The organism is Achromobacter deleyi, from assembly GCF_016127315.1.
In the GTDB taxonomy this organism is placed as follows: Bacteria; Pseudomonadota; Gammaproteobacteria; order Burkholderiales; family Burkholderiaceae_B; genus Achromobacter; species Achromobacter insuavis_A.
Map to the genome: position 1 here is coordinate 4394188 of NZ_CP065997.1, position 226458 is coordinate 4620645.

The 226458-nt window shown below is 67.7% G+C and carries 194 protein-coding genes, 2 pseudogenes and 1 riboswitch (2 of these 197 cut by a window edge); of the genes and pseudogenes, 97 read left to right on the forward strand and 99 right to left on the reverse strand.

Annotated elements, in window-relative coordinates:
• The 5 genes from I6I07_RS20080 to dld all read left to right on the forward strand — a co-directional run.
• Positions 1-1346: the 3' portion of a GMC family oxidoreductase gene (locus I6I07_RS20080; RefSeq protein WP_198483406.1), read on the forward strand. 265 nt of this gene lie to the left of the window's left edge; only the last 1346 of its 1611 coding nucleotides appear in the window; its start codon lies off the left edge, out of view; the stop codon is at positions 1344-1346.
• The gene (locus I6I07_RS20085; RefSeq protein ID WP_006395780.1) at positions 1343-2122 is read left to right on the forward strand and encodes a GntR family transcriptional regulator; all 780 of its coding nucleotides are present in this window, start codon (positions 1343-1345) and stop codon (positions 2120-2122) included. The genes I6I07_RS20080 and I6I07_RS20085 overlap by 4 nt, the downstream gene beginning before the upstream one ends.
• A 26-nt stretch (positions 2123-2148) precedes the next feature.
• Positions 2149-3606: a sulfatase-like hydrolase/transferase gene (locus I6I07_RS20090; protein WP_198483407.1), complete on the forward strand. Its 1458-nt coding sequence runs from the start codon at positions 2149-2151 to the stop codon at positions 3604-3606.
• Between the two features lie 147 nt (positions 3607-3753).
• Complete coding sequence (locus tag I6I07_RS20095; RefSeq protein ID WP_198487606.1) at positions 3754-4515, forward strand: sulfite exporter TauE/SafE family protein; 762 nt, start codon at positions 3754-3756, stop codon at positions 4513-4515.
• 128 nt (positions 4516-4643) lie between these two features.
• Entirely contained in the window at positions 4644-6335 is a 1692-nt protein-coding gene (gene dld / locus I6I07_RS20100) for a D-lactate dehydrogenase (protein WP_198483408.1), read from the forward strand.
• 56 nt (positions 6336-6391) lie between these two features.
• On the opposite strand, the gene I6I07_RS20105 is transcribed toward dld, so the two are convergent.
• Together I6I07_RS20105 and I6I07_RS20110 are read right to left on the reverse strand one after the other, a co-directional pair.
• The gene (locus tag I6I07_RS20105; protein ID WP_198483409.1) at positions 6392-7939 is read right to left on the reverse strand and encodes a flagellin; all 1548 of its coding nucleotides are present in this window, start codon (positions 7937-7939) and stop codon (positions 6392-6394) included.
• A 357-nt stretch (positions 7940-8296) separates the two neighbouring features.
• The gene (locus I6I07_RS20110; protein ID WP_198483410.1) at positions 8297-9154 is read right to left on the reverse strand and encodes a LysR substrate-binding domain-containing protein; all 858 of its coding nucleotides are present in this window, start codon (positions 9152-9154) and stop codon (positions 8297-8299) included.
• Positions 9155-9277: 123 nt separating this feature from the next.
• On the opposite strand from I6I07_RS20110, the gene trpB reads away from it, so the two are divergent.
• Together trpB and trpA are read left to right on the forward strand one after the other, a co-directional pair.
• Positions 9278-10486, forward strand: coding sequence for a tryptophan synthase subunit beta (gene trpB, locus I6I07_RS20115; RefSeq protein WP_198483411.1), 1209 nt, complete (start codon positions 9278-9280; stop codon positions 10484-10486).
• Entirely contained in the window at positions 10483-11280 is a 798-nt protein-coding gene (trpA, locus tag I6I07_RS20120) for a tryptophan synthase subunit alpha (protein WP_198483412.1), read from the forward strand. Before trpB ends, trpA begins: the two co-directional genes overlap by 4 nt.
• Before the next feature lie 73 nt (positions 11281-11353).
• On the opposite strand, the gene I6I07_RS20125 is transcribed toward trpA, so the two are convergent.
• Positions 11354-11539 (reverse strand): hypothetical protein, encoded by a 186-nt coding sequence (locus tag I6I07_RS20125; protein WP_198483413.1) that lies wholly within the window; start codon positions 11537-11539, stop codon positions 11354-11356.
• A gap of 44 nt (positions 11540-11583) precedes the next feature.
• Here I6I07_RS20125 and I6I07_RS20130 point away from each other — a divergent pair, with 44 nt between their 5' ends.
• A complete protein-coding gene (locus I6I07_RS20130; protein ID WP_198483414.1) occupies positions 11584-12012 on the forward strand; it encodes a hypothetical protein in 429 nt (142 codons plus the stop codon).
• 118 nt (positions 12013-12130) lie between these two features.
• Complete coding sequence (locus tag I6I07_RS20135) at positions 12131-14608, forward strand: DNA internalization-related competence protein ComEC/Rec2 (RefSeq protein ID WP_420094510.1); 2478 nt, start codon at positions 12131-12133, stop codon at positions 14606-14608.
• An 18-nt stretch (positions 14609-14626) separates the two neighbouring features.
• On the opposite strand, the gene I6I07_RS20140 is transcribed toward I6I07_RS20135, so the two are convergent.
• The gene (locus tag I6I07_RS20140) at positions 14627-15943 is read right to left on the reverse strand and encodes an ArgE/DapE family deacylase (protein ID WP_198483415.1); all 1317 of its coding nucleotides are present in this window, start codon (positions 15941-15943) and stop codon (positions 14627-14629) included.
• 34 nt (positions 15944-15977) lie between these two features.
• Positions 15978-17294, reverse strand: coding sequence for an MFS transporter (locus I6I07_RS20145; protein ID WP_198483416.1), 1317 nt, complete (start codon positions 17292-17294; stop codon positions 15978-15980).
• Positions 17295-17430: 136 nt separating this feature from the next.
• Here I6I07_RS20145 and I6I07_RS20150 point away from each other — a divergent pair, with 136 nt between their 5' ends.
• Positions 17431-18411: a LysR family transcriptional regulator gene (locus I6I07_RS20150; protein WP_198483417.1), complete on the forward strand. Its 981-nt coding sequence runs from the start codon at positions 17431-17433 to the stop codon at positions 18409-18411.
• Between the two features lie 22 nt (positions 18412-18433).
• Here the strand turns inward: I6I07_RS20150 and I6I07_RS20155 are convergent, their stop codons facing one another.
• Positions 18434-19333: a TonB family protein gene (locus I6I07_RS20155; RefSeq protein ID WP_198483418.1), complete on the reverse strand. Its 900-nt coding sequence runs from the start codon at positions 19331-19333 to the stop codon at positions 18434-18436.
• A gap of 149 nt (positions 19334-19482) precedes the next feature.
• A complete protein-coding gene (locus I6I07_RS20160) occupies positions 19483-20370 on the reverse strand; it encodes a LysR family transcriptional regulator (protein ID WP_198483419.1) in 888 nt (295 codons plus the stop codon).
• A gap of 135 nt (positions 20371-20505) precedes the next feature.
• Here I6I07_RS20160 and I6I07_RS20165 point away from each other — a divergent pair, with 135 nt between their 5' ends.
• Positions 20506-22149 carry a GMC family oxidoreductase gene (locus tag I6I07_RS20165; RefSeq protein ID WP_198483420.1) on the forward strand — a complete coding sequence of 548 codons (1644 nt, stop codon included), beginning with the start codon at positions 20506-20508 and terminating at the stop codon, positions 22147-22149.
• Between the two features lie 109 nt (positions 22150-22258).
• Here the strand turns inward: I6I07_RS20165 and cfa are convergent, their stop codons facing one another.
• Together cfa and I6I07_RS20175 are read right to left on the reverse strand one after the other, a co-directional pair.
• Entirely contained in the window at positions 22259-23434 is a 1176-nt protein-coding gene (gene cfa, locus I6I07_RS20170; RefSeq protein WP_198483421.1) for a cyclopropane fatty acyl phospholipid synthase, read from the reverse strand.
• 132 nt (positions 23435-23566) lie between these two features.
• Positions 23567-24121 (reverse strand): hypothetical protein, encoded by a 555-nt coding sequence (locus I6I07_RS20175; RefSeq protein ID WP_198483422.1) that lies wholly within the window; start codon positions 24119-24121, stop codon positions 23567-23569.
• A gap of 169 nt (positions 24122-24290) precedes the next feature.
• On the opposite strand from I6I07_RS20175, the gene I6I07_RS20180 reads away from it, so the two are divergent.
• From I6I07_RS20180 to greB, 4 genes are all read left to right on the forward strand, one after another.
• Positions 24291-24863 carry an AAA family ATPase gene (locus I6I07_RS20180; protein WP_198483423.1) on the forward strand — a complete coding sequence of 191 codons (573 nt, stop codon included), beginning with the start codon at positions 24291-24293 and terminating at the stop codon, positions 24861-24863.
• A gap of 174 nt (positions 24864-25037) precedes the next feature.
• Positions 25038-25973 carry an alpha/beta fold hydrolase gene (locus I6I07_RS20185; protein ID WP_198483424.1) on the forward strand — a complete coding sequence of 312 codons (936 nt, stop codon included), beginning with the start codon at positions 25038-25040 and terminating at the stop codon, positions 25971-25973.
• Between the two features lie 149 nt (positions 25974-26122).
• Complete coding sequence (locus I6I07_RS20190; protein WP_198483425.1) at positions 26123-26968, forward strand: 3',5'-nucleoside bisphosphate phosphatase; 846 nt, start codon at positions 26123-26125, stop codon at positions 26966-26968.
• 82 nt (positions 26969-27050) lie between these two features.
• Positions 27051-27602 (forward strand): transcription elongation factor GreB, encoded by a 552-nt coding sequence (gene greB, locus I6I07_RS20195; protein WP_198483426.1) that lies wholly within the window; start codon positions 27051-27053, stop codon positions 27600-27602.
• A 229-nt stretch (positions 27603-27831) separates the two neighbouring features.
• On the opposite strand, the gene I6I07_RS20200 is transcribed toward greB, so the two are convergent.
• The 3 genes from I6I07_RS20200 to I6I07_RS20210 all read right to left on the reverse strand — a co-directional run bounded on the left by I6I07_RS20200 (position 27832) and on the right by I6I07_RS20210 (position 30784).
• On the reverse strand, positions 27832-28863 hold the full coding sequence (locus I6I07_RS20200; protein ID WP_198483427.1) for a DctP family TRAP transporter solute-binding subunit: 1032 nt from the start codon (positions 28861-28863) through the stop codon (positions 27832-27834).
• Between the two features lie 74 nt (positions 28864-28937).
• The gene (locus tag I6I07_RS20205; protein WP_198483428.1) at positions 28938-30236 is read right to left on the reverse strand and encodes a TRAP transporter large permease; all 1299 of its coding nucleotides are present in this window, start codon (positions 30234-30236) and stop codon (positions 28938-28940) included.
• Entirely contained in the window at positions 30233-30784 is a 552-nt protein-coding gene (locus I6I07_RS20210; protein ID WP_198483429.1) for a TRAP transporter small permease, read from the reverse strand. Before I6I07_RS20210 ends, I6I07_RS20205 begins: the two co-directional genes overlap by 4 nt.
• Before the next feature lie 365 nt (positions 30785-31149).
• On the opposite strand from I6I07_RS20210, the gene purL reads away from it, so the two are divergent.
• Complete coding sequence (gene purL / locus I6I07_RS20215) at positions 31150-35199, forward strand: phosphoribosylformylglycinamidine synthase (protein WP_198483430.1); 4050 nt, start codon at positions 31150-31152, stop codon at positions 35197-35199.
• A gap of 370 nt (positions 35200-35569) precedes the next feature.
• The gene (locus I6I07_RS20220; RefSeq protein ID WP_198483431.1) at positions 35570-37195 is read left to right on the forward strand and encodes a methyl-accepting chemotaxis protein; all 1626 of its coding nucleotides are present in this window, start codon (positions 35570-35572) and stop codon (positions 37193-37195) included.
• Between the two features lie 122 nt (positions 37196-37317).
• Here I6I07_RS20220 and I6I07_RS20225 read toward each other — a convergent pair whose 3' ends face one another.
• Both I6I07_RS20225 and I6I07_RS20230 read right to left on the reverse strand, forming a co-directional pair.
• Entirely contained in the window at positions 37318-38046 is a 729-nt protein-coding gene (locus I6I07_RS20225; RefSeq protein WP_198483432.1) for a substrate binding domain-containing protein, read from the reverse strand.
• Between the two features lie 37 nt (positions 38047-38083).
• A complete protein-coding gene (locus tag I6I07_RS20230; protein ID WP_198483433.1) occupies positions 38084-38848 on the reverse strand; it encodes a MipA/OmpV family protein in 765 nt (254 codons plus the stop codon).
• A gap of 141 nt (positions 38849-38989) precedes the next feature.
• Here I6I07_RS20230 and I6I07_RS20235 point away from each other — a divergent pair, with 141 nt between their 5' ends.
• The 3 genes from I6I07_RS20235 (at position 38990) to I6I07_RS20245 (ending at position 42380) form a co-directional block, all read left to right on the forward strand.
• On the forward strand, positions 38990-39658 hold the full coding sequence (locus tag I6I07_RS20235; protein WP_198483434.1) for a response regulator transcription factor: 669 nt from the start codon (positions 38990-38992) through the stop codon (positions 39656-39658).
• Positions 39655-41016, forward strand: coding sequence for an ATP-binding protein (locus I6I07_RS20240; protein WP_198483435.1), 1362 nt, complete (start codon positions 39655-39657; stop codon positions 41014-41016). Before I6I07_RS20235 ends, I6I07_RS20240 begins: the two co-directional genes overlap by 4 nt.
• Positions 41017-41120: 104 nt before the next feature.
• Positions 41121-42380 (forward strand): hypothetical protein, encoded by a 1260-nt coding sequence (locus tag I6I07_RS20245; protein WP_198483436.1) that lies wholly within the window; start codon positions 41121-41123, stop codon positions 42378-42380.
• A 73-nt stretch (positions 42381-42453) separates the two neighbouring features.
• On the opposite strand, the gene I6I07_RS20250 is transcribed toward I6I07_RS20245, so the two are convergent.
• The gene (locus I6I07_RS20250; RefSeq protein ID WP_198483437.1) at positions 42454-43440 is read right to left on the reverse strand and encodes a Bug family tripartite tricarboxylate transporter substrate binding protein; all 987 of its coding nucleotides are present in this window, start codon (positions 43438-43440) and stop codon (positions 42454-42456) included.
• Between the two features lie 18 nt (positions 43441-43458).
• Positions 43459-44412 carry an alpha/beta fold hydrolase gene (locus I6I07_RS20255; RefSeq protein WP_198483438.1) on the reverse strand — a complete coding sequence of 318 codons (954 nt, stop codon included), beginning with the start codon at positions 44410-44412 and terminating at the stop codon, positions 43459-43461.
• Between the two features lie 113 nt (positions 44413-44525).
• Between I6I07_RS20255 and I6I07_RS20260 the strand changes: the two genes are divergently transcribed.
• Both I6I07_RS20260 and I6I07_RS20265 read left to right on the forward strand, forming a co-directional pair.
• A complete protein-coding gene (locus tag I6I07_RS20260; RefSeq protein WP_198483439.1) occupies positions 44526-45443 on the forward strand; it encodes a LysR family transcriptional regulator in 918 nt (305 codons plus the stop codon).
• A gap of 48 nt (positions 45444-45491) precedes the next feature.
• Positions 45492-46964, forward strand: a complete 1473-nt coding sequence (locus I6I07_RS20265) for a M20 family metallopeptidase (protein ID WP_198483440.1) — start codon at positions 45492-45494, stop codon at positions 46962-46964.
• Between the two features lie 45 nt (positions 46965-47009).
• Here I6I07_RS20265 and I6I07_RS20270 read toward each other — a convergent pair whose 3' ends face one another.
• Together I6I07_RS20270 and crcB are read right to left on the reverse strand one after the other, a co-directional pair.
• The gene (locus tag I6I07_RS20270) at positions 47010-47390 is read right to left on the reverse strand and encodes a hypothetical protein (RefSeq protein WP_198483441.1); all 381 of its coding nucleotides are present in this window, start codon (positions 47388-47390) and stop codon (positions 47010-47012) included.
• Positions 47391-47518: 128 nt separating this feature from the next.
• Positions 47519-47890: a fluoride efflux transporter CrcB gene (gene crcB / locus I6I07_RS20275; protein WP_054429803.1), complete on the reverse strand. Its 372-nt coding sequence runs from the start codon at positions 47888-47890 to the stop codon at positions 47519-47521.
• 162 nt (positions 47891-48052) lie between these two features.
• Positions 48053-48114: riboswitch (Fluoride riboswitch) on the reverse strand.
• 53 nt (positions 48115-48167) lie between these two features.
• Between crcB and I6I07_RS20280 the strand changes: the two genes are divergently transcribed.
• Entirely contained in the window at positions 48168-48728 is a 561-nt protein-coding gene (locus I6I07_RS20280; RefSeq protein WP_198483442.1) for a DUF1415 domain-containing protein, read from the forward strand.
• Positions 48729-48840: 112 nt separating this feature from the next.
• Here the strand turns inward: I6I07_RS20280 and I6I07_RS20285 are convergent, their stop codons facing one another.
• The 3 genes from I6I07_RS20285 to I6I07_RS20295 all read right to left on the reverse strand — a co-directional run bounded on the left by I6I07_RS20285 (position 48841) and on the right by I6I07_RS20295 (position 51521).
• The gene (locus I6I07_RS20285) at positions 48841-49545 is read right to left on the reverse strand and encodes an SDR family NAD(P)-dependent oxidoreductase (protein ID WP_198483443.1); all 705 of its coding nucleotides are present in this window, start codon (positions 49543-49545) and stop codon (positions 48841-48843) included.
• On the reverse strand, positions 49535-50503 hold the full coding sequence (locus I6I07_RS20290; protein ID WP_198483444.1) for a Bug family tripartite tricarboxylate transporter substrate binding protein: 969 nt from the start codon (positions 50501-50503) through the stop codon (positions 49535-49537). The genes I6I07_RS20285 and I6I07_RS20290 overlap by 11 nt, the downstream gene beginning before the upstream one ends.
• Positions 50504-50582: 79 nt before the next feature.
• Positions 50583-51521, reverse strand: a complete 939-nt coding sequence (locus I6I07_RS20295; RefSeq protein ID WP_198483445.1) for a dihydrodipicolinate synthase family protein — start codon at positions 51519-51521, stop codon at positions 50583-50585.
• A 141-nt stretch (positions 51522-51662) separates the two neighbouring features.
• Between I6I07_RS20295 and I6I07_RS20300 the strand changes: the two genes are divergently transcribed.
• The 3 genes from I6I07_RS20300 (at position 51663) to I6I07_RS20310 (ending at position 55041) form a co-directional block, all read left to right on the forward strand.
• The gene (locus I6I07_RS20300) at positions 51663-52586 is read left to right on the forward strand and encodes a LysR family transcriptional regulator (RefSeq protein WP_232625666.1); all 924 of its coding nucleotides are present in this window, start codon (positions 51663-51665) and stop codon (positions 52584-52586) included.
• A 154-nt stretch (positions 52587-52740) separates the two neighbouring features.
• On the forward strand, positions 52741-53733 hold the full coding sequence (locus tag I6I07_RS20305) for a Bug family tripartite tricarboxylate transporter substrate binding protein (RefSeq protein ID WP_054478211.1): 993 nt from the start codon (positions 52741-52743) through the stop codon (positions 53731-53733).
• 9 nt (positions 53734-53742) lie between these two features.
• Positions 53743-55041, forward strand: coding sequence for an alpha/beta fold hydrolase (locus I6I07_RS20310; protein WP_198483447.1), 1299 nt, complete (start codon positions 53743-53745; stop codon positions 55039-55041).
• A gap of 84 nt (positions 55042-55125) precedes the next feature.
• On the opposite strand, the gene I6I07_RS20315 is transcribed toward I6I07_RS20310, so the two are convergent.
• Genes I6I07_RS20315 through I6I07_RS20325 form a run of 3 tightly spaced genes read right to left on the reverse strand, consistent with a single transcriptional unit; the run spans position 55126 to position 72270 of the window.
• A complete protein-coding gene (locus I6I07_RS20315; protein WP_198483448.1) occupies positions 55126-55884 on the reverse strand; it encodes a SapC family protein in 759 nt (252 codons plus the stop codon).
• A gap of 9 nt (positions 55885-55893) precedes the next feature.
• Positions 55894-70569: a filamentous hemagglutinin N-terminal domain-containing protein gene (locus I6I07_RS20320; RefSeq protein ID WP_198483449.1), complete on the reverse strand. Its 14676-nt coding sequence runs from the start codon at positions 70567-70569 to the stop codon at positions 55894-55896.
• Between the two features lie 24 nt (positions 70570-70593).
• On the reverse strand, positions 70594-72270 hold the full coding sequence (locus I6I07_RS20325; protein ID WP_198483450.1) for a ShlB/FhaC/HecB family hemolysin secretion/activation protein: 1677 nt from the start codon (positions 72268-72270) through the stop codon (positions 70594-70596).
• A gap of 465 nt (positions 72271-72735) precedes the next feature.
• Between I6I07_RS20325 and I6I07_RS20330 the strand changes: the two genes are divergently transcribed.
• Together I6I07_RS20330 and I6I07_RS20335 are read left to right on the forward strand one after the other, a co-directional pair.
• Complete coding sequence (locus tag I6I07_RS20330) at positions 72736-73566, forward strand: DNA-binding response regulator (RefSeq protein WP_198483451.1); 831 nt, start codon at positions 72736-72738, stop codon at positions 73564-73566.
• Positions 73559-76243, forward strand: coding sequence for a hybrid sensor histidine kinase/response regulator (locus tag I6I07_RS20335; protein WP_198483452.1), 2685 nt, complete (start codon positions 73559-73561; stop codon positions 76241-76243). The genes I6I07_RS20330 and I6I07_RS20335 overlap by 8 nt, the downstream gene beginning before the upstream one ends.
• A gap of 43 nt (positions 76244-76286) precedes the next feature.
• On the opposite strand, the gene I6I07_RS20340 is transcribed toward I6I07_RS20335, so the two are convergent.
• Positions 76287-77192, reverse strand: a complete 906-nt coding sequence (locus I6I07_RS20340; RefSeq protein ID WP_198483453.1) for a LysR family transcriptional regulator — start codon at positions 77190-77192, stop codon at positions 76287-76289.
• A gap of 112 nt (positions 77193-77304) precedes the next feature.
• Here I6I07_RS20340 and I6I07_RS20345 point away from each other — a divergent pair, with 112 nt between their 5' ends.
• Positions 77305-78843 (forward strand): MFS transporter, encoded by a 1539-nt coding sequence (locus I6I07_RS20345; RefSeq protein ID WP_198483454.1) that lies wholly within the window; start codon positions 77305-77307, stop codon positions 78841-78843.
• A 13-nt stretch (positions 78844-78856) separates the two neighbouring features.
• On the opposite strand, the gene I6I07_RS20350 is transcribed toward I6I07_RS20345, so the two are convergent.
• Positions 78857-79525 (reverse strand): O-methyltransferase, encoded by a 669-nt coding sequence (locus tag I6I07_RS20350; protein WP_198483455.1) that lies wholly within the window; start codon positions 79523-79525, stop codon positions 78857-78859.
• A gap of 81 nt (positions 79526-79606) precedes the next feature.
• Between I6I07_RS20350 and I6I07_RS20355 the strand changes: the two genes are divergently transcribed.
• The gene (locus I6I07_RS20355; protein ID WP_198483456.1) at positions 79607-80290 is read left to right on the forward strand and encodes a TetR family transcriptional regulator; all 684 of its coding nucleotides are present in this window, start codon (positions 79607-79609) and stop codon (positions 80288-80290) included.
• Between the two features lie 27 nt (positions 80291-80317).
• Positions 80318-81061 (forward strand): SDR family NAD(P)-dependent oxidoreductase, encoded by a 744-nt coding sequence (locus tag I6I07_RS20360; RefSeq protein ID WP_198483457.1) that lies wholly within the window; start codon positions 80318-80320, stop codon positions 81059-81061.
• 19 nt (positions 81062-81080) lie between these two features.
• Here the strand turns inward: I6I07_RS20360 and I6I07_RS20365 are convergent, their stop codons facing one another.
• From I6I07_RS20365 to uraH, 6 genes are all read right to left on the reverse strand, one after another.
• Positions 81081-82085 carry a DUF4105 domain-containing protein gene (locus I6I07_RS20365; protein WP_198483458.1) on the reverse strand — a complete coding sequence of 335 codons (1005 nt, stop codon included), beginning with the start codon at positions 82083-82085 and terminating at the stop codon, positions 81081-81083.
• Entirely contained in the window at positions 82082-83461 is a 1380-nt protein-coding gene (locus I6I07_RS20370) for an HdeD family acid-resistance protein (RefSeq protein ID WP_198483459.1), read from the reverse strand. Before I6I07_RS20370 ends, I6I07_RS20365 begins: the two co-directional genes overlap by 4 nt.
• A gap of 134 nt (positions 83462-83595) precedes the next feature.
• Positions 83596-85047 carry an NCS1 family nucleobase:cation symporter-1 gene (locus tag I6I07_RS20375; protein ID WP_198487608.1) on the reverse strand — a complete coding sequence of 484 codons (1452 nt, stop codon included), beginning with the start codon at positions 85045-85047 and terminating at the stop codon, positions 83596-83598.
• Between the two features lie 254 nt (positions 85048-85301).
• Positions 85302-86096: an alpha/beta fold hydrolase gene (locus I6I07_RS20380; RefSeq protein WP_198483460.1), complete on the reverse strand. Its 795-nt coding sequence runs from the start codon at positions 86094-86096 to the stop codon at positions 85302-85304.
• Positions 86097-86171: 75 nt separating this feature from the next.
• Complete coding sequence (locus I6I07_RS20385; protein ID WP_198483461.1) at positions 86172-87473, reverse strand: UDP-N-acetylglucosamine 1-carboxyvinyltransferase; 1302 nt, start codon at positions 87471-87473, stop codon at positions 86172-86174.
• Positions 87474-87622: 149 nt separating this feature from the next.
• Positions 87623-88048, reverse strand: coding sequence for a hydroxyisourate hydrolase (gene uraH / locus I6I07_RS20390; RefSeq protein WP_198483462.1), 426 nt, complete (start codon positions 88046-88048; stop codon positions 87623-87625).
• Positions 88049-88202: 154 nt separating this feature from the next.
• Here uraH and I6I07_RS20395 point away from each other — a divergent pair, with 154 nt between their 5' ends.
• A complete protein-coding gene (locus tag I6I07_RS20395) occupies positions 88203-88688 on the forward strand; it encodes a GlcG/HbpS family heme-binding protein (RefSeq protein ID WP_198483463.1) in 486 nt (161 codons plus the stop codon).
• Between the two features lie 241 nt (positions 88689-88929).
• Entirely contained in the window at positions 88930-90378 is a 1449-nt protein-coding gene (locus tag I6I07_RS20400; RefSeq protein WP_198483464.1) for an MFS transporter, read from the forward strand.
• 1 nt (position 90379) lies between these two features.
• Here I6I07_RS20400 and I6I07_RS20405 read toward each other — a convergent pair whose 3' ends face one another.
• Together I6I07_RS20405 and I6I07_RS20410 are read right to left on the reverse strand one after the other, a co-directional pair.
• A complete protein-coding gene (locus I6I07_RS20405; protein WP_198483465.1) occupies positions 90380-91564 on the reverse strand; it encodes a GDSL-type esterase/lipase family protein in 1185 nt (394 codons plus the stop codon).
• Positions 91565-91604: 40 nt separating this feature from the next.
• Positions 91605-92078: a hypothetical protein gene (locus I6I07_RS20410; protein WP_198483466.1), complete on the reverse strand. Its 474-nt coding sequence runs from the start codon at positions 92076-92078 to the stop codon at positions 91605-91607.
• Between the two features lie 61 nt (positions 92079-92139).
• On the opposite strand from I6I07_RS20410, the gene I6I07_RS20415 reads away from it, so the two are divergent.
• Entirely contained in the window at positions 92140-92937 is a 798-nt protein-coding gene (locus I6I07_RS20415; protein ID WP_198483467.1) for a hypothetical protein, read from the forward strand.
• 55 nt (positions 92938-92992) lie between these two features.
• On the opposite strand, the gene I6I07_RS20420 is transcribed toward I6I07_RS20415, so the two are convergent.
• Both I6I07_RS20420 and I6I07_RS20425 read right to left on the reverse strand, forming a co-directional pair.
• Positions 92993-93637 (reverse strand): hypothetical protein, encoded by a 645-nt coding sequence (locus tag I6I07_RS20420; RefSeq protein ID WP_198483468.1) that lies wholly within the window; start codon positions 93635-93637, stop codon positions 92993-92995.
• A gap of 207 nt (positions 93638-93844) precedes the next feature.
• Complete coding sequence (locus I6I07_RS20425; RefSeq protein WP_232625667.1) at positions 93845-94273, reverse strand: EF-hand domain-containing protein; 429 nt, start codon at positions 94271-94273, stop codon at positions 93845-93847.
• A gap of 261 nt (positions 94274-94534) precedes the next feature.
• On the opposite strand from I6I07_RS20425, the gene I6I07_RS20430 reads away from it, so the two are divergent.
• On the forward strand, positions 94535-94927 hold the full coding sequence (locus tag I6I07_RS20430) for a hypothetical protein (RefSeq protein ID WP_198483469.1): 393 nt from the start codon (positions 94535-94537) through the stop codon (positions 94925-94927).
• A 9-nt stretch (positions 94928-94936) separates the two neighbouring features.
• Here I6I07_RS20430 and I6I07_RS20435 read toward each other — a convergent pair whose 3' ends face one another.
• Both I6I07_RS20435 and I6I07_RS20440 read right to left on the reverse strand, forming a co-directional pair.
• The gene (locus tag I6I07_RS20435; protein WP_198483470.1) at positions 94937-95845 is read right to left on the reverse strand and encodes a DNA/RNA non-specific endonuclease; all 909 of its coding nucleotides are present in this window, start codon (positions 95843-95845) and stop codon (positions 94937-94939) included.
• A gap of 148 nt (positions 95846-95993) precedes the next feature.
• Positions 95994-96893, reverse strand: a complete 900-nt coding sequence (locus I6I07_RS20440) for a LysR family transcriptional regulator (RefSeq protein ID WP_198483471.1) — start codon at positions 96891-96893, stop codon at positions 95994-95996.
• Between the two features lie 253 nt (positions 96894-97146).
• Here I6I07_RS20440 and I6I07_RS20445 point away from each other — a divergent pair, with 253 nt between their 5' ends.
• The gene (locus I6I07_RS20445; RefSeq protein WP_198483472.1) at positions 97147-98088 is read left to right on the forward strand and encodes an aromatic alcohol reductase; all 942 of its coding nucleotides are present in this window, start codon (positions 97147-97149) and stop codon (positions 98086-98088) included.
• A gap of 61 nt (positions 98089-98149) precedes the next feature.
• Here I6I07_RS20445 and I6I07_RS20450 read toward each other — a convergent pair whose 3' ends face one another.
• A complete protein-coding gene (locus I6I07_RS20450) occupies positions 98150-98986 on the reverse strand; it encodes a hypothetical protein (RefSeq protein ID WP_198483473.1) in 837 nt (278 codons plus the stop codon).
• Positions 98987-99298: 312 nt separating this feature from the next.
• Between I6I07_RS20450 and I6I07_RS20455 the strand changes: the two genes are divergently transcribed.
• Positions 99299-101455 (forward strand): TonB-dependent siderophore receptor, encoded by a 2157-nt coding sequence (locus I6I07_RS20455; protein ID WP_198483474.1) that lies wholly within the window; start codon positions 99299-99301, stop codon positions 101453-101455.
• A gap of 14 nt (positions 101456-101469) precedes the next feature.
• Here I6I07_RS20455 and I6I07_RS20460 read toward each other — a convergent pair whose 3' ends face one another.
• Positions 101470-103023, reverse strand: coding sequence for a winged helix-turn-helix domain-containing protein (locus tag I6I07_RS20460; RefSeq protein ID WP_198483475.1), 1554 nt, complete (start codon positions 103021-103023; stop codon positions 101470-101472).
• A gap of 132 nt (positions 103024-103155) precedes the next feature.
• On the opposite strand from I6I07_RS20460, the gene I6I07_RS20465 reads away from it, so the two are divergent.
• The 5 genes from I6I07_RS20465 (at position 103156) to I6I07_RS20485 (ending at position 108924) form a co-directional block, all read left to right on the forward strand.
• Positions 103156-103905 (forward strand): SDR family oxidoreductase, encoded by a 750-nt coding sequence (locus tag I6I07_RS20465; RefSeq protein ID WP_198483476.1) that lies wholly within the window; start codon positions 103156-103158, stop codon positions 103903-103905.
• A gap of 41 nt (positions 103906-103946) precedes the next feature.
• Complete coding sequence (locus I6I07_RS20470) at positions 103947-104426, forward strand: carboxymuconolactone decarboxylase family protein (RefSeq protein WP_198483477.1); 480 nt, start codon at positions 103947-103949, stop codon at positions 104424-104426.
• Positions 104427-104542: 116 nt separating this feature from the next.
• The gene (locus I6I07_RS20475) at positions 104543-106690 is read left to right on the forward strand and encodes a TonB-dependent siderophore receptor (RefSeq protein WP_198483478.1); all 2148 of its coding nucleotides are present in this window, start codon (positions 104543-104545) and stop codon (positions 106688-106690) included.
• Between the two features lie 175 nt (positions 106691-106865).
• Positions 106866-108041 carry a sensor domain-containing diguanylate cyclase gene (locus I6I07_RS20480; protein ID WP_198483479.1) on the forward strand — a complete coding sequence of 392 codons (1176 nt, stop codon included), beginning with the start codon at positions 106866-106868 and terminating at the stop codon, positions 108039-108041.
• A 79-nt stretch (positions 108042-108120) separates the two neighbouring features.
• On the forward strand, positions 108121-108924 hold the full coding sequence (locus I6I07_RS20485) for a hypothetical protein (protein ID WP_232625668.1): 804 nt from the start codon (positions 108121-108123) through the stop codon (positions 108922-108924).
• A gap of 78 nt (positions 108925-109002) precedes the next feature.
• On the opposite strand, the gene I6I07_RS20490 is transcribed toward I6I07_RS20485, so the two are convergent.
• The 4 genes from I6I07_RS20490 to I6I07_RS20505 form a co-directional block, all read right to left on the reverse strand.
• Positions 109003-111393 (reverse strand): TonB-dependent siderophore receptor, encoded by a 2391-nt coding sequence (locus I6I07_RS20490; protein WP_198483481.1) that lies wholly within the window; start codon positions 111391-111393, stop codon positions 109003-109005.
• Positions 111394-111513: 120 nt separating this feature from the next.
• On the reverse strand, positions 111514-112554 hold the full coding sequence (locus I6I07_RS20495; RefSeq protein WP_198483482.1) for a FecR domain-containing protein: 1041 nt from the start codon (positions 112552-112554) through the stop codon (positions 111514-111516).
• Positions 112555-112569: 15 nt separating this feature from the next.
• Positions 112570-113055 carry a sigma-70 family RNA polymerase sigma factor gene (locus I6I07_RS20500; RefSeq protein WP_006395707.1) on the reverse strand — a complete coding sequence of 162 codons (486 nt, stop codon included), beginning with the start codon at positions 113053-113055 and terminating at the stop codon, positions 112570-112572.
• A gap of 192 nt (positions 113056-113247) precedes the next feature.
• Positions 113248-113670, reverse strand: a complete 423-nt coding sequence (locus tag I6I07_RS20505; RefSeq protein ID WP_198483483.1) for a hypothetical protein — start codon at positions 113668-113670, stop codon at positions 113248-113250.
• Positions 113671-113862: 192 nt separating this feature from the next.
• Between I6I07_RS20505 and I6I07_RS20510 the strand changes: the two genes are divergently transcribed.
• The 6 genes from I6I07_RS20510 to I6I07_RS20535 all read left to right on the forward strand — a co-directional run bounded on the left by I6I07_RS20510 (position 113863) and on the right by I6I07_RS20535 (position 118713).
• Positions 113863-114843 carry a Bug family tripartite tricarboxylate transporter substrate binding protein gene (locus I6I07_RS20510; RefSeq protein ID WP_198483484.1) on the forward strand — a complete coding sequence of 327 codons (981 nt, stop codon included), beginning with the start codon at positions 113863-113865 and terminating at the stop codon, positions 114841-114843.
• Positions 114844-114907: 64 nt separating this feature from the next.
• On the forward strand, positions 114908-115864 hold the full coding sequence (locus I6I07_RS20515; protein WP_232626135.1) for a Bug family tripartite tricarboxylate transporter substrate binding protein: 957 nt from the start codon (positions 114908-114910) through the stop codon (positions 115862-115864).
• Between the two features lie 19 nt (positions 115865-115883).
• Positions 115884-116528, forward strand: a complete 645-nt coding sequence (locus I6I07_RS20520; protein ID WP_198483486.1) for a flavin reductase family protein — start codon at positions 115884-115886, stop codon at positions 116526-116528.
• A gap of 37 nt (positions 116529-116565) precedes the next feature.
• The gene (locus tag I6I07_RS20525; RefSeq protein WP_198483487.1) at positions 116566-117180 is read left to right on the forward strand and encodes a glutathione S-transferase family protein; all 615 of its coding nucleotides are present in this window, start codon (positions 116566-116568) and stop codon (positions 117178-117180) included.
• A 13-nt stretch (positions 117181-117193) separates the two neighbouring features.
• Entirely contained in the window at positions 117194-117808 is a 615-nt protein-coding gene (locus I6I07_RS20530) for a carboxymuconolactone decarboxylase family protein (protein WP_054487198.1), read from the forward strand.
• Entirely contained in the window at positions 117805-118713 is a 909-nt protein-coding gene (locus I6I07_RS20535) for an amidohydrolase family protein (RefSeq protein ID WP_198483488.1), read from the forward strand. Before I6I07_RS20530 ends, I6I07_RS20535 begins: the two co-directional genes overlap by 4 nt.
• Positions 118714-118726: 13 nt before the next feature.
• Here the strand turns inward: I6I07_RS20535 and I6I07_RS20540 are convergent, their stop codons facing one another.
• From I6I07_RS20540 to I6I07_RS20565, 6 genes are all read right to left on the reverse strand, one after another.
• Positions 118727-119689 (reverse strand): LysR family transcriptional regulator, encoded by a 963-nt coding sequence (locus tag I6I07_RS20540; RefSeq protein ID WP_049073298.1) that lies wholly within the window; start codon positions 119687-119689, stop codon positions 118727-118729.
• A gap of 63 nt (positions 119690-119752) precedes the next feature.
• A complete protein-coding gene (locus tag I6I07_RS20545) occupies positions 119753-120724 on the reverse strand; it encodes a tripartite tricarboxylate transporter substrate binding protein (protein ID WP_198483489.1) in 972 nt (323 codons plus the stop codon).
• Positions 120725-120768: 44 nt separating this feature from the next.
• A complete protein-coding gene (locus I6I07_RS20550) occupies positions 120769-123099 on the reverse strand; it encodes an acyl-CoA dehydrogenase (RefSeq protein WP_198483490.1) in 2331 nt (776 codons plus the stop codon).
• Positions 123096-124319, reverse strand: coding sequence for a CaiB/BaiF CoA transferase family protein (locus I6I07_RS20555; RefSeq protein WP_198483491.1), 1224 nt, complete (start codon positions 124317-124319; stop codon positions 123096-123098). The genes I6I07_RS20550 and I6I07_RS20555 overlap by 4 nt, the downstream gene beginning before the upstream one ends.
• A 95-nt stretch (positions 124320-124414) precedes the next feature.
• Positions 124415-125212, reverse strand: coding sequence for an enoyl-CoA hydratase/isomerase family protein (locus I6I07_RS20560; protein WP_420094511.1), 798 nt, complete (start codon positions 125210-125212; stop codon positions 124415-124417).
• A gap of 36 nt (positions 125213-125248) precedes the next feature.
• The gene (locus tag I6I07_RS20565; RefSeq protein WP_198483492.1) at positions 125249-126469 is read right to left on the reverse strand and encodes a CaiB/BaiF CoA transferase family protein; all 1221 of its coding nucleotides are present in this window, start codon (positions 126467-126469) and stop codon (positions 125249-125251) included.
• Between the two features lie 182 nt (positions 126470-126651).
• On the opposite strand from I6I07_RS20565, the gene I6I07_RS20570 reads away from it, so the two are divergent.
• From I6I07_RS20570 to fhuE, 6 genes are all read left to right on the forward strand, one after another.
• A complete protein-coding gene (locus I6I07_RS20570; protein ID WP_054478073.1) occupies positions 126652-127797 on the forward strand; it encodes an alpha-hydroxy acid oxidase in 1146 nt (381 codons plus the stop codon).
• Positions 127798-127961: 164 nt separating this feature from the next.
• Positions 127962-128630 carry a hypothetical protein gene (locus I6I07_RS20575; protein WP_198483493.1) on the forward strand — a complete coding sequence of 223 codons (669 nt, stop codon included), beginning with the start codon at positions 127962-127964 and terminating at the stop codon, positions 128628-128630.
• An 87-nt stretch (positions 128631-128717) separates the two neighbouring features.
• Entirely contained in the window at positions 128718-129278 is a 561-nt protein-coding gene (locus I6I07_RS20580) for a hypothetical protein (protein WP_232625669.1), read from the forward strand.
• Between the two features lie 517 nt (positions 129279-129795).
• Complete coding sequence (locus I6I07_RS20585; protein ID WP_198483495.1) at positions 129796-130839, forward strand: hypothetical protein; 1044 nt, start codon at positions 129796-129798, stop codon at positions 130837-130839.
• A gap of 204 nt (positions 130840-131043) precedes the next feature.
• On the forward strand, positions 131044-131784 hold the full coding sequence (locus I6I07_RS20590) for a hypothetical protein (RefSeq protein ID WP_198483496.1): 741 nt from the start codon (positions 131044-131046) through the stop codon (positions 131782-131784).
• Between the two features lie 342 nt (positions 131785-132126).
• Complete coding sequence (gene fhuE / locus I6I07_RS20595) at positions 132127-134322, forward strand: ferric-rhodotorulic acid/ferric-coprogen receptor FhuE (RefSeq protein WP_198483497.1); 2196 nt, start codon at positions 132127-132129, stop codon at positions 134320-134322.
• 84 nt (positions 134323-134406) lie between these two features.
• Here the strand turns inward: fhuE and I6I07_RS20600 are convergent, their stop codons facing one another.
• The 3 genes and pseudogenes from I6I07_RS20600 to I6I07_RS20610 all read right to left on the reverse strand — a co-directional run bounded on the left by I6I07_RS20600 (position 134407) and on the right by I6I07_RS20610 (position 136823).
• Positions 134407-135009 (reverse strand): hypothetical protein, encoded by a 603-nt coding sequence (locus I6I07_RS20600; protein WP_198483498.1) that lies wholly within the window; start codon positions 135007-135009, stop codon positions 134407-134409.
• Between the two features lie 161 nt (positions 135010-135170).
• Positions 135171-135941, reverse strand: a pseudogene (locus I6I07_RS20605) (prephenate dehydratase); the annotation flags it as partial.
• On the reverse strand, positions 135942-136823 hold the full coding sequence (locus I6I07_RS20610) for a LysR family transcriptional regulator (protein WP_198483499.1): 882 nt from the start codon (positions 136821-136823) through the stop codon (positions 135942-135944). It lies immediately after the preceding pseudogene.
• An 85-nt stretch (positions 136824-136908) separates the two neighbouring features.
• Here I6I07_RS20610 and I6I07_RS20615 point away from each other — a divergent pair, with 85 nt between their 5' ends.
• The 7 genes from I6I07_RS20615 (at position 136909) to I6I07_RS20645 (ending at position 143558) form a co-directional block, all read left to right on the forward strand.
• On the forward strand, positions 136909-137754 hold the full coding sequence (locus tag I6I07_RS20615) for an HpcH/HpaI aldolase/citrate lyase family protein (protein WP_198483500.1): 846 nt from the start codon (positions 136909-136911) through the stop codon (positions 137752-137754).
• Between the two features lie 20 nt (positions 137755-137774).
• Positions 137775-139019: a CaiB/BaiF CoA transferase family protein gene (locus I6I07_RS20620; RefSeq protein WP_420094512.1), complete on the forward strand. Its 1245-nt coding sequence runs from the start codon at positions 137775-137777 to the stop codon at positions 139017-139019.
• Between the two features lie 49 nt (positions 139020-139068).
• Positions 139069-140067 (forward strand): cyclase family protein, encoded by a 999-nt coding sequence (locus I6I07_RS20625; protein ID WP_198483502.1) that lies wholly within the window; start codon positions 139069-139071, stop codon positions 140065-140067.
• A 69-nt stretch (positions 140068-140136) separates the two neighbouring features.
• Positions 140137-141123, forward strand: coding sequence for a Bug family tripartite tricarboxylate transporter substrate binding protein (locus I6I07_RS20630; RefSeq protein ID WP_054429756.1), 987 nt, complete (start codon positions 140137-140139; stop codon positions 141121-141123).
• A gap of 62 nt (positions 141124-141185) precedes the next feature.
• The gene (locus I6I07_RS20635; RefSeq protein ID WP_198483503.1) at positions 141186-141644 is read left to right on the forward strand and encodes a carboxymuconolactone decarboxylase family protein; all 459 of its coding nucleotides are present in this window, start codon (positions 141186-141188) and stop codon (positions 141642-141644) included.
• Between the two features lie 250 nt (positions 141645-141894).
• Positions 141895-142728, forward strand: a complete 834-nt coding sequence (locus tag I6I07_RS20640; RefSeq protein WP_054478088.1) for an acid phosphatase — start codon at positions 141895-141897, stop codon at positions 142726-142728.
• Between the two features lie 38 nt (positions 142729-142766).
• Positions 142767-143558 carry a hypothetical protein gene (locus I6I07_RS20645; RefSeq protein ID WP_054460463.1) on the forward strand — a complete coding sequence of 264 codons (792 nt, stop codon included), beginning with the start codon at positions 142767-142769 and terminating at the stop codon, positions 143556-143558.
• A gap of 22 nt (positions 143559-143580) precedes the next feature.
• Here I6I07_RS20645 and I6I07_RS20650 read toward each other — a convergent pair whose 3' ends face one another.
• From I6I07_RS20650 to I6I07_RS20665, 4 genes are all read right to left on the reverse strand, one after another.
• Entirely contained in the window at positions 143581-144600 is a 1020-nt protein-coding gene (locus I6I07_RS20650) for a helix-turn-helix domain-containing protein (RefSeq protein WP_180189049.1), read from the reverse strand.
• A 35-nt stretch (positions 144601-144635) separates the two neighbouring features.
• A complete protein-coding gene (locus tag I6I07_RS20655; protein ID WP_198483504.1) occupies positions 144636-145670 on the reverse strand; it encodes a DUF1254 domain-containing protein in 1035 nt (344 codons plus the stop codon).
• Positions 145671-145853: 183 nt separating this feature from the next.
• Positions 145854-146849 (reverse strand): AraC family transcriptional regulator, encoded by a 996-nt coding sequence (locus I6I07_RS20660; protein ID WP_232625670.1) that lies wholly within the window; start codon positions 146847-146849, stop codon positions 145854-145856.
• A 204-nt stretch (positions 146850-147053) separates the two neighbouring features.
• Positions 147054-147461, reverse strand: coding sequence for a hypothetical protein (locus I6I07_RS20665; RefSeq protein WP_198483505.1), 408 nt, complete (start codon positions 147459-147461; stop codon positions 147054-147056).
• A 255-nt stretch (positions 147462-147716) separates the two neighbouring features.
• On the opposite strand from I6I07_RS20665, the gene I6I07_RS20670 reads away from it, so the two are divergent.
• Positions 147717-149630 (forward strand): B12-binding domain-containing radical SAM protein, encoded by a 1914-nt coding sequence (locus I6I07_RS20670; protein ID WP_198483506.1) that lies wholly within the window; start codon positions 147717-147719, stop codon positions 149628-149630.
• Positions 149631-149746: 116 nt separating this feature from the next.
• Here the strand turns inward: I6I07_RS20670 and I6I07_RS20675 are convergent, their stop codons facing one another.
• The 5 genes from I6I07_RS20675 to I6I07_RS20695 all read right to left on the reverse strand — a co-directional run bounded on the left by I6I07_RS20675 (position 149747) and on the right by I6I07_RS20695 (position 155074).
• The gene (locus I6I07_RS20675; RefSeq protein ID WP_198483507.1) at positions 149747-152002 is read right to left on the reverse strand and encodes a TonB-dependent receptor; all 2256 of its coding nucleotides are present in this window, start codon (positions 152000-152002) and stop codon (positions 149747-149749) included.
• Between the two features lie 17 nt (positions 152003-152019).
• The gene (locus tag I6I07_RS20680; RefSeq protein ID WP_198483508.1) at positions 152020-152265 is read right to left on the reverse strand and encodes a hypothetical protein; all 246 of its coding nucleotides are present in this window, start codon (positions 152263-152265) and stop codon (positions 152020-152022) included.
• Between the two features lie 100 nt (positions 152266-152365).
• Positions 152366-153397, reverse strand: coding sequence for a FecR family protein (locus I6I07_RS20685; protein WP_082380564.1), 1032 nt, complete (start codon positions 153395-153397; stop codon positions 152366-152368).
• Positions 153387-154019, reverse strand: coding sequence for an RNA polymerase sigma factor (locus I6I07_RS20690; RefSeq protein ID WP_232625671.1), 633 nt, complete (start codon positions 154017-154019; stop codon positions 153387-153389). The genes I6I07_RS20685 and I6I07_RS20690 overlap by 11 nt, the downstream gene beginning before the upstream one ends.
• Positions 154020-154141: 122 nt before the next feature.
• On the reverse strand, positions 154142-155074 hold the full coding sequence (locus I6I07_RS20695) for a helix-turn-helix transcriptional regulator (protein WP_054478116.1): 933 nt from the start codon (positions 155072-155074) through the stop codon (positions 154142-154144).
• 217 nt (positions 155075-155291) lie between these two features.
• Here I6I07_RS20695 and I6I07_RS20700 point away from each other — a divergent pair, with 217 nt between their 5' ends.
• Positions 155292-157472 (forward strand): TonB-dependent siderophore receptor, encoded by a 2181-nt coding sequence (locus tag I6I07_RS20700; RefSeq protein ID WP_198483509.1) that lies wholly within the window; start codon positions 155292-155294, stop codon positions 157470-157472.
• A 37-nt stretch (positions 157473-157509) separates the two neighbouring features.
• On the opposite strand, the gene I6I07_RS20705 is transcribed toward I6I07_RS20700, so the two are convergent.
• Complete coding sequence (locus I6I07_RS20705; RefSeq protein ID WP_198483510.1) at positions 157510-158496, reverse strand: helix-turn-helix transcriptional regulator; 987 nt, start codon at positions 158494-158496, stop codon at positions 157510-157512.
• A 225-nt stretch (positions 158497-158721) separates the two neighbouring features.
• Between I6I07_RS20705 and I6I07_RS20710 the strand changes: the two genes are divergently transcribed.
• Positions 158722-160839: a TonB-dependent siderophore receptor gene (locus I6I07_RS20710; RefSeq protein ID WP_198483511.1), complete on the forward strand. Its 2118-nt coding sequence runs from the start codon at positions 158722-158724 to the stop codon at positions 160837-160839.
• Positions 160840-160933: 94 nt separating this feature from the next.
• Here I6I07_RS20710 and I6I07_RS20715 read toward each other — a convergent pair whose 3' ends face one another.
• The 4 genes and pseudogenes from I6I07_RS20715 to I6I07_RS20725 form a co-directional block, all read right to left on the reverse strand.
• Positions 160934-161806 (reverse strand): leucine-rich repeat domain-containing protein, encoded by an 873-nt coding sequence (locus I6I07_RS20715; RefSeq protein ID WP_198483512.1) that lies wholly within the window; start codon positions 161804-161806, stop codon positions 160934-160936.
• Between the two features lie 508 nt (positions 161807-162314).
• Positions 162315-162542, reverse strand: a pseudogene (locus tag I6I07_RS20720) (SAM-dependent methyltransferase); the annotation flags it as partial.
• On the reverse strand, positions 162451-162780 hold the full coding sequence (locus I6I07_RS31735) for a hypothetical protein (protein WP_232625672.1): 330 nt from the start codon (positions 162778-162780) through the stop codon (positions 162451-162453). The pseudogene I6I07_RS20720 and the gene I6I07_RS31735, both read right to left, overlap by 92 nt.
• A gap of 63 nt (positions 162781-162843) precedes the next feature.
• Positions 162844-163653 (reverse strand): DUF4034 domain-containing protein, encoded by an 810-nt coding sequence (locus tag I6I07_RS20725; protein ID WP_232625673.1) that lies wholly within the window; start codon positions 163651-163653, stop codon positions 162844-162846.
• A 270-nt stretch (positions 163654-163923) separates the two neighbouring features.
• On the opposite strand from I6I07_RS20725, the gene I6I07_RS20730 reads away from it, so the two are divergent.
• From I6I07_RS20730 to I6I07_RS20740, 3 genes are all read left to right on the forward strand, one after another.
• Entirely contained in the window at positions 163924-165642 is a 1719-nt protein-coding gene (locus I6I07_RS20730; RefSeq protein ID WP_198483513.1) for an AIPR family protein, read from the forward strand.
• A gap of 260 nt (positions 165643-165902) precedes the next feature.
• On the forward strand, positions 165903-166730 hold the full coding sequence (locus I6I07_RS20735) for a hypothetical protein (RefSeq protein ID WP_198483514.1): 828 nt from the start codon (positions 165903-165905) through the stop codon (positions 166728-166730).
• Between the two features lie 155 nt (positions 166731-166885).
• Complete coding sequence (locus tag I6I07_RS20740; RefSeq protein WP_054415713.1) at positions 166886-167098, forward strand: hypothetical protein; 213 nt, start codon at positions 166886-166888, stop codon at positions 167096-167098.
• A 113-nt stretch (positions 167099-167211) separates the two neighbouring features.
• Here I6I07_RS20740 and I6I07_RS20745 read toward each other — a convergent pair whose 3' ends face one another.
• The 7 genes from I6I07_RS20745 to I6I07_RS20775 all read right to left on the reverse strand — a co-directional run bounded on the left by I6I07_RS20745 (position 167212) and on the right by I6I07_RS20775 (position 173552).
• Positions 167212-167523 (reverse strand): hypothetical protein, encoded by a 312-nt coding sequence (locus I6I07_RS20745; protein ID WP_198483515.1) that lies wholly within the window; start codon positions 167521-167523, stop codon positions 167212-167214.
• 347 nt (positions 167524-167870) lie between these two features.
• Complete coding sequence (locus I6I07_RS20750; protein WP_198483516.1) at positions 167871-168719, reverse strand: class I SAM-dependent methyltransferase; 849 nt, start codon at positions 168717-168719, stop codon at positions 167871-167873.
• A 140-nt stretch (positions 168720-168859) separates the two neighbouring features.
• Positions 168860-169654 carry an ABC transporter substrate-binding protein gene (locus I6I07_RS20755; protein ID WP_198487613.1) on the reverse strand — a complete coding sequence of 265 codons (795 nt, stop codon included), beginning with the start codon at positions 169652-169654 and terminating at the stop codon, positions 168860-168862.
• Between the two features lie 50 nt (positions 169655-169704).
• On the reverse strand, positions 169705-170475 hold the full coding sequence (locus I6I07_RS20760) for an MBL fold metallo-hydrolase (RefSeq protein WP_198483517.1): 771 nt from the start codon (positions 170473-170475) through the stop codon (positions 169705-169707).
• A gap of 4 nt (positions 170476-170479) precedes the next feature.
• Positions 170480-171451, reverse strand: coding sequence for a Bug family tripartite tricarboxylate transporter substrate binding protein (locus I6I07_RS20765; RefSeq protein WP_198483518.1), 972 nt, complete (start codon positions 171449-171451; stop codon positions 170480-170482).
• Between the two features lie 27 nt (positions 171452-171478).
• The gene (locus I6I07_RS20770) at positions 171479-172525 is read right to left on the reverse strand and encodes an Ldh family oxidoreductase (RefSeq protein ID WP_198483519.1); all 1047 of its coding nucleotides are present in this window, start codon (positions 172523-172525) and stop codon (positions 171479-171481) included.
• Positions 172526-172559: 34 nt separating this feature from the next.
• Positions 172560-173552 (reverse strand): Bug family tripartite tricarboxylate transporter substrate binding protein, encoded by a 993-nt coding sequence (locus tag I6I07_RS20775; RefSeq protein ID WP_198483520.1) that lies wholly within the window; start codon positions 173550-173552, stop codon positions 172560-172562.
• A gap of 108 nt (positions 173553-173660) precedes the next feature.
• On the opposite strand from I6I07_RS20775, the gene I6I07_RS20780 reads away from it, so the two are divergent.
• Positions 173661-174560, forward strand: coding sequence for a LysR family transcriptional regulator (locus I6I07_RS20780; RefSeq protein ID WP_049054069.1), 900 nt, complete (start codon positions 173661-173663; stop codon positions 174558-174560).
• Between the two features lie 152 nt (positions 174561-174712).
• Here the strand turns inward: I6I07_RS20780 and I6I07_RS20785 are convergent, their stop codons facing one another.
• The 13 genes from I6I07_RS20785 to I6I07_RS20845 all read right to left on the reverse strand — a co-directional run bounded on the left by I6I07_RS20785 (position 174713) and on the right by I6I07_RS20845 (position 190925).
• Entirely contained in the window at positions 174713-175882 is a 1170-nt protein-coding gene (locus tag I6I07_RS20785) for a CMD domain protein (protein WP_198483521.1), read from the reverse strand.
• A gap of 24 nt (positions 175883-175906) precedes the next feature.
• Positions 175907-177265: an acyl-CoA thioester hydrolase/BAAT C-terminal domain-containing protein gene (locus I6I07_RS20790; protein WP_198483522.1), complete on the reverse strand. Its 1359-nt coding sequence runs from the start codon at positions 177263-177265 to the stop codon at positions 175907-175909.
• Between the two features lie 10 nt (positions 177266-177275).
• A complete protein-coding gene (locus I6I07_RS20795; RefSeq protein ID WP_180189425.1) occupies positions 177276-178847 on the reverse strand; it encodes an ABC transporter substrate-binding protein in 1572 nt (523 codons plus the stop codon).
• Positions 178848-178878: 31 nt separating this feature from the next.
• The gene (locus I6I07_RS20800) at positions 178879-179913 is read right to left on the reverse strand and encodes an ABC transporter ATP-binding protein (protein ID WP_198483523.1); all 1035 of its coding nucleotides are present in this window, start codon (positions 179911-179913) and stop codon (positions 178879-178881) included.
• The gene (locus I6I07_RS20805) at positions 179910-180932 is read right to left on the reverse strand and encodes an ABC transporter ATP-binding protein (RefSeq protein ID WP_198483524.1); all 1023 of its coding nucleotides are present in this window, start codon (positions 180930-180932) and stop codon (positions 179910-179912) included. Before I6I07_RS20805 ends, I6I07_RS20800 begins: the two co-directional genes overlap by 4 nt.
• On the reverse strand, positions 180929-181840 hold the full coding sequence (locus I6I07_RS20810; RefSeq protein WP_420094513.1) for an ABC transporter permease: 912 nt from the start codon (positions 181838-181840) through the stop codon (positions 180929-180931). Before I6I07_RS20810 ends, I6I07_RS20805 begins: the two co-directional genes overlap by 4 nt.
• 29 nt (positions 181841-181869) lie before the next feature.
• A complete protein-coding gene (locus tag I6I07_RS20815; protein ID WP_054415963.1) occupies positions 181870-182844 on the reverse strand; it encodes an ABC transporter permease in 975 nt (324 codons plus the stop codon).
• Entirely contained in the window at positions 182841-184316 is a 1476-nt protein-coding gene (locus I6I07_RS20820; protein WP_198483526.1) for a flavin-containing monooxygenase, read from the reverse strand. The genes I6I07_RS20815 and I6I07_RS20820 overlap by 4 nt, the downstream gene beginning before the upstream one ends.
• The gene (locus tag I6I07_RS20825) at positions 184313-185281 is read right to left on the reverse strand and encodes a LysR family transcriptional regulator (protein WP_024069308.1); all 969 of its coding nucleotides are present in this window, start codon (positions 185279-185281) and stop codon (positions 184313-184315) included. The genes I6I07_RS20820 and I6I07_RS20825 overlap by 4 nt, the downstream gene beginning before the upstream one ends.
• 211 nt (positions 185282-185492) lie before the next feature.
• Positions 185493-186518 (reverse strand): MerR family transcriptional regulator, encoded by a 1026-nt coding sequence (locus tag I6I07_RS20830; RefSeq protein ID WP_198483527.1) that lies wholly within the window; start codon positions 186516-186518, stop codon positions 185493-185495.
• A 500-nt stretch (positions 186519-187018) separates the two neighbouring features.
• Positions 187019-188542, reverse strand: a complete 1524-nt coding sequence (locus I6I07_RS20835) for an amidase (RefSeq protein ID WP_198483528.1) — start codon at positions 188540-188542, stop codon at positions 187019-187021.
• Positions 188543-188553: 11 nt separating this feature from the next.
• On the reverse strand, positions 188554-189540 hold the full coding sequence (locus tag I6I07_RS20840) for a Bug family tripartite tricarboxylate transporter substrate binding protein (protein WP_198483529.1): 987 nt from the start codon (positions 189538-189540) through the stop codon (positions 188554-188556).
• Positions 189537-190925 carry a D-serine ammonia-lyase gene (locus I6I07_RS20845; RefSeq protein WP_198483530.1) on the reverse strand — a complete coding sequence of 463 codons (1389 nt, stop codon included), beginning with the start codon at positions 190923-190925 and terminating at the stop codon, positions 189537-189539. Before I6I07_RS20845 ends, I6I07_RS20840 begins: the two co-directional genes overlap by 4 nt.
• Positions 190926-191048: 123 nt before the next feature.
• On the opposite strand from I6I07_RS20845, the gene I6I07_RS20850 reads away from it, so the two are divergent.
• Positions 191049-191978, forward strand: coding sequence for a LysR family transcriptional regulator (locus tag I6I07_RS20850; RefSeq protein WP_198483531.1), 930 nt, complete (start codon positions 191049-191051; stop codon positions 191976-191978).
• A gap of 81 nt (positions 191979-192059) precedes the next feature.
• Here I6I07_RS20850 and I6I07_RS20855 read toward each other — a convergent pair whose 3' ends face one another.
• Together I6I07_RS20855 and I6I07_RS20860 are read right to left on the reverse strand one after the other, a co-directional pair.
• Entirely contained in the window at positions 192060-192269 is a 210-nt protein-coding gene (locus I6I07_RS20855) for a DUF7661 family protein (RefSeq protein ID WP_061070865.1), read from the reverse strand.
• Positions 192266-192679: a GNAT family N-acetyltransferase gene (locus I6I07_RS20860; RefSeq protein ID WP_198483532.1), complete on the reverse strand. Its 414-nt coding sequence runs from the start codon at positions 192677-192679 to the stop codon at positions 192266-192268. The genes I6I07_RS20855 and I6I07_RS20860 overlap by 4 nt, the downstream gene beginning before the upstream one ends.
• A gap of 61 nt (positions 192680-192740) precedes the next feature.
• Here I6I07_RS20860 and I6I07_RS20865 point away from each other — a divergent pair, with 61 nt between their 5' ends.
• The gene (locus tag I6I07_RS20865) at positions 192741-192980 is read left to right on the forward strand and encodes a hypothetical protein (RefSeq protein WP_198483533.1); all 240 of its coding nucleotides are present in this window, start codon (positions 192741-192743) and stop codon (positions 192978-192980) included.
• A 264-nt stretch (positions 192981-193244) separates the two neighbouring features.
• On the opposite strand, the gene I6I07_RS20870 is transcribed toward I6I07_RS20865, so the two are convergent.
• On the reverse strand, positions 193245-194210 hold the full coding sequence (locus I6I07_RS20870) for a 2-hydroxyacid dehydrogenase (protein ID WP_198483534.1): 966 nt from the start codon (positions 194208-194210) through the stop codon (positions 193245-193247).
• A gap of 100 nt (positions 194211-194310) precedes the next feature.
• Complete coding sequence (locus I6I07_RS20875) at positions 194311-195306, reverse strand: tripartite tricarboxylate transporter substrate binding protein (RefSeq protein ID WP_198483535.1); 996 nt, start codon at positions 195304-195306, stop codon at positions 194311-194313.
• Between the two features lie 171 nt (positions 195307-195477).
• On the opposite strand from I6I07_RS20875, the gene I6I07_RS20880 reads away from it, so the two are divergent.
• Positions 195478-196368 carry a LysR family transcriptional regulator gene (locus tag I6I07_RS20880; protein WP_198483536.1) on the forward strand — a complete coding sequence of 297 codons (891 nt, stop codon included), beginning with the start codon at positions 195478-195480 and terminating at the stop codon, positions 196366-196368.
• Positions 196369-196456: 88 nt separating this feature from the next.
• Here I6I07_RS20880 and I6I07_RS20885 read toward each other — a convergent pair whose 3' ends face one another.
• The 4 genes from I6I07_RS20885 to I6I07_RS20900 all read right to left on the reverse strand — a co-directional run bounded on the left by I6I07_RS20885 (position 196457) and on the right by I6I07_RS20900 (position 199578).
• Positions 196457-197050, reverse strand: coding sequence for a hypothetical protein (locus I6I07_RS20885; protein ID WP_198483537.1), 594 nt, complete (start codon positions 197048-197050; stop codon positions 196457-196459).
• Positions 197047-198348 (reverse strand): YcxB family protein, encoded by a 1302-nt coding sequence (locus I6I07_RS20890; protein ID WP_198483538.1) that lies wholly within the window; start codon positions 198346-198348, stop codon positions 197047-197049. Before I6I07_RS20890 ends, I6I07_RS20885 begins: the two co-directional genes overlap by 4 nt.
• A 92-nt stretch (positions 198349-198440) precedes the next feature.
• Complete coding sequence (locus I6I07_RS20895) at positions 198441-198830, reverse strand: DCC1-like thiol-disulfide oxidoreductase family protein (protein WP_198483539.1); 390 nt, start codon at positions 198828-198830, stop codon at positions 198441-198443.
• Between the two features lie 136 nt (positions 198831-198966).
• Positions 198967-199578, reverse strand: a complete 612-nt coding sequence (locus I6I07_RS20900; RefSeq protein WP_198483540.1) for a DUF2239 family protein — start codon at positions 199576-199578, stop codon at positions 198967-198969.
• Between the two features lie 222 nt (positions 199579-199800).
• Here I6I07_RS20900 and guaB point away from each other — a divergent pair, with 222 nt between their 5' ends.
• The 6 genes from guaB (at position 199801) to I6I07_RS20930 (ending at position 206717) form a co-directional block, all read left to right on the forward strand.
• Positions 199801-201261 (forward strand): IMP dehydrogenase, encoded by a 1461-nt coding sequence (guaB, locus tag I6I07_RS20905; protein WP_006395566.1) that lies wholly within the window; start codon positions 199801-199803, stop codon positions 201259-201261.
• A 120-nt stretch (positions 201262-201381) separates the two neighbouring features.
• A complete protein-coding gene (gene guaA, locus I6I07_RS20910; RefSeq protein ID WP_054486970.1) occupies positions 201382-202974 on the forward strand; it encodes a glutamine-hydrolyzing GMP synthase in 1593 nt (530 codons plus the stop codon).
• A 301-nt stretch (positions 202975-203275) separates the two neighbouring features.
• Positions 203276-204535 (forward strand): tyrosine-type recombinase/integrase, encoded by a 1260-nt coding sequence (locus tag I6I07_RS20915; RefSeq protein ID WP_198483541.1) that lies wholly within the window; start codon positions 203276-203278, stop codon positions 204533-204535.
• 155 nt (positions 204536-204690) lie between these two features.
• Positions 204691-205512 (forward strand): type IV toxin-antitoxin system AbiEi family antitoxin domain-containing protein, encoded by an 822-nt coding sequence (locus tag I6I07_RS20920; protein ID WP_198487614.1) that lies wholly within the window; start codon positions 204691-204693, stop codon positions 205510-205512.
• On the forward strand, positions 205496-206440 hold the full coding sequence (locus I6I07_RS20925) for a nucleotidyl transferase AbiEii/AbiGii toxin family protein (protein ID WP_198483542.1): 945 nt from the start codon (positions 205496-205498) through the stop codon (positions 206438-206440). The genes I6I07_RS20920 and I6I07_RS20925 overlap by 17 nt, the downstream gene beginning before the upstream one ends.
• A 34-nt stretch (positions 206441-206474) precedes the next feature.
• Entirely contained in the window at positions 206475-206717 is a 243-nt protein-coding gene (locus I6I07_RS20930; protein ID WP_198483543.1) for a transcriptional regulator, read from the forward strand.
• 25 nt (positions 206718-206742) lie between these two features.
• Here the strand turns inward: I6I07_RS20930 and I6I07_RS20935 are convergent, their stop codons facing one another.
• Positions 206743-207105, reverse strand: a complete 363-nt coding sequence (locus I6I07_RS20935; RefSeq protein ID WP_198483544.1) for a helix-turn-helix transcriptional regulator — start codon at positions 207103-207105, stop codon at positions 206743-206745.
• A 413-nt stretch (positions 207106-207518) separates the two neighbouring features.
• Here I6I07_RS20935 and radC point away from each other — a divergent pair, with 413 nt between their 5' ends.
• Positions 207519-208028: a RadC family protein gene (gene radC, locus I6I07_RS20940; RefSeq protein ID WP_198483545.1), complete on the forward strand. Its 510-nt coding sequence runs from the start codon at positions 207519-207521 to the stop codon at positions 208026-208028.
• 170 nt (positions 208029-208198) lie between these two features.
• Here radC and I6I07_RS20945 read toward each other — a convergent pair whose 3' ends face one another.
• Both I6I07_RS20945 and I6I07_RS20950 read right to left on the reverse strand, forming a co-directional pair.
• A complete protein-coding gene (locus I6I07_RS20945) occupies positions 208199-208609 on the reverse strand; it encodes a winged helix-turn-helix domain-containing protein (protein WP_198483546.1) in 411 nt (136 codons plus the stop codon).
• Between the two features lie 86 nt (positions 208610-208695).
• Complete coding sequence (locus I6I07_RS20950; protein WP_198483547.1) at positions 208696-209013, reverse strand: helix-turn-helix domain-containing protein; 318 nt, start codon at positions 209011-209013, stop codon at positions 208696-208698.
• A 262-nt stretch (positions 209014-209275) separates the two neighbouring features.
• Between I6I07_RS20950 and I6I07_RS20955 the strand changes: the two genes are divergently transcribed.
• From I6I07_RS20955 to I6I07_RS20995, 9 genes are all read left to right on the forward strand, one after another.
• Complete coding sequence (locus I6I07_RS20955) at positions 209276-209605, forward strand: DUF2958 domain-containing protein (RefSeq protein ID WP_198483548.1); 330 nt, start codon at positions 209276-209278, stop codon at positions 209603-209605.
• 337 nt (positions 209606-209942) lie between these two features.
• Complete coding sequence (locus tag I6I07_RS20960; protein WP_198483549.1) at positions 209943-210740, forward strand: DUF2285 domain-containing protein; 798 nt, start codon at positions 209943-209945, stop codon at positions 210738-210740.
• A 75-nt stretch (positions 210741-210815) separates the two neighbouring features.
• Positions 210816-211100: a helix-turn-helix transcriptional regulator gene (locus tag I6I07_RS20965; protein WP_026069907.1), complete on the forward strand. Its 285-nt coding sequence runs from the start codon at positions 210816-210818 to the stop codon at positions 211098-211100.
• Between the two features lie 26 nt (positions 211101-211126).
• Positions 211127-211984, forward strand: a complete 858-nt coding sequence (locus I6I07_RS20970; RefSeq protein ID WP_198483550.1) for a replication initiator protein A — start codon at positions 211127-211129, stop codon at positions 211982-211984.
• 241 nt (positions 211985-212225) lie between these two features.
• A complete protein-coding gene (gene parA / locus I6I07_RS20975) occupies positions 212226-212864 on the forward strand; it encodes a ParA family partition ATPase (RefSeq protein ID WP_198483551.1) in 639 nt (212 codons plus the stop codon).
• Entirely contained in the window at positions 212861-213124 is a 264-nt protein-coding gene (locus I6I07_RS20980; RefSeq protein ID WP_198483552.1) for a chromosome partitioning protein ParB, read from the forward strand. The genes parA and I6I07_RS20980 overlap by 4 nt, the downstream gene beginning before the upstream one ends.
• The gene (locus tag I6I07_RS20985) at positions 213121-213678 is read left to right on the forward strand and encodes a DUF2840 domain-containing protein (protein ID WP_198483553.1); all 558 of its coding nucleotides are present in this window, start codon (positions 213121-213123) and stop codon (positions 213676-213678) included. The genes I6I07_RS20980 and I6I07_RS20985 overlap by 4 nt, the downstream gene beginning before the upstream one ends.
• A complete protein-coding gene (locus tag I6I07_RS20990) occupies positions 213675-214274 on the forward strand; it encodes a S26 family signal peptidase (RefSeq protein ID WP_198483554.1) in 600 nt (199 codons plus the stop codon). The genes I6I07_RS20985 and I6I07_RS20990 overlap by 4 nt, the downstream gene beginning before the upstream one ends.
• 448 nt (positions 214275-214722) lie before the next feature.
• Positions 214723-216729: a relaxase/mobilization nuclease and DUF3363 domain-containing protein gene (locus I6I07_RS20995; RefSeq protein WP_198483555.1), complete on the forward strand. Its 2007-nt coding sequence runs from the start codon at positions 214723-214725 to the stop codon at positions 216727-216729.
• A 100-nt stretch (positions 216730-216829) separates the two neighbouring features.
• On the opposite strand, the gene I6I07_RS21000 is transcribed toward I6I07_RS20995, so the two are convergent.
• On the reverse strand, positions 216830-217354 hold the full coding sequence (locus I6I07_RS21000; protein WP_198483556.1) for a TetR/AcrR family transcriptional regulator: 525 nt from the start codon (positions 217352-217354) through the stop codon (positions 216830-216832).
• Positions 217355-217687: 333 nt separating this feature from the next.
• On the opposite strand from I6I07_RS21000, the gene I6I07_RS21005 reads away from it, so the two are divergent.
• The 10 genes from I6I07_RS21005 to trbE all read left to right on the forward strand — a co-directional run.
• On the forward strand, positions 217688-218491 hold the full coding sequence (locus tag I6I07_RS21005; RefSeq protein ID WP_198483557.1) for an SDR family oxidoreductase: 804 nt from the start codon (positions 217688-217690) through the stop codon (positions 218489-218491).
• A gap of 37 nt (positions 218492-218528) precedes the next feature.
• Positions 218529-219452 carry a glutathione S-transferase family protein gene (locus I6I07_RS21010; protein WP_198483558.1) on the forward strand — a complete coding sequence of 308 codons (924 nt, stop codon included), beginning with the start codon at positions 218529-218531 and terminating at the stop codon, positions 219450-219452.
• A 111-nt stretch (positions 219453-219563) separates the two neighbouring features.
• Positions 219564-220508, forward strand: a complete 945-nt coding sequence (locus tag I6I07_RS21015) for a LysR family transcriptional regulator (RefSeq protein ID WP_198483559.1) — start codon at positions 219564-219566, stop codon at positions 220506-220508.
• Positions 220505-220768: an EexN family lipoprotein gene (locus tag I6I07_RS21020; RefSeq protein ID WP_198483560.1), complete on the forward strand. Its 264-nt coding sequence runs from the start codon at positions 220505-220507 to the stop codon at positions 220766-220768. Before I6I07_RS21015 ends, I6I07_RS21020 begins: the two co-directional genes overlap by 4 nt.
• 235 nt (positions 220769-221003) lie before the next feature.
• Positions 221004-223001 carry a conjugal transfer protein TraG gene (locus I6I07_RS21025; protein WP_198483561.1) on the forward strand — a complete coding sequence of 666 codons (1998 nt, stop codon included), beginning with the start codon at positions 221004-221006 and terminating at the stop codon, positions 222999-223001.
• Complete coding sequence (locus tag I6I07_RS21030) at positions 222998-223462, forward strand: ribbon-helix-helix protein, CopG family (protein WP_054504625.1); 465 nt, start codon at positions 222998-223000, stop codon at positions 223460-223462. The genes I6I07_RS21025 and I6I07_RS21030 overlap by 4 nt, the downstream gene beginning before the upstream one ends.
• On the forward strand, positions 223459-224505 hold the full coding sequence (gene trbB, locus I6I07_RS21035; RefSeq protein ID WP_198483562.1) for a P-type conjugative transfer ATPase TrbB: 1047 nt from the start codon (positions 223459-223461) through the stop codon (positions 224503-224505). Before I6I07_RS21030 ends, trbB begins: the two co-directional genes overlap by 4 nt.
• Positions 224502-224885, forward strand: a complete 384-nt coding sequence (locus tag I6I07_RS21040) for a TrbC/VirB2 family protein (RefSeq protein ID WP_033482754.1) — start codon at positions 224502-224504, stop codon at positions 224883-224885. Before trbB ends, I6I07_RS21040 begins: the two co-directional genes overlap by 4 nt.
• On the forward strand, positions 224882-225151 hold the full coding sequence (locus I6I07_RS21045; RefSeq protein WP_003487982.1) for a VirB3 family type IV secretion system protein: 270 nt from the start codon (positions 224882-224884) through the stop codon (positions 225149-225151). Before I6I07_RS21040 ends, I6I07_RS21045 begins: the two co-directional genes overlap by 4 nt.
• Before the next feature lie 13 nt (positions 225152-225164).
• On the forward strand, positions 225165-226458 hold the 5' portion of the coding sequence (gene trbE, locus I6I07_RS21050; RefSeq protein ID WP_198483563.1) for a conjugal transfer protein TrbE. It continues 1157 nt past the right edge of the window; the window shows 1294 of its 2451 coding nt (coding positions 1-1294); the start codon lies at positions 225165-225167; its stop codon lies off the right edge, out of view.

Here is a 226458-nt window from a genome sequence, read left to right on the forward strand (position 1 = left end):
CCAGCTCGATCAACGGCCTGGTCTACATCCGTGGCCAGAAGGAGGATTTCGAGCGCTGGCGGGCGCAAGGCAACGTCGGCTGGGGCTGGGACGATGTCCTGCCGTATTTCAAGCGCTCCGAGGCCAACGAGCGCGGCGCCGATGCCTGCCATGGCGGCGACGGGCCGCTGGCGGTATCCGATATCCGCGGCCGCCACCCGCTGATCGAGGCCATCATCGGCGGCGCCAACGAACTGGGCGTGCCGCGCACCGACGATTTCAACGGTCCGCGCCAGGAAGGCGCCGGCTATTTCCAGCTGACCACCCGCAATGGCCTGCGCTGCTCGGCCGCCAAGGCCTACCTGCGCTCGGGCATCGCCGGCGCCAATCTGTGCGTGCAATCCGATGCGCACGCCACCGGCCTGATCCTGGAGGGCCGCCGCGCCGCGGGGGTGTCGTACCTGCGCGCCGGCCAGGCCTGCCAGGCCCGCGCCCGGCGCGAGGTGGTGCTGAGCGCCGGCGCGATCCAGTCGCCGCAATTGCTGATGTTGTCCGGCATCGGCGACGCCGACGCGCTGCGGGCGCTGGGCATCGCGCCGGTGCACCATCTGCCCGAAGTCGGCCGCAACCTGCAGGATCACCTGCAGTCGCGGCTGATGTATCGCTGCACCCGGCCGATCACCACCAATGATGCCCTGCGCACCTGGTGGGGCACGGCCCGCATCGGCCTGCAATGGATCCTGCGCCGCGCCGGGCCGGTGGCGGCCGGCATCCAGCTGGGCGGCATGTTCGCGCGCACCAACGACGCCGAGCAGACCCCCAACGTGCAATTCCACTTCGGCACCATCAGCGCCGACATGACGGCCGGCCGGCCGCATGATTTCTCCGGTTTCACCCTGTCGGTCTGCCAGTTGCGGCCGACCAGCCGCGGCCGGCTCGACCTGGCTTCGCCCGATCCGCTGGCCGCGCCGCGCGCGCGCTTCAACTACCTGGACACCGAGTTCGACCGGCGCACCATGGTCGAAGGGGTGCGGCTGGCGCGCCAGCTGGTGCGGACCCGTGCGCTGTCACCGTACGTTGCCGATGAGTACCGGCCCGGTTTCAACGTCGAGTCGGACGACGAGGTCCTGCGTTTCATCCGCGGGTACGCCACCACCATCTTCCACCCCGTCGGCACCTGCCGCATGGGGGCCGACGCCGATGCCGTGGTCGATACCCGGCTGCGGGTCCGCGGGGTGGACCGGCTGCGCGTGGTCGACGCCTCGATCATGCCCCTGCTGCTTTCCGGCAATACCAACGCTGGTAGCATCGTGATCGGCGAGAAAGGCGCCGACATGATCATGCAAGACAGGGAGAAAATCTCATGAGTACCTTGGAACGTCGTCTGGAAATCTTCGAGACGCTGCATGCACCCGATCCGACCCGCCGGCCCAAGTACCAGCGGCTGGTCGAGGTGCTGGTGGACGCGGTTCGGCGCGGCATCTGGCAGCCGGGCGACCAGTTGCCGGCCGAGGAGGAACTGGCGCAGCTGACGCCGTTCAGCCTCGGCACCGTGCAGCGGGCGTTGCGCGACCTGGTGGAGCAGGGCCTGGTGGTGCGCATGCACGGCCTGGGCAGCTTCATCGCGGAGGCGCCTCGCCAGATCGAGGATCCGTGGCATTGCCGCTTTCTGGACGACGATGGCTCGGTGCTGCCGACCTTCTCGCAAGTCATCCTGCGCACCCCCGTGACCGGCGCGGGCCCCTGGAACCAGTACCTGGGAACCGACGCCAACGTCATGCGGCTCGACCGCCTCATCATCATCAACGACGAGTTCCGTATCTCCAGCCGGTTCTATGCCGACCGGCAATTGCTCAAGCGCCTGTGGGACATGCCCATGGACAAGCTCAATGGGGCCAACTTCAAGAAAGTCATTATCCAGCAGTTCAAGCTGCCTATCACCAACATCACCCATCGGGTGAAGCTGGCCGATTTCGACACCGAGTCCTGCGAGCGCATCGGCGTGCCGCATCCCTACCGCGGCATCTACATGCAGGCCGTGGCGCGGTCCGGACGCGGGCAATGCGTGTACTACCAGGAATTCTTCCTGGGCCCGACCTCGCGCGATCTCGCGTTCCCCGACGCCAATTTATCAAGCGGCTGACATCAGCCATCCAACCTAGTAGAGCCATGACCGTGAAACCGAAGAACCTGTTGATCATCATGTCCGACGAACACTCGCCCAAGGCCTTGGGCTGCTATGGCAGCGAGATCGTCAAGACGCCCCATCTCGATGCCCTGGCCGCGCGCGGCACGCTGTTCCGCTCGGCCTATTGCGCCAGCCCGGTGTGCATTCCCGCCCGGGCCTCGTTCGCGGTGGGCAAGTACATTCATCAGATCGGCTACTGGGACAATGCCGACGCCTACGATGGCGCGGTGCCCAGCTGGCATCATCGGTTGCGCGAACGCGATCACGACGTGGTTTCGATTGGCAAGCTCCATTTCCGCCAGCCCGGCGAGGACCACGGGTTCTCGGAAGAGATCATCCCCATGCACATCATCGAGGGCAAGGGCGATCTGATGGGCCTGGTCCGCAGCGAACTGCCGGTGCGCAAGGGCGCCTACAAGATGGCCCATTTCGCGGGGCCCGGCGAAAGCTCATACACCTTCTACGACCGTGAGATCACGGCCCGCGCCCAGGTCTGGCTGCGCGAGGCGGCGCGGCGCGAATCGGACAAGCCGTGGGTGCTGTTCGTATCGCTGGTGGCGCCGCACTTCCCCCTGACCGCGCCGCCGGAACATTACTACCGCTATTTCAACCAGAACCTGCCCCTGCCCAAGCTGTACGACAGGCGCGAGCGGCCGGACCACCCTTATCTGGTCGATTACCGCAACAGCTTCAACTACGACGACTATTTCGAGGGCGACGCGGTCAAGCGCGCCGTCGCCGGCTACTACGGCCTGTGCTCGTTCCTGGACGAGAACATCGGCAAGATCCTCAACGCGCTGGAGGACGCCGGCCTGGCCGATGACACCCGCGTGATGTACACCTCCGACCATGGCGACAACCTGGGCGCGCGCGGCCTGTGGGGCAAGTCGACCATGTTCGAGGAAACCGCGGGCGTGCCGCTGATCATGGCGGGCGACGATATTCCGCAGGGGCGGGTGGTCGACGTGCCCGTCACGCATATCGACGCCTATCCCACGGTGCTGGACGCCGTCGGCAACACCGAGCCGGCCTTGCGCGAAGGCTATCCCGGCCATTCGCTGTTCGACATCGCCCGTGGCGAGACGCCGCGGCGCAACGTGCTGGTGGAATACCACGGCATGGGTTCGACCACCGGCGCCTTCATGATCCGCCATGGCAAGTACAAGTACATCGAGTACGCCGGCTATCCGGCGCAGTTGTTCGACCTGGAAGCCGACCCCGAGGAACTCCAGGACCTGGCCGCCGATCCGCGCCACGCCGATACCGTGCAGGCCTGCCGCCAGCAGCTGTATCTGATCTGTGACCCGCAGGCGGTCGACCGCCAGGCCAAGGCGCGCCAGCAGACGCTGCTACGCGAGAACGGCGGCCGCGAAGCGGTGATCGCCCGCGGCGATCTCGGTTTCACGCCGGTGCCGGGTTCGGCCTTGGCGTTCGACTGACGCGGCACGCGGGCCGCGCCCGCGCGGCTATCGAGGCCATCGCGGCGGGCGCGCCTGGCCTGGCGGCCGATTGCCGGCCTTGCCGGGCGCCTTCCCGTGCGCACAGGCCCTGGGCTTCTCTTCCTTCGATTCGATTTGGGACGGCATATGCTCTTCGGGCCGATGTTGTGGTTCACCCTGGGTGGCGCGGCCGTCGCGGGCTTCGTACAGGGGCTGTCGGGTTTCGCTTTCAGCATGGTGTCGATGGCGATCTGGGCCTGGGTGCTGGAGCCCCGCCTGGCCGCTGTGTTGACGGTGTTCGGCGCGCTCGTCGGCCAGGTGACCGGGGCTTTATCGGTGCGCCAGGCGTTTCCGTGGAAACGGTTGCTGCCGTTTCTGGCGGGCGGGGCGCTGGGCGTGCCGCTTGGCCTTGCCCTGCTGCCCCTGCTGGATCCCGCCGTCTTCAAACTGCTGCTGGGAATCGTGCTGGTCGCCTGGTGTTCTTTCATGCTGCTGTCGCGCCGGAAGATCGAGCAGGGCAATCGTGGCCGCGGATATGACCGCGTCTGCGATGGCATCGCGGGCCTGTGCGGCGGGATATTGGGCAGCCTGGCGGGCCTCACGGGCATTGCGCCGGCTTTGTGGTGCACCTTGCGGCAGTATCCCCGCGACGTGCAGCGCAATCTGATCCAGGGATTCAACCTGCTGATCCTGTCGTTCACGATGACGTGTTATGTCGTGTCGTCGACCGTGTCGGTGGCCATGCTGCCCTGGTTCGGGGCGTTGCTGCCCGTCATCATGGTGTCGACCTGGCTGGGGGCGCGCCTGTATGCCCGCCTGTGCGACGAAACGTTCCGCCGCATTATCCTGATGCTGCTGACGCTGTCGGGCGCGGCCTTGCTGGTTTCGGCCGCGCGCGGCTTCCTGTAGCGCCGGCGCGTGGCGTCGGCCGGCCTCGCCGTTCTGTTATCGTCGCCAGCGCAAGTGCGGGTGACGTCTGCCGCCGGCGGACGGTTTCGTCCGCAAGTCGTTCCCACAGTTTCTTTCCAAGGACCTGCATGAATCCTGATAACCAGCGCCTGCTCGACGAATTGCGCGGCATCGTCGGCACGGCCCATGTCCTGACCGACCCGCAGCATACCCAACGGTTCCGCACAGGATTCCGCTTCGGCTTCGGATCGGCGATCGCGGTTGCGCGGCCGGGCAGCCTTCTGGAGCAATGGCGATTGGTCCAGGCATGCGTGGCGCACGGCAAGATCGTGATCATGCAGGCGGCCAATACCGGCTTGACCGGGGGGTCGACGCCGGACGGCAATGACTACGATCGGGAGATCGTGATCATCAGCACGTTGCGCATGAAGAAAATACAGCTGATCCGCGACGGGCATCAGGTGATCTGCTTTCCCGGCGCCACCTTGGACCAGCTGGAGAAAGCGCTCAAGCCGCTGGGACGCGAACCGCACTCCGTCATCGGGTCTTCATGCATTGGCGCTTCGGTATTCGGAGGGATCTGCAATAACTCCGGTGGATCATTGGTGCAGCGTGGCCCCGCCTTTACCGAGATGGCCGTGTTTGCGCAGTTGGGGCAGGACGGCAAACTATCCCTGGTCAACCACCTGGGCATCTCGTTGGGAGAATCCCCCGAGGAGATCCTGCGGCGTCTGGATGACGGCACCTACCGTCCTGATGACATCCGCGATGGCGGACGCGGGTCGGATCAGGATTATGCGCGGCACGTCCGCGACGTCGACGCGGACTCGCCCGCGCGGTTCAACGCGGACCCGAAACGGCTGTACGAGGCTTCCGGGAGCGCCGGCAAGCTGATTCTCTTCGCCGTGCGCCTGGACACGTTTCCGGCGGAAACGCAGACCGACGTTTTCTACATCGGGACGAATGATCCGGCCGAACTGACGGATATTCGACGATACCTTCTGACGGGCCTGCCGGCATTGCCCATCGCGGGGGAGTACATGCACCGGGATGCGTTCGATATCGCCGATGTCTACGGCAAGGACACTTTCCTGGCCATCCGCAAGCTGGGCACCGCCAGGCTTCCCGCCTTTTTCGCGTTGAAAGCACGGGTGGACAGTTTCTGCGCGAGATTCTCGTTCCTGCCCAGGAACATGAGCGACCGGCTGTTGCAGTTCTTCAGCGAACGCTGTGGCGATCATCTGCCCGCTCGCCTGCGCGACTTTCGCGCCCGGTATGAACACTATCTGATGATCAAGGTGTCGAGAAAGCTGAAGGAGCCGCTTCAGGTTTTCCTGGATTCCTATTTCAACCAGGCCACGGGCGCCTGCTTCCTGTGCTCCCCGGAAGAAGGCGCGGCCGCCTTCCTGCTGCGATTCGCGGCGGCCGGCGCCGCCGTGCGCTACCGCGCCATCCATCCGGACGCGGTGGAGGATATCGTCGCGCTGGACATTGCCCTGAAGCGCAATGACCGGGACTGGCTGGAGGTTCTGCCCGAGGACATGGAGACCGCCATGGTGGCCAAGCTCTATTACGGACACTTTCTTTGCCATGTCTTCCATCAGGACTACATCGTGAGAAAGGGCGTGGATTGCCTGGCGCTGGAGCACCGCATGTGGAAGCTGCTGGACGCCCGTGGCGCGCAGTATCCGGCCGAACACAACGTTGGACATCTGTATCGCGCCGGCCCCGAGCTTCGGAATTTCTACCGCGCCCTGGATCCTTGCAATCAGTTCAACCCAGGGGTCGGGCAGCTATCAAAGCGCAAGAACTGGATGTGAGGCGCCGAAGTCCCTCGTCGGATCGCTGCCGCGTTCTGGCCACGACCAGTGACGCGTCAATCCTCCTTCAACAACGCCAACACGTTCTGCGCCAACTGATTGGCTTGCGTCAAGGCGACCTTGCTGGCTTGCTGCAGGATCTGCTGGCGCGTCAGGTTGGAGGTTTCGACGGCGTAGTCCGCATCCTCGATGCGGCTGCGGGCCTGGCCGAGGATATCGGCGGTGTGGTTGAGGTTGGTGATGACCGAGCCCAGGCGGTGCTGCATCGCGCCCAGCTCGCCGCGCAGGCTGTCGACCTGGCCCAGGGCGTGGGTCACCCGCTTCATGGGCACGACCTTGAGGTTCACGGTGGGCGGCGCGTGTTTAGGCTTGAAGGACACCTCGCCGGTGGACGAAATGCTGATGTCGTAGAAATTGCCATCGCTGCCGCTGATGACGTATTCGCCGTTGGCGTTGCCGGTGGCGTCCGTCAGGAAGTGCACCTTGCTGTCCTGGTCGAACAGGGGCCGGCCATCGTCGGCGGCGGGCACCGGCGCGAGGCTCTGGAGAAAATCGAACAGTCGGATGGGCGTGTCTTTCTTGACGGCGTCGGCGGCAGGCGGGGGGCCGGGGGGAGGCGCGACCACGGGCGGCGTGGGCGTGGGGGCCGGCACGGCAGGGGGGGCGACCGGAACCGGAAAGGTGCCGCCGACCAGCGTGGGCACGCCGCTGCGGGCGATCGCCGCCGTTTCCGCGGCGCTCAGGATGGTTCTGTCCAGGCGCGGCTGGATGCTGATGTCGATGTCCACGACGCCCCCCACGGGCGCGGGCAAGGTGGGAATGCGGTACTCGTTGCGGGTAATGCCGCCGTGAATTTCCTGGACGAGGTATTGCGTCGTGCCGTTGAACTGGTAGCTCAGGAGATAGGCGTCGAACATTGTGAGGACGGTGGCGCCATTCCTGATGCTCAGGACGGCGGTGGTGGTGGGGGGCGCTATCGCGGGCGGCGGCGCGACCGCCGGTGGCGGGGCGATCGGCGCGGGCTCGGACTGGGTGTCGATCACCGTCCTGTCGACGGCGCTGCCCAGGCGCGGATCATGGACCACGTCGATCTCGTCCAGGCTCAAGGTCTTGGGATTGACGAGCCTGGTGTTGATGCTGAGCGTGTCGCCATCGTGGGCGCCGACCTGGATGGACAGATTGGCGTCCTGGGCCAGCACGTCGAGGCTGTTGAAGCGGGTCTGGTGCGAAATCCGCTCGATTTCGCCGAGATGCTGGTCGATCTCGGCCTGGATGGATTCCAGGTCGCCGATCGAGTTGGTGGAATTCTGCGCCTGCACGGCGAGTTCGCGGATGCGTTGCAGGCTGTGGCCCATCTCGCCCAGCGCGCCCTCGATGGTCTGCGCCAGCGAGATGCCGTCATTGGCGTTGCGCGCCGCCTGGTGCTGCCCGCGGATCTGGGCGGTGAAATGGCCGGCGATGGATTCACCGGCGGCATCGTCCGCGGCGTGGTTGATGCGCAGGCCGGACGACAGCCGCTCCGTGGCCACGGCCTGCGCGGATTCCGACTTGCCCAGGTTGGTGCGCGCCCGTAACGACAGGGACTGGTTTCTGATCGAGGGCATGAGGTTCTCCAATGCGAGGTTGCCAGCCCGGCCAATGTGGCGGCTGTCAGCGGGATGCGGGCTGTCGTGCTGCGGGAATGGCGCGGGTTGATTCGAGCCGTCGTGGACGGCGTGGCGCGTGACGAATCAGCGCGCCGAGCGATGTGGGGTCGATGATGGCACGCGGCCCACACTGGGTGGGCCGGTTTGCGCCGAGCGGGCGCGGCTTTGTTTATCCGGAGAGGGATAGATCATTCTAAAAATGCTAAGCCGATCCCCCGCCGGCCGTCTCGCCGCGCGCTCGAATCCCGGATTCATCCGACGCGGCGCGCGTCTGGCCGGCGCGTCGCCACCGGCGCCGCCGCGATGCGTCGTGGCTCAGGAAGCATCGGGCTGCGCCTGCGCCTTCAACCAGCGCTTGAAATCGTCCACGACTTCCCTGGCATCGGTGCGGGCGTAGAGGCTGAACCGGCCGCCCGTGTCCTGGAAGCCGAGGGGGGCGGCCAGCCGGCCGGCCCGGATATCGGCCTGCGCCAGCTCGCGCGGCGCGATGCCGATGCCCAGGCCCGCCACCGCGGCCTCGAGCATGTGGCCGAGCTGGTCGAACTGGCGCCTGGGCTGCTGCGCGCCGAGCGTCACGCCGCTGGCCTGCGCCCAGTGTTCCCAGGCGGCGGGGCGCGCCGCGGCATGCAGCAATGGCGAGCCCAGCACGTCGGCCGGCCGCCGGATCCGCCCGGCCAGCGCCGGCGCGCAGACCGGCCCGATGCTTTCCTGGAACAGCGGCAGCGCCTCGATGTCCGGCGACCGGTGTTCGTCGGCCACGATCAGCACATCGACCACGCGCCGCTCCAGCAACGCGATGTCGGCCGCCGTCTGCAGCCGCACCTGGACGCCGGGATGGGCGCGCTCGAAGTGCTCGAGCCGCGGAATGATCCAGTTGGACAACAGGCTGGCCGGCGCGCCGATCACCACCTCGGTCGATGCCGAGCGGCCGAGCAGTTCGGCCAGGCGCTGTTCGAGCATGTCGAACGCCGGCAGGCAGACGCGGTGCAGATCCTGGCCCGCCGCGGTCAGCCGCACGCCCTCCGAATGCCGCTCGAACAGCTTGCCGCCGAGCCAGGTCTCGAGCTGCCGGACCTGCTGGCTGACCGCGCTGTGCGACACGCCCAGCTCTTGCGCCGCGAGCGACAGGTTCAGGTGGCGGGCGGCGCTGTCGAAGACGCGCAGCGAGTTCATGGGAGGCAGATTTCTCATGCCGTTGATATTAGAAAATCTGATACCGATGGGCAAGAAATCTATGATTTATCTGGATGTTTTGTCTGGATACCATGGTTGCCATGTTCCCAAAGGCCCGAAACCATGTCTTTTATCCCCCATCCTGAATACCCCGATGCCGCCGGGCAGTTCGGCCGTTATGGCGGCCGCTACATGCCCGAGACGCTGGCGCCCGCGCTCGATGCGCTGGAACACACCTTCCGCGCGGTGCGCGAGGACCCCGCCTTCTGGGCCGAGTACCGCGCCATGCTGGCCGACTACGTGGGACGCCCGAGCCCGCTGCTGCATGCCCAGGCGCTCAGCGAGGAACTGGGCGGCTCGCGCATCTTCCTCAAGCGCGAGGACCTGAATCACACCGGCGCCCACAAGATCAACAATTGCCTGGGCCAGGCGTTGCTGGCGCGGCGCATGGGCAAGCGTCGCATCATCGCCGAGACCGGCGCCGGGCAGCACGGGGTGGCCACCGCCACGGTGTGCGCCTTGTTCGGCCTGGAATGCGTGGTCTACATGGGCGCCGTCGACGTGGCGCGGCAGTCCTCCAACGTGGCGCGCATGGAGATGCTGGGCGCCCAGGTCCGGCCGGTGCCGGACGGCAGCGCCACGCTGAAGGACGCGATGAACGCCGCTATCCGCGACTGGATCGCGCATCCCGACGACACCTATTACCTGCTGGGCACCGGCGCCGGGCCGCATCCCTATCCCTGGCTGGTGCGCGAACTGCAGAAAGTCATCGGCGAGGAAACGCGCGCGCAGATCCTCGACAAGACCGGGCGGCTGCCCGACGCGATGGTCGCCTGCGTGGGGGGCGGCTCCAATGCCATCGGCTTTTTCTATCCGTTCCTGAACGACGCCGGCGTGCGGCTGTTCGGCATCGAGGCGGGCGGCCGCGGCACGGACACCGCCGAGCACGCGGCCAGCATCGGCGAGGGCTCCCCCGGCGTCCTGCATGGCTGCCGCAGTTATTTCCTGCAGGACGCGGACGGCCAGATCCAGAACGCGCACTCGATCTCGGCCGGGCTCGACTATCCGGGCGTCGGGCCCGAACACGCGCTGCTGCACGACACCGGGCGGGTGGTCTATGAATCGGTCACCGATGCCGAGGCGGTCGACGCGTTCCTGTGGCTGACGCGGCGCCAGGGCATCATCCCCGCGCTGGAGAGCTCGCATGCGCTGGCCTATGCCAGGAAACTCGCCCCGCTCATGGACCGCGAGCAGACACTGGTGGTCTGCCTGAGCGGACGCGGAGACAAGGACCTGCATTCGGTCCGACAATTCACGGGAGAGGCCGCATGAGCCGTATCGAACAGACCCTGGCGGCGTTGCGCGCCGCCGGGCGGCCGGGACTGGCCGCCTATTTCACGGCGGGCGATCCGTCATACGACGCGTGCCTGGCCTTGCTCCGCGGTCTGCCTGCGGCGGGGGCGGACGTGATCGAACTGGGCATGCCGTTCAGCGATCCGATCGCCGACGGGCCGGTGCTGCAACTGGCCAACGCACGGGCGCTGAAGGCGGGGCAGACCCTGCGCCGCACGCTCGACCTGGTCGCCGCCTTCCGCGAGGAGGACGAGCGCACGCCGGTCGTGCTGATGGGCTATCTGAACCCATTGCTGCGCTATGAAGCGGCCAGCTTCATGGCCGACGCGGCCTGGGCCGGCGTCGACGGGCTGATCGTGGTGGACCTGTCGCCCGAGCACGCCGCCAGCATCGAACGGCTGGCGCGGCGGCACGGCATCGCCCTCATCAAGATGACCGCCCCGACGACCACGCAAGAGCGCCTGGACAGGGTGCTGGAAGGCGCCAGCGGATTTGTGTACCACGTGATGCTGGCGGGGACGACGGGGGCGGCGCTGCCTTCGGACGCGATGATCGCCGAGGCGTTGGAACGGGTCCGCGCCAGGACGCGGCTGCCGATCGCCGCGGGGTTCGGGGTGCGGACCGCCGCGCAGCTGAAGGCGGTGGGGCGTCATGCGGATCTGGTGGCGGTCGGGACCCGGCTGGTCGAGGTGCTGGCGGCGGGCGGGGTGGGGGCGGCGCTGGACGAGGTGCGGGTGTTGGGGGAGGCGGCTCGGGCGGGGGGGCTGGCCTGAAGGGCGCCGCTGCCTTGGGATCGCGCGGCTGACCGGCATCGCGTGGGCATGCTGTCGCGCGCGTCTCACCGTGTCATTTATTTTTCTCGTTCACGATGTACCGGGCCAGGCAAAGAACGAGCGGCAGGGTCCATAGCATCGCGATGAAACCCAGGATCGACGCCGACCCGCCGGGAAAGAGGTACGCAATGGGCAGGCCGAGATATGGCGTGGCGACCAGCAGGACCGCATAGTAGAAAGCAATAAGCAATTTCTTCAAGACGAGTGGCCTCCTGGTTACGGAGGCCACTCTATCAACGAATTGTGACTGCCCACGTCGCGGCGGGCAGAGGCCTTTGCGCCCGCGCGGCAATCGCGCTGCTGCTGCAAGGCGCCCGCGGCGACTACCGCATTGCCGGACCCCATGGCCTGGACGGGCATGAACTGGCGGCGCGCGTCTCCGACGGCCTGGGAAGACGCATCACCTATCGGGCGCAGCCCATCGATGTGTTCGAGCGCGAGGTCGACGCCGCGATGGGGGCAGGCATGGGACGCCGGGTGGCCTCCAAGTTCCGCTACTTCGCGGCCAACCCATCGGAAGCGGACGCCATCCTGGCCCGTCCGTTCGAGTCGCTGGCGGGCCTGGAGGATTTCCAGCCGACGGATGTGGCGTCATGGGTGCGTCAGCACCGGCAGGCTTTCATCGGCATGGGCGGTCAGGCTTGGAGCCCTGCTGCGCACGATGCCCGTTGACGGTTTGCCGAGGTAGGCAAATTCATTCACAGGCTGCTCTGCCGGCGATGCCGACCTCCTACGCTTATCCGTTTCTCGGGAGACGGATATCAAGGGGCGCATATTCTGCCTGGCGCTGGTGGCGGGCGCGGGCGCGGTGCAGGGATTGGCGGCGCTGCCGGGGGCGGGGTTCTACCTGTCCGCCGGCGTGGCCTGCGCGCTGTTGCCGCTGGCTGCCCGGCGTTGGCGCGGGCGGGTGGCGGGCCTGCTGGTCTGCCTTGTCGCGGGGCTGATGATCGGCGCGGTCAACGCCGCGATGCAGGCGCAATGGCGCCTGAACGACGCGTTGGCCGACGTACATCAGAACGCCGTGGCGCGGCTGGCGCTGCGCGTGGCGGAATTGCCTGACGATGACGGCGGCGGCGTGCGTTTCGTTGGCGAGCAGGTCGGACCGGTACGCCCCGGCATTCCCCGGCGCATCCTGGTGTCGTGGCTGGCAGCGCCAGGCGGACAGCCGGGGCTCCCGCCGGTGGTGCCCGGGCAGGTATGGCGCATGGCACTGGTGCTGCGCCGTCCCCATGCGCCGCTCAATCCCGACTTGCCAGACGGCGAGGCGCGCCTGTTCGCGCGCGGCTTGCGCGCCACGGGCACGGTACGCGGCCAGCCGCGCCTGCTGGAAGACCAGCCCTGGGCGTCGGCCGGCGTCGCCATCGAGCGGGCCCGGCACCGCGTGCGCGAAGGCATGCGGCGCGCGCTTGGCGGCCATCGCTACGCGCCGGTGCTGATTGCGCTGGCGATCGGCGACCAGGCCGGCGTGGCGCGCGACGACTGGCGCCTCTTCAATCGCAGCGGCATCACCCATCTGGTGTCCATCAGCGGCATGCATGTGACGTCGATCGCGGGCCTGGCCGCCTGGCTGCTGGCGGCGGCGTGGCGGCGCGCGCGCTGGCGCGGCACGGGCCTGGCCGAGCGGGTGCCGGCGCGCATTGCGGGCGGCGCGGCGGCGATGATCGTGGGGCTGGCGTATTGCCTGCTGGCGGGGTGGGGCGTGCCGTCGCGGCGCACGTTCTTCATGTTGCTGGTGGTGTTGGCGGCGGGGTGGTCGCGCCTGCGGATATCGGCGGGGCGGGTGCTGGCGTTCGCGGCGGCGGCCGTGGTGATGCTGGATCCCTGGGCGCCGATGGCGGCGGGTTTCTGGTTGTCGTTCGGCGCGGTGGCGATCCTGCTGCGGGTGGCGCAGGCGCCGCGCGACGCGGAGGCCGGGTGGCGGCAGCGCTGGGCCGCGGCGCTGGCGCAGGCCACGCGGTTGCAGCTGACGGTGACGCTGGGGTTGACGCCGCTGCTGGCGTTCCTGGTGCACCAGGTGTCGCTCGGGTCGCCGCTGGCCAATGCGGTGGCGATTCCGGCGGTGACGTTCCTGGTCACGCCGCTGGCGCTGCTGTGCGCGATGCTGTCGGTGGCGTCCGCCACGGCCGGCCTGGCTGCCGTGGCGGGGCAGGCGGGAGCGTGGGTCTTCGACCTGGCGATGACGGTGGTGGCGTGGGTGGGCAATGCGGACTGGGCTAGCTTCACGGTGGCGGCGGCGCCCTGGCCGTGGTTGCTGTGGGCGTTGGCGGGCATGGTGTGGGCGTTGCAGGCGCCGGGCTGGCCGGCGCGGCGCCTGGGGTGGCTGTGCATGCTGCCACTGCTGTGCTGGCGGCCGGAACGGCCCGAGCCGGGCGACTGGCGCATGAGCGCGATGGATATCGGCCAGGGCAGCGCGATCCTGGTCGAGACCGCGACCCAGGCCTTGCTGTTTGATGCGGGGCCGCGCCATTTCGGTGGCGGGGATGCGGGCGAGCGGGTGATCGCGCCGCAGTTGCAGGCGCGCGGCATCGACAGGCTGGACGTGCTGGTGCTGTCGCACGCGGACCTGGACCACGTGGGCGGCACGCGCTCGGTGCTGGCGGCGGTGCCGGTGGCGCGCAGTTATGCGTCGTTCGACGTGGCGGCCTGGTTGCGGCGTGACGCGAGGCTATGGCCGGGGCAGCACGGGGCTGTGATGACGCAGACGGAGTCCCGGGCGAGTCCGGCAGCCGCTGCACAGCCGAATGGCGCGTCTGGGGACGGCGCCAGCGATGCCGCGCCTGCGCGGATGCTGCGCTGCGAGCGCGGCGACAGCTGGCGCGTCGATGGCGTGACCTTCACCTTCCTGCACCCCGCGCCGGGCGCGGTCGTGCGCGGGGGCGACCGCAATGCCAACAGCTGCGTGCTGCGGGTCGAGGGCCGCGCTCATTCGCTGTTGCTGACGGGCGACATCGGGGTGGCGCAGGAGCGCGAGCTGGCCGCGCTGGGCCTGCCGCCGACCGATATCGTCCTGGCGCCGCATCACGGGTCGGCGTGGTCATCCGGGCGTGAACTGGTGGCGGCGTCGCGGGCCGGGCACGCGATCGCGCAGTGCGGCTACCTGAACCGCTTCGGCCATCCCGCGCCGGCGGTCGAGCGGCGCTGGCTGCGCGCCGGCGCTGCCTTCTGGCGCAGCGACCGCGACGGGGCGGTGATGGCGCGGTCGCGCCCCGGCGGGCTGGACGTCTGGGCCCAGCGCGACCGGCAGCGGCGCTATTGGCATGGCCGCTGAGCCGGCGCGCCGCCGGGTTCAGGCGGCCTTGGCTGGCGCTTCGCGGACGCCGCACCACTGGGCGATGAAAAGCGCGATGGTCTTGGTGATCAACCGCAGCGATTCGAGGTGGACGCGTTCGTCAAAGCCATGGATGTCGAGCGACTTCGGGCCATAGACCAGCGTGGGCATGTCGCCATAGATCACGAAGACGCGGGCGTCGAGATAGCCCGGGGTCGTGAAACTTTCGAGGTCGCTCTTGAAGGCTTGCTGGTGGCATTGGCGCAGCGTGTTCTCGGCGTCGCTGCCTTCCTCCAGCACGTAGCCCTCGGCGTAGAAGCCGGTGTAGGTGACCTGGGGTGGAGTGCCGCCGAGCCGTGGATCGGCGACGGCGTCGCGCAGGCAGGCGTCGATCTGCGCGCGGGCCTCGTCCGCGGTGGTGCCGGGATAGATCGCCGCGCGCACGTCGAACTCGCACCAGGGCGGCACCGTCGAGGGCCAGTCGCCGCCCTCGATCTTGCCGATGTTGAAATTGATCGGATGGTCGAGGTGTTCGAAGTGGCGGTGGCAGTGGTGCTCCGCGTTCCATTTGGCTTCGATGCCGCGCAGCGCCTCGATGGCGGCGTAGGCGGCGTCGATGGCGTTGAAGCCGTTGGCCATCTCGCGGGTGTGCGTGGGATGGCCCTGCACGCGGACCTTGAACCACAGCACGCCGACGTTGGCGCGCACCAGCATGTTCTCTTCCGGCTCCGGAATGATCACGGCGTCGGCCCGGTAGCCGCGCAGCAGCGCCGCCAGGGCGCCGTTGCCGGTGCATTCCTCTTCGACCACCGACTGGAAGTAGATCGGGGCGGCGGGTTCATAGCCGGCGGCGCGCACGGCGTCGTAGGCATACAGGTTGGCGGCCAGGCCGGCCTTCATGTCGGCGGCGCCGCGGCCATACATCCAGCCGTCGATGATCGCCGGATCCCATGGCGAGCGGGTCCACATGTCCACGGGGCCGGTGGGCACCACGTCGATATGCCCGTTCAGGATGAGCGAGCGGCCCTGCTGCTGCGCGGGACGATAGGTGCCGACCACGTTGAACGCATTCTCATACGACACGGTCACCGGGCCGAAGCCGGGGTGGGATTCGATGTCTTTGACGTCGATCTTCCAGCGGTCCATCGCGAAGCCGCGCGCGCGCATCGCCTCGTAGAGGAAGTCCTGCGCCGTATGCTCCTGTTCCCGCAACGAGGGGAAGCGCACGAGATCCTGGGTGAAGGCCAGCTGGGCATCGAAATGGGCATCGACGGCCTGCAGGATCCGGCGGGTCTGTTCCTCGGAGAGCGCGGGCGGGGTGGGGGTCTGTGTCATCGGGTTTCCTGAAAGAAAGGGAAGCAGGGCGGGTTCAGGCCGCGGCAGCGGGCGCGACGTCCAGCGCGAGGCGGCGCTTGTGGCCGGCCAGCGCCCAGATCGACACCAGCGTGATCGCCGACAGCGTTGAATAGAAGATCGCCAGCGGCAGCCATTGGCCGGGGTAGTGGTAGGTCAGCCAGGTGCCGACCAGCGGCGTCATGCCGCCGGCGACCGCCCCGCACAACTGGTACGACAGCGAGATGCCGGAATAGCGCACGTGGGTGGGGAACGCCGAGCTGATGTAGCCGGCCATGGCGGAATAGATCGCGGCCATGAAGACCAGCACGATGGCGATGCCACCGATGATGCTGTAGGGCGTGCCCTGCGACACGAGCATGAACATGGGATAGGGCGCCAACACCGAGCAGAAGGCGGCGGTGATGAGGACGCGGGTGGGACCGATGGCGTCCGCCAGCCAGGCGGCCAGCGGCTGCACGAAGAACTGGATGATGGCGACCACGAACAGGCAATCCAGGATCAGCGTGCGGCTCAGGCCCATCGTCTGGGTGGTGTACGACAGCATGAAGGTGTTGGTGAAATAGATGCCGCCGATCGCCACGGTGCACACGCCCATGCACAGCAGCACGGTGCGCCAGGCGGTGCGCAGCACTTCCTTGGCCGGGATCTCGGCGCGCTCCTGGCGCTCGAGCACCTTGGCGAAATCGGGAGATTCGTTGACGCCGATCCGGATGAAGTAGCCGACCAGCAGCAGCACCGCGCTGATCAGGAAGGGCACGCGCCAGCCCCAGCTGACGAAGTCGGCCTCGTCCAGCGTCGTCAGCAGCCGGAACGCAAGCAGCGACAGGATCAGGCCGGCCGGGCTGCCCAATTGCGCGAACGAGGCGGCGAAGGTGCGGCGGCGTTGCGAGGCGTGTTCGCCGGCCATCAAGACCGCGCCGCCCCACTCGCCGCCCACCGCCAGGCCCTGCGCCAGGCGCAGCAGCAGCAACAGGGCGGGCGCCCACAGGCCGGCCGTGGCGTAGCTGGGCAGCAGGCCGATGCCGACCGTGGCCAGGCCCATGATGACCAGGGTCGCCATCAACGCGTTCTTGCGGCCGACGCGGTCGCCGAGATGGCCGAAGATGACGCCGCCGAGCGGCCGCGCCAGGAAACCGGCGGCGAAAGTGCCAAACGACGCCATGGTGCTGACGAACGGATCGGCGGTGGGAAAGAACACCTTGCCGAACACCAGCGCGGCGGCCGTGGCGTAGATGTAGAAGTCGTACCACTCGATGGTGGTGCCGACGAATGCGGCGGTCGCGGCCCGGACGGGTTGGCGCGCCGCCGGCGCATGGGCGGGAGCGGTCATGGGTTTCCTCTTGGGGTGTTGTCGTTGTTCGAAGGCGTGTTTATCGCTCCCGCCTAGATATAACGTCAATTTATGATTTTTAATTCTTCACTTAAGTAGAATTAATGTTTTGCCGATTCCTCGTACAGGCCTGCGAATGAAGAACACCCACCCCGCCGACGTGCGCAGCGGCGACCGCCTCGACTGGAACCTGCTGCGAACCTTCCTGGTGATCGTGCAGGAGCGCAGCATCAGCGGCGCGGCCGCCAAGCTGCACCTGACGCAATCGGCTGTCAGCCAGGCGCTCAAGCGGCTCGAGGAACAGCTGGACCGGCGCCTGATCGAGCGGCACAACCAGGCCTTCACCGTCACCAATGCCGGCGAAGAGGTGTGCCGCGCTGCAGAGGCCATCTATGGCAACGTGGCGCAACTGCTGACCGACGTGTCGCAGACGGAGGTCGAGGCGACCGGCCGCATCCACCTGCTGGTGGCCAGCCGCATTCACTCCCAGGTCTACGACGATTTCTGGACGGCGTTCCACGCGGCCTATCCGCGCATCGACGTGCAGATGGATGTGCTGCCCAGCAGCGAGATCGTTACGCTGATGCAGCAGCGCGTGGGCACGGCGGGCATCGCGCTGTGCCGGCAGATGCCCAAGCGGCTCGAGAACAAGGTTTTCCTGCACCAGCGCTACGCGCTGTTCTGTGGACGCAACCACGCGCTGTTCGGCCGGCAAGATCTGCGCATCGAAGACCTGATGGGCGAGAACTTCGTTTCTTTCGCCAGCGATGCCCTGGGCGACAGCCTGTCGCCCTTGACGATCTTTCGCGATCAGCGCGGGTTTTCAGGACGGGTGGTGGCGACGTCCACCCAGCATGACGAGGTCAAGCGCCTGCTCATTGCCGGCTTCGGCATCGGCTGCCTGCCCGAGCACAGCGTGCGGCGCGATCTCGCCGAGGGCCGGTTGTGGCGGCTGCCGCCCGGCGAGGGCGTGTGTTCGGTCGACTTGCACCTGTTGTGGCATCGGGACGTGCAACGCAGCCCGGCCGAAGCGGCCTTCCTCAAGCTCTTTCGCGACTACATCGACGGGTTCACCATGGCCGAACGGCTGGTGCCCGGCAATCTGCCGCCGCCTTGACGCGCGAGGTCCGACGCGCGGGTCAGCGCGGCTGGGCGGCGATGCCGTCGCGCACCTGGCGGAACATCGTCATGGCGGCGGGCATGGCATCGCGCAGGGTGGCGCAGGCCATGTGGACGCGGCCTTGCGGCAAGGCGACGTCGGCGTAGTAGTACAGCGTGTCCGGGCGGCCGGGGCCGGGCGCCGCGAGGTAGTCCAGGCCCTGCGCGCCGGCCAGGGTGAAGCGGTCATACAGCTCGATGGATCCGCGCAACCGGCGTTGCCGGCGTTCGGCGGCGGTGACCTGGGTGCGTAGCGTCTGCGCGGCGGGCGGCTTGGCGCCGGCCGGCGTGGCCTGGAAGCCGATGCGGCACAGGTACTTGGCTTCCTGCGCCTTGGGCGGGAAGCCGTCGGGGCTGGAGACCTCGATCTGGGCGTCGTACCTGCCGCGGGTGGGCGCGGGGCCGACACGCAGCGGCGAGGGCACGGTGACGCCGAAGCCGGTGGCGGCGTCGACATAGCGGCGCGGCGGGATGTCGGTGGGCGGCGCCCTGTCGCTGGGCGCGGCCGTGTCATCCTCCTGCTGGAAACGCAGCGGCAGCATCAGTTCGGTTTTTTCCTGGGTCATGGTGACGGGAAAGGCCGGCAGCGGGCCGGCGCGCCGCACCATCGCGACGGCGGCTTTGTCGACCGCGGCATCGCCGGAGGACCGGCTCACCGCGATGTCGTAGAGGGTGCCGTTGCGCAGCACCGTGATCTTCAGCGACAGGCTGATGGAGCCGCCGAGGCGGTGCGCCTCGCGCGGGTAGTCCAGGCGGCTGATCAAGCGGCGTTGCACGGCCTGGGTCCATTCAGCCTCGTTGGCGGGCACGGCGGCGACGGCGGGGGCTGCCGCACAGGCGAGGGTGAGGGTCAGGCCGCAAGCGATGGACCGCCAATGCATTGGGGGAGTCTCCGGATGAGGATGGGTCCGGCGCGGGCCGGATGACACGAGCGACGCGGCCGACGCGGACGTCGTCAGGGCGAGCATACCCGAGCGCGGTGGCCACGCCGCGGGCGTGGCGGCCGGCGCGACCGGCCCGGGCACCGCCGTTACCCGAACGCCGCCCGCACCGCGTCGAAAGCCGCCGCGACCATCGGTTCCTCGCGCCGCGAAGCCAGCGTGATGAAGGCCAGTTCCGCCTCGATCGACAGCCCCGGCGCCAGCGCCAGCCCGTGCGCCTGCGATTCGCGCAGGGCGATGGAGTCGCGCGCCAGGGTCAGGCCGACGCCGGAGCGCACCAGGTCCAGCATCGAGGCTTCCTGGTCGACTTCGGCGACCGCGTTGGGGGCGACGCCCAGTTCGCTGAATTTCGCCGCGAGCAGGCGGTGGTGCACCGAGTCGGGCGGGGTCCAGATCCAGGGCAGGGCGGCGATCTCGTGCCAGCCGCGGCCGGCCAGTTGCGGGCCCCAGCCCTTGGGCGCCACCACGTAGTAGGAGAACGCCGCCAGCGGCAGGGCATGCAGCGCGGGCTGGCCGTGCCCCGGGCCGCGCGGACCGAGCGAGAAGCCGACGTCCAGCTCGCCGTTGCGCACCAGGCGGGCGACCGAGCCGGACATGCCGTGGCGCAGGGTGGGGCGGATCTTGGGGTAGTGCTGCACCAGGTATTGCAGGGTGGCGCCCAGCCGCAGGAATTCGGGGTCGAGGATGGTGCCCAGGCGCAGTTCCCCCTGCACCGTGACGCGCAGGGCGCCGATGGCGCGCTCGAAGTCTTCCAGCGCGTCCAGCACGCGCTGGGCCGAGGGCAGCAGGGCGCGGCCGTCGGCATTGGGCGCCAGGCCCTGGGCGGTGCGGGTGAATAGCGGCAGGTCCAGGGCCTCCTGGAAGCTCTTGAGCTGCAGGCTGAGCGCCGGCTGCGTCAGGTGCAGGTGCTCGGCCGCGCGCGTCAGGTTGCCGACGCGCGCCACGGCGGCAAAGGTGCGGATGTGCTTGAGGTCCATGGCTCGTTTCCCGCGTAAAGGGCGATACCCATTATTAAAGAGACTTATAAAGCGCTTTTCAACAATTCATTGGACAGGGCCGGCCGGCTGCGCGACAGTGGCACGGCCACTTGAGACTTAAAAGAAGAAGCGCAAATGGAGACATATGACTACATCATCGTGGGCGCGGGGTCGGCGGGCTGCGTGCTGGCCAACCGCCTGAGCCGCGACCCCGCGGTGCGCGTGCTGCTGCTGGAGGCGGGCGGGCGCGACAACTACCACTGGATCCACATCCCGGTCGGCTACCTGTATTGCATCGGCAATCCCCGCACCGACTGGATGTACCGCACCGGCGCCGAGCCGGGCCTGGGCGGACGCTCGCTGATCTATCCGCGCGGCCGCGTGCTGGGCGGCTGCTCATCGATCAACGGCATGATCTACATGCGCGGCCAGCGCCAGGACTATGACGAATGGGCCGGGATCGCCGGCGATCCGGCGTGGGGCTGGGACCAGGTGCTGCCGGTGTTCAAGCGCAGCGAGGATCATTACCGCGGGGGCGACGAATTCCACGGCGCCGGCGGCGAATGGCGGGTCGAGGCGCAGCGGCTGCGCTGGGACATCCTCGACGCGTTCGCCGATGCGGCCGCGCAGGAAGGCATTCCGCGGGTGCAGGATTTCAACCGGGGCGACAACTTCGGGGTCGGCTATTTCGACGTGAACCAGCGCCGCGGCTGGCGCTGGAATACCGCCAAGGCGTTCCTGCGGCCGGTGCGCGAGCGCAGCAACCTGCACGTGATGACGGGCGCGCACGTCGAGCGCCTGCTGTTCGAGGGCACGCGCTGCGTCGGCGTGCAGGTGCGGCGCGAAGGCCAGTCCGTCGGCGTCCGCGCCGCGCGCGAAGTGGTGCTGGCGGCCGGCGCCGTCAACACGCCGAAATTGCTGGAACTGTCGGGGATCGGCGAGCCGGCGCGCCTGCGCGAAAGCGGCATTGCGCTGCGCCATGCCTTGCCGGGCGTGGGCGAGAACCTGCAGGACCATCTGCAACTGCGCGTCATCCTGAAGGTGCGCGGCGTGAAGACGCTGAACCGCATCGCCTCGACCTGGTGGGGCAAGGCCGGCATCGGGCTGGAATACCTGCTGAACCGCAGCGGGCCGATGAGCATGGCGCCGTCGCAACTGGGGGCGTTCGCCAAATCCGATCCGGGGCAGGAACGGGCTAACCTGGAATTCCATGTGCAGCCCTTGTCGCTGGGCGCGTTCGGCGAGCCGCTGCATGGTTTCGACGCGTTCACGGCCAGCGTCTGCAACCTGCGGCCGGTGTCGCGCGGCAGCGTGCACGCGCAGGGGGCGGACGGTTCGCTGCCGCCCGTGATCACGCCGAATTATCTGAAGGAAGATCAGGACCTGAAGGTGGCGGCCGACGCCATTCGCCTGGTGCGGCGCATCAGCGCGGCGCCCGCGCTGCAGCGCTACCAGCCCGAGGAGTGGCTGCCGGGTCCGGCCTACCAGAGCGAGGCCGAGCTGCGCGAGGCGGCCGGCAAGATCGGCACCACCATCTTCCATCCGGTCGGCACCTGCGCCATGGGCCGCCGCGCCGACGACGGCGCGGTGGTGGATGCGCGCCTGCGCGTGCATGGCCTGCAAGGCCTGCGCGTGGCCGACGCGTCGATCATGCCGACGATCACGTCGGGCAACACCAATTCGCCGACCATCATGATCGCCGAGCGGGCGGCGCAGATGATCCTGGAGGACGCGGCGCGCGTCGGCGCCGAGGCGCAGCCGGCCGAACTGGTGGCGTGAGGGGAGACGCCCGCGATGCGGCGGGCAAGCCTGCGCGTTCTTTACTCACCCTGCTGACCCGCATATCGGCCGCTGCTCCCGGGGACGGGGGCAGCGGCCGATATCCTCGTCAGCGCAGCGAGCGGTACATCTCCTGGCGCTGCGGATGCGTCAGGATCACCTGCCACAGCTGCCCTTCGCGCGAACGGAAGAAGCCGGCGCAACACATCAGGTAGTACTGCCACATGCGGTAGAAGCGCGTGCCGTAGCGTTCCTGCAGTTGCGGCCAGGCGCGCTGGAAGTTGTCCCACCAGGCCATCAGCGTGCGGTCGTAGTCGGCGCCGAAGTTGTGCCAGTCCTCGATGATGAAGCGGCCTTCCACCGACGTGCTGATCTCGCGCGCCGAGGGCAGCTTGCCGTTGGGGAAGACGTAGCGGTCGATCCAGGGGTCGGTGCTCTGGCTGGTCGAGGCGATGCCGATGGTGTGCAGCAGGAAGATGCCGCCGGGCGCCATCAGCCGCTGCACATGGGTGAAGTAGGTGTCGTAGTTCTTGGGGCCGACGTGCTCGAACATGCCGACCGACACCACCTTGTCGAAGCTGCCCTGCAGGTCGCGGTAGTCCTGCAGCAGCAGTTCCACCGGCAGGCCGCGCACGCGTTCCTGCGCCAGCGCCAGCTGCTCCTTGGAGACGGTGACGCCGGTGACCTTGGCGCCGTAGCGCTCGGCGGCGAACTTGGCCAGCCCGCCCCAGCCGCAGCCGATGTCCAGCAGCGTCTCGCCGGGCTTGAGCTGCAGCTTGCGGCAGATCATGTCGAGCTTGGCTTCCTGCGCGGCTTCCAGCGTGTCGGCCTGTTCCCAGAAGGCGCAGGAATAGATCATGCGGCTGTCGAGCATGGCCTCGAATACGTCGTTGCCGGCGTCGTAGTGCTGTTCGCCGACCTCGAAGGCGCGGTTTTTGGATTGCAGGTTGAACAGCTTGTGGCGCAGGTGCTCGGCGATCAGCTTGACGCGCGCCAGGCCGAGGGCGGCCGAGCCCATGTCGGCGCGCAGCAGGCGGGTGAACAGTTCGTCGAGCTGCTCGCAATCCCATTCGCCGTCCATGTAGGACTCGCCCAGCCCCAGCGACCAGCTGGCGAAGACGCGCTCGTACATGTGTTTGTCATGAACCTGGATGTCCCAGGGGCGCGAGCCGTTGATCTGGACATCCGCGCGCGCCAGCACGTCCTGCAGGACCTTGGGCGGTTCGGGCGGCGCGGCGTCGGCGCGGGGGGGAGTTAGCTGAGTAGTCGGACTGCTTTGGTGCATAGTGACTCCATATCAATTCTGGACTGACTGATCTGGCAATGCTCGAAGCGCATAACTCTCGCCCGGACCGGCGGGTGAAATCCAATTTAATGATTGAATCAGGCCGATAGGCAATCTAATTTCAGCGGACCGTCAGGGCCGGGATACCTCGGCCGCTGACCCGGGACCCGCCAATCTTAACCAACGTATGCTGCTGCGCAAGGCCCAGGTGCATCCTGCCACCAACAGGCCCGTGGCGATGATAAAGACCATGGAAGTAATGGTGTCGTTGATATCGAACGAATAATCGTAACGATGGCCTGACCAATAACCCAGGAGGCTGTACAGCAGCACCGCGGCCAGCAGCATCAGCCAGGGTGCGCGCGGCAGCCGTTCCAGCCCCGGCCGCTGGCCGGTGAAGGCGTGGATGCTGCGCCGCAGCCACCATAGCGCGGCGAGCGCCGGCAGGGCCAGCGCGTAGCGGGAAATCAGGACCACTCCGAAGATGTCGCCGCTGGCGGTCAGCGCCAGCAGCCAGGGCGGCACCAGCACCACCGCCAGCAGCCAGGCCAGCACCAGTTGCGGACGGCTGCCGCGGCCGGCGCGCCAGCCGACGACCAGGCCGATGACCAGCACGCCGAACAGGGCGGCGATGAAGAGCAGGGCGGCGGCGACGTAGCCGCCGTTGAGCATGTATCCACCAGGCATGGCGCGTGGGGTTCCGGAAGCCGCGAGGCGACGCGCCATTCTAGGGCCAGTCAGTCGCCGCCGAAAGGCGTTGCGGGCGCGTCGCGCGTGGCGGGAACGCCGCTACACTGGTTGCCTGTTGTTGGCGGACTGCGGTCTGCCGTGTCGCGTCCGTTTCAAGGGGAGTCCCATGGCCACGCGCATTCATCTTTTCGGCGCATCCGGCTGCGGCGCCACCACGCTGGGCGCCGTCCTGGGCGAGCGCCTGGACGTGCCCCACCTGGAAGCGGACGACTACTACTGGGTGCCGACCGATCCTCCCTTCACCGACAAGTATCCCAAGGAGGAACGCTGGCGCCGCATCCGCGAACGGCTGCGGGGGCATGACGACTGGGTGCTCAGCGGCGGCTCGGTCTACAACTGGGGCGAAGGGCTGGTTCCCGAATTCACGCTGGTGGTGTTCCTGCGGCTGCCGGCGGCCGAACGCATGGCCAGGCTGCGGCGACGCGAGGCCGAGCGCTACGGCGCGATGCTGGATTCGGACAGCGCCGCCCGGGAGAAAAGCCGGCGCTTCCTGGAATGGGCGGCCGGCTACGACAGCGGCGCCGAGGGCACCCGCACGCCCGAGCGGCACCGGCAATGGATCCGCGAGCTGCACTGTCCGGTGCTGACGCTGGACACCCGCGCCAGCGTGGCTGACCTGGCCGACCAGGTGCTGGCCGCGTTGCCGGCGGATATGCCGGTATCCGGAAGCCAGGCCTGACCCCAGGCCTGACTCCAAGACTGACCCCAGGCCCGACCTTCAGCGCGCATCGAACGCTGGCCGGCGCCAGGACGCGTCCGGCGGCGTCCTGGCGCCGGCGCGCGCTTCCGATAAGATACCGGCCATGCACGGCGCCGCCATTGCGGCCGCGCGCCGGTTTTTCGGAGCACAACGATGCTGGATGCGAGCCTGGAACCCCGTTTGGAATTCGTCACCTGCGCCAGCCCGGCGGGCTTGCACCGCATGGCTTACTGGGAATGGGGCGATCCGGCCAATGACCGGGTGCTGGTGTGCGTCCACGGCCTGACCCGAAGCGGGCGCGATTTCGATACGCTGGCCCGGCGCCTCGCGGGGCAGTTCCGCGTGGTCTGCCCGGACGTGGTCGGGCGCGGCCGCTCGGACTGGCTGGTCAACCCGGCGTTCTATACCGTGCCGCAATACGTGTCCGACATGGCGACCCTGGTGGCGCGGCTGCGTCCGGCCACGCTGGCGTGGGTCGGCACTTCGATGGGCGGGCTGATCGGCCTGGGGCTGGCCGGCGCCGCCGCGTTCGCGCGGGCCATGCTGCCGCTGCGCTCGCATGCCGGCATGTTGCCGCCGCAGGACGGCCTGCGGCTGTCGAAGCTGGTGCTCAATGACGTCGGCCCGCGCCTGGAGACCGGCGCGCTGGCCCGCATCGGGCAGTACGTGGGCGAGCCCGGCGCGTTCGGTTCGTTCGCCGACGCGGTGGCGGCCATGCGCGCCAATTCCGAGACCTTCGGTCCGCACACGGATGCGCAGTGGGATCACCTGGCGCGCTTCGTCTATCCCGAGCAGGGCGGGCAGTGGGTCAAGCACTACGACCTGACGCTGGCGCAGCCGATGGCGCTGCAGACCGGCGACGAGCTGGCCGCCGGCGAGCAGATTCTGTGGCGCTCGTATGACGCGGTGGACTGCCCGATCCTGATCGTGCGCGGCGAGCAGTCGGACCTGCTGACGCGGACCACCGTCGACGAAATGCGCCAGCGCAATCCGCGCGCCCAGGTCTACGAAGTGGCCGGCGTCGGCCATGCGCCGACGCTGATGGCCGACGACCAGGTCAAGACGGTGGCGGACTTCCTGCTGGCGTGATGGCCGCCCGCGGCGCATGCGGCGCCGCCCGTGGTGGCTTGCCGGGTAGCCGCGCGCGGCGGCCCGTTCGCCACCGTGTCCGCCATATTGGGGACGCCGCCGGCCGGCGGCGCTACCCAGGGGGACGGGGCTTCTCTACAATAGGCTTCATGAAACCGTCCGCTCTCAACATCGATCTGCATTGCCATTCCACTGTCTCGGACGGCGCCCTGGCGCCGCGCGACGTGGCGCAGCGCGCGCACGCCAACGGCGTCGATGTCTGGGCCCTGACCGACCACGATGAAGTCGGCGGCCTGGCCGAGGCCGCGGCCATGGCGGCCGAGCTGGGCATGCGCTTTGCCACCGGCGTCGAGATCTCGGTGACCTGGGCGGGCCTGACGGTGCACATCGTCGGCTTGCGTTTCGATCCGTCCAACACGGCGCTGGTCGAAGGCCTGCGCAAGACGCGCTCGGGCCGCGCCGACCGCGCCCGCCGCATCGGTGAGCGCCTGGCCGAGATGGGCATGCCCGGCGCCTACGAAGGCGCGCTGCCGTTCGCCGGCAATCCGGAATTGATCAGCCGCACGCACTTCGCGCGCTATCTGGTCGAGGCCGGTTATTGCCCCGACGTGCAGGCCGTCTTCACCAAGCACCTGGGCGATGATCGCCCCGGCCACGTGCCCATGCAATGGGCCACGTTGGCCGAAGCGGTGGGCTGGATCCGTGGCGCGGGCGGCATCGCCGTCATCGCGCACCCGGGGCGCTACAAATACACGCCGCTGCAGTTCGCCGCGCTGTTCGACGAATTCCTGCAACTGGGGGGCGTGGGCATCGAGGTCAATACCGGCAGCCACACCGTGGAAGAGGCGCGGCAATACGCCGACGTCGCGCGCCGCTATGGTTTCCTGGCCTCGCGCGGTTCCGACTTCCACAGCCCCAAGGAAAGCCGCATGGACCTGGGCCGGCTGCCGCCGCTGCCGTCCGATCTGAAGCCGGTCTGGCACGACTGGTTCTAGGCGCCGCGCCGCCTGGCTTGTGGCACGGCGCGTCCGTGCCGTCCCTTGAACTGACTGATTGCGCGCCCGAGGCGCTGCCGCCATGAACAAAGCATTTGTCAAAGAATCCGACAACGAGGACGACGACGACCTGCCGCAGGCCCAGGCCCTGCCGGCCGGCACCAAGAACTACATGACGCCGGAAGGCTATGAGCGCCTGCGCGGCGAGCTGACGCACCTGATGAACGTGGAACGGCCGTCGGTGGTGCAGGTGGTGTCGTGGGCGGCGTCCAATGGCGACCGTTCCGAGAATGGCGATTATCTCTATGGCAAGAAGCGCCTGCGCGAGATCGACCGCCGCATGCGCTTCCTGACCAAGCGGCTGGACATCGCCGAGGTGGTCGACCCGGCCGCCCAGCCCAACCGCGACCAGATCTTCTTCGGCGCCACGGTGCTGTATTCCGACAAGGCGGGCGAGGACCACACCGTCACCATCGTCGGCGTGGACGAGGCCGAGCCGCTGGCCGGCAAGATCAGCTGGATCTCGCCGGTGGCGCGGGCGCTGATCAAGGCGCGGGAAGGCGACACGGTGGTGCTGCGCACGCCGGGCGGGGTCGAGGAGCTGGACATCCTGGAAGTGCGCTACCCGGAGTAGCGCCGGGCGCGGCGCCGGGAACACGGGCGCCAGAAAGCGCCCAAAAGAAAGCACCCCAAAGAAAACACTGAAAAAGCGAACGCCGAAAAGGTGACGGGCGCCGGCTTGTGGCCGGCGCCCGTCTTTGGTGGGCGGGATCTGACGTCCCTGCCTCGGTGGGCGGCTTGCGCCGCCCGTTCCCCTGGGGCTTGCTGCTTGTTCGGTTGGCTTGCTGTCCTTGTCGGCGGGATTATTTCTTGCGGGCGGCGATGGACTTCTCGGCCAGGTTGACCAGGTCTTCGCCGATCTGCTTCTTCCACTTGTCGTAGACGGGCTGGGTGACCTTGGCGAAGGCGTCATGCTCGGCCGGGCTCAGCGAGGTCACGGTGACGCCGTGGCCCTCGATCTCCTTGAGCAGCGACGGATCCTCGGGCGTGACGCCCTTGCGCGCGATCACGATCTGCTGCTTGCCGGCGTCCAGCGCGGCCTGGCGCACGATGTCGCGGTCCTTTTCCGACCACGAATTCCAGACCTCGCGGTTGACCACGAAGATCAGCGGATCGGCCACGTAGTTCCACAGCGTCAGGTATTTCTGGCCCACGGTGTAGAGCTTGGAGCCGGTGTAGATCGACAGCGGGTTTTCCTGGCCGTCGACCGCGCCGCTGGCCAGCGCGGGCTGGGCGTCGGCCCAGCTCATCTGCGTCGGGTTGGCGCCGAGCGCGGTGAACGTGTCGATGTACAGCGGCGAGCCGACCACGCGCAGCTTCATGCCCTTCATGTCCTCGGGCCGCTTGATCTCGCGCTTGGAGTTGCTGAGCTGGCGGTAGCCGTTCTCGCCCCAGGCCAGCGGCACCACGCCGGCCTTCTCGATCAGCTTGAACATTTCCTTGCCCACGTCGCCCTGCACCAGCGCGTCGATGGCGGCGTAGTCCGGCATCAGGAAGGGCAGCGAGAACAGGTTGAGCTGCTTGACCTGCGGCGACCAGTTGATGGTCGAGCCCACGGCCATGTCGATCACGCCCTGGCGGATGGCGGTGAATTCGCGGGTCTGGTCGCCTTGCACCAGCGACGTGCCGGGGTAGACCTTGATGTTGATGCGGCCCTGGGTGCGCTCGCGCACCAGGTTCGACCAGATCTCGGCGCCCTGGCCCCACGGGAAGGTGGTGCCGACGACGATGGAGAGCTTGTATTCGGACTTGTAGTTCTGCGCCTGCGCGGCCGCGGGAATGGCGGCGACGGTGGCGGCGCACAGGGCGGCGCCGATCAGCTTGCGGAAATTCATGTTGCGTCTCCTCTCTTTGCGGGTCTGTCTGTTGTTGTCATGAATGCATGCCGGGCGGGTTGCGTCCGGTCCCCTCAATAGCCCAGCTTGTGCGGCAGCCACAGCGCCAGCTGCGGGAACACCAGCACCGCCACCAGCACCAGGAACATCGCGCCCAGCAGCCACACCACCCAGCGCACCGTCGATTCCATCGGCACGCGCGCGATGCGGCACGACACCATCAGGTTGACCGCCAGCGGCGGGGTGAACTGGCCCAGCGCCACCTTCAGCGTCAGGATCACGCCGAACCACACCGGGTCCCAGTTGTAGGCCTTGGCGATCGGCATCAGCAGCGGCACGAAGATCAGGAAGATGGAGATGCCGTCCAGGAACATGCCGACGGTCATCAGCAGCAAAATCAGCAGCGCCAGCACGCCCCATTCGCCCAGCCCGGAATTGACGATGGCGTGGGTGATCGGGTCGATCACGCTGAGCGTGGACAGGGCCCAGGCGAAGATGCCGGCCAGCGTCACCACCAGCATGATCACGGCCGACAGCTCGGCCGCCTCGCGCAGGATCACGTACAGGTCGCGCAGCTTGATGGTGCGGTGGATGCACATGCCCACGAACAGACCGTAGAACACCGCCACCACGGCCGCCTCGGTGGGCGTGAACCAGCCCATGCGCATGCCGCCCAGGATCAGCACCGGCGCGGCCAGGCCCCACGAGGCCTCGCGCAGGCTCTTCCAGAACGGCGGACGCGGCAGGTGCGCTTCCAGCATGCCCATCTTGTGCTTGCGCGACAGCCACACGGCCGGCACGATCAGCGCCAGGCCGGCCAGGATGCCGGGCACCATGCCGGCGGCGAACAGCGCCGGCACCGAAGCCTCGGGCACCAGCACCGAATAGATGATGAAGGCCACCGAGGGCGGAATCAGGATGTCGGTGGCCGCGCCCGCCGCCACCACCGACGCCGAGAACGGGCCCGGGTAGCCGGCGCGCGACATGGCCGTGATCATCACCGCGCCCACGGCCGCGGCGCAGGCCGGGCCGGAGCCCGAGATGCCGCCCAGGAACATGGCCACGGCGATCGACACCAGCGGCAGCATGCCCGGGCCGCGCCCGACGATGGCGATGGCGAAATCCACCAGCCGCTTGGCCACGCCGGAACGATCGAAGATGGAGCCGACCAGCACGAACATCGGAATCGCCAGCAGCGGATACTTGGCCAGCCCGGCGTAGAAGTTCTGCGGCACGGTCAACAGGCCATACCAGGGCGTGTCCAGGTTGGACAGCACGATGGCCACGGTGCCGCCGATGCCCAGCGCCACGCCGACCGGCACGCCGATCAGCATCAGCGCGATGAAGACCGCGAACAGGATGCCGGCGATCATGCCTGGCCTCCGTCGGCCTTGGGCAGCGGCGCTTTCCACAGGCGCCGCAGCGTGCCCAGCGTGCGCAGCGAGATGGCCGCGGCCATCACCGGCAGCCAGATCGAATACCACCAGGTCGGCACGCCGATGGCGGGCGAGGTTTCTTCATAGATGTACTCGTCGGCCACCAGCTTGACCGATAGCACCGTCAGCAGCACGAAGAACCCCAGCACGCAGGTGTTGGAGATCAGCGCCATGATGCGCTGGCGCCGCGGCGAACCGTTGTCGGCCAGGATCTCGATGCGGATGTGGTGGTTGCGCACGAAGGCCACGGAGCCGCCGGCCATGGTCAGCACGATCAAGAGGAACACCGAGATTTCCTCGGTCCAGGCGAACGACTGGTCGGTGAAGTAGCGCACCAGCACGTTCAGGAAGGTAATCAGCGCCAATGCCGCCAGCAGGATCACGGCCAGCCAGTCCTCGATGGCCAGCGGCACTTTCACGGCGGGGTCTGCTTCGGCGGGGATGATCGGTTCGACAGGCTCGGCGGGGGCTTCGGGGCGTGACATGTGAGGCAACGGCCAGCGCGGCGGGGCGCTTTCCAGGTATGAGGTCGCTGCATCCTACCGTCGGGGCGAGAGGGTGGGTGTTCGTGTTTTCCCGCGCTGCGGTATGGGTGCAACATGGTGCGTCGCAATACGCCGGCCGCGCGGGCCGGGTCTGCACGGCTCATAACCCGCGACAGCGGCAGGGATTTAAGCGCCATATTGCTGTGCAGCAGGTCGGACGTTGCGTCGCGGAATTCTTTTGTAACAATGGCCGAAGCAGGACGAATTCGGGCCAGATCGGGACGCGGGTGTGCTTCCGTCCGGGAAAACCCGCCAAGCGGGGTAAAATCCTCGTTTTGCTTCCTTCCTTATACGGCGCCCGCATCGTGTCCCTTGTTCAGCATCTGCCTGGTTCCTCCGTCCTGTCCTCCTTTCGTCGTGACCGCCTGCTGGCGCAATTGAAGGAAGCCGGCCTGCCGGTGGCCGACATTTCCGCCCGCTACGAGCACTTCGTCAGCACCGACGCCGCCCTGACGGCCGAGCAGCAGCAGCACCTGACCCAATTGCTGGACTACGGCACGCCCGCCACCGGCGAGGCGCCGGCCAAGAGCCTGGCGCTGCTGGTGATCCCGCGCCTGGGCACGATCTCGCCGTGGGCCAGCAAGGCCACCGACATCGCCCACAACTGTGGCCTGTCGGCCGTGCACCGCATCGAACGCGGCGTGCGCTACGTCATCACCCCCGAACGCGGCCTGCTGGGCGCCAAGTCGTTCGACGCCGACATGCTGGCGCGCGCGGCCGACTGCCTGCACGACCGCATGACCGAAACCGTGGTCGACGCCGGCTTCGACGGCCAGGCGCTGTTCCAGCCGCTGGCCGGCAAGCCGATGCGCACCGTCGACGTGCAGGTGCGTGGCGCCGCCGCGCTGGTCGAGGCCAACGTCAGCCTGGGCCTGGCGCTGTCCGACGATGAAATCGAATACCTGGCCCAGTCGTTCACCGACCTGGGCCGCGATCCCACCGACGTCGAACTGATGATGTTCGCGCAGGCCAACAGCGAACATTGCCGCCACAAGATCTTCAACGCCCAGTGGGTAATCGACGGCCAGGAACAGCCCAACACGCTGTTCGGCATGATCCGCGCCACCCACAAGGCCCAGCCCGAAGGCACCGTGGTCGCGTACTCGGACAACGCCGCCATCATGGCCGGCGGCCCGGCGCAGCGCTTCCAGGCCGGCGTGCCGGGCGTGACCGGCGAGGGCGTCGACGGCGCCAGGTACATCCGCCGCGACACCACCGTGCACACCCTGATGAAGGTCGAGACGCACAACCACCCGACCGCGATCGCGCCGTTCCCCGGCGCCTCGACCGGCGCCGGCGGCGAAATCCGCGACGAAGGCGCCACCGGCCGCGGCTCCAAGCCCAAGGCCGGCCTGACCGGCTTCACCGTCTCGCATCTGCGCTTCGACGACGCCACGCAGCCCTGGGAAGCCGATCACCACGGCCTGCCGGACCGCATCGCCACGCCGCTGTCCATCATGATCGACGGCCCCATCGGCGGCGCCGCCTTCAACAACGAATTCGGCCGTCCCAACCTGCTGGGCTATTTCCGTTCGTTCGAGCAGACCGCCGGCGGCACGCGCTGGGGCTACCACAAGCCCATCATGATCGCGGGCGGCCTGGGCAGCATCGACGCCGGCCTGACCCACAAGGACGTGATTCCCCCCGGCGCGCTGCTGATCCAGCTGGGCGGCCCGGGTTTCCGCATCGGCATGGGCGGCGGCGCCGCCTCCAGCATCAGCATGGGCAGCAACTCGGCCGAACTCGATTTCGACTCGGTCCAGCGCGGCAACCCTGAACTGGAACGCCGCGCCCAGGAAGTCATCGACCGCTGCTGGCAGCAGGCCGAGAACAACCCCATCATCGCCATCCATGACGTCGGCGCGGGCGGCCTGTCCAACGCCTTCCCGGAACTGGTGAACGACGCCGGCCGTGGCGCCATCTTCGATCTCAAGCGCGTGCCGCTGGAAGAATCCGGCCTGTCGCCCGCCGAGATCTGGAGCAATGAATCGCAGGAACGCTACGTCCTGTCGATCCTGCCGCAGGACCTGGAACGCTTCGACGCCATCGCCCGCCGCGAACGCTGTCCCTACGCGGTGGTGGGCGTGGCCACCGAAGAACGCCAGTTGCGCGTGGTCGACGGCGAGGGCCTGCCCGGCCTGGACACGATCCGTCCGCAAGGCGAGGCCGAAGTGCGCCCGGTCGACGTGCCGATCGACGTCATCCTGGGCAAGCCGCCGCGCATGACGCGCGACGTGCGCCGCCTGCCCGGCGTGTCCGAGCCGCTCGACCTGGCCGGCATCGACCTGACCGAAGCCGCCTACCGCGTGCTGCGCCACCCCACCGTGGCCAACAAGTCGTTCCTCATCACCATCGGCGACCGCACCGTCGGCGGCCTCTCCAGCCGCGACCAGATGGTCGGCCCGTGGCAGGTGCCGGTGGCCGACTGCGCCGTCACCCTGGCCGACTACCAGGGCTTCCGCGGCGAAGCCATGGCGATGGGCGAACGCACCCCGATCGCCATGCTGAACGCGCCGGCCTCCGGCCGCATGGCCGTGGCCGAGGCCCTGACCAACCTGGCCGCCGCCGACGTGGCGCGCCTGGAAGACATCAAGCTGTCCGCCAACTGGATGGCCGCCTGCGGCGTCGACGGCCAGGACGCCGCGCTGTACGACACCGTGTCGGCCGTCAGCGAGCTGTGCCAGGCCGCCGGCCTGTCGATCCCGGTGGGCAAGGATTCCCTGTCCATGAAGACGTCCTGGGAACAGGACGGCGAGCAGCGCCAGGTGGTGGCGCCGGTGTCGCTGATCGTCACGGCCTTCGCGCCGGTCGGCGACGTGCGCGCCAGCCTCACGCCGCAATTGCGCACCGACGCCGGCGACAGCGTGCTGATCCTGGTCGACCTGGGCCGAGGCCTGCACCGCATGGGCGGCTCGATCCTGGCGCAGACCTACAACCAGGTCGGCGAGACCGTGCCGGACATCGATTCGCCGGAAGCCCTGCGCGCCTTCTTCATCACCATCCGCACGCTGGCCGAAGCCGGCACCATCCTGGCCTACCACGACCGTTCGGACGGCGGCCTGTTCGCCACCCTGGTCGAAATGGCCTTCGCCGGCCGCACCGGCATCTCGGTCAACCTGGACATGCTGACCTTCGACCCGCAATCGGCTGATTGGGGCGACTACAAGATCCGTCCGGAACAGGTGGCGGTGCAGCGCGACGAACTGACGCTCAAGGCGCTGTTCGCGGAAGAAGCCGGCGCCGTCATCCAGGTGCCGGCCGCCCAGCGCGACGCCGTCATGCAGGTGCTGCGCGGCGCCGGCCTGTCGGCCCACTCGCACGTCATCGGCGGCCTGAACGGCGGCGACGAGATCGAGTTCTACCGCGACGGCAAGAAGGTCTGGGGCCAGCCGCGCGCCGACCTCGGCCGCGCCTGGAGCGAAGTGTCCTACCGCATCATGGCGCGCCGCGACAACCCCGCTTGCGCCCAGGCCGAGCTGGACGTCTGGAACGACACGCAGGACCCGGGCATGAGCCCCAACGTGGCCTTCGACCCGCAGGAAGACGTGGCCGCGCCGTTCATCAACAGCGGCAAGCGTCCGCGCGTGGCGATCCTGCGCGAGCAGGGCTGCAACAGCCAGGTGGAAATGGGCTGGGCCTTCGACACCGCCGGCTTCGACGCGGTCGACGTGCACATGACCGACCTGCTGTCGGGCCGCGTCGACCTGGCGCAGGTGCAGGGCCTGGTGGCCGTGGGCGGCTTCAGCTACGGCGACGTGCTGGGCGCCGGCGAGGGCTGGGCCCGCACCATCCGCTTCAATAGCAAGCTGTCGGATCAGTTCGCGGCGTATTTCGCCCGTCCCGACACCTTCGCGCTGGGCGTGTGCAACGGCTGCCAGATGATGGCCGCGCTGGCCCCGATGATCCCGGGCGCCGAGCACTGGCCGCGCTTCACCCGCAACCTGTCGGAGAAGTACGAGGCGCGCCTGTCGCTGGTCGAGCTGGCCAAGTCGCCGTCGATCTTCTTTGCCGGCATGGAAGGCGCCCGTATTCCGGTCGCCGTGGCGCACGGCGAAGGCTATGCCGACTTCTCGCAGCAGGGCGATGCCGGCCGCGTGCTGACGGCGGCGCGCTACATCGACAACCGCGGCAACGCCACCGAGGCCTATCCGTTCAACCCGAACGGCAGCCCGGGCGGCCTGACGTCCGTCACCACCGCCGACGGCCGTTTCACCGTGATGATGCCGCACCCGGAACGCGTGACCCGCAACGTCATGATGTCGTGGGCGCCCGAGAAGTGGGGCAACGCCGATAGCGGCGGCCAGTTCAGCCCGTGGATGCGTATCTTCCGCAACGCGCGCGCCTGGCTGAAATAAAAGGAGCCCCCACGCTGCGCGCTTCGCGCTTGCTGCCCCCCGAGGGGGCTGCCTCGCCTTGGGGCGGCCCGGCGGCGAGGCGCGCCCCCACGCTGCGCGCTTCGCGCTTGCTGCCCCCGAGGGGGCTGCCTCGCCTTGGGGCGGCCCGGCGGCGAGGCGGCCATTCTTGCTGGCTTGATGCAAAAGAGCCCCACCGGAATCGGTGGGGCTTTTTTTTGCACGCCGGCAGTGCGCGGCGGCCACGACCGCTAACGAGGGTAATAGTCGGTTGTAACCCAATGAGATATTTAACTTTTCATTGCAATAAGCCGTAAACAGGGGGACAGCCGCCCAAGGCTGCCCTCCGCAAACCCCGAGTGGCCCCCTCCCCATGTTCAAGAATCTGAGTATCCGCGCCGTCCTGACGACCGCGCTCTGTCTTTTTTTCGCCCTTTTCCTGGTGACCGGCATCGCCGTCTACCAGCAGCTGACCTCCAACCGCACCTCCATCGAGGTGATGCTGGATACCAACCTGGTGCGCGCCAACGCGGTGGACGACGCCGGTTCCGAACTGCTGCGCGCCCGCCTGGTGCTGCTGGCGGCCCAGACCACCTTGCTGGAAGGCAAGAGCATCGACAACCTGGCCAGCATGCAACGGCTGGACGGCTACACCAAGAAGGCCGCCGACCTGATCCAGAGCGCGCGCCAGAATCCCGAGACCTCGCCCGTGGGCAAGCCGCTGTTCGACGAGGCGCTGGCCGCCTATGAGGTCTATCAGCGCGACGCGATCGCGCCGATGGTCGCCGCGATCCGCGCCGGCAAGGCGCAGGACGCCAGCCGCCTGAACCTGGAGAAGGTCACGCCGCTGGGCATCGCCTTCACCCAGGCGATCCAGAAGTATGTCGATTACGCCGATGAGGTCGGCCAGCGCGTGGCGCGCGAGGCCAACACCCGCATCAATGGCGCCATCGCCTTCCTGATCGGCCTGCTGGTGGTGGTGGCGGTGCTGGTGGTGGGCCTGTACGCGGTGTTTGCGCGTTCGGTGTTCCGGCCGCTGCACGAGGCCGGCCGCCTGTTCGACCGCATCGCCGGCGGCGACCTGACCAACCGCATCGAGCAGCGCGGCAACAATGAGATCGGCGTGCTCTACGCGGCCGTCAAGCGCATGCAGGACAGCCTGGCGCGCACCGTGGCCGCCGTGCGCCAGGGCGTGGAAGAGATCCACACCGGTTCGCGCGAGATCGCGGCGGGCAACATCGACCTGTCCTCGCGCACCGAGCAGCAGGCCGCCTCGCTGGAGGAAACCGCCGCCAGCATGGACGAACTGTCGTCCACCGTGAAGAACAATGCCGACAGCTCGCGCAGCGCCTCGCAACTGGCGACGGCGGCGTCCGATGTGGCTACCCGTGGCGGCCAGGCGGTGGGTGACGTGGTGGGCACCATGCGCGCCATCGCCGACAGCTCCAACCGCATCGCCGACATCGTCGGCGTGATCGACGGCATCGCCTTCCAGACCAACATCCTGGCGTTGAACGCGGCGGTGGAAGCGGCCCGCGCCGGCGAGCAGGGCAAGGGCTTCGCGGTGGTGGCGAGCGAAGTGCGCGCGCTGGCGCAGCGCAGCGGCCAGGCCGCCAAGGAGATCAAGGGCCTGATCGACGACTCGGTGCAGAAGGTCTCGATCGGTTCCGACCAGGTCGAAGCGGCCGGCGCCACCATGCAGGAGATCGTGACCTCGGTGCGCCGCGTGACGGACATCATCAACGAAATCTCCAGCGCCTCCGAAGAGCAGTCCCAGGGCATCGAGCAGGTCAACCAGGCGGTGTCGCAGATGGACAGCGTGACGCAGCAGAACGCCGCGCTGGTCGAACAGGCCGCCGCGTCGGCCGCCTCGCTGGAAGCCCAGGCGCAAAGCCTGCGCGAAGCGGTGGCGGTGTTCAAGCTGCAGACGGGGCGCGTGATCGACGCCGAGGCGCCGGCCCTGGGCCGCGGCGGCGAGCCGGCGCTGCTCGGCGCCTGATCGGCGCCTGATCGGTGCCTGATCCCGGCGCCTGATCCCGGCTTCGCCGGCCGAGGCGGGCGGGCGCCTTCGCGTCCCGCGCCTCGCCCCGTCATGGCGGGCGAGGCCCGCCGCCGTCGCGGTCAGGCCGCCAGCGCCCGCGTCAGGTGTTCGATCAAGGCGCGGATGCGCGCCGGCAGCCGGGGCGTTTCCGTCAAGGCATACAGCGTCACCGGCTCCAGTTCCCAATCCGGCAGCACCGCGACCAGCCCGGGCGCGGCGTCGCGCAGCGGCGCGATGCCGGCGCCGCGCGCGGCCAGTTGCCACGCCATCTCGGGATCATCCACGCAATAGCGTTCGCGCGTCATGACGACGGCGCGATCCTGGCCGCGCCGCAGCTGCCAGCGCGCGGGGGCGCCGTTGTCGTCGGCATGCACGCCGATGCAGTCGTGCGCCGCCAGGTCGGTCGGGCGTTCGGGCGCCGGCCGCCGCGCCAGATACTCGGGGGCGGCATACAGGCGGGCGCGCAGGGCGCCCAGGCGGTGCGCCACCCAGGAAGGATCGGTGGGCGGTTCCAGCCGGATCGTCAGGTCGCGGCGGTGCCGCGCCAGGTCCGCCGGGTCGGCCCGTTTCGTGCTCAATTGGAAGCGCAGGCCGGGATGGCGCGCCGCGAAGGCCGCCAGCGCCGGGGCCAGCACCCGCTGCACCCGGGTGTCGGGCAGGGTCACGCGCAGCAGCCCGGCGCTGCCGGCCGCCGATCGTTGCGGACGCGGCGGCGCGGACAGGGGAATGCCCAGCGCGGCCGCGGCGCGGCCGAGACGGTGGGCGCTGGCGACGTCGGCGAACCCTTCCAGGCCGTGTGGCGGTTTCATGGGGCCGATTCCCGGGGAGAGGCGCGGCCTTGGCCGCTCAGAAGGCGTAGACCACGCCGACGCTGCCGAACATGTTGGTGCGGCGCTCGGTCAGCGGGCTGTCGCGCGCGTCGCCCAGCAGCGAGTTCACGCCGACCGTGGTGATGGTGCTCCAGCTGGGGTTGATGCGGTACGACCAGCTGGCGAACAGCGCCGCCGACTTGAAGCCGGACCCCGGCGAGTAGGTCGAAAGCCCCGCGCGGCTGCTGGCGGCCTGCGAGGACGTGACGCCGTACCAGGTCTGCATGGAATCGTGGCTGGCCCATTGCGTGCTGGCGCCGACGTTGACGCGGTTGGCGCCGTCCTGCCAGGCGGCGTAGGTGGCGCGCAGTTCGAGCGTGCCGCCGTAGCCGCTGCGCGCGGCCTGGCGGTAGGCGGCGCCCAGCGACAGGGGGCCGGGCGCCCATTCGACGAAGGCGCCGTAGGTGCCGTGGAAGTCGATGTCGTCCAGGCCCTTGGTGCGGTCGGCGTCGCTGGAGTCGCGGCCCAGGCCCATGCCCAGGAACACACCCGCCTTCCAGTCGGGCGCCAGCGCGGTCTGCAGGCCCAGCGCCGGCAGGCCGGCGCGTGGCGAGATGAAGAAGTTGCCGGAATGGTAGTTGATCAGCGGCACGGGCAGGGCGCGGTACTCGCGCGAGCCTTCGTACACCGGCACGTAGCCGACGCCCAGGCCGATGAAATTGGTGCCGGATTGTTGGGCCTGCGCCGTGCCTGCGAGGCAGGCCAGGGCGGCGGCGCCAGTTGCTAACATAGCCAGCTTCATTGCGGGGATTTCCTTAGTCGTGAAGCCCGCGCGCGGCGAATGCCGGTACGCGGTAAGACGCCCATTGTCGGAGCGGGCTTTTAAAAATTCTTTAAATCCAGGCCGGCACAATGCCGTCCCATGGATAGTCCGGGAGCGTTCTTGCAAGTTCTGCTGGTGGAAGATGACGCCATGCTGGGGGATGCCTTGCGCGCCAGCCTGGCGCGCGCGGGCATGCGCGTCGATTGGGTGCGCGACGTGGCCGAGGCCCGCCTGGCGCTGGTCGAGCACGGCTACGGCGCCGTGCTGCTGGACCTGGGGCTGCCGGGGGGCAGCGGGCTGACGGTGCTCAAGCACCTGCGTTCGCGCTATGACGCGACGCCGGTGCTCATCATCACCGCGCGCGACCGCCTCAGCGAGCGGATCCAGGGGCTGGACGCGGGCGCCGACGACTACATCGTCAAGCCCTTCCAGCTGGACGAGCTGCAGGCGCGGCTGCGGGCGGTCGTGCGCCGCAGCAGCAATTCGGTGGTGTCCGTCCTGCGCTGCCGCGACGTGCAGCTGGATCCGGCGCGGCGCGTGGTGACGCGGGCCGGCGCCGAGGTCGTGCTCAGCGCCAGCGAATACCGCACCCTGCTGGCGCTGATGGAGCGCGCCGGCCAGACCGTCAGCCGCGAGCAACTGGAGGCCGCCGTCTATGGCGGCAGCGGCACCATCGAGAGCAACACCGTGGCGGTGTACGTGCATCAATTGCGGCGCAAGCTCGGCGACGACCTGGTGGCCACCGTGCATGGCCTGGGTTACCGCATCGCGGCGGCGGAAACGGCATGAAGACCCTGCGCAAGCGCCTGACGGTCACCTTGCTGTTGACGCTGCTGTTGACCTGGGCGGCGGTGTTCATGTGCCAGCAGCACGCCATGACCGAGGCGCGCACCGGCATCCGCGACCAGGCGCTGATGGACTCGGCCAACCAGACCATCCTGTCGCTGCGGCGCAGCCTGCTCGAGGAGCGCCCGGACGAGCGCTTCGAACTGCCGCCGTCCAGCCATTTCCGTGGTGAGCGCACCACCGTGCAGATCTGGTCCAGGCCCGACCGCCGCCTGGCGCTGCGTTCGCCCGAGGCGCCGCGCCAGCCGCTCAATCCGGAGTTCGAGGACGGCTTTCGCGACAGCGTGATCGGCGGCGACACCTGGCGCGTGTATTCGCTCAGCGACGCCTCCGGCCAGGTGCAGGTGCAGCTGGCGCGGGCCGACAGCGACCTGCGGGCCGAGGCGCTGGCGGCTTTCAAGCGCGGCCTGCTCATCGTGTCGGCGTTGTTCCTGCTGCTGGCGGCGGCGACCTGGATCGTGGTGCGGCTGGCGTTCCGCCCCGTCGACCAGGCCGGCGACGCGATCCAGCACCGCGCGCCGTTCGACCTGGCGCCCCTGCCGCTGGACGGCCTGCCTGGTGAATTGCATCCGTTCGTGCGCTCCATCAACACCTTGCTGGTGCGGCTGCAGGCCGCCATGGACCACGAGCGGCGCTTCCTGGCCGACGCGGCGCACGAACTGCGCACGCCGCTGGCCGCGCTCAGCGCCCAGACCGAGCTGCTGTCGCAACGCATCGCCGACACGCCGGCCGCCGACGCCGCGGCCCAGCTGCGCGCGGTGGCGCAGCGCACCGCGCGCCTGGCCGAACAATTGCTGGACCAGGCCCGCATGGACGCCGTCAGCGAAACCCGCGCCGATCTCGACACCGTGTCGCTGGACGAGCTGGTGGTGCTGCTGGTGCGCGATGGCGAGGCGGCCGCGGCGCGCAAGCGCCAGCGCATCCAGCTGGAGGTGCGGGCGTGCGACGTGCGCGGCGGCATGGATACGCTGGGCGTGCTGGTGCGCAACCTGCTGGACAACGCCTTGCGCTACACCCCCGAGGGCGGGCAGATCGCCGTGGCCTGCGGACCGGGCGAGCAGGGCGGGGCCTGGTTGCGCGTGGCCGACGACGGCCCCGGCATCGCGCCCGGCGAACGCGCGCGGGTGTTCGACCGCTTCTATCGCGCCCCGGGCGCCAGCGGCGGCGGCAGCGGCATCGGGCTGTCGCTGGTGGCGCAGATCGCCGCGCGCCATGGCGCGGTGGTGGCGTTCGTTCCCGGCCTGAATGCACGGGGCGTGGGACTGTTGGTGACGTTTCCCGGCAACCACGCGCCGGCCTGAAAGCTGGCCGCAATGCGCCGCGAGGGAACTGCGCCGGCCGCGTTGTTACTTACCGGGGTGCGGGCAGGTCCCTGCCCGTGGTCAACGATGCGCGGAGAAGTCCCATGAACGACATTGCGGCCTTGCGGTCAGGCGCGAATCTACTGCAACATGAAGTTACAGACTTGCAGGAAGACCATGCCAGGACGGCCAATAATTATTCTCGGCTGGCGCAACTGCTGGACGGCCTCGCCGTCTCCAATCAGGAGCATCGGACCAACCTTGAGGCGCAGTATCCCAGTGCGTTCCAGCCCGATGCCAGGAACGGCGAGGCGGTTGCCAAGGGCGCCGACGAAATCCTGCAGCAGCAGCGGTTGGTCCATGACTGTCTGTCCCTGGTGGGCGCGTTGAGCGAAGATGAGCAGATCCACGGCGAACGGCTCAATCGCGTCAACGAGCGCCTGCACGACGCCTTGGCGCTGGTCCGGCATGGCCATACGCCCTCTGTCGAGGATGCGACCCGGCTGCGCAGCCATCTTCAGGAAGTGCGCGACGACGTGTCCGCCATGGTCGACCGTCACCAGGTGATGCTCGAGGCCAACGCCGCGTTGATGGATATGATCGGCCGGTTGAAGGCCGAAGCGCCGAACGTGCCACCGCCGGTGCGAGATCCCCGGCAGGCCCTGGACAACATGCGGGCGGAAGGCGATATCCAGATCCCGCAGGGGGGTGTGGCGGCGGTATCCACGTCGACGTTCACCGTACCCTCGTCGTTCGCGGTGAGCAGCCGCATCGCGGAGGGATTGCACCCTGGCAGCTCGTTGGGCTCGCGCGCCATCGTCAGTGCGGATGAGTCGAGCAGCCAGGTCGTCTGCAACAACCTGGTGCGTGTTTCGGCGCAGGATCTCGAGGACCCCGCCCGCCTTGAGCGGATCGTTCACTCCCTCACCCACAATCCCGCCCGGGGTTGCTTTTCGGTCGCCGCGGAACGGCAGGGGGAGTTGACCGCACCCTCTGAGCAAACATTGTCGGGCCGCATGTTCAACACCGCGATCCTCATCATCGATCCGAAGAAGCTCGGCCAACAGGATCAGGAGGGCCTCGGCGGTCTGCTGCTCGAGCCGACGGTCAGCACGGAATGCTCCGTGGCCTCGGTCGGCCAGCACGCGATCATTGCCGCGATCGTGCCGCAGCGCACGGGCGGCCACGTGGGCGTTTCCACCCTGCAGGTGGGTGACACGACCGCCAATTTCGAAATGCGCGTTGGCGGCGGCAGCACGGCATTCCAGAACTTGACCATGCCTGATTACGCCCAGGGCTTGACCGACGTGCTGCGTGCCAATCCGGACCGGACGATGCTGATCCATCTGACTCGGTTCAAGTAAGCGCGGCTATCAGCCCTCCCGGCCGCGAGGGGCGCGGCCGGGAGGGCGACGAGATCGCCGGGGGCGGACAGCCTTACTGATCCAGCTGGATCTTGGCATCGGCCGCCACGTTCTTCCACTTCTTCACGTCGCTGGCGATGACGTTCTTGAACGCTTCCGAGGTGCCGGCCACCACCGTGCCGCCCAGGCTGGCCATCTTGGCCTTGACCTCGGGGTTGTTGAGCGCCTTGACCGAGGCGTCGTGCAGCTTCTGCGTCACGTCGGCCGGCAGGCCCTTGGGCGCCAGCAGGCCGTTCCAGGCGTTGGCTTCGTAGCGCGGCAGGCCGGCTTCCTTGAAGGTCGGCGTGTCCGGCAGCTCCGGCGAACGGGTGTCGGCGGCGATGGCGATGGGACGGATCTGGCCGCCCTTGATGTACGGCAGCGAGGCCGGCACGGGTTCCCAGATCATCGAGACCTGGCCGCTGATGACGTCGGTGAAGGCCGGGCCCGCGCCGCGGTAGGCGATGTGCATGAGCTTGGCGCCGGTCATCGACTTCATCAGCTCCATCGCCAGGTTGCCCAGGCCGCCCGCGCCCGACGAGGCGTAGGTGTACTTGTCCGGGTTGGCCTTGGCGGCGGCGATCAGGCCGTTCAGGTCGGTGGCGGGGAAGTCCTTGGTCACGCTCAGCACGCCCGGCACGGTCACCAGCTGCGTGATGGCGGTGAAATCCTGCACCGCGTCGTAGGTCAGGTTCTTGTAGACCGCGGGGTTGGTGCCGTGGGTGCTGGACGAGGCCAGCAGCAGGATGTAGCCGTCCGGCGCGGCGTCGGCCACGTAGCGCGTGCCGATCGAGCCGCCCGCGCCGGCCTTGTTCTCGACCACCACGGTGGCGCCCAGTTCGGTGCCCAGCTGCGCGGCGAACACGCGGCCGATGATGTCGGCGGTGCCGCCGGGGGCGAACGGCACGATCAGGCGCACGGGCTTGTTGGGATAGTCGGCCTGCTGCGCCGAGGCCGCGCCCGCGATCAGCGAGGCGCCGCTCAGCAACGCCACGGCGATTGCGGTTTTGGTCAGTTTCATGGTGTCTCCAGGCGAAGGTTAGTCGAGGCCGTTGAGCCAGTCGACGATCAGTTCGGCGATGCGGTCGCTGTTGCGGTCCAGCATGCAGAAATGGGAATTGCCGGCGATGCCGGCGGCGGGCAGGTCCAGCACGTCGGCGCGCCGGCCGGCCCGCCGCAGGGCGTCCCAGTAGGCGTCCGTCTGCGCGCGGTAGCGCCGCCAGGTGTCGTTGTGGTCGAAGTGGTCGCCCCAGACCAGCAGTTGCGGGGGCAGGGGGCCATCGACGCGCTCGGGCGTGCCGGTGGGCTCCACCGCCACCACCGCGCGGATCGGGCCGGGGTACTCGCGCGCCAGCTGGGTGGCGTAGCCGCCGCCCTGGCTGTGGCCGATGACGATGCAGGGACCGGCCAGGTCGAGCAGCTGGCGGTAGGCGTCCAGCGCCATGGCGTCGTGCGCCAGCCAACGCGGCACGAACTGCTTGGCGAAGGTGTCGAAGGCCTGGTCGGGAAATTGCTGCGCCGGATAGGCGTGGCGCGGCTGGCCGGCGGGCGCGTAGCCGTCGGCCGGGCCGATGCGGAACAGGTGCCAGGCCTCTTCCTTGGAGCGGAAGATGGGCGCCGCGTCATAGATCTGCGGATACATCGCCCATGAGGCGCGGCCGCGCTCGGGGGCGTCGGCCACGAACACGTCGTAGCCGGACTGCAGCAGCCGCCAGAGCCAGCCCTGGCGGCCGTCGGGCGTGCTTTCCCATTGCGCGCCGGTCATGCCGCCGCCATGCCACAGCAGCACAGGATGGGCGTGGCGCGGCTCGGCCAGGCGGTATTCCTGCACGTACAGCTGGCCGGCGCAGTAGCTGCCGTTCATGTCGACGGCGCGCGCGGCGCCGTTGCCCACCACTTGCTTCTGCAGCACCGGCAATCCATCGGCCGCGACCTCGCGGCCGCCCAGGAAGTGGCTGCGCAGGGATTTCAACAGGACGGGGGCGTCGGGCATCGGCATCTCCAGGGGACGCCGTAATACTAGTTGTAACAGCCACCGGGTTTGTGCAAAATGTGCAGGGCTTGTGCCGATACGGCACAGCCAGACAAGAAGACGGTGGAGACGGCATGGATATCAAGTGGCTCGAGGACTTCGTGGCCCTGTCGAAGGCGCGCAACCTGTTCCAGGCGGCCGAGGCGCGCAACGTCACGCATCCGGCCTTCGGGCGCCGCATCAAGGCGCTGGAGGACTGGGCCGGCGTGCCGCTGGTCGAGCGCGGCCACCAGGTCTCGACGCTGAACGCGGCCGGGCGCAGCATGCTGGCGGCCGCCATCGACGTGCTCGACATCCTGCGCGAGACGCGCCAGGGCCTGCAGAAGCCCGAGCTGGAACGCACTCGCCGCATCGTCATCGCTTCGGGCAAGACGCTGGCGCATTCGGTGCTGCCCGGGTTGATGGCCAACGTGCAGCAGGGCATGCAGCCGTTCCAGCTGAAGGTGGTCACCACCACGCTCAACTACGGCATCGACATGCTGGCCGACGGCGAGGTCGATTTCCTGCTGTGCCACGCGCACGAGCCGCTGTACGCGCAGATCGACAACCCCAACTACCGCTTTCGCCGGGTCGGCGCCGACAAGCTGGTGGCCGTCAGCGCGCCGCTGGCGCCCGGCAGCCGCCACCCGCGCCACGCCGTGCCCAAGCTGGCCTCGGATCCGGCCGTGCCGTTCCTGGCCTACGCCGACAGCATGTCGCTGGGCCGCATCCTGCGCGACCGCCTGCGCGGCCTGTGCATGCCGGCGCAGTTGCAGACCATGTACGAGTCGGACCTGGCCGACGCGCTGCACGCCATGGCCCGCCAGGGCTTCGGCCTGGCGTGGCTGCCGCACACCCTGGTCGAATCCGACCTGCGCGCCGGCGCCCTGGTGCGGGCCGACAGCGCGCGCAACGACATCCACATGGAGATCCGGCTGTACCAGTCAGTGGACAACGCCAAGCCGCTGGCGCGCCAGGTGTGGAGCCGGATCGAGGCGTATGCGGCGCGCTAGGCATAAAATAGAGGATTATTCCGCTTCCCGACCACAGGATCCCGCGCCATGAACGCACGCATCCCCGACGACGCACTTCCTCCTACCCTCGATCCGAAGGCTCTGCAGGCTTTTGTGGACGACAAGTGGGACAACGAGATCATCCCCGCGCTGACCGACTACATCGCCATCCCGGCCAAGAGCCCGGCGTTCGATGCCGACTGGGAAAAGAACGCGTTCATCGAGCGCGTGGTGCGCGATGCGGCGCAGTGGGTCGAAGCCCAGAAGGTCTCGGGCCTGAAGCTGGAAGTGGTGCGCCTGCCGGGCCGCACGCCGGTGATCTTCTTCGACGCGCCCGCCACCCGCAGCGACAACGGCGACACCGTGCTGCTGTACGGCCACCTCGACAAGCAGCCGGAATTCTCGGGCTGGCGCGCCGGCCTGGGCCCCTGGACCCCCAAGTACGAAGACGGCAAGCTCTACGGCCGCGGCGGCGCCGACGACGGCTACGCCGTGTACGCCTCGCTCACCGCCATCATGGCGCTGGACAAGCAGGGCATTCCGCGCCCGCGCTGCGTCGGCATCGTCGAGACCTGTGAAGAGTCCGGCAGCTACGACCTGCTGCCCTACGTCGACGCGCTGCGCGACCGCCTCGGCAACGTGGCCCTGGTGGTGTGCCTGGATTCGGGCGCCGGCAACTATGACCAGCTGTGGATGACCACCTCGCTGCGCGGCATGGTTTCGGGCACGCTGGAAGTGCAGGTGCTGGACGAAGGCGTGCACTCGGGCGACTCCAGCGGCGTGGTGCCGTCGTCGTTCCGCATCCTGCGCCACCTGCTGGACCGCCTGGAAGACAGCGGCACCGGCCGCCTGCTGCCGCAAAGCCTGCACTGCGAGATTCCGGCCGACCGCATCGAGCAGGTGCACGCCACCGCCCGCATCCTGGGCGACGAAGTGTGGCGCCGTTTCCCCTGGAGCTGCGGCGCCGAGGGCGGCTTCGTGCTGCCCATGACCACCGATCCGGAACAGGCCCTGCTGAACCGCACCTGGCGTCCGACCCTGTCTGTGACCGGCGCCGAAGGCCTGCCGCCGCTGTCCAGCGCCGGCAACGTGCTGCGTCCGCGCACTGCCTTCAAGCTGTCGCTGCGCCTGCCGCCGCTGATCGACGCCGTCGCCGCGTCCGAAGAGATCAAGGCCCTGCTGGAAGCCGACGCGCCCTACAACGCCAAGGTCCTCTTCAAGGCCAACGAAGGCGCCGCCACCGGCTGGAACGCGCCGGCCTCGGCGCCGTGGCTGACCCAGGCGCTGGATGCCGCCTCGCAGCAATACTATGGCGCGCCCTGCGGCTACATCGGCCAGGGCGGCACCATTCCGCTGATGAGCATGCTGCAGAAGGGCTTCCCCAAGGCCCAGTTCATGGTCTGCGGCGTGCTGGGCCCCAAGTCCAACGCCCACGGCCCGAATGAATTCCTGCACGTGCCCTACGGCAAGAAGCTGACCGCCGCGGTCGCGCAGACCATGGCGGCGATGCCGACGGCCTGATCGGCGTTGGCGGATGAAGGAAAGCCCGGCCTGGCCGGGCTTTTTTTATGGCGTCGCGGCGGCGGAGCGCGCCGAGGGGCGGAAGACCACGTGGAGCGAGGCGTTGGATGTCACGCGCAGGATCACGTCCGCGCGGGGGCGGCGTGAAAGGCAGCGGGCAAGCCACTGCAGCAGCAGCCACAGCGAGACCAGCAGGAAAGCGGCTTCCACAAACACGTGGGTGATGAGCCTGTCGGGAGATGCATTCAGGGGGGCGAGTCGCACGGCGCTGTGCAAGCCGTCTTCGGCCAGCAGCGCCTGCATGCGCGCCGTCAGGAGAGCCATGGCATCGATGTTCTCGATGTAGAAGTCTTCGCGTCGCCGTAGCAGCGCCGCCAGCGCATCGTCGGACAGGTGGTCGGCGAAGTAGGTGAGCGCGATGGCCATCCGTTCCTCACAGGGTAGTCGTGGCGCCACTCTAGCGCGGCTCCGTCGCGCGGCGTCACAGGCTCCGGCAATGTCGGACGAATGGCGAATAGCGAGCGCGGCCGTCAACGGCGCCCCGGCCGCCGCCGTCACAGCGTCCGCACCAGCGCCATCCCGCCGAATAGCGCCGCCAGCCCCAGGCCGAGCGACAGGCCGGCGTACAGCAGCGCCAGGCCGGCGCGGCCCTGTTCCACATGCAGCGCCGTTTCCAGCGCGAAGGTCGAGAAGGTGGTGAAGCCGCCGACGATGCCGGTGGTCAGGAACAGCCGGGTCGGCTGCGACACCGAGAATTTCAACGCCAGCAATTCGGTGATCAGCCCCATGACGAAGCAGCCGATCACGTTGGTGGCCAGGGTGGCGTAGGGGAAGGCGATCCAGCCCAGCCGCAGCGCGGCCAGGCTCATGCCGTAGCGCGCGGCGGAACCCAGGCCGCCGCCGACGAATACCAGCAGTAGATTCAAGGTGTCTCTCCAGATCAAACGATGGAGAGCAACAGCCGGGGCTTGCCCACGGGCCGCGCGGTGGGACAGCGCGGGCGGCCTCCAGCGAGGTCGCGGCCCGAAAACAAGACACCCGCCGCGGCGGGTGTTTGTCTGGACGACACCCGCTGCGGGCATGTTGCCCGGTCAGCAGGAGCCATCAGCCGAGATCGGCGGTTTTGGGAAGCTCCATTCCCATTGCCGGCCATTTTAGCCCAGGTCGGTCGCCTATACTCGCGTTTTGCCAGGATTACCCGCCATGATTTCCACTTCCGACGCCTACGCCAACGTGGTTGCCGAAACCCGCCATTGGCTCACCCAGGCCGTGATCGGCCTGAATCTCTGTCCGTTCGCCAAAGCGGTTCAGGTCAAGGACCAGATCCGCTTTGCCGTCAGCGATGCCACCGACGCCGAAGGCGTCCTGACCGACCTGCAGGACGAGCTGGCCCTGCTGGCCGAGGCCGATCCGGAAAAGATCGACACCACGTTGTTGATCCTTCCCGACGCGCTCGACGATTTCCTCGAGTTCAACGACTTCGAGGACCTGTCGGACCGCCTGCTCAAGCGCATGCGCCTGGTGGGCGAGTTGCAGGTGGCCACGTTCCACCCGCAGTTCCAGTTCGCCGACACGCAGCCGGACGACATCGAGAACTACACCAACCGTTCGCCGTACCCGATCCTGCATCTGCTGCGCGAGGACAGCATCGACCGCGCGGTCGAGTCCTTCCCCGACGCCGCCGAGATCTACGAGAAGAACATCGACACGCTGACGCGGCTGGGCCTGGAAGGCTGGCAGCGGCTGATGCGCAAGCCCGCCTGATGCCGGGCGCGGCCGGCGGCGAAGGCCGTCGGCGCCGTTGTCGCATCTGTCGGGACGCCGCCGCATCGGGGCGCGACCGCGCGGGCACGGTCGGCCGCGCGCGAACGTGAGTTCAGCGGGGCAAGGATGCTCCACCGCAGATGGCGATGTCCTGGCCGGTGATGGCGGCCGCCTCGGCCGACAGCAGGAACGCCACCAGGGCCGCGATCTCGGCCGGCTGTATCAGCCGGCCGATGGGCGGCAGGCGGGCCGGACTGGCGGCCCGCGCGGGGTCGTCCAGCATGCCCGTCTGCGTCGCGGCTGGGGACACCACGTTCACCGTCACGCCGTTGCCCGCCAGTTCGGCGCCCCAGCTGCGCGCCAGCGCCACCAAGGCGGCCTTGGACGCGGCGTATTGGCCGCGGCCCGGCATGCCCTGCGCGACGCGGCTGCCGACCAGCACCACGCGGCCGGCGCCCCGCGCCACCATCGACGGCGCCAGGTCCCGGGTCAGGCGGACCGCGGCATCCACATGCAGCTTCCACATGCGTTCGCCGTCGGCGGGGTCCGATTGCGCCAGCGGCGCTACCCGCAACAGCCCCGCCGCATGTACCAGGGCCGTGACATCGTCCAGGGCCTGCGAGGCCTGGCGGGTGGCGGCGTCGTCGCACAGGTCGACCTCGACATGCCGGTAGGCGGCATGCCGGGCCACGGCGGGCCCGAGGTCCAGCCCGGTCACGCGCCAGCCGCCGTCCAGCAGCCGCTGCACGATCGCCTGGCCGATGCCGCCGGTGGCGCCGGTGACCACGGCGTGGCCTGGCGTGGGATCAGTCGACATGGATGTGGCCCTCTTCGATGATCTTGCGCGAGCGCGCCATGTCGTCCTTCTGGAAACGCGTGAACTCGGCCGTGGTGATCGGCGTGATCGTCACGCCCAGCTGTTCGTACTTGGCCGCCATGCCCGAGGACAGGGCCTTGTTGACCTCGGCGTTGAGCTTCTCGACGATCGGCGCGGGGGTGCCGGCCGGCGCCCACAGGCCGTACCAGCTGTAGTACTGGTAGCCGGGCAGCACTTCGCCCACCGTGGGCACGTCGGGCAGGTTGGGCAGGCGCGCTTCCGAGGTGACGGCGAGGATCTTCAGCATGCCGCCCTTGTAGTACGACAGGGCGCCCAGCACCGGGTCGATGAATCCGTCGATGCGTCCGCCCACCAGGTCCTGCAGCGCGGGCGAGGTGCCGCGGTAGGGGATGACCATGTAGTCCAGGCCGCCCTGGCGCTTGAGCAGTTCGGTGGCCAGATGCCCGGCCGAGCCGATCGAGCCGACGGCGAAGGTGAGCCGGCCCGGGTTCTGCTTGGCGTAGGCCAGCAGGCCGGCCAGGTCCGACACCGGCAGGTCCTTCTTGACCGAGACCGACAGCGGCGCCTTGCCGGCCATGGCGACGGGCACGAAGTTCTTGTCGACGTCGAAGGGCACCGACTTCATCGTCATCGGCGCCGTGGTGAAGGTCGAGGCGTTAAAGAGCAGGGTGTAGCCGTCGGCCGGCGACCGGGCCACCACGTCGGCGCCGATGATGCCGTTGCCGCCCGAACGGTTTTCCACCACGAAGCTCTGGCCGGTCTGCTCGCTCAGTTTCTGGGCCACGTCGCGGCCCAGCATGTCCAGCGTGCCGCCCGGCGGAAAGGGAATCACGAACCGCACCTGGCGCGCGGGATAGGGCGCCTCGGCCTGCGCCGCGCCGCCGCCAAGCGCCGTGCACAGGGCCAGCAAGGCGCGCAACAGAATGGATTTCCGCATGATGTGTCTCCTCTCGTTTTGATGTCGTCGCGGCTTGGCCGGGGGCTGTCCCGCCCCTCGGCCGCCGCGCGATGGGGCGTCAGCGCGCCAGCAGTTCCGCCTTGGCCAGGGCCTTGCGCAGGGCGTCCATGTCGGCCGCGCCGGGGGCTTCGGTGGGCGGACGCACCGTGGCGTTTTCCAATACGCCGGCCAGGTACATGCCGGCCTTCATGCGGGCATGCGCTTCGCCAGTGGGCTCGCCGGCGCCATACACCGCGTCCTTGAGCGGGGTGATCAGCGCCTGCACCGCCTGCGCGCGCTTCAGATCGCCGCCCTTCACCGCCTCCCACAGGTCGATGATGAGCTGCGGGATGAAGGTGGCGAAGCCGACCAGCGCGCCGTCCACGTCCTGCACCATCGAGGCCAGCAGGTATTCGTCGTGGCAGGTGAGAATGGCCTTGGAGGCATCGGCGTCGCGCAGCGCCTGGATGTCGCGGGCATACTTGTTCATGTCGCGCTGGCCGACCTTGAAGGCCTGCACGTAGGGCAGCCGCGCCAGGTCGGCCAGCAGGCTCGACGAATAGGACGCGCGCGTCCACGCCGGATAGACGTGGCAGACCAGGTCGAGATCGGGCGCGGCCTCGTGTATGGCCTGGAAGTATTCCAGCGCGTGGCCGGGCGTGAAGCCGAAACGCAACCAGTGGTGGGGCGGCATCACATCCAGCGCGGCGGCGCCGGCGGCGCGCGCGGCGCGGGCGTGTTCGGCGGCCTCGGCGATGCCTTCGCACACGATCGAGGAAATCACGGGCAGCCTGCCGCGCAGCTCGTCGGCCACGATGCGGGTGACCTGCGCGCGTTCGGCGGGCGTCAGCGAAAACACCTCGCCGGTGTGGCCGTTGGTCATGACGGCGACCACGCCATCGTGGCCCGCCAGCCAGCTGGCCAGGCGGCGCAGCGCGGGCTCGTCGATGCGGCGGTCGGCGGTGAACGGGCAGGCGATCGCGGGGATGATGCCACGGTAGTTCGGGATGGAAGGCATGGGTGTTTTCCAGGTCCTGTGGGTGGGGGAATGGCCGCTATGATTGCGGCATCCCCTTTGGGCCGTCCAATACTCGAATTGCATAGAATTATCTATGCTGCGCTGCAAACAATCATGGGACCTGGAAACCGACCTCTGGACATGAATTGGCTGGAGGATTTCCTCGCGCTGGCCGACACCGGAAGTTTCTCGCGCGCGGCGGAAGCGCGCGCCATCGCGCAGCCCGCGTTCAGCCGCCACATCCGCGCGCTGGAGGAATGGGTGGGCGCCGATCTGTGCGATCGCAGCTCGCACCCCACCGAGCTGACCGCCGCCGGCCGCCGCTTCCTGCCGCTGCTCAAGCAGGTGCTGGCCGACCTGGAGGCCGCGCGCATCAAGGCGGTCGCGGCCCACGCGCAGGATGCCGCCAGCCTGCGCTTCGCGGCGACCCATCTGCTGTCGCTGACCTTCTTTCCGAAATGGCTGGCCGGCCTGGAAGCGGACATGGAAGTCGGCGCGATCCAGATGATGTCCGACAGCTTCCAGGCCTGCGAAGACCTGATGGCGCAGCGCCGCGTGCAGTTCCTGCTGTGTCACCGGCATCCGCGCGTGGCCAGCCGCCTGGATGAAACCGCCTATCCGATGGTGCGGCTGGGCGCGGACACGCTGGTGCCGGTCAGCGCGCCGGACGGATCGGGCGAACCGATGCACCGCCTGGCGGGCGAGGGCGCCGTGGATTTCCTGGCCTACGGGCCGGCCTCGGGCCTGGGGCGCATCGTGGCCAGCCAACTGCGCAAGAAGGAGATTGGCGAGGAACGCATACGCGCCACTTTCGTCGGCCCGCACGCCACCTTGCTGCGGACCATGGCGGTGCAGGGCCGCGGCGTCGCCTGGCTGCCCGACATGCTGGTGCACGACGACCTGGCGCAGGGCAGGCTGGTGCGGGCGGGCGGCCAGGAATGGGACATCCCGCTGGAGATCTGCCTGTTCCGCCAGCCGACCGACATGGCCGCCGTGGCCGAGCAGCTGTGGCGGCTGGCCGAGGCGCGCGCGGCGGGGTCGGGCGCCGACCCGGGATATCCCTAGATAGCCCCCGCTCCATATTGCATACAAGATACCGTCATTGAGACCCCCCGCCGTTCGGCGGGCGGCCTGTGCTTCCTTCCCCCCTTGTTCATCGCATGGCTCGCGCGGCCGCCTGTCGCGCGGAGGTCGTGCGCGCCTGTCTGGAGAGAGCCTTATGCCGTTCACCCGTCGCCACGCCCTGGGCGCGCTTGCCGCGCTGCCGTTGCTGCCTCGCCTGGCGCTTGCCCAGGCCCAGGCCAATTTCCCCACCCGCCCCGTGCGCCTGCTGGTCGGCTTCGCGCCCGGCGGTCTGACCGACATCGCCGCCCGCGCGCTGGCCGAGCGCATGGGCAAGATCCTCAAGGGCAACGTGGTGGTCGAGAACCGGCCGGGCGGCCAGGCCATCATCGCCACCGTGGCGGTGGCGCGGGCCGAGCCCGACGGCTATACGCTGGGCTTTGCCGGCACCAACGGCATGATCCTCAACCCCTTGCTCTACAACAACCTGCCGTACCAGGCCTCGGACTTCAAGCAGCTCGGCTCGATGGGCAAGTCGCCGATGCTGCTGATCGTGCATCCGGCGCTGGGCGTCAAGAACGTGCAGGAGTTCATCGCGCTGGCGAAAAAGAAGCCCGGCGACATCACCTGCGCCCATGCCGGGCGCGGCGTCATCAACCACCTGGCGCTGCTGCACTTCCAGTCCAGGACCGGCACCCAGTTCCAGGACGTGCCGTACAAGGGTAGCGGCCCGGCGCTGCTGGACCTGATGGCCGGCACGGTGCAGAGCACCTTCGATTTCCCGACGTCGGCGCTGGCCAACATCCAGTCCGGCAAGCTGCAGGTGCTGGCGGTGACGGCCGACCAGCGCCTGTCGAGCCTGCCCGACGTGCCGACCATGAAAGAGGCCGGCGTCGATGGCTTCGAGCTGTACACCCGCATGATGATCTCGGGCCCGGCGGCGATGCCGGCGGCGGTCGCCGCGACGCTGGAGAACGCGGTGCGCGAAGGCACGCGCGATCCCAGCCTGGTCAAGCAGTTCGCCGAGCAGGGCGTGACCGTGGAGTTCACCTCGTCGGCCGACCTGGACCGCGTCATCGCCGAAGAGTCCGCCATGTGGGCCGGCGTGATCCGCGCCAACAACGTGCCCAAGACCGACCTGAAAGGCTGAGGACGCGCCATGACCGAACAAGCCCGCATCACCGTCAGCCCCGAATCCGCGCTGATCGACGTGCCGCGCGAGATCCGCATCGACGGCTTTCCTGCCTACGCCTTCGTCACCGTCACGGCCCGCATGTCGATGAGCGGCGTGCCGTGGCGTTCGCAGGCGGTGTTCATGGCTGGCCACGACGGCAGCCTGGACCTGGCGCGCGATTGCCCGGTGTCCGGCAGCTATGCCGAGCCGTCCGCCATGGGACTGGTGTGGTCGATGACCTGCGAGGAGATGGACCGGGTGGTGTTCCCGCCCGATCGCACCGAGCCGCTGGGGACCGACCTGCACGCCACCGACGGCCGGCACGAGGCCACGGCGCGGCTGGTGCAGACCTTCGTGGCCGAGGGCGTCACGCACCGCGCCGTGCGCGAGCAGGTCGGCGGCATGACGCTGTCGGGCGAGCTCTACACGCCCGCCGGCCCCGGCCCGCATCCGCTGGTGATCTACATGAACGGCTCGTCCGGCGGCGTCAACGCGCCGCGGGCCGCGCTGTTCGCCGCCCGCGGCTACCAGTGCCTGGCGCTGGCCATCTTCAACTACGACGGCCGGCCCAAGTACCTGAACGACATGCCGCTGGAGTATTTCGAGCATGCGCTGCGCTGGGCCCGCGCCGAACTCAAGCCGCGCGACGGCTTCGTGGCGCTGTCCGGCATCAGCCGCGGCGGCGAGACCTCATTGCTGGTGGCGGCGCACTATCCCGACCTGGTGAGCGCGGTGGTGGCCTACGTGCCGTCGCCCGTCACGCATGGCGTGGTCAGCGCCGGCGAGCCGGGCACCGGACGCAACGCGCAGGTCTGGCGCAAGGCCGGCGAGCCCTTGCCGCACCTGTGGCAGGACAACGCCAGCGCCGATTGGGAGGCGGCCTACGCCTCGGATCCGCCGTACCGGCAGACCCACGCGTTTCTCAGCGCCAGCCGCGATGCCGCCGCGTTCGAGCGCGCCCGCATTCCGGTGGAACGCTATCCCGGCCCGGTCATGCTGGTCAGCGCGTCGGACGACGGTTTCTGGCCCAGCACCGCGTACTCCGAGATCGTCGTGCGCCAGCGCCAGGCGCATGGGCTGCCGACCTTGCACCATGTCTGCCAGGGTGCGGGGCATCACGTGCACTATCCGTGCCTGCCGGCCACGCTGATCAGCAAGCCGCACGCCATGTCGGGCCTGTTGCTGGACGCGGGCGGCACGCCGCCGGCCAACGCGGCCGGCAACGAGGCGTCCTATCGCGCGGTGCTGGCCTTCCTGGCGCGCGCGGCCGGCCAAGCGTCATAACGCACACGGCCCCGACCGGCGAGGCCGGCGGGGCCGTGGGGGCGCGGGCCGGCGCGCACGCCGGCCCGCGGGCGTTCCAGAAGATCACGCCTCGGCGGCGGCTTCCTCGGTCGCGGCGACCGGCTGCACCTGATCGATCAGGCTGGGCCAGGTGTTGATCGACAGCAGGTGGCAATAGACCAGCGGCAGCCAGCCATTGGCGCGCCAGCGCAGGAATTCCGCTTCCGGCAGCTTGTTGAACTTGGCTTCGTCGATCACCTTGAAACCGGACATGGCCAGGCGCTGGCCGTCGGCCAGGGTGATGTCGGCGCGGTTCTCGATCAGCAGGTCGGCGTCGGCCAGCGCGCGCGCGAACTCCAGCGTGTAGGCGTGCTGGTTCTGGTAATCGCGGCAGAACTCCAGCGCGCTGCGCGCCAGCGCGGTCGGCTCGCCGGCCTCGTCGAAGAACGGGTTGTCACGGCCCTCGACCACCGCGGCGGCCTTCTCGTCGACGCACAGCGTGTACTGGCTGCGGTCTTCGTTCTCCATGAAGATGAAGGGATAGCGGCGCACGTAGGCCGGGATGTAGGTGCCGGGGCGCCATTGGCCCTGCGCGTCGACGAACAGGTTTTCCTGGCCGCGCACGCCCAGCACCGCGACCGGCGTGGGCTGCTCGCCATCGGTGAAGACGATGGGGAAGTGGCGGCACGCGGTCGGCAGCTCGGTGGCCACCAGCGGCACGGCGTTGGTCTTGGCGGCGTAGGCGAAGCCGGTATTGCCGGCCAGCGACAGGTTGTCATGCACGCCGGCGGCGAGCGGGCGGGGTTGTTCGTAGAACAGGGGAAGCGAAGTCTGCGTAGTCATGATGTCGGATCAGAGAGTGCGGGATTGAATGTCGAGTTCGCGGCGCGCGTCGTCGGCGGGGGGGATGCCTTCGACGGCGGGGCGCTGCGGGTTGCCGGCGGGCGTGTGCAGCACCGGGCCATTGCCGTTCGGCACGGTCAGCACGGCATTGTCGCCGGAAGGCAGCTGCCAGGAAAAGGCGGAGGCCACCGTCAGCACCTGCGGATCGGCGAAGGCGCCCAGCACGTCGGGGCCGAAGCCCTTGGACGGCACGGTGCCCTGGAACAGCGGGTTGGCGGTGGGCGTGCTGGGGATCACCGAGCGCGGGGCCGTCACCGATGCCAGGCGGTCGATCACGTCCGTCGGGCCCCAGGTGGCGCCGTTCATGTAGTACGGCGCGCCGACCAGCGAGCTGCGGACCATGGTCGCGGCCATCGAGCCGGTGCGGCCGCCGATCGAGCCCCACATGTCGGCCGAGCCGGCGTTCGGCACGGTGAGCCCGGCCACGTCGAGCTTGTGGCTCGGGTCGGCGTCGTTCAGGCCGATGCGCAGCGCGCCCGTGCCGGAGGCCAGAGTCAGCGAGGTCTGCGGGCCGGCGAGGCCAATGGCGGTGATGTCGCCGTTGGTCTGGATGACCGCGTTCGAACCCTGCAGCTTGGCCGGCGCGCCCAGGTTGATGGGACCCTGCGTCACCAGCAATTGCGCCGGCAGCGTCAGGCCGGCGCCGCCGGTCTGGGTGAAGCCGGTGGCGGCCTTGACCGTGCTGCCGCCGCCAAACGACGTGGTGCCGGTGGGGCTGGTGTTGGCGATGCGGATCGCGCCGGTGTCGGCGGTGACATCCTTGCCAAACGACACGCTGCCGCCGGAGATGTCGATGCCGTCCGGACCCGAGGCGCGCACCGCGCCGTTGTAGCTGGCGGTCTTGGCCTCCAGCTGCTGCACGCGGTAGGCGCTGACGTCGCCGTTGAACACGATGGTGTCGACGGCGCGCAGGGTCAGCGAACCCAGGCCGGTGGCGTCGCCCGCGACCTGGATGTTCTTGGCGGCGTTGACGTTCAGGTTGCTGCCGTTGCCGCCGTCCAGCTTGTTGCCCAGGATCACCGAGCCGGTGTCGCTGGTCAGGTCGCGGTCGCCCTTCAGGGTCACGGCGCCGTTGTAGGCCTGGTCGCCCGTGGTGTGCGTCTTGCCGCCGCCCAGGGTGGTGGCGCCCGTGACGGCCACGCTGCGCAGCGGCGTGGTGGCGCCGACGTCGCCCTGGATATCGGCGTTGCCGACGATGACCAGGCCTTGCTGGCCCGGCTGGGTGCCGTCGATGCCGGCCTTGAGCTGCACGTTGGCGCCGGTCAGGGTGGTGTCCACGCCGCTCAGGATGACGTGCTGGCCATACAACTGCGAACCGGTGGTGTCGATCGAACCGCCGTTGATCAGCACGTCGCCGTTGCCGCCGGTCTGCACCGAGGCGGCGCGGACGGGGCCGTCCAGCACGATGTCGCCGGCGGCGCTGACCTTCAGGTCGCCCAGGCGCGTACCCTGGCCGACCGGGCCGGAGAACGTCACGTCGCCCTGGCTGGCGACGACCGTCAGGCCGCCGCCGCCATCGACCGCGCGGTCAAAGCCGATGTCGCCCTGGCGGCTGGTCACGGTGACGTTGCCGCCGAGCGTGACGTTGCCCTGGTACGACTGTTCGCCCACGGTAGTGATGGTGCCCGCGCCCAGCGTGGCGTTGCCCTTGACCGTCAGGTTGGCCAGCGGGTCGTTGGCGCCCAGCGGTCCCTTGAGCACGGCGTCGCCGTCGATGGTCAGGTCATGCCCGCCGTCGCCGCCGCCCAGCAGGCTGACGGTGCTGCCCTTGAGCACGGTGTCGGTGCTGAACACGGCGCGTTCGCCGTAGGACTGCGTGCCGGTGGTGTCGACCAGGCCGCCGTTGATGGCCACGGTGCCGCCGACGTCGGTGTTGACCGACGCTGCGTACACCGCCTTCTCGAAGGTGGTGGCGCCGTTGCTGTTGATGGCCAGCGCGCCCAGGCGGCCGGTGGTGGCGTCGCCGACCTGCTGGGTGAAGCGCACGTCGCCGCTGCCGCTGCTGACCGTCAGGCCGTTCGCGGTGGCGCCGCGGCTGGCGACGGTGTCGCTGAAGGTCACCTTGGCATTGCGGGTGCTCATCTGCGTGGCGTCGGTCAGCCAGACCTTGCCCTGGTAGGACTGCTCGCCCACCGTCTTGATCGGGCCGCCGCCCAGTTCCACGTCGTTCTCGACGGTCAGGTAGGCCAGGCGGCCATTGGCGCCGGCGCCGACCGGGCCGCCGATCACGGCCGGGCCCTGCAGGGTCAGGCCCTGCTGTTCGTCGGTCGCGTTCGCGCCCTGGGCCAGGGTGATGCTGCTGCCCTTGAGCGTGACGTTGCTGGCCAGGGTGACCAGTTCGCCGAAGCGCAGGACGCCGGTGGTGTCGATGCGTTCGCCCTTGATCGTCACGGCGCCCGGGTCGTCGGTCTGCAGCGACGCGGCATAGACCGAGCCGTTGAACGCGGTCGTGCCGGCGGTGTCGATGCTCAGGTTGCCCAGGCGTTGGGTGGCGCCGCCCACGGCGTCGAAGCTGACGTTGCCGCCGGCCGTCGAGGCCACGTGCAGGTCGCGCGAGCCGTTCAGCGTGCTGTCGAACGCCACGTTGCCCGAGGTGGTGCTCAGCGTGTGGTCGCGGCCCAGCGTGACGGCGCCCTTGTAGCGCTGGTTGCCAGTGGTGGCGATGGTGCCTGCGTTGAGCGTGGCGCTGCCGTCCAGGGTCAGGCTGGCCAGCTTGGTGGTGGCGCCGATGGCGCCGGTCAGCGCGGCCGCGCCGTCGATCTCCAGCGCATGGGCGCCGTCGACGCCGTTGGCCAGGGTGACGGTGGCGCCGGTCAGCACCGCGTCGTCGCCCAGCTCCACGTGGCCGGCGTAGGTCTGCGCGCCGCTGGTGGTGACGCTGCCGCCGTTGATGGCGGTGCCGCCGGTGCCCGCCTGGTTGAGCGAGGCGATGTCGACCGCGCCGCCATAGGTGGTGGTGCCGCTGCTGGTGACGGTCAGCGCGTTGGCGCCCGACACGCCGCCCGTGAAGGCGACCGCGCCGCTGCCGGTGGACACGCTGACGGCGCTGGCCAGCGTGGTCGCGCCGTCGACGCCGAAGGCGCCGTTGGTGGTCGTGTAGGCGCCGCGCAGCGTGGTGGCGCCGTTGTACTGCTGGGCGCCGGTGCTGGCGACCTGGCGCAGGTCGATGTTGTTGCCGGTGATGGTCAGGCTGGCCAGGTTGGAGGCATTGCCGCCCAGCGTGACGTCGCCGTCGCTGGCGACGATCACCGCCTGCTGCGCGCCGCCGTTCAGCGTGCCCGAGAGGGCGACGCCGCCGTTGGCGCCGTTGGCCGTCAGGGTGCGCTTGGCGCCGGCCAGCGTGGCGCTGCCGGTGATGCCGATGGCGCTGCCGGTCAGGTCGCCGTTCAGGGTGACGTTGCCGCTGTAGGCCTGGCTGCCGCTGGTGTTGGCGGCGGCCATGGCGATGGCCGCGCCGCTCACGGACAGGTCATGCACGTCGGTGCTGGCAATGTCGTGGCTGACGGTGACGTTGCCGCCGCTGGAGGCCAGCGTGACATCGCCGCTGTTGCCGGCCGACAGGCCGACCGCGCTGACCAGATTGCCGGTGGCACCGATGCCGATGTTGCCGTCGGCCGTGGCCACGCGGCCCAGCGTCAGCGGGCCGCTGCCGTCCACGTAGATGTCGCCGCTGCCCAGGACGTTGGCCTTGAGGTTGCGGGCCGTCGTGGTGACGTGGTCGGCCGAGGTGCCGATGCCGGTCTTGCTGGTCAGGTCCAGGCTGTTGGCGATCAGGTTGCTGCCCAGGCCCAGCAGCGAGCCTTCGGCGGCGCTCAGGACCACGGTGCCGTTGGCGGCGCCGGCGTTGACGGCGTCGATCTCGACGTTGCCGTGCTGCGAGGTCAGCGTGATGGTGCGGTTGCTGCCGGCGGCCGTGGCCGCGGCGATCAGCGTGCCGGTGGCCGTGGCGTTGATGTCACCGTTGGCGGTGCTCAGCGACGCGTCGAGCGCGCCGGTGTTGGTCAGCGTCAGGTTGGCCGGCGTGGTGGCGCCGGTCAGGCTGGCCGCGACGGAGCTGGCTTCGGTCACCAGAGTGGTGTTGCCGCCCGCGGCGCCGCTGCTGAAGCTGACCGTGGTGCCCTTGACGTTGATCGTGCGCGGCGCGGCGCCGGCCGCGACCACGTCTTGCGTGCCCTTGAGCGTGACGGTGCCGTTGGCCTGCACGCCGGCGGCGGCCAGCTTGAGCGTGCCGCCCGAGGACAGCAGCAGGTTGTCGGCCGTGTTCGACATGCCGCCGCTGGCGTCCAGGTCGCCGGCGCTGGTCAGGTAGACGGAGCTGTTGGCGCCGGCCTGCTGGATGTTGCCACTGTTGGCGGTGAGCGCCCGCGTGCCGACGTTGTTGAGCACGATGACGGCGCCGTCGGCGGCGGTCGACAGATTGCCCAGCGCGCCGAGGTTGGTGCGCAGCGCGATGCCGCCGGTGCCGTTGGCCAGGTAGGCGGCCGAGCCGATGCTGCCGCCGGCGATGGCGGTCAGACTGTTGCCCGTGATCAGGTTGCCCGCCAGCGCGCCCTTGATCGAACCGGCCGCCTGCAGCGTGACGTCGCCGGCCTGTTTGGCGTCGATCGTGTTGATCGACAGGTCGCCGCTGGTGGTGGCGATCGAGATGCCGTTGTTGGCCGAGCTGGTCTTGCTGACCGCGCTGGTGACCAGGGTCGGGCCGGCGGTGGTGATGCCGATGGCGCCGTCCTGGGTGATGACCGAGGCCAGCGTGGTGCCGGCCGCGCGGTTGTCGTTCAGGTAGAGCGAGCCGCTGCCGGTGACTTCGGCGATGATGTTGGCGGCGGTCGTCTGCAGGTTGTCGGGCGAGCCGGCCGCGCCGCCGATGCCCGCGCCGGCCTTGAGCGTGACGGTGTTGCCGATGATGCGGGTGGATTCCTCGCGGTCGTCGACGATGGTGCTGCCGGTCTTGCTGAAGTCGATGTTGACGGTGCCGGCGCCGGCGTCGATGTTGCCCGCGACCAGCTGGCTGTTGTTGCCGTTGCCGACGATCTTGATGGTGCCGTTGCTGGCGATGGCGTTGGCGATCTGCAGATTGCCGGCGGCCGCGATGTCGATGGTGTTGCCCGACAGGTACGAGTAGACGGAATTGTTGTCCGCCGCCAGGTACATGCCGCCGTTGGTGGTGACTTCGACGCGCTGGCCGGTGGCGTTGATGCGGCCGTTCAGGGCGCCGACGGCGTTGGCGCCGTTCAGGGCGACGCCGTAGGCCTTGACGGTGGCGCCGGCGGCGTCGGCCAGGATCGAGCCGTTCTCGGCGTTGAGCGTGACCTGGCCGTGGTTGGCGCCGGCCTGCACGTTCTTGACCGTGATGTTGCCGGAGGTGGTCTTGACCGAGATGTCGTTGCCGGCCGCGTCGGTGCCCGACGTGACGCTGGTCAGCGCCAGGCTGCCGTTGCCGGTGATGCGGGTCTCGCCGTTGGCGACCGAGGTCGTCAGGCCGCCCAGCAGGTTGCCGCTGCTGTCCAGGTAGAGCGAGCCGTCGCCGGTGACGGTGGCCGACACCGGGCTGTTCGGCGCGGCGATCTTGATCGCCGCGTCGCGCGTGCCGATGCCGTTCTGCGCCGTCAGCGTGATGGCGCCGGTGCCCGCGCCCGAGAGCGTGCCGCCGCCGTACAGGATGCTGCCGGTCTGGGCGTTCAAGGTCAGGGCGTTGCCGGTGCCGTAGCTGACGGTGCCGACCAGGATGTCGCCGGTGGTGGTGGTGACCGACAGGTCGCCGCCGGCGCGCAGGTTGCCCAGGTTGATCGAGCCGTTCTGCTTGAGCCAGATGCCGCCCGAGGCGGTGGCGGCGATGTTCTTGACCTGGGTGTTCAGGGCCAGACCGGCAGAGCCGATGGTGTTGGGCGTGTTGCCCGTGGCGGTGGACAGCGTCAGGTCGCCGGCGACGATCTTCGAGGACGCGTTCATGCCCTGGATCGAGCCGCCTGTGGTGTAGTACGGGTTGGTCGACAGGTTGACCGAACCGTTCTGGGTGACGTCGATGTCGTGTACGTTGATCGCGCCGATGGCCTGGTAGGTGAAGTTCAGGCCGGTCGTGTCGCGCACGATGGTCAGCGCGGTGGCATTGCTGCTGTCGGCGCCGCTGAACGTCAGGTTCTTGGCGTCGATGGTCAGGAAGCCGGCGCTGCCCAGGTTCGAGCCCTGCGCGTTGTTGCGGATGATGGTCAGGTCGGACAGGTCGGCCAGGTTGTCGACATAGATGCTGCCAGGCGTGGCCATCGTCAGCTTCTCTGTGTTCAGATGCAGGCGAGCCGCGTTGGACGTGCCGATCTTCGAGGCCGTGCCGTAGTTGGCCGTCAGGCTGACGCTCTTGCCGGTGACCAGGTTGCTGTTGTCGATGCCGATGATGCTGCCGCGCGCGGTCGACAGCGTGACCGCGCCGTCGGTGGACGTGACGGTGCCCACGGTCAGGTTGCGGCCGTTGTTGCCGGTGTCGGCGGCCAGGGTGATGTCGCCCGGCGCGGTGACCGAGGTCGCCTGCAGGCCGTAGGTCTCGGTCAGCGCGATGCTGCCATCGGCGCGGTCGGTCTTGGTGGCGCTGAGCGTGACGGTGGTGGTGCCGCCGTTCAGGGCATTGGTGCGGATGGCGCTCTTGTTGCCGATCGAGCCGTTGGCCGTCAGGCTGACGCTGGTGGCGTTGTTGATCGTGCCGCTGAGGATCGAACCGCCGGTGTTGTTGACCGTGAAGGCGTTGCCGTTGGTGTTGACCGTGCCCAGCTCGATGTCGCCGGCGGTGTTGCTGACCGAGCTGGCGCCGGTCGAGGTCAGGCTCGGCAGGCTGGTGTTGCCCTCCACCGTGATGAAGGCGCCGCCGTTGTCGGCGCGGCCGCTCAGCGTGCTGACGCGGGTGTCGATGGCGTTGCCGGCGCCGGCCGCGCCGATGGCGTTGGCCGCCGTCAGGGTCAGGCCGGCCGCGTCGATCTTGGTGTTGGCGTCGCCGTCGCCCAGCAGCGAGCCGCCGCGCGAGTTCAGCACCACGCTGTCGTAGCCGACGTTGATCGCGCCGACGGTGATGGTGCGGTCGCTGGTCACGCTCAGGTTCAGGCCGCCCTTGTCCTCGATCTTGGTCAGGACCAGGCCGGCGCTGCTGCCGCTGCCGCCGTCCGCGGCCTGGAACACGATGCTGCCGCCGTCGCGCGTGGGCGAGTTGATGCTGTAGCTGCGCGCGCCGTTGCCGGTGGAATACAGCGTCAGCGCGTCGATGTGGCGGTTGGAGTCGATGTACACGTCGCCGACGTTCTGGATGTTCACCAGCGGCGCCGACAGGTTGATCTCGCGGCCCACGGCGCCGATGGCGCCCGAGCCCTGGGTGGTGATCTGCACCGACGCGGCGGTGACGCGCTGGCTGTCGTCGGCGCTGCCCAGGATGCTGTTGTTGCTGGACAGGCGCACCGTGCCGTTCTGCGTGGTGTCGATGATGCCGATGTCCTGGCCGACGTCGCTCGACAGCATCAGGTTCAGGCCGGTGTTGTCGCGCACCTCGTTGACCTGCAGGCGGCTGCCGTTGTGGGCCACGTCGAACAGCAGTTCGTTCGACACGATCTGGTAGGTGGCCGCCGACGAGCCGCTGGCGTACAGCGACAGGCTGGCCAGGTCGCGGTCGTTGTCCAGGTAGACGTGGCTGCCGGCCGTCAGGTAGAGCTCGCCGGTGGTGGTGTGGATCGAGCCCGAATTGTCGCCCGATGCCACGCCGATCTGGCCGCTCGTGCCCAGCGTGACCACGTCGCCGGTGATGTGCGAGGTCGGCGTCAGGTTCATGATGTGGGCGCCCGAGCCATAGGCGCCCAGGCTCACGGTGTTGGCCGGGCCGACGTCGACGTTGCCGACGTACAGCGTGCGGTCGCCGTTGAACGAGAAGTTCAGGCCGGTCAGGTCGCTGACCTGGGTCATGACATAGGTGCCGGCGTCGGTGACGTTGAACGTCAGGCCCTTGGCCGCCACCTGCAGCACGTTGTCCAGGGCGCTGTTGGCGTGGTTGGCGGTGATGTTCAGCGAGAACAGGTCGCTGGCGTTGTCGAGGTACAGGTTGCGGCCCGACTGCGTGGTCAGCTGGCGGGTGTCGGTCAGGATCTCGTTGCCGGCGACGCCGATCGACTGGGCGGCCGTGAGCGTCAGCACCGGCGTGACGAAGCGGCCGGCGCCCTGGGTGATCGAGCCGTTGGTCACGTTGACCTGGGCCGAGCTGGTGGCGCTGTTGTCCCGCAGCGTCAGGCTCTTGTTGTTCGACAGCCACAGGCTGCCGCGGATGTTGGACGAGAGCGAGTCGACGCTGACGAACAGCGGCTGGCTGGTGGCGTAGGTGCCCGTGACCGAACCGGCGTTCAGGGTCAGCGCGCTGGTGGTGATGTTGGGCAAGCTGGCGCTGGAGCTGTTGCCGTAGATGGTGCCATTGCTGGCCAGGGTGACCGAGCCTCCGGCGGCGGTGATGACCTTGTTGACGGTCAGCGCGCGGTCCGACGAGATCGACAGCGCCAGGTTGCCGGTATTGGTGATGTTGTTGAGCGTCAGGCCCGCGGTGCCGGTCGAATCATTCAGCGAAAACTGCGTCATGCCGTCGGCGCTGATGGTGTAGGTGTTGACGACCGCTCCGCTGGAGCTGCTGTGGTTGGCGGTCAGCGACAGCGAATCGAGCTGCTTGCTGTTGGCCACGTCCACATTGCCGGCGGAGGCGATCGACAGGTTGGACGTGTTGGTCTTGGCAAAGACGCTGCCGTTCATGCCCAGGGCGTTGAGGCTGACGCTGTTGCCGGTAATCAGGCCCGAGCCGCCGATGGTCGGGGCCAGGTCGGAGTTGACGTAGCGGGACGTCAGCGACACCGAGCCGCCGCCGGTGTTGATGGTGTTCGACGTGATCGCGGTGTCGGTGTTGACCGTCAGCGCGGCGCCGCTCATGTTGGCGCCGATCGACAGGTTCGTGCCGCCGCCGATCGTCAGCGTCTGACCGCCCAGGCCGCCGAAGGCGTAGCTGTTGGTGTCGAAGTTGGCGCTGCTGCCGGCGTCGCGGCGCGACAGATACAGGTTCAGGCTGTTCAGCGCCAGCCCGCCGTTGTTCAGGTTGATGTCGCCGTTGTTGGTGATGGCCAGGTTGCTGGTGCTCAGGCGCAGGGCGCGGCCGCTGGCGCCGATGGCGCCGGTATTGGCGTCGCGGGCGGTGTAGCTATCCGCGCCGGTGGCGGACAGCGTGACGCTGCCGGCCGTGATGCGGCCGCTGCCGCCGTCGCTGGTGATGCTGGAATTGACGCCGCCGCCGGTGGTCGTCAGGCTGACCGTGTTGCTGGCCGTGAGGGTGCCGACCTGGATGTTCTTGCGGCCGCTGAAGCTGAAGTCGGTCAGGCCGCCCGTGACCTGTTGCAGGTACTGCGTGGTGCCGTCGTCGCTGATGGTGATGACCTGGCCGGCGCCGCCGCTGATGGCGAAGGTGCTGGCGCTGCCCGCGTTCTTGAGGCTGTTGATGGTCAGGCTGCGCAGCACGGTGTCGCTGCCGACGTACATGTTGTTGCCGGCCGTCAGGCTGAGCGCCGAGGCGCCGGTCAGCGCCAGTGCGCCGCCCGTGGCGGACGTGCCGATGGAGCCGTTCGAGCCGGCCGTCAGCGCGACGGTCGCGGCGCGGATGGCGCCGGGGCTGGCCGGATTGTCGTTGGCGATGTTCAGGCCCGACACCAGGCTGACCTTGCCGTTGGCGCCCGCGTCGATGTTGCCGACCAGCAGATTCTTGTTGTTGGCAGTGAAGCCGAAGTCCAGATTGGTCGAGCTGGCGATGTCCGCCAGGTGGATGCCGAGGCCGTCATCGGTGACGGTGAAGGCCGTCAGGTTGGGCGCGGTGATGCTGTACACGCCATTGGCCGAGCCGTTGCGCGTGACGTTCAGCCGAGTCAGGCCGGTCAGGCTGTCCACGGCGATGTTGCCGCCGCTGGTCAGGCTGACGTCGGGCGCCTGCAGCGTCAATGCCGCGCCGACCGCGCCGATCGCGCCGCTCGCCGTCAGGGCGATGTTGCTGGCGCGGATCAGGGTGGCGGCATCGCCATCGTCCAGCAGCGAGCCGCCGGTATTGGCCAGCGTGGCCGCGCCGCCGGCGCGCAGGCTGCCGAGGGTGGTGTTGCCGGAAGACTGGGTGTAGCCGATCTGGCCGGTGCCGGCCTCCAGGCGCGTCAGCTTGATGTCGCCGGTGGTGCCGTTCAGATAGATGTCGGTGCCGGCGGTGGCCTGCACGTTGGCCTGGCCCGCGGCGCCGACGCCCACGTAGCGCACGGCGCCGTTGTACATGCCGCCGATCGCGCCCGCGGCCGACAGCGTGATGTCGTTGCCGCCCGCATAGACGCTGCCGCTGCCGTTGCCGTACAGCGAGCCGTTGGCCACGTTCAGCGTCACGCTGCCGTTGTTGCTGCGCACCGTGTTGGCCACCAGCGCGTCGCCCTGGCGCACGTCGATCTGCACGGCGTCGCTGGCGGTGATGTTGTTCAGCGTGACGATGCCGGTGTAATTGGTGTAGCCGGTCGGATTGGGCAGCTGCACATAGAAGCCGCCATTGCTCGCCGTGCCGCTCAGGTAGCCGGCCAGCACGTCCAGATGGCCCGTGCCGGTCGCGCCGACCGCCTTGCCGGCGATCAGGCTGACCGAGTTGGCCAGCAGGCGGGTCTGCTTGTTGCCGTCGTCGCGCAGGTCGCCCCCGGCGTTCAGCGTGATGCTGCCGCTGTAGCCGGCGTCGATGCTGCCGACCGTGATGTCGCGGTCGCTGTTGAAGCTGAAGTTGATCCAGTTGCTGTCGCGCACTTCACGGATCGTGTGGCCGCCGACGTCGTCGGTGATGTTGAACAGCAGCGACGGCGCGCGCACGTCCAGCGTGTAGCGGTCGTCCGCGGCCTTGTGGCGCGCGTACACCGTCAGCGAGTTGAGGTCGGCGATGTCGGTGGCATAGAGGTTGCCACGGGTGTCCAGCGTCAGGCCCGGCGCGTTGACCGCGACGTAATTGGCGCTGGTGCCGATGTCCTGGGCGGCCGTCAGGCTGACGTTGTTGGCGGTGACGCGCGTGTCGGCGATGCCGTCATCCAGGATGCTGCCCTGGGTGGAGGTCAGCGTGATGTTGCTGCCGGCGCGGATATTGCCCAGCTTCAGGCTCTGGTCGCCGGTGAACGAGAACTGGTTCAGCAGCGAGCTGTAGACCTGCTTGAGCTCGTAGGCGTTGCCCAGGTCGTCGTTGACGTCGAAATTCAGGAACGGCGCGGCCACCTGCAGCGTGTTGCGGCGGGCGGGGTCGGCGTGCCAGTTGTTGATCGCCAGGTAGGTCAGCGTCTTGGCGGGATTGTCGACATAGATGTCGCCGCCGCTGCCCAGCGTCAGGCTGGTGGTCGCGGTATTGATGTGGTCGCTGGCCGTGCCGATGTGCTGTTTGGCCTGCAGATTGATGCTGCTGCCCGCCAGTACGCTGTTGGCGTTGGCGCGCAGGATATTGCCGCCCTGGGCGTTGAGCGACAGCGTGCCGTTGCCGGCGTCCAGCATGTTGGCGGTCAGGTTGGCCACGCCGGTGACGTAGATGCCGTTGATGGCCTTCAGGTCGTCCAGCAGCACGGAGCCCTGGGCCTGGTTCAGGTAGATGCTGCCGCCCGTGGCGTGCAGTTCGTTGGCGGCCGTGCGCAGGTAGATCCCGGCGGTGCCCACCGTGTAGGCGGTGTTGGTGGCCGGGGCCAGCAGGGTGACGACGTTGCCGGTAATGAGCGAGGCGGCGTTGCCGGTGATACTGCCGGCGCGCGCCGTGAGCGTGACGTTGCCCGACCCCGCGTTGATCTGGCCGGCGGCGATGCTGTTGCCGGTCAGGTTGATGGCGCCGCCGCCGGAGCCGACGTTGTTGGCCGAGACGCTGCCGGCGCCGGTGATCACGATCGGACCGGTGTCGGCCTGCGCCTGCGTGATGTTCAGGTTGGCGCTGGAGCTGTCCAGGTACACGCCGCCGGCGCCCGCGATGGCGGACAGGGTGCTGGCGTTGGTCTTGAGGGCGCGCGCGGCGCCGCCGATGATGCCATGATCGGCCAACAGCGTCAGCGACGAGGTGGAAATGCTGGTGGCGTCGTTGCCATCGTCGACGATGTTGCCGAGGATCGAGGTCAGCGAGGCGGAGCCGCCTGCCTTGATGTCGCCCAGGGTCAGGTGGGCGGTGGTCTGGACGGCGAGGTTGCCCGTGGTGTCGATCGCCTTCAGGTTCAGCGAACCCTGGCCGTTCACGTAGATGCCGCCGCTGCCGCTGGTGGCGTTCAGGGCCACGGTCTGCATGCGCAAGGCTTGCGCCGACGAGCCGATCGCGCCGTTGCGGCCGTCGCTGCCGGCGGCGCTCAGCGTGATCTGGTTGGCGTTCAGCAGGCCGCCGGCCGTGCCGTAGATATGGCCGGCCGTCGATGCCAGCGCCAGCGTGCCGGTGCCCAGGGCCACGTCGCCGACGGTGATGGTGCGGTCGCCGGTGAACGAGAAGTTCAGGCCCGGCTGGTTGACCGTGTTCAGCTGGTAGCCGCCGTTGTCCTGCAGCGCGAAGGCCAGGCCCGGCGAGGTCAGCAGGAAGCTGTTGTTGGCGTTCGGTTGCGCGTGGCGGCTGGTGATGTCCAGCGAGGTCAGGGTCTGGCGGTTGGCCACCGCCAGGTTGCCGCCGGTCGCCAGCGACAGCAGCGCCGTCTGGGTGTTGACCGGGGCGGCCAGGTCGCCGATGCTGCCGCCGCTGGCGTCCAGCTTGACGGTGTTGCCCGCCACCACCTGGTTGGCGCCGCCGGTGTTGCGGATCGAGCCCGCGCTGGTGCGGATCTGCGCCGCGCCGGTGCCGGCGTCGATGACGTTGGCCAGGTTGATGTCGCCGGTGGCGTTCAGCGTGATCGCGCCGCCGCGGCTGGTCAGCTTGCCGATATTGTCCAGCGTGCTGCCCACGCCCAGCGCTTCCAGCGTGATGGAGCCGCCCTGGGTGCTGATCTCGGTGTTCGAATTCTCGAAGCGGATGCCGCCCGTCTGGGTCGAGCGCATCGTGAAGCTATGGCCGCTGGTGGTCTTCAGATTGATCGCGGCCATGTCCGCGACGGTGATCTGGCCGGTGGCTTCCAGCTTGATGTTGGTGGTGCCGGCCAGGCTTTCGAGCAGGCCGCGCGACACGGTGTTGTTGGCGGTGTTGGCGTCGCCGCCGTTGACGGTGCCGTCGCCGGCGTTGCCGTCCTGCGAGCCGCTGCCGCTGGCGGAGTCGACGATGCGCAGGTCGGTCGGGTCGATCAGCAGCAGGCCGGTCTTGCCCTTGGGCGCGCGCAGGTCGGCCGAGCCGGTCAGGCCGATGTTCTTGTTGCTGGAGACTTCGGCGAAGCCGCCGTTGCCGCCCTGGGCGCCGCCGCGCGCCGACAGGCTGCCGGCGAACGCGGTGGCGTCGTTGGACCACATCGTGACGCTGCCGCCGTTGCCATTGATGAGAGCGTCGGCCTTGAGCGTGGCGCCCGCCGCCACTTTGACGGTGGAGGACTTGCCGCTGAACGCGGCCGAGCCGTCGTCGGGCGCGACGCCCAGGCTGCCCAGCGCGATCTCGCCGCCGCCCGCCGCGCCGGACACGTCGATCGCGGCGCCGCGCGCCACGTTGACGTGTTCGCCCGTCACCACGACCTTGCCGCCGCGCTCGCCGGCGCCGGCGCCGGTGGCGTCGACGGTGCCGGCCACATTGACCGTGCCGGCGTCGCCGCCGGACAGCACGATCTTGCCGTTCTTCGTGCCCACCGCCTTGGCGCTGATGATGCCGTCGGTGTTGACCACGTTGTCGATCACGCCCTTGACGGCGCGCGCCGTCAGCAGCACCGTGCCGCCGTCGGCGCGGATCACGCCGGCGTTGGTCACCAGGGCCGAGACCGGCTTGCCGTCGGCGTCCTTGGGAAGTTCGCTGACGGTGGACGTGGCGTCGAAGCTCAGCAGGCCGTCGCCATGGAAGTCGACCGTGACGGTCTTGGCGCCGGCCAGGGCCACGCGGCCCAGCTTGGCCTCGATGACGCCCGAGTTGCGCACCGCGGGCGCCACCAGCACGGCCAGGCCGCTGTCCTTGATGCTGATCGTGCCTTCGTTGACGATCATGGCGTTCGCCTTGGACGAGGCCTGATCGAACTTGTACTTGCCGGCCAGGAAGTCCTTGTCGTTGATGTTGGCGGTGGTGGCGATCAGGCCGCCCACGTCGACGCGCGCGCCCTTGCCGAACAGCACGCCGTTCGGGTTGACCAGCACCACGGTGCCGTTGGCGTTGAGCCGGCCGAAGATGGCCGAGGGATCATTGCCGACCACGCGGTTCAGCGTGACGCTGTTGCTGCCCGGCTGACGGAAATTGACCGTCTCGTTGGCGCCGATGCTGAAGCCCTTCCAGTTGATGATCGCCTTGCCGGTCGACTGGTTGATGTCCAGCGTGCCGTTGCCGCGGTCATTGATGGTCGCTCCGCCGGCCACGACGTTGCCGCCGGTGGGGTTGGCGTGCGCGCCGCCCGAGACGAGCGAGCCGATCACCATGGCCATGGTGGTCAGCGCGGGCAGGGGCGGGGCCTTCAGGGACGGGCGGCGGGCGGATTGGGCGAGGATGCGGGATTGACGAGTCATGGTCGGTCGCTTTTCTGTCGCGGATTAGTACTGGGCCGAGAGGCTGAAGAACACGCGGGGATCTTTGTTGCCCTGGGTCAGGACATCGGAGCTCATGGGCTTGGCCACTTCGATCGTGGCGTACAGGTTCTTGGTCAGGTTGGCGCGCATGCCGGCGCCGTAGGAAGACAGCTTGGCGCGCGTCAGCGGCGCGCTTTCGCTGCGCGACCAGATGTGGCCGCCGTCCACGAACGTGTAGACGTGCGCGCCGCTGGGCAGGAAGCGGTCGGTGGACACGGCGTAGCGCAGTTCCAGCGAGGCGGCCACGCCCGAGTCGGCGGACATTTCGCCGTCGTCGTAGCCGCGGCCGAAGTTGGGGCCGCCCAGCGCGAATTCCTCGCTGGCGAGCAGCGGGCGGGCGCTGTACTGGCCGGCGAAGGTGGCCACCAGGCTGAAGCGGTCGGACAGCTGCTGCAGGCGGGTCAGTTCGGCGGTGAGCTTCAGGAAGTCCGGGCGGCCCTTGGCGCGCGAGGCCAGCTCGTTGCCTTCCTTGGAGGCGCCCATCGCGTCCAGGCCCTGGTGCACCGTGCCGCGCACGGCGGTGATGCCGTTCCAGCTGTCGGTGCGGTCATAGCTCAGGCCGGCGCGCAGCACGCGCAGGCGGTCGCGCGTGAAGGGGGTATCGACGATGTCGGTGGCGACGTTGCGCACGTCCAGCATGCCGAAGGCGCGCAGGTTCTCCTGGCGCGACCGGATCAACGGATGGGTGATGGTGGCCGAATAGGCCTGCACGTCGCTGGCGACGTTCAGCGGCGCCAGTTCGCGGCCCGGCTCGCTCTTGGCGTAGCTGGCGGCCACGTCGACGGTGGTGCCGCTGTCGGACACCAGCATGTTGTAGTTGGCGCCCACGGCCTTGCTGCGGTAGGCCGGGAAGCCCATGCGGCCGGTCAGGGTCAGGCTGTCGGCGCGCCCGCCGAACGAGTTCAGCGTGACCTGGCCGGTCATTTCGCTCCAGCCCAGGTAGGGCGAGGCGCGGTTGTCGATGCCCAGGCGCGCGTCGACCGCCTTGCGTTCGCTGTGCACCACCAGCACCGAGCCGCCCACTTCGTTGGGCGAGGCCTCCAGCGAGGCGCGCACGGTCAGGCCGTTCAGGTCGTTGGCCAGCAGCAGCTGGCGCTCGACTTCCGCCACGTTGATGGGACGCACGCCACGCAGGCGCTGCACCAGCTTCTCGACCGCCGCCTGGGCCGGGCCGATGTCGCCGTCGTACTTCACGTCGGCGATGTAGCCCTCGACCACCAGGATGCGGAAATGTCCGTCATCGATGGTCTGCGCCGGCACGATCACGCGCGTGGTGACGTAGCCGTCATTGCGGTAGCGCAGCTCGATCTCGTTGGCCACCTTGAAGGCGTCCGCCACGGTGATGGTCTTGCCGACCAGTCCCTGGTAGAGCGGGCGCAGCGAATCGGCCGAATAGCGGGTCACGCCTTCCACGCGCATGTCGGTCAGCGTGAAGGTCAGCTTGTCGGCGCCGGCGGGCGCTTCCGTGGCGCCGCCTTGCTCCACGGTCACCGGCGGCGCGGTGGGGGTGCTTTCCGGCAGGGCGGGTTGCGGCAGCTGGCGGCCGGGTTCGGCGCCCGACGGCAGGCGCAACTGCACGTTCTGCGCGGCCACCGGTCCGGCGGCGAGCGCCAGCACCACGGCGGCAAAGCCGGCGCGCAAGGAGAAGGGAGGCTGGCGGAAAACGGCGGGGCGGCGGGAGTGGGCTAGGCGGCGCATGGATACGTAAGTGATAATTCGTTACAATCAGAATTAAAAGAAGCTATTTGATATATTTCGTAAACATCAATAAACAAAGTTTCTAAAGTTCTTTACAACTATCCGGCACTGCGGGATTCTTGCCTGGGCAATGGCATCTTTTCGGATGCTTCACAGAGAGGGCTTGCCGGCGTGCCGTCCCGGTATCTGCGGGATGTTGTTATCGGGAGACGCCGCGGCGGTTCGGTCGACGCCGCACTACCTTTTCCGGCAAGTTGCCTATGTAACAAACACTATCATGTGTGAATAATGATTGCACTTGCGAGGTTTGCCGGAATGCACGGCACGTTTGCCACAAGGAAAAATATTCATAAACCCGCGACGGTTTCGTCGCGTGTTACCAACGCGTCCCCCCGCCGGCATGAAAGAATGCGCGGCATGAACGACGCCGCCTCCCATCCGCTCCCCCCTGGCCAGCTTGCGGGCCTGCGCGTGCTGGTCGTCGAGGACCGGCCCGAAGACCGCATGCTGCTGGTCGATTTCCTGACCAGCCAGCACTGCCGGGTCTATGTGGCCGAGGATGGCAACGACGGCTACCGCAAGGCGCAGCTGGTGCAGCCGGACATCATCCTGATGGACGTGAACATGCCGGTCTGCGACGGCCTGGCGGCCTGCCGGCTGCTGAAGGCCGACCAGGCCACGCGCGCCATTCCCATCATCTTCCTGACCGCCGCCGCCCTGCCCACCGAGCGGGTGGCGGGGCTGTCGGCGGGCGCGGTCGACTACGTCGCCAAGCCGTTCGATTTCGAGGAAGTGCGCCTGCGCCTGCTGATCCACCTGCGGGTGGCGCCGATCCCGGCGCCCGCGCCGGCGCCGGTCGAGGCGGCGCCCGGGGGCGGCACCTCGGCGGTCGCCGCCGGCACCTCGCTCGACGGGGTGCTGTTCCGCGCCGCGCGCAAGCTGCTGCGCGAACGGCTCGACCACACGCCCGAGCTGGTGGCCCTGGCCCAGGCGCTGGGCACCAACGCGCGGCGCTTGAACCAGGCCTTCCGGCGCTGCGCCGGCACCACCGTGTTCGAGTTCCTGCGCGAAGAGCGCATGCGCGAGGCGCGCCGCCTGCTGTGCGAGACCGGCCTGGACATCCAGGCGATTTCACAGGCGGTGGGCTTTGGCAATCGTGGCAATTTCTCCACCGCTTTCCGCGAGCGGTTCGGCATGGCGCCGACCGCCTTGCGCCAGGAACGGGATCCGCATGCGTAGTGTTCGTCCGGGCCTGGTGGCCTGGTTGCTGTGGCTGGCGTTGTCCTGCCTGATCCTGCCCGTGCGCGCGCAGGCCGTCCAACCCGTCATCGACCTGAGCGCGGTGAGCGGCAGCCTGCCGCTGACCAGCGAACTGCGGGGCATCGAAGACAAGAGCGCCAGCCGCGACGCCAGCCAGATCCTCGATGACGCCTGGCAACCCGTGACCGCCGGCTGGTTGAACCGGGGCTATTCGGCCTCGGCGTTCTGGCTGCGGCTGGAGGTGAGCAACCCCTCCGGCAGCACCCAGGAGCGCTGGCTGTCGTTCGGCGTGCCGCGCCTGGAAGACGTGCGCTTCTACCTGTTCCCGGCAGGGCAGGCGACGCCGGCCAAGGTCCTGCTGCAAGGCAATCGCGAACCGCTGGCCGGGCGCGAGGTGCTGGCCAGCGTGTCGGTGGCGCCGCTGCGGCTCGAGCCGGGCGAGCGCATGACGGTGCTGGTGCGGGTGCAGAGCCGCTCGGCCATCGGCATGGAGCCCACCCTGCGCACGCCGGCGGCGTTCGTCAGCCAGACCCAGCGCAACACCATGCTGGTGGCGCTGCTGGTCGGCGCCCTGGCGATGGTCGGGATCTACGCCGGCCTGCTCGGCGCGGTCCAGCGCGACCCGGTGTTCCTGCTGCTGTCCGCCGCCGTCTTCATCGAGATTCTCTACAGCCTGTCGTTCCAGGGGCTGCTGTATCGCTACGTGCTGACCGACGGCGGCGAGATGGCGCTGCGCGCGCCCAGCGTCCTGGCGACGCTGGCGGCGTCGCTGTTCGCGTTCATGGCGATGCTGTTCGCCGACCTGCACCGGGTGCGCCTGTGGCGCGGGGTGTACCTGTCGCTGATCGCCGCGGGCGTCGCCGGCACGGTCTGGGCGGCGCTGGGCGACTACCGCGAGGCCGCCCAGGCGCTGATCGGCCTGATCTTCCTGTGGGCGCTGGTCTGGCTCATCTCCATGGCCGACGGCTGGCGCCGCGGCCACGCCAACGCGCGCATCTTCCTGCTGTCCTTCGCCGTCTATTGCGCCTGCCTGTTCCTGCGCGTGGCCTACATCCACGGGCTGCTGCCGGGCCGCTGGGAGGGCGGGCCGGAAGTCGCCTGGGACCTGCTGTCGGTCTCGCTGATGCTGGCCGTGCTGCTGTATGGCCGGTCGCGCCAGCATCGCCAGGAACGCCTGGCCGCCCAGCGCGAACTGGCGCAGGCGCGCGAACGCGAGCACCAGCGCCTGGACCAGGCCGTCACCGAGCGCACCCAGGCGTTGCAGGCGGCGCTGATCCTGGCCGACGAAGCCGGCCGCGTGCGCCAGGACTTCCTGGCGCGCATCAGCCATGACCTGCGCACGCCGCTGACCTCGATCATCGGTTTCGCCGACCTGATCCAGGCCGGCGGCCGCGACGACGCGCCGCGCGGCGCCGTCATCCGCCGCAGCGCCGACCACATGCTGGGCATGGTGAACGACCTGATCGACTACGCCGCGGGCGCCGGCGGCCAGGCCCTGCGCCTGGCGCCCGAGTACGTGCACGCCTTGCTCGACACCGTGGCCAAGGAATCCGCGCCCATCGCCGCCCGCCAGGATAACCGCTTCGAACTGCGGGTGGCGGACGCGCTGCCGGCCGTGCTGGAAATGGACGGCAAGCGGGTGCGGCAGGTGCTGTCCAATCTCATCGACAATGCCGCCAAGTTCACCCGCGGCGGCGTGCTGACACTGACGGCGGACTACGCCGCGCCCGGCGCGGGCGAGCCCTGCGGCTGGCTGACGCTGTCGGTGGGCGACACCGGCTGCGGCATCGCGCCGCAGGACCGGCAGCACATCTTCGAACCCTTCCAGCGGCTGTCGTCGGCCGAAAACCAGCCCGGCGTCGGGCTCGGCCTGGCCATCGTGCAGCAATGGGTGCAGCGCATGCACGGCCGCATCCAGGTCGAGAGCGAGCTGGGGCAGGGCACCACGATCCGGGTGGCGCTGCCGGTCAGGCAGGTGGACGAATCGCGCGTGTCGCATCACTACATCGCCGCCGCGGCCCATGTGCTGCCGCTGCTGGACGGAACCGGGCGGCGCATCTGGCTGGCCGAGGACACGCCGGAAATCCGCGAATTCCTGGTAGAGGAACTGGCCAGCCTGGGCTTCCAGGTGGAAAGCGAGGCCGACGGCCTGCGCATGGTGGCGCGCATCCAGGCCGACGACGCGCAGCGGCCCGACCTGGTCCTGACCGACCATCGCATGGAAGGGGCCGACGGCTCGGCCGTGCTGGCGGCCGCCCGCGCGCGCTGGCCGGACCTGCCGGTGGTGGCCGTGTCGGCCACGCCGCAGGAGGCGCCCACGCCGGATGGCGCCGGCTACGACGCCAGCCTGCTCAAGCCCATCAACCTGGTCGAGCTGCGGCACGTGCTGGGCAGGTTGCTGCACCTGCCGACGCAGCAGATTGGCCGAGAAGCGGCGCCGGCGTCGGCGCCGATGCCCTGCCTGTCGCGCGCCGAGCTGGAGCAGGTGCAGCGGCTGCTGGACATCGGCGGCATCTCGGACCTGATGGATTGGGCGCGCGCGATCCAGGCGCGCGACCCGGCCTTCACGGACTTCAGCCAGCAGGTGCAGCGCCTGGCGCGACTGGGCGACCTGGCCGCGATCGGCAAGCTGTGCGAGCGGATGCCGGTGGCGTGACCCGCACGCGGCGGCGCCCGGCGCCTTTTCGGGCGAACAGGCGCTAGGCCGGCCCCGGGCCGTCGCGGAACAGCCGTTCGCCCAGGAAATCCACGAACCCCCTGACCTTGGGCGACAGGTTGCGGTTCGACGGCCACAGCGCCTGGAAGCGGCCCGCGCCGCGCACCTGCTCGTCCAACACCGTGCGCAACGTGCCGGCCGCGAGCGCGTCGCGCGCCAGGAAGTCGGGCATGCAGCTGATGCCGAACCCCTGGATGGTGGCGCCCAGCAGGGCTTCCATGTTGTTGCAGGTGAACGCGGCCGTCAGCCGCGGCTCGGCCTCGCCGGCGGCCAGCGCCAGCGGCCATGCCTGCAGCGTGCCGGCGTTGGGGTAGCGGAACCGCACCGCCCGATGCCGTTCCAGGTCGCGCGGCCGTTGCGGCGCGCCGTGGCGCGCCAGGTAGTCCGGCGCGGCGCACAGTAGCAGCCGGAAGGTGCCCAGGGGCCGCGCCGCCAGGCGTGAATCGGGCAGGTCGCCGCTGCGGATCGCCACGTCGACGCGTTCGCCGATCAGGTCGACGATGCGGTCGTTGAAATCCATGTCCAGCTCGATGCCCGGATAGCGCGCGGCGAAGGCCGGCAGCACCGGCAGCAGGAAGTGGTAGCTCACCAGCGGCGCGCTGACGCGCAGGCGGCCGCGCGGCTCGCGCAGCGTCTGCGACAGCATGTCGTGCGCGTCGTCCAGATCTTCCAGGATGCGCTTGCAGCGCTCGTAGAACAGCCGGCCTTCCTCGGTCAATTGCATGCGGCGCGTGCTGCGCTGGAACAGGCGCACGTGCAGGTCCTGCTCCAGCCGCGCCACGGCCTTGCCCACCGCCGAGGGCGACAAGTCCAGGTCGCGGCCGGCGGCGGCAAAGCCGCCCAGCTCGGCGCTGCGGACAAAGGGCAACAAGCCGCTCAAGCGGTCCATGGCGGTTCCATTGAAGAAATTAATTCCGTGATGTGTGGATTTTTAACCTATTTATCCATCAGGAGAGCCTCTGTATCTTCAATGCCGTTCCCCTTTCATTGTGATGCCGTTCATGCCATCGACCGTTTCCCCGCCGCCCGCCGTGGCCCGCAAGATCCTGATCCTGATCGCCGTGTGCCTGGCGTGCGCGGCCATGCCGTTTACCTTCACCGGCCCCGCCATCGCGCTGCCGTCAATCGCGCGCGACCTGGGCGGCAGCCCGGTGGCGCTGAACTGGATCACCAATGCCTTCATGCTGGTGTTCGGCAGCACGCTGCTGGTGGCCGGCGCGCTGGCCGACCGCTATGGCCGCCGCCGCGTGTTCCTGGCGGGGGCCGCGATCTTCATCGCCGCTTCCGTCGGCCTGGTCTACGCGCCCGGCATCGTCGCCTTCGACCTGCTGCGCGCGGCGCAGGGCCTGGGAGGCGCGGCGATCTTCTCGGGCGGCGCGGCCGCGCTGGCGCAGGAGTTCGACGGGCCCGGCCGCATGCGCGCCTTCAGCCTGCTGGGCGCCAGCTTCGGCGCAGGCCTGTCGTTCGGGCCGATCGCCTCGGCGGTGCTGATCGAGCGCTTCGGCTGGCGCAGCATCTTCCTGCTGGTGATCGCGCTGGCCGCCATCGCGTTCGCGCTGGGCGCGCGCGGTTTGCGCGAATCGCGCGACCCCGCGGCCGGGCGCCTGGACTGGCCGGGCGCGGCCACCTTCAGCGCCGCCCTGGCGTTGCTGACGTGGGGCATCATGCGGGCGCCGCAAAGCGGCTGGGGCGATCCGTCGACGCTGGCGATGCTGGCGGCGGCGGTGGCGCTGTTCGCCGTGTTCGGCCTGATCGAACTGCGCGCGGCGCGGCCGATGCTCGACCTGACGCTGTTCCGCTACCCGCGTTTCCTGGGCGTGCAACTGCTGGCTGCCGCCCCGGCCTATGCCTTCGTGGTGCTGTTGATCCTGCTGCCGGTGCGCTTCATCGCCGTCGACGGCCTGGGCGAGATCGAGGCCGGCCGCATGATGATCGCGCTGTCCGCGCCCCTGCTGCTGTTGCCGGTGGTGGCCGGCCAGCTGACTCGCTGGCTGGCGCCGGCGCTGATCTGCGGCGCGGGGCTGCTGTTGGCGGCCGCCGGCCTGGCCTGGCTTGGCCTGGCGATGACGGCCGGGCAGGTGACGGCGCTGGTCGGCCCGATGCTGCTCATCGGCATCGGCATCAGCCTGCCGTGGGGGTTGATGGACGGCCTGGCCGTCAGCGTGGTGCCGACCGAACGGGCCGGCATGGCCACCGGCATCTTCAGCACCACGCGGGTGGCGGGCGAGGGCGTGGCGCTGGCCGTGGTCAGCGCGCTGCTGAGCGCGTTGACCGCCAACCATCTGGCCGCGGCGTTGCCCGGCGCCGCGTCGCGGGCGGCGCAAGCCGCGCAGCAACTGGTCGCGGGCGACTTCGACGCGGTGGCCGCGCTCCTGCCGGGCGTCGGGCGCGCCGCCCTGGCGCGGGCGTCGGCCGATGCCTTCGCCACGTTGTCGTGGATCCTGGCGGCGATCACGGTGCTGACGGCGCTGGTGGTGTTCCTGTTCCTCGGCAGGCCGGAGACCCGCGCGGCCGCGGCGTCGGCGGCGGCGCGGGCCTGAGCCGCGTCGCGGCTTATCCCAGCCGCATCGACAGTTCCACGTCGTCGCCGAACGGCGTCGACAGGTAGCCCGAGGCCGGCGAGCGCACCCGCGCCAGGTATTCGGGGCAATAGTCGGCGTTGTCCGCCACGATCAGCGCGCCGGGGCGCAGGCGGCTTTCCAGCAGGGCCAGCACGTCCGAATACAGCGCCTTGGCGCCATCGAGCAGCACCAGGTCGATGCGGTCCGGCAGATCGGTCGCCAGCGTCTGCAGCGCGTCGCCCTGGCGCAGTTCCACCAGGTCGGCCAGCCCGGCCTCGGCCAGGTGTTCGCCGGCCCGCGCCACCTTGGATGGCTCGAACTCGGTGGTGATCAGCCGGCCGCCGCCGTTGTCGCGCAGCGCCGCGGCCAGGTGCAGCGTCGAGATGCCGAACGAGGTGCCGAACTCGACGATGGACCGCGCCTGCGTGCTGCGCGCCAGCATGTAGAGCAACGTGCCGGTCTCGGGCGAGACGGCCAGCGGCAGGTCCTTCATGCGGCCGTAGAAGTCGCGGTAGTCGGTCTTGCTGCGCATCAGCCGCGCCTGTTCGGCGTCGGACATGTTGGCCAGCGCCGGGGCGGCCTGGGACCACGAGGCGTCGGCGTGGGTGAACAGCCGGTCGAGCAGGGCGACCAGGGAAGGGGAAGTCAGGGTATTGGTCATGAGGCGGTTTTCCAGTAGCGATTGCGGGTTTAGAATACGACGAATTCATCGCATTTCTCTATTCGCATTTCCCGAGCCGCCATGACCACACGCCGCAGCACCCGGCTTTCCGAGAGAAAACAGCCGCAGCAGACCCGTTCGGCCGAGCTGGTCGCGGCCATCCTGCAAGCCGGGGCTCAGGTTTTGGCCCAGGAAGGCGCCACGCGCTTCACCACCGCCCGGGTCGCCGAGAAAGCCGGCGTCAGCATCGGTTCGCTCTACCAGTACTTCCCCAACAAGGCCGCCATCCTGTACCGGCTGCAGACGCAGGAATGGCAGCAGACCTCGGACCTGCTGTGCCGCCTGCTTGAAGACCGCGGCCACGCGCCGCTCCAGCGGCTGCGCAACGTGGTGCACGCCTTCGTGCGCTCGGAATGCGAAGAGGCGGTGATGCGCGTGGCCCTGAACGACGCCGCGCCGCTCTACCGCGACGCGCCCGAGGCGCGCGCCACCAAGGAAGAGGGCGGCCGCATCGTGCTCGCCTTCCTGGGCGAGGCCCTGCCCAACGCGTCCGACGCCACCCGCGCGCTGGCCGGCGATCTCATCACCCACACGCTCAGCGCCGTGGGCAAGCAGTTCTCGGAGAGCCCGCGCGCCGAGGCCGAGATCGAGGCCTACGCGGACGCGCTGGCCGACATGCTGTGCGCCTATCTCGACAGCCTGGCGGGCGGCGCCGGTCCGGCGCGCCGGCAGGCCCGCAAGTCGTCCGCCAAGCCTTCCCCCTGACGCCTTTCTCTCTGATTTCCTGATTCCATGCATGATTCCCTTCCCGTTGCGCTGGTGACCGGTTCCACCTCCGGCATCGGCGCCGCCATCGCCCGGCGCCTGTCGCGCGAGGGCTATGCCGTGGTCCTGCATTCGCGCCAGTCGGCCGAGGCGGGCCGGGCGCTGGCCGCCGAGCTGGGCTCGGCGGTGTATGTGCAGGCCGATCTGGCCGTCGATGCCGACCGCGTCCGCCTGGTGCGCGAAGCGGCGGCGGCGTGGGGGCGGCTGGACGTGCTGGTCAACAACGCCGGCATCAGCCGCGTGATTCCGCATGGCGACCTGGCCGCGGCCACGCCGGCGGTCTGGCACGAGATGCACGAGGTCAACGTGGTCGCGCCGTTCCGCCTGGTGGCCGAGGCGCAGGCGGCGCTGTCGGCGGCGGCGGCGCGCGGCCGGCCGGGATGCGTGGTGAACGTCAGCTCGCATGCCGGCGTGCGGCCCAAGGGCGCGTCGATTCCCTACGCGGCGGCCAAGGCCGCGCTGAACCATGTGACGCGCCTGCTGGCGGTGACGCTGGCGCCGGACATCCGCGTCAACGCGGTGGCGCCCGGGTTGGTGGATACGCCGCTCACGCAGGACTGGACCCAGGCGCAGCAGCTATGGCGCGAACGCGCGCCGATGCGCCGCGCCGCCAGTCCGGACGACATCGCCCAGGCGGTGGCGTGGCTGGCGCAGTCCGACTACCTGACGGGCGAGATCCTGCTGTCCGACGGCGGCCTGAACCTGACGTAGCGCGCGTGCCCGGCCGCCGTCACGCGCCGGTCTGGGCCGGCGGCGCGCCCGGCACGCCTTGGCGGATGTTGCGCGAGTACTGCGCCGCGTCCTGGGTGGCGCGGGCCCGCTCGGTGTAGCGGCCGGCATCCCGATAGGCCTGCACGCTGGCGGCGCCTTCCAGGGCCCCGAGCCGGTACAGGTACTCCGGCAGATAGCCCGACAACAGCAGGCGGTAATCCAGCGGCAGGCCGGGCACGATCTTGTCGGCCAGCCGGTACACGATGGTGATGCAGTTGGCCGTCAGCGTGTTGTAGAAACGCGGCTGGCGCCGCAGGCGCGTGGCGGTGTCCACGTACGACAGCAGCAGCTTGCGCGGCGCGCCGGCCGGCATGTGGACGCGATACAGGTAGCCCTCTTCGCCGCGCACGTTGGTGCGCACCCGCAGGCTGTCTTCCTCGGCCGAGGCCAGCACCGACAGCTCGTACTGGCGGAAGAAGCCGCCGATCTCCGAGAACGTGTCGTTGCGCTTGCGGCGGATCTCCACCGAGAACACCACGTATTGGCCGTCGGTGAAGCCGAACGACACCAGCGCGTGCGCGATCGCCGGCCGGCCCCAATACGACAGCGCCAGGTCCACCGTGGCCAGCGTCGACAGATCGTAGCGGCGGGTTTCCCAGCGCGCGTCGAAGTCGGTGCGCGAGCGCCAGTCGAAGTTGCGCACGTTGTGCAGTGTCAGGCGGTCGCCGTCCACTTCGCCGTAGGTGGTGCGGGCCACTTCGGGCATCCAGTCGCGGTCGTTGGATGGCCGCATGCCCCACATCCACCAGATCAGCAGGATCAGCAGCATCGCGCCGAACACCACGGCCGGCAGCCGGTGGCCCCAGGCCAGTCCGGCCAGCGCGGCGGCGGCCACTGCCAGCCAGGCCAGCGGCGCCAGCACGCGGGCACGGCTCCGCCCGGGCGACTGGAACCACAGCGCCAGCGCGCCCCACAGGGCGCCGGCGACGATCATGGCCGCCCCGAGCAGCGTCAGCGCCGTCATGACTGGGTCTGGGCGTTGCGGGCGACGGCCTCGCGGTCCTGGCGGCGCCAGCCGGCGCGCAGCGCCGCGATCTGGCGGATCGCCGCCTGCGACATCTTCCACCAGCCGAAGGGCCGCGGATCGGCCAGCATGCTGAGCGCGCGCGTGTAGTCCAGCGTCAGGCCCGGGGTCCAGGCCATGGTCAGCGCGCGCTTGCGGATCTGCGCCGCCACCCACAGTTCCGGCGTGAACAGCAGCCGCCACAGCACGGCCCAGCCGGCGCCCGGGCCGTGCAGGCGGCCGACCACGCCGTCCAGCGCCGCTTCCAGCGCGGCCGACACCGAGCTGGAGCAATTGCGGTGGGTCAGGTTGTAGATCTCGGTCTGCCGGTAGTCGTCCCAGAACGCCTGCAGCTTGGCCGGGTCGTAGTTGCGGATGCGCACCTGCGTGGTCGACGGGCACCAGGCCTTCGACTCGGTGGCGTAGTCGGGCTGATAGACGCCCGGCACGTTGTTCTCGGCGGTGGCGCGCAGCAGCGTGCCGAACTGTTCGGGCGAGCGGTCGATTTCCTGGGCCGGGTACAGGCTGATGTAGACGCCCTCGGGGGATTCAAGCGCGGCATGGCCGGTGGAGATGACGCCGTTGCTGTCCACGGCGGCGATGTAGCGGTCGACCACCGGATAGTTGCGCGTCTCGGTCCTGGCCGAGCCCGACGGCGTCCATACGTGCACGGTCAGGGCGCGTTCGCCAGCCTGTGGCGGGCCGTCGAACACCTTCTGCGCCGGGCCTTCGACGCGCGTCGGCATGAAGGCCGGATCGGGATTGACGGCCAGCGCCGGGTTGGCGTCCAGGTTGCGCACGCGGCGCGCCAGCCACAGCAGCTTCAGGCCCGAGATCGCCAGGAACAGGCCGATACAGTAAGGCACCGTGCCGACGTAATGCGTGGGGTAGGGCTGGAAGAAGAAGATCGCCAGCAACACCTCGGCCACGCCCGAGGCGAACACCACGCGCCAGCGCGGGTAGCGCACCACGTAGGCGGCGATGCACTGGATCAGCCCGTCCACCAGGAACAGCAGCCCGAAAATCATCGACAGCATGAAATGCCCGTGATGATGGCCCGCTAGCACCAGGGCGCCGGCCAGCAGCACGAACACGCCCTTGGTGTAGCGCAGCACCCGCTGGCCGCCGACGCCCGACTTGGCGATGGCCAGCGTGGCGATGCCTTCGATCACCAGCAGCGCGGCAAAGAAATTCAGGGGGAAGTAGAGCGCGTTATCCAGTGCGTCGATGAAGACGAACGCCCCGGCGGCCAGCATCAGCCAGCCGCCGATCATCAGGGCGCGGGCCCGCTTGTGCAGATAGTCGACGCCAAGCAGCAGCAAGACCAGATGGCTCATGGGGGCAGGCTCTCCATGCAAAAGCGCGATGCCACGGATGGCGGGTATCGCATGCAGGGTACCGCGAGCGCGGCCCGGACGTCGAGCCCGCGCCCGCGTCGGCGCCTGGCGCGCCGGCGCGGGCCGGGGCCGCTTCAGGCCATGGCCGGAATCACCCGCGGGCGCAGCGTGGCCAGCACCCAGTAGACGCCGCCGCCGATCATCACGCCGAAGAACCAGCCGTAGGTGGCCCACCACGGCGGCAACACGTCCGTGAAGTTCGGCAGGATGGTCGAGAACACGCTGCCGATGCCGGTGGCGATCAGCGCGTTGACGTTCCAGCCGCCCTGGTAGCGGTACTCGCCGTGCTCGTCATACAGCGCCGCGACATTGATGCGGCCCTTGGCCACCAGGTAATAGTCCACCAGGATGATGCCCAGCAGCGGGCCCATGGTGGCGCCGATGGCGTTGACGAAGTGCGCCGCGCCGCCTTCCCATGGCGCGAAGGGATACAGCACCAGGGCGATCAGCGCGGCGATGTAGCCGCCGCGCTTGAAGTCGATGCGCTTGGGGAACACGTTCGAGATGTCGAACGCGGCCGACACGAAGTTCGCCACCACGTTGATGCCCAGCGTGGCCACCGCGAAGGTCAGGGCGGCCAGCAGCGCCAGCACCCAGCTGTCGAACTTGGTGGAGATCTGTTCGGGGTGCAGCAGCACTTCGCCGTAGACCTTGTAGGCGGCGATGGTGGTGACGCCCGCCACCAGCGAGAAGGCCACCAGGTTCACCGGCAGGCCCCACAGGTTGCCGCGCTTGACCGCCTGCTTGTCGCGGGCATAGCGCGAGAAATCGCAGAAATTCAGGTACAGCGCCGCGAAGTAGGTGATCCAGGTCGCGCCCACCGCCATCAGCGCCCAGAAGCTGCCCGGCGCGCCGTTCACGCCCGCGTCGCGGGTCTTGTCGAGCAGCACGTCCATCGGAATGCCGTGGTCGAGGCTGAAGCCGCCGGCCTTCACGCACAGCCCCACCGCCAGCACCAGCATGGCGATCCACACGGCCGGGCCGGCCCAATCCTGGAACCGGCGCACCGTTTCCATGCCTTTCTGGATGATGAGCAATTGCAGCGCCCAGATGCCGACGTAGCAGATCAACTCCAGCCCCGAATGCCCCAGCCAGTGCGTGTTCTGGTGGAAAGCCAGCAGGCTGTCGTTGCGCACCAGCAGCGCGACGATGGCGCCCGAGGCCGCCGCGGTCTGCGCGCCGTACCAGAAGCACGCCACCACCGCGCGCACCAGCGCCGCCAGGTTGGCGCCCCAGATGCCGAACGAGGCGCGCGCCAGGACGGGGTAGGGCACGCCGGTCTTTTCGCCGGCATAGCCCATCAGGTTCATGAGGAAGAAGATCACCAGCGAGCTCAAGCCGATGGCGATCAGGAAGTTGACGAAGCTGCCGCACAGCAGGAACAGGCTGGCGGCCAGGTAGTAGCCCCACAGGCTGTGCACGTCCGAGGTCCAGACGTTGAAGATGCTGAAGGCGCCCCAGCGGCGGTCTTTCGTGGGGGCCAGGTCCTCGTTGTAGAGACCGGGCGACGGATTTCGGATATCGATGGCGAGCTCCCTGACCCAGGTGTGGGCATGGCCGTAAAGGAAGCCGGGCGGACCAATACAGCAGCAACACTTGGACGGAGCCTGGCGCGTACTATGGTGTGCAAAGAGTGTATACAACCTTTGCGCCAATGCGCCCCTGGGGTTTTCCCTTCCGAGTCAGGCAAGCGCACGGGCAGGGCCGGCTGCGCGTGCGCCGGCCGACGGGCGCGGCGGCAAGGCGCCGCGACGGACTTGCGTGGGCCAGGTCGGGAAGGTCAGCCCGGCAGCGCGCCGCGCAGCCACTGGCTGGCCAGGTCCAGCACGATGTGCTCCTGCTCGCGGTGCGGCACGTGGCCGCAGTTTTCCAGCAGCGCCTGCTTGCCGCCGGTCAGGCGGGCGATGATCTCGGGATGCGCGGCCGAGCCGTACTCGTCCACCTCGCCATGCAGCGCCAGCACCGGGCAGGCGACCTGGCGCAGCGTGTCGTCCAGGTTCCAGTCGGCGAAGGCGGGCGACAGCCAGGTGTCGACCCAGGCGCTCAGGACCCAGGCGGCCTTGTCGCCGTGATACTTCTTCAGGCGGTCCAGCTGGCCGGGCTCGGCGAAGTTGCGCTGCGCCGCGCGGATGCCGTCGAGCGTGCGGTCTTCGGCGAAGGTCTGGGCGGACTCGGTGATCAGCGCCCGGCAATCCTCGGGATGGGCGGCCGCGCAGCAGATGCCCATGCCGCCGCCGACGCTGTGGCCGAAGGCGATGAAGGGGCCGATGTCGAGCGCCCGGCGCAGCGCCTGGAAGCCATCGGTGGCCTCGGCCTCGACGAAGCCCGTGACGAGCGTGGCGGGGTTGGGATCGGAGCGGCCAAAGCCGAGCCGGTCGTAGGCGATGACGGCGCGGCCGGTCGCCGCGGCCAGGTGCTCGGGGAAGTCGCGCCACAGGTCGACGCAGCCCAGCGAATCATGCAGCAGCACGATCGGCGCCACGCCCGCGCCCCGGCCGGCGGGGTCCCAGCGCCGCGCGAAGAGGCGGCCTTGCTGGGTGGGCACGTAGACATCCTGGCTGGCGATCGACGACATGGTGGGGTCCTGGAAAGCAAAAAGGCGCCGCGGCGCCGTTCGGGGGAATCCCGGGATTATAGGAAACCGCCCGCGCTATTCCTCGGCGGTCCACTCGACCTGCACGCCCAGGCTGCGCAGGTTCTCGACGAAGCGCGGGTGGGCGCGGCGGATCGGGGTGGCGTTGCGGATCTCGGAGCGCCCCTCGATGCTGCTGGCGATCATGAACAGCGCGATCGCCACGCGGATGATGTAGGGGCTTTCGACCACCGCCGGCGTCAGCGGATTGCCGCCGAAGGTGATGACGCGGTGCGGGTCCGACGAGAACACGTGCGCGCCGAACTTGGACAGCTCGCCGGTCCAGCCCAGCGCGCCGTCGTAGACCTTGTTCCAGAACATCGCGTTGCCCTCGGCGCACACGCCCAGCGCGATGAAGATGGGCAGCAGGTCCACCGGGAAATACGGCCAGGGCGCGGCCTCGACCTTGGTCAGCACGTTGCTGGTGAAGGGCGTCTGCACCTTCAGCGGGCCGTCGCGCAGCGCGCGCGACCAGCCGTTCTCGTGCACGATCTTCACGCCGAACTTGGCGAAGGTGCGGTCGATCAGCGGGAAGTTCGACGGCGTGCTGTTGCGCACCACCACGTCACCGCCGGTGATCGCGCCCAGCGCCAGGAACGTGGTGATCTCGTGGAAATCTTCCTCGAAGGTGAACTCGCCGCCGCGCAGCGTGGCGCCGCCGCGCACCGTCAGGCGCGAGGTGCCGATGCCGTCGATGTCGGCGCCCATCATCGTCATGAAGCGGCAGAATTCCTGCACGTGCGGCTCGGACGCGGCATTGGTCAGCGTCGATTCGCCGGCCGCGGCGGCCGCGCACAGCACGAAGTTCTCGGTGGTGGTGACCGAGGCGTAGTCCAGCCAGTGGTGGGTCGGCTTGAGCGGCCCGGCGCTGCGCACCAGCAGCGAACCGCTGGCGCGTTCGACCTCGCCGCCGAACGAGCGGAAGATGTCGACGTGCGGATCGATCTCGCGCACGCCCAGCGTGCAGCCCTTGACGTTGTCTTCCAGCCGCGCCACGCCGAAGCGCGCCAGCAGCGGCGACACCAGCATGATGGACGAGCGCATCTCTTCCGGCAGGCGGTGGCGCGCGGCGTCGAACGTCGTGTCGCGGTGATGCAGCTCCAGCGTGCGGGTGGTCTCGTCCAGCCGCACCTCGCTGCCCAGCGTGCGGAAGATGTCGAGGATCTTGCGCACGTCGGTGATGTCGGGCACGCCGTGCAGGCGCAGCGGCTGGTCGGTCAGCAGCGTGGCGCACAGGATCGGCAGCACCGCGTTCTTGTTGGCCGACGGGATGACGCGGCCGCGCAGGGGCGTGCCGCCGTGGACGATGAGATTGGACATGGGCGAGGAGCTTGGACGACAGGTAGGGGAAAACGCGAGGGAAATTGTACCGGCATGGCCCGGGCGGCGTTTGCGGCGCCGCGGGGGCGCCACTTCACGGGCCGCGGCAAGCGCGTGACCTGGCCGGAGAACCCGTGTAAATCCGTTTATCAATTTCCGCGGTACGTTGAATATCCATACTGGCTCAGCAGTAGCGGAACATGGTAGTGCTCGCCAGCCTTTGGCACATGGATGATAACTGGAATTTCAGGGAAGAATGTGTCCTCGCTACGGGCGGCGTAATACTTTCCGGTCTCGAAAGTCACTCTGTAATCACCTGGGTTGATTGCCTGGTCCGCCGGGTAAAGCGCATTAATACGCCCGTCCTTGCCGGTAATGGCGGAATTCAATTCTTTCCATTTTTCACCTTCTTTTTTTTCAAGAATAACCGTCACGCCTTCGGATGGAATGCCGGTTTTCAGATTCAGCACATGCACGCTGATGGGGTTTTTCGGTGTTTCGGCATTCGCCGAAAGTGAAATTGCAGATGCCGCCAGAAATGCTGCTGCAATCGTATGTTTTAAATAGCAATTCATTATCAATCCTTGTTCAAAAAATGAAGAATGAGCAAGGATGGTAGTGGTGGCGGTGTAATGGGGTCAAACCTTTAAAGTTAAATTTTTGTTTAATTATTTATTCCCTGGATCACCATAAGATATCGCTTCCTTGCTTAACGGAAATGGTATTTTCATGAATAAAGTATTTCTATATTTCATTATTCCCGCGGCGCTCCTGAATAACCCGGTTTTCGCGGGTCAGGACGCTTCCCGTTCAGAAATGACGGCGGCGATGGCGTCTTCGTTGGTGAACACCGCGCTTTCCGTTTGCCACGACGAGAAAAGAACCGGCGTTGTTGCCGTTGTCGATAAAGGCGGCAACCTGGTCGCTCTGCAACGTGACGACAATGTCGGCCCTCACAATACAATCGCCGCGCAAAAAAAGGCCTACACCGCGCTTTCCACCAAAAGCGACACCCGCGAACTCGCTAAAAAGGCCGCATCAAATCCTGAAATGCAAAACCTGAATACCGTGCCCCAACTTTTGCTGTTGGGTGGCGGCGTCCCCGTCAAGTCTGGCGATATCGTCATTGGCGCAATTGGCGTGGCTGGAACAGGCGGTCCCGCCGATGATCAGCACTGCGCCCTGGAAGCGGTCAAGCGGGTGATGAATAAGTAATTCAGCCGGCCGCCGCGCAACCGCTCGCGCGGAAATTCCAGGCCACAGAGAATTTCAGGATGAATTAAGCGATTCCCATTATGATTCGCAGGCTGCCATGGCATTCCCGCCGTGGCACCGTAAGCGTTCACGTCATCCAACGCGCCTTCGGACCGCCTTGCCGCGGCCGGGCGCGCCTGCGTGAACGCGGGGTCGGGCCCCGTCGGCGCAGGCGCTCCCTGCTTCGGGACCGCTACACATCATGACCCCCACTGCTTCTTCCTCCACTGCCCAGGCCACGCCGCCGCCGGATGCGCGCCGCCTGTATTTCACCGCCTTGCTGGTGGCGGCCGCGTTCTTCATGGAGAACCTGGACGGCACCGTCATCACCACCGCCGTGCCCGCCATGGCGCAGGACTTCGGCGTGCTGCCGGTGGACCTGAACCTGGGCGTCAGCGCCTATCTGCTGACCCTCGGCATCTTCATCCCCATCAGCGGCTGGATGGCCGACCGCCACGGCGCGCGCCGCGTGTTCTGCAGCGCCCTGGTGATCTTCACGCTGGCCTCGCTCGGCTGCGGCATGGTCAGCGACCTCTGGTCCTTCATCGCGCTGCGGGTGCTGCAGGGCGTGGGCGGCGCGATGATGGTGCCGGTCGGCCGCCTCGTCGTGCTGCGCAACACGCCCAAGCACGAACTGATCCGCGCCATGTCGATCCTGACGTGGCCGGCGCTGGTGGCGCCGGTGCTGGGCCCGCCCGTCGGCGGCTTCATCACCACCTACGCCTCGTGGCGCTGGATTTTCTACCTCAACTTGCCGCTCGGCCTGGCCGCGCTGGCCGCCGCCTGGGTGTTGATCCCGAGCGACCGCGCCACCGAACGGCGGCCGTTCGACTGGGCCGGCTTCCTGTGGATCGGCGGCGGCCTGTCGAGCCTGCTGTGGGCGCTGGAACTGTTCGGCGCCGCCACCCCGGCCTGGGACCGCATCGGCCTGTGGCTCGCGGCCAGCCTGGCGCTGCTGGCGCTGGGCGTGCGCCACCTGCGGCGCCACGCGCATCCCATGCTGACCCTCACGCCCTTGAAGGTCCGCGCCTACGCGGCGAATTTCTGGGGCGGTTCGCTGTTCCGCATGTCGGTCGGCGCGGTCCCTTTCCTGCTGCCGCTGATGTTCCAGGTCGGCTATGGCATGGATGCGTTTCGCGCCGGCATGCTGGTGATCGCGGTGTTCGCCGGCAATCTGACGATGAAGCTGTTCACCACGCCGGTGCTGCGCCGCTTCGGCTTCCGTCCCACCCTGCTGGGCAACGGCATTCTCAACACCACGGCGCTGACCGCGTGCGCGCTGATCGGCCCCGACATGCCGGTGGCGGCCACCGCCTTGCTGCTGTTCATCGGCGGCATGTCGCGCTCGATGCAGTTCACCGCGCTCAACACCCTGGCGTTCTCGGAGATGCCGCAGGCGCAGATGAGCGCGGCCAACACGCTGTTTTCCACCATGTCGCAACTGGCGCTGGGGATGGGCGTGGCGCTGGGCGCCATCGCCATCCGCATCGGTGAATGGGGCGTGCCGTTGCTGGGCCTGGAGAGCGCGCCGGGCGCGGCCTACCGCCTGGCGTTCCTGGTGGTGGGGCTGGTGTCGCTGATCGGCATGCTGGACACGTTCCTGCTGCCGCGCGGCGTCGGCGAAGACGTGGCGCGCAGCCGGCCGGCTTGAGTCAGCCGGCGCGCGGCAGCAGTCCGTCGGGGCCGAACGCCAGGCGGGCGAAACGCTCGCCGATGCGGCGATGCGCCGCGCCGTCCGGGTGCAATTGGTCCGGCAACGGCAGGTCGGCGAAATCGGCCTCGCCATACAGTTCCAGGCCATCCAGGTAGCGCAGGTTCGGATCGCTGGCCGCGCGCTGCTGCGCGATGCGCCGCAGTTCGTCGCGGATCAGCGTCAGGGTGAGCTTGCCGGCGCGGCGCTCGGCCGGATCGCCGGTGGCGAGGAACGACACCTTGCCCGCCGCCAGCGCGTCCATGTCGAACGCGCCCGGTCCGGGCGTGTCTTCATGGATCGGGCAATACAGCGGCGACACCAGCAGCAGCGGCGTGTCGGGATGGCCGTCGCGGATCGTGTCCAGTAAACCATGCACCGCCGGCCCGAAGGCGCGCAGCCGCATCAGGTCGGCGTTGACCACGTTGATGCCCAGCTTCAGGCTGATCAGGTCCGCGGGCGTGTCGCGGATCGTGCGCGCCATGAACGGATCGAGCAGGGCGCTGCCGCCAAAACCGAGGTTGACCAGCTCGACGCCGCCCAGGCTCGCCGCCAGCGCTGGCCAGATCGCCGTCGGGCTGTCGCCGTTGGAGCCGTGGCTGATGGAACTGCCGTGATGCAGCCACACCGGCCGGCCGTCGTCATCGACCGGGTCGATGGGCGCGTTGGCGCGCAGCGCGGCCAGCGCCGTGGTTTCGTTGTGCGGCAGCCAGATCTCGACCCGCTTGGCATGGCCGGGCAGGCCGTCGAACCGCAGCGTGGCGACGGGGCCGCGCTGGTGCGCGCGGGCGCCGGTCGCCATGTCGATCGTCACCACGTCGCCGCCATCTGCGCTGGCCTGGCCGGCCAGCCGGCCGTCGATGCGCAGGTCGTAGAGACCGAGCGGACGCGGCGGCACGCCGGTGTAGGCGTAGCGCGTCGGCACGGTGTCCAGCTCGATCGCGGTGGCGCGGGTCTGGAACACCAGCCGCACGCCCGAGGGTTGCGCTTCGACCATGGCCAGCTGCGGGTCTGGGCATTGCGCCCGCGCCCAGGCGGGCAGGCGGTGCGGCAAGAGGCCGCGCGCGGTCGGTTCGAGTTCGAGGGTGCCGCGTATCAGCGCGGAGACGATGGCAGTGGCCGTCCAATCGGACGTCGGGGTGGTCATGCGGTACGGATCCAGCGGTACGGGTCCAACAAAGGAAGGGTCAGGCGCGCGGCGCGGCGAGACGGAACTTGCGCAGCATGATCGCGCCGCCGATCGTCAGCGCCAGGCCGCCGCCCAGGTAGGGCAGGCCGAAGATCAGCAGCCAGAAGAACAACGCCGTCCTGGTGTCGCGCGCCTCGGCCGATCCGGCGGGATGCCCGCCCAGGTCCATTCCCGGCAGGGCGGCCAGCAGCGTCAGCAGCAGCGTCACGCCCAGCGCCAGGCAGCCCCACGCAATGCGGCGCCGGTTGTCGGCCACGCGCAGCAGCGCCGCCGCCGCCACCACCGCCACCACGAGGCACAGCACACTGCCTGTGATCAACATGCGGTCCAGCGCCACCGGGTCGAGCGGCGCGCCGGGCTGGTCCAGCCCGAAGGCCATCTGCAGCAGGGAGTTGATGACGCCGTAGGAGGCGCGGCCGATGACCAGGCCAAAGCCGACGCTGGTCAGCCACTTGATTACGGTTGGGTTCATTCAAGATATCCTTGCGGTTGCCTGAACGTCAGAGAATACGCCATTACGAGGTGCGATCCGGATGTCCGAACATCACCAGTTCATCTTTCCCCGCTACCCCCATCTGCCGCCGCCCGACTGGCCGGCGCTGCAAGCACGCCTGCTGGCAGAGGGCTACCTGCTGGAGCCGCGCGGCGATCGCGTGCCGCGCGAGGCCCTGGACAACCTGAGCCATCGGCTGGCTCGATTGAAGGAAGGCTCGTTCCAGTATCGCGACGGCCTGCGCACCACCGGCGACGTGATCGCGCTCTATCAGTCCGCCGGCCATCTGCCGCCCGATATCCCGGTGCGTCATCACGACACGATGGAAGAGACGCTGGCATTGCTGGCGGCGCACGGCGTCGTGCCCGATGCGTCGCTCGACGATGAGCGCAGCAGCTGGCGCGGCCCGTATTGCTGCCTGGGGCCGGCGGCCCGCGCGCTGCTCAACCCCGCGCAGCGCGCGCATTACGACGCCGACCCGGCCGGGTTCAGCGTGGTGATGCTGGCCTACGAGGGGTCCGAGCCATATGTCGCGGCCGGAGAGAACCTGGCCGTGCCGAGCCTGCCGGGTTCCGACGAAGTGCTGGAGGAACTGCCGCCATTCGGCTCGCACGTCGATTTCATCGGCGTGGCTTACGAGGACCCGGCGGCGCGCTGGCGCGATCCGGCGGACGGACGCGAATACCACCTGTTCGACCTGGACTGGCATTACAGCCTGGCGCTGGGGTTCCGCATGATCCGCGCCAACTGCCTGGAAGAAGGCAGCGCCGAGGCGCTGGCGCGGGCGATCGGCCAGATGGTCGACCAGCCGATGGCGTGCAGCCACCGGCATCTGTGATCCGGCCGGACCGGCGCGCGGGCGGCGCGCGGCGCGGCCGCCCGCCGGTGGCCGATCAATAGTAGATGTCAACGTAGTCGGTCAGGCCGCCGCACGCTTCCATCTGCTGCAGGCGCCAGTACTTGCGCTTGCCGGTGGCGCGGAACTCGTAGTCGCCGGTGCGTTCGCAACGGCGGCCCTTGTCCGGCGCATCCAGGATCAGGATGGTGCCGCGGAAGGTGAAGCGGTCGGCCGAGATCGACAGCACCTGGCCGTTGATCGACACCGAGCCCTTGTCGGTGGCATGGCCGCCTTCCAGGCGCACCACGTCGTTCTCGTCCACCGCCTTCAATTTGCCGCGCGCGTCGGTCCACAGCCATTGCACGCTGACGCCGCTGTTGTGCAGCAGGCGCTCGTAGGCGGCCTGGTCCTTGATTTCCGTTTTCTGTCCGCCCTGGGCCTGGGATTGCGCCTGTGCCGGCGCCGGGTTCTGCGTCTGCGCCGAACCGCGCGGCGGCAGGCGGCCGTCGTTCTGCGCGGGCTGCTGCTGGGTCTGCATCTGCGTCTGGCCTTGCGGTTGGGCCGCGGCGCCGCCGCGCGGGGGCAGGTCGCCCGCCAGCGTGGCGGAGGTCGCGGTGGCCAGGGCCAGGCCCAGGGCCAGCAGGCCGGCTATCCGTTTCTTGCCGGCCAGGGCCGGGGCGCGATCTTGGTTCTTGTGCATGATTGTCGTGAAGAAAGGAAAGGGGGAAGCGCACTGCCGCCGGCGCGCGCAAGGCGGCGCCGTCAACTGGGGACGTAACTTAGCACGCGCGCCGCGACGGGATAATTGCCGATTTCCGCCTTATGTATCCAATGGTTAACAGGGCAACCGTGGATGGCGCCATGGGCCGTCACGGACGGCCGGGCAGGGTGAGTCGCCCCTGTGCCTTCACGGCTTGGCGGGCTTGGCGTAGTGGTTCTTTTCGTACTTCGGACGGGCCTGGAAATTCTTCAGGGCATAGGCGAGGAATTCGGCCTTGCTGATGCGGCCATCGCCATCGGTGTCCATCGCCGTGATCTGCTCGGGCGTGGCTTCCTGCAGCAGCGGGCTGCGGGTCAGGTAGCCGTCGGCATTGACATCCTGCTTGTTGAACGCGGCTTCCATCCGGGTCAGGTATTCCTGCTCGGTCATGGGGCCGAGGTTGCCGGGCTCGATGGCGGCGTCGGGCGTGGCGGGCGGCGTGGCCGGTTTGGCGGGCGCGGTTTTCGCGGGCGTGGCCGAGCTTGCGGCGGCATCGGCCGCCGCCATGGCGTTGCCGGCAATGCTGGCCAGCAGCAGGGCCGCGATCAGGCTGCCCATCCGGGTGGCGTGTTTCATGATTCTCCTTGTTATTCGAAATGCCGCGCGGCCGGTCCGGCGGGGCGCTCCGGGCGTTGCCGTGGCCGCGCGCGGCTCATTTTGCCTGAATCGGCGACGCGGGTGCCGGATACAATCTTTCGGTTACCAATCGCGCCATTCGTACAAAAAGAGGATCGGCGATGACGACACTCGTAGTCGGCGCCAGCGGGGCGACGGGACGGCTGCTGGTCGCGCAATTGCTCGCCCGCGGCCAACCGGCCATCGCGGCCGGTCCGCTTCGTGCTGATGAACACGGCCGGCAACAGCAATCGCGACCTGCGCGAGCCGCTGTCGCTGGCCCAGCGCGGCGTGGTCGGCCTGGTGCGCGCGCTGGTGCCGCCGCATGCCGACAACGAACAGGCCGCGGACTATCTGCGCACCGCCATCGGCCAAGACCATCCCGCCGTGCAATGGGCGGTGGTGCGCCCCGACAGCCTGCGCGACCACGACGTCGTCAGCGATTACGAGGCGCATCCGTCGCCCACCCGCAGCGCCATCTTCGATGCGGGTCACACCAGCCGCATCAACGTCGCCCACTTCATGGCCGAGCTTGCCACGGGCGGCGAGGCATGGACGCGCTGGCGCGGGCAGATGCCGGTGCTGTACGACACCGCGCCGCGCCCGGCCGCCTGAACGCCGCGATTATTGCGGCAGCAAGCGCAGCCCGGTCCGCTTGACGAAGTCGTCGTAGCCGATCGGCGGGCCGGCCTTGGTGCTGGCGCTGTTGGCCTGCCAATGGACCCACGAGCGTCCGGTGGTCGCGTCGTACACGACCTTGTAGATATACGTCGGCACCGCGACGCCGGCGCCGATGGTCTTGGGCCGCTCGGTGTACACCGGGCCGGTGAAGACATACACATCGCCCGCGGCCCGCATCACGTACTGGCGCGTGTCCTGCTCGATGCGGCTCCAGGGGCCGGCGTTGTGCTTCTGGTCCTGCGGCACCATGTTGGCCAGCGAAAAGCTCTGCGCCATCGCATCCGGCGTGGCCATGTCGCCGGCCGGCGCCATGTGGCCGCGCGAGAACCCCGAGCCGCGGTAGTCGTCGAGCTCGGCGCGTTCGGCGCGCGGCACGCGCGCCTCGGCGTAGAACTTGTCGGTGCGGTGCAGCCCCTTGGCCTGCGCCAGGTTCTGGCGGTTCAGGCGTTCGGCCACGAACACCGGCGTCTTGGTCTGGCCGTTGTGCAGGATGGCGAACGAGGAAAAACAGACCTCGCGCAGCTGCTGGCCGGCGGGCACCGCCGGCGGCCGCGCGTTGGGGAAGAACTGCGGACATTCCGTGAACGCGGTCTGCACCAGCGACGCGTTGGGCGCGGGCAGCGCCACCGGCGCCGTGCGTTCCTGCCCCGGCCAGCCCAGGTGCGACAGGGCGTCGCCCACCGACGCGGGTATCTTCCACTGCGGGTGGAGCACGTAGGTGGCGGCGCCGAAGCTCGCCAGCGACGTGACGATCAGCGCCCGCAGGAAACGCGGGATCCGTCCGGCGGACCGGGCGGTGCTTCGGGAGGGAGTGCTTCTCTTTCTGGGAGCGGGTTTCTTCGCGCGGGTCATACTACCTGGGGGCTGCGGACCGGCCGCCCAGAGCGGCCAATCAATGTGACCCCGGATTGTAGATGAGTGACGGATTTGTCACGCCGCGGCGCGAACGCGCGGCCGGCGGGCCGATGTCGCACTCAGGCGGCGGCCGCCGCTCGCGCCGTCAGGCCGGCAAGGCTTCCCGCATGATCGCGACGGTCCAGTCCACGAAGGTCCTGACCGCCGCCGTGGCCCGCGCCTGCGGATAGACGATCGAGATCGGCACCGGCGCGCAGCGCGCCTGCGCCAGCACCTCGCGCAGGCGGCCGCTGCGCAGGTAGATCGACGCCGCCACTTCCGACAGCTGGATCAGGCCCAGCCCCTCCAGGCCGCAGTGCAGATAGGCCTCGGTCTCGTTGACCGAATAGCGGCCGGGCAACGCCAGCGCGATGTCTTCGCCGTCTACCCGGAAGCGCCAGTCCAGCGGCCGGCCGCTGGCGTTGGACAGGTAGTTGACGATGCGGTGGCCTTGCAGCGCCGCCACCGAGTCGGGTTCGCCGAATTGCTTCAGATAGGCCGGCGACGCGCAGGTCAGCCACGCCAGCCGCCCGAGCGGGCGCGCCACCAGCGTCGAATCGGCCAGCGGACCGCTGCGGATGGCGCAGTCGATGCCTTCGTACACCAGGTCCGCCGGCCGGTCGCTCAGCCCCAGCGCCACCTCGATGTCCGGATAGCGCGCCTCGAATTCGCGCAGCCGCGGCACCACCAGCGCGCGGCCGATGACGCCCGGCATGTCCACCCGCACCCGGCCGCGCGGCGCCTGCGTCGTCGCGGCCATGTCGTGCTCGGCCTCGGCGATGTCCGCCAGGATCGCCTGGCACGACGCGAAGTAGCGCGCGCCGGCCTCGGTCAGGCTCAGGCTGCGGGTGCTGCGCCGCAGGAGCGGCGTGCCCAGGTGCGCTTCCAGGTTCTTGATCGTGGTGGTCACCGACGAGCGCGGCATCGCCAGCGTTTCGGCGGCCTTGCTGAAACTCTGCGCCTGGACCACGCGCACGAACGTCGCCATTGCTTGAAGTTTGTCCATGAACGGAGCCTTGGGGTATGCGCTGGGGAAGGGCAATGTTAAGCGGTTCGGCCCAGGCGCGGGCCGGCTGGAATCCGGGGCGGCCCGGTCAAGGACCGACCCGTTCGCGGCGCGCGCGTTGTGTATTCAGGCGCCGCGAACAATGGCCGAGGGACGCGATCCTACACTGCCCGCATGCCGCAATCGCGGGCCTTGGCGCGTCTTTCGCCGCCGCCCGTGGCTTGCTTTCTGAATCGTTTTTTCCGGAGTTCCCATGTTGAATCAAAACGCCATCCTGGTCCTGGGCGCGGGCCAGCTCGGCATGGCCATGCTGCGCGGCCTGGCGCGGCGCGCGGCCGGCGATGGAGGCATTTCCCTGGCGGTGCTGTTGCGCCCGGCGGCGGCGCGGTCCGACGATCCGCGCAAACAGCGCGACCTGGCCGAGTTGCAGGCCCTGGGCGTGCGGATCGTCGAAGGCGACCTGGTCGCGCAATCGACCCACGAGCTGGCCACGATCTTCAGCCGCTTCGGCACGGTGGTTTCCTGCACCGGCTTCGTTGGCGGCCCGGGTGTGCAACGCAAGATCGCGCAGGCCGCGCTGGCCGGCGGCGTCGGGCGCTTCGTGCCGTGGCAGTTCGGCGTCGACTACGACCTCATCGGCCGTGGCAGTCCGCAAGACCTGTTCGACGAACAGCTCGACGTGCGCGACCTGCTGCGGGCGCAGCGCGCCACCGAATGGGTCATCGTCTCCACCGGCATGTTCACCAGCTTCCTGTTCGAGCCCGCCTTCGGCGTGGTCGATCTGGCCCGCCGCAGCGTCAACGCGCTGGGCGGCTGGGACACCGCCGTCACCGTGACCACCGCCGATGACATCGGCGCCCTGACCGCCGAGATCCTGTGGGCCGAGCCGCGCATCGCCAACCAGGCGGTGTACGTCGCCGGCGACACGCTGACCTATGGGGAGCTGGCAGACACCGTGGCGCGTGAACTCGGCATCGAGCTGCGCCGCCACGCCTGGAGCGTGCCGGAGCTGGCGCGGCAACTGGCGGCCGAGCCCGGCGACGCCATGCGCAAGTACCGCGCCGTGTTCGCGCAGGGGCGCGGCGTGGCCTGGCCGCTGGCGGACACCTTCAACGCGCGCCGCGGCATCGCCGTGAGCGGGCTGACGCAGTGGGTGCGCGAGAACCTGCCCGCGTTGAGGCAGGCCGCCGGGTGACCGTTTCCGGAGCGGATGGCCACGGTGCCGCCGGTTGCTCGCGCCGCCGGCGGCGTGGCCGTCATTGGTCGTCGGCCTCGGCCTTGTGCGCCTCGAATTCCGCGCGGTTGTACAGCGCGAAGTACAGCACGTCGCTCCACACCAGCCCCAGCACGTAGTCGGTATTGCCGTTGCGGCTGCCGTCGAAACCGTCGTCCAGCCGCAGGCCGTGAAACGCGTCCAGCGGCGGCGCGCCGCGCTCCCGGGTGGCCGCCAGCAACTGGCGGCCGGCCTCGGCCGGATCGGCCGGCAACGCATCGAGCGCCGCGCCGGCCCGGACGCAGCGCGCGATCTCCTTTTCCGCGTTGGCCTTCAGCGCCGCTTCCCCCGATTCCATCATCAACTCCAGCTCGACGGTTTCCAGCAGCAGATACTCGTCGCGCTGGGCCTCCAGGAAAGCCAGGGTCTCGTCCAGCGCTTCCAGCAGCTGGGTCACGGACGTCGGGCCGCCGCGCGCGGCGGATTTGGCCGCGCCGGCCGGCGCCGCGTCGGCCGACGAGAACATGCGCTTGAGCTTGCCCAGCAACGAGGCCGGCTCGGCCGCCGCCATCTCGGGCGCGGCCGCCGGCGCGGGCGTCGCCACCGCGGCCCGCACGATCTCGGCAAAGCGCCTGACCCGCGCCAGGCCCGGCGCGAACGTGCTGCTGATGGCGGGCAGCCGGGTGCGGTGTTCCGGCTCGTCGTCTTCCAGTCCGTCCGCGATCAGCGAGGCGCACAGTTGCGGATCGCCCGACATCAGCAGCCGGTACATGAACGGCACGGCGTAGGGCCATTCGGACAGGCCGCTGATCGTCTCGGGACGATCGGTGTAGTGGGTGGGGCGGTTGCTCAGGCTGTAGAGGTAGGAACGATTTGCCATGGCGAACGGAGTCTCGCAAAAAGGGAGGGGAGGCCGGCGCGGCAGTCCCGCAGGCTCGCGCGGCAAGGCAGGCAAAGCGACAACGTGGCGGTATTGAACGGCAGGCCCGGGGCGCAGGCCATTGCAGGCTGACACCGTTTACCACCAAGTATTTCCGGGGGCATCGGCGGCGTATCGGGGGGCGGCATCGGTTCCTTCGCAGGCATAGGTCGGCCTATCCGTAGCGTCCCGGCGGCGACGGCGACGAGATGGCGCTCACCATAATAGTGCGATCAATTTCTATTCGCATTGTTGCCCGTCAACGGAGACCCGATGTCCCACCGCCTTGTCTTTCCCCTCCCGCGATCCACCGTCCGCGTCCCGCTCTGGCTGGCGCTGGGCCTGCCCGGCGTCGTCCTCGCCCAGCAGGCCGCACCGGTGACGCAACTGCCCGGCGTAACCGTCCGTGGCGCCGCGATCGAGGAGAGCGCCACCGGCCCGGTGCATGGCTTCGTCGCCAGGCGCGCCGCCACGGCCACCAAGACCGACACGGCCGTGCTCGACACGCCGCAGTCGCTTACCGTCATCACCCAGGACCGCATCACGCTGCAGGGCGCGCAGTCGGTGCAGCAGGCCGCCGGCTACACCGCGGGCGTGAGCACCGCCGACTCGTTCGGCGCGGACAATCGCAGCGACTGGATCAAGATCCGCGGCGCCGAGTCCACACAATACCTGGATGGCCTGCTCAACGCGGTGGGGTTCTACAACAACACGCGGCCCGATCCTTACGCGCTCGAACGCATCGAGATCCTGCGCGGGCCCTCGGGCATGCTGTATGGCCAGGGTTCCAGCAGCGGCATCGTCAACCTGGTCAGCAAGCGGCCGCAGCCCGACGCGGCGCGCGAGATCGGCGTCAGCCTCGGCAGCCATGACCGCAAGCAGATCCAGGCGGATCTGACCGGTCCGCTCGATGCCGAGGGCAAGTGGCTGTACCGCCTGGTGGCGCTGGGACGCGACAGCGGCAGCGCGGTCCGCCATGTGCCCGACGACCGCTATTTCGTGGCGCCGTCGCTCACCTGGCGGCCCAGCGGCGCCACCGAGCTGACGCTGCTGGCCAACTTCCAGCGGGACGACACCGGCACCATGGTCGGCTTCTTCCCCTGGCGCGGCACGCGCACCGACTCGCCCGCCGGACGCATCCCGCAGGACTTCTTCGTCAGCGAGCCGGACTTCGACAGATTCCGCACCCGGCAGAGCGCGGCCGGCTACCAGTTCGAGCATGCGTTCAACGACCGCGTGACGATCCACCAGAGCCTGCGCTATTCACACAGCGATGCCGATTACCGCAGCATCTACACCACCGGCTTCAACGGCGCCGGCCATGGGTGGGTGCCGGGCAGCGACACGCTGTTGCGCAGGGTGGTGTACATGAACCAGCCCACCCTGAAGCAGCTCGCGGTCGATACCCATGCCCGCTTCAAGTTCGACACCGGGGCCGTGCGCCACACCCTGCTGGCGGGCATCGACTACCAGCGCTCGACGCTCGAGGCGCAGAAAGGCGTGGGCGGCGTGGCGGCGCCGATCGACGTGTACAACCCGGTCTATGGCAACTTCACGCCGCCCACGTCCCTGCGCCGCATGCCGACCTCGCACGAGAACCAGATCGGCTTTTACGCGCTGGACCAGATTGAATGGGAAAGATGGTTGTTGATGCTGGGATTGCGCTATGACCGTTCACGCAGCGCCGTGGACGACACGCCGTCGGGCACCCGTGACGACAGCGAGCTGACCCGGCGCTTCGGCCTGATGTACCGCTCGGCCGCCGGCTTCAACCCCTACCTCAGCTATGCCGAGTCGTTCCAGGGCCAGGCCGGCTTCAACCAGGCCAACCAGGCCTTCAAGCCGCTGCGCGGCAAGCAGTGGGAGGCCGGCGTCAAATACCAGCCGCCCGGCCACAACATGACCGTCACCGCCAGCCTGTTCGACATGACGGAAGCCAACCGCAAGGTCGCGGGCGTGGTCAATGGCGTGGCAGACACGGTCCAGGTGGGCGAGGCGCGCACCCGCGGCGCCGAGCTGGAGGCGTTGGCTTCGCTGGGCGGCGTCGACGTGGTTGCCACCTGGACGCTGCTGAACGCCAAGGTCGCCCGCGGCATTGCCGCCGAGCAGGGGCGGCAGTTGGCCAGGATGCCGCGCCACATGGCGTCGCTGTGGGTCAATCATCGCTTCCGCCTTCTGGGCGCGCCCGGGTTCCTGGCGGGGGCGGGCGCGCGCTACACCGGCGCCAGCGACGACGGCACCGGCCACAATGGCGTGCCCGCCGTCACGGTCTACGACGCGGTGCTGGCCTATGACGCGGGGCCGATGCGCCTGGCGCTGAACGTCACCAACTTGTTCGACAAACAGTATGTCGGCAGCTGCATCGCGCGCGGCGACTGCTTTTTTGGCACCCGCCGCAACGTGGTCGGCAGCGTGACGTACCGCTTCTGACACTGGCCGCCGCGTCAGGGCGGCAGGCCGGCCCGCCGCAGGCCTTCGGCCAGCGTCGCCAGGTCTGGCGGGTGGCGGATCGGCAGCCACGTGTCCAGGTTCGACAGCCGCAAGCCGGGATCGAGCCCGCGCACGTCGGCCAGGGCGCGCCGCGCGGATTGGGGACGATCGGCCCACGCGTGGCTGGCGGCCAGAATGGCCGTGGCCATGAGGAAGCTGGGCAGTTCATGCAGCGCCTTTTCGGCCCACGATTGCGCGCTGTCGTGGCGTCCCAGGAACAGGTGCGCCATCGCCATGCCGGCCTGCATGCGGTAAAGCTCCGGGTCCAGCGGGCTCAGGCGCATGCCATGCGCGAAGTGCTCGCAGGCGGCCTCGGTCTCGCCATGCCACAGCCGCAGGAAGCCGCCCAGCATCCAGGCCGCCGCCAGGTTCGGATTCAGCACCAGCGCCCGGTCCAGCAGCGCGATGCCGCCAGGCAGGTCGTCCGCCAGGTGGCCCAGCGCATGGCCGGCGCGGGTCAGGGCGACCGCGTCGCCCTTGTCCAGTTCGACCGCGCGGCGGGCCAGCCGCGCGCCCTCGGCCATCTCGGCCGGGCGGTCGGCCATCCAGCCGTTGACCTTGCGCCAGCAATGGCACCACGCCGCCATCGCATGCGCCGAGGCAAATTCGGCATCGGCCGCGATGGCCTGGTGAAACAGCGGCAAGGCCTGGTCGATGGTGGCGCGGGTGCCCTGATGCAGCAGCGCCATGCCGCGCAGGTAGTAGTCGTAGGCATCCAGGCTGCCGGTCGGCTTGCGCCGGGCGCGCTCGATTTCCGCGCGTTCCAGTTGCGGCGCGATGGCGCCGACCACCTTCTGGGTCACCTGGTCCTGTAGCGCGAAGATATCGTCCAGCACGCCTTCGAAACGGCCGGCCCAGTGATGCGCGCCGGAGGTCGCGTCGATGAGCTGGCCGGTGATGCGCACCCGCCTGCTGGCGGTGCGCCAGCTGCCTTCCAGCACATAGCGCACGCCGAGCTCGCGGCCGACCTGCTTGATGTCGATCGCGCGGCCCTTGTAGGCGAAGCTGGAATTACGCGCCACCACGAACAGCCAGCGATGCTGCGACAGCGCCGCGATGATGTCCTCGACCACCCCGTCGGCCAGATAGTCCTGGGCCGGATCGCCGCTGAGATTGACGAACGGCAGCACCGCGATCGACGGCCTGGCGGGCAGGGCGGGCAGGGCGCTGGCCGGGGCCTCGGCGCCGGTCGCGGTCACCGGTTCGCGCAGGTCGGCGATGAAGCGAAAGCCCTTGCGTGGCACGGTGCGAATCACCCGTTGTGCTTCACCACTGTCGCCGACCGCCTTGCGCACCGCGTTGACGTGGCTGGCCAGGGTGGATTCCGACACGATGCGTCCGGCCCAGACCGCCGCGATCAGGTCGTCGCGCGTGACGACGCGGTCGCGCTGTTGTGCCAGGTAGGCCAGCAGGTCGAATACCCGCGGCGCCGTGGCCACGGCCTGGCCGGCGCGGTGTAGCTCGCGCCGGTCCAGATCGAGCACGCAGTCGTCAAACGCCAGCAACATCCGCCGCTCCGGGGCAAGGAAAAAACAAGGGAAAGACAAGGCGCCGGCAAGGTCTCGCGGCCGGCGGCCAAGGATACTGCATCCATCGGTCGCCGCCATCCGGACGACCCCCACTTTTCCCGGGAGATTCCCATGAAAATCGTCGTCATCGGCGGCACCGGCCTGATCGGCGCGAACGTCGTCAGGCGCCTGCGCGCCATCGGCCACGAGACCATCGCCGCCTCGCCCAACACGGGCGTCAATACCCTGACCGGCCAGGGCCTGGCCGAGGCGCTGCACGGCGCGCAGGTGGTGGTCGATGTGTCGAATTCGCCGTCGTTCGAGGACCGGGCGGTGATGGACTTCTTCCAGGCCTCCGGCCACAACCTGCTGGCCGCCGAAGCCGCCGCCGGCGTCGGGCATCACGTGGCGCTGTCGGTGGTCGGCACCGACCGCCTGCCCGACAGCGGCTACTTCCGCGCCAAGGTGGCCCAGGAGGCCTTGATCAAGGCGGCCGGCAGGCCCTATACGCTGCTGCGCGCCACCCAGTTCTTCGAGTTCGTCGAAGGTATCGTCCAGGCCGGCGCCGACGGCGACGTGGTGCGCCTGTCGCCGGCCCTGATCCAGCCGATCGCCGCCGACGACGTGGCGGCGGCGCTGGCCGACCTGGCCGTGGCCGCGCCGGTCAACGGCACCGTCGAGGTGGGCGGCCCGGAACGCTATCCGCTCGACGAACTGGCGCGCACGTTCCTGGCCGCGCGCGCGGACCGCCGCGAAGTCATCGCCGACGTGCACGCCCGCTACTTCGGCAGCGCGCTGGACGACCGGTCGCTGGTGGCCGCGGCCGGTGCGCGCATCGGTCCCACGCGCTTGTCCGACTGGCTCGGCCACGCGGCCGGCTGACGGCCCCCGTGCCGCTTTCCACATCATTGCAAGGATTTCCCATGACGCCCCGCATCGACTACCAACAGCAATCTCCCGAACTCTTCAAGAAATTCGTCGCCTTCAGCCTGGCGTTCAAGCAATCGGCGATCGAGCCGTCGATCCGCGACCTGGTTGACCTGCGCGCCTCGCAGCTCAACGGTTGCGCCTTCTGCGTCGACATGCACGTCAAGGAAGCCACCCAGCACGGCGAGCGGCCGCTGCGCCTGCACCACCTGGCCGTGTGGCGCGAATCGCCCCTGTTCAGCCCGCGCGAGCGCGCCGCGCTGGCCTGGACCGAGGCCTTGACCCGGCTTGGCGAGCACGGCGTGGCGGATTCCGTCTACGAGGCGGCGCGGGCCGAGTTCTCGGAAAAGGAACTGTCCGACCTGACTTTCCTGGTGATGTCGATCAACGCCTGGAACCGCGTCAACATCGCCTTCCAGGTGCCGCCGGGGCTGTACGACAAGGCTTTTGGCGTGGACGGCTCGGGCCTGGCCTGACGCAGGCCAAACGAGGTGCTATCCATGGCGCCTCGAGCGCGATGGTTGCGGCTTTTCGCTCAACATAATAGTGCGATCAATTTCCATTCGCATTGTTGCCCTTGAACGGAGACCCGATGTCCCTGCGCCATGCCCTGCCCGTCTCTTGCCTTCCGGCCCGCGTCACGCTGTCGCTGGTGCTGGGCCTGCCCGCCGTCGTTCTCGCCGGCCCGGCCGCGCCGGTGACCCAGTTGCCCGGCGTGACCGTCGACGGCGCCGCGGTCGATGAGACCACGACGGGCCCCGTTCAAGGTTTCGTTGCCGCGCGCGCCACCACCGCCACCAAGACCGACACCGCCGTGCTCGACACGCCGCAATCGATCAGCGTCATCACCCGTGATCGCATGCAATGGCAGGGCGCGCAGTCGGTGCAGCAGGCCGCGGGCTATACCGCCGGCGTCACGGCCAACAATCGCATCGACCACCGCCGCGACGGCGTCAAGATCCGGGGCGCCGAGTCGACCCATTACCTGGACGGGCTGCTCAACAGCGCCTGGTACTACAACAATACGCGGCCGGATCCCTATGCGCTGGAGCGCATCGAGATCCTGCGCGGACCGTCCGGCATGCTGTATGGACAGGGCTCCATCGGCGGCATTCTGAATCTGGTCAGCAAGCGGCCCCAGGCCGAGGCGATGCGCGAGGTCGGCGTCAGTTATGGCTCGCACGACCGCAAGCAGGTCCAGGCCGATTTCACGGGCCCGGTCGATGCCGACGGCGCATGGCTGTATCGCATCGTCGCGCTGGGCCGCCACAGCGACAGCGCCGTCAAGCATGCCAGGGACAACCGCTATTTCCTGGCGCCGTCCCTGACCTGGCGGCCCGGCGCCCGGACGACGCTGACGGTGCTGGGCAACGTGCAGGAGGATGACAGCGGCACCATGGCGGGCTTTTTCCCCAGGCGCGGCACGGTCACCGATACGCCGGCGGGACGTATCCCGCAGGATTTTTTCGTGAGCGAACCGGGGTTTGACAAGTACGTCGCCCGTCAACGCTCGGCCGGCTACCAGTTCGAACATGTCTTCAATGACAGGCTGACCGTGCGCCAGAATCTGCGCTACACGCAAAGCGCCGTCGACTATCGCAGCATCTACACCGCCGGCTTCAATGGCGCGGCCCATGGCTGGGTACCCGGCAGCGACACGTTGCTGCGCCGCAAGCTCTACCAGGAGCAGAAGGCGCTGCGGCAAGGGGTGGTCGATACCCAGGCCCAGTTGACCTTGCATGCCGGCCCCGTGCTTCACACGGTGCTGGCCGGCATCGACCATCAACGCGCCATCCTCGACTCCCGCCTGGGGCTGGGCGGCTCCGCCGCGCCGATCGATGTGCATCGCCCGGTCTATGGCGACTATGTGGCCCCGACCTCCTATTCCTGGTCCACCTATCGCGCCCATCAGACCGGCCTGTACCTGCAGGATCAACTTGAATGGGGCCGCTGGCTGCTGATGCTGGGGCTGCGCCACGATCATGCCAGCGCCAGCGTCGACGGCGACCCGAAGGGCAGCGCCGACGATCGCGCGCTGACCCGGCGTTTCGGCCTGATGTATCGCGGCGCTTCCGGCTTGCACCCCTATGTCAGCTATGCCGAGTCATTCGAGGGGCAGGCGGGGCTGAACAAGGCCAATGAGCCGTTCAAGCCGTTGCGGGGCAAGCAATGGGAAGTGGGGGCCAAATACCAGCCTCCGGGCCGCAACCTTACCGTTACCGCCGCCGTCTTCGAGATGATCGAGAACCACCGCAAAGTGCCGGGCGTGGTGAACGGGCGCGCCGATACCATGCAGGTGGGCCAGGCGCGCACCCGCGGCCTTGAACTGGAGGCGCTGGCTTCGCAGGGCAACCTCGACCTGGTTGCCAGCTACACCTATCTGGATGCCCGCGTCGCCCGGGGCAAGCCTGCTGAAGCGGGCAGGCAACTGTCCGGCATCGCGCGGCACATGGCATCACTGTGGGCCAACTACCGTTTCGGCGCATGGGGCGTGCCGGGTTTGCTGGCGGGCGCCGGCGCCCGCTACAACGGCGCCCACGACGACGGCACCGGCCACAATGGCATGGCCGCCGTGACCCTGTACGATGCCGTGCTGGCCTACGATGCGGGGCCGATGCGCTGGGCGCTCAACGTCACCAATCTGTTTGACAAGCGCTACGTCGACGTCTGCCTGGCCCGTGGCGACTGCTTCTTCGGCACGCGCCGCGTGGCGATCGGCAGCGTGACCTACCGCTTTTGACGGTCCGGGCCAGCTCGATGCCGGGCGGCGGCGCAGCGCCTGTCCGGCATCGGCGATTTAATTAGGGACTTATCATCGCGGAACAACCGCCATCGTCACATCTTCGCGAGCGATTTCCCCCTAAAATTGCGATCGCCGCCGCGATTTCCTGGCGTGCCTCATTTCCCCATAAGAGATGCACGTCGATCTCCTGACCCTTTACTTCATCACCATCGGGACGCTGCTGGCCAGTGCCGGCCTGACGTTCTGGGAGCATCGGACCCACTCCAACCGCAGCCGCTCGCTGGGCATCCTGGCGGCCGGCTTCGCCACGCTGGCGCTTGGCTGTATCAGCGCCCTGTTCCGCGCCGACATGCCGGCCGGGCTGGGTTCGCCCGTCAGCAATCTCATCATCCTGAGCGGCTACCTGCTGGTCCTGAACAGTGTCGCCTCCCTGAGCGGGCGCACCTGGCGCGGCCGCTCGCTGGCCCTGCTCGCCGTCATGGCGCTGATCTGGCTGGGCGCGGGCATCGAGGGGCAGGACCTGGTGTGGAAATACGTCAGCGCCTTTCCCATCGCACTGGTCAGCGCCTGTACCGCCTGGGAACTGCTGCGTTGCGACGCCATGAAGATGCTGAAGACCCGCAACATCGCCGTGGCGGTCGCGGGCGTGCATGCGCTGATCTATTTCGGCCGCGCCTTCCTGCTGCCGTGGTGGGTCGCGGTGGAGGGCCCGTCGGTGCAACTGCTGGCCAGCAACATCACCATGTACGAGGGCGTGCTGTATTCGGTGCTGCTGCCGATGACGCTGGTCAAGCTGATCCGCGAGGAAACCCACGCCCAGCTGGTGCAGGAATCGCAGACCGACTACCTGACGCGCCTGGGCAATCGCCGCTGGTTCTTCGAGCAGGGCGCGCGCCTGATCGAGACCCACGGGGCGCGCGAGCCGATCGCCGTGCTGGCGTTCGACCTGGACCAGTTCAAGGGCATCAATGACCGCTATGGCCACCATACCGGCGACCTGGTGCTGAAGTCGTTCGCCGGTATTGCCCGCGTGGCGCTGGGGCCGCGGGCCATCCTGGCGCGCATCGGCGGCGAGGAATTCGCCGCGCTGCTGGCGGGCGACGATGCCCGCCGCGCGCACGAACTGGGCGCCGACGCCGCCACGCGCTTTGCCCAGACCATCGCCCACCGGGCCGACGGCCTGGGCATCGCCGCCACGGTCAGCATCGGCCTGGCGTACTTCGAGGACGACGCGCCGGCGCTGGCTGATGGGCTGGCGCGCGCCGACATGGCCTTGTATCGCGCCAAATCGCTGGGCGGCAACCGGCTGGAATCGGCGTTGGCGCCGGAACGCGTGGCTGCGGACTGAACGGCGTCGTCTCCGTCGACAATGCGGCCGGCTGCTTCTGTAGACAAGGCGGCAAGCGTTTGCGTTGATAATGACCGCCATGACGACGCCCACGCACGCTTGCCCGTCCGACCGTGACGGTTTCTGGTTCGACGCCGCCGATCCATCCCTGGCGCTCGAACGCACCGGCAGCCACGTCCGGCTGGCGCACGCCGAGCCGCCCTGGATCGTGGTCGATCAATCCATCGCCTCCCTGACCCTGGGCCGCCACTGGCCCGGGCGGCTGTGGCGCGCGCGCGTGACGCAGCTGGGCGACATGTCCGGACTGGTGGCGCAACCGGGCTATTGGCGCGCCGCCGCCATCGAGCTGCTGCAACCGCTGCCGTTGGCCCTGCTGTTCGGCCCGCATGGCGAGGGCGTGCTCGACATTCTTGAACGCATCCCCGGGCTGTCGCGCGAGCAGGCGCAGGCGCTGGGCGCCGGCTTGCCCGCTGATGGCTGGGACCGCTACGGCCGGGCGTGGGAGCGCTGGTCGGCGGACGAGGACGGCCGCGAAATCCTGCCGCCCGATGCGGCCGCCAATGCGTCGTCGCCATCCGAATGGCATGGCGTGCTGTCCGCCTCGCGCCGCCGCGGCGGCGCGCATTCGCCGATCCATGCCGGTTTCATGCAGGTCCACAAGTTGCTACGGCAACGCGCCGAGGCCGTCGATGGCGAGGCCGCCTTCATCCGGGAAGTGGACGAGGACGGCGAGATCGACGAGTCGCTGGCGTCGCCGTGGGACCGCGCGAGCGACGCCTTGCTGTTCGCCGCCATGGCGCGGGGGGCGCCGCAATACCTGTCGGCGGACGATGTCGAGGTCTTGGCGCGGCCCTGGCGCGGCGTGTTCGGCGAGCCGGGCTGAGCCGGCCCGGGCTCCTTGCCAGTCCGACCCGTACCCGCCCGATCCCTTAGCAGCCCGACCCCGTACCAACCTGAACGCCTACCAGTTCACCCGCGCCGTCAGCATCACATTGCGCTCATCGCCGTAGTAGCAAGCATAGGGGCACGCCGCGATGTAGCGCTTGTTCGTCAGGTTCTTGACGTTGAGCGCGAATTCCCAGTTCTGCAGGCGGTACCGCAACGCCGCGTCCAGCACGGTGTAGCCGGGCACCGTGACGCCGTCGCTTTCCTGCCGTCCCACGTAGCGCACGCCGGCCGCGGTGCTCAGGCCGGGCAGCGCCGCCAGCTTGTAGTCCAGCCATAGCGACGCCATGGAGCGTGGCACCGACGCTGGCCGCGCGCCTTCATCGCCCCGCGTGCTCTTGGTTGTCCTGGCATTGGTCAGCGTGAAGGCGGCCACCACATCCAGGTTGTGGTTGAGGCTGGCGCGGCCTTCCAGCTCGGCGCCGCGCGAGCGCACTTCGCCCGTCTGCACCGAGAACCCGGGATTGGCCAGGTCCGAGGTCACCACGTTGCGCTGGGTGATGTCGTACAGCGCCAGCGTGACCGACGCGTCGACGCCGGGCGGCTCGTACTTCAGGCCGATCTCGTGCTGCGTGCCGGTGGTGGGCTTGAACGGCGTGCCGCCGAAATCCATGCCAGAGGTCGGCTGGAATGACTTGGTGAAACTGTAGTAGGGCGCCAGGCCGTTGTCGAACAGATACATCAGGCCGGCGCGCGGCGAGAACGCGTGCGAATCCTGCTTGTCGCCGCCGGGGGCTTCCTCGGTGCGGGCGCGGTCGTAGCGGCCGCCGAACAAGCCGATCCAGCGGCCATCGAATTTGATCTGGTCCTGGGCATAGAAACCCACCTGGCGCGAGCGGTCGACGCCGCGCCGGGCGGGGTCCAGCGTCGGCGTGCTGCCGTAGACCGGGTCATACACATCGATCGGGACGGCATTCAAGCCCACCGCCTGATCGCGTGTCAGGCTGCTGCGGCTGGCGTCCACGCCGAACAGCAGGGTGTGCTCGAAGCGGCCGTGGCGCAGCTTGCCCAGCAGCTGGTTGTCCAGGGCGATGCCTTTGTCCGTGTCGTCGCGCGACACGGCCAGGCGCTCGACCCGCGCCGGGTTGGCGGGGTTGACCGAGCTTGTCATCATGTACATGCTCTTGCTATTGGCGCGGTGGTTGTAGCCCAGCAGATTCTGGCGCACCTGCCAGTCGTCGTTGATCTTGTGCTCCAGCAGGTAGCCCAGGTGGCCGCCCTGCACCACGAAACGGTCAAAACCCGGTTCGCCCAGGAACACCGAGCGCGGGATCGCGCCGTTGGGATTGGGCAGCAGCGTGCCCTGGCGCGGCTTGCCCACGTCGTAGGGATTGTCGGTGCGGCTCCAGCCGCCCAGCAGCGTCAGCCGCGTGGCGCCGCTCAACTGCCATTCGAGCGAGCCCGACAGCGACTGGCGGTCGTTGTTGATGTGCCGCACCATGGTGTCCGCATCGCGCCCCAGCCCGGTCAGGCGGTAGCGCACGTTGCCATCCTCTGTGAGCGGACCGCCGAAGTCCATGGCCAGTTGCCTGGTGTTCCAGGTGCCGTACTTCACCTCCATCTCGCGCAGCGGCTCGGCGGTGGGGCGTTTGCTGACCAGGTTGATGATGCCGCCGGGCGCGGCCTGGCCGTACAGGATCGACGCCGGCCCCTTCAGCACCTCGATGCGTTCGTAGTCATACGGCTCCATGGCGCCGCTCAGCGAGTTCATCGGCAGCTTGGTGCCGTTCAGGTACAGCGGCGCCGAGCCGGTGACGTTGAAGCCGCGCACCGTGAAGCCGGTGCTGATGTTGCGCAGCGCGCCGCCGTCCAGCGGCATCACGCCGGCGGTATACGCCAGCGCCTGGTCGAGCGAGTCGGCGGCCTGCGCCACCATCTGGGCGCGCGGCACCACCGACACCGATTGCGGCGTTTCGTGCAACGGCGTGTCGGTCTTGGTGGCCGTGGCGCTCTGCTTGGCCACGAAGCCCTGCACCGGGCCCCAGGCGGTTTCCGGGCGTTCCCCGGTCACCGTCACCGACGGCAGGGTCTGCGCGCCATCCGCGCCCGGCGCGGGACGCAGCAGATAGCCGCCATTTGGTTGCAGGCTGGCGCGCATGCCCGTGCCGGCCAGGATCTGGCTCAGCGCCGAGGCCGGGTCATGGCTGCCGTTCAGGCCGCCGCTGCGCTTGCCGGCGACGTCCGTCGCCGCATAGGACAGCATCAGCTGGCTTTCCAGGGCATAGCGGGTCAGCACGCTTTCGAGCGAGCCGGCGGGAATCGCGTAGGCGCGCGCGGCCGGCTGGGCCAGCGCGGCGGGCGACAGCAGCGTGGCCGACAGGGACAGCACGGCCAGGCGGCCGGGCGAGAGCAGGGGGGCGGTCCGGCCGATGAGGCGGGCGGCGCGGCGCGAGAGGCGGTCGTGCATGATGGTCTTCAGTTCCCGTGAAAAAATTGGCTTCCATAGGGATTGCCACGCGAGAACGAAAAACGCCTCACGGCGGGCCGAAAAAAATCCTGGATCCGGCTTGCGGCATCGCTGGTGGCGTCACGGTTCGCGCCGCGCCACGGTCGTCCAGTAGCGCGTCACACCGCGGATTTCCACCGGATGCGTGCGTTCGAGCATGTCCAGCACCCTGTCCGGGTCCGCCAGCGGATAGACGCCCGAGACGCGCAGGGCCGCGACCTGCGGCGCACAGGCCAGCCGGCCGGGCCGGTAGCGCGCCAGTTCGGCGATGAAGTCGTCCAGCCGCATGTCGCGCGCCACCAGCATGCCGGCGGCCCAGGCGCCGGCCTGGGCATCCGCCTGCTGGTCGCTGCGCAGCGGCGCCTCGGCGGCCAGCCGGCTGTAGTGGCTTTGCTCGCCGGCCCGCACGATGCGGGTGGCCGACGGGGCATCCCGGGGCAGGATTTCCACCGCGCCTTCCAGCACGGCCACCAGATCGGCGTCGTCCAGATGCTGCGCCACGAACCGCGTGCCCAGTGGGCGCAGCCGGCCGCGGGCCGTGTCCACCCGCAGCGGACGGGCCGGCCAGCCCGCACGCGCCGGGTCGGGGGCGGTGGCCACCAGGATGCGGCCGTGCAGCAGCTGGATCAGGCGCTGGCCGTCGTCGTAGCGCAGGGCGATGGCGCTGCGCGTGTCCAGATCGATGCGGGTGCCGTCGGTCAGCGTCAGCGCGCGTCGCTGGCCGGTGCCGGTGCGATAGTCCGCGTTCAGGTCCTGCCACTGCAGCACCAGGCCGTCGCGCGCCAGCCAGGCGCCCGAGCCGGCAAACGCCGCCAGCGCCAGGGCCTTGAGCGCGCCGCGCCGGCCACGCTGTTCGCCGCCGCGCACCAGGGTGCCGCGCGCCAGCGGCGCATCCAGGCCGCGCAGGTGCGCGCCGAACGATTCGATATGGCGCCAGGCGCGCGCATGGTCCGGGTCGGCCGCCAGCCACTGCGCCCAGTCCCGGCGCAGGGCGTCGTCGGCATCGGCCGCCTGCAGGCGCACCAGCCACTCGACCGCGGCCCGGCTGGCCCGTTCGGGCAGCGGCGGGCCTTCCAGGGCGGGCAGGGGCGGCGCTGGCCGGCTGGCGGTGGAGTAGGGCATGGGCGGGGCGCCGGGTCAGGCGCCAAAGAAGCAGCAATGCGCTGCCCTGGCGATATGGCGTTGCACCGTGGCCAGCGACAGCTTCAGTTCGGCGGCGATGTCCGCCTGCTTCATGCCGTCCAGTTGCGACAGCAGGAAGGCTTTCACCACCGGCGCGGGCAGGGTGTCCAGGCGGCGGTCCAGCTCGACCAGGGTCTCGATCAGGATGGCGCGCGTCTCGGGGCTGGGCGCGGTCTGCTCGGGCAGGGCGGCCAGCGTCGCCAGATAGGCATCCTCGATCTTGCGGCGCCGCATGAAGTTCGACAGCACGCCCTGCGCCACGGTGGTCAGCAGCGCGCGCGGTTCGCGCACCACGGGCGGGTCTTCGCGCGCGATCAGGCGGATGAAGGTGTCGTGCGCCAGGTCGGCGGCATCGAACGAATTGCCCAGGCGCCGGCGCAGCCATCCCTTGAGCCAACCGTGATGGTCGACATACAGCGCTTCGATGCTGGGCGGGGGCATGGGCGATCCGGTCGAGGTTCCGGCGCGCAAAGCGGGGGTGATGGCGCCTGATGAATGAGAATTATCCGCAATTCTAGCGTGTGGGCCATGACGCGGGCAATACGAGCGGCGACAGCGGGTCCATGCAAGGCGGCCGGTTTGGCCGATGCGGTCAGGCGGGCCCAGCCGAATCGCCGCCGGCGAGGCTTCGTTTCATTCCTCCGAGCGCCAGGACTTGCGCCGGCGGGCCCGCGGCTTGGGCACCACGCCCAGGCGCGGGTCGCGCGCCAGGGCCAGTTGCACCAACCGTTCGGCCAGCGTCTCGAAGGCCTCGTCGGTCTGTGGCAGGTACAGCCACTTGCCCAGCTGCGGATGCGGCAGCAGGCTCGGCATGTCGGCCTGCAGCGCCGCGTGGCGGTCCTGCGAGGAACACACCATCACGCCGTTCCAGGGCGGCTCGCGGTCGGCCACCACCAGGTACAGCGCGCCATCCAGGTAGGCGGCGTCGCAGCCGAACATCTTGCGACGCAGATAGCCGGCATCGCGTTCCAGCGGGTCGAGGATCCACAGCAGCGAATTGGCGCGGGCGGTGCGTTGGCGGGTGGGGGGCGAGAACAGGTCGGAGCGGTGGGGCATTGCGAACGAAGCGGGGGAAGGGGCCTGGGTCAGACGATACCCGATCCCGCCATCGCGCAGGCCGCCGCCGGTCGCAGGCGCGCCGGGCGGCCCGGTGTCCGCACAAAGCAGATATGCGATCCCGCGCATAGCGCCGCCGCCGCCCCGCGCCTACCATGCTGCAAACATAAAAGCCCCCAGGGTGGAGACAGCATGAGAATGGCAAGTGCGCTGACCGCGGTCAGCCTGTGGCTCGGTGCGGGCCTGATATCGGCGGCCATGGCGGCCGGGGCCTATCCCGACAGGCCGGTGAAACTGATCGTGCCGTTCCCGGCCGGCGGCGCCACCGACCTGATGGCGCGGTCGCTGGCGCAGGGCCTGGGCGAAAAGCTGGGCCAGACCGTGGTGGTGGAGAACCGCGGCGGCGCCGGCGGCGCGATCGGCGCCGAGGCCGTGGCCACCGCCGCGCCCGACGGCTACACGCTGCTGTATTCGACCATGGGCGTGTTGACGATCAACCCGTCGCTGTACCCCAAGCTGCGCTACGACCCGCAGCGCAGCTTCGCGCCGGTGTCGCTGACCAACCTGACTTCCAATCTGCTGGTGGTCAACCCCGCGCTGAAGGTAGATTCGGTGGCCGCGCTGGCCGAACTGGCGCGGCAGCGGCCGGGCGAGCTGACCTTCAGCTCCTCGGGCAATGGCACCACCAGCCACCTGGCCGGCGAGATGTTCAAGGCCGCGGCCCATGCCGACATCCGCCACATTCCCTACAAGGGCACGTCGGGCGCCATCAACGATTTCCTGGCCGGCCGCATCTCGATGATGATCGACACCTCGTCCAACTTCATCGAGCAGGTCAGGCAGGGCAAGGTGCGGGCGCTGGCCGTGACCAGCCGCCAGCGGCTGGCGGCGCTGCCCGACGTGCCGTCGATGTCCGAGACGCCGGGGTTCGAGGACTACGAGGTCAGCCTGTGGTCGGGCGTGCTGGCGCCGGCGGGCACGCCGCGTCCCATCATCGACCGGCTGAACGCCGACATCAAGGCGGTGATGAGCGCGCCGCAGATGGTCGAGCGCATGGCCGGCTACGGCATCCAGACCACCCACAGCACGCCGGAGGCCTTCGCCGAGCGCATCCGCGTCGACACGGCCAAATGGGCGCGCATCATCGAACAGTCCGGCGCGCGGGCCGATTGATTCCACGACCCGAATCCTGGCCAGCCCAGCGGCCTGGCCCTTCGAAGGAAACCCCATGCGATTGATGCTTCGATCCCTGCTGGCGGCCGTCGCCACGGCCGTCATTTCCGTGTCCGCCGTGGCGGCCTATCCCGAGCGGCCCGTCGTCCTGGTCAATCCCTATGCCGCCGGCGGGCCCGCCGACGTGGTGGCGCGCAGCCTGGCGCGGGCGCTGGAAAAGCGCCTGGGCCAGCCGGTGGTGGTGGAGAACAAGGCCGGCGGCGGCGCCTCCATCGGCACCGGCTTCGTGGCGCGCGCCAAGCCCGATGGCTACACGCTGCTGCTCGGCACCTCGGCCGGCCACGTGGTCACGCCGCTGATGCAGAAGACCGTGTACGACGGCGTCAAGGGTTTCGCCTTCTGCTCGGTGGTGGCGGTGCAGCCCATCATGCTGGTGGTCAATCCGTCGCGCGGCATCCGCAGCGTGCCCGAGCTGATCGCCCGCGCCAAGGCCGAGCCCGGCAAGCTGAGCTACGGCTCGGCCGGCGTGGGCGGCGCCACGCACCTGGGCGCCGAGTTGTTCCAGCAGGTCGCCGGGGTGCAGCTGAACCACATTCCCTATGCCGGCGCCTCGCCCGCCATCAACGACGTGGTGGGCGGACAGACCGACCTGGCCATGCTGAACCTGTCGGCCAGCCTGCCGTTCATCCGCCAGGGGCGGCTGCTGGCGCTGGCCTATGCCTCGGACAAGCGCTCGCCGCTGCTGCCCGATGTGCCGACGCTGGCCGAGGCCGGCGTGCCGGGCGCGGACGCGGCCACCTGGTACAGCCTGGCCGCGCCGGCCGGCACGCCCGCCGACATCGTGCGCATGCTGAGCGATGCCGTCCGGGCCGTGAACGAGGACCCCGACTACCGCCGCGTCATGCAGGAGCAGGCGATAGAGTTGATGGCATTGTCGCCCCAGGAAGCGGACGCCTACGTCGCCAAGGACCAGGCCGACATGCGCCGGCTGCTGGGCACGCTGGGCCTGCTGGCCAAATGAGGACGCGAGGAACGCATCCATGAATTTCGATTTCAGCCAACTGAGCACCACCAACGCCTTCAAGCTGCTCTCCAGCGTGGTGGTGCCGCGGCCCATCGCCTGGGTGGTGAGCCAGTCGGCGCAGGGGCAGCGCAACGCCGCGCCGTTCTCGTTCTTCAACGTGGTCAGCAGCGATCCGCCGATCGTGGCGCTGGGCATCGGCCCGCGCGGCGGCCAACTGAAAGACACCTCGCGCAACATCCTGGAGACCGGCGAGTTCGTCATCAACCTGGTGTCGGCCGAACTGGCCGCGCAGATGAACCACACCAGCCTGGACTACGTGGCCGACGTCGATGAGCTGACGCGCGCCGGGCTGGCGACCGAATCCTCGCTGGTGGTCGCGCCGCCGCGCATCGCGCTCAGCCCGGCGGCGCTGGAATGCCGCGTGTGGCAGGTGCTGGATGCCGCGCCGCAGCGCATCATCGTGCTGGCGCGGGTGGTGGCGCTGTACCTGCGCGACGACGCGCTGCTGGACGCGCAGCGCTTCCATGTGGACACCCCGGCGCTACGGCTGCTGGGCCGCATGCACGGCGCTGGCTGGTACGCGCACACCAGCGACCTGTTCCAGATGCGCGCGCCGGACGCCGCCAACGATTCGGCGGTGCGGCCCGCGCAGGGCCATTGAACCGCATCACGATTTCGAATTTCCTGGGAGCCTCCTGATGAAACTGCATTGGTCGCCGCGATCGCCTTTCGTGCGCAAGGTGATGATCGTCCTGTACGAAGCCGGCATCGCCGAGCGCGTGACGCTGGTGCGCACGCCGGTCGCGATGGACAAGCCCAACCTCGACCTGGTGGCCGACAACCCGCTGATCAAGCTGCCGACCCTGGTGCTGGGCGACGGCACGCCGGTCTACGACTCGCGCGTCATCTGCGCCTATCTGGACGGCCTGGCCGGCGCCGGCCTGCTGCCGGCGGACCCGGCCGCGCGCCTGCTGGCCGAGCGCCGCCAGGCGCTGGGCGACGGCTTCCTGGACGCGCTGCTGCTGTACCGGCAGGAGCGCAACAAGCCGGCCGAGAAGCAGACCCAGGCCTGGCTCGACGCCTTCGCGCTCAAGACCCGCGCCGTGTTGGCCGTGCTGGAGGCCGAGGCGCCCGCCCTGCAAGCCAGCCGCTTCGACCTGGGCCTGATCGCCATCGGTTGCGCGCTGTCGTATCTGGACTATCGTTTCCCGGATCTGGCCTGGCGCGATGGCCACCCGAGGTTGGCCCGCTGGCACCAGGACTTCAGCGCGCGGCCCTCGGTGCAGCGCAGCCAGCCCGACGAAACCCCTTGAGCGAAGGACGATGATGAGCCGCATTCCCCTGCCCACGCCCGACAGCATGAGCGACGACCAGAAGCGCGTCTACGAGCGCATCGTCTCCGGTCCGCGCGGCCGGCTGGTCGGCCCCTTGCGCGCCGCGCTGCACAACCCCGAGCTGGCCGAGCGCTGGCAGGCGCTGGGCGCCTTGCTGCGCTTTGGCACCAGCCTGCCGCCGCGCGTCAGCGAGCTGGCCATCGTGGTCACCGCGCGGCGGTGGAACAGCCAGATCGAATGGCACATCCACGCCCAGGCCGCCCGCGCCGCCGGCATTGCGGACGCGGTGCTGGACGCCATCCAGGCGCGGCGCGAGCCGGCCTTCGACAACCGCGACGACGAAATCGTCTACGCCTACGCCCGCCAGCTGCAGGAGACCGGCCAGGTCGAGCCCGCCCTGTATGCCGAGGCGGTGCAGCGCTGGGCCGCCGTCGGCGTGGTCGAGCTGACCGCCGTCATCGGCTACTACACCATGGTGTCGATGACGCTGAACGCGCACGAGATCCCGATGCCGGACGACGCGCCCGCGCCGCTGGACCTGCCGCAACAGGACGGCCATCCGGCGCTGAGCCGGCTGGCGCCGCTGGCCGGGGAGGGCCAGGCATGACCGCGCCCGCCGATTCCAGCCAGGCCTACGTGCCGGACAGCGTCGAAACGCCGCGCATGCCGCAGGCGCCCGCCGAAGCGCTGCCGCCCCAGGCCTGCGACACGCATTGCCACGTGTTCGGTCCCTACGACCGCTTTCCGCTGTGGCATCCGTCTTCCTACGCCGCGCCGGACGCGCCGGCGGCGCGCTATCTGCGCATGCTGGACACGCTGGGCGCGGCCCGTGGCGTGCTGGTGCAGCCGGCCCCCTATGGCACCCATGCGGACGCCTTGCTGGACGCCCTGGCCCAGGGCGGCGACCGCCTGCGCGGTATCGCCGTGGCCGACCCGTCGATCAGCGACGCGCAATTGCGGGCCCTCCATGATGGCGGCGTACGGGGGCTGCGCTTTGTCGAGGCGCGCGACCCGGCCGGCAACCTGTTCCCGGGCAGCGTGGGCTTCGACCAGGTCGCGGCGCTGGCCCCGCGCATGAAGCATCACGGCCTGCACGCGCAGCTGTGGGCGCCATGCGACACCTATCTGCGCCACCTGCCGGCGCTGGCGAAGCTGGACCTGCCGCTGGTGATCGACCACCTGGGCAGCCTGGTCCCGGCGCGTGGCGACCAGGACCCGGCGTTCCAGCTGCTGCGCGGCCTGCTGGCCGACGGCCGCCTGTGGATGAAGCTGACGCTGTGCCGCGTCGGCAGCGCGCCGGACTACGAGAATGCGCGCTTCCTCCACGACGCCTTCGTCGCCGCCAACCCCGACCAGGTGCTGTGGGGTTCTGACTGGCCGTTCGTGCGCATGGGCGAGTCGGCGCCATCCGCCGACGCCCTGGTGGCCGTGGCGCAGCGCTGGCTGGGCGACGACGCCACGCGCCGCAAGGTCTGGGTCGACAATCCGGCGCGGCTCTACGGCTTCGCCTGAAGCGCCGGCCCCGTCAGGGGCTGGCGTGCCACACGCCTTCGCCGCCGATCTCGCGCACCAGGCTCTGGATCTGCGCGGCCACTTCGGTGACGGTGCGGCCCGGGCCCTTGGCGCGGGCGAACGCCATCGAGATGATGCGGCCCATGGCCGGATCGCGCAGCGCCGCGATGCCCAGGCGGCCTTCCTGCACCTCCTGCCAGACCGCGTGCAGCGGCAGCACTGTGTACATGTGCTCGTGCTCGACGATGGACTTCATCAGCGGCAGCGAATCGGCCTCGATCAGCGGCGCGATGCTGATCTTGCGCGCCCGCGCCAGCCCGTCCAGCGCATTGCGCAGGCCGTTGGGCGCGCCGGGCAGGATGAAGGGCAGGCCGTCCAGCTGTTCGAACGCAACCTCGCCGCCGCGCGTCAGCGGATCGCCGGCCGCGCCCACCAGGTACGAATCGACCGAGGCCAGCGCCTGTTCGCCCGGCGGGCATTTGTCGCCGTAGCGGTACAGGATGGCGATATCGACGCGGCTGTCGGTCAGCCATTCCTCGATCTGGCCGCTGGAGCCTTCCAGGATCTTCAGGTGTACCTTGGGAAATTGCTTGCGCAGCCGCGAGAACAGCCGCCGGATCAGCGGGTGCGCGGTGGACGGCAGCAGCCCCAGCGTGACCTCGCCGGCCGGCTCGCGCGCCTCGCCGTTCAGCTCCAGTTCCAGCCGCTCGGCGTCGCCCAGCAGCGTGCGCACCAGCGGAAACAGGCGCTCGCCCACTTCCGACAGGTGCACGCCGCGCCCGGTGCGGTTGAACAGCCGCGCGTTGCACTCGCGTTCCAGCGCGTTGATGCGGCGGCTCAGCACCGACTGGTCCTGGTCCAGGTACAGGGCGGCGCGCGAGATGCTGCCCAGTTCCGCGATCGCCAGGAAGGCCCGCCACTTGTGCAGGTCGGCGGTGACGTCCAGGCTCAGGCCCGTGGCTTTGGCAGGCGGCATGATCGATAAGGCGGCAACGAAAGAGACGGCATAAGGGTACGGCAAAAGCGGGCCGGCATGGGACTATTCCAGCCCCAGCTTGCCGCGCCGGATCACCTCGCCCCATTTCTTCGACTCGGCCTGCATCAGCGCCTGGTAGGCCTCGGGCGTGGTGGCCGTGGGGATGGCGCCCTGGTCGATCATCTTCTGCCGCAAGGCCGGCTCGGCCAGGGTCTGGGCGATGGCCTGCGACATCTTCTGCACGATCTCCGGCGGCGTCCCGGTCGGGGCGATGATGCCGTAGTTCGATTCCACGATCACACCGGGAAAACCCGCTTCCTGGGTGGTCGGCACGTCCGGCAGGCCCTCGAAGCGCGTCGGGCTGGCCACCGCCAGCGTGCGCAGCTTGCCGGCCTTGATGAAGCCCAGCACCGCCGAGGCGTCGCCGGGGAACATCTGCACCTCGTTGGACAGCAGCGCCGTGACCGCGGGCGAGGCGCCCTTGTACGGCACGTGCATGATGTCGATGCCGGTCTGCTGCTTGAGCAGCTCGCCGCCCAGGTGCGGCGTGGTGACGTTGCCGGCCGAGCCATAGTTGTACTTGCCGGGCTGGCGCCTGGCGCTGGCGACGAAGTCGGCCAGCGTGGCGTCGGGCAGGGACGGGTTGACCACCAGCACCAGCGGAATGCGCGCCACCAGCGACACGTACTGGATCTTGGACACGTCGTACGGCACCTTCATGACGTGCGGCAGGCCGGTGATGGCGCCCGGCACGCCGAAGCCGAAGGTGTTGCCGTCGGGCGTGGCGCGCACCGTGGCGTCCACGCCGATGGTGCCGCTGGCGCCGGCCTTGTTCTCGATCACGATGGTCTGGCCCAGCCGCTGGCCCAGCGCCGGCGCCAGCAGCCGCGCCAGGTTATCGACCGAGCCGCCGGGCGGGTAGGGCACGATCAGCCGGATCGGCTGGCTCGGCCAGGGCGCGGCGGCCTGGCCCGGAGCGGCAAAGGCGGCGCCCAGCAGCAGGGCGGCCGCCGTCAGTGCGGTAGCGTGTTTCATCTGTCTCTCTCCTGTGGCGCCGGCTCGCGGCCGGCGCGTCGTTGTCATGCGCCTTCCAGCCCCAACTGCTTGGCGTAGATATTGCGCTGGATCTCGTTGGTGCCGCTGAAAATGGTCGCCGCCAGCGCGTTGACGTACGGCGCCAGCGCGTGCACCTGGCCGTTGCCATAGCCCAGCCGCATCGCCGCGCCGCCGTATTCCTCGGCGATCTGGATCAGCAGGGCGCCCAGCCGCTCGTGCGTCTCGGTGGCCCAGACCTTCAGCAGCGACAACTCGGGCGGCAGCGGCCGGCCGGCCTTGGCCAGCTCGGCGAAGACGCTGTACATGGCGGTCAGGTCGGCCGCGTCCAGCCGCAGCTCGGCCAGCCGGTCGGCGAACGCCGGGTCGGCCAGCAGGCCGCGTTGGCGCGCGATGCTGAAGATCTGCTGCAAGGCATGGTTGGCGTGCTTGGGGCTGCCGCTGAACAGGCGCTCGAAGCCCAGCAGCGCCTTGGCGATGCCCCAGCCGGCGTTCAGCTCGCCCACCAGGTTGGCGCGCGGCACGCGCACCTGGTCGAAGAACACCTCGCAGAATTCCTCGTGGCCCGAGAGCGTGCGGATGGGGCGGCGGCTCACGCCCGGACTGGCCAGGTCCACCAGCAGGAAGCTGATGCCGGCCTGCTTCTTGACCGTCTTGTCGGTGCGCACCAGCATGAACATGTGGGTCGCGTCCTGCGCCAGCGTCGACCAGGTCTTCTGGCCGCTCACGATCAGGCCGTCGCCGTCCACCAGCGCCTCGCAGCGCAGCGAGGCCAGGTCCGAGCCGGCGTTCGGCTCCGAATAGCCCTGCGCCCACACCGCCTCGCCCGACAGGATGCCCGGCAGGAAGCGCGCGCGCTGTTCCTCGGTGCCGTGGCGGATCAGGATCGGCCCCAGCATCACCAGCCCCTGGTCCGGCGCGCGCGCCACGCCGTGGCGCTCGGCTTCTTCGATGAAGGCGATCTGGCGCGCCGGCGACAGCGCCATGCCGCCGTGTTCGCGCGGCCACGACGGCGCGATCCAGCCCTGGCGCGACAGCGTGAAATACCAGTCCTTGATCTCGTCCCAGTGCAGCCGCCACGGCACGTGGCGCAGGTGCTCGGGATAGTGGGCGCGGAAGAAGCCGCGCGCCAGCCGGCGGAAATCGGCTTCCGGCATGCCGTTCCAGTCGGCTTCGCGCGGGAAGTCGGTGATGGGCACGGCATCGTCGTCATCGGCGCCGGGCGCGGGCAGCGCCGCCAGCGCGCCGTAGCGCTGGCGATGGGCGGTGGCATTGCCCAGCCAGGCCGCCAGGTGCAGCGCGCTGCGGAAATACAGGCTGACGTCGCATTCCTCGGTGTAGCCGATGGCGCCGTGCAACTGGATCGCCAGCCGCGTCGCCTCCAGGCCGGCGCGCGCGGCGCGGGCCTTGGCGCGGCTGGCGACGGTCTTGCGCAGGGTGGCGTCGCCTGGCCGCGCCTCCCGCGTATCGAGCGCGTCCAGCAGGCTGTTGGCCGCCAGTTCGACCTGCATGGCGGCGTCCACCAGCCGGTGCTGCAAGGCCTGGAACGCGGCCAGCGGCCGGCCGAACTGCTGGCGCGTGTTCAGGTAGGCCACCGAATCGGCCAGCACCTGCCGCGCCACGCCCACCAGTTCCGCCGATTGCATCAGGCGGCCCAGGTCCAGCGCTTCGTCCACCGCGTCCACCACGCCGTCGCGCGCCAGCAGCGCGTCCGCCGGCACGATGGCCGACTCGATCGTCAGGTGGCAGGCGGCGGCGCCGTCGGCGCGCGCGTGGACCTGCGCGGTCACGCCCGGGGTGCCGGCCGCGACGAAGAAAAGGGCGGTGCCGCGCTCGCCATCGGCCGTGACCAGCCAGCCATCGACACCGGCGCCCGGCATCACGTGGCGCTTCTCGCCATTGAGCACATACGCGCCATCGCGCTCCGTCACGCTGACGCCGAAGGCCGTTGCGGCTTCGCCGGCCTCCAGCTGGCCCTCGGTCTCCTGCCAGGCCAGCCCGATCAGCGTGTCGCCGCCGCACACGGCCCGCAACAGCGCGTCGCGCCGCGCCGCATCGACCGGCTCGATCCGCGCCAGCAGCGCCGCCGGCAGCACGCCGGCGCCGACCAGCGGCTCCGGCAGCTGCGCGCGGCCGGCTTCCTCCAGCACCGCCGCCATCGCCCGCCAGCCCAGGCCCAGGCCGCCCAGCGCCTCGGGCACGCTCATGCCGAGCCAGCCGACCTCGGCGATCTCGCGCCAATAGTCGCGGTCCGGCGGCGCCTCGGCGCGCTTGCGCTGGCGTTGGTCGCGCCGTTGCAGGAAGTCGCGCGCGCTGTCGCGGATCTCTTCGATCAGGTCATGGTCGATGCCGCTCATACGATGCCCTCCGCCCGCAGGCGCGCGATCTCGTCATCGGACAGCCCCAGTTCGGCGCGCAGGATCTCGGCCGTGTGCTCGCCCAGCAGCGGCGGCGGCAGGCCGCCCGCGATCGGCGTGCCGGAAAAATGGATCGGGTTGCGGATGACCGGCAGGGCGCCCAATTGCGGATGCTCGACGCTGCCCAGCATCTCGCGATGCCGCACCTGCGGGTCCTCGAACACCTGGTCCATGGTGTAGATGGGCCCGCAAGGCACGTTGGCCGCCGCCAGCGCCTGGTTCCAGTCCTGCACGCTGCGCGCGCGCATCGCCGGCTCGATCAGCCGCGACAGTTCCGGCTGCGCGGCGGCGCGCTTGGGGTTGGTATCGAAACGCGCATCGCGCCCCAGCTCGGGCAGCCCGATCACCTCGCAGAAACCGCGGAACTGCGAGTCGTTGCCCACCGCCACCATCAGGTGCCCGTCCTGGCATTCGAACGCCCGGAACGGCGCCGTGATCTGCGAGGCCGAGCCCATGCGCGCCGGCCGCTGGCCGCTGGCCAGGTAGTTCATGCCGATGTGCGAGAGCGCCGCGATCTGCGCGTCCAGCAGCGCCAGGTCGATGTGCTGGCCCGCGCCCGACACCTGGTCGCGGTGCCGCAGCGCCGCCAGGATGGCGCACACGGCATAGAACCCCGCCGTCAGGTCCGACACCGAATAGCCCGCCTTGACCGGCCCCGCGCCCGGTTCGCCATCGGGCACGCCGGTCACGCTCATCAGCCCGCTCATGGACTGGAAGATCGGGTCATAGCCGGGCAGGTGGCTGTACGGGCCGCTCTGGCCGAAGCCGGTGATCGAGCAATACACCAGGCGCGGATTGACCGCCGCCAGCGCGGCATAGTCCAGCCCGTAGCGGCGCAGGTCGCCGGCCTTGAAGTTCTCGATGACGATGTCCGCCTGCTGCGCCAGCCGCCGCACCAGCGCCTGGCCCTCGGGCCGCGAGATGTCGATGGTCAGCGACTTCTTGCCGCGGTTCATGGCCACGAACGACGAGGTCTGCGGGCTTGGCGCGCCATCGCGGCCGGGCAGCGGATAGCCCTGGTGGCGCACGTCGTCGCCGCGCCCGGGGCGCTCGACCTTGATCACGTCGGCGCCGAAGTCGGCCAGCATCTGCGCCGCCCACGGTCCCGAAAACACCCGGCTCAGGTCCAGCACCTTCACGCCGTCCAACGCGCTCGTCATGTCGTCTCCTTGGTTTTTTTTGCGAAGTGTAGGCAGCGCCGGGCCTTGCACCTACGGCGCCACCGCAATAGCTGTTATGCGTGGAGGCCGTGCCGCTAGCGGCCCTGGAACACCGGCGCGCGCTTTTCCAGGAAAGCGCGGCGCGCCTCCATGGCGTCCTCGGTCTTGGCGATGGCCGCCGTCATGTCCTGCTCGTAGCGATAGCCGTCGCGCAGGCTCATGTCCTCGATGGCGTTGAGCGTCTGCTTGGCCAGGATCGTCGCCAGCGGGCTCTTGGACGCCAGCTCGCGCGCCAGCTCCTGCGCGCGCGGCATCAGCGCGTCCGCCGGCAGCGCTTCCTCGACCACGCCGAGCCGGTACAGCTCGTTGCCGTCCACCCGCAGGCCGGTCAGCATCATGCGCCGCAGCCGCGAATGGCCGAACAGCCGCATGCCATGGCGGCCGCCGCCCAGCAGCCCGACGTTGATCTCCGGCAGGCCCACCACCGCGTCGGACGCGGCCAGCAGGATGTCGCACGAAGCCACGATCGCCAGCCCCGCGCCCAGCGCCGCGCCGTTGATCGCGCCCACCACCGGCTTGGCGCATTCGCGGATTGCATGGAAGCACTCGCGCGTGCGGCGCGAATGCTGCGGCAGGTCGCCCGGCCCCTTGATGGTGGCGGCGCGGTTCTTCAGGTCGGCGCCGGCGCAGAAGGTCTTGCCCTGGCCCGACAGCACCACCGCCCGCACCTCGGGCGTCTCGGAAATGCGGTCCAGCACCCACGACAGCTCGTTCATCATCTCGGTGCTGAGCGCGTTGACGGGGGGATTGGCCAGCAGGATGGTGGCGACGCCGGCGTCGATGCGCACGTCCAGCGCGCGGTAGGGCCCGGCCAGGTTTTCCGGCATGGTCATGGTTTGTCTCCTTGGGGTCCGGTCAGGTAAGGCCGGTCAGATGATCTTGCGGTCGCGGTAGTCCTGGATCTGCGCCGCGCTCAGGCCCAGTTCGGCCAGCACCTCGTCGGTGTGCTGGCCCAGCAGCGCCGGCGCGCGGTCTACTCGTAGCGCCGACTGCCCGAAGCGCAGCGGGTTCATCACCTGCGGCACCTCGCCGGCGGTGGGGTGCCGCAGGCGCCGCAGCATGCCGCGGTGCAGCACCTGCGGGTCCTCGAACACCTCGGGCACCGTGTTGATCGAGCCGGCCGGCACCCCGGCCCGCTTGAGCAGGTCCAGCCAGTGGGCGCGCGGCTCGCCGATGAAAATGGCGTCCAGCAGCGGATCGAGCGTGTCCAGGTTCTTCACGCGCTGGCTGTTGCTGACATAGCGCGGATCGCGCGCCAGGCGGGGCTGGCCCAGCGCCTCGCACAGGGTGGCGAACTGCGCGTCATTGCCCACCACGATGACGATGTCGCCATCGGCGCAGGCAAAGGTGCGCTGCGGCTGGATATTCGGGTGCGCCGTGCCGGTGCGGCGCGGCACCCGCCCGCCCAGCAGGAAATTCATGGCCTGGTTGGCCAGGAGGCCCACCTGCACGTCCAGCATGGCCACGTCGATGTGCTCGCCCTGGCCGGTCTGCGCGCGCCGCAGCAGGGCGGCCACGATGCCCAGCGCCGCGTACACGCCGGTGGTCAGGTCGACGATCGGCACGCCCACTTTCTGCGGCCCGCCGCCCGGCCGGTCGTCGCGCTCGCCGGTCACGCTCATCAGCCCGCCCATGGCCTGGATCAGGAAGTCGTAGGCCGGCTCGGCCGCGCGCGGCCCGGTCTGGCCGAACCCCGTCACCGAGCAATACACCAGGCGCGGGTTGATCGCCGACAGCGACGCATAGTCCAGCCCCAGCCGCGCCAGCGTGCCGACCTTGTAGTTCTCCAGCACCACGTCCGCGTCGCGGCACAACTGCTTGACCAGCGCCTGGCCCTCGGCCGTCTGCAGGTCCAGCGTGATCGAGCGCTTGCCCCGGTTGGTGGCCACGAAGTAGGCGCCGTCCGCCGTGTCCTGGCCCTGCTCGTCCTTCAGGAAGGGCGGCCCCCAGGACCGGGTGTCGTCGCCCTGGCCGGGCCGCTCGACCTTGATGACATCGGCGCCCAGGTCGGCCAGGATCTGGCTGGCCCAGGGGCCGGCCAGCACGCGGCTCAGGTCGAGCACTTTCAGGTTTGATAACAGCGGCTGCAACGCCTTCTCCTTGACTGCTGTGAAGTGCGGCCAGTCTAGGATTTCCGCGCCGCGGCAGGCTCCACCCGGATGGCAAAGCTGTTATGCGTGATGGGACGCCGTCCCCGGTACAATTCGGCCCAGCATGCCCGGGTCGCAAGGGGCATTCCGGTAGTCCGTGCAGCGTAGACAAAGGTCCCCCGATGCGCTTGAACCAGTGCCAGAATTTCCACGACTTCCGCCGCATGGCGCGCCAGCGGCTGCCCGGCCCGATCTTCAACTACATCGACGGCGCCGCCGACGATGAGACCACCTACCGCCGCAACACCGAGGCCTTCGAGGCTTGCGACCTGGTGCCCGACGTGCTGCGCGGCGTGGCGGATGTGGACATGTCCGTCACCGTCATGGGCCAGAAGCTGGCCTTGCCGGTCTACTGCTCGCCCACCGCGCTGCAACGCCTGTTCCACCACGACGGCGAACGCGCCGTGGCCGCCGCCGCCGGCAAGTTCGGCACTATGTTCGGCGTGTCGTCGCTGGGCACCGTCAGCCTGGAAGAGGCGCGCCAGATCAGCGGCGGCCCGCAGGTCTACCAGTTCTACTTCCACAAGGATCGCGGCCTGAACCGCGACATGATGGCGCGCGCCAAGGCCGCCGGCGTGCAGGTCATGATGCTGACGGTCGACAGCATCACCGGCGGCAACCGCGAGCGCGACAAGCGCACCGGCTTTGCCATCCCGTTCCGCCTGAACCTGGCCGGCATCGCCCAGTTCGCCATCAAGCCGGCCTGGGCCATCAACTACGCCACCCACGAACGCTTCCGCCTGCCGCAGCTCGACGGCCACGTCGACATGGGCGGCGGCGCCATGTCCATCAGCCGCTATTTCACCGAGATGCTCGATCCCGCCATGACCTGGGACGACGTCGCCGCCATGGTGCGCGAGTGGGGCGGCCAGTTTTGCCTGAAGGGCATCATGTCGGTCGAGGACGCCAGGCGCGCCGTCGACATCGGCTGCACCGGCATCGTCCTGTCCAACCACGGCGGCCGCCAGCTCGACGGCTCGCGCAGCGCCTTCGACCAGCTGGCCGAGATCGTCGACGCCGTCGGCGACCGCATCGACGTGATGATGGACGGCGGCGTGCAGCGCGGCACGCACGTGCTCAAGGCGCTGGCGCTGGGCGCCAAGGCGGTGGGGCTGGGCCGCTACTACCTGTTCCCGCTGGCCGCCGCCGGGCGGCCCGGCGTGGAACGGGCGCTGGAACAGATGCGCGTGGAGATCGAGCGCGCGATGAAGCTGATGGGCTGCCGGACGGTGGCGGAGCTGCAGCGGCGGCATCTGCGGTTCCGCTAGGTCGGCGGGGCCGCGCGTCTTTTGCCAAGGCGCGGGTCCGGGCGCCGTTGCCAAGGGGCGGCCCGGGCGCATTTGATACAGTCTCGGCATCGCCCGATCAAGGCAAACACCCGCCGGCCGCGCTGGCAGGGGTTCATTCAGATAGTCGACGCTTTGGAGTCTTCATGCATATTCGTCCTCGTCTGACCGCTTCAATCGCCATCCTCGCGCTGTTTGCCGCGCCGGCCGCCATGGCCGCCAACCCCCAGGCCGAAGCCCCCGCGGGCGCCACCTCCTGCGCCTTCGGCGCCTGGGCCAACTACGAAAAGCCGTCGATCACCGTGCGCGATGCGCCGTCGGCCAACGCCAAGGCGCTGGGCCAGATCCCCACCAAGCCCGCCGCCGGCGAACCGGAATACTCCTATAGCGTCACCTTCGACGTGAAGCAGGCCCAGGACGGCTGGCTCAGGATCGCCAACGCCAGCGACGCCTACAACGAGGAAGAATATCCGGAGCGCGCGCCGCGCAAGCTCTACAAGGGCGAAGGCTGGATCCGCGCCGACGACGCCCGGGTCGGCATCCAGTCCGCGCGCGGTTATGCCAAGCCCGACGCCGCCAGCCAGCGCCTGGTGGACCTGGGCAGCGACTGGCTGACCGAAATGGGCAAGATCCAGGGCATCCGCGCCTGCCATGAAAGCTGGGTGCTGCTGGATTACCTGGTGGACCGCAAGCGCTCGCCCAAGGACGAGATCGTCGAGCGCCCCAAGGGCGAGCAACTGGCCGGGCGCGCGTGGTTCCGCGGGCTTTGCGATGTGCAGGAGACGACCTGCGATATGAAGTCGGTGGATAGGTAAGGGCAGGGAGATAACGCCTTGGCGCGATGCAGGGCTTGAACGGGGCGACAAGTGGCGGACACCAGGATGATTCAGCAGTGCTTATTCATGACTGCCGTGGATGAGGATGAATTCGCCGGCGCGCTGCTGAAAGTGCGCCCGTCGATCAGGTTCATCAATATGCAGGAACAGCCGGACAACGATCGGCCCAGATACAGGGATCGAATCGACGAGTGTGAAGGGTTTCATGTAACGATCGTGGATGCATCCATCATCTCCGAAGATGATTTTCACGATCGCTATGTGAAGCGTCATCCCTCGGGAAAGGGCTGGATCTACGCGTTGGTGGGATCAGGGCTGGTCAGTCTTCTCAGATCGAGAGCCGCGGGCTTTCTGCAGGATGCCCTTCTCAACGGCGAACTGCGGGCGTCCATTCCCGCGGGTGACGAAGACACCGGGGAATTCGTGGCGATCGTGCTGCGCGAGGCCAAGGTGCGCGGAGAGAAGGTGGTCTCCATCGACGCGGCGACAGGTCAGCGCGGAACAAGGGCCGATCGGAAATTCATCGCGTGGCCAGACGCGGCCCGGAAATTCGATGGCCTGGATGGCGCCTACCTGGCCAATGGCGCACAGGCACTATTTGTTCCAAAGGGGGCTGGCGCCGCGTAATACTCCCTTGCGATGCTGATGCATGATTATGCGCCAAGGAAAAGCAACAGCCCGGGCACGCGTGGCCCGGCGGGTTCTGCGATGGGCAGGGGACGACTTGCGATATGCAGTCGGTCGATCGGTAATGTTCCGCGGCTCGTTGTGCGGAGCCGGACTTCACCGCGTGGCAGCAGTGCGAGCCAGAATGGCGCTCTCATAGCATTGGGATCTCCAAAGTGGGGCAGTGCTTGTAGGCCGGTGCCTGGTTTGTAGAGGGCGACACAACGACGGACATGACTGCGCATGTTGTGTTTTCGGTACGTCCTAAGTATTCAGCTCCCACTTGACACTACTTATTGAGTGAGATGGGATCTCGTTATCGTCTCGATGATACTGGTGCGCCTCGCCACCAAATGCTTGACGTCCCCTGTCTCCCCCTGGAGGAGAACGATGATTCCTGTTGGAAAGGGTGATAAGGGTGGCGGTTAAATCTCTTGCGTTGATCATGGCCGCGGTATGTATCTCAACCGTAGAACCAATGCGCCTGGCGCGAGCGGTCGAGACTATCGCCGAGTACGAAACCTCTTTTCAACAGCAAAACGGGGGACGAGATCTGCGCTCTCTAAGTGTGCATCCCAACGGTCAGGATTGGCTGTTCCTGGAATGCCTCGATCACGAAGATAGTTGTTTTGTCATGCGCTACAACTTAGGGTCGGAAATGCTCTTTCGGTTTGTGTTGCCTGAAGGCTATTCGTATTCTTATGCGCATTACTCGCCTCGTGGCACATATATCGTGATGAGTCGCAACCCTATATATGGTGAGACCTACGCAGATGCGCAACGAGGGGTGAGCGTGTCTCAAATTCTGATGATTCGCAGTGACGGTAAGGATCTTCGAATTGTGCCTGTTTCCACGGGTGTGAACTTGTCGCCGATAATGTCTCAGGACGAAAGGAAGGTCGCGTTCTGGAGAAGCGATCGAGTTCTTCCCGCCGGACAGGTTTCACTATTGGATCTGAATATTTGGGAATACGATCTTGCCTCTAAGTCCGAGAGGTTATTCACCGGTAAGAAGTTCGATTTTCTGAGTGGCCGAGAGCTGTTCTATCGCAATAGCGCCGAAATCTTTCTTGGTTCTTATGGTCCGAGTTCCAGGTTAAGCAATCCGAGTTATGGAAAAAAATTCAGTGGCAATGAGATTTTTACGCTAGAACGCGGACAGCTTGAAGATCCTGTGCCTGTTCAATATCCTGGGGTCATCAATGCCGGTTTTAGGACCGCCGATGAGCGGGGAAATGTGTTTCTGTGGGCTGGCACGATTCAAGATCCATCGCAGGGCCTGACGCGTGTTTCTCCCGATCAACGTCAAACCATTTGGAGAACACGTACGGGCATCTACCCTAAAGAACTAGCGGTGGATCCGGCAGGTCTTTATGTGGCGGCAATATTCTGGGATATTCCTATGCGTCGAGGTAAAAAGCGGACGGGATTTGCCAAATTCAGCCTTGAAACCAAGTCCTGGGAGAGCGTGCGTGTCCCTCCTGTGGAGCAAGCGACATTGATCCACGTGTCTGCGCCGTAAGGGTCCGGTTTTGAGAATTTAATATTGGAGTCGATTGATAATGTGTCACCACTTCTGTTCATGATTCGATGAGGTGGCTAAATGGCTTCAGAACAGCCATCGGCTGACGTTGACGGATTTACCGTTTTTGATGTGTCAGCTTGGATGCCTGTTTATGGCCAGTGGTGCGGTCCCGGATGATCTGCTGGGCAGAGAAATCCCAGCATGACAATTCAGCAAATGCTGGACAGTCCTGTACTTATGCTTCCAGGAGGGCAAGCAAGTGTTATCGACACAATATGCAAAGCACATGATATCGCTTACATGAAGGCCGCGGAACAACCGGACGAGGCATATTTGATCGCTGAGGCGGATAGCGCCCTGCTTGAAGCGTTGCGAGCGACAGATTTTAGATCGCCTCCTGAGCAGGAAAGCGGGTATGCGACGTTCATGGTGTTTGCTTTCTATCACAAGCTAATGATTATCGACTTGCCTCGTGAGGGTAATTTCGGTAATACCATCGTTGGGACTTCATTTTCAGGAAATGTGGAAGGTCTGGCCTATGTAATAAAGGGAGTTACCGGCACAAGGCCAGGTGGTAGCACTGGGACATTCACTCATTACAAAGACGGCTATCAGGACCTGTATTCTGGCGTTGATAGCGCTTATGACCCTAGTACTGGTGCAGTCCTCAAAGTATGGGTTGACGGAACGATTACTCTAATTGAGGGCCTTCGGCAGATTCAGTTGTCCAGCCCATCGGCGACTGGTATGCCACAACCATTGGCTGGAAGTTTCGTTAACCCTGTGCCCGGCGCGGGCAAGGATCCTAACGCAGCGCGTTTTTTCTGGAACGGGTTTTACGTTTTTGACTGCACGCGATGGTCGAAAAAGGCATCTGGAGAATTCGATGCCTGGGTTTGCGTCGCTAATGAATGCGTAGCTGTACCCAAGACGGCTCCATAAATCCTGACCACTGGAGCTGGCTGCTGCCCGATTGCTTCACGCACCGCAAGCGCTCATCCAGGAACGAGATCGTCCAGCGCGCAAGGGCGGGCAACTGGCGGGACGCGCCTGGTTCGGCGGGCTTTGCGATGTGCGGGAGGCGAGCTTCGATATTTATCACGCGGTGCTCTCCCGTCGACAGTCCACACGAATCGCGCGCGTGCCATGCGCATCCCCCTGGCGCAACCCTGCGTAACATCTCTCGACTTATGCGATGTAGAATAGCAACAACAATGCGCATGAGAATAGTTCGCATTAAACTTCCTTTCGCCTTGTTTCACCCCCCTGCGAAAGGAAGTCATCATGCAAGACCCGCGGCCCGCTGGCCCCATCCGCTCCGTCCGTCCACGCGCCACCCTGAGGCGCACCACCAGCCTGGTGTTGATGGCGTTAGCCAGCGGCGCCGTCCTGGCCCAGGAGAGTGGTGTCGCCACCTTGCCCGCCGTGCAGGTCCAGGCTGACGGCGATCCGACCACCACCGAGGGCACCGGTTCCTATACCCCGCGCGCCACGTCCGCCAGCACCGGCCTGCCGCTGTCGTTGCGCGAAACCCCGCAGTCGGTCACCGTGGTCACGCGCCAGCGCATCGAAGACCAGGACATGCGTTCGATCACCGACATCCTCGGCAACACCCCCGGCATTTCGGTGCAGAACTACGACAGCGAGCGCTACACCTTCAGCTCGCGCGGCTTCGCCATCAGCAACTACCTGTACGACGGCGTGCCCACCAGCTTCGATATCGGCTACGCCGGCGGTGAGTCATCGCTGGACTCCATCATCTATGACCGCGTCGAAGTGGTGCGCGGCGCCACCGGCCTGCTGACCGGCGCCGGCAACCCGTCCGCCTCGGTCAACCTGGTGCGCAAGCACGCCACCAGCCGCGAATTCAAGGCCGACCTGAGCGTCAGCGCCGGCACCTCGGACGCCTATCGCGCCAGCGCCGACCTGTCTTCGCCGCTGAACGCCAGCGGCAGCGTGCGCGGCCGCATCGTCTCGGCCTACCAGGACAACCACTCGTACCTGGACGGCTACCAGAACCGCAAGAAGGTCTTCTACGGCGTCGTCGACGCCGACCTGACCGCTCGCACGACGTTGAGCGTCGGCTTCAACTACCAGGACAACCAGCCGCGGCGCAGTAGCTGGGGCGGCTTCCCGTTGTGGTACGCCGACGGCGGCCGCACCGACTGGAAACGCTCGCTCAACACCGGCGCCGACTGGACCAAGTGGGCCAGCACCACCGAAGGCGCCTTCGCCAGCCTGGAGCACCGCTTCGACAACGATTGGCGCGTGCAGGCCAGCGTCTCGCATTCCAAGCACGAAATGGATGGCAAGCTGCTCTACCTGTACGGCTGGCCCGACCGTAGCACCGGCCTGGGCATGGGCGCCTCGGCCCAGCGCTACTACGGCGACCGCAAGCAGAACAGCCTGGATATCAAGGCCTCCGGCCCCTTCTCGTTGTTCGGCCGCCAGCACGAAGCGGTGGTCGGCGCCAGCTTCACCCGCCAGTACGCCGAATTCTTCAACCGCGGCGCGGTCTCGCCGGCGCCGATCGGCAACTTCCTGGAATGGGACGGCTCGTACCCCGAACCGCAGTGGAGCGACACCGCCACCCTGGCCAGCCGCTACACCACCAAGCAGGCCGGCTGGTACGGCGCGCTGCGCTTCAGCCTGGCCGATCCGCTCAAGCTGATCGTCGGCGGCCGCTACAGCACGTGGAAGACGGACTCGGTCGGTTTTGGCGGCGGCAGCCGGCAGGCGTTCGACAAGGACGCGTTCGTGCCCTACGCGGGCCTGCTGTACGACATCAACGAGAACTACACGGCCTATGTCAGCTACACGGGCATCTTCAACCCGCAGAGCTTTCAGGATCGCAACGGCAGCTGGCTCGATCCGCTGGAAGGCAAGGCCTACGAGGCGGGGGTCAAGGGCGAGTTCCTCGACGGCCGCCTGAATGCGTCGGCGTCCGTGTTCCAGGTCAACCAGGACAACCTCGCGCAGGAAGACACCGGCTATCTGATTCCCGGCACCATCAACCAGGCCTACCGCGCCACCAAGGGCACCCGCAGCCGCGGCTTCGACCTGGAAGTGTCGGGCGAAGTCTCGCCGGGCTGGAACGTGGCGGCCGGTTGGTCGCACTGGACCGCGCGTGACGGCGAGGGCAGCCCGATCCAGACCGACCAGCCGCGCAGCCTGGTGCGCTTGTTCACGACCTATCAGTTGCCGGGCGATTGGAACCGGTTGACGGTGGGCGGCGGCGTCAACTGGCAGAGCCACGTCTACACGATCGCCAACGGTCCCAATGGCGCAGAGCGCGTGGGGCAGGGCAGCTATGCGCTGGTCAACCTGATGGCGCGCTACAAGTTCGACAAGAGCCTGTCGGCGCAGCTGAACGTCAACAACCTGATGGACCGCAAGTACTACTCGCAGATCGGCTTCTATAGCCAGGGCGCGTGGGCGGCGGGGCGCAGCGCGACGTTGACGATGCGGTATCAGTATTGAGGACGAGCCCGGCCGGTTCGGCCGGGCTGACTCATCATCCAGGCGACGGCGCCCGCCATGCGTATCGCGGGCGCCGGGCCAACGTCAGAAGCTCGGCTTGCGGCTGTTCGACTGGTTGATGAACTCGACCCGCGCGTGGGTCCATGCCGGGTCGTACAACTGCACGCTCACACCGCTGTATTTCAGCACCGCCTGGGTCATGTCGGTCGAGCAACCCATGCCGGGATTGGTGCTGGGCTTCTGGCACCATTCCAGATTCAGTTGATTGGGAAAGTTCGATTGCTTGCCGTATTTCTGCACCACCGCCTGGGCCATGGCGTCCTTGTTGGCCGGCGTCCAGGGCATTTCGTAGCTGATCTGTGACACCGCCAGGGGGCGCTGCTTGTCGACGGGCACGCGCGGTTCGAAATGCACCACCAGCCGAACGCCGTCCTTTTCGTAGCTGAAATTCTGCGGCTGCTTGGTGTTCGTGACGGGGTTCAGCGTCGCGTAGCCCGCCGTGATCTGATTCTTTCCCACGCCAAAATTCTTCGCCGCGGCGGCGACCGCTTCGTCGTAGTCCATGCCCGTCTTGACCCCCGCGATATCGAAACGCCGGGCATCCACCGAGCGCGGCGGCTCGGCGTGCGCGGGGGCGGCAATCACGGCATTGAGGGCGGAAATCAGGAGTGCGGCTTTGAACTTCAAAATAATATCCTCTGCGAATGGCGACCTACAGTGTCGATGGCGCGGTCGCCGGGCGCCTTTCAATGCAGCTGATCCGAGCCCTGCGGCTGCAATCCCGCCAAGGCATTCCATGCTGGTCGGGCCCGAGGGCCCGGCGCTACTCTTATTGTCCGGCAACGTTGTCACTTGCGCGGGTACGAACCCAGCAATCGTATCCCCGGATGGGCCGCCAACAAGGATGCCAGCGGTTCCTGCCGGGCATGGCCAGCCACCTCGATCACGTAGCGATGCGTGTCCAGCGTCTTCTTGCTGGGCCGCTCGTAAATGGTCAGTACCTGCACCTTGGCGTCGACCAGCGCCGCCAGGGTGTCGTTGAACCTGTCGTCCGACGTGTCGACCAGCAGCGAGGTCTTATCGCGCCCCGTCGGCGCGGGCATCGCGCGGCCCAGCACCCACCAGCGGGTCACGTTGTGCGGCCCTTGCTCGATGCCGTCCACCAGCGACACCAGCGAATAGACCGATGCGCCGACCTTGGGGCCGAACGACGCCTTGTCATGGCCCGGACTGTCGGCCACCGTCTTGGCGGCGGCGCCGCCGCTGGCCGCTTCGGTGCGCTTGACCGCGGGCATCTCGCGATCGACCCACGGCTTGACTTCCTCGAACGCGACCGGATGCGCCAGCACTTCCTTGACGTCCGCCAACTTGGTGCCGGGCCTGGCCAGCAGGCTATAACCCAGCATCTTCGGATACTCGGCCACGATCATCACGTCCGGCAGGTCCAGCACGGCGTCCAGATAGGGCGTTACGCCGACGACCGACGTCGTGACGGGCACGCACGCGCGTTCGATCTTGCCGGACTGGTAGCCCTTGAACAGGTCGTCGCGCGACAGCGCGATCAGGTCCGTGGGACCGAACAGGTCCAGACAGGCCTGGTGCGTCCAGGAACCCGCGGGTCAGGCGCCCGCGTTGCCATACTCTACAACGGCAATGTCGCGGAAGGCGCGGATCAGCGCCAGCCGTGGCGATCCGCGCGACCAGATCAGGCCGAAGCGGCGCGGCTCGCAGGGCTCGGGTAGCGGCAGGGCGAGCAGGCCGAGCCGTTCGATCGCGCCGTTGGTGGAACGCGGCAGGATCGCCACGCCCAGGTCGCGGCTGACCATCACCGCGATCGATTCGATGGCGTTCAGCTCGAACCGTTCGCGCGGTGTGATGCCGACGCGCCGCAGGTAATCGTCGATGTGTTGGCCGCCCCAGTCGCTGCGCTGGTAGCGGATGAACGGCTCCGCCGTCAGCAGGCTGTGCGGGTGGCGCCCGGCATGGCGTGGCGCCGCCGCCAGCACGTAAGGTTCTTCGCGCAGCAACTGCCAGCCCAGGCTCTTGGACAGTGGGTAGGGCGCTTCCAGCGCGATGGCGGCGTCCAGTTCACCGCTTTCGATGGCGGGGTAGAAGCGCGCCGAATGGCCAGGCTGGATCTCGACGTTGATCAAAGGATGGCGCCGCACCAGGTGTTCCAGGATGGCCGGCACCATCGAATTCAGCGCCGTATTGCCGGCCCCGAGCCGCAGCTCGCCCATCATTTCGTCGGAACGGGCCAGGTAGCGGATCTTCTCGATCCGTTCCAGCACCTCGCGCATCGGCTCGATCAGTTCGGTGGCCTTGGCGGTCAGGTGTACGGTGCGGCCGGCGCGCGCCACCAGCGCCACGCCCAGCTCCTGCTCCAGCTTGCGGATCTGCTGCGCCACCGCGCCGTGGGTCAGCCCCAGGCGCCGGGCGGCCTCGGCCATCGAGCCATGGCGCGCCACGGCGGCCAGCGTGTGCAGGAAGTCGGTGTTCATGATGATAGATATTCTATCGTCTTATCGTAATTTGGCTGTCCCCGGCCGGGTGTCTCCAGCGCCACAATGCCCCCAGGAGACATCAATGAGAAGCAAGCTTTTCGTCCCGGCCTCGCGTCCGGAACTGTTCGACAAGGCCCTGTTCAGCGCGGCCGATGCGCTGTCCTTCGACCTGGAGGACGCGGTCGCGCCGCCCCGCAAGCAGGAAGCCCGCGCCGCTTTGGCCGCCTGGCTGGGCGCGTCCGCGTTCGCCACGGCCAATGCGCAACATCCCAAGAAAATTATCGTCCGCGTCAACGCCGCGGACACCCCCGACTATCCCGCCGACCTGGCCGCGCTGCGCGGCCTGCCCATCGACGTGCTGAACCTGCCCAAGGTCGAGCGCGCCGGCGCGCTGCGCGCCGCGATCGACGACGCCACGGAAGCGGGCTTCGCCGGTGAATTCCTGGTCACTGTCGAAACCCCGCGGGCGCTGGCGGACGCCGCGCAACTGGCCGCGGCCCATCCCCGCGTCGCCGGCCTGCAGTTGGGCCTGGCCGACCTGTTCGAGCCGCTCGGCATCGAGCGCTACCAGCCCGACACGCTGCGCATGGTGATGCTGTCGCTGCGCCTGGCCGCCGGCTGCGCCGGCAAGTACGCCATGGACGCGGCCTATGCCCGCGTGCGCGACGCCGACGGCTTTCGGGCCGAGGCGCAACTGGCGCGCTCGCTCGGGTTCCTGGGCAAGTCGTGCGTGCATCCCAGCCAGATCGCCATCGCCAACGAGGTGTTCGGTTTCAACGCCGAAGAGGTCGCGCAGGCCGAGCGCATCGTGTCCGCCAGCCGCGAACATGACGGCGTCGGCGCCTTCCTGCTCGACGGCAAGATGATCGACGCCCCGTTCGTGCGCCGCGCCCAGGACGTGCTGCTGGCCGCCGGCCGGGTAGCGTGAGGCCGGTCCCGACACCGACAATGAGTGAATTCCCCATGCAACAAGCATCCCCCGCCGACCTGCCGCTGGCCGGCATCAAGGTCCTGGACCTGAGCGCCTATATCGCCGGCCCCTATGGCTGCGCCCTGCTGGGCGACATGGGCGCCGACGTCATCAAGGTCGAGCCGCCCGAAGGCGACAACCTGCGCAAATACCCGTCGACGCTGGCCAGCGAAAGCCGCGCCTTCCTGGGCATCAATCGCAACAAGCGCGGGCTGTGCCTGAACCTGAAGGAAGCCGCCGGCCACGAGATCCTGCTGCGCCTGGTGCGCGAGGCCGACGTGCTGGTCCACAACTTCCGGCCCGGCGTGCCCGAACGCCTGCGCATCGACTTCGCCACGCTGTCGGCGGTCAACCCGCGCCTGGTCTATTGCGCCATGACCGGCTATGGCGCGGTGGGCCCGATGGCGCGCCACGCCGGCTACGACCAGGTGCTGCAGTCCATGACGGGCATGTGCGCGGCCCAGGCCAAGGCCGACGGCCCGCCCGAGGTGCTGTACGGCTCGGTGGTTGATTACTACGGCGCCGCGCTGATCTCGAACAGCGTGGCGGCGGCCCTCTACCGCCGCGAGAAGACCGGATACGGCCAGGCGATCGAAGTCTCGTTGCTGGGCAGCGCGCTGGCGATGCAGTCGGCCCGCCTGGTGTGGGCCGACGGCGAATCGCGTCACATCGAGCGCGACATGCGCTCGGGCGGCATCACCGGCATCCATCCCACCCGCGACGGCCACCTGTACCTGTCGGCCAATACGCCGCATTTCTGGCGCGCGCTGTGCGGCCACCTCGACCTGCCTGAGTTGGCCGAACACCCCGACTACGACTCCGTCAAGAAGCGCGCGGCGCAGGCCGCCGTGCTGGTGCCGCGGGTGCGCCAGGCGCTGTCGCGCGCATCGGCGCGCGAATGGGCCGAGCGCTTTGGGCAGAGCGTGCCTTGCGCCGAAGTGCGCCCGGTCGAGGACATGTTCGACCATCCCCAGGTCGAAGCCATGGGACTCATGCGTCCGTACCACAACCCGCAGGCCGGCGATTACCTCGGCCTGGCGCAATGGGCCCATTTCGGCGACGCCGCGCAAACGCCCGTCGGCGAGCCCGGGGCGGGGCGCGGCGAGTCGGATGCACGGCCCGGCGCGCCCGGCCTGGGCGAACACAGCGAAAAAATTCTGTCCACCCTGGGATACACCGCGTCCGAAATCGACCGACTGCGGCAATCCTCGGTGGTGCAATAGCCAGCAAAACGATCACAAGACTCGTCCGAGACAGAACGAGGAGACAAAAATGCGTCTACGCTACCAGCAGCGTCCCGAAGGCTCCAACTGGGGTGATTTCGGCGACGACGACCAGCTCGGCACCCTGAACCACCTGGACCGCCAGGCGCGCCTGGCCGCCGTCGCGGAAATCCGGGAAGGGCTGTCTTTTTCCCTGAGCCTGCCATTGACGGTGCCGCGCGCGCCCGTGCTCAACCCGCGACGCAAGGGCCCGGTGATCCAGCCCGCCGAGAAGAACGGCGTGCCGGTCTACCGCTATCCCCTGGCGCGCGACGTGCCGGGCGCCACCGACGTCGTCAGCGACGACCGCGTCACGCTGTCGCCGCAGTACTCCACGCAATGGGACGCCCTGGGCCACGTCGGCGCGATGTACGACGCCCACGGCACCGGCCAGCCGCAGCCCACCGGCTACAACGGGTTTACCGTCAGCGAACCGCGCGCCGACGGCTTCACCGGCACGCAGGACCTGTCCATCGCGCCCATGGCGCGGCACGGCATCCAGGGCCGCGGCGTCATGGTCGACCTGCGCGCCCGCTTCGGCGACGCGCATCGCAAGGTCTCGTACCAGGACCTGATGGACGTGATGCAGGCCGACGGCGTGCAGGCGCGTCCCGGCGACATCCTGTGCCTGCACACCGGCCTGGCCGACCTGGCGCTCACCCTGGGCGACGACGAACAGGAACGGCTCAAGACCAGCTGCTGCGTGCTGGACGGCGCCGACGCGCAATTGCTCGCCTGGATCAAGGACAGCCGCATCGCCGCCATCGCCGCCGACAACCACGCGGTGGAACTGCGCAACCATCACCTGGAATCGGGCAGCGGGCCGCTCTTGCCGCTGCACGAACAATGCCTGTTCAAGCTGGGCCTGCCGCTCGGCGAACTCTGGCACCTGACCCCGCTGGCGCACTGGCTGCGCCAGCATGGCCGCCACGCCTTCTTCCTGACCGCCGCACCGATGTACGTGCCCGGCCTGGTGGGCGCGCCGGTCAACCCCATCGCGACCGTCTGACCTCGGGCGGATCGCGCCACGATCCTTGATCGATTCAACATCCCCGCAGGGGAGACGTGAGGAGCACACATGAAGAAAACCCGTCACGCGGCCCTGGCCGCATTGCGTCCCGTGGCCGCCGCGTTGGGCCTGGCCTGCACCCTGGGCGCGGCCCAGGCCGCCGGCTACCCCGACCAGCCCATCACCGTGGTGGTGCCGTACTCGGCCGGCGGCGGCGCCGACAACGCCGCCCGCATCATCGCGCAGGGCATGGGTGAAGTCGCCGGCCAAAGCGTCGTCATCGAGAACAAGGGCGGCGCCAGCGGCTCCATCGGCGCCGCCTACGTGGCCCGCGCCAAACCCGACGGCTACACCGTGCTGTACGACGCCTCCGCGTTCTCCATCAACCCCGTGCTACGCAAACTGCCCTACGACGCCAAGAAGGACTTCATTCCCGTCTCGCAGGCCGTCAGCGTGCCCAACATCCTGGTCGCCGCCACCGGCTCGGCCTTCAACAGCCTGCCGGACTTCATCAAGGCGGCGCGCGCCAATCCCGGCCGCTACACGTATGCCTCGTATGGCCCGGGCAGCCTGGCGCAGATGGCCGCCGAACTGCTCAAGAAGGATGCCCAGATCGACGTCGTGCACGTCCCGTACAAGGGCGGCGCGCCGGCCATCGTCGACGTCATGGGCGGGCAGGTCGACGTCTACTTCGCCAACGCCGCGTCCAGCCTGAACTACGTCAGCACCGGCAAGCTCAAGGCGCTGGCCGTCTCGTCGGCCGCGCGCATGCCCGACCTGCCCAACGTGCCCACGGTCAGCGAAGGCGGCGTCAAGGCCTTCGATGTCGTCGAATGGAACGGTTTCTTCCTGCCCGCGGGCGCCGATCCGCAAGTTGTCGCCAAGCTGCAGGACCTGGTGCAGAAGGCGCTGGCCCGCCCCGAAACCCGCGACAAGCTCGCCAAGCTGGGCCTGACCCCGGTCGGCAGCAGCGCCGCGGACTTCGCCAAGTTCGTCGACGCCGAACAGGTCCGCTGGGCCGAGGTCGTGAAAACCAATAACATCACCGTGAACTGATCGACAGGGGCGGGCAGCGCCGTTGCCCGCCCCGCCGAAAAGCACTCAAGGGAGATGCCGCAATGAGCCGGGAAGACGATTTCGAGCGCGGCCTGGCCAACCGCCGCGCCGTGCTGGGAGAAGAATGGGTGCAGCGTTCGCTGGACCGCGCCACCACCTTCACCGCCGACTACCAGAACCTGATCACCCGCTACGCCTGGCACGACATCTGGAGCCGTCCCGGCCTGCCGCACAAGGCGCGGCGCATGATGGTGCTGGCGGTGACCCTGTCGCTGGGCCGCTGGGAGGAATTCGAGCTGCACGTGCGCGCCGCCCTGACGGCGAAGGACGAATCGCGGCTGAGTCCGGATGAACTGAAGGAAGTGCTGCTGCAGAACGCGATCTACGCGGGCGTGCCGGCGGCGAATACCGCGTTCAATCTGGCGCAGGGGATTCTGCGGGAGGTGGCGGGGGAGATCGGGTATGTGCTGGCGCCGGCGCAGGCGCGGCAGGCGGATCTGTTTGGCGACGGCGGCAAGTGAGCCTGGCCTGGCGGGCGCGTCGGTGACGCCTGCAATGACCGGAGAAAAGCGGCCTGCGTCCCGCGCGGACGGCCCCCACGACGCACAATGTCCCATTAATCGCGCCGTTCTGTCTCAGCGCGCGGTATTTGCGTTTCTTATCTCGATCATCCGTGTAAATTCGCCCACGCTTTCACGCTCCAGACGGTCGCCACGGCGCGACCGGCCGCGATGAAGCGTTCCGCAATTCGACTGATGCTCAAGATCATCCATGCTCGCAAAACTACGTCGCAAGGCAGGCTGCGCTCTCTTTCTCTCCCTCGGTATCGGCGCCGCGCTCGCAAGCGGGGCGGGGAACGAGCCGGATCCCGCGATCACGGACCCGCATTTTCAGCTGGCGCCGGGCTATCTGCCAAAAGAGCGCCTGCCCGACAGCCTGGAACTGCTCGGGCCGCCGCCCGCCGCGGCCAGCGCGGCGCTGGCGCGCGATGAAGAGGCCAGGGCGGCGACCGTGCCCCTGCGCAATTCCGCGCGCGCCACGCTGGCCCGCCTGGATGCGGATCTGCAGTTTCCGCAACCGGCCCGCAGTTTCTCGTGCGCCATGGGCTTTGCCATCACCGAAGGGCAGACCCCGCACCTGTACCGGCTGATGCAGAAAGTGCTTACCGATGCCGGACTGTCCACTTACGGCGTCAAGAACACCTACAACCGCGCGCGGCCGTTCGTGGTCCACGATGAAGGCACGTGCTTTCCGGAACAGGAACCGCTGTTGCGCAAGGATGGTTCATACCCGTCGGGGCACACGGCGGCGGGCTGGGCCTGGGCGCTGGTGCTGGCCGAAGTCAATCCCGAGCGCGCCAATCGCCTGCTGCGGCGCGGCCTGGAGTTCGGGCAAAGCCGGGTCATCTGCAACGCGCATTGGCAAAGCGACGTGGACGCCGGCCGCACGATGGGCGCGGCCACGGTGGCGCTGCTGCGTGACAACGCCGAGTTCGTGGCGGACCTGAATGGCGCGCGCCAGGAGGTGCGGGCGATGCAGGCCGCCGGGTCGGCGCCGGGCCTGGATTGCGCGGCGGAGGAAGCGGCGCTGTCGCAACCGCGATGACGCGTTCTCCCCTTATCACGCTGCCGCATCGAGACACCATGAAATCCTTTTTCGCCGCCCTGATTGCCCCGAGTCTGGCGCTGGGCCTATGCCAGGCCGCGTTCGCCGATGGCGCCCTGCCCATCAGCCCATTGATGGACAAGTCATCGCGCTCGTCCGCGCAGTGGCAATTCAACGCCAGCCCCTACGCCTGGGCGTCGGGCATCCGCGGGACGGTGGGCCAGTTCGGCCAGCCGGCGACCCGCCTGGACTCCAGCTTCAGCGACGTGATGAGCGAGCTGGACCTGGCTTTCATGGGGGCGATGGAGGCGCGCTATCAGCGCTTCTCGTTGGTCGCGGATGTCATGTACGCGCAGCTCTCCGCCGGCGGCAGCATCGGGCGCGGCGTGCTCGGCAGGCGCGTCGATGTCACGTCCAAGTCCTTCTCCGGCTTCTTCGGGGCGGGGTACGAAGTGCTCGGGGGCGACCAGGGGCACCTTGACGTCATCGGCGGCGGACGGCTCTGGTACGCGAGCACCAGGCTCTCCGTGAAAGGCGGCCTGCTGGATGGCCGTGGCGAACGCGACAGCGCCACCTGGATCGACGCGGTCGCCGGCCTGCGGGGGCAATATGCCCTGAGCGACCACTGGTACCTGACCGGCTGGGGCGTGGTGGGCGCGGGGCAGGCCAAGCTCGACTGGGACGCGACGGCCGCGGTGGCCTATCAGTTCAAGTCAGACCTGGCGGCGGTGCTGGGATACCGCGCGCTGGGCGTCAACTTCAATCGGAATGGCTTTGTCTACAACGTCATCCAGCAGGGGCCTATCCTGGGGCTGTCCTACCGGTTTTGAGTCCGCGCGGCGTTTGAGCGGCTCACGGCCGGCTGTGCGCGGAAAAATGGCTGGACAGCGCGTTGTCGCCGTCGGTGGCGGGCGGACAACCCCGCCGGCCGCTGTCGCTGGCCTCGTCCGGCGCCAGGCCAAAGCGCGCAATGAATGACTTGCGAAATCGCGCCATGTCCCGAAAACCGAAATGCGCCGCGACCTGGCTCGCCGGTTGCGCGGCGTGGCGCGGATCGACCAGGCGGGCATAGGCCGCATCCAGCCGCTTGCGCTTGATGACGTGGGCAACGCCGCCCAGGTCGGCAAAGACGCGGTAGAGATGCGCCCGCGACACCCGGAACCGTTGCATCAGCCGCTCCGGGCCGAGATCGGGCTGCGTCAATTGATGGTCGATATAGTCCAGCACGCGCATGCGCAATGCCTGGCCCAGCACCGAGGTCGGCGAATGCTCGACAGGCGCCGCGGTGACCAGGCCCGCGGAAAGCAGCGTGCCCAGCGCCTCCAGCGCCGCCGCGTCTTCGCTCGCGGAGAGCTGGCCCGAGACCGCGTGGAAGCCGCAAAGGTAATCCTTGAGCAGGCGCGTCATGGGATTGCCCGCCTGCAGCACCAGTCCGTGAAGGTCGCGCGCGCCCAGCGCCTGGTTGATACCGGCCCGGGGAATCGTCATCGCCAGGCGTTGCCCGGCGTCGACCTGGCAGTGGTAGGCGCGCGCCAGGTCGATGAAGCAGATGCCTCCCGGGCCCGCCACCACATCGCGGCCGTCGAAATCCCCATGTATGGAGCCCGCGACCACGACATGCACCAGATAATGGTCCAGCCCGCTGCGGGCGATCGTCGGCCGGTCGCGCTTGTAGCGCTGCGCATTGAAGGTCGTGGCGCCCAGCGTCAACCCGCCCAGGTGGCGGATGCGCATGGTGCCCTCGAGCGTGGCCCCCTTGTCGCTGGAGACCACGGTCGTGTCGCAGAACGGGCGCGTCACCTCGCGCCAGTAATCATTACGAAGCGAGGGGGCAATGCCATCGGTGGAAATGAACGCTTCCAGGCAGGTCATGGTGACGTTTTACTCCAAATCGGGCGCGTCGAAGGCTAGGGCGAGACGCGTTGCGGCTCCGGAAAGCGCCAGCGGCCGTCCAGGATCGCCTGGCCCGGCTGATACAGCCTGACGGTGTAGTTCCAGCCCGCCATCGTGGGCAGGCAGTTCGGGATCTTGCCGTCGCAGCCGCCGAACTGGATGGCGATCGAGCCGTCGGCGCTTTTCTTGGCAGTCAGGTTGTTCAACGAGTAGGCGCCATACGGGTTCTTTTCGAAGTAGCCTTGCGCGTTGTAGACGCTGACCGACCAGAAGCTGTCGACGGGCACCTGGCCGACCGTGAGCCGATAGATGGTCTTGCCATCATTGTCGGGCACGGCCCCGCCGAGATAGGTGGCGTCCTTGGCGGGGTTTCCGCCCCAGCCCGTGGCGGTGCCGATCAAGTGCTGGATGGGGTCGACGCTGTCCTTAGTGCCGAACGCGCGGTTGTAGTTGGGCACCGTCGAACCCAGCACCAGCAGCGCATCGCGAACGGTCTTCTGGCTGGCCGCGTCCCACTTCGGCACCACGAATTCGCCCGTGCGGACCTGGTCGACGGCGATGGCGTCCTGCAGCGCATGCACCTGGCGGATATCCTCGGGCGAGGCGGGATCGACCAGCGTGCGGATCGCCACGAAGACATAGCGGGTGCCAATCACCTCCTTGCTCAGGGTATGGCGGCCGGCGCCGTAGAAGACAGCCGGCACGTAATGGTTCTGGTCGACCACCTGCATCGACATGAAGCGCTTGCCGGTCTTGGGCAGGGTGATGGTCACCGGGCCGGCATCCAGGTCGAACACGGCGCTTGAATACAGCGTGTCCCGGTTCATGCGGATGACATTCTGCGCGTCGATCGAAACCGGCTCGCGGCTATGGACGAGCCGCCCGAAGCTGCCATCGGCCACGATTTTCGCCATGTACAGGTCGGTCTCGGCCCGCACGAAATTGTCGACGCCCACCGGGATGGCGGCATCGGGAGAGGACTGCGCGTGGGCGGCGCCGGCAATGGCCATCGTCAGGGCAACGAGGCGGGAGGCGGAGGTGCGTGACATTGAGGTCCTTCGATCATAGGGGCTTGATGCCGCATTCCAAAGCGCTTACGCGCTGCTCGCGCGTGGCTTGCCTGGGCTGCGGGAGGGGCGAGGCGGACTGTACAAGAACGGTCCGCGGCGGGCTTGCCATTTGGTGCCAAAAAGCGCATGCGCGCCGGCCCGTCCCGCCACCGAGGCTTCGGGTCAGGCGCGGTGGCGCAGCGCCGCCCGGAAGCGCGAGGGGTTTTGCCCGGTCCATCGTTTGAACGCGCGCGTGAAATGCGAGGGATCGCTGTAGCCGATCATGTAGGCGATTTCCGTGGCGGAATAGCGTTGTTGCCCCATGAGCCGCAGCGCCTCGCATCGGCGCGTCTCGTCGTGCAAGGCGTCGAAATCGACGCCGCTGGATTTGAGGCGTCGTTGCAGCGTGCGCGGCGACAGGCCGATGGTCCTGGCGATCCAGGCGAGTCTGGCCTTGTCCTGATCGGACATATGCGTGGCGAGCAGGCTCGCCGTATTGATCGCACATTCCAGCGCCGCGGTGATCTTGCTGGCATCGTCCTTCAATGTGCGCAGGGGGCTGTCGAGCAGATCGCGGTCGAATTCGATCATGTCATGCTCGGCGCCGGTCACGATGTTCGGCCCCAGGCTCGCCTCCAGGGCGTCGTCGCCCCGTGTCCGGGGCGTTTTCAGATGCACCCGTATGGCCGAGGCGTCGCCGGCCATGAGGGGAATCTTCCGCAGCACGGCCAGGCTGCCGAGAATGAACTGCCGCGGATCCGCGTCGAGCCGGCCGGTGAAGCTGTGAACCAGCCGGGTGCTGCGGCCCTCCGTGACGATGCGGACCCTGCCGCCCTGGTGCAGCATTTCCGCATTGTTGGCGGCCATGGCGCACGCTTGCGCGATATTGGCCGAACGCAAGACCAGGTGGCCCCATGCCCCGAGCGAACGCAGTTCGGTCAACTGCCCCACATGGGCGCCGCCGAACGGGTCCTGCGTAATGCGGGCCATTTCATTCGCGATGTGGAAGCAGGCCTGTCGGGGCAGCCAGATATCGGGGTTCTGGAAAATGTTCGGCGAGATGCCCAGACGCTTGAAGAACTCGAGCGGGGACACGCCTCGACTGGCGAGGTAAGGGGCCATCTGCAGGAAACTGCGCAGCTTGATGGATGGCGCGTAGGGCGGTGCGGGTTCGGACACGGAACAGGAATGGCCGGCTTGAGAGGGAATTCCCGGCCGAATTTACCCCGAGGTCTTCCGCCCTGAGCGCATGACCTGGCCCGGTGAGACGAATCGCCGCAAATGATGAGACATTTGGCGCGGTGGCCGCGTGGAACCTTCACGGCATTGTGGCGTCGGGAGGCCGTTTCCCGCCCGACGCCTTTCAGCGGGCCATCTGCCGAATCATTTCGCCGAGAATTTATACGCCGTCCGCCCATCCGGCGTGAACGTATACGTGACGTACATCGGAATCGTCCGGGCGCAGGCCTCGAAATTCCAGGCCTCCCGCGCCGATCCCGAGACCAGCGCGGTGCCGGCGGTGTTGGCGCGGATGTCGTCGGACTTGCTGACCAGCGCGACAGCCACGGATTTCGGCGTCTCCTTGCAGCCGCTGGTGATGGACAGCAAGGGCACCAGCTTTTCCAGCACGTAGGGGGGATCGGTGGTGAGCGGTTCTCCCTTGACCGGAATGCCCCTGACGTCCTGCCGATACGTGGTCGGGGCGGCGCAGGCGGCCAGCAGGACGAGGGGAAGAACCAGGGCGGAACGGCGCAGCCGGGGGGCAGACAGGGCGGGTTTTGGATTGGGCATTGTTATCGGGGGATCCTGTATCGACTTGGTTTCTGCGGTCCCATCGCAGGCGGCGGCAGCGCCCGCTGATAGTGAAACGAATATAACGGATCAGTATCCGGGCGCTGATCGGCAGGCATCACGCAATACCGAATCACCACCGGCTCCGTTCAGCACGCGATGCCCCTTGTGTTTCCGCATTGCACCGGCGCGGATCCGCCGGTAACTATAATCCCCCCTCGATCCCCGCTTTGACGGCGTTTCCCGCCGTGTCTCATGTCTGCCACGCCCCTACGCGTGCTGTCCGTCATCCCGCCGATGACGCAGCTCAATACGCCATACCCGTCCACCGCCTACCTGACCGGCTTCCTGCGCTCCCGCGGCGTCACGGCTACACAGGAAGACCTGGCGTTGGCGCTGGTCTTGCGCCTGCTGTCGCCCGACGGCCTGCGCGCCGTGGCGGCCAAGGTGGACGCGTTGCCGCTGGACAAGCACACCCCCGCGATCCGGGCCTTCATCGCCATGCAGCCGCGCTACCTGGCCACCATCGCCCCGGTGATCGCCTTCCTGCAAGGGCGCGACTCGACGCTGGCCCACCGCATCGTTGGCCGTAACTTCCTGCCTGAAGGCCCGCGCTTCGCTTCGCTGGATGTGTACATGGACGACGAGGGCGGCGACCCGTTGGGCTGGGCCTTCGGCGCCCTGGGCCTGCAGGATCGCGCCAAGCATTTGGCCACCCTGTACCTGAACGACCTGGCCGACGTGCTGCGCGACGGCATCGACCCGCGCTTCGAATTCGTGCGCTACGCCGAGTCGCTGGCCGGCAGCCAGCCGACCTTCGACCCGCTGGCCGAAGCGCTGGCCGCGCCGCTGAACCTGGTCGACGACACCCTGCGCGACCTGACCCTGGAAGCGTTGGCGCGCCACCAGCCCACCATGGTGCTGCTGTCGGTGCCGTTCCCCGGCGCCGTCTACGCCGCCTTCCGCATCGCCCAGGCCATCAAGGCGCAAGACCCCAAGATCATCACCGTGCTGGGCGGCGGCTTCGTCAACACCGAACTGCGCGAACTGAAAGACCCGCGCGTCTTCGACTATTTCGACTTCGTCAGCCTCGACGCCGGCGAGCGCCCCTTGCTGGCGCTGCTGGAACACGTCGAAGGCAAGCGCTCGCGCGAGCGCCTGGTGCGCACCTTCCTGCGCGACGCCGACAGCGGCGCGGTGCGCTACGTCAACCTGGTCGAGCCCGACGTCGCCTTCGCCGAGGTCGGCACGCCCACCTGGGACGGCCTGCCGCTGGACCGCTACCTGTCGCTGCTGGACATGCTCAACCCTATGCACCGCTTGTGGAGCGACGGCCGCTGGAACAAGCTGACCGTGGCGCACGGCTGTTACTGGAAAAAGTGCAGCTTCTGTGATGTGAGCCTGGACTACATCGGCCGTTACGAAGGCGCCTCGGCCACCGTGCTGGCCGACCGCATCGAGGCCATCGTGCAGGAAACCGGCCAGACGGGTTTCCATTTCGTCGACGAGGCCGCGCCGCCCAAATCCCTCAAGGCCCTGGCCACGGAACTGATCGCGCGCAACGCCGGCATCTCGTGGTGGGGCAACATCCGTTTCGAGAAGACCTTCACCCCCGAGCTGTGCGAACTGCTGGCCGACAGCGGCTGCATCGCCGTCTCGGGCGGCCTGGAGGTCGCCTCGGACCGCCTGCTGAACCTGATGAAGAAGGGCGTGTCGGTCGACCAGGTGGCGCGCGTGACCCGCGCCTTCACCGACGCCGGCATCCTGGTGCACGCCTACCTGATGTACGGCTTTCCCACGCAGACCGTGCAGGACACCGTCGACGCGCTGGAATACGTGCGCCAGCTGTTCGAGAACGGCTGTATCCAGAGCGGGTTCTTCCACCGCTTCGCCTGTACGGTGCACTCCCCGGTGGGGCTGAACCCCGAGGAATACGGCGTGACGCTGCGGCCGCTGCCGGACGTGACGTTCGCCAAGAACGACATCGGCTTCGACGACCCGACCGGGGTGGATCACGACGCGCTGGGACGGGCGCTGAAGAAGGCGATCTACAACTACATGCATGGTATCGGGCTGGACGAGGACGTGCGTAGCTGGTTTCCGTTCAAGGTGCCGAAGACGACGGTGGGGCGGCATCGGATTGCGAAGGCGTTGAGCCAGCACGCATAGGGCGTTTGCTGGCCGGGCCGGGCTTTGCCGTCCCGTGCCGACGCGCCGTGAAGCCACGGATACCGAGCCATCGCCACGGCCCGGTATCCGTCGGGTATCGACGCCCCGCCAGCCGCCTAGAAGTCCACCGACGCAGACAGCATCACCGAGCGCGGCGATCCCAGGCGCAGATAGCCCTCGGACGCCGACGACCAGTAGTCCTTGCCGAACACGTTGTTGACCGTGGCGCGCAGCGTCACGGGATGGTCGAACGCGCGCGTCGCATAGCGCACGCCCAGGTCCCAGCGCGTCCAGCCCGGGATGCGCCGCGTGTTTTCCAGGTTCTGGTATTGCCAGCTGGTCGACAGCGCGCGGGCGCTCAGCGTCACCCCGGGCGCAAACGACGGATCCCATTCCATGCCGATGTTGGCCATCCAGCGCGGCACGCCCACGGCGCTGTTGCCTTCGGTGTCGGCGCTGGCGGTGCGCGTCATCTTCGGCTGGATGTACGTCACGCCGCCCAGCAGCCGCACGCCCGGCGCGAGTTCGCCGAACGCATTCAGCTCCACCCCGCGATTGCGTTGCTCGCCGCTGACGTCATAGCGCGTCACGCCGTCGCTGAACGTGGTCAGCCCGGCGGGCTGCTTGATCTGGAACAGGCCCAAGGTGGTCGTCACCGAGCCGAAGTCCACTTTCACGCCGGCCTCGACCTGCTTGGTCTTGATCGGCGCGAAGATCTCGCCCGCGTTGGACGTGCCGGCCGGGGCGATGGGGCCGGTGGTCAGGCCTTCGATGTAGTTGGCGTACAGCGAGACATGGTCCCACGGCTTGACCACCAGGCCGAACGCCGGCGTCACCGCCGACTTGTCGTAGTGCGAGGTCTCCTTGCCCGTCACATAGCTGTAGTTGGTGGCCTTCACCGTCTGGTGGCGCACGCCGGCGGTGAGCTGCACGCGGTCGTCGGCGAACGACAGCGTGTCGGCCAGCGCGATCGTGGGCAGCTTCAGCAGCGAGGTGCGCGGCGGCGAACTCGACAGGCCGTCGATGGACGGCTTGGGAATTTCCACCGGGTCGTAAAGGTTGGACGGCGACATGCCGAAGATGTAGTAGTCGTAATAGCCGGCGCGCTGCTCGAACGTGGAATAGCTCAGGCTCACCTCGTGCTTGACCGGCCCGGTATTGAAATTGCCGCGCGCGCCCCACACCGACGATGTGTTCTGCTCGAAGCTGGGCCAGTAATACGGCCGCATCAGCAGTTCGCCGCCCTGGCCGACCACGATGGGATCGGCGTACAGGTAGCGGTTCTCGCTGCGCCGGTAGCCCACGCCGCCGAACACCGTCAGTTGCGGGGTGATGTCGTATTCGGCGCGCAGCACGCCGTAGTTGTCGCGCGACCTGGAATAGCCCCAGTCCGGCGAATAGCCCTTTGACGCCTTGGGCGCGCGCGGCACCGGCAGGTTGTCGCCGAAGATCAGCACCCCGGAATCGCCCGGCGCGTCGATGTCATTGGTCTGGTGGCCCGCGTCCAGCGAAACGCGCAGCCGGTCGCCGCGGTAGTCCAGCGCCACCACGGCCGTGCCCAGTTGATTGAACTGGTTCTGCACCGCGGTGTCGCCATCGCGGTACGAGCCGTTGAAGCGGATGCCGAATTCGTTGTTCTCGCCAAAGCGCCGGCCCATGTCGATCATGCCGCCAAAACGCGAATCGGACTGGTAGGTCGCGGTCAGGCGCGTCAGGGGTTCGTCGCCGGCGCGCTTGGGCACCACGTTGATGCCGCCGCCGACGCTGCCGCGCGGGCTCATGCCGTTGAGCAGGGCGGTCGGGCCCTTCAGCACTTCCACCCGTTCCACCGCGTCCATCGCGATGGTCCGCAGCGGCAGCATGCCGTACAGGCCGTTGAACGACACGTCCTGGTTGCGCACCGGAAAGCCGCGGATCTGGAATTCGTCGCCGGTGCCGGCCACCGAGCCCTGGCCGTCGTTGACCGTGCGCACCGAGGCGTCATTGGCCAGCACGTCGGCGATGGAATTGGCTTGCTGGTTCCGGATCAGTTCGGACGTGTAGCTGGACAGGTTGAACGGCGTGTCCATCAGGTCGCGTTCCCCCAGCATCCCGACCCGGCCGCCGCGCGCCACCTGGCCGCCAGCGTAAGGCTCGGCCAATTGCGGGCGGCCCGTCACCTGCACCGGGGCCAGCGTGGTGACGGCGGGCCCCTGGCTGGGCGCGGTGACCGCATAGCCGCCGCCGGGCAGCGCCGCGCTGGACAGGCCCGTGCCGGCCAGCAATTGCGACAGGGCGTCCTGCACTGTCATCCGGCCCGCCACCGCCGGCGCGCGATGGCGGGCGGTGGCGGCGCCGCCCGCCATGATGGGCGTATTGGTCTGGCGCGACAACGCCGTCAGCGCCGTGTTCAGCGGTTGGGCGGGCAGATCGATGCTGTAGCGCGCGTCGGCCGGCGCCTGGGCGCGGGCGGGGCGGGCAGGGTGGCCAGCGGCAAGCCCGCCGCGCCGGCCAGCGCCAAGGCCAGCGACGAACGCAGGAACGCGGCGCCCATGCCGCGCGGGCCGCGGGCGCGGGCAGCTGCCCCGTGGGGCGTCTGCCGCCTGGCGGCGGCTGGCTGGCGAATCGGGCCCTGGTCCATACCAAATTGGTGCATTTCAACTCCGTCTATCGAGAGAATCGTCGCCCTGCTGGGCGGCCTATCGATACAGAAGACGGACGGGGCGCGGAAACGGAGACACCCCGAGCGAAAAAAATCAGCGCAGGCGCAATTCGACATCGCCGTTGGGACGGGTTGCCGCCTGCAGCGGCAGGATGGCCTCCAGCAATTGGGCGGCGTTGCCGGCGTCCGCGCTACGGAACCGGCCCGTCAACCGCAAGGCACTGACCGCCGGGTCGGCCGCTTTCAGGGGGTGATTCCGGAACGCGTTGATCGCGGGCAGGGCCTCGTCCAGTCGCTGGTTGTCGAACCACAACCAGCCGTTGCGCCACGCCGCCACGCTTTCCGGGTCGATGCGCCGCACGGCGTCGACCTCGCCATTGCGCCAGCTGACGGCCGCCGGCGCGCGCAGGTCCACGGTCGGACCGCCGCGCGACAGGGTGTACCAGCGCGCATCGCGCGGCGCCGGTTGAAAGCGGACATGGCCTTCTTCCACCGCGACCGATACCGGTCCGCCCCGGTCGCTGACCGTGAACACCGTGCCCACCACTTCGACGTCGCCGCCCCGGGTGCGCACCCGGAACGGCCGATCGGCGTCCGGCATCACCGTGAACAGGGCCTCACCATGGCTCAATTGCACCACCCGTTCGTGGCGGTAGAGGCTGACCGACAGCCGCGTCTGCGGACTCAGGTCGATGCGCGTCCCCAGCCCGCCGCCATCGGCCTGGTCGGGCACCTGGGCCTGCGACAGTTGGCCCGGGCCGGTCTCGTAGGACGCCTGATACAACGGCCGGCGCCAGGCCCAGCCCGTGCCCAGCAGGGCCGTACAGGCGCCCGCCGCGCCCAGCCCGAGCAGCGTGCGGCGTGACAGCCCGGGGGCCTTTGCGGCCGGGTTGTCTTCCTGGAAATGCTCGCGCATGTCCGGCGCCACCCTGGCCAGCAATTGCCAGCGCCGTTGGGCTTCCAGGTAGGCCAGTTCATGCACCGGCGCCCGCTGCCGCCAGGCCGTCAGCCGGGACGCCGCCTGGCGGGCGGCGCGCGCCGTGGCGATCTCGGACGTGGCGATCAGGCCTAGCGCATGCTCGACAAGCGTTTCGTCGGGGCCGTCCCGCATCATCTCAGTTGCCATCGTCCGTCACTGGTTCGGATGCCGCGGGTGCGCAGGCGCCGGCCGGCCCCAGGTCCAGGTGCAGATGGCGCAACGCGCGAGCGCAATCCAGGGTTCCGCGCACCAGGTGCTTGGCCACCGCCGCCTCGGTAATGCCCAGCTGCTGCGCGATTTCGGCGCGGCTGTAGCCATAGGCGCGGAACAGCACGAAGGCCTGCATCCGGCGCGGCGGCAGCGACGCCAGCACCGCGGCCACGCGCTCCACGATCTGGCGCTGCGACACCAGCTGCTCGGACGACGGCGCCGTCAGCTCCGCCTGCAGCGGCGCGTGCTCGCTCAACCAGGCCTGCGCCACCTTGCGGCGGCGCGCTTCATCGATGCAAAGATTGTGGGCAATGCGAAACAGCAGCCCGCGCGACGACTCCACGCCCGGGCTCTCGTCCGGACGGCGGCTCAGGCTGCTGGCGTAGGCGCGCTCGAAGCTGGACTGCGCGATATCCGCGGCGTCATCGGAATTGCGCAGCTGATAGGTCAGGTGCCGATACAGGTCCCGGTAGTGGCTGAGCAGCTCGTCGACGAACTCGCGCAGCGTCGTGGCTGGGGTGGTCCGCTTGGTGGCGTGGGGCGGGGAGGGCGCTGACATCGGGCAAGGAGAACGCCGCCCCGGCCAGCGGAGCGAGAAGGATTTTGTAAGAATGATTCGTATTATGGTTTGTTTGCGGGCGGTCGTGCAAGCGGGCGTTTACCCGGGTGGCGCGGCGCGGATCACGGGCAGCGTTCCCCGCCGTCAAATCCTTCCCGGCGTTTGAATTCCCCGGGGGCCAGGCCAAACGCCTTGCGAAAGGCGGTCGCGAAATGGCTTGGGTTGGAATACCCCAGGCCGAACGCCACCTCCATCACCGTGACCCCGCCCGCCAACAGGCGCCGTTGCGCCTCGCGCATGCGCTCCTGCTGGAACAGCCCATACACGCTATGCCCGAACAGTTCGCGGAACCCGCGCTTGATGCGGATGGCGCTGATGCCCGCCTCGGTGGCCAGTTGCGCCAGCGTGGGCGGGTGCGCCAGGTCGGCGAGCAGGTGATCGCGGGCCGCCAACAATTGCTGGCGGTGCGTCACGGTGCGGTTCGGCAGGCCCGTGCCCGCGCGGCCGGCTTGCAGGAACAGGCCCGCGAGCAACAGCGCCTGGCCTTCGTGGAGCAGGCGGATGCCGGCGATCGTGGCCGGGGCCGCCGGCGGCAGGTGTTTCAGTTCGCGGCTTACCGCATACGCCGCCTCGTGCAGCCTGGCGCCGCGATAGCCGCCCAGGAAGCAGGCGCCTGAATCCAATGACCGCTGCAGCGGGCGGTCCAGGTCGCCGATCCAGCCGCGCAACACGTCCGGACGTACGGCGATTGACACGCTCTCGCAGGGGCCATGCTGGTGGAAGCGGCCGCGCCGTCCGGGCGCGAAATACACGCTGCCCGACGTTTCGCGGGCGTGCTCGCCCTGATCCGCCGGGCCGCCTTCCGTCCAGCAACGGGTCAGGCCCCGCAACTGATAGGTAAACACCACGCGGTCGCCGCCCTGCGTATCGATCGACACCGGTTGCCTGAAGGCGCTTTGCCAATAGCAGAGCTCGACGCCGTCGCCCGCGGCCACCGAGATCAGCGTGTGGCGCTGCCGCGCCAGATGCGGCGCAAGGCGGACCGGGTCGAACATGGCCGAGGCCGGTAGGGCGCAAGCAGCAGGCGCGGCGGGGAATCGCTGGGGCATGGTGCGATGGCGAGCCGATACGGGTGGAACGAACCCGATTCAGGTGTGGAAGGGAACGAGACGCAACATCCAATGAGGCTGCTTGAAACCTTCGCCGGCGCGCGTCCGAACAATGGCCGGATGGCGCGGCGAGGCATTTCCTTCAACCCACCGGATTGAGCCCATGATCTTCCATTTCCGTTCCCGATGCGCATCGCCCCGGCTTCTGACAGTCGGATTTCATTTACTGGTGCTGGCTTGGGCCCAACCGGGCGCCGCGCAATCGGTCAATGCGGATAAGGCCGCCACGTTGCCCGCCATCGAGGTCGACGGTCTGCCGCAGGACGAAGGCCTCGTGCCCCAGCGCGCGAGCGCGGCGATGCGCGCCGGCGTGCCGTTGGTCGAGACGCCGCAGTCCATCTCCGTCGTCACGCGGGCGCAAATGGACGCGCAAGACGTCCATTCCGTCAATGAAGCCTTCCGCTACGCGCCCGGCATCGCCACGGAAGCCTGGGGCGGCGTCGGCGCGTATGACGAACTCACCATCCGTGGTTTCACGTCGACCAACGATATGGTCGACACTTTTCTGGACGGCTTGCGCATGGGCGAGGGCCTGGTCTTCGGGTCGCAGCAGATCGACGCTTTTCTGCTCGAACGCATGGAGGTTCTGCGCGGTCCGGCATCGGTGTTGTATGGCAGGGCCAATCCCGGCGGGGTGGTGGTCCTGACCAGCAAGTTGCCGCGCGAGCAGGCCATCCGGCGGGTCGAGCTGGAGGGGGGATCGTATGGCAACCGGCGCGCTTCCTTCGACCTGGGCGGCGCGGCCGATGCGAGCGGCACGCTGCTGTTTCGCGTCGTCGGCACGGCCATGAACAGCGACGGCCACATGGACGGCGCGCCGGTTCGTCGCCGCGCGGTCGCGCCGTCGTTGACCTGGCAACCGAGCGCGGCCACCCGCTTTACGTTGTACGCGCATTATCAGGGGGACCCCCAGTCCGGCATGATCGGTTCGCTGCCCGCGCAGGGCACGATGCTACCCAACCCGCACGGTCGGCTGCCAATGCGCTTGAACACGGGCGAGCCTTCGTATGATCGCTTCTCCCGCTCCCAGCGCGCGGCGGGCTATCAATTCGACCAGCGTCTGGCCGGCGACTGGTCGCTGTCGCTGAACGGCCGCTACGCCGATATCGACGTGCAGTACGCCGCCGTGCGCATGACAGGCTTGCGGCCGGACCTGCGCACCATCGATCGCTACGCCAACGCGTCGGACGAACGCTATAACACCCTCGCGCTCGATAACCAGGTGCGCGGACGCTTCGCCACCGGTGTCTTGCAACACGAACTGCTGGCCGGCATAAGCTGGGAACAACTGCGGGGTCGTGGCGACTTCAGAAAGGGCAAGCCCCCGTCGCTGGACATCCCGTCGCTGGACATCTTCGAACCGGTGTACGGGATGCCCATCCCCGCCGCCTTGCCCGTGGGCATGGACAATCGCGTGCGCTCGACGCAGATGGGCTTCTACCTGCAAGACCAGTTGTCGTTCGGCGGTTGGCACACCATGCTCGGCCTGCGGCATGACCGCTCCACCATCGACACCGTGGACTTTCGTTGGCGCAACGACTTTACGCAGCATGATCGCGCCACCACCGGCCGGATCGGCACGCTCTATCGTTTCGAGAACGGCCTGGCGCCCTATGCCACCTACGCCCAGTCGTTCCAGCCCATCAATCAACTATCGGCCCGCGGCACGCCGTTCCAGCCCAGCCGGGGTGAACTGTTCGAGGCGGGCCTCAAATACCAGCCTCTGGACTGGGACGCGCTGTTCACCGCCGCCCTCTACGACCTGACGCAGGCCAATGTGCTCATCCCCGACCCCGCCAATCCATGGCAGCGTATCCAGGAAGGCGAGATGCGTTCTCGCGGCCTGGAACTGGAAGCGCGTGCTCGCCTCGCCGCGCAATGGAGCGTGATCGCCGCCTACACTTGGCAGCAGGTCGAATACACCAAGGGCAGTGCGGATATCGTCGGCAAGCGGCCCGTGCGCGTGCCGGCGCAATTCGGCGGCGTCTGGCTGGCGTGGGATGCGCCGTCGGGCCTGGGCGCGGCGCTGGGCGCGCGCTACCACGGCGGTACCGCCGGCGGCATGCAAGTGGAGGAATTCCGCACGCCGTCATTCACGCTGCTCGATGCGCAACTGCACTACGACTTCGGGCGGCAATCGCCGTCCATGAAGGGCGCGAGGCTGCAACTCAACGTTGCCAACCTGACCAACAAGCGTCATGTGGCGGGCTGCTATGACCTGGGCACGGGTTGCTTCCCGGGGCTGGGACGACAGGTGAATCTGACCTTGGCGTATCAGTGGTAGCGGGACGGAGTCGGCATTGCGAGGCGATGCTGGCGCGTCATGCGCCCGCCGCCCCGCGTTTGAATTCCCCCGGCCCCACGCCAAACTCCTTCCGGAACGCCGCCGCGAAGTGGCTGGGATTCGAATACCCCAGGTCGAACGCCACCTCCATCACTGTCACCTTGCCCGCCCGCAGCCGCTGCTGCGCCTCGCGCATCCGCGTCTGCTGGAACAGGCCATAGACACTGTGGCCGAACAGCTCGCGGAACCCGCGCTTGATGCGCATGGCGCTCAAGCCCGTCTCCGCGGCCATCTGCGCCAGCGTGGGCGGGTGGGCGAGGTCGGCCAGCAGATAGTCGCGCGCCGCCATCAGGCGTTGCCGTTGCGGCGTGGCGGCATTGGCGCGGCGCAGGTCCGCGTGGCCGGTTTCGAGAAACAGGCCGGTGAGCATCATGGCCTGCGCTTCGCGGATCAGCCGCGCGCCGGGCGTGTCGCAGGCGGGCGTGCGCAGGTGCTTCAACTCGCGGCTGATGGCGAGCGCGGCTTGATGCAGCTTCTCGCCGCGGTAGCCGGTGCGAAAGCAGCTGCCGGAGTCCAGTGAGCGCCGCAGCGGCGCGTCCTCTTCGTCCTCGATCCACGTGCGCAGCACGTCCGGCCGCAGCGCAACGGTCAGACTCTCGCACACCCCCTGTTGGACAAAGCGTCCGCGACGATCCGGCGTGTAGTACACGCAGCCGGACGTTTCCCTGACGGCCTCGCCCTGGCCGGCGACGCTGCCTTCCAGCCAGCAATCGGTATCGCCGCGCAGTTGATACGACAGCAATACACGGCCGCCGTCGTCACGCGTGTGCACGGTGAACGGCTGCTCGAACGCGCTTTGCCAGTGGCACAGCTCGATGCCTTCCGCCACTTGCACGTAGACCAACCGGTGCCGTTGTCCCGGCAGGAAGTGCGCCAGGAAGTCCGTGTCGAACATCGAGGACGTGGGCAAGTCGGGCAGGGCGGAAGGGGCGGCGTGGCGCGGCATGTCGGGGTGGGTCTTCATAAAGCGGTGCCGGGGAACCGTTTCGGGGGCTGCGCCCCGATCCGGGTAGTTAAAGGAATGAGACGCAATATTAAATGGAGCGGCTTCAAAGCAATGTCCATACATCGCGCCGGCGACACGCGCCGGGTCTCGGGATGCATGCCATCAAACAAACGGACCACGCTCATGATCTTCCAATCCCGCGCCAGATGCGCATCGCCCCGGGTTCTTACTGTCGGATTTCATTTGCTGCTGCTGGCCTGGGCCCAGCCGGGCGCAGTGCAGGCGGCCGAGCCGGGCAAGACCGGGAACGCGCCCACCTTGCCGTCCGTCGAGGTCGTCGGCATTGCGCAGGACGACGGCGTGGTGCCGCGCCGCTCCAGTTCCGCCACGCGCACCGACACGCCCCTGATCGAGACGCCGCAGTCCCTCTCGGTGGTCACCCGCGAGCAGATGGACGCGCGCAACGTGCGCTCGGTCAACGAGGCCTTCCGCTACGCGCCCGGCGTCGCTACCGAATCCTGGGGCGCCGTCACCGCCTATGACGACATGAGCATCCGCGGCTTCACCACGGACAACGGCCCCGTCGACACCTTCCTGGACGGCATGCGCCTGAGCCGCGGCATCGTCTTCGGCGGCCAGCAGGTCGATCCCTTCCTGCTCGAACGCATGGAAGTGCTGCGCGGCCCCGCCTCGGTGCTGTACGGCACCTCCACGCCCGGCGGCGTCATCGCCCTGACCAGCAAGCTGCCGCGCGAAGACGCCGTGCGCCTCATCGAACTGGAAGGCGGCACCAGCCGTTACCGTCGCGGTTCGTTCGACCTGGGTGGCAAGGCCGACGAACGCGGCACGCTGCTGTTCCGGGTCGTCGGCACCGCCATGAACAGCGACGGCCAGCTGGACGGCACCTGGCTGCGCCGCCGCGCGGTCGCGCCCTCGCTCACCTGGCAACCCAGCGCCGCCACCCGCTTCACGCTGTACGCGCGCTACCAGGACGATCCCGGCCTGGGCATGATCTCGTCGGTGCCGGGCATCGGCAGCGTACTGCCCAACCCCCATGGCCAACTGCCGCCCCGCTTCAACGTGGGCGAGCCGGGCTACGACACGTTCGCGCGCACCATCCGCGCTGTGGGCTACCAGTTCGACCAGAAGCTGGCGGACGACTGGTCGATGAGCCTGAACGGCCGCTACACCCGCGTCGACAGCGACTATGACGCCGTGGTCCTGGCCGCCTTGCAGCCGGACCTGCGCACCATCGACCGCCAGGTGCTGGGTTCCACCGAACGCTACAACAGCGTCACCCTGGACAACCAGCTGAAAGGGCGCTTCGCCACCGGCGCCGCGCGCCATGAACTGCTGGCCGGCCTGGTGTGGGAACAGATGCGCGGCGACGGCGACTACCGCACGACCTACAACGGCACCAAGCTGGACCTCTACAATCCCGTCTACAGCGCGCCGCAGCCCGTCCCGCCCACGGTCATGGACAAGGGCATGCGCTCGACGCTGACCGGTCTTTACGTGCAGGACCAGATCGCGCTGGGCAACTGGCACACCACCATCGGCGTGCGCCAGGATTGGTCGACCATCGACGCCACCGACAGGCTATGGCACAGCGGCTTCACGCAGAAGGACCAGGCCACCACCGTGCGCGTCGGCACGCTGTATCGCTTCGGCAATGGCCTGGCGCCGTATGCGACCTACGCGCAATCCTTCGAGCCCGTGAACAGCCTGCCCGCCAGCGGCGAGCCGTTCAAGCCGACCCGGGGCGAGCTGTTCGAGACCGGCCTCAAGTACCAGCCGGAGAACTGGGACGCCCTGTTCTCCGCGGCGATCTACCACCTGACCCAGACCAACGTGCTGAGCGCCGACCCCGCCAACCCGCGCCTATCCGTGCAGTCGGGCGAAGTCCGCTCGCGCGGGCTGGAACTGGAAGCGCATGCGCGGCTGTCACCGCAGTGGAGCGTGATCGCGGCGTATACCTGGCAGAACGTCGAATACACCAAGGGCAATGCCAACGAAGTGGGCAGGACCCCGTCGCGCGTGCCGACGCGCTTTGGCGGCGTCTGGCTGGCGTGGGATGCGTCCTCCGGCCTGGGCGCGGCGCTTGGAGTGCGGCATAACGGCGGAAGCTGGGGCGGATACAAGACGCTGCAGGATTTCCGCGTGCCGGGATACACCTTGGTGGATGCGCAACTGCATTACGACCTGGGGCGGCAGGTGCCCAGCTTGAAAGGGACGAAGGTGCAGTTGAATGTGTCGAACTTGACGGACAAGCGGTATAGCGGGGGATGCTATGACCTGGATAACGGCTGCTTCGCGGGGGCGGGGAGGGTGGTCAGTTTGAAGGTGGGGTATCAGTGGTGAGACGGGCGGATTGATGGTTGGGGGCGGGCGCGTCGGTGGGCGGCCCGCATCCTCGGCTATTGAATCCATGACGCAGGGGCGTGCGCTCATGCAGCTACGTCGTTGCCGCGATGTTGGAATGCCGTAGGTTGGTTTTCAGCTTGGCTTCCAGTACACCCAGGCCGATATTGCCGCAGCCCACCAGGGTCAGGTCTTGCAGGCCGGGCAGCGCCTCCAGGGTATTGATATCGGTGATCCGCTTGCAATACTGAATATTCAGTTGCTCCAGTGCCGGAAGGGCGGCAATCGGGCCAATGGTTTCCAACAGGCTTTGATTCTTGAGTCGCAGCGACCGTAGTCCGGAAAGCTGTTCAATCCCCGCCAGCGTTTTCAACGAGCGTCCCGCCATCAGCCCCAGCGATAACAGGGGCAACGCCGCGATGCGCGCAAACAGCGATTCATCGAACGGCACGTTGAACAGATTCAATTCTTGCAGCGGCAGTCGCAAGGCCTGATCGAGCAGTTTTCCCGCCTTGTCCGGCAACATCGATAGCGACTTCAGCGCCGGAAAATCCTCCGCCTTGAATCGCATCGGAACGTTGACCTCCAGCGATTCCAATTGCGGCATCGGCCCCGCCGACCAGGTATATGACCCCGGGCAATCGAAAATCGACAGATGCCGCAGGCTGGCCGGCAGCATCTCGGCGCGAAGGTTCTTGACCACCGAGACCTGGATATTGCCGGGTCCGATGGACAGATGCGTCAGAGACGGCAGCCGGGCGATCAGTTCCGGCAATTCCTGCACCGGATCCAGGGGCGGCGCCCATAGATGGACGTATTCGATTGCCGCTAGCGTGGCCGCGTCGGGCGGCGCGTCGTAGAACAGGATTTGATCCGAGCCATGCGCCTGCGCGGCCTGCCGGCTGTGCATCAACAGCCATCGCTTGTCGCGGCCGGATTGGGGCGTTGAAAACGGGATCAGCGACATGCGGGCTCCGGAATCATGGGGTCTGTCAGCAGGGCGGGCGCGGCGACGGCGGGCCGGACATTCTCGAAGGGTAGAACAATAAAGCAGAACGGCAATTCCGCGCGAGCCGGATTGCCGTTCTGCTTTGATGAGGCCGTAAAGGCCAATTCCGCTCTTCACCAAGACTTATGCGGCTGGCCCCGGCGCCTGACACTATTTTTTACCCCATTCCCAGGCTGTGGCCGCCATCCTCACCGGTACACTAGCGTTATTCCCCAAGGAGCCATATGTCGATTCAAACGTTGGGCCGTTACGGTATCGTGCTATTTCTCGCTGCGTTGAGCTCGGGCTGTTCTTCAATCATCGGCGAGTGCGGCTTGGTTCGCAGTAGCTGCATGTATGACGGGAAATACGAACAGGGCGAGGAAGACTACGCGGAGGCCGAGGCAAAGCGGCTGAACAAGCAGTCGACGGATCGGTTGCGTCGAAGCTCTGGGGATTGAATCCAGACGACGTCCTGCCATTGCGCTCAGGAAGTCGTCACAGGTTCCGGCAGGAAAAGCCGATCCTGCAACTCCTGCAGCCTAATCCGATTCAGCATCTCCGTCAGCCGTTGCGCCGGCTTCCTGCGCGGCAGATCCTTGTACCGCGCGATGATGATGAGTTCATTCTTCATCGAATGCTTCCATCCCACCAGCTCCGTCACGCTGACCTGGTACCCATGTGCATCCAGCTGCAGGCACCGCAGCACGTTCGTGAATCAGCGTCACGTGCACGAAACTGCGGAACGGCCCGTCCACGTTGCCGAAATACATATTCCCCGTGAACGCCACCACGCTTTGCGCATGCAATTGACGCGCGCCCACGTGGTCGCCTAGCGAATAACTGATGAAATTCGCGAACCGACCCAGCGCCTCGCCGTGTTCCAGGGGCCATAGATCGCGCTGCAGGAACGATTCGAAGGTCTGGCGATGGGCGACCTGCACCGCCTGCATTTCTTCGGGTTGCGGAAAATCGCTCAGCTCTTCCTACACGCCCATCCAGCGGATCGCGATGCGCTATGGCTTCGTCAGCGTCTCGCGCAGCGGGCCGCTGGCCAGGCCGTCGATATCCTCATAACTGCCGCCCCAACGCGGTTGCAGATACTGCGCATACGCGGTCAGCGTCTCCATGTGGCCGGGGCGCAATTCCAGTGCGCGCAGCAGCCAATAATCCTTGCCCTGGTCCATTTCATGCTCGGCGCGCGGCGCGAGCCAGGCCGGCAGGGCCTGCGGCGCCTGATCCGGCTGCAGGCGCGGCACGCCGTATTCCGCCAGATGCGCCAGCGCGGCGTCCATCAGACCGGGTTCCTCGATGTCGTCGTGGGTAATGGTTTCCGGGGGATTGCCTTCGAACAGCTGGCGCAGCCAATACGGCTCTTTGAAATGTGCGGCCATTTGCATCAGGGTCACGCAGGCCGCAACGGGACGCGGCGAAAGCGTCATGGCTTTCAACAGCGCGGCGGCGGCGGTTTCGCAGGCCAGGGCGGCGCCGATCCAGCGGTCCTGCGTCACGCTGTCTGCCCAGCCAAAGCCGCGGATATCCGCGGCGCGGCCGAAGCAGAAGTTACCCAAGACCAGATGGGCGTGGTAGGAGTCGGGGCAGGCGGCGATCCAGGCCTGGAGGAAGTCGGCGGCTTGCGGGTAGGGGACGGTGCTGTGGTCGAAGAGGGTGCCGGAGAGGACGGCTTCGGAATAAGAGGATATTTGCGCGTCGGGAGCGGACCAGTCTTGTTGCTCTAGATCGGTGTAAGAGGCGTCGAGTTTGTGAAATGCGTGGAATTGGACTAGGGCGCGCAGGTCGTTGAGAGCATTGGTGGGAGTCGGCAAGGTGGCACCTGATGCCTATGGAAAAGGGAGAAATGATTTCATTCTCGAAAATGCGAGACGATATTTCGCAATGAGAACATCACTTCAGACGTGAGACAATTTACAAATCTTGGTTTCTAAAAGTAATATAGCCAGCTTGTATTGCTTAGAAGGACCAAGGCCATGCTGAGGAGCGCGTGACCTCTCAGGCCGGAGAACATTCATTGCTTAGTAGCAACCCTGCGGTGATGTTTGGTTCATTTTTCAAAGTGACATGTTGGAGATTTTCAGATGAAGGGTGTTGAGAAGGATATGACAAGTGTTGCAAGCATACTCGAATCGGTTGGAGAGCTTGCGTTGCGGGCGGGAGTTTCATTGCATAGAGCTTTCACGGCGTGGTACGGAATTAACCTACACGATCAGGATGAAGATGACGCGTTGAGTTCGGCGGCTATGGATGGAGGGAATGATCAAGGTATTGATCTAGTTTTTGCTGATGATTCGACGCGGACTATCTACGTTATTCAAGGACATTGCGGTGAGAATCATGCGAAAGTTACTCCGAAATCAAAATGGAGTGACGTGCTTGCCGCTATTCCTTTTTTCGAAGATACAGAGGCACTACGTAAGTTGGGAAGGCGAGAACTGGCGGATCAAATTGATTCTGTCAAGAAAGATGCGGTTGGCTATGCAATTGCATTTGGCTTGGTAAGCCTCGCAAAGAGGAATGCTGCTATTTCCAAGACAGTCGATACAACCAGAAAATCCAAGACTTTTGATAGATATCAGTATTTCTATTTAGCACAGGAGGAGGTGCGAGAGCAATATCAGGCCCTTATCGAATCCGAGCGAGGAATTGCGGAGGATGTGCTGACTTTCTCCGGCGAGTTTATTCAAGATTCCGGAGAATATGGTAGGGCCTGGATCGGTAATGTCTCGGCGAAAGAGCTAATTCGTTTACATAAAACATATTCAAATCAGTTGTTTGCTGGAAATGTCCGCCTTTTTTTAGGTACGAGAAAAGGAGGGATCAATGAACAAATAATAAAAACGGCTAGTGAAACTCCTGGATTGTTTTGGGCTCTCAATAACGGAGTTTCCATAATCGCAGATACCGCCACCCCGGTGAAAAGGAAAAAAAACGCATTGGCATTACGGAGGTTTAGCGTAGTAAATGGATGCCAGACTACCAACGCGCTGAGTCAAGCCGATGCTCAAGAAAACTGCAAGGTGCTCGTCCGCGTTATTGCTGCAAAGGATGCGGTAAAGAACGACGTAGTGAGATTCAATAATTCGCAAAATGCTATAAAAATATGGACCGTTCGTGCAGTCGATGGTACTCAAGAACGTTTGCGGAGAGAGTTGGGCGCGATAGGGCTGGATTATGCTCCTAAGCAATCGGGCAGCCGGCGGCAGAGAAATAAATCAAAAATCATTGAGCTAGATCGGCTCGCTCAGTATCTTGCTGCTCAACGGAGCGAGTTCTTGATTCAGGCAATTGACAATAAGGCCGAACTGTTTGATCAACCATATGCTCAACTTTTTTACCCACAGATTTCGGCCGCAGATGTCCTTTTGACATGGCAACTGGGGAATGTGTGTGAAGAAAAGCGAGTGGAACAATTGCAGGCATTGGGGAAAGAAGATCAGTCAACGGGACTCTTGGCGGTGACCGCAACATTTTGGATTATTTTTACCGCTTATAAGATTATTTCCAGGATGTCCGATGTGCATTCTTCCCATATAACTATGGATAGAATTAAAACCGATGCTTTTCGAGGGGCTCTTGCGAAAATCGCTGATGCCGCAATAGAGATCTATTATTTACAAGCAATCGATACGTATCAGGGCGGGAGAAAAGAGTTTGGAACATTTAAGTCGACTCTTCGCTCCACGAGATTTTTGCAGCAGATTGAGCCGAAGATAGATTTTAAAGTATCACAGTTGTCGATGGCGAAAAGCAATAGGCCTCCGGTTCTTGAAAATGTGGCCAGAAATATAAAAATTTAATCGCATGTCAAATTTTTTCCTAATTTAATCTTATTAGAATTAAATTATGTTGATGGGATTCGGTTGTCCGGCTGAGTCCCTCTTTTTTATCGAATTTCTGAAGATCATCCCTTCATGTGCCGGCTTTATGATTTGTAGGCGGGTGGGATGTATACCTGCTTATTGGAGATTAATTGATGATTTCGGCGTACTGCCCAGTGTTGAGAGCGTGTGGCGAGAACTCTCCCCAGTGGTATCGGCAATTTCATAGCACCTTTTACATGTCTCAATTGGTGAGTCAGGTGTTGTCGGCTTATGTTGATAATGGAATTGAAGATGAAAAAGAAGATGTCATTAAATGCCTGAAGGATGAGTTGGTTTCGTCGAAAGTAATAAGGGTGGTTGAAAACGGGAAAATTTCGATTTTAAAAGAGAATGAGCTTAGATCTAGGCATGTGGAGGACGTGATTGATCAGGTGGTGGAGCGTGTTTTAAAGCCGAATCAGCGTGAATTAGATGTATGTCTGTTGGGTATGGGTCTAGAGAGGAGTTTTTTTCATGAGAAATTAATATCTGTAGATCGGAATCTGTTGCTCGAGTCAACGACTTCCAAAAATTGGTATGAGCTCGTAAGTCGCCTGTTGAATGTGTGGGAATTCATTTTCCTATATGGAGCCTTTGAGTCGGCTTTTAAGAATATTCTGATGAAGCAAGGTCAAACTCGGGAAGAGGACTTGGTTGGATCTATTGTTGAAATGTTTCCCGATGTTTTGCAGCTATCAGGTATCCAGAAGGCGGATTATGAAAAAATTTGGTATTTTTACACTGAGCTAAGAAATGTCTATGTTCATAATCATGGATGTATAAATTCAAGAATAAAATCCAACTTAGGTGGCAAGCTCAATGAATTAAAAAAAGCAATCTTAAGCATTCATGAAGAATCTGTTTTGGTTACGGATTTGGATGAAATTTTAAAGAAAGATAAAATTAAAGATGAAAAGTTCTACTTTCTTGGTGATTCGGAATTGAACATTTTTAGGAATGTCATGGTTAAATTTATTGAGTGTCTTGAATCGTGCGTTATCGATTCTGGAGAAATTGCGCAGTAGATTGCCAGTCGTGGCGGGGGGCGGGCTCTTGGGTAAAGTGTTCGAAGTCGCCGAACCAGCTTGGTTGTCATTGGGTTATTGGTCCTGGCGGTCGGGGATGTGCAAGTCTTTCATCGCCCCCATCCAGTACACTTCCCCGACAACCAAAGAGCCCCATGTCGATTCAAACCCTAGGCCGTTGCGGTGTCGTCCTGTTTCTCGCTGCACTCACTTCCGGCTGTTCCCTGACCAACGAATGCCGCTGGAACCGCAGCAGCTGCATGTATGACGGCAAGTATGAACCTGGCGAAGAAGACTACGCGGAATCCGAGGCGAAGCGCCTGAACAAGGCCTCGACCGATCGGTTGCGCAGAAGCTCGGGTGATTGAGCGATAGCTCAGCGCTGGCGGTGGCGCGGCTAGTGGCCCGGCATCCTGTCGATTGCCCACTCTGGCGACGTGCTGGCATCCCGATGGCGCCAAGCACACCGCAACCGCGCCAATCAATGCAATGACCCTTCCGTCATCGCTACCCCAAGCTCCAACTGCGCCCAGTCCATAGCCGACTCTGCAAGATCCGCAATGTGATCGCAGAGGCTTTCAATGCCGCCTAGCAAGTTGGCGCTGATCCACGGTTCCAGCGGCTCCGCGCCGGTGCTCTCGGGTTCCGTCGCGCTATTGCCCACGATCCGGGCGATGGCCCAGATTCCCAGGCAAGCCCGTTCAATCTTCCGAAGATCAACAAATCGAATAGGGACGCTCTCCGGATCATCCGGCGTGGCCCAGCGGTCAAGGGTATAGGAGTGGTCGTTCATCGCGGCTGCCTCTGTCATTAAGCCCGCGCCCCGTTGTCGGTCGGGGCGGGCGAGCACAAGGCCGGGTTGACAGACCGGTGACAAGGGAAACCGGCGCACACGAAGGTGCCCCAGCCAAGGCTCGCCCATGGAGGGACGTACGTCAGCCTACGGACATGAAAACGCCGCTATTGCAGCGGCTGCCCGCCCTTGCTCTTCCGGCTGTCAATCCGGACGATCGTTGTTGCGATCGCAAGATGAGTATGGGCGTGACGCACATTGGCAGCAATGCCAAGGGTGACATTCTCATCCCTATCCGAGACGAGCGTTCAATAAGAAAAAGACCTCGCAAGGTCCTTTTTCAATTCTCAAGCAGCTTCCGGCAGGAAAAACCGATCCTTCAATTCCTGCAACCCGATCCGATCCAGCATCTCCGTCAGCCGGTCCGCCGGCTTCCTGCGCGGCAGATCCTTGTACTGCGCAATGATGAGCTCATTCTTCATCGAATGCTCCCACCCCACCAGCTCCGTCACGCTGACCTGATACCCGTGCGCTTCCAGCTGCAAGCACCGCAGCACGTTCGTGATCTGGCTGCCAAACTCCCGCGTGTGCAGCGGATGCCGCCAGATCTCCGCCAGCGGATCGGCCAGCGCCTTGGCCTTGTTCTTCCTCAGCACCGACGCCACTTCCGCCTGGCAGCAGGGGACGACCACGATGTACTTGGCCTTTTTCTCCAGCGCGAAATGGATCGCGTCGTCGGTGGCGGTGTTGCAGGCGTGCAGGGCCGTGACGACGTCGATGGTCGCGGGCAGTTTGTCGGAGGTGATGGATTCGGCCACCGACAGGTTCAGGAACGACATGCCGCCAAAGCCCAGGCGCTTGGCCAGTTCTTCCGATGACTTGACCAGTTCCTCGCGGGTTTCGATGCCGTAGATGTGCGAGCCGTTCTTCAGCGCGTCCGGCTGTTCCTTGAAGAACAGGTCGTACAGGATGAAGCCCAGGTACGACTTGCCCGCGCCGTGGTCGGCCAGGGTGACGGCGCCGCGCTGTTGCTGGACGTCCTTGAGCAGCGGTTCGATGAACTGGAACAGGTGGTAGACCTGCTTGAGCTTGCGGCGGCTGTCCTGGTTCATCTTGCCGTCGCGGGTCAGGATGTGCAGGGCCTTGAGCAGTTCGATCGACTGGCCGGGGCGGATGTCGTGGGTTTTGTCGGACATGGGGGTAAGGCAATGCGCCCCGCGTGGGGCGGGGCGCATGAATAGGCGGAAAGCGTCATTTTAACGAAAACCGCTGGCTTTCCGTCCGGCTGCCGATAGGGCGGGCCTGCTTGGCGTTCAGCCGCGAGCCGATCGGCCGGTCAGCCGCCGGCGGCCGGCGCGACGGCGGCGCCGTCGATGCCGTGGCGGGCCAGGGCCTGGGCCACGAAGCCGCTGCGTTTCATGTCTTCGACGAAGTCGGTCAGGACGCGCGCCGCCGCTTCGCCGCGCCCGCGCGGCAGGCCCATGGCCTGGCGGATGGTCATGAAGCTGCCGGGCAGCAGGCGCAGGCCGCCCAGACGGCGGGCGTCGGCTTCGAGTTGCTGGCGCACGCCGGCGGCGACGTCGGTGCCGGTCTGCAGGAAGGTGTCGACCACGGTGGGCGAGGTGGCGGCGCGGGTGATGGCGGCGCGTTGCAGTTCGCGGGTCAGGTAGAGGTCGTAGGCGCTGCCCAGGCCGACGGTGACGCGGTGGCGCGGGTCGTCGACCTCGGCGATCTCGCGCAGGGGCGAATCATTGCGCACCAGGTAGGCGCCTTCGATCAGGACGTAGGCGTCGGTGAAGGCGATGCCGGCGGCGCGCTTGGGGTCGATGGCGAAGAAGCCGATGTCGGCGGCGTCCTGGCTGACGGTGTCGACGGCCTTGCCGGCGCTGTCCAGGACGATGAGTTCCAGGGCGACGCCGAGCCGCTGCGCGAAGGCGCGGGCCAGGTCGACGGAGACGCCTACGGGGTCGCCGTTGCCGTCACGGTTGGCCAGGATGGGGTTGCCCAGGTTGATGGTGGCGCGCAGCGCGCCGGTGGGGGTGAAGGCCTGGGCGATGTCGGCGGGGATGTTGGCGGTGCCGGAATGGGCGGGGGCGTCTGAACGGGCGGTAGCGTTGGAAATCGCGGTCATGGTGGTCATGGCAAAGGACGGTGGGAAATTCAAAGGCGGTGGCAGCCAACTCACACGCTGTACCGCCCCGCACCCGGCGCACAGCACAGGTCGATCCGTTGCGGCTCCAGATCGTCCCCGAACCACGCATTGATCGCGGCGCGGCGTTCGCCGACGTAGACCGGCGCGCCATGGGCGTCGAGCTTCATGCCCAAGTCATGTCCCGGCACCAGCAGGGTATCGGGCCGCTTGCGCCACCACTCCCAGATGCGTTCCAGGCTGGCATGGCTGGCGGCGGCGTCGGCGGTGTCGACCACCTGGCCCGAGACCAGCTCGGCGCGGTTCTTGGCCGCATCGCCGGTGAAGAGGATGGGCTGGCGCGGGTCATCGACGTAGAACAGCAGATGGCCTGGGGTATGGCCCGGCGCGGCGATGGCGGTGATGCCGGGCAGGAAGGCGTCGCCGTCGCCGATACGGCGCACGCGGTCCAGCCGGTCGAGTTCGCGCACGTACAGTTCGGGCAGCGGGTTGAAGCCGGGCGGCTGCGCGGCGGCCCATTGCAGTTCCTGCGCGCCGATCCAGACGGTGGCGGTGGGGAACAGCGTGAAGTTGACGGCGTGGTCGTAGTGGGCGTGCGTGAGGACGACGTCGGTGATGTCGGCGGGCGCAACACCGCAGGCGTCCAGGTGGCGGCCGAGCAGGTGGCGCACGCCGAACGCGCCCACGTCCACCAGGATCCTGTGGCGGTCCGAGCGCAGCAGGGTGCTGGTGCTCCAGCCCAGCCCGCCATGGCAGACGGCGCGGCCGGGGTAGCCCTGGATCAGGATGTCGATCTGGTACATGGGGTCACTCCGCGGTGATGTGGGCTTCGCTGATCAGCTGGCGGTAGCGTTGCAGGTCGTCGCGCAGCTGGCGCGTGAATTCTTCGGGCGTGCCGGCGATGATTTCGTTGCCGCCTTCGGTGGCCAGCTTGCGCACCACTTCCGGGTCCTTCACCGCCTGGATCACGGCGTCGTGCAGGGTGGCGATGATGCGCGGATCGGTGCCGGCTGGCGCCAGCAGGCCCTGGAACTGGGTGATGACGAAGTCCTTGTAGCCCAGTTCCTGCATGGTGGGCAGGTCGGGCAGGCTGGAGGCGCGGCGCGGGCCGGTGACGGCGTATGCGCGCAGCTTGCCGGACTGGATGTGCGGGGTGGCGGTGACGGTGGTGTCGAAGGTGAACGACAGTTGCCCGCCCAGCACGTCGGTCAGGGCCTGGGCGTTGCCCTTGTAGGGCACGTGCGTCAGCTGGGTGCCGGTGCGCAGGGCCAGCAGTTCGCCGGCCAGGTGGCCGCCGGCGCCCAGGCCGGCCGAGCCATAGGTGACGGCGCCGGGTTTCTTGCGGGCGGCGGCGAGCAGGTCGTCGATGCTGTGCGCGGGCGATTGCTGCGGCACCACCAGCGCGTACTGGTAGCTGGTGATCTGGCTGATCGGGGCGAAATCCTTCAGCGGGTCATAGGGCGTTTTCTTGTACAGCGACGGGTTGACCACCAGCGGGCCGCTGGCGTCCAGCAGCAGGGTGTAGCCGTCGGGCGCGGCCTTGGCGACGAAGTCGGTGCCGATCATGCCGTTGGCGCCGGGCTTGTTCTCGACCACGATGGTGCCCTTCAGGGTCTTGGCCATGCGGGCCGCGACCACGCGCGCGGTGATGTCGGCCGCGCCGCCGGCCACGTAGGGCACGATCAGGCGGATCGGCTGGCTGGGATAGTCGGCGGCGCCGGCCAGCGGCGCGGCCAGGGCCGCCGCCAGGCCCAGGGTGAGCAGTGTGATGGGCTTCATGTTGTCGGTCTCCTCCGGGATGCCGGCTCAGCCCTGGCCGGCGTGTTGGCGCAGCAGGGCCAGGACGTCCGCGGCCACTTCGATGCCGTGGGCGCGCTGGCGCGCCAGCTTGGCCAGTTCGATCTCGCCGGGCTGGATCACGGGGCGGGCCGGGTTGGCGGCCGGGCTGGCGTGCAGGATGGCGGCGAAGTCGTTCATGCGTTCGGCCAGCCATTGGGTCGAGCCCAGGCGGCGAGTGTCGATCAGCAGGAAGAAGTGGCCCAGGTTTTGCGGTTCGTCGGGCGCGTCGACCCAGGATTTGACGTGGGTGAGGTAGGCGGCGTTGGACAGCAGGCCGGCGAACAGGTCCACCATCAGCGCCAGGCCGTAGCCCTTGTGGCCGCCGATCGGCAGCAGGAAGCCGTCCAGCGCTTGTCTGGGATCGGTGGTCGGTTGGCCCTGGGCGTCGGTGGCCCAGGTGTCGGGGATGGCCTGGCCGGCCTTCAGGGCGTTGCGGATCTTGGCGCGGGCGACCACGCTCATGGCCATGTCGAGCAGGAAGTGGGCGCCGTCCGGGTTCGGCACGGCAAAGCCGATGGGGCTGTTGCCGACGCGCGCGTCGGTGCCGCCCCAGGGGGCGATGGTGGTGGTGGCGTTGCTGCCGATGATGCTGGCGTAGCCGGCCTCGGCGGCGATCAGGCCGTAGGGCGAGATCGGGCCGAAATGGTTGCTCTGGCGGGCGAACGCCAGGCCCACGCCGCATTCGCTGGCAGCCTGCATGGCGGCGCGCAGCGCGTGCATGCCGACCAGCGGGCCGACGCCGTTGTCGCCATCGACCAGGCGCAGCGCGGGGGCAGGGCTGTCCACGCGGATGCGGGCCTGGCGGTTGATGCCGCCGACCTGCAGGCGCTCGCCATACGATTCGATGCGCGACAGGCCGTGGGTGGACAGGCCGAACAGATCGGCCAGCACCAGGATGTCGACCACGTCGACGGCGTCCTGGCGCGGCAGGCCCAGGCCTTCGAAGGCGCGCACGCCCAGCGCGCGCAGTTCGGTTTCCGGGACGAGGGAGGGGGAGCCAGCAGTGGCGGCCATGATGAGCAATCCTTGTGTGAAATAAGAGAGGGGCTTATTCGGCGGAAAGACGGGCGTCTTTCACCACCTTGCTCCAGCGGCGCTCTTCGGCGTCGATGAAGGCGGCGAATTCGGCCGGCCCGGCGCCGGACGGCTCGGCGGCGTCGTGGGCCAGGCGCTGGCGCACGGCGTCGGTCTGCAGGGCGCGCTGGGCGGCGGCCTGCAGGCGCGAGATCGCTTCCTGCGGCGTGCCGGCCGGGGCCAGCAGGCCGAACCATTGCGAGCTTTCGAAGCCGGGATAGCCCTGTTCAGCCACGGTGGGCACGTCCGGCAGGATTGGCAGGCGCTGGGCCGAGCCGACGGCGACGATCTTTATCTTGCCGGCCTGCGCATGCGGCAGCAGGCCAGGGATGCCGGCCGCGGCGGCGTCGATGTTGCCGGCCAGCAGGTCGGTGACCTGGGCGCCGGTGCCCTTGTATGGCACGTGCACCACGTCGATGGCGGCGGCGGTCTTGAGCATTTCGAAGGCCAGGTGGCCGGCGCTGCCGTTGCCGGCCGAGCCGTAGTTCAGGACGCCGGGCCTGGCGCGCGCCAGCGCCACGAATTCGGGCAGGGTGGCAGCGGGCACCTTGGCGCCCACGGCGAACACCATGGGCAGCTTGGCCAGCAGGATGATGGGGGCGAAGTCGCGGCGCGGGTCATACGACAGGTTGGGCATCATGGTCGGGTTCACCGCCAGAGTGCCGACGTGGCCCAGGATCAACGTGTAGCCGTCGGGCCGGGCGCGCGCCGCTTCCACCGTGGCGATGCTGCCCTGGCCGCCGCCCTTGTTCTCGACGATGACCTGCTGGCCCAGGTCGCGCGACATTTCCACGGCGACGGCGCGCGCCACCACGTCGGAACTGCCACCGGGGCCGTAGGGCACCAGCAGGCGGATGGGGCGTTGCGGCCAGGCGTCGGCGTGGGCCGAGAAGGGGGCGGACGACAACAAGGGGGCGGCGGCCAGCGCCAGCGCGGTGCGCAGGCAGGCTCTCCGTAACGGCTTCATGGGCGGGTCTCCTGTTCAGGCCGCTATTGGTTGCGGCTGGGAGACATCGTGCCCCGCGTCCGGAATCGAGTAAAGTGCAAAAATTCGTTCAATTCTTGATGAAAACGCATGAATTTCGATCTAGCCGATTTGCGCGCCTTTCTGGCGGTGGCCGATCTGGGCAGTTTCCGCGCGGCGTCCGAGGCGCTGCACCTGTCGCAGTCGGCGCTGTCGCGCCGCGTGGACAAGCTGGAGGCGGCGCTGGGCGTGCAGCTGATGACGCGCACCACGCGCAAGGTCGAGCTGACCACCATCGGCCGTGGCTTCGTGCCGCGCGCCCGCAGCGTGCTGAACGAGCTGGAGAGCGCGCTGGTCGGCATCCGTGACGTGGCCGAGCGGCTGTCGGGCATGGTGACGATTGCCTGCGTGCCGTCGGCGGTGGCGTATTTTTTGCCGGATGTGATCCGCGAATACCACGCCAGCTATCCGCGCATCCGCATCCGCATCATCGACGAGTCGTCCTCGCAGGTGCTGACGGCGGTGGCGCGCGGCGACGCGGATTTCGGGCTGACCTACATCGGCGCCAATGACGCGGAGATCGAGTTCAAGCCGCTGCTGGAGGAGCCGTTCGTGGCGGCGGTGAGCCGCAAGCATCCGCTGGCCAAACGCAAGTCGGTGGATTGGGCCGACCTGGAGGCGCATCCGTACATCACCCTGGCGCAGGGCAGCGGCAACCGTTTCCTGATGGACCAGGCGCTGGTGCACAGCGGCAGCCGGCCGCGCCATTTCTGCGAGGTGCAGCACGTGCCGGCGCTGGTCAGCATGGTGGAGGCGGGCCTGGGCGTGGGCGTGGTGCCGCGCCTGGCGATGCCGGATGAGGACCACGGCACGCTGGTCAGCGTGCCGCTGCGCAATCCCGCCGTGAGCCGCACGATCGGGCTGATCCATCCGCGCGGCAAGACCTTGAATCCGGTGGCGCGGCTGTTCTACGACCTGCTGGCGCAACGGGTGGAGGCGCGGCAGAAGTAGGCGGCGCGCGGTTCAAGCGGGACGCCGCTGCATTGTCGATCGCTCGCGGATGGCGGGCATCAACAGCGGGCGTCAACCGCGAGCCGAAAAGCAAACAGGCCGCGAAAACGCGGCCTGTCCAGGTACGACTCGGCGCGGTTCGCGCGCGATCGTCAGACCTGCACGACCACCGGCTCGCCCAGGTTCAGCATCAACCGGTTGGCCCACGCGAAGATCGCGTCCGAATGCAGCAGGTCCAGCACTTCGCCGTCGCTCAGGCCCACGTCCTTCAACGCCTGGATGCTGGCCGCATCGACCGAGGCCGGCGCGTCCGTGATCTGGATCGAGAACTTGCCGATCGCCAGTTCGCGCGCGGTGGTGCCGGCGGTGGCCGGGTCCTCGAACACCTGCGCGATCACGTCATTGCGCTTGGCCAGTTGTTCGAAGCGCTGCGCGTGCACCGACGCGCAGTAGACGCAGCCGTTGACGCGCGACACCACGGTCGCGCCCAGCTCGCGCTCGGCGCGCGACAGGCCGCCGGGCGCGTACATGATGGCGTTGAACGCGGTGGAGCGCTGGCGCAGGATCTCGGGCTGGTGCACCAGGAACAGGTAGTAATCCGAGACCTTGGCCTTGGGGTGGCTTTCTTCCAGCACCGCGATCTGCTCGGGCGTGGCGCTGTCGACCTGGACCACGTCGAGCCACGCCTTCCACTCCAGCACTTCGTTGGTGAAGCCGTGGGCCTTGATGACGGCGCCCGGTTCGGTGGCGGCGGTGTTGGCCGGGAAGGGCGCGGGCGGGGCGCCGGCCGCGGCGGGCTTGGCTGCCAGCGCCTGCATGGCTTGCAGGCCGGCGACCAGGCGCACCTGGTACGACAGGAACGCCACCAGTTGCGACAGCGTGACCACGGCAGGCGTGGAGACGCCGGCGGCCGGCAGGGTCTTGAGCGCGGCTTCGTCGCCTTCGACGGGCTTTTCGATCAGCTTGCGGGTGAACTCCAGGATCGCGGCCAGGCGCGGGTCGGCGGCGTCCGCCGGCTTGCCGGACTCGGCCACCTGGATGTCGGCGGCGCTGGCGCCGGCCTCGACCAGGCGCTGGCGGTAGTGCGCGGCCAGCGCCGGCGACGGCGTCAGGCGCGCGGCGTACAGCGCGACCAGCAGGCGCTCGGCCAGCGTCAGGCCGGGCAGGGCCGGGTCGAACAGGGCGTCGTAGCTGCCCTGGGTGGCGGCGGCGACCTTGTCGCGCTGGTGGCGCACGGCGTAGGCGGCGCTGTCGGCCTTCAGGCCGACGAACTGGTCCACCAGGTCGCGGGCGGCGTCATAGACGATGGGTGCTTGTGCCATTGGGAAAGTCTCCTTGGATGTCGTTCAACCGGCGTTGCCGGGCGTGGCGGCCGCGCCGGCCTGGGCGCGATCCGCGGACGGCGCGGCCTGGCCGCGCGCCTTGACCGCGGCGTCCAGGAACTTCAGCACGCCTTCCCAGGACTCCTGGTCGGCGCGCGCGTTGTCCTTGGGGTTGCCGCCGCTGGTGCTGATCTTGCCGGACACGGGGTGGGCGTAGACCAGCTGGGTGGTGGGCACGTAGGGGAACAGGATCGAGTGGCCGCCGTTCTCGTAGTCCAGCCATTGGACGGGATACGGATGCCGCACCTCGGCCAGCTTGTCCTGCACCATCTTCGAATACAGGCTGGACGGCCACGAGCCGTCGTCGGTGGCCGACAGCAGCATCACCGGGCCCTGGATGTCCTCGACCTTGATGCGGGCGCGGGCCACGGCGTCGGGGTCCTGCAGCGCGGTGAGGATGGCTTTTTCGTGACGATGCGGCGAGGGGCCTTCGTCGAACGGCGCCCAGGTGGCGGTGCGGTTGTTTTCCCAGACGTGCGGCAGGGGCTTGCCGCCCAGCAGCCAGGTCGGGCCTTCGCGGCCGATCTTGGGGTCGCAGGCGTTCTGGCCGCTGTGGACCACGGCGCCGGGCACGTAGGCCACGACCGCCGAGACTTCCGCGGGGAAGGTGGCGCCCAGCAGCAGCACCAGTTCGCCGCCGCGCGACTGGCCACTGATGGCGACGAAGTCGTGCTTGGGCTGGACCTTCTTGCGCAGCCAGCGCAGGCCGGTCTGGAAGTACTCCAGCGGCGTGTTGGAGATGTAGTCCGACAGGCCCGGCGCCTTGAAGTAGGCCAGCGCGAAGGCGGCGTAGCCGCGCGACGCGTACAGCGCGGCGCGCGGTTCGTTGATGCCGCCGCCCGAGCCGTTCAGGATCAGCACGGCGGGATGCGAGCCCGGCGTGGCGCCGGGCGGCAGGTAGAGCGTGCCGACCAGGCCTTCCTCGCGCACTTCCTGGCGGGTGACGCCGTCGGCAGCCAGACGCTGGGTGAAGCGGGCGATGCTCTGCGCGCCGGCGGCGCGCGCCACGACTTCGGTGACCAGCGCCTCGGTGACCGGGTGGTTGAAGTGCTCGCGGCTGGGCGAGTCCACGGGTGACTGCGACCAGATCAGGCCCATGGGCGAGACGCCGCCGTAGTCGCCGGAGACGGGCGCGTCGCGGCTCAGGTCGACCACGCCGTCCTCGCCCGCGACGAAGGCGGCCTGGCTTTGCCAGAGCACGCCGTTGCGGCGGGTGAGGGCGGTGATCTCCACCGTCTGGCCGGGCGCGACGTGCTCCACCCGGATGTGGCGGGGCACGTCGATGAGCGCGTCGGCGGGTTGGATGCTCAGGGTAGGAACCATGATGCGTGCCTTATTTGCCGGAGTCCTTGGTGACCATCATGGCGGCGGTGCGGTCGCTGGTCATCGGGGTGACCTTCAGGCCCTTCTTGGCGGCCCAGATGTTCTTGTAGTGGTACAGCGGAATGATGCCGACGTCATCGGACACGATCTTGACCGAGTCGCGCAGGATGGCTTCACGCTTGGCCACGTCGAATTCCGAGGTGGACTGGTCCAGCGCGGCGTCGACCTTGGCGTTGCTGTAGTGGCCCCAGTTGGAGGCGCCCAGGCCCTTCTTGGCGTCGACGGTGGCCAGGATGTTGACCAGCGCGTAGCTGGCTTCGCCCGTGCCGTTGCCCCAGGCCAGCATGCTGACCGCGAATTCGTTCTTGTTGGCGCGGCCCGAGTAGACGGCCCACGGCACCACTTCCACTTGCGTCTTGACGCCGATGCGGGTCCAGAACTGTGCCACCGCCTGGGCCGTTTCCGGGCCTTGCGGGTAGCGGTCGTTGGGCACGTGCATGGTCAGCTTGAAGCCGTCGGGGAAACCGGCTTCGGCCAGCAGCTTCTTGGCCTTCTCGACGTCGTTGGGGATGTCCTTGACGTCGGGGTTGTAGCCGAAGGTGCCCTTGGGCATCCACTGGTTGGCTTCGGTGGCGGCGCCCTGCAGGATGCGGTCGGCGATGGCCTTGCGGTTGATCGCCAGGTTCAGCGCCTGGCGCACGCGCACGTCCAGCAGCGGGTTCTTGTCCAGCGGCTTGCCGTTGTTGTCGGTGATGTACTGGTTGGGCGCGGGGTTGAAGCTGGGCTGCAGGATCATGACGCGCAGGCCATCGTACGGGTAGACCGAGATGTTGGCGGCCTTCTGCAGCTTGGCCAGGTCGGACACCGAGACCTTGTCGATCACGTCGACGTCGCCGGCCAGCAGCGCGGCGGTGCGGGCGGCGGCGTTGTTGATGTAGCGGTAGTTGACCTTGTCCCAGGTGGCCTTCTCGCCCCAGTAGCCGTCGTTGCGTTCCATGATGACGCGGTCGCCGGGGGTGTAGGACACGAACTTGTAGGGGCCGGTGCCGACCATGGCCTTGCCCGAGTTGTAGTCTTCGGTGGTGGACTTCTCGCCGACGTGCTTGCTGACCACGTGCACCGACGCCAGGTTCAGCGGCAGGTCGGGGTTCGGGGCCTTGGTCTTGACGATCAGGGTCAGCGGGTCCTTGGCGGTCATCGTGTCGATGGTGCGCAGGTAGCCGGCGTAGGTGGCGACGCTGCCGGGCACGGCGCGGGCGCGGGTGTACGAGTAGATCAGGTCGTCGGCGGTGAACGGCGTGCCGTCCTGCCACTTGACGCCTTCGCGCAGCTTGAATTCCCAGGTGGTGCTGTCCAGCGGCTTCCAGCTCACGGCCAGGCCGGGCTGCAGCTTGTTCCACTTGTTCTCGATCAGCAGGTCCCAGAAGTGCAGGGCCACCGAGCGGTCGCCGGCGTGGTTGTTCAGTTGCGGGTCGAGCGAGGACAGCGGATCGGCAAAGCCGATCGACAGGTTGTCGGCCGAGGCCGCGGCGGACGCGCCCAGGATGGCGGCGGTCAGGGTCGAGAGAATCAGGCGTTTCATGTTCGGGGTCCTTGGTGAGGGGGAACTTCTTTCAGGCCATGTCGTTCAGGTGACAGGCGCTCAGGTGGTTGATGGCGATTCCCTTCAGGGTGGGAACCTCGGTTTTGCAGCGCGCCATCGCATGCGGACAGCGCGGGTGGAAGTGGCAGCCGCCGGGCGGGTTGAGCGGGCTGGGAATCTCTCCCTTGATGGCGGTGAAGGTCTTGTGGCGCGATTTCAGGTTGGGGATCTCGGCCAGCAGCGCCTGGGTGTACGGATGGTTGGGGCGGCGGAAGACCTCGTCCACCGGCGCCGTCTCGACCACGCGGCCCAGGTACATGATGACCACGCGGTCCGACAGGTGCTCGACCACGCCCAGGTCATGGCTGATGAACAGGTACGTCAGGTTGAGCTGTTCGCGCAGGTCCATGAACAGGTTCAGGATCTGCGCCTGGATCGACACGTCCAGCGCGGCCACGGCCTCGTCGCACACCAGCATCGACGGCTGCACCGCCAGGGCGCGGGCGATGCCGATGCGCTGGCGCTGGCCGCCGCTGAACTGGTGCGGGTAGCGCTGGCGCAGGGCCGGATCGAGGCCGGCGCGCTGTAGCTGGGCGCTGACGTAGTCGTCGAAGTCGCCGTTGCCGACCAGGCCGTGGATGCGCGCCGCTTCGCCGACGATCTCGTCCACGCGCAGCCGCGGGTTCAGGCTGGCATACGGGTCCTGGAAGATCATCTGCACCTTCAGGCGCGCGGCGTGGGCCTGGGCCGGCGTCATGTCGGCGGGGCGCAGGCCGTTGATCAGCACCTCGCCGCCGGACGGCGTCAGCAGGCCGGCCGCGATGCGGCCCAGCGTGGACTTGCCGCAGCCGGACTCGCCGACCAGGCCGACCACTTCGCCGGGGCGCACCACCAGGTCCACATGATCGACGGCGCGGGTGATGGCGGGCGGCTTGGACAGGCCCAGGCGCTGCAAGGCGCGGCCGGCGGCGCCGACGGGGCGTTCGCCAAAGCGCTTGCTGACCTGGCGCAGGTCGATGAGCGGGGTGGCGCCGTCGCGGGTGTCCGGAATCGTCGTCTGGCTCATGCCGTCACCTCGCCCAGTTGGCGCGACGGATGAAAGCAGCGCACCTGATGGCCGGGCAGTACGTCGGTGATGGCGGGCTGCTGGCCGCATTGCGCCGTGGCGCGCGAACAGCGCGCCGCGAAGGCACAGCCGGCGGGCAGGGTGAGCAGGTTGGGTGTCATGCCGGGAATCTGGCGCAGGCGTTGGCCGCGCTGGTTGTTGCTGGGCAGGCTGTCGATCAGGCCCACCGTGTAGGGATGCTGCGGACGGTCGAGCACGTCGTCGACCTTGCCGTGTTCGACGATGCGGCCGGCGTACATCACCGCCACGTCGTCGGCCAGACCCGCCACCACCGACAGGTCGTGGGTGATCCAGATGAGGCTGGTGCCGTGTTGCTGCGCCAGCTTCTGCACTTCGGACAGGATCTGCGCCTGGATGGTGACGTCCAGCGCCGTGGTCGGCTCGTCGGCGATGATGAGGTCGGGCCGGTGCAGCATGGCGATGGCGATCGCCACGCGCTGGCGCATGCCGCCGGACAACTGGTGCGGATACGCCAGCAGCCGTTCTTCCGGGCTGGGAATGCCCATCATGCCGAGCGTGTCGCGGGCCAACTCGCGCGCCTGCGCCTTGCTCATGTTGTTGTGGGCGCGCACCGTTTCGATCATCTGCACGTCGACCCGCAGCACCGGGTTCAACGTCATCATCGGATCCTGGAAGATCATGGCGATGCGGTTGCCCTGCAGCTTGCGCAGTTCGCGCGGGGCCAGCCGGGTCAGGTCGCGGCCCTGGAACAGCACCTGGCCGCCAACCACGCGGCCCGGGGCGTCCACCAGGCCCATGATCGAAAAGCCGGTGACGGATTTGCCCGAGCCGGACTCGCCGACCAGACCCAGGATCTTGCCGCGCTCCAGCGTGAACGACACGTCGTCCACGGCGGGCAGGGTGCCGGCGCGGGTGAAGAAGTGGGTGCGCAGGTTGCGCACTTCCAGGGTCGGCACGTTGGCGGCGGCCGGCGCCGCGACGGGACGGGCGGCGCTCATTTGTGGGTCCTCGGGTTCAGCACGTCGCGCAGGCGGTCGCCCACCAGGTTGATGGCGACGATAGTGACCAGCAGCGCGATGCCGGGGTAGAAACTGATCCAGTATTCGCCGGACAGCATGTATTGGAAGCCGTTGGAGATCAGCAGCCCCAGCGACGGTTCGGTCACGGGCACGCCCAGGCCCAGGAAGCTCAGCGTGGCTTCGAGCGTGATGGCGCGCGCGATCTGCAGGGTGCCGATGACGATCAGCGGCGGCAGGCAGTTGGGCAGGATGTGCTTGAGCATAATCCGCCAGTTCGGGATGTCCAGGCAGCGCGCCGCCTCGACGTACTCGCGGCGGCGCTCGACCAGGGCCTGGCCGCGCGCGGTGCGGGCGTAGTAGGCCCATTCCAGGATCACCAGCGTCAGCACCACGTTGCCCACGCCCTTGCCCAGGTAGGCCAGGATCATCATGGCCACCAGGATCGACGGGAACGACAGGATCAGGTCGACCAGCCGCATGATCAGCGCATCGACCTTGCCGCCGGCGTAGGCCGCCAGCAGGCCCAGCAGCGTGCCGATGATGCCGGCGATCAGCGCCGAGCCCACGCCCACCATCAGGCTGATGCGCAGGCCGTACAGGATGCCCGACAGCAGGTCGCGGCCCTGGCCGTCGGTGCCGAGCCAGTAGTGGAAGGTGTTCAGGCCGTTCATCGTGCCCGGCGCCAGGCGCGCGTCCAGCACGTCGATCTGCAGCAGGTCGTAGGGGTTCTGCGGCGAGATCCACGGCGCCAGGATGGCGGCCAGGATCAGCAGGGTGGCGATCACCAGCCCGAACACCGCCGTCTTGGACGACAGGAATTCCAGCAGGTTGCGGCGCCAGGGCGATTCGCGCTTGAGCACGGGCGCGGCGGGTGTGGCGTTTTGCATGGCATTTGCCTGGGGAGTGTTCGGAGCGCTCATGCCGAGGCCTCCAGCCGCACCCGCGGGTCCAGCACTTTGTACAGGATGTCGACGATCAGGTTGAGCGTCACGAACAGGCACACCACCACGATCAGGTAGGCCACGATCACCGGGCGGTCCAGCGCGTTCAGGCTGTCCAGGATCAGCTTGCCGGCGCCGGGCCAGGCGAAGATGCTTTCGGTGATGACGGCAAAGGCGATGGTCGAGCCCAGCTCCAGGCCCAGCACCGTCACCAGCGGGATCATGGTGTTGCGCAGCACGTGCACACAGACCACCCGGAACGGCGACAGGCCCTTGGCGCGGGCGAACTTGACGAAGTCCAGCGGCATCACGTCGCGCACGCCGGCGCGGGTCAGGCGGATCACCAGCGAGATCTTGAACAGCGACAGGTTCAGCGCCGGCAGGATCAGGTGGCGCCAGCCGTCGGCCGTCAGCCACGACCACTGGAAGCCCAGGAATTCCACCGTCTGGCCGCGGCCGCTGGCTGGCAGCCAGCCCAGCGACACGCTGAAGGTCATGATCAGCATCAGCGCGACCCAGAAGGTCGGCAGCGAGAAGCCGACGATGCTGCCCGCCATCACCAGCTTGGAGAAGCGGCTGTCGGGATACAGCCCGGCCAACAGGCCCAGCGGCAGCCCGATGATCACCGCCAGCAGCAGCGCGGCGATGGCCAGTTCCAGGGTCGCCGGCAGGCGCTGGATCACCAGCTCGACGGCGGGGATGTTGTAGACGAAGCTGTTGCCCAGGTTGCCGTGCAGCGCCCCGTTCAGAAAGCCCAGGTACTGTTGCCACAGGGGCTTGTCCAGCCCCAGTTCGGCGATGATGCGGGCGCGGTCGACCTGGTCGACGTCCTGGCCGATCAGGATGTCGACCGGGTTGCCGATGGCGTGCAGCCCGACGAAGACGATCAGCGTCATCAGGAACACGACCACCGCGGCTTGCGCCACGCGGCGGAGCAGCCAGCCGGTCATTGCGCGGTCTCCGCTTGCCGGGCCGCGCCGGGCGCCGGGGCCGGCGTCCATTCGTCGCCGAACACCTCGGGTTCCGCGAACGCTTCCATGTTGGCGTAGTGCGTCGCCACGTCCTCGCGGTAGAACAGGCCGGCGATGCCTTGCGCCAGGCGCTTGGCGCCTTCGCTGATGGCCGGGATATCGCCCGACACGGTGCCGTGCGTCAGCGCGGCCGGGTACGAGAAGCAGTGCACCCGGTCCAGGCCGGGACAGGCGCCCGAGGTTTTTTCCTGCAGCTCGAAGGCCGCGCCCAGGTCGGGCGAGTCATGCAGTTCCTGGTCTTGCTCGCCAGCGGCGGGGGTGTAGCGGTCGCCCCAGGCGCGCACGTGCGGCGCCAGCGCGGCGAATTCCGGACGCACGGTCCAGTCGATGCGGAAGCCGGTCGAGAACACCAGGAAGTCCAGCGTGAAGACGCCCTTGGGCGTGGTGACGCGGATCGCGTCATCCACCAGCGCCAGGTCCTGCACGCCACAGCCCAGGTTGAAGCGGGCGTTCGGGTGGCGCGACACGCGCAGCGTGCTGCCGCGCGGCGGCGGCACCTGGGCGGCGTTGATGTAGTGGCGGATCTTCCACTTCCAGTCGTCGGGCAGGTTCAGGTGGCCGTGGGTCAGGCCGGGGTTGCCGGCGCCCTTGCCCTTGTTGATGCGCGGGATGTCGTTGCGGCGGATCAGCAGGTCGACGCTGGCCGCGCCCGCTTCCAGCGCGGTGGCGGCGCTGTCCATGGCCGACGCGCCCGCGCCCACCACGCCGACGCGCTTGCCGGCCAGGGTGGCGTAGTCCAGCACGTCCGACGAATGGGCCCAGCGGTCGCGCGGCAGCTTGCGCGCGAAGTCCGGCACGTAGGCGCCGCCCAGGCCGTCGCGGCCGGTGGCCAGCACCACGCGGCGCGCCAGCACGGTCTGGCGGCCGGCGGGCGCTTCGATGTCCAGCTGCACCAGCTGGTCGGCGCGCGGCAGCACGGCCAGCACGCGGTGCTGGTTGCGCACGTCCAGGTTCAGCACGCGGCGGTACCAGCGCAGGTAGTCCATCCACTGCAGGCGCGGGATCTTGTCCAGCGCGTCCCAGGCTTCGCCGCCGAACTGCGCCTCGAACCAGGCGCGGAAAGTCAGCGCCGGCAGGCCCAGCGCCGGGCCGGTCAGCTGCTTGGGCGAGCGCAGGGTTTCCATGCGCGCGGTGGTGGCCCACGGGCCTTCATAGCCTTCGGGCGACTGGTCGAAGATCGGCGCGATGATGCCCAGGTGCGTCAGCGACGCGGCCGCGGCCAGGCCGGCCATGCCGCCGCCGATGATGGCCACGTCCAGCACCGGCTGGCCGTCGACCAGGCGCGGCGTGACCCAGGGCTTGGCGGGGATTTCCAGCCAGGACAAATCCTGGCGCAGGCGCGCTTCCAGCGCGGCCAGGCCTTGCGGGGCGGGAGCGAGGGGTTGGTTCATGCGGGCGTATCCGTAAGAGGGGCGTCATCGCCGTAGATCGACTGCAGCAGCGCGCCGTGCTGGCAGGCGTCGTGCAGCACGAAGCCGGGCAGCAACTGCGCGGCGGCCTGCGCCAGGGCATCGGCCATGGCCTGGCAGGCCGGCGTCAGGGGCTGCGACTGCGAGGTGATGACCCCGAAGAAAAAGGGAATGTCCAGGTCGATCGGGCGGATCGCCACGCCCGCCATCGGCGCGCCGTAGGCGGTAATGGGTTCCAGCACCGATACGCCCAGGCCGGCGCGCACGGCGGCCAGGGCGTTGACGGACGAATTGGTTTCGATGGCGCCGGCGGCATGGCCCAGCGCCGCGTCCAGCCGGCGGCGCAGGCGGTAGGGATTGGCCATGGTGATGACGCGGCGCCCGGCCAGCTCGGCCACCGGCACCACCTCATGGCGCGCGGCCGGATCGTTTTCGGGCAGCGCCACCACACAGGGCGCCTGGCCGATCCAGTGCACGGTCAGGCCGCGATGCTCCAGCGGCAGGCTGGTCGCGCCCAGTTGCGCCGCGCCGCTCAGGACGGCGTGCACCACGCGCTCGGGCGAGGCGCTGCGCAGTTCGATGCGGGGGGCGAGGTTGGCGTGCGGCTCGATGCGCTTGAGCGCGTCCGGCACCAGCCCGGCGGCCAGCGCCGAGGTGGCCGCCAGCAACAGCGGCTGGGCCTGGCCGCGGGCGATTTCCTCGGCCCGGTCGCGGATCTGGCGCAGGCTGGACAGGGCACGTTCGACGTCGTCATAGAGCAGGAAACCCTGCTCGGTCGGCGTCACGCGCGGCCCGCTGCGGGCGAACAGGGCATAGCCGATCTCGGCCTCCAGTTCCTGCAGCAGGCGGCTGATCGCGGGTTGCGAGCGGCCAAGCAGACGCCCGGCAGCGGTGACGCTGCCCGTGGACATGACGGCCGCGAAGGCCTCGAGTTGACGAAGTTCCATCTGTCTTGCTTTATGCCAAGGACGAATTCTTGCGTATCGAGTATGCGCTCGGCAAATAATTAAAGGGCATAAGCAAATTCCCTAATCGGGATTTCCTTATGCCCTTTCATTACTTCGCGTTATTTCAATGACTTACGGGATTTCCCTAGGGCCGCCCGTCTCCGGCTGGGGGACTTGGGGGGATTTCGAGCACGACGAGACGGACGCGCGATCACGCCGGTTGGGGGCGCCTCGATATCCGCTCGCGCACTTCGGGCGAGGCCAGGCACGTCGCGACGGCCTCGTAGCCCGGCGCGCCGGGGTAAGGCACGACGCGGCTTGGCGGACTGTGATTCGCAGGGCAAAGCAGAATGGCTTCGTCTGGTCCAACGGCGGCAAGATCCAGGATCGCCGACGAGCGCGTCATCAGGAAGAGGGGCTTTCCTCCGGCCTTCGCGCGTTGACGAAGGTGGGCCATCAAGGCTTCCTGAGATGGCTGGTCGAGGCCCTGTTCGACCATGTCGATCACCAACACCGCGGGGCCTTCCGTTTCCAGCGCAACGAGTAAAGCCGTCAGCGCATCGGATTCTCTTGCGCCCTCGTCGACGAGCCACGCCATGACTTTGGCAATGCGCGATCCGAGAGCGGGATCCGTTGCCAACATGGCCTTCGCCGCGGCGCATCCATTGTCGAGCCGATCCAGGCCAACGAAGGCCGCATTTACCAGGGTCTGCGCGAGACGAAGGGCCAGCCTGGTCTTTCCGCTGCCTAACGAGCCGATGATGTAATTCAGGGGACGCACATCCCGAACTTCGAACCATTCCCCTCCCCAAGGCCAGGGGAGCGCAAACGCCGCGCGGGTTTCGGTCGATCGATCGAGCAAGCCGGTTAATTCTCCATCCGATGGCATCCGACCACGAGCCAGGTTTGCCTGGATACTTCGAAGCTTGTCCAATTGGTGAAGAAGCGCTTGGATATCTTTGTCGAGCACCGCTTCGTGTGTCGACAACGCCGCGCTCAGGCTCTCGACGTCACCCTCCAGTACGCGCGCGATTTGAGCCAGGCTGAGTCCGAGCGTGCGCAGCGTCACGATTTCGGTCGCGCGGACGATATCGTCAGGTCTATAGGTTCTATACCCCGCTGGTGTACGCCCGGGGGTCATCAAGCCATGCTGCTCGTATAGCCGCAAGGCCTTGATCGATACGCCAAGCCGTCTGGCTGCTTCGGAAGCATTCAGCCACGAATTAGAAGAACTCATGGGTTCACCGTCCTTGTGTTGACTAGGTGCAGCCAGCTTGAGGGCGGCCCCAAGGGTCGAGTCAACACATTATCGGGTTGTTTGCCGGCACAACGCCCGTCTGCTCACAGGATAGGAAATTGCAATAGCATTACGCCTCGCCTGGCGGTTCAATCCTGGCAACTTTGATGGGGAAAGCATGGCAAGGGGACGACCGGTATCGGACGCGCGTCAGTCCGTGCCCGGAAACGCGTCGACGATCTTCCACTCGCCGCAACTGTCGGCGAACGCGTCCACGCGCTTCACTCGAATGTCGGCGAAGGCGTTGACCACCTGTACCTTGATGTCGGGAAAGGCGGTGACGATCTTGACCGCGCCGCGCAGCGGGATGCCGTTGTAGGTGCAGCTTTTTTTATCGACGTCGCCGGCGGGGCCTGGGAAGTTGTCCGGCCGGGATTATGCCTGCACCCCGGCGAGTCCGCTCGCCGATCAGGCCGTCGGCGTCTGTATCCGCGCCATGCTTATACCGCGGACACGGTCGCCGTTGAATCGCCTTGGGCCCGCCCCGGCGGCGCCGTCACGATCGACGTCAACCCCGGCTCCGCCGCCTTCAGCCCCGCCAGGTCCGGCCGAGGCCGCCGCAGTTCCGCATTGCCCGCAAACGCCGACTCCATCCCCTGCGCCGCCGCCAGCACCTCGCGATCCCCGCGGAACCGGCCCACGATCTGCAAGCCGAACGGCATGCCTTTGTGATCCCGCCCGCAAGGCAGCGTCAGCGCCGGATGCGTGGTCAGCGTGATCACATACGTCAGCGCCAGCCAGCGGTAATAGTTCTCCTGGCGCTTGCCGTTGATGGCCTCGGCATACAGCTGCGTCCACGGGAACGGCGAAACCGGCGTGGTCGGCGACAGGATCAGGTCGTAGTCGTCGAAGGCGCGCTGGAAGCGCTTGATCAGCCGGGTCTGCTCGGCCTGCGCCCAGGCGCAATCCTTCAGGCTCATGGCCGCGCCCATCTCGAAATTGGCGCGGGTGTTGGGGCCGAGGCTGGCCGGGTCTTTCTCGTAGGCGTCGCGCATGCCGGCCACGAAGGCCTCGGCGCGCAGCACGTCGAAGCAGCGGTGGGCCTCGCCGAAGTCGATCTCGATGGGATCGCAGGCCGCGAACAGATGGCGCATGGCGGCGATCTTGGCGCGGAAGGTGGCGCGGATGCCGTCGTCCACGTCGCACAGCCCGAAGTCTTCGGTATAGGCCACGCGCAGCCGGCCCAGGTCGGCCGCGCCGGGCGCCAGGAATTGCAGCGGATCGAGCGGATAGCTGAGCGGATCGCCGACGTCGGGCCCGGCGCTGGCGGCCATCTGCAGGCAGGCGTCGGCCACGGTGCGGCCCATCGGGCCCACCACCGAGATCGGCGTCCAGCCCAGCGGCTTGCGCACGCTGGGCACCACGCCCGGCGAGGGCCGGAAACCCACCACGCCACACTTGGCGGCGGGGATGCGCAGGGAACCGCCGGTGTCCGAGCCGGTGCACAGCGGGAACAGGTCGCTGGCGAGCGCCGCGGCCGAGCCGCCGGAAGAGCCGCCGGCATTGAGATTCGGGTTGAACGGGTTGCCGGTGGCGCCCCACACCGTGTTGCGCGAGTTGGCGCCGGCGCCCATTTCCGGCACGTTGGTCTTGGCCGCCACGATGGCGCCGGCGCGGCGCAGGCGCGCCACCAGCGTCACGTCCTCGGCCGGCACGTGGTCGCGATAGATCGGCGAGCCGAAGGTGGTGAGCAGGCCGGCCGTGGGTTCCAGGTCCTTGACGCCCAGCGGCAGCCCGTGCAGCAGGCCGAGCGCGTCGCCCGCCATCACCGCCTGTTCGGCGGCGCGCGCCTCGATGCGGGCGCGCTCGAAGGCGGTGGCGGTGACGGCGTTGATGTAGGGGTTGACCGCCTCGATGCGCGCGATGCACGCCTCCAGCAGTTCCACCGGCGACAGTTGGCGCGCGCCGATCAGGCGCCGCAGTTCCACCGCGGATAACGAGACGAGGGAATCGTCCAGGGTCATGAGAGCTTCCTTCAATCGATCTTGATGTTGGCGCGCTGCGCGACGTCGCGCATCTGCGGCAGTTCCTTCTGGATCAGCGCTTCGCCTTCGGCGGCGGTGGAGAAGGCCGCTTCGAAGCCTTGCGCCTCCAGGCTCTTGCGCACGTCGGGCGAGTCGACCGTGGCGCGCAGGGCGGCTTCCAGCCGGGTCTTGACGTCCTTCGGCAGGCCGCGCGGCGCGGTGAACATCAGCCAGGTGTCCATGGCCACCGACGGATAGCCCTGTTCGGCAAACGTGGGCACGTCGGGCAGGAAGGCCGAGCGGGCCGGGGCCGACACCGCCAGCACCCGCACCTTGCCCAGCTTGCTCTGCGGCAGCGCGGCGGCCACGGTGTCGACCGAGAACGGAATCTGGCCGCCGATCAGGTCGGTCATGGCCGGCGCGCTGCCCTTGTAGGGCACGTGGATCATCTTGATGCCGGCGGCGGCCAGGAAGGCCTCGCCGACGAAATGCGCGGTGGTGCCGGCGCCGAACGAGCCGTAGGCGGGCGGTTCCTTCTCGCGCGCCTTGGCGTAGGCCACCAGTTCCTTCAGGTCCTTGACCGGCACCTGCGGGTTGGCCAGCAGCGCCAGGCCGGTGCGGCCGACGATGCCGAGCGGCTCGAAGCTCTTGACCGGGTCGTACGGCAGCTTGCTCTGGATCGCCGGATTGACGGTGAAGGTGGTGCCGGAACTGACCAGCAGCGTGTAGCCGTCGGGCGCGGCCTTGGCGACGTAGCCGGCGCCGATCGCGGTGCCCGCGCCGGCGCGGTTTTCCACCACCACGGTCTGGCCCAGTTCCTGGCCGAGCTTCTGCGCGATGACGCGGCCGAGCACGTCGGTCGCGCCGCCCGGCGGAAAAGGCACCACCAGGGTGATGGGGCGCGCCGGATAGCCGGCCTGGGCGCTGGCCGGGGCGGGCGCGGCGAGGGCGCCCGCAAGGGTGACACCAAGGGCAATCAAGGCAGTCTTCATGGTCATGCTCGACGAGAGTGGTGGAGGGACGGCGCGTCGGTTGGCGCCTGGGGGGCGGCCGCGAGTCGTTGCCCGCGGCTCAGGAATCGGTCGTACTCCTCGGCCGGCACGTACAGCCCGCCGGTGGTCCAGGCCAGGTGCGTGGCGCGCGCCAGATGCGGCAGCAGGCCGCGCCGGCGCAGCCATTGCTGCCCGGCCAGGCTGCCCAGCAGCTGGCGCGGTCCGGAGAACCCGGCCGCCGCCGACGGCTCGATGCGCAGGCCCTCGCTGTCGTGCAGCCGCGCCAGGTCGCCGTAGAGCGTATCGTCGGCCACCGTGTAGACGCCGGCCAGGGACTGGCCGACGGCGGCATACGCCAGCTCGGAGGCGCGCGGCACCGCCAGGCCGTCGGCCTCGGTCTGGTTGGTCAGGCCGATGTCGTAGACCGACGGCGGCGCCGGCACGCCGGGCAGTTGGCCATGGCCGGCCATCATGCGCAGCAGGAAGCAGGGCGACTGCACCGGTTCGGCAAAGAAGCAGTGCGCGTGCGCGCCATACAGCAGCGACAGGCCGAAAGCGATGCCGCCCGGCGCGCCGCCCACGCCGCAGGGCAGGTAGACGAACAGCGGATGCTCGGCATCGACCACGATGCCGGCCTGCGCGATCTGCGCGCGCAGTCGCAGCGCCGCCGCCGCGTAGCCCAGGAACAGCGAGGCCGAGCGCTCGTCGTCGACGAAGTAGCCGTGCGCATCGGCCTGGACCTGGCGGCGGCCGGCGGCCACGGCTTTTTCATAGTCGCCGGGGTGTTCCACCACCTCGACGCCCCGGGCGCGCAGGCGCGCCTTCTTCCATTCCTTGGCGCCGGCCGACATGTGCACGGCGGCGCGAAATCCCAGCGCCGAGGCGATCACGCCGATCGACAGGCCCAGGTTGCCGGTCGAGCCCACGGCCACCTGGTATTGCGCGAAACAGGCGCGCGCGGCGGGCGTGCCAAGCTTGCGGTAGTCATCGCCGGGCGCGACCAGGCCGTGCGCCAGGGCCAGCTTCTCGGTGAACTCCAGCACTTCGTGAATGCCGCCGCGAGCCTTGATGGAGCCGGCCACCGGCAGCGCGTGGTCGGCCTTGATCCACAGGCGCCCCGAGGCCGCCGGCAGCCCCAGCGCCTGTTGCATGGCGGGGGCTTCGCGCAGCGGCGATTCGATCACGCCGGCGGCGGCCTCCAGTTCCGGGAACAACTGCGCCAGCAGCGGCGCAAAGCGCGCGAAGCGGTCATGCGCCGCCTGCACGTCGGCCAGGGTGAAGCCGACGCCGGCGCCGGTCGCGGCGTGGTCGGGCCGGGTCCACAGCACCGGTCGCGCCGCGCGCAACGCCTGCAAGGAAAAAGCGGAAACCGAAGCGTGGGACGGGATCATGACTGCGCGCGCCAAAGGGGTGATGTCATCGAACGGTCACATCCTAGGCGGGGCTCATGCATTGCGGCAATATGAATTGATAGAATCGTTCATTGCGTTTTACGCAAACCAAGGGCAAACCCGATGAACCCGCAAATCCTGCAGGAAATGGCCGTGCGCTACTTCCTGGAAGTGGCGCGCTGCGGCTCGGTCAGCGTCGCGGCGGAGCGGCTGGACGTGGCGCCGTCGGCCGTCAGCCGCCAGATTGCCCGGCTCGAACGCGAGCTGGGCACCTTGCTGTTCGAGCGCCGCTCGCGCGGCATGGCGCTCAACGCCGCCGGTGAACTGCTGGCCGCCCACGCCAAGCGCTCGCAGCAGGACGTGGACCGCGTGGCCGGCGAAATCATGGGACTGCGAGGCTTGCGCCAGGGGCTGGTGCGGGTGGTCTGCACCGAGGGCTTCGTGCATGACTTCCTGCCGGCAGCCATCGCGGATTTCCGTCAGCAGTACGCGGGCATCCGTTTCACGCTGGACGTGTGCTCGCAACGCGAGGTGCCGGCCCGCGTGCGCGACGGCGCGGCCGACGTCGGCGTGACGCTCAGCCTGACCTCGCACCGCGACGTGCGGGTCGAGCTGCGCATGCCGGCGCCGGTGCGCGCCGTGGTCGCGACCGATCATCCGCTGGCCGGCCTGCCCGAGGTGTCGCTGGCGCAGTTGATGGCCTATCCGCTGGCCTTGCCCGATGCCGATTCCACCTTGCGGCAGCTGATCGACATCAGTTGCAGCCGCCAGCAGTTGCAGTGCGAGCCGGTGTTCTCCAGCCGCAGCGTCGACGCGCTGGTGGCATTCGCGGGAGCGGGCGGCGGCGTGGCGTTCTGCGGCGAACTGGCGATCCGCTATCGCCTGCGCGGCAGGCAGGTGGTGGCCGTGCCGCTGCGCGACCGCGAAATGAACGAACGCCACTTCGAAGTGCAGACCCTGGCCGGGCGCGTCCTGCCGGAGGCCGCCAAGGCCTTCATCGCCAGCTTGCGCGCCCAATTGCGAGCGGACGGCGACGCGCTGCCGGCGTCCTAGCGCTCCGTCGCGAACGGGCGGGCCTGGCGCGTGGCCAGCCAGGCGCGGCCCTTGGGTGCCAAGGTGGCCAGGGGGGCGCGGCTAGGCGACCCGCGCGACGATGTCGCCCGGCCGCCCCATCTCGTGATACAGGTCATCCAGGTACGCCGCCAATTCTTCCTCCGTGACATCGGCCGGGATGACGATCTCGTCGGCGCGCACGCGCTTGCCCGCGACGGACTGGTAGACGGCCCATTGGCCGGCCTCGCGCACGATGTCCAGTTGCAGGCGCCGGTAGATGTCGAATCTCATAGGGTTTTCTTCATCGACGGCGCCGGATGCCGCGTGTATTGCTCGCGCTCGTAGAAGGGGATCGCGTCGGGCCGGGCATCCAGGAACACCGCTCCCATGCCGCGGGCGCGCGCGTCGGCCTCGGCGTAGGCCATCAGCGCGCGGCCGGCGCCGCTGCCGCGCACGGCCTCGTCGACTACCAGATCGTCCACATGCAGATGCGGACCGCGCGCCAGCGTGTGCACCGGCCGCATGCCCATCACCCCGATCAACCGGCCGTCGCGGTAGGCCCCGACCAGCTCGTAGCCGCCATGCGATTGCCGCCGCACCCGCTGCAGGAACTCGGCCTCATCGAGGGCGGCGCGCAGCTGGCTGATCAGGGGAAAGGCCTGCGCCCAGGCGGACGGTTCTATTCTGCTGACGCTCAACATGATGCCTCCGGAAAGTCTGGCGGCAGGCTACCATGGCCCGTCCCCAATGAGAGGAGCAGCTATGGAAGCATTGAACGGATTTCAGATCACGCGCGGCGCGGTGCAGGTGCAGGACGGGTATCTGCCGGTGATCGAGGCGCAGGGGCCATCGGCCGACGGCCGCACGCTGCGCGGGGCGGTGACCGTGACGGAATACGGGGTGTTCGACGACCAGGAAGAGGCCATCAATGCGGGCTGGACGATTCGCGTGCGCGCGATCACGGCCGAAGGCGATGGACTGTCGATACGGATCGACCAGTAAGGGCGCCGTCGCGGTGCGCGCGGGAAGATCCTGGACAAAAAAAATCCGGCCCGAAGGCCGGAAAAACTTACAACAACAAGCACAACAGCTCGCCGGCACGAGCCAGTGCGGTGAGAAATTTATCACGTATGAGATAAATTACAAGATGTAGTGTCCGTGGAGTGGACGCTTGGTGGCCGATTCCATCAAATGTGGCCCCAATTCGGTGCGCGCCAGAGGAACCGGCCGCGCGGCCGCCGCGTCGGCGCGCGGCGGCCGGCGATCTCAAACCACGCGCGTCACCGTCTTGCCGTCCCGGAACCAGCCGTCCAGGTTGGCCAGCATCAGGTCGGCCATGGCGCGGCGGGTCTCGTGCGTGCCGCTGGCGATGTGCGGCAGCATCACCACGTTGTCCATGGCGTTGAGCGCGGCGGGCGTGGCCGGCTCGTGTTCAAACACGTCCAGGCCCGCGCCGGCGATGCGGCCGGCCTGCAGGGCCTGGACCAGCGCGGCCTCGTCCACCACCGTGCCGCGCGCGATGTTGATCAGCCATCCCTGCGGACCCAGCGCCTTCAGCACCTCGGCGTTGATCAGATGCCGCGTGGCGCCGCCGCCCGGCAGCGCCAGCACCAGGAAATCGCACTCCGCGGCCAGCGCCGTGACGCTCGGGCAATAGCGGTAGTGGGCCGGCGCGTCCGGCCGCGGCTTGCGGTTGGTGTACAGGATGGGCATGTCGAACGCCTCGGCCCGCCGCGCGATCTGCAGCCCGATGTTGCCCAGCCCGACGATGCCGCAGCGCTTGCCGCTCATGCGGGTGCCCAGGCCAAAGCCTTCCTGCGGCCAGCGGCCGGCGCGCACGAAGCGGTCGGCCTCGGCGATGCGGCGCGATGCCGCCAGCATCAAGGCCAGCGCCGTGTCCGCGACGCAGGCGTCCAGCACGCCCGGCGTGTTGGTGACCTGGACCTGGCGCGCTTGCGCCGCCGCCAGGTCGATAGTGTCGTAGCCGACGCCGAAACTGAAAATGCCCTCCAGCGCCGGCAGCGCCTCGATCAGGTCGCGCGTGGCGCCGAAGCGCCCGCTGGTGGCGATGCCGCGGATGGCCGGGCCGTGCTCGCGCAGCAGCGCGGCCTGGTCGGGGCTTTGCCACCAGTGGTGCACGCGGTAGCGCGACTCCAGCTCGGCGGTCAGCTCGGGCAGCAGGGGGCCGACCATCAGCAGGTCGGCGGTGGGGGAAGCTTGGGAAACGGTCATGGGCTGGGTGCTACGTTTGCGGCGGCGAGGCCGGGGAGGGCGGAACCGCGGTTGAGGAAGAGGGGACGGCGCCAGTGTGCGCGACCGGCGCCGCGGGTCGTCATTGCACCTGGATATGGCGTGTCTTGATGATCTGCCCGTAACGCTCGCGCTCGCTGGCCGCCAGCGTCTCCAGCTGCCTGGGCGTGGAGCCATGCGCCACCGCGCCCTGCGATTCGAGCTTGGCCTTCATCGTCGGATCATTGGCGATGTCGCGGATCGCGGCCGACAGCTTGTCGATCACCGCCTGCGGCGTGCCCGCCGGCGCCAGCACCGCGGTCCAGGATCCGGTCTGCGCGTTCTTGACGCCGGCCTCGTCGATGGTCGGCACGTTCGGCAGGGCGGGCGAGCGCGTCGCGCCGGTCACGGCCAGGGCGCGCAGCTTGCCGGAATTGACGTAGGGAATGGTCTCCAGCACCGACGCGAACAGCATGTCCACGCGGCCCGCCATCAGGTCGGTCATGGCGGGGCCGCCGCCCTTGTAGGGCACGTGCATCAGGTCGACCCCGGTGGCCTGCTGGAAGATCTCGCCCGACAGGTGCGGCGCGCCGCCGGTGCCCGAACTGGCGTAGGTGTGCTTGCCGGGCTGCGCGCGCGCCAGCGCCACCAGCTCCGGCACGTCCTTGGCGGGCAGGCTGGCGGGCACCACCAGCACGAACGGCAGGTCCGAGAACAGCGACACCGGCGCGAAGGCCTTGGCCGGGTCGGAGTGCAGCTTGTAGATCCAGGGATTGATGGCCAGCATGCCGGAATTGGCGAACAGCAGCGTGTAGCCGTCGGCGTTGGCGCGCGCCACCAGGTCGGCGGCGATCTGGCCGCCGGCGCCGGGCCGGTTGTCCACCACCACCGAGGCGGCCAGCTTGTCGCCCAGCGCGGCCGCCAGCAGGCGCGCCGATATGTCGGTGCCGCCGCCGGGGGCGAACGGCACGATCAGGTTGATCGGGCGTTCCGGATACGGCGCGGCCCGCGCGGCGGCGGGCAGGATGGCACACGTGGCCAGGGCCAGCGTGGCGGCGATGAGCCGGCGGCGCGGGCGGTGGGTGGGGCTTGTCTCCATGGCTTTCTCTTTGTAGTGAGCGGCTCGGGCCGCGGGGAAAACACTGCTGCGATGACACTCCTTCTGGCCCGGCCGGTCAGGCGCCTGGCGTTGCGGCCGAGTATAGGAATGCCAGCCGATGGATGACTGTTCGAGCTATAAATAGCATTGATCAATTCAAGGATTGGATCGATGGAATTCCGCCAGCTCGAATGCTTCATCGCCGTGGCCGAGGAACTGCACTTTGGCCGCGCCGCCGCGCGGCTCTGCATGACGCAGCCGCCGCTGTCGCGCCAGATCCAGCTGCTGGAGCAGGACCTGGGCGTGACGCTGTTCGAGCGCAGCAGCCGCCAGGTGGAGCTGAGCGCGGCCGGCCGCCGCTTCCTGCGCGACGCGCGCCACCTGCTGGAGTATTCAGCGCGCGCCGCCGCCACCGCGCGGCGCACCTCCGGCGGCGACGCGGGCCACATCACCCTGGGCTTCACGGCGGTGGCGTCGTACCGGCTGATGCCGTCGCTCATCGTGCGGGCCCGCAAGCGCCTGCCGGGCGTGGAGATCCAGTTGCGCGAAACCGTCAGCACCGACCTGTCGCGCCTGCTGCTGGGGCGCGAGCTGGACGCGATCCTGGCGCGCAGCGTGCCGCAGCAGGCCGGCATCGAGTCGCGCCTGATCGAGCGCGAACCGCTGGTGCTGGCGCTGCCCGCCGGGTCGCCGTTGTGCGCGCACGAAGTGGTGCCGCTGCGGCTGCTGCAAGGCCAGCCGTTCGTGTTGTATTCGCCGCGCGAGGGCAAGTATTTCTACGACCGCATCGTCGGCGCGTTCGGGCTGGCCGACGTGCAGCCCGACTACGTGCAGCGCGCCAGCCAGACGCATACCTTGCTGGCGCTGGTGCGGGTGGGCCTGGGCGTGGGCATCGTGCCCGATTCGGCGCGCGAGCTGCGCCTGGAGGGCGTGGAATTCCGTTCGCTGGGTCAGCGCGATCTGTACGCGGACATGTTTCTGGCCTGGCACGCGCAGCATGACAACCCGGCGTTGGACGCGTTCTTGCGGCAGGTGGCCGAGGTGCTGCCCGCGGCGGCCTGAAGAGGGGGAGTCGATAGCCGCGGAGCGCGGCCTCGGGGCGTTGCCGCCGTTCCGTGCGGGGAAGGGCCGCGCCCGCCGTTGCCGCGGTTCAGCGCGCCGCGGCGGCGTTCGCTGTTGACTTCAGGCTTTCGATGATCCGCAGCCCGTCCAGATGGCGCTGCTCGCCGGTCTCGCAGGACTTGCAGATCGCGCCGACGTACAGGCCATCGACCACCGTCTCGGCGAACACGCCCGACCGGTATGGGGGCCGCACATCGGTCTCGACGCGATACCAGTCGCGATCGCCGATGCGCACCCGCTCCAGCGGCTGGCGGATATCGGCGTCGGGACCGGTCGCGCGCAGCACCGCGCGCAGGCGGAAATAGCGCTTGAGCGGCGAGGCATAGAGCGCCTGCAACCGGGCGTCATCGTCGTCGCCTTCGAGCGGCTTGGCTTGCATCAGCAAGGTGCAGGTCTCCTGCGTCTGTTCGCAGGCCTCGCTTTCGCAGACCAGCTGCACGCGCCGCATGCCGCTGCGCGACACCTCGCCTTGCGGCGAGCCGTCCAGCGCCCAGCCCTCGGGCAGTCGCACCGACAGCCCGTGCGGCAGGTCGAGGGTCTCGGCCGATGCGGCCGGCGCCAGCGCGCCAAGCGCCAGCCCCCCGCACAGCGCCGCCAGGCGGATCAACACCGGCCCGTTCATGGCGTGGCCCCTGTCTGCTGATGATTCCCGCCCGCGCCGCGCGTGAGGATGCGTTCGAACAACGCCAATTGATCCGCGTCCAGCGCGCGTAGCGGCAGGATCAGCGGTTCGCCCTCCCGCCGCAGCAGGATCAGGTGCTCGCCTTGCCGCTCGATCCGGTCGAAGTCGGCCGTCGCGAAGTTGTTGCACCAACCGTCCTGCCAGACTTCGAGCCGGTCGTCATAGAGCCGCGCCTCGTGTTCCTCGGCCGGCATGCGCCGGTGCATTTGTCCGGCCAGCCGGTACGCGTGGCGGCGCCGGGACCAGGGATGCAGCAGGATGACGGCGGCCAGGAAGGCCCAGAACCCCAGCGTGATCTTCCAGAAACTGTCCGTGAACATCTCGCCAAAGAGCGGCAAGGCATAGCGCAGCGGCACCCGCTCGGAATCCAGCAGCCACAGCAGCACGAATATCAGGGGCACCAGCAGGGCGGTCAGCGCGAAGGCCAGCAGGAAGCCGCGCCGGCGGCGGCGCTGCATGCCGGGGCGTTCGATCTGCCACGAGATCGCGGCGGCGCGGTCGTCCTGGTTCAGCAGGAAACGCGTCGTCAGCAGCGGCGGCGCGGTCTCGGGCGCCGCTGCTTGCGGCGGGTGCCGCGTCGCGTCCGGCGCGCCGACGTGGCAGGAAGCGGCCCACGCCTTGATGCGCGCCACCTGCTCGCCGGACAGCGCCTGTCGGGGCAGGGCGTACACGTCCTCGATATTGTGCAGCTGGATGAACAGGTGCGCGGGCGTCTCGGCAATCCCCTGGATGCGCGAGCACGCCATGGCCGTCTTGCGCCCCGGCAGGGTGACGACAAGCCCGCCAGGCTCGAAGTGATAGACGGGGTGGATCGTCTGGTCGAGCCCTTCGTCGCGGCACCAGCGCGCCAGGCGCCCGCGCACGATCGCCGGATGGCGAAAGTAGTAGATCAGCACCGGGATGGCCAGGATCAGGATGGGCAAGCCATCCAGGCCGAACAGGTCGTGAAAGAAGCGCGAGAGAAAAGGGCCGACCCCTTGCTCGCCGCTGTCCCGCCAGGCGGAGAACCCCAGCATCACCAGCAGCGCCAGCACCACCCAGGCCAGGATGTGCAGCGCGCGCCGCCGGGCGGCCCCGAACATGTCCGCGTAGCTGAACAGCGAGGCCGCGATGCGGTCCTGCAGCGCGATCGGCGCGGTCAGCGAGAAGCCGCCGGCGGGTGTCGCGCCGGGCGCCTCGTTCGGATGCGCGACGCGCGGCGTCAGCGTGCCGTCGGCAGCGGTGCTTGGCTCGGCCATGAGGTCTCCGTCAGGGGGTGACCCGCAATTTAGCATTGCTCCGTGGCGTGGCGTGGCGATGCGTGGTGCGGGCAACGGAGGGCGCGCCGCTGTCAGGCCGGCATCTTCTTCTTGCCCAGTAGCGCCAGCGTCAGCGCGCGGCCGCGGCTCATGAAGGGATACAGCGCCGCCGACAGGCAGGGGCGGCGGAAGATGGCGGCATTGATCTGGTTGAACAGGTCGCTGTCGGAGCTGATCAGCGCCAGCCGGTTGATGCAATCGGCGCCCCAGTAGATGTGCCCGTCCAGCCGCAGCAGCATGCCGTCGTTCAGGTCATAGCCGCGCTCGCGGAAATGCGCCACCAGTTCGGGGTGCTGGCGCATGTCGAGCATTTCGACGGGGCCGACCGCCTTGCGCAATTGCACCATCCGCACGTAGTTGGTGCAGAACGGGCAATCGCCGTCGTAGAGCAGGAAATTGCGGGGCGCGGTATCCATATTCATGACCCACAGCTTACCAGTGACCGGCGCCGCCTGCGCACCGGAGAGAGCGGCGATTTGCTGTCATGGACCGGTGATCGCCCGCAACGCTTGCGCTACTGACGTGTACGCGAAGCGCAGCCGCTGGAGGCTTCGCCGCTCAAGCCGCTTCATTCGCCCACGCCAATGCCATGGCGTAGTCGCGCACGTCGCGCGGCCACTCGGCGACCTGGCGCGCAAAGCCCGCGCGATCGTCCGCGTACAGCGCCCGCGTGGCCTCTTCAAACCCGGGCAGGTTGCCGCCCATGCTCGACATGAAGTGGTACGCGGCTTCCTGCCGCTGGCGCTGCTGGTCGCGCGCCTCGTTGTCGCGGCGCGCCTGCTCCACCAGCTTGCGCAGCGCCACCGACGCGCCGCCGGGCTGCGTCGCCAGCCAGTCCCAATGGCGCGGCAGCAACGTCACTTCGCGCGGCACCACGCCCAGCTTGGGCCGGCCGCGGCCGCGCGGGGCGGCCTCGGCGGTGTCGGCGTCGTCAGCCGGCGCGGCAGTGGCCGCCGGCGCCTGATAGCGCTTGCGGATATCGGCGTCGCCGCCGCGCAGGTCCAGGTCGACCTGCTTGCCGCTCTGGTCGTCGAACACCAGGATGGCGGCGTCGCCGCGCGCGGCCTGGGCCTGCTTGACCGACAGCGCCACGTCGGCGAGGCCGCCGCGCGTCAGCAGGCGGTGGCCGTCGAACGCGGTGTGGGTGGAGGGAAGGGCAGTCTGCGTCATGAGGGATGCGAAGGATATTCGCCCGGATGAATTTGATGGTCGGCATTGTGAGCGATCGCCCGATCGCTTGTCAATATAATCCGGGTAAAAATAATGCGAGGAATAGTGCAAGGTCGCAACGCCTATTGAAAAAAGTCGCAAAAATCATGCGCCGACCTAGGGTCAACACCTAGTCAAAACACGTCAGCGGCGTATAATCTTGCTTTGCGCCCGGAGTTACCCATGCGTCTCGTTCAAAAAGCGCTCACCTTCGACGATGTGTTGTTGGTGCCTGCGTATTCCGAGGTGTTGCCGCGCGACACCTCCCTGGCCACGCGCCTCACCCGCAACATCTCCCTGAACATCCCCCTCGTGTCCGCCGCCATGGACACGGTCACCGAATCCCGCCTGGCGATCGCCATGGCCCAGGAAGGTGGCATCGGGATCATCCACAAGAATCTGTCCGCCGACGCCCAGGCCCGTGAAGTCGCCCGCGTCAAGCGCCACGAATTCGGCATCGTGATCGATCCGGTCACCGTCACCCCCCAGATGAAAGTGCGCGACGCCATTGCGTTGCAGCGCCAGCATGGCATCTCGGGCCTGCCGGTGGTGGAAGGGCGCAAGCTGGTCGGCATCGTCACCAACCGCGACCTGCGTTTCGAAGAGAACCTGGACCAGCCCCTGCGCAACATCATGACGCCGCAGGAACGCCTGGTCACCATGAAGGAAGGCGCCACGCTGGATGAAGCGCAGGCCCTGATGCACAAGCATCGCCTGGAACGCGTGCTCATCGTCAATGACGGTTTCGAGCTGCGCGGCCTGGCCACCGTCAAGGACATCGTCAAGAACACCGAGCACCCGCTGGCCAGCAAGGATGCCCAGGGCCAGCTGCGCGTCGGCGCCGCGGTCGGCGTCGGTGGCAACACCGAAGAGCGCGTGGAAAAGCTGGTCGCCGCCGGCGTCGACGTGCTGATCGTCGACACCGCCCATGGCCACTCCAGGGGCGTGCTGGAAGGCGTGCGCTGGGTCAAGCAGAACTATCCCAAGGTTGAAGTCATCGGCGGCAACATCGCCACCGCCGCCGCCGCGCGCGCGCTGGTCGAGTACGGCGCCGACGGCGTCAAGGTCGGTATCGGCCCCGGCTCGATCTGCACCACCCGCATCGTGGCGGGTGTCGGCGTGCCGCAGATCCACGCGATCTCCGAAGTCGCCAAGGCGCTGGAAGGCACGGGCGTGCCGCTGATCGCCGACGGCGGCATCCGCTACTCGGGCGACGTCGCCAAGGCCCTGGCCGCCGGCGCGTTCTCCTGCATGATGGGCGGCATGTTCGCCGGCACCGAAGAAGCGCCGGGCGAAGTGGTGCTGTTCCAGGGCCGCTCGTACAAGTCGTACCGCGGCATGGGCAGCCTGGGCGCCATGACGGAAGGCTCGGCCGACCGCTACTTCCAGGACCCGGCCAACAACGCCGACAAGCTGGTCCCCGAAGGCATCGAAGGCCGCGTCCCCTACAAGGGCAGCGTGCTCGCCATCATCTACCAACTGGTCGGTGGCATCCGCGCCTCCATGGGCTACTGCGGCGCCGCCACCATCGACGACATGCGCACCAAGGCCGAATTCGTGGAAATCACCTCCGCTGGTGTCCGCGAGTCCCACGTGCACGACGTACAGATCACCAAGGAAGCGCCCAACTACCGCGCCGACTGATCCCCGTACAGTCAACTACAATGTCATGCATCACGCACCGGCAGAACCGCAGAATCAGTCAGCGGGTCTGCCGGTGCGGTTTTATTTACAGCGATTTCATTCATTACCGGTAGAGTCTCCATGCACCAGCGCATCCTCATTCTCGACTACGGTTCGCAAGTCACCCAACTGATCGCCCGCCGCGTGCGCGAAGCCGGCGTCTACTCCGAAGTGCATCCCGGCGACGTCGACGACGCCTTCATCCGCGACCAGATGGCGCAGGGCCTGAAGGGCATCATCCTGTCGGGCAGCCACGCATCGGCCTACGAAGAAGGCTCCATGCGCGTGCCGCACGCCGTGTTCGAGCTGGGCGTGCCCGTGCTGGGCATCTGTTATGGCATGCAGTCCATGGCGCAACAGCTGGGCGGCGTGGTCAGCTTCTCCGACCACCGCGAATTCGGCTACGCCGAAGTCCGCGCCCACGGCCACACCAAGCTGCTGGAAGGCCTGGAAGACTTCGCCACCGCCGACGGCCACGGCATGCTCAAGGTCTGGATGAGCCACGGCGACAAGGTCACCGAGCTGCCCCCGGGCTTCAAGCTGATGGCTTCCACGCCGTCCTGCCCCATCGCCGGCATGGCCGACGAAGATCGCCGCTTCTACGCGGTGCAGTTCCACCCCGAAGTCACGCACACCGTGCAAGGCAAGGCCATGCTGGCCCGCTTCGTCAACGAGATCTGCGAATGCCAGGGCGACTGGAACATGCCCGACTACGTCGCCGAAGCCGTCGCCCGCATCCGCGAGCAGGTCGGCCAGGACGAAGTCATCCTCGGCCTGTCCGGCGGCGTCGACTCGTCGGTGGCCGCGGCCCTGATCCACAAGGCCATCGGCGACCAGCTGACCTGCGTCTTCGTCGACCACGGCCTCTTGCGCCTGGACGAAGGCAAGCAGGTCATGCAGACCTTCGCCGAGAACATGGGCGTCAAGATCATCCACGTCGACGCCACCGCCCAGTTCATGGGCAAGCTGTCCGGCGTGGCCGACCCCGAAGCCAAGCGCAAGATCATCGGCCGCGAGTTCGTCGAAGTGTTCCAGGAACAAGCCGGCAAGCAGAAGAGCGCCAAGTGGCTGGCCCAGGGCACCATCTACCCCGACGTCATCGAATCGGCCGGCGCCAAGACCGGCAAGGCCACCTCGATCAAGTCGCACCACAACGTCGGCGGCCTGCCGGACACGTTGAACCTGCAGCTGCTGGAACCCCTGCGCGAACTGTTCAAGGACGAAGTCCGCGAACTGGGCGTGGCCCTCGGCCTGCCGCCGCAGATGGTCTACCGCCATCCGTTCCCGGGCCCGGGCCTGGGCGTGCGCATCTTGGGCGAGGTCAAGCACGAGTACGCCGAGCTGCTGCGCCGCGCCGATGCGATCTTCATCGAAGAACTGCGCAATACCAAGGACGAGGCCAGCGGCCTGACCTGGTACGAGCTGACCTCGCAGGCGTTCGCCGTGTTCCTGCCGGTGAAGTCGGTGGGGGTGATGGGGGATGGCCGCACCTACGAATATGTCGTGGCGCTGCGGGCTGTGCAGACGTTCGACTTCATGACGGCTGATTGGGCGCCGCTGCCGCATCCGTTGCTGGCTCGGGTTTCCTCGCGGATTATTAATGAGGTGCGGGGGATCAACCGGGTGGTGTATGACGTGTCGAGCAAGCCGCCTGCGACGATTGAGTGGGAGTGACGGAGCGTCTTTCGAGGGCTATCGCCAGGTATCGGTGGAATTTACTTAACTTGTTGATATTAAAAAGATAAGTTGCGTTTTCTATCGGTGGCTATCGCCGGCCAGCAGAACGGGTCGGCGACAGAACTGACGGTAAGCCCCGAAGGTCGGATCCAGACCCTCCTGTTTACTATTGAGACCGAACCGGTCTTTGACGGTAAAAAACTCCTGAGGAAAGCTTGTTTCATGCGGCTTTCCGAGCATCAACGGGTCTCCAGGTCCCTGACGGTAAAAGCCGTCACGAACAGGAGGAACACCCTCAATGCTCACCGACACAGCACTGCGCAATCTCAAGCCTAAGTCCAAGATTTATAAGGTTTTTGACCGCGATGGCATGTACGTGGCGGTATCGACCGCCGGTACCATCACCTTCCGCTACGATTACCGTCTCAACGGACGCCGCGAGACGCTGACGCTCGGACGGTATGGGCCGGCCGGCATGTCGCTGGCCATGGCCCGAGAACGACTACTCGATGCCAAGCGGTCCGTCGATCAGGGCCTTTCCCCGGCGCTGGAGAAGCAGCGGGCCAAGCGGCGACTGACGGCCGCCAGGACCTTCGGCGAGATGACGGAACGCTGGCTGGCCGATGCCCGCATGGCCGACAGCACCCGGGCGATGCGCAAGCACATCATCGACCGCGACATCCTGCCGGTCTTCCAGAACCGGAAGCTGAAGGAAGTCACCCCCGACGACCTCCGGGCGCTGTGCAACAAGGTGAAGGCGCGCGGCGCGCCGGCCACGGCCATCCATGTCCGCGACATCGTGAAGCAGGTCTATGCCTTCGCCATCCTGCATGGCGAGCGGCTCGCCAACCCAGCCGACGACGTGAAGGCGGCGTCGATCGCGACCTTCGTTCCCAAGGACCGGGCGCTCTCGCCCGCCGAGATCCGGCTGGCCTTCCACCAACTGGAGACCATCGCGTCCTATCCGACCATTCGGCTGGCCTTGCGGCTGATCCTGCTGACGATGGTGCGCAAGAGCGAACTGGTCGAGGCCACCTGGAGCGAGGTGGATTTCGAGAACGCCACCTGGACGATTCCGAAGGTGCGGATGAAGGGGCGCAAGCCGCACGTGGTTTACCTGTCGCGGCAGGCGATGGACATCTTCGTAGCCCTACACACCTGCGCGGCTGGCTCGCGATTCGTGCTGCCGTCGCGCTATGACCCCGATCGGTGCATGTCGCATGCAACGCTCAACCGGGTGACCCAGCTCATTGGGTCGCGTGCGAAGGAAGCCGGGTTGCCGCTGGAGCCATTCACGGTGCACGACCTGCGGCGCACCGCTTCCACACTGCTCAACGAGGTGGGCTTCAACGGGGACTGGATCGAGAAGTGCCTGGCGCACGAAGAGGGCAGCCGGACTTCGCGCTCGGTCTACAACAAGGCCGAGTACGCCGGGCCGCGGCGGCACATGCTCCAAGAATGGGCCGACATGGTGGAGGCGTGGGTCGATGGGCGCACGCATCTGCCGAAGCTGGTGCCCGAGGACGTGTCGGTCCCGGTGCTCAGCCCGGCTTTGTGAGGGAGGGGCGCATGATGACCTTGATGGGAACCGCTTCTGGGGGGCAGTCCAAGGTTTGCGTTTGTCAAGAAAAGATCACTCTGGATGATCTTTTTCCTGAATTTTCAAACTTGCGGCTCTTGGAGGAGGTTTATAAATCTGATATTTTGAGCACTATGGATGCTCAAAATTCACGAAAATTGAACCGTTTGCTGGCCGAACTGGGCGATACGCGCCTGGTGTCCAGCCGCTGGTTGCGCACGCATGACTACTCCAACAGCCTAGTTGCGCGCTATGTGGGCAGCGGCTGGCTGGTGTCGCCGGCGCGCGGCGTGTACATGCGCGCCGGCGGGCGGCTGCAATGGGATGGGGTGGTCCGCAGCCTGCAGGTCGGGGAGGGCATGCCACTGCATGTCGGGGGACGCTTTGCGCTGGCCTTGCAAGGGCACGAGCACTACTTGCGCCTGGGTGATGCCGGGACGATCACGCTTTACGGACCGACGCCTCCGCCGGGCTGGGTCGGCAAGCTGTCCATGGAGCAGCGCTTCGAGTACCAGGGCAGGGGGCCGTTGGACCTGTCGGCCGTGCCCGTCACGGCGGAAGTCTCCGAGAAGGCGCTGTCCGAGGCGGGCTTGGCCTGGCATTCCGCTGCGCCTGGTGTCGATGCCTTGGTCTGCTCGACGCCCGAGCGGGCCATGCTGGAGCTGTGCGATGGCGTATCGGATGCGGCAGGGGTCTACGAGGCCGATGCGCTGATGCAGGCCATGACCACGCTGCGCCCACAGCGCGTCGGCCTGCTGCTGCGCCACTGCCGCAGCATCAAGGCCAAGCGGCTGTTCCTGGCACTGGCCGATCGCCATCGGCATGCGTGGCTGGCGCATGTGCCGTTGGATGGCGTCGATCTGGGCCGGGGCAAGCGTGCGCTGGTGCCCGGCGGGCGCCTGCATCCGACCTACCAGATCACCTTGCCAGGAGACCTCGATGAGCACCTGGCTTGATCGGTGGGACCGGCGCTACACCGACCGGGTGCGGCTGCTGGTCGAGATCCTGCCGGTGCTGGCCCAGGAGCCGCGCTTCGCGCTCAAGGGCGGCACCGCCATCAACCTGCTCGAGCATGACCTGCCGCGTCTGTCGGTGGACATCGACCTGGCCTGGCTGCCGGTGCACGACTACGCCGAGGATGCGAAGCTGATCGCCGAAGCACTCGGACGACTGGCCGACGCGATGCGCGCCCGGCCTTTGCAATTGCAGGTGCAGGCCTCGGCGGGCGAAGGCGGGGCGGTCACCCGGCTGGTGGCCAGTCGCGGCCGCGCGCGTGTGCAGATCGAGACGACGCCGGTGATGCGCGGGACGGTGCATCCGGTGCGGGCCATGGTCGTGCGCCCGAAGGTGGAGGAGGCGTTCGGCTTCGCCGAGGTGCAGGTGCTGGATTTCGCCGACCTGTATGCCGGAAAGCTGGCGGCGGCATTGTCGCGGCAGCATCCGCGTGATCTGTTCGACGTGGGCCTGCTGCTGGAGGATGAACGAGCGGATGCTGGTCTATGGCGGACCTTTCTCGTGTACCTGACATGCAGCCCAAAGCCAGCATGGGAAATGCTGTCGCCGCGCGTACCTGCGGATTTCCAGGCCACCTTCGAGGCCCATTTCAAAGGTATGACGACCGAGCCTATCAGCGTGGCGGCATTGCTGGAGAGCCGTGAGCGTCTGTTGGCACGGGTGGCGCATTGGCTGGACGAGCCGTCGCGCACCTTTCTGCAATCGGTAGAGGACGGGCAGCCAGATTTCGGGTTGATCGGCCTTGCTCATGCGGTCGACCTGCCCGGGGTGCGGCGCAAGTTGCACAACCTGGCGCAGCGCACGGCGGCTAAACGCGCTGCGGATCGTGGGCAGTTGGCGGACGTGCTGGCGCGCATCAAGGTGCGATGACGTGGCGGCAATACAAGCGGATGGAGCGATCGCGATGGTTCACGACTTCACATTGGTCTATGCGCTGAATCCTGAGCTGGATTCGCAGGATGAGGTCCTGCGCCGGCTGGCCGGCAGCGACTGTGCCGACGCCACGGTGGGCTGGGGTCGGCCTGGGCACGTCGCGCTGGCCTTTAGCCGGGAGGCACGAGACCGAGATGTGGCGGTCACGTTTGCTGTAGCTCAGATGGCACGAGTGCTGCTCGGGGCGGAACTGGTCAGGGTGGATGCCGGGTAGTCACCGTGGACGTCAGAGGGCGGTGTCATCGAACAGGGCGGTGCCGACGCAGCCTCACGTCCGGGCCGGGCGATGTGTCGGCCTCTGCTGATCGCGAGGCTTGCTTGCGGCTTTCTATCCAGGCTTCGACTTCTTCCAGATCCCAGACCACGCAGCGCGGCGTCAGCCGGAAGCGCCGGGGAAACTCGTCGCGCTGCTCCATTTCGTAGATGGTGGTTTCCGCCAAGGGTACGATCTGATGCAGCTCACGTCGGCGGATCGTGCGGCGAAAGGGGAGCGGTGATCCCTTCGAGAGCTGCGGAAGCTCGGCGTACCGCTCGGCGCCGGGGTGAGGCAGGGAAGCATTGGGTTGTGCTGAAGTCCTGAGCGTTTCTGAGTTGGCAGCCATCGTCCAGATTCCATGGGGTTCGCAATGAACGTCATGGTGGCTATCGGTGGCGATTGCGACAACTTGCTGCAGCAAGGCCAAGCGTAGGAAAGCAGCATCCCGGCGTTCCGCCGTCGGGCTCGCAGGGTGCGCCCCGCGCCTCTGCGAGTCGCGGCCATTCAGCTTTGATCCCTGATGCCTTCGGCCTGGATCGTTGATCCGGGCCTGCGCGCTGCGCTTGCCTTCCACTTCTTCGTTGGAGATGGAGAGGCGGGCTTGCTGTTCTCTTCACCGTATCACGGCGTTCTCGCCGTCAATGACTGCGCGTGCTCGCACGCTTGCGGCCTGTCGGCCGTCTGTGATCCCTGACTGCTTGCGCTGCGCCGTGAGGCGCCGGTTCCGGGCAATTCCGCCCGAGCAACCGGAGCACGATCATGTCGCAACTGTCCTTTTCCTCTTTCGATTCGCTGCTGCATGTGCGCGTTACCCAAGGCCGCTATCGGCTGGCCTCTGTCGAACAGATCCTTGAAGCGGCACGCGAGGCTATCGACCAGAAGATGCAGCGCGGTACCGAGTTCAGTTCACCAGCCGTCGTGAAGGAGTACCTGCACGCTAAACTGGCAGGCTTCGAGCATGAAGTGTTCGCCGTTCTGTTCCTCGACACCCAGCATCGCTTGATCGAGTACACCGAGATGTTCCGCGGCACCATCGACAGCGCATCCGTGCATCCGCGCGAAGTCGTCAAGGAGGCGCTGCGGGCCAATGCAGCAGCAGTGATCCTGGCACACAACCACCCCAGCGGGCATCCAGAGCCCAGTGCTGCGGACAGGGCGCTGACGCGGCAGCTCAAGGCAGCGTTGGAATTGGTGGACGTGCGCACGCTGGACCACATCATCGTTGCTGGCAGTGCTACTACGTCATTTGCAGAGCGAGGTTTGCTCTGACCTCGGGGGCTTCGGCCCCCTTTTTGCTGCGCCAGATAGCCCAGGCACGGTACTTCGAGAACGAGGATGGCACGCACGGCTTGATCTGGTCGCAGCACGCCTGACGGCGGCCACCAAGCCCCGCCTATTGCGGCGGGGTGCATTTCAAGATTGGAGTCCCCGCAATTCCCCTACAACTCTCCATCGTCCTTCAGCTTCTGGATATCATTCGAGATTGTCTTCTGAGATCGCAAGGTGCGTTTTGCAATTTCAACTTGCGACAATCCCTCTTGCGCAAGCTCTTTGACGACCTTTCTCCGCTCCGCAGGCGGCTGTTGAGCGACATGATCGGTCTGTCGTCGAACCAGGCCAGAAAGCACAGTTTCTTTCTTGATAATGCGCTGCTTTCCATCCGCAGAATCAACAGTGAAACTCACGGAGTTTGCTGTCTGCTTGAATTCATATCCGCGGATTGCGCCAGTCTGAACTTGCTCTGCTAAAGCGTGCAGTTGAGCAGCCACCTGTTGATTATTCAAAGATGTCAAGTTCCCACTTGACGCACCCTTGACGACTAATTCGCCATTGGACTTCTTGGTTGCCACGTACATCCCCTTTCGATAGCACACGCGCGAATTGGCATGCATCGGGTCGAAGCATATCTAGAATTTCTAGAAAATACTAGTAACTTCTAGAAATTCTGTGGGATGTCGTTTGGCACTGACTCGCTAGGGAGCAGCTTAGTCTCCGTCTCAGCCATCAGCGCTGCTGTGCTGCACTCCAATGCACCGGCGATCTTGAAGATGATCGCCAGGGTCGGCGAATGCTCGCCACGCTCTATCTTGCCCATATGTGAACGTTCAATGCCAGCCAGATTGGCCAGCGTTTCCTGGGCGATGCCGCGCTCCGTGCGCAGCGCACGCACCGCCGCGCCGAAGGCCTGGGCCAGCTCGGCGTCGAAGGTGATGGAGCCGGCCGGTCGGCCGCGCTGGACGGTTCGCTTCTGCATAGACAGAAGCGTCGATTCGCGGCACAATTAAAACCACGTTATATTTAACTCATTCATCGGTTTTCCTGTCCTATGCCTCTATGGGAGTCCGCAGCGCCGGGTCTCATCAAAAGTGGAGAGCCTGATCCATGGATTTCTTGACTTCCGTACATGCGCCTTGGTGCTTCTACGCTTTTGCGGATGGACGGGCATGCGCATGTGCGTTTTCGTGGGAAGTCGGGGATGCGGGTCTGCGGCTTCGTGCATTCGTGGGAATGCATCCATGACGCAGCTCATCACTGACGACGAGCGCGCACGAATGCTGGTCAACGGGCAGGGCACCGATGCATTGCCCGTGGTGCGACTGTTCACCCCTGACGCGCACGCCACCTGGCTGCTGGCCGCACTCGATCCGGCCGATCGCGATACGGCCTGGGGGCTGATCGACCTCGGAATAGGCATGCCCGGCCTGGGCAATGTGAAGCTGTCCGATCTGGCGTCCATCATCGGGCCGCGCAAGCAGCCGGTGATGCGCGATCGCTACTTCCAGCCGGTGCGGCGGCTATCGGAGTACCTGCGGCTGGCCAAAGAAAACGGCTCGATCACCGACTGACCAACCCCCAGCAACAACAGCGCACTCTGACTATTTCAGGCTTACCCAAGACCTGCACAGTCTGAATCCGCACTCTTGCACCGAAGCGGTGCGCTTCTGTTGCAAACAGTCATGATCTTTGGTGCGGGCTGCTGCACGGTGCTCCATGCTGCGCGCCATTTTTCCGGAGGCGTAGCCGTCGCATTGAGACGATTTCCGCAATGCCCTGGAGCCAATCGGTCTTGATACCAGCAGTTACAACTTATCCCGATTTCGATGACGACTTGATGGCGGCCCGATAGCTCCTGCACGCCGGAATCCGTGGCGACGTTCCTGCTGAATGACAGGAGGCCGCGTCATGGCTGACCCCAGCGCCGAACACTGGTATCCGACCGCCGCGTATCTCTACACGCTGCACCTCGACGGCCCCGCGCTGGCGTGGGAATACCTGCGCCGCCACCCGGACTACCGCCGCGACTGGCTGCGCCGGCGCCGCCGGCCAGAGGCCGCCGCGCGCTGGGGATTGCGCCTGCTGGAAGATCCCGCCCTGGATGCGCGCGACGCGCATCCGGCCTGGTTCCCTGACCACGATGCCGTCGTGCAGCTCTACCCGGACGCCGACCCGCCACCCGACGCGGTGGCCTTCGCGTTCTGGCGCCTCCCCGGCCAGAAACGCCTGATCCACGATGGCAAGCGCCTGGTGCTGCTGGCGCGCTGGCCGGGCTGCTGCCTGCGGCTGGTGATCGCTCCCGGCTTGGCCGACGGCATGGCTTACGCCTATGCCATCCGCGCCTGCGCCGCATCCTGCGGACGCTATCAGGCGCTGGCGGCCGAACTGGACAAGCTGGCCGCCGCTGGCGATGCAGCGCCAGCGGGAACGGCACGGTCGCGGCCGGCCCCCGCTGCGTTGCTGGAGTTGAACACGCTCCAGGCGCTCGACGGCACCCTCGCGGGCGCGTCCCTGCGCGACGTGGCCGAAGGGCTGTTCGGCGTCGATGCCGTCGCCGACGACTGGTACGCCGACAGCGCCTTGCGCGCCCGCGTTCGCCGGCTGGTGCGCCGGGGCGATGCGCTGATGCGCGGCGGCTATCGCCGTCTGGCACAGCTTCCGCCCGTTGCACAGGGACGCGCTGCATCCCCTGCAAAACGTCCCTGATCAGGAAGCCTTGCTTTCTTGAAAGTGCCTCTATCCGGCCGCGTGGTGTGGCCGGGCTTGATGGAGGTACATCCCATGCGACCCGCTCCCTTGCGGCCTGCCGCCGCTGCTGTCGCTGCCCCCGTGCAGCCCCAACGCTACCTGACCAACGACGAAGCCGCCGAATACCTGCGGCTGTCGCCGCGCACGCTGGAGAAGCAGCGCGTGATCGGCGGAGGCCCCAAGTTCCGCAAGTTCGGCCGCCGCGTCATGTACGCGGTGGCCGACCTCGATGCCTGGGCCGACCAGCGCAGCTACGAGGCCACGTCCGACCCGGAATATGCCGAGCGTCACGCGGGCGACTACCGTGATGGCCGCTGATCGTGCGCTCGCCGGTGGCCATCGTCATGTCCAGCCCATCGCTGCCGTCGGGGCAGCGATCGCCGCAGCGGGAACAGCTCGACCTGTTCCGCGCGCTGCCGGGCGACGGCATGGCGCCGCGCGACAACCAGGACTTGATGGCCTTTCCGTTCTTCTCGCTGGCGAAGTCGCGGCGCACGGCGCCGATCGACTTCCGCAACGGGAACATCACCATCCGCGTGGAAGGCACGGCCGAGCACGGCATCGCCACGATATGGGATGCCGACGTGTTGATTTGGGCAGCCTCGCAGATCGTGGAGGCGCGCGACGCAGGCATTCGCCCGTCGCGCTGGATACACGCCACGCCCTACGAAATCCTGCGCTTCATCGGGCGCGGCACGTCCCTCAACGACTACCAGCGCCTGAAAGCCGCACTCGACCGGCTGCAATCGACCAGCGTGGCGACTTCCATCCGCGAAACCACCGGGCGGCGCTTGCACCGCTTTTCATGGGTGAACGAATGGCGCGAACTGGCCGACGCCAGCGGCACGCCGCTGGGCATCGAGTTGATCCTGCCGGACTGGTTCTATGCCGGCGTACTCGACGCCGCCCTGGTACTGACCATCGACCCGGCCTATTTCCGCTTGAAGGGCGGTATCGAACGCTGGCTGTACCGCCTGGTGCGCAAGCACGGCGGGCGGCAGGAACACGGCTGGCAATTCGACTTCCGGCATCTGCACCGCAAGTCCGGCAGCGCGGCGCGCTTCTCGGACTTCGCCTACGACCTGCGCGTGCTGGTCGCACGTCAGTCGCTGCCCGGCTACGTCCTGGGCATCGAGCCGATGCCGGGCGAAAGGCTGGAACTGCTGACCTTCCGGCCCGTGCCGTTCACGGCACGGGGATAAATGCGGGAAAACGTGTGGACGGCCTCGTGCTATCAGGAGTACCGGGTATCGTGCTATCGGGAGTACGACCCTCGTGCTATCAGGAGTACGAAAACGCCGCAAAGCCAGTAACGGCGCGGGTTTGTGCTCCCTCTAACTTACCTAACTATAAATCTCTAACTTTTAGTAGAAGCGCGCCGTTTCGGTGGACAACCGCGAAACGGCACGGCCAGGCCGGCTTTCCAGCAGGGAGGGCCGCGCCATGATCTTCGCGTTTCTCAACCAGAAAGGCGGCGTCGGCAAGACCACGCTCGCCACGCACATCGCCGGCGAGCTGGCGATGCGCGGCCTGCACGTCATCCTGCTGGACGCCGACCCGCAAGGTTCCTCACTCGACTGGACGCAGCGCAGAAGCCAGCAGGGCTTGCCCCGGCTGTTCAGCGCCGTGGGCCTCGCCCGCGAAACGCTGCATCAGGAGGCGCCAGAGCTGGCCCGCCGCGCCGATCACATCATCATCGACGGCCCGCCGCGCATCGCCGCCCTGGCGCGTTCCGCGCTGCTGGCGGCCGAGCGCGTGCTGATTCCCGTGCAGCCCAGCCCGTATGACCTGTGGGCCAGCGCCGAGATGGTGGCGCTGATCCGCGAGGCGCAAGTCTTTCGGCCTGCGCTGCGCGCGGCCTTCGTCATCAATCGGCGCGTCAGCACCACCATCATCGGCCGGGAAGCGCGGCAATCGCTGGCCGAACAGCCGCTGCCGGCGCTGCGCAGCGAAGTGCGCCAGCGCATCGTCTTCGCCGACAGCGTGGCCGCTGGCCGGCTCGCCCGCGAGACGGCGCCCGAAAGCGCCGCCGCACGCGAGATCGCCGTGCTCACCGATGAACTGCTGCGGTGGCCCACATGAGCAGCCCACGCAGCAAGCGCGTCGGCATCGGCGCACGTCCGCCCGCGAATCCGCACGCCGAGGCGTGGATTCGCCAGGGCAATGCCGATGCGCTCAACAAGGGCGACCTCTACACGGCCCGCCTGACCCTCGACGTGACGCCCGCGCTGCGCGCTCGCATCAAGATCGCCGCCTTCGGCCAAGGCGTGACCGTGGCCGATCTGCTGCGCGGACTGCTGGAGCGCGAGTTTCCAGAACACCGCAGGGAGAACACCCCATGACTGCATCCGCTTCGCCTGCCGCTGGCGCGGCAACGGCTGCACCGGCTGCTGCGCCGCCGCCTTCGCTTTCGACGCTCGCCGGCCAGGCTGGCAGCATGCCGCTGACTCGCGTATCGCTCGCCTACATTGAACCGCGCTTCAAGCTCTACCTGCGTTTCGGCGAACCGACGCGCACGCTGCGACTCGACCGCTGGCGGCGCTGCGCGGTGTTCCTGCCGCGTGCAATGTTCTGCCGCGTGCGCTGGGAGGCAAACGACTACGGCACGATCCGCTGGCAGCTCATGGTGATGCAAGCCGCCACGCCGCTGGACGACATGCAGCGCATCCCCGGCGTGCGGCCGGGCGCACGCCTGCTGCTGCACGCCGAAGGCGAGAACGCGGTGCGTGCCGTGCTGAAACGCATCGACGGCATCGACGCGCAGGGCATCGCCGCCATCGACGTGTCGCCCGCGTACTGGCGCACGCTGGGCAACCGTCTGGCGGCCCGCCTGCCTCTGCCCGAATACACCGCCGAGCGGCACGCCGTCTGGCTGGCTGGAAAGGCTCTGCCATGACGACCCAATCCAACACCACATGCACGCACGAAGCCGCGCCGCATCCTCGCTCGCGCCTGCGCGTTCGCATCGTGCTGGCGGGCTTTGCCGCCGTCGGCCTCGTTGCGCTGGCCTGGGCGGCTTTCGTGTCGCCGCTGCCGCGTCTGACCTACAACCCGTCCGACAGCGTGGCGGTCGGCTGGTATCGCATAGAACCGTTCGACCCGCGCACCGCCTCGCTGCCACGTCCGCTGTCCGTGGACAGCATCGTGCTGGTGCCGCTGCCCGACAGGGCCGCCACGCTGGCTGCGCAGCGCGGCTACCTGCCGACGCGCGTGCCGCTGCTCAAACGTGTGGGCGCGGTCGCGCCGCAACACGTTTGCATCGTCGCCGGGCAGGTACGCATCGACGGCGTGCCTGCGGCCGCCGCGCTGCATGTCGATCGGCTGGGCCGGCCGCTGCCATCCTGGCCGCATTGCCGGCCACTGGCCGAGGGCGAGTTGTTCCTGTTGAGCGTGACCAATCCGGCGTCGTTCGACAGCCGCTATTTCGGCCCGGTCAGCGCATCCGCCGTGATCGGCGTCGCGCACCCGGTCTGGCTGGAGACACGCCCATGATGGCCGCCGATTCACTGCACGTTGCCGTGCCTCTCATCGTGCCATCGGGCATGCCGTTCCGGCTGCCGCCGCCGTGTCGTCGGGCGTGCAGCGCGGGCGCATTCGCGCCGCGCTTCGCGCAACATCCGGCGCAGCCGTCCAACGTGCAGGCGTCTTGCCTCGAACGCGCCCGGCCTGCGGCCATTAGCGCTTTCGCCGGCGGGCTGGCTGCAAGCAGCGCAGCGCCGCCGGGCCGCCGACGCCCGGAGCGACAGCGAGAGGCAAAGGCGGAAGGCAAGACAAAAGGACGCGGCACCGGGCCGCGTCGAAAGCCTGTCTGCACATGGGGGTGGTGCGGCACGGAGCGGCTTCGCCACCGTGCCGCGTGGGGCGCGAGGCTCGCGCCAATGCAGGCATGTTCGCGTGCTTTGCACGACAGGACACGCCGTAGCTTGCGGGAAGCGCAGCCATGACCGACCGCCGCGACGACGATTTCCGCGTGCACCCCAGCGCCCCGAAGAACCGGGGCAAGGGCCAGGGGCAGAGCTTCGTTGCCAAGGTGCTCAAGCAGGCGGGCAAGGCCAGCGGCGGCAAGTCCTCGATGCGCCATTCCGCAGCCGGCGGCAGCGGCGCACGCGCCGGCCAGCTCCCCGGTTCACGGCTTGGGCGCGGCCACACGGCGGCGCGTTTCGCGGGCGCGAAGCTGACGCCCATGTCGCGGCGCGTGACCATCAAGACCCTGCTGGTCAACCAGCGCAACGCCAGCCCGCAGTCGCTCGCCAAGCACCTGCGCTACATCGAGCGCGACGGCGCCGGGCGCGATGGCGAACCTGGGCGAGCCTACGGGCCGCAGACCGACGAAGCCGACCTTGATGCTTTCAAGGAGCGGGCCGCCGACGACCGACACCATTTCCGCTTCATCGTCTCGCCCGAGGACGGCGCCGAGCTGGACGACCTGCGCACCTACACCCGGCACCTGGTGAACCGGATGGAAGCCGACCTGGGGACGCGGCTGGATTGGGTGGCGGTGGATCACTGGAACACCGACAACCCGCACACACACCTGATCGTGCGCGGGCGCGACGACACCGGCAAAGACCTCATCATCGCTGGCGACTACATCGCCCACGGCTTCCGCCACCGGGCCGCCGAGTTGGCGACCGAATGGCTGGGGCTGCGCACCGAACTGGAGATCCAGCAGACCTTGCAGCGCGAGGTGGAACAGGAGCGGTGGACAAGCCTCGACCGCACATTGCAGCGCGAGGCCGGCGAGGATGGCCGGGTGCAGATCGAACGCTTCAACGAACCGACGTTGCAGCGCCAGCGCCTGCTGCTGATCGGCCGCCTGCAGCGCTTGCAGCGCCTGGGCCTGGCCGACGAGGTGCAGCCCGGTACTTGGGCCGTCCATGCCGATGCCGAGAAGACCTTGCGCGCCCTGGGCGAGCGCGGCGACATCATCCGCACGATGCAGCGGGCCATGAGCGGCCAGCCGCGCGAGCTGGCGGTGTTCGAGCCGGGCGAGGATGCTGATGGAAGCGGCCGCACCATCGTCGGCCGCGTGGCCGCCAAGGGGCTGGCCGACGAGCTACACGACCGCGGCTATCTGGTCATCGACGGCACCGACGGCAAGGCCCACTACGTTGCGTTGAACGCCCGCGACGAGCTGGCGAACTATCCCACCGGCTCGGTGGTGGAAGTGCGCGGTTCCGCCGAGGTACGGGCGGCCGACAGGAACATCGTCGCACTGGCGAGCGATGGCCTGTATCGCGCCGATCATCACCTGGCGATCGAACAGGGCCGGGCCAAGCCTGGACGCGACCCGCAGGAAGTCGTCGCCGCCCACGTTCGCCGCTTGGAAGCCCTGCGCCGCGCCGGCATCGTGGAGCGCGTGTCCGATGGTTTATGGAAGGTGCCGGACGATCTGGCCGAACGTGGCCGTCAGCACGATGCGCAACGGTTGGGCGGTGTGGCGGTGGAGCTGAAATCGCACCTACCCATCGAGCGGCAGGCCCGCGTCATCGGCGCAACCTGGCTGGATCAGCAGTTGATCGGTGGCAGCCAGGGATTGGGCGACCTGGGCTTTGGCGGCGAGGTCAAGAACACCCTGCAACAGCGCGCCGACTTCCTGGCCGAACAGGGGCTGGCGGAGCGGCGCGGGCAGCGCGTGATCCTTGCGCGCAACCTGCTGGCGACGCTGCGCGGGCGCGATTTGGCGAAGGCCGCGCAGGACATTGCCGCCGAAACTGGCTTGGAGCATCGGCCTGTGGCCGACGGGCAGCGCGTAGCCGGCATCTACCGGCGCAACGTCATGCTCGCCAGCGGGCGTTACGCCATGCTCGATAACGGCATGGGATTCAGCCTGGTGCCGTGGCGGCCGGTGATCGAGCAGCGGCTGGGACAGCAAATCGCCGCATCAGTGCGTGGCGGTGGGGTGTCGTGGGAGATAGGGCGGCAACGCGGGCCTGCAATCGGATAACGCCGGCCGTCGCCAGCTCAGGGGCTGGTTCTCACGCTAGCCCATGTTTTTCGTCAATCGCAGAAAGAGGCAAACGTAAGCGTCGGCGCGAGGCGCGATGCTATGTAAAGGCCTGCAGTGCGAGGCATCCGATCTTCCTTAGCTGGTCTGGCGGCATTCCTGCTCGCGCGCTGACTTTTAACCCCGCTAACGAAGAGAGCAAGAAATGCGCGGCGACATCAGGGTCTATGTCTCTGCGGACTTCGTTCGCTTCTTTCGCTCGCTGGATTGCTGATACGAGAGGTTTCAGAAGAATTGCAGCGATCACTTCTGACGATTCTGTAATTGCTGAGTCTCGGCGACCGAACTCACAGATTGCGCTGGTGCCGAGGCACACAGGACTTGGGCTATTTTCGCAGCGATCGACAAACGATGAGAGAACCTTTGATATTCCTTCGATTAGTGTCGAACCGCTGTGGAGATCTTCGACAATCTGCGTGGCCTGATCGCGGTTATAGCGTTGCAAAGCCTCGACATACAACGCGTGTTTGGACACAAAGGTATCGTAAAAACTCTGACGCCCAATTCCCATTGCCGCACGAAGCTCCTCGGTCGAGGTGCCTCCATATCCATTGTTGGCAAACACGTCTATCGCGCATCGTAGCGCTTCGTCCCGGTCAAATTCCTTTGGTCTAGCCATGTTGCTGCCATCACAGTTGATTAGGGGTGCACAGGATGCGCGACGATTTTTATGATACGCGAATCCGCCGGTTTCGACGGTGCGGGGCTTCGCGAGAAAAAGTATAGGGCATGGCAGAGTTTGAGCATGCCTGCACAGTGCGATTCGTGTATGCATGAACGTTCCCTCCAGCTTTTTGAAGGCTACAGCCTGAGGCCTTGTGGGGCAATGATGATAGTTATGGACAGCTGTGTCCAGAATTGGCATACTGTGGCAAATCATCAGAGAACGGAGTCGGTCATGACCAGGACAGTGTTGTTGACGGGGACGTCGAGCGGATTGGGCGATGCAGCGGCACGCCGGTTTCTCGATCAGGGGTGGAACGTGGTTGCCACGGCGCGGAATCCACAGAAGGCTCTGGTGGGTCTGGATCATCCGAACCTGCTGAGAACTCGCCTCGACGTAACGGATACGCAGTCTGTCCACGCCGCGTTTGAAGAGGCAGAGACCCGCTTCGGTGAGATTGATGTTGTAGTTAATAACGCAGGCATCGGGCTGGGCGGCCCGCTTGAGGGGATCGACCTCGTCCAGTTGCGTGAGCATCTGGAGGTCAATGTGGTCGGCGTAGCCGCCGTGTGCAGGATCGCCATCCCTCGCATGCGCAAGCAGGGCAAAGGTTTGCTGATCAATGTTTCTTCCGCGGCTGGCCAGGTCGGGCTCCCGTACCTGAGCCCGTACAGCGCTGGCAAGTTCGCTATAGAGGGGCTATCCGAAGCACTGCGTTATGAACTTAAGCCCTTTGGCATACGGGTAAAGCTCATTGAGCCGGGTGGAATACGGTCTCGATTCTCGCACATCTGGTCGCAGGCGGATGCCTATGAACCTACCACAAGCCTTGTTCGCGAACGTATGGCTGAGGGGGCGCTCCGAGCACCTGCCCCTGAGGTCACTGCAGCCACAGTCGTTGCTGCGGCGAACGATCCGTCCGACAAACTGCGTTATCGCGCATCGGATGCAAAGACTCTATTGAGAATCTGGGGACTGCTTCCAGATCCCCTATGGACAAAGTTTGTCGGGAAAGTCTTTGGGCTACCTCGTTCCTAGTCCAACCTATGTTGCTTTGGTTTTTAAAGGTTACTTCATGCCAGAGATCATTCTTCATCATTTTGATGCCTCGCCTTTTGCGGAAAAGATCCGCCTGATTTTCGGCCTGAAAGATCTGTCTTGGGCTTCAGTGGACGCCGAACTGATCATGCCGAAACCCAAGCTCACCGCCCTCACTGGCGGTTACCGGAAGACCCCGGTCATGCAGATAGGCGCAGATATCTATTGCGATTCCCGTCTTATCGCCGTCGAGCTTGAGCGGCGTTTCCCTGAACCCACGATTTTTCCTGAAGAAAGCCGGGGCCTGTCGCTGGCGCTCTCTTCATGGAGCGATCACGACCTGCATATTGCCAGTTCTGGTTCTGCAATTGGCGTCAATATCCATCAATTCCCAGAGTCGTTGATGCGTGACCGAAAGGCCTATTTCGGCGACTTCATGAATGTCGAAGGTCTGGAACCAGAAATCCCTCACTTGACCACCCAACTGCGTGCTCATGTTCATTTGATAGAGCAACAGCTCACTGATGGCCGCAGCTTTCTGTTGGGGAGCGAGCCGGGCTTGATCGACTTCCACGCATATGTCGAGGTCTGGACTGCATTGGCGCATATCCCGTTCGCTAAGGCCCTGTTCGAACCATTCAAACATTTGCCCGCCTGGATCGCCCGTATCCAAAAGATTGGTCGCGGGCAGCGTATCGAGATTACTTCGGAAGACGCGCATGCCATCGCGCGCCAAGCGTCTCCTAAGGTCCTTCGAGAAGTTGACCGCACAGATGCCCTTGGCCTCGCAGATGGCGACGAGATCATAGTCACCCCAGACGACTATGGCCGTGTTCCTGTGAGTGGAAGGCTTGTAACGCTCACTGTGCATGAGGTAGCGATAGAACGAGAGGATGAAGTCGTCGGGACGGTGGCGGTCCACTTCCCACGCATAGGATTCCGAATTTCAAAGACTGATTGACGGCAACGGTGTCTGCAAAACGGGGGTTACTAGGATTCCTGTCGCGCGATGGGCATGACTGAGTTCTTTGTTGTGCGGACACCATCCACTTCTTCAAGGAGGGACAGGGAAATGGAGCTGCGGCACCTGCGTTGCTTCCTGGCTGTGGCCGAGGAACTACACTTCGCCCGCGCAGCCGAGCGGTTGCACATCGAGCAATCGCCCCTGTCGCGCGCCATCAAGGAACTGGAAGAGGACTTGGGCGTGGTTCTGTTCGCACGTACCACGCGCAGCACGCGCCTGACCCGTGCCGGCAAGCTGTTTCTCGATCATGTGCCGCGCGTTCTTGCCGCCTTGCAGCAGGCGCGTGAGAGCGTGAAAGCAGCGACCAATGGTTTCCAAGGTCAGTTGCGCGTCGCACTTTCCGATGGCATCACACCATCGCGCCTACCAGCTCTGCTTGCGCTTTGCCGCCAGGAAGAACCTGAAGTCGAAATTCGGCTGTTCGAGGTTCCACTGTCGCGACAGATCAAGGGCCTGCACGACGATCTGTACGACGTAGGATTTGCCCAGGCCGATGAAGTTGGCGACGGCATCGTGGTCGTGCCCGTCTGGAACGACCCGCTAATGGTGGCCGTGCCGACACGCCATCCCCTGCTGGCCCACAAGCGTATCCCGCTCGAAGAGCTGCTGCGCTATCCGCTGGTGCTGTGCGATCCGCAGGCGTGCGAAGGTCATGCTCGGCAGGTGGATCGCGTGCTGCGCCGAGTGGACATGGAACCGTTAGTAGCCGAGCGGGTGTCATCCTGCGATCTGATGATGGCATTGGTCTCTGCAGGCTTCGCGCTAGGCCTGGCTGGCGCTGCACACATTACGGCTAGCAGGGAACAGGGCGTCGTGGCGCGTCCTTTGGCGGGCCACCCGCGGCTGCTTACGACCTATCTGCTGCGCCTGGATGGCGAACATTCGGAAACGCTGGCCCGCTTCATCGAGCGCGTGCAAGCTATCGAATCGCCTGAAATTGCTAGACCAATCCCAGGCCGCTTCCCTGATCCCCCGGAGGAACCCAAGCCATGAAGAAGACCATCACGCTCTTGCTAATCGTGGTGCTGACAGCCTGCGGTCAATCCGAAACACCAGAGAGGACAGATATACCGACCGTGGAGGAGTTGGCCGCCAATCCTGCTCGGCTGAAGGAATTTCGCGAGCAGTGCAAGACCGACCGCGCCAAGTTGGCCGATGTGTTGTGCGACCGGGTAGCCGAGGCCACACGCAAGCGGTTCTATAACGATGGCACGGTGCCCTATACGCCGCCGGAGAATCCGCCCAAGTTCTGATCGTAGGCGCTTCGCCACGAATCTTCCGACTTCTTGCTCGACACGCCGCAACGCGCTATCGCTTGCGGCGTTTTTTCTGCCCGCGCCCCTGCGCGAAATCTTGCTTTTTACTCGACCTTTCTTCCGATAACGGTCTTTGACCGGCACCGACCCGGCACTGATCCTCGCGCTATGCGGCACGTCCTTGTGCCGCGTGTGTGCGAGGAATCAGCGCAGGAGAAATCGGAGGCCAGTCATGCAAGGTCAGGGCGTGCTGTTCGGGCAGATCGCCGCTGTTTTCAGCATCGTGATCGCCGGTGTATGGAGTGCAACGCAATGGACAGCGGCAGCCCTCGGACATCAATTACGCCTTGGCTCGCCCTGGTTCGACTTCTTTGGCACGCCGGTCTATCACCCCTGGCGGCTCTTTGAATGGTGGTTCTTCTTCGATGCCTACGCGCCGCATGTCTTCGACACCGGCGGCGCGATTGCGGGCGGCAGCGGCTTTCTGGCCGTGGTGGTCGCCATCGCCATGTCGGTCTGGCGCTCGCGGCAGGCCAAGCTGGTCACGACCTACGGCTCGGCGCGCTGGGCTGATGCCGCCGACATCCGCAAGGCTGGGCTGACCCAGCCGGCCGGGGTCTTCCTCGGCCTGTATCGCGACCAGTACCTGCGCCATGAAGGCCCGGAACACGTCTTGACCTTCGCGCCGACCCGCAGCGGCAAAGGCGTCGGCCTGGTCGTGCCGACCTTATTGAGCTGGCCTGCATCCGTCGTCGTCCACGACATCAAAGGAGAGAACTGGACGCTCACCGCAGGCTGGCGCTCGCGGTTCAGCCATTGCCTGCTGTTCAACCCCACCGATGCGAAGTCGGCGGCCTACAACCCGCTGCTGGAAGTTCGGCGCGGCGCGCATGAAGTGCGCGACGTGCAGAACGTGGCGGACATTCTTGTCGATCCCGACGGCGCGCTCGAACGCAGGAACCATTGGGAAAAGACCAGTCACGCGCTGCTGGTCGGCGCCATCTTGCATGTGCTCTACGCCGGCACCGACAAGACTCTGCGCGGGGTGGCGAATTTCCTGTCCGATCCCGCGTGTCCGTTCGAGCTGACGCTGCACCGGATGATGACGACCGCGCACCTGGGCGATGCGCCGCATCCCGTCGTCGCATCCGCCGCGCGCGAAGTGCTCAACAAGTCGGACAACGAACGCTCCGGCGTGTTAAGCACCGCCATGTCGTTCCTCGGCCTGTACCGCGATCCCACGGTGGCCGAAGTCACGTCACGCTGCGACTGGCGCATCGCCGACCTGATTTCTGCCGAGCATCCCGTATCGCTGTACCTGGTGGTGCCGCCTTCGGACATCAGCCGCACCAAGCCGCTGATCCGGCTGATCCTCAACCAGATCGGGCGGCGGCTCACCGAATCGCTTGACGGCTCCGACGGCATCGCCCGCCGCCACAAGCTGCTGCTGATGCTCGACGAGTTTCCGGCGCTGGGCCGCCTGGACTTCTTCGAGTCCGCGCTTGCCTTCATGGCCGGCTACGGCATCCGCAGCTTTCTCATCGCTCAGAGCCTGAACCAGATCGACAAGGCGTATGGGCAGAACCATTCCATTCTCGACAACTGCCACGTCCGCGTGACGTTTTCGACGAACGACGAACGCACGGCGAAAAGGATTTCGGAAACCTTGGGCACGGCCACTGAACTGCGCGCGCAGCGCAACTATGCCGGCCACAGATTGGCTCCGTGGCTCGGGCACCTGATGGTGTCGCGGCAGGAAACCGCGCGTCCGCTGCTCACCCCTGGCGAGGTGATGCAGCTTCCGCCCGATGAGTCGGTGGTGATGGTGTCCAGCCTGCCGCCGATCAAGGCGAAGAAGCTGCGCTACTACGCCGACGCCAACTTCCAGCAGCGCGTGTTGTCGCCGCCTGCGCTTGCGGCCGGGCGCTATGCCGATGCGCCGCCGGCCCGACCCGACGATTGGAGCGGCCTGGCGATTCCCGCCGTACCCGCCGCGCCAGCCACGGCATTCGCCGATGACCTTGGCGGCGCCGACGACGGCGGCCCGCGCCGTCAGCCCGAACTCTCCGAAACCGTCGCCTACGACCCCCTGCCGGACGCGCACGCGACCGACCTGGCGCTGCTCGATGACGACGACCTGCCGCTGCCGCTTCCCGGCCAGCTCGACCCCGCGATGCAGCGCACGGCCCGGCTGGCATCGCTGAACCCCAACGACGGAATCGACCTATGAGCCAGTACCGACTCAACCTGTTCATTCAGCCCGAGCACGCCAAGCGCCTGGACGAATTGGCCGCCAAGAAAGGCGTGTCGAAATCCAGCATCGTCGCGGCGGCGCTGGCGTCCTGGCTGTCGCCGGACGCGGGCGACCAGCGTGAGGCGGCCATCGCCAAGCGGCTGGATCGGCTGTCGCGCCAGACCGAGCGCATGGAGCGCGATCAGAACATCCAGATCGAAACGCTGGCGCTGTTCGTCCGCTACTTCCTGACCGTGAGCACGCCGGTTCCCGAAGCGCACCAGGAAGCGGCACGCGCCCAAGGCAAGGCCCGCTTCGAGCAGTTCGTCGAACAACTCGGCCGCCACCTGCTGCGCGGCCGCAGCCTCGTGCGCGACGTGGTGGAAGAACTGCACCCGGACACCGCACGGATGGATGACGCGGCGGCGCTGGCCGAAGCCCAGGAGCGTGCCTCATGAGTGCCGTTCCGCAGTTCCCGCCCGAGCCCCGTTCGTCCGCCGCGACCTCGCTCGATCGCCGCATCCAGATGCTGCGTACCGCAATGGGGCCGGTGATCGCCACCGCGCTCGAAGACCCGGACGTGGTGGAAGTCATGCTCAACCCCGACCGCACACTATGGGTCGATCGGCTGTCGTCGGGCCGTGCGCCGTTGGGCGTGGAGCTGCCCGAAGCCGATGGCGAACGCATCATCCGGCTGGTCGCGGCCCACGTCGGCGCGGAAGTGCATCGCGGCCAGCCACTGCTGACCGCCGAGCTGCCGGAGACGGGCGAACGCTTCGAGGGCATCTTGCCGCCTGCCGCGCCCGGCCCGGCGTTCGCGCTGCGCAAGCGTGCTGTGAACATCATCGGCCTGGATCAGTATGTGGCTGACGGCATCCTCACCGCCGGGCAAGCGGACTTCCTTAGCCGCGCCGTGCGCGAGCGGCAGAACATCCTGATCGCCGGCGGCACCAGCACCGGCAAGACCACGCTGGCGAACGCGCTACTGGCCGAGATCGCCGCCACCGGCGACCGCGTGCTGGTGCTCGAAGACACCATCGAGCTGCAATGCGCGGCCCGCGATCATGTGCCGCTGCGCACTCGCGCCGGCGTGGTGTCCATGACCGAGCTGGTGCGCGCCACGATGCGCCTGCGCCCCGACCGCGTGATCGTCGGCGAAGTGCGCGGCGGCGAAGCCCTCGACCTCATCAAAGTGTGGGGCACGGGACACCCCGGCGGCATCGCCACGATCCACGCCGGTTCCGCGCTGGGCGCGCTGCTGCGCCTCGAACAGTTGATTCTCGAAGTCGCGGTGAATCCGCCGCGGGCGCTGATCGCCGAAGCGGTCAACGTCGTCATCCACATCGCCGGACGTGGCCGCAAGCGCCACGTCGAAAACATTGCCCGCCTCAATGGCTTCGACGCCGCCGGCTATCGCCTGGCGGACGCGATGGAAACACCGTTTCCCGCGCCGCCGCCGCCTTCCTCCCCGTCCCCTGACCACCCTGGAGAACTGCCATGACGCAGATGAACGCTGTTGCTTTCCGTTTTTCCGTAAATCCGGCCTCAATCCTTGCGCGCCTGCGCCGCCTGGCCGCGCCGGCACACCACGGCCTGCTGCTGGCCGCCGTCATGCTGATGACGGCCGGCACGGCGAAGGCCGCCGGTTCCTCGATGCCGTGGGAAGGCCCGCTGCAATCCATCCTCGATTCCATCCAGGGGCCGGTCGCGCGCATCGTCGCGGTCATCATCATCATCGCCACGGGCCTGGCGCTGGCCTTCGGCGACACGTCGGGCGGATTTCGCAAGCTCATCCAGATCGTGTTCGGGTTGAGCATCGCGTTCGCCGCGTCCTCGTTCTTCCTGTCGTTCTTCAGCTTCTCCGGCGGGGCGGTCGTATGAGTACGGCCAGCGACCTTCCGGGCTTCGAGGTGCCGCTGCACCGCTCGCTGACCGAACCGATCCTCATGGGCGGGGCGCCGCGCACGGTCGCCATTGCGAACGGCACGCTCGCCGCTGCCGTGGGCCTGGGACTGCAACTGTGGATTCCGGGGCTTGTGCTCTGGCTCGTCGGCCATTCGCTGGCGGTGTGGGGGGCGCGCGTCGATCCGCAGTTCATGCAGGTCTTCGCCCGGCACATCAAGCACAAACCGCTGCTCGACGTGTAGGGGGGATGCCGCGATGCTGAACCTCGCCGAATACCGCCAGCGCCCGGCCTTGCTCGCTGACTGGCTGCCGTGGGCCGGGCTGGTCGCGCCCGGCGTCGTCTTGAATAAGGACGGCAGTTTCCAGCGCACGGCACGATTCCGCGGCCCCGATCTGGACAGCGCCACGCAAGGCGAGTTGATCGCCGCGTCTGCACGGCTCAACAACGCGCTGCGCCGGCTGGGTTCTGGCTGGGCCTTGTTCATCGAGGCCGAGCGCCAATCCGCCGCCGACTATCCGCATTCCGACTTCCCCGAACCGTTGTCCTGGCTCGTCGATGAAGAACGCCGCGCCGCGTTCGAGGAATCGGGCCATCACTTCGAGAGCGCCTATCACCTGACGGTGGCTTTCCTGCCGCCGGAGGAATCCCGCGCCCGCGCCGCCAAGCTGCTCTACGAGAACTCGCCCGGCGATGGCGTGGATTGGGACGGCCGCCTCGATGCCTTCGTGGCGGAAACCGATCGCGTGTTCGACCTGCTCGACGGCGTGATGCCGGAAATCGCCTGGCTGGACGACAGCCAGACGCTGACCTACCTGCACGCGACCGTCTCGACGCGGCGCTATCGCATCGGCGTCCCCGAAGTGCCTTTCCATCTGGACGCGCTGCTGGCCGACTCCGCGCTGGTTGGTGGCCTAGCGCCCACGCTGGGCGACCAGCACCTGCGCGTGGTGTCGGTGCGGGGCTTTCCGACCTCGACCTGGCCGGGCCTGCTGGACGACCTCAACCGCCTGGGCTTTGCCTATCGCTGGAGCACGCGCTTCCTGTGCATGGACAAGGCCGAAGCGGAAAAGGAACTCGGCCGCCTGCGCCGCCAGTGGTTTGCCAAGCGCAAGAACGTGGTCGCGCTCCTGAGAGAAACCATCTTCCAGCAGGAATCGCCGCTGGTGGATACCGACGCCAGCAACAAGGCGGCCGATGCCGACGCGGCCTTGCAGGAGCTGGGCAGCGATCAAGTCGCGTTCGGCTACCTTACCGCCACGGTGACGGTGCTCGATGCCGACCCGGCCGTGGCCGACGAGAAGCTGCGCATGGTGGAGCGCGTCATCCAGGGCCGGGGTTTCGTGACCATTCCCGAAACCCTCAACGCCGTGGATGCCTGGCTGTCGTCCATTCCCGGCAACGCATACGCCAACGTGCGCCAGCCCATCGCCTCGACGCTGAACCTGGCGCACATGATGCCGCTGTCGGCGGTATGGGCCGGGCCGGAGAAGAACGGCCACCTCGACGGCCCGCCGCTGATCGTCACCCGCACCGATGGCGCGACGCCGT

What these genes read in the sequence shown, in the direction of transcription:
- I6I07_RS20085 (WP_006395780.1), top strand. Translation starts at nt 1,343, where the DNA reads ATGAGTACCTTGGAACGTCGTCTGGAAATCTTCGAGACGCTGCATGCA.
- I6I07_RS20090 (WP_198483407.1), top strand. Translation starts at nt 2,149, where the DNA reads ATGACCGTGAAACCGAAGAACCTGTTGATCATCATGTCCGACGAACAC.
- I6I07_RS20095 (WP_198487606.1), top strand. Translation starts at nt 3,754, where the DNA reads ATGCTCTTCGGGCCGATGTTGTGGTTCACCCTGGGTGGCGCGGCCGTC.
- dld (WP_198483408.1), top strand. Translation starts at nt 4,644, where the DNA reads ATGAATCCTGATAACCAGCGCCTGCTCGACGAATTGCGCGGCATCGTC.
- I6I07_RS20105 (WP_198483409.1), bottom strand. Translation starts at nt 7,939, where the DNA reads ATGCCCTCGATCAGAAACCAGTCCCTGTCGTTACGGGCGCGCACCAAC.
- I6I07_RS20110 (WP_198483410.1), bottom strand. Translation starts at nt 9,154, where the DNA reads ATGAACTCGCTGCGCGTCTTCGACAGCGCCGCCCGCCACCTGAACCTG.
- trpB (WP_198483411.1), top strand. Translation starts at nt 9,278, where the DNA reads ATGTCTTTTATCCCCCATCCTGAATACCCCGATGCCGCCGGGCAGTTC.
- trpA (WP_198483412.1), top strand. Translation starts at nt 10,483, where the DNA reads ATGAGCCGTATCGAACAGACCCTGGCGGCGTTGCGCGCCGCCGGGCGG.
- I6I07_RS20140 (WP_198483415.1), bottom strand. Translation starts at nt 15,943, where the DNA reads ATGACACAGACCCCCACCCCGCCCGCGCTCTCCGAGGAACAGACCCGC.
- I6I07_RS20145 (WP_198483416.1), bottom strand. Translation starts at nt 17,294, where the DNA reads ATGACCGCTCCCGCCCATGCGCCGGCGGCGCGCCAACCCGTCCGGGCC.
- I6I07_RS20150 (WP_198483417.1), top strand. Translation starts at nt 17,431, where the DNA reads ATGAAGAACACCCACCCCGCCGACGTGCGCAGCGGCGACCGCCTCGAC.
- I6I07_RS20155 (WP_198483418.1), bottom strand. Translation starts at nt 19,333, where the DNA reads ATGCATTGGCGGTCCATCGCTTGCGGCCTGACCCTCACCCTCGCCTGT.
- I6I07_RS20160 (WP_198483419.1), bottom strand. Translation starts at nt 20,370, where the DNA reads ATGGACCTCAAGCACATCCGCACCTTTGCCGCCGTGGCGCGCGTCGGC.
- I6I07_RS20165 (WP_198483420.1), top strand. Translation starts at nt 20,506, where the DNA reads ATGGAGACATATGACTACATCATCGTGGGCGCGGGGTCGGCGGGCTGC.
- cfa (WP_198483421.1), bottom strand. Translation starts at nt 23,434, where the DNA reads ATGCACCAAAGCAGTCCGACTACTCAGCTAACTCCCCCCCGCGCCGAC.
- I6I07_RS20175 (WP_198483422.1), bottom strand. Translation starts at nt 24,121, where the DNA reads ATGCCTGGTGGATACATGCTCAACGGCGGCTACGTCGCCGCCGCCCTG.
- I6I07_RS20180 (WP_198483423.1), top strand. Translation starts at nt 24,291, where the DNA reads ATGGCCACGCGCATTCATCTTTTCGGCGCATCCGGCTGCGGCGCCACC.
- I6I07_RS20185 (WP_198483424.1), top strand. Translation starts at nt 25,038, where the DNA reads ATGCTGGATGCGAGCCTGGAACCCCGTTTGGAATTCGTCACCTGCGCC.
- I6I07_RS20190 (WP_198483425.1), top strand. Translation starts at nt 26,123, where the DNA reads ATGAAACCGTCCGCTCTCAACATCGATCTGCATTGCCATTCCACTGTC.
- greB (WP_198483426.1), top strand. Translation starts at nt 27,051, where the DNA reads ATGAACAAAGCATTTGTCAAAGAATCCGACAACGAGGACGACGACGAC.
- I6I07_RS20200 (WP_198483427.1), bottom strand. Translation starts at nt 28,863, where the DNA reads ATGAATTTCCGCAAGCTGATCGGCGCCGCCCTGTGCGCCGCCACCGTC.
- I6I07_RS20205 (WP_198483428.1), bottom strand. Translation starts at nt 30,236, where the DNA reads ATGATCGCCGGCATCCTGTTCGCGGTCTTCATCGCGCTGATGCTGATC.
- I6I07_RS20210 (WP_198483429.1), bottom strand. Translation starts at nt 30,784, where the DNA reads ATGTCACGCCCCGAAGCCCCCGCCGAGCCTGTCGAACCGATCATCCCC.
- I6I07_RS20220 (WP_198483431.1), top strand. Translation starts at nt 35,570, where the DNA reads ATGTTCAAGAATCTGAGTATCCGCGCCGTCCTGACGACCGCGCTCTGT.
- I6I07_RS20225 (WP_198483432.1), bottom strand. Translation starts at nt 38,046, where the DNA reads ATGAAACCGCCACACGGCCTGGAAGGGTTCGCCGACGTCGCCAGCGCC.
- I6I07_RS20230 (WP_198483433.1), bottom strand. Translation starts at nt 38,848, where the DNA reads ATGAAGCTGGCTATGTTAGCAACTGGCGCCGCCGCCCTGGCCTGCCTC.
- I6I07_RS20240 (WP_198483435.1), top strand. Translation starts at nt 39,655, where the DNA reads ATGAAGACCCTGCGCAAGCGCCTGACGGTCACCTTGCTGTTGACGCTG.
- I6I07_RS20245 (WP_198483436.1), top strand. Translation starts at nt 41,121, where the DNA reads ATGAACGACATTGCGGCCTTGCGGTCAGGCGCGAATCTACTGCAACAT.
- I6I07_RS20250 (WP_198483437.1), bottom strand. Translation starts at nt 43,440, where the DNA reads ATGAAACTGACCAAAACCGCAATCGCCGTGGCGTTGCTGAGCGGCGCC.
- I6I07_RS20255 (WP_198483438.1), bottom strand. Translation starts at nt 44,412, where the DNA reads ATGCCCGACGCCCCCGTCCTGTTGAAATCCCTGCGCAGCCACTTCCTG.
- I6I07_RS20260 (WP_198483439.1), top strand. Translation starts at nt 44,526, where the DNA reads ATGGATATCAAGTGGCTCGAGGACTTCGTGGCCCTGTCGAAGGCGCGC.
- I6I07_RS20265 (WP_198483440.1), top strand. Translation starts at nt 45,492, where the DNA reads ATGAACGCACGCATCCCCGACGACGCACTTCCTCCTACCCTCGATCCG.
- I6I07_RS20270 (WP_198483441.1), bottom strand. Translation starts at nt 47,390, where the DNA reads ATGGCCATCGCGCTCACCTACTTCGCCGACCACCTGTCCGACGATGCG.
- I6I07_RS20280 (WP_198483442.1), top strand. Translation starts at nt 48,168, where the DNA reads ATGATTTCCACTTCCGACGCCTACGCCAACGTGGTTGCCGAAACCCGC.
- I6I07_RS20285 (WP_198483443.1), bottom strand. Translation starts at nt 49,545, where the DNA reads ATGTCGACTGATCCCACGCCAGGCCACGCCGTGGTCACCGGCGCCACC.
- I6I07_RS20290 (WP_198483444.1), bottom strand. Translation starts at nt 50,503, where the DNA reads ATGCGGAAATCCATTCTGTTGCGCGCCTTGCTGGCCCTGTGCACGGCG.
- I6I07_RS20295 (WP_198483445.1), bottom strand. Translation starts at nt 51,521, where the DNA reads ATGCCTTCCATCCCGAACTACCGTGGCATCATCCCCGCGATCGCCTGC.
- I6I07_RS20300 (WP_232625666.1), top strand. Translation starts at nt 51,663, where the DNA reads ATGAATTGGCTGGAGGATTTCCTCGCGCTGGCCGACACCGGAAGTTTC.
- I6I07_RS20305 (WP_054478211.1), top strand. Translation starts at nt 52,741, where the DNA reads ATGCCGTTCACCCGTCGCCACGCCCTGGGCGCGCTTGCCGCGCTGCCG.
- I6I07_RS20310 (WP_198483447.1), top strand. Translation starts at nt 53,743, where the DNA reads ATGACCGAACAAGCCCGCATCACCGTCAGCCCCGAATCCGCGCTGATC.
- I6I07_RS20315 (WP_198483448.1), bottom strand. Translation starts at nt 55,884, where the DNA reads ATGACTACGCAGACTTCGCTTCCCCTGTTCTACGAACAACCCCGCCCG.
- I6I07_RS20320 (WP_198483449.1), bottom strand. Translation starts at nt 70,569, where the DNA reads ATGACTCGTCAATCCCGCATCCTCGCCCAATCCGCCCGCCGCCCGTCC.
- I6I07_RS20330 (WP_198483451.1), top strand. Translation starts at nt 72,736, where the DNA reads ATGCGCGGCATGAACGACGCCGCCTCCCATCCGCTCCCCCCTGGCCAG.
- I6I07_RS20335 (WP_198483452.1), top strand. Translation starts at nt 73,559, where the DNA reads ATGCGTAGTGTTCGTCCGGGCCTGGTGGCCTGGTTGCTGTGGCTGGCG.
- I6I07_RS20340 (WP_198483453.1), bottom strand. Translation starts at nt 77,192, where the DNA reads ATGGACCGCTTGAGCGGCTTGTTGCCCTTTGTCCGCAGCGCCGAGCTG.
- I6I07_RS20345 (WP_198483454.1), top strand. Translation starts at nt 77,305, where the DNA reads ATGCCATCGACCGTTTCCCCGCCGCCCGCCGTGGCCCGCAAGATCCTG.
- I6I07_RS20350 (WP_198483455.1), bottom strand. Translation starts at nt 79,525, where the DNA reads ATGACCAATACCCTGACTTCCCCTTCCCTGGTCGCCCTGCTCGACCGG.
- I6I07_RS20355 (WP_198483456.1), top strand. Translation starts at nt 79,607, where the DNA reads ATGACCACACGCCGCAGCACCCGGCTTTCCGAGAGAAAACAGCCGCAG.
- I6I07_RS20360 (WP_198483457.1), top strand. Translation starts at nt 80,318, where the DNA reads ATGCATGATTCCCTTCCCGTTGCGCTGGTGACCGGTTCCACCTCCGGC.
- I6I07_RS20365 (WP_198483458.1), bottom strand. Translation starts at nt 82,085, where the DNA reads ATGACGGCGCTGACGCTGCTCGGGGCGGCCATGATCGTCGCCGGCGCC.
- I6I07_RS20370 (WP_198483459.1), bottom strand. Translation starts at nt 83,461, where the DNA reads ATGAGCCATCTGGTCTTGCTGCTGCTTGGCGTCGACTATCTGCACAAG.
- I6I07_RS20380 (WP_198483460.1), bottom strand. Translation starts at nt 86,096, where the DNA reads ATGTCGTCGATCGCCAGCCAGGATGTCTACGTGCCCACCCAGCAAGGC.
- I6I07_RS20385 (WP_198483461.1), bottom strand. Translation starts at nt 87,473, where the DNA reads ATGTCCAATCTCATCGTCCACGGCGGCACGCCCCTGCGCGGCCGCGTC.
- uraH (WP_198483462.1), bottom strand. Translation starts at nt 88,048, where the DNA reads ATGAATTGCTATTTAAAACATACGATTGCAGCAGCATTTCTGGCGGCA.
- I6I07_RS20395 (WP_198483463.1), top strand. Translation starts at nt 88,203, where the DNA reads ATGAATAAAGTATTTCTATATTTCATTATTCCCGCGGCGCTCCTGAAT.
- I6I07_RS20400 (WP_198483464.1), top strand. Translation starts at nt 88,930, where the DNA reads ATGACCCCCACTGCTTCTTCCTCCACTGCCCAGGCCACGCCGCCGCCG.
- I6I07_RS20405 (WP_198483465.1), bottom strand. Translation starts at nt 91,564, where the DNA reads ATGACCACCCCGACGTCCGATTGGACGGCCACTGCCATCGTCTCCGCG.
- I6I07_RS20410 (WP_198483466.1), bottom strand. Translation starts at nt 92,078, where the DNA reads ATGAACCCAACCGTAATCAAGTGGCTGACCAGCGTCGGCTTTGGCCTG.
- I6I07_RS20415 (WP_198483467.1), top strand. Translation starts at nt 92,140, where the DNA reads ATGTCCGAACATCACCAGTTCATCTTTCCCCGCTACCCCCATCTGCCG.
- I6I07_RS20420 (WP_198483468.1), bottom strand. Translation starts at nt 93,637, where the DNA reads ATGCACAAGAACCAAGATCGCGCCCCGGCCCTGGCCGGCAAGAAACGG.
- I6I07_RS20425 (WP_232625667.1), bottom strand. Translation starts at nt 94,273, where the DNA reads ATGAAACACGCCACCCGGATGGGCAGCCTGATCGCGGCCCTGCTGCTG.
- I6I07_RS20435 (WP_198483470.1), bottom strand. Translation starts at nt 95,845, where the DNA reads ATGACCCGCGCGAAGAAACCCGCTCCCAGAAAGAGAAGCACTCCCTCC.
- I6I07_RS20440 (WP_198483471.1), bottom strand. Translation starts at nt 96,893, where the DNA reads ATGGACAAACTTCAAGCAATGGCGACGTTCGTGCGCGTGGTCCAGGCG.
- I6I07_RS20445 (WP_198483472.1), top strand. Translation starts at nt 97,147, where the DNA reads ATGTTGAATCAAAACGCCATCCTGGTCCTGGGCGCGGGCCAGCTCGGC.
- I6I07_RS20450 (WP_198483473.1), bottom strand. Translation starts at nt 98,986, where the DNA reads ATGGCAAATCGTTCCTACCTCTACAGCCTGAGCAACCGCCCCACCCAC.
- I6I07_RS20455 (WP_198483474.1), top strand. Translation starts at nt 99,299, where the DNA reads ATGTCCCACCGCCTTGTCTTTCCCCTCCCGCGATCCACCGTCCGCGTC.
- I6I07_RS20460 (WP_198483475.1), bottom strand. Translation starts at nt 103,023, where the DNA reads ATGTTGCTGGCGTTTGACGACTGCGTGCTCGATCTGGACCGGCGCGAG.
- I6I07_RS20465 (WP_198483476.1), top strand. Translation starts at nt 103,156, where the DNA reads ATGAAAATCGTCGTCATCGGCGGCACCGGCCTGATCGGCGCGAACGTC.
- I6I07_RS20470 (WP_198483477.1), top strand. Translation starts at nt 103,947, where the DNA reads ATGACGCCCCGCATCGACTACCAACAGCAATCTCCCGAACTCTTCAAG.
- I6I07_RS20475 (WP_198483478.1), top strand. Translation starts at nt 104,543, where the DNA reads ATGTCCCTGCGCCATGCCCTGCCCGTCTCTTGCCTTCCGGCCCGCGTC.
- I6I07_RS20480 (WP_198483479.1), top strand. Translation starts at nt 106,866, where the DNA reads ATGCACGTCGATCTCCTGACCCTTTACTTCATCACCATCGGGACGCTG.
- I6I07_RS20485 (WP_232625668.1), top strand. Translation starts at nt 108,121, where the DNA reads ATGACGACGCCCACGCACGCTTGCCCGTCCGACCGTGACGGTTTCTGG.
- I6I07_RS20490 (WP_198483481.1), bottom strand. Translation starts at nt 111,393, where the DNA reads ATGCACGACCGCCTCTCGCGCCGCGCCGCCCGCCTCATCGGCCGGACC.
- I6I07_RS20495 (WP_198483482.1), bottom strand. Translation starts at nt 112,554, where the DNA reads ATGCCCTACTCCACCGCCAGCCGGCCAGCGCCGCCCCTGCCCGCCCTG.
- I6I07_RS20500 (WP_006395707.1), bottom strand. Translation starts at nt 113,055, where the DNA reads ATGCCCCCGCCCAGCATCGAAGCGCTGTATGTCGACCATCACGGTTGG.
- I6I07_RS20505 (WP_198483483.1), bottom strand. Translation starts at nt 113,670, where the DNA reads ATGCCCCACCGCTCCGACCTGTTCTCGCCCCCCACCCGCCAACGCACC.
- I6I07_RS20510 (WP_198483484.1), top strand. Translation starts at nt 113,863, where the DNA reads ATGAGAATGGCAAGTGCGCTGACCGCGGTCAGCCTGTGGCTCGGTGCG.
- I6I07_RS20515 (WP_232626135.1), top strand. Translation starts at nt 114,908, where the DNA reads ATGCTTCGATCCCTGCTGGCGGCCGTCGCCACGGCCGTCATTTCCGTG.
- I6I07_RS20520 (WP_198483486.1), top strand. Translation starts at nt 115,884, where the DNA reads ATGAATTTCGATTTCAGCCAACTGAGCACCACCAACGCCTTCAAGCTG.
- I6I07_RS20525 (WP_198483487.1), top strand. Translation starts at nt 116,566, where the DNA reads ATGAAACTGCATTGGTCGCCGCGATCGCCTTTCGTGCGCAAGGTGATG.
- I6I07_RS20530 (WP_054487198.1), top strand. Translation starts at nt 117,194, where the DNA reads ATGAGCCGCATTCCCCTGCCCACGCCCGACAGCATGAGCGACGACCAG.
- I6I07_RS20535 (WP_198483488.1), top strand. Translation starts at nt 117,805, where the DNA reads ATGACCGCGCCCGCCGATTCCAGCCAGGCCTACGTGCCGGACAGCGTC.
- I6I07_RS20540 (WP_049073298.1), bottom strand. Translation starts at nt 119,689, where the DNA reads ATGCCGCCTGCCAAAGCCACGGGCCTGAGCCTGGACGTCACCGCCGAC.
- I6I07_RS20545 (WP_198483489.1), bottom strand. Translation starts at nt 120,724, where the DNA reads ATGAAACACGCTACCGCACTGACGGCGGCCGCCCTGCTGCTGGGCGCC.
- I6I07_RS20550 (WP_198483490.1), bottom strand. Translation starts at nt 123,099, where the DNA reads ATGAGCGGCATCGACCATGACCTGATCGAAGAGATCCGCGACAGCGCG.
- I6I07_RS20555 (WP_198483491.1), bottom strand. Translation starts at nt 124,319, where the DNA reads ATGACGAGCGCGTTGGACGGCGTGAAGGTGCTGGACCTGAGCCGGGTG.
- I6I07_RS20560 (WP_420094511.1), bottom strand. Translation starts at nt 125,212, where the DNA reads ATGACCATGCCGGAAAACCTGGCCGGGCCCTACCGCGCGCTGGACGTG.
- I6I07_RS20570 (WP_054478073.1), top strand. Translation starts at nt 126,652, where the DNA reads ATGCGCTTGAACCAGTGCCAGAATTTCCACGACTTCCGCCGCATGGCG.
- I6I07_RS20575 (WP_198483493.1), top strand. Translation starts at nt 127,962, where the DNA reads ATGCATATTCGTCCTCGTCTGACCGCTTCAATCGCCATCCTCGCGCTG.
- I6I07_RS20580 (WP_232625669.1), top strand. Translation starts at nt 128,718, where the DNA reads ATGACTGCCGTGGATGAGGATGAATTCGCCGGCGCGCTGCTGAAAGTG.
- I6I07_RS20585 (WP_198483495.1), top strand. Translation starts at nt 129,796, where the DNA reads ATGCGCCTGGCGCGAGCGGTCGAGACTATCGCCGAGTACGAAACCTCT.
- I6I07_RS20590 (WP_198483496.1), top strand. Translation starts at nt 131,044, where the DNA reads ATGACAATTCAGCAAATGCTGGACAGTCCTGTACTTATGCTTCCAGGA.
- fhuE (WP_198483497.1), top strand. Translation starts at nt 132,127, where the DNA reads ATGCAAGACCCGCGGCCCGCTGGCCCCATCCGCTCCGTCCGTCCACGC.
- I6I07_RS20610 (WP_198483499.1), bottom strand. Translation starts at nt 136,823, where the DNA reads ATGAACACCGACTTCCTGCACACGCTGGCCGCCGTGGCGCGCCATGGC.
- I6I07_RS20615 (WP_198483500.1), top strand. Translation starts at nt 136,909, where the DNA reads ATGAGAAGCAAGCTTTTCGTCCCGGCCTCGCGTCCGGAACTGTTCGAC.
- I6I07_RS20620 (WP_420094512.1), top strand. Translation starts at nt 137,775, where the DNA reads ATGAGTGAATTCCCCATGCAACAAGCATCCCCCGCCGACCTGCCGCTG.
- I6I07_RS20625 (WP_198483502.1), top strand. Translation starts at nt 139,069, where the DNA reads ATGCGTCTACGCTACCAGCAGCGTCCCGAAGGCTCCAACTGGGGTGAT.
- I6I07_RS20630 (WP_054429756.1), top strand. Translation starts at nt 140,137, where the DNA reads ATGAAGAAAACCCGTCACGCGGCCCTGGCCGCATTGCGTCCCGTGGCC.
- I6I07_RS20635 (WP_198483503.1), top strand. Translation starts at nt 141,186, where the DNA reads ATGAGCCGGGAAGACGATTTCGAGCGCGGCCTGGCCAACCGCCGCGCC.
- I6I07_RS20640 (WP_054478088.1), top strand. Translation starts at nt 141,895, where the DNA reads ATGCTCGCAAAACTACGTCGCAAGGCAGGCTGCGCTCTCTTTCTCTCC.
- I6I07_RS20645 (WP_054460463.1), top strand. Translation starts at nt 142,767, where the DNA reads ATGAAATCCTTTTTCGCCGCCCTGATTGCCCCGAGTCTGGCGCTGGGC.
- I6I07_RS20650 (WP_180189049.1), bottom strand. Translation starts at nt 144,600, where the DNA reads ATGACCTGCCTGGAAGCGTTCATTTCCACCGATGGCATTGCCCCCTCG.
- I6I07_RS20655 (WP_198483504.1), bottom strand. Translation starts at nt 145,670, where the DNA reads ATGTCACGCACCTCCGCCTCCCGCCTCGTTGCCCTGACGATGGCCATT.
- I6I07_RS20665 (WP_198483505.1), bottom strand. Translation starts at nt 147,461, where the DNA reads ATGCCCAATCCAAAACCCGCCCTGTCTGCCCCCCGGCTGCGCCGTTCC.
- I6I07_RS20670 (WP_198483506.1), top strand. Translation starts at nt 147,717, where the DNA reads ATGTCTGCCACGCCCCTACGCGTGCTGTCCGTCATCCCGCCGATGACG.
- I6I07_RS20680 (WP_198483508.1), bottom strand. Translation starts at nt 152,265, where the DNA reads ATGCACCAATTTGGTATGGACCAGGGCCCGATTCGCCAGCCAGCCGCC.
- I6I07_RS20685 (WP_082380564.1), bottom strand. Translation starts at nt 153,397, where the DNA reads ATGGCAACTGAGATGATGCGGGACGGCCCCGACGAAACGCTTGTCGAG.
- I6I07_RS20690 (WP_232625671.1), bottom strand. Translation starts at nt 154,019, where the DNA reads ATGTCAGCGCCCTCCCCGCCCCACGCCACCAAGCGGACCACCCCAGCC.
- I6I07_RS20695 (WP_054478116.1), bottom strand. Translation starts at nt 155,074, where the DNA reads ATGTTCGACCCGGTCCGCCTTGCGCCGCATCTGGCGCGGCAGCGCCAC.
- I6I07_RS20700 (WP_198483509.1), top strand. Translation starts at nt 155,292, where the DNA reads ATGATCTTCCATTTCCGTTCCCGATGCGCATCGCCCCGGCTTCTGACA.
- I6I07_RS20705 (WP_198483510.1), bottom strand. Translation starts at nt 158,496, where the DNA reads ATGAAGACCCACCCCGACATGCCGCGCCACGCCGCCCCTTCCGCCCTG.
- I6I07_RS20715 (WP_198483512.1), bottom strand. Translation starts at nt 161,806, where the DNA reads ATGTCGCTGATCCCGTTTTCAACGCCCCAATCCGGCCGCGACAAGCGA.
- I6I07_RS31735 (WP_232625672.1), bottom strand. Translation starts at nt 162,780, where the DNA reads ATGCAGGCGGTGCAGGTCGCCCATCGCCAGACCTTCGAATCGTTCCTG.
- I6I07_RS20730 (WP_198483513.1), top strand. Translation starts at nt 163,924, where the DNA reads ATGAAGGGTGTTGAGAAGGATATGACAAGTGTTGCAAGCATACTCGAA.
- I6I07_RS20735 (WP_198483514.1), top strand. Translation starts at nt 165,903, where the DNA reads ATGTCTCAATTGGTGAGTCAGGTGTTGTCGGCTTATGTTGATAATGGA.
- I6I07_RS20740 (WP_054415713.1), top strand. Translation starts at nt 166,886, where the DNA reads ATGTCGATTCAAACCCTAGGCCGTTGCGGTGTCGTCCTGTTTCTCGCT.
- I6I07_RS20745 (WP_198483515.1), bottom strand. Translation starts at nt 167,523, where the DNA reads ATGAACGACCACTCCTATACCCTTGACCGCTGGGCCACGCCGGATGAT.
- I6I07_RS20750 (WP_198483516.1), bottom strand. Translation starts at nt 168,719, where the DNA reads ATGTCCGACAAAACCCACGACATCCGCCCCGGCCAGTCGATCGAACTG.
- I6I07_RS20755 (WP_198487613.1), bottom strand. Translation starts at nt 169,654, where the DNA reads ATGACCGCGATTTCCAACGCTACCGCCCGTTCAGACGCCCCCGCCCAT.
- I6I07_RS20760 (WP_198483517.1), bottom strand. Translation starts at nt 170,475, where the DNA reads ATGTACCAGATCGACATCCTGATCCAGGGCTACCCCGGCCGCGCCGTC.
- I6I07_RS20765 (WP_198483518.1), bottom strand. Translation starts at nt 171,451, where the DNA reads ATGAAGCCCATCACACTGCTCACCCTGGGCCTGGCGGCGGCCCTGGCC.
- I6I07_RS20770 (WP_198483519.1), bottom strand. Translation starts at nt 172,525, where the DNA reads ATGGCCGCCACTGCTGGCTCCCCCTCCCTCGTCCCGGAAACCGAACTG.
- I6I07_RS20775 (WP_198483520.1), bottom strand. Translation starts at nt 173,552, where the DNA reads ATGAAGCCGTTACGGAGAGCCTGCCTGCGCACCGCGCTGGCGCTGGCC.
- I6I07_RS20780 (WP_049054069.1), top strand. Translation starts at nt 173,661, where the DNA reads ATGAATTTCGATCTAGCCGATTTGCGCGCCTTTCTGGCGGTGGCCGAT.
- I6I07_RS20785 (WP_198483521.1), bottom strand. Translation starts at nt 175,882, where the DNA reads ATGGCACAAGCACCCATCGTCTATGACGCCGCCCGCGACCTGGTGGAC.
- I6I07_RS20790 (WP_198483522.1), bottom strand. Translation starts at nt 177,265, where the DNA reads ATGGTTCCTACCCTGAGCATCCAACCCGCCGACGCGCTCATCGACGTG.
- I6I07_RS20795 (WP_180189425.1), bottom strand. Translation starts at nt 178,847, where the DNA reads ATGAAACGCCTGATTCTCTCGACCCTGACCGCCGCCATCCTGGGCGCG.
- I6I07_RS20800 (WP_198483523.1), bottom strand. Translation starts at nt 179,913, where the DNA reads ATGAGCCAGACGACGATTCCGGACACCCGCGACGGCGCCACCCCGCTC.
- I6I07_RS20805 (WP_198483524.1), bottom strand. Translation starts at nt 180,932, where the DNA reads ATGAGCGCCGCCCGTCCCGTCGCGGCGCCGGCCGCCGCCAACGTGCCG.
- I6I07_RS20810 (WP_420094513.1), bottom strand. Translation starts at nt 181,840, where the DNA reads ATGCAAAACGCCACACCCGCCGCGCCCGTGCTCAAGCGCGAATCGCCC.
- I6I07_RS20815 (WP_054415963.1), bottom strand. Translation starts at nt 182,844, where the DNA reads ATGACCGGCTGGCTGCTCCGCCGCGTGGCGCAAGCCGCGGTGGTCGTG.
- I6I07_RS20820 (WP_198483526.1), bottom strand. Translation starts at nt 184,316, where the DNA reads ATGAACCAACCCCTCGCTCCCGCCCCGCAAGGCCTGGCCGCGCTGGAA.
- I6I07_RS20825 (WP_024069308.1), bottom strand. Translation starts at nt 185,281, where the DNA reads ATGGAACTTCGTCAACTCGAGGCCTTCGCGGCCGTCATGTCCACGGGC.
- I6I07_RS20830 (WP_198483527.1), bottom strand. Translation starts at nt 186,518, where the DNA reads ATGAGTTCTTCTAATTCGTGGCTGAATGCTTCCGAAGCAGCCAGACGG.
- I6I07_RS20835 (WP_198483528.1), bottom strand. Translation starts at nt 188,542, where the DNA reads ATGACCCTGGACGATTCCCTCGTCTCGTTATCCGCGGTGGAACTGCGG.
- I6I07_RS20840 (WP_198483529.1), bottom strand. Translation starts at nt 189,540, where the DNA reads ATGACCATGAAGACTGCCTTGATTGCCCTTGGTGTCACCCTTGCGGGC.
- I6I07_RS20845 (WP_198483530.1), bottom strand. Translation starts at nt 190,925, where the DNA reads ATGATCCCGTCCCACGCTTCGGTTTCCGCTTTTTCCTTGCAGGCGTTG.
- I6I07_RS20850 (WP_198483531.1), top strand. Translation starts at nt 191,049, where the DNA reads ATGAACCCGCAAATCCTGCAGGAAATGGCCGTGCGCTACTTCCTGGAA.
- I6I07_RS20855 (WP_061070865.1), bottom strand. Translation starts at nt 192,269, where the DNA reads ATGAGATTCGACATCTACCGGCGCCTGCAACTGGACATCGTGCGCGAG.
- I6I07_RS20860 (WP_198483532.1), bottom strand. Translation starts at nt 192,679, where the DNA reads ATGTTGAGCGTCAGCAGAATAGAACCGTCCGCCTGGGCGCAGGCCTTT.
- I6I07_RS20865 (WP_198483533.1), top strand. Translation starts at nt 192,741, where the DNA reads ATGGAAGCATTGAACGGATTTCAGATCACGCGCGGCGCGGTGCAGGTG.
- I6I07_RS20870 (WP_198483534.1), bottom strand. Translation starts at nt 194,210, where the DNA reads ATGACCGTTTCCCAAGCTTCCCCCACCGCCGACCTGCTGATGGTCGGC.
- I6I07_RS20875 (WP_198483535.1), bottom strand. Translation starts at nt 195,306, where the DNA reads ATGGAGACAAGCCCCACCCACCGCCCGCGCCGCCGGCTCATCGCCGCC.
- I6I07_RS20880 (WP_198483536.1), top strand. Translation starts at nt 195,478, where the DNA reads ATGGAATTCCGCCAGCTCGAATGCTTCATCGCCGTGGCCGAGGAACTG.
- I6I07_RS20885 (WP_198483537.1), bottom strand. Translation starts at nt 197,050, where the DNA reads ATGAACGGGCCGGTGTTGATCCGCCTGGCGGCGCTGTGCGGGGGGCTG.
- I6I07_RS20890 (WP_198483538.1), bottom strand. Translation starts at nt 198,348, where the DNA reads ATGGCCGAGCCAAGCACCGCTGCCGACGGCACGCTGACGCCGCGCGTC.
- I6I07_RS20895 (WP_198483539.1), bottom strand. Translation starts at nt 198,830, where the DNA reads ATGAATATGGATACCGCGCCCCGCAATTTCCTGCTCTACGACGGCGAT.
- I6I07_RS20900 (WP_198483540.1), bottom strand. Translation starts at nt 199,578, where the DNA reads ATGACGCAGACTGCCCTTCCCTCCACCCACACCGCGTTCGACGGCCAC.
- guaB (WP_006395566.1), top strand. Translation starts at nt 199,801, where the DNA reads ATGCGTCTCGTTCAAAAAGCGCTCACCTTCGACGATGTGTTGTTGGTG.
- guaA (WP_054486970.1), top strand. Translation starts at nt 201,382, where the DNA reads ATGCACCAGCGCATCCTCATTCTCGACTACGGTTCGCAAGTCACCCAA.
- I6I07_RS20915 (WP_198483541.1), top strand. Translation starts at nt 203,276, where the DNA reads ATGCTCACCGACACAGCACTGCGCAATCTCAAGCCTAAGTCCAAGATT.
- I6I07_RS20920 (WP_198487614.1), top strand. Translation starts at nt 204,691, where the DNA reads ATGGATGCTCAAAATTCACGAAAATTGAACCGTTTGCTGGCCGAACTG.
- I6I07_RS20925 (WP_198483542.1), top strand. Translation starts at nt 205,496, where the DNA reads ATGAGCACCTGGCTTGATCGGTGGGACCGGCGCTACACCGACCGGGTG.
- I6I07_RS20930 (WP_198483543.1), top strand. Translation starts at nt 206,475, where the DNA reads ATGGTTCACGACTTCACATTGGTCTATGCGCTGAATCCTGAGCTGGAT.
- I6I07_RS20935 (WP_198483544.1), bottom strand. Translation starts at nt 207,105, where the DNA reads ATGGCTGCCAACTCAGAAACGCTCAGGACTTCAGCACAACCCAATGCT.
- radC (WP_198483545.1), top strand. Translation starts at nt 207,519, where the DNA reads ATGTCGCAACTGTCCTTTTCCTCTTTCGATTCGCTGCTGCATGTGCGC.
- I6I07_RS20950 (WP_198483547.1), bottom strand. Translation starts at nt 209,013, where the DNA reads ATGCAGAAGCGAACCGTCCAGCGCGGCCGACCGGCCGGCTCCATCACC.
- I6I07_RS20955 (WP_198483548.1), top strand. Translation starts at nt 209,276, where the DNA reads ATGACGCAGCTCATCACTGACGACGAGCGCGCACGAATGCTGGTCAAC.
- I6I07_RS20960 (WP_198483549.1), top strand. Translation starts at nt 209,943, where the DNA reads ATGGCTGACCCCAGCGCCGAACACTGGTATCCGACCGCCGCGTATCTC.
- I6I07_RS20965 (WP_026069907.1), top strand. Translation starts at nt 210,816, where the DNA reads ATGCGACCCGCTCCCTTGCGGCCTGCCGCCGCTGCTGTCGCTGCCCCC.
- I6I07_RS20970 (WP_198483550.1), top strand. Translation starts at nt 211,127, where the DNA reads ATGTCCAGCCCATCGCTGCCGTCGGGGCAGCGATCGCCGCAGCGGGAA.
- parA (WP_198483551.1), top strand. Translation starts at nt 212,226, where the DNA reads ATGATCTTCGCGTTTCTCAACCAGAAAGGCGGCGTCGGCAAGACCACG.
- I6I07_RS20980 (WP_198483552.1), top strand. Translation starts at nt 212,861, where the DNA reads ATGAGCAGCCCACGCAGCAAGCGCGTCGGCATCGGCGCACGTCCGCCC.
- I6I07_RS20985 (WP_198483553.1), top strand. Translation starts at nt 213,121, where the DNA reads ATGACTGCATCCGCTTCGCCTGCCGCTGGCGCGGCAACGGCTGCACCG.
- I6I07_RS20990 (WP_198483554.1), top strand. Translation starts at nt 213,675, where the DNA reads ATGACGACCCAATCCAACACCACATGCACGCACGAAGCCGCGCCGCAT.
- I6I07_RS20995 (WP_198483555.1), top strand. Translation starts at nt 214,723, where the DNA reads ATGACCGACCGCCGCGACGACGATTTCCGCGTGCACCCCAGCGCCCCG.
- I6I07_RS21005 (WP_198483557.1), top strand. Translation starts at nt 217,688, where the DNA reads ATGACCAGGACAGTGTTGTTGACGGGGACGTCGAGCGGATTGGGCGAT.
- I6I07_RS21010 (WP_198483558.1), top strand. Translation starts at nt 218,529, where the DNA reads ATGCCAGAGATCATTCTTCATCATTTTGATGCCTCGCCTTTTGCGGAA.
- I6I07_RS21015 (WP_198483559.1), top strand. Translation starts at nt 219,564, where the DNA reads ATGGAGCTGCGGCACCTGCGTTGCTTCCTGGCTGTGGCCGAGGAACTA.
- I6I07_RS21020 (WP_198483560.1), top strand. Translation starts at nt 220,505, where the DNA reads ATGAAGAAGACCATCACGCTCTTGCTAATCGTGGTGCTGACAGCCTGC.
- I6I07_RS21025 (WP_198483561.1), top strand. Translation starts at nt 221,004, where the DNA reads ATGCAAGGTCAGGGCGTGCTGTTCGGGCAGATCGCCGCTGTTTTCAGC.
- I6I07_RS21030 (WP_054504625.1), top strand. Translation starts at nt 222,998, where the DNA reads ATGAGCCAGTACCGACTCAACCTGTTCATTCAGCCCGAGCACGCCAAG.
- trbB (WP_198483562.1), top strand. Translation starts at nt 223,459, where the DNA reads ATGAGTGCCGTTCCGCAGTTCCCGCCCGAGCCCCGTTCGTCCGCCGCG.
- I6I07_RS21040 (WP_033482754.1), top strand. Translation starts at nt 224,502, where the DNA reads ATGACGCAGATGAACGCTGTTGCTTTCCGTTTTTCCGTAAATCCGGCC.
- I6I07_RS21045 (WP_003487982.1), top strand. Translation starts at nt 224,882, where the DNA reads ATGAGTACGGCCAGCGACCTTCCGGGCTTCGAGGTGCCGCTGCACCGC.